At 52.8% G+C, this 230,686-nt stretch carries 180 protein-coding genes, 8 pseudogenes and 1 riboswitch (2 of these 189 cut by a window edge); of the genes and pseudogenes, 49 read left to right on the top strand and 139 right to left on the bottom strand.

The genetic code is table 11. The features are described 5' to 3' along the window. From LOK74_RS03305 to LOK74_RS03295, 3 genes and pseudogenes are all read left to right on the top strand, one after another. Positions 1-447, top strand: partial view of a GNAT family N-acetyltransferase gene (locus LOK74_RS03305; protein WP_230045199.1) — the 3' portion only. It extends 378 nt beyond the left edge of the window; only the last 447 of its 825 coding nucleotides appear in the window; the start codon falls outside the window, past its left edge; the stop codon is at positions 445-447. Next, positions 444-1,550, top strand: a complete 1,107-nt coding sequence (menC, locus tag LOK74_RS03300; protein WP_230045198.1) for an o-succinylbenzoate synthase — start codon at positions 444-446, stop codon at positions 1,548-1,550. The genes LOK74_RS03305 and menC overlap by 4 nt, the downstream gene beginning before the upstream one ends. Before the next feature lie 59 nt (positions 1,551-1,609). Then, a pseudogene (locus LOK74_RS03295) lies at positions 1,610-2,918 on the top strand (BaiN/RdsA family NAD(P)/FAD-dependent oxidoreductase). Positions 2,919-2,995: 77 nt separating this feature from the next. Here LOK74_RS03295 and LOK74_RS03290 read toward each other — a convergent pair. Genes LOK74_RS03290 through refZ form a run of 3 tightly spaced genes read right to left on the bottom strand, consistent with a single transcriptional unit; the run spans position 2,996 to position 6,470 of the window. Then, positions 2,996-3,199, bottom strand: a complete 204-nt coding sequence (locus LOK74_RS03290) for a hypothetical protein (RefSeq protein WP_420908775.1) — start codon at positions 3,197-3,199, stop codon at positions 2,996-2,998. Next, positions 3,199-5,793 (bottom strand): septation ring formation regulator EzrA, encoded by a 2,595-nt coding sequence (locus LOK74_RS03285; RefSeq protein ID WP_230045196.1) that lies wholly within the window; start codon positions 5,791-5,793, stop codon positions 3,199-3,201. The genes LOK74_RS03290 and LOK74_RS03285 overlap by 1 nt, the downstream gene beginning before the upstream one ends. Before the next feature lie 14 nt (positions 5,794-5,807). Then, positions 5,808-6,470 carry a forespore capture DNA-binding protein RefZ gene (refZ, locus tag LOK74_RS03280; protein WP_230045195.1) on the bottom strand — a complete coding sequence of 221 codons (663 nt, stop codon included), beginning with the start codon at positions 6,468-6,470 and terminating at the stop codon, positions 5,808-5,810. A 227-nt stretch (positions 6,471-6,697) separates the two neighbouring features. On the opposite strand from refZ, the gene LOK74_RS03275 reads away from it, so the two are divergent. After that, positions 6,698-7,519: an endonuclease/exonuclease/phosphatase family protein gene (locus tag LOK74_RS03275; protein ID WP_230045194.1), complete on the top strand. Its 822-nt coding sequence runs from the start codon at positions 6,698-6,700 to the stop codon at positions 7,517-7,519. 102 nt (positions 7,520-7,621) lie between these two features. Here LOK74_RS03275 and LOK74_RS03270 read toward each other — a convergent pair whose 3' ends face one another. The 5 genes from LOK74_RS03270 to LOK74_RS03250 form a co-directional block, all read right to left on the bottom strand. After that, positions 7,622-9,190 (bottom strand): IS1182 family transposase, encoded by a 1,569-nt coding sequence (locus LOK74_RS03270; protein WP_230042947.1) that lies wholly within the window; start codon positions 9,188-9,190, stop codon positions 7,622-7,624. A 135-nt stretch (positions 9,191-9,325) separates the two neighbouring features. Then, complete coding sequence (locus LOK74_RS03265) at positions 9,326-10,279, bottom strand: hypothetical protein (protein ID WP_230045193.1); 954 nt, start codon at positions 10,277-10,279, stop codon at positions 9,326-9,328. Positions 10,280-10,343: 64 nt separating this feature from the next. Further along, a complete protein-coding gene (locus LOK74_RS03260; protein WP_230045192.1) occupies positions 10,344-11,339 on the bottom strand; it encodes an MBL fold metallo-hydrolase in 996 nt (331 codons plus the stop codon). An 85-nt stretch (positions 11,340-11,424) separates the two neighbouring features. Then, on the bottom strand, positions 11,425-13,638 hold the full coding sequence (locus tag LOK74_RS03255) for a GGDEF domain-containing protein (RefSeq protein WP_230045191.1): 2,214 nt from the start codon (positions 13,636-13,638) through the stop codon (positions 11,425-11,427). A gap of 114 nt (positions 13,639-13,752) precedes the next feature. After that, positions 13,753-14,358, bottom strand: a complete 606-nt coding sequence (locus LOK74_RS03250) for a histidine phosphatase family protein (protein WP_230045190.1) — start codon at positions 14,356-14,358, stop codon at positions 13,753-13,755. Positions 14,359-14,540: 182 nt separating this feature from the next. On the opposite strand from LOK74_RS03250, the gene LOK74_RS03245 reads away from it, so the two are divergent. The 4 genes from LOK74_RS03245 to LOK74_RS03230 all read left to right on the top strand — a co-directional run bounded on the left by LOK74_RS03245 (position 14,541) and on the right by LOK74_RS03230 (position 19,687). Next, entirely contained in the window at positions 14,541-16,856 is a 2,316-nt protein-coding gene (locus tag LOK74_RS03245; protein WP_230045189.1) for a YcdB/YcdC domain-containing protein, read from the top strand. Between the two features lie 257 nt (positions 16,857-17,113). After that, positions 17,114-17,710, top strand: a complete 597-nt coding sequence (gene rpsD, locus LOK74_RS03240) for a 30S ribosomal protein S4 (RefSeq protein WP_230045188.1) — start codon at positions 17,114-17,116, stop codon at positions 17,708-17,710. Positions 17,711-18,085: 375 nt separating this feature from the next. Then, positions 18,086-18,454: a hypothetical protein gene (locus LOK74_RS03235; protein ID WP_230045187.1), complete on the top strand. Its 369-nt coding sequence runs from the start codon at positions 18,086-18,088 to the stop codon at positions 18,452-18,454. A 42-nt stretch (positions 18,455-18,496) separates the two neighbouring features. After that, a complete protein-coding gene (locus LOK74_RS03230; protein WP_230046897.1) occupies positions 18,497-19,687 on the top strand; it encodes a methyl-accepting chemotaxis protein in 1,191 nt (396 codons plus the stop codon). A 133-nt stretch (positions 19,688-19,820) separates the two neighbouring features. Here the strand turns inward: LOK74_RS03230 and tyrS are convergent, their stop codons facing one another. Then, positions 19,821-21,104, bottom strand: coding sequence for a tyrosine--tRNA ligase (gene tyrS / locus LOK74_RS03225; RefSeq protein WP_230045186.1), 1,284 nt, complete (start codon positions 21,102-21,104; stop codon positions 19,821-19,823). A 454-nt stretch (positions 21,105-21,558) separates the two neighbouring features. On the opposite strand from tyrS, the gene LOK74_RS03220 reads away from it, so the two are divergent. The 5 genes from LOK74_RS03220 (at position 21,559) to LOK74_RS03200 (ending at position 27,999) form a co-directional block, all read left to right on the top strand. Continuing rightward, complete coding sequence (locus LOK74_RS03220) at positions 21,559-24,708, top strand: penicillin-binding protein 1A (RefSeq protein WP_230045185.1); 3,150 nt, start codon at positions 21,559-21,561, stop codon at positions 24,706-24,708. Positions 24,709-24,891: 183 nt separating this feature from the next. After that, positions 24,892-25,524 carry a GNAT family N-acetyltransferase gene (locus LOK74_RS03215; RefSeq protein WP_230045184.1) on the top strand — a complete coding sequence of 211 codons (633 nt, stop codon included), beginning with the start codon at positions 24,892-24,894 and terminating at the stop codon, positions 25,522-25,524. A 15-nt stretch (positions 25,525-25,539) separates the two neighbouring features. Then, positions 25,540-26,184 carry a CBS and ACT domain-containing protein gene (locus LOK74_RS03210; protein ID WP_230045183.1) on the top strand — a complete coding sequence of 215 codons (645 nt, stop codon included), beginning with the start codon at positions 25,540-25,542 and terminating at the stop codon, positions 26,182-26,184. Then, positions 26,181-27,335 carry an acetoin utilization protein AcuC gene (locus LOK74_RS03205; RefSeq protein ID WP_230045182.1) on the top strand — a complete coding sequence of 385 codons (1,155 nt, stop codon included), beginning with the start codon at positions 26,181-26,183 and terminating at the stop codon, positions 27,333-27,335. The genes LOK74_RS03210 and LOK74_RS03205 overlap by 4 nt, the downstream gene beginning before the upstream one ends. 46 nt (positions 27,336-27,381) lie before the next feature. Further along, positions 27,382-27,999, top strand: coding sequence for a YdcF family protein (locus tag LOK74_RS03200; protein WP_230045181.1), 618 nt, complete (start codon positions 27,382-27,384; stop codon positions 27,997-27,999). A 155-nt stretch (positions 28,000-28,154) separates the two neighbouring features. On the opposite strand, the gene dnaI is transcribed toward LOK74_RS03200, so the two are convergent. From dnaI to nrdR, 4 genes are all read right to left on the bottom strand, one after another. Beyond that, positions 28,155-29,087: a primosomal protein DnaI gene (dnaI, locus tag LOK74_RS03195; protein ID WP_230045180.1), complete on the bottom strand. Its 933-nt coding sequence runs from the start codon at positions 29,085-29,087 to the stop codon at positions 28,155-28,157. Beyond that, entirely contained in the window at positions 29,088-30,563 is a 1,476-nt protein-coding gene (locus LOK74_RS03190) for a DnaD domain protein (protein ID WP_230045179.1), read from the bottom strand. It abuts the gene before it with no gap. Positions 30,564-30,683: 120 nt separating this feature from the next. Continuing rightward, complete coding sequence (locus tag LOK74_RS03185) at positions 30,684-32,357, bottom strand: ABC transporter substrate-binding protein (protein WP_230045178.1); 1,674 nt, start codon at positions 32,355-32,357, stop codon at positions 30,684-30,686. Then, positions 32,354-32,857 (bottom strand): transcriptional regulator NrdR, encoded by a 504-nt coding sequence (gene nrdR / locus LOK74_RS03180; protein WP_230046896.1) that lies wholly within the window; start codon positions 32,855-32,857, stop codon positions 32,354-32,356. Before nrdR ends, LOK74_RS03185 begins: the two co-directional genes overlap by 4 nt. A 149-nt stretch (positions 32,858-33,006) precedes the next feature. Between nrdR and LOK74_RS03175 the strand changes: the two genes are divergently transcribed. After that, positions 33,007-34,113: an HD-GYP domain-containing protein gene (locus LOK74_RS03175; RefSeq protein ID WP_230045177.1), complete on the top strand. Its 1,107-nt coding sequence runs from the start codon at positions 33,007-33,009 to the stop codon at positions 34,111-34,113. Positions 34,114-34,267: 154 nt separating this feature from the next. Here the strand turns inward: LOK74_RS03175 and LOK74_RS03170 are convergent, their stop codons facing one another. The 3 genes from LOK74_RS03170 to LOK74_RS03160 form a co-directional block, all read right to left on the bottom strand. Then, positions 34,268-36,496, bottom strand: coding sequence for an S-layer homology domain-containing protein (locus tag LOK74_RS03170; protein WP_230045176.1), 2,229 nt, complete (start codon positions 36,494-36,496; stop codon positions 34,268-34,270). A gap of 148 nt (positions 36,497-36,644) precedes the next feature. Then, positions 36,645-37,103 carry a GNAT family N-acetyltransferase gene (locus LOK74_RS03165; protein ID WP_230045175.1) on the bottom strand — a complete coding sequence of 153 codons (459 nt, stop codon included), beginning with the start codon at positions 37,101-37,103 and terminating at the stop codon, positions 36,645-36,647. A 213-nt stretch (positions 37,104-37,316) separates the two neighbouring features. Next, a complete protein-coding gene (locus LOK74_RS03160) occupies positions 37,317-38,363 on the bottom strand; it encodes a glyceraldehyde-3-phosphate dehydrogenase (protein WP_230045174.1) in 1,047 nt (348 codons plus the stop codon). A 196-nt stretch (positions 38,364-38,559) separates the two neighbouring features. On the opposite strand from LOK74_RS03160, the gene LOK74_RS03155 reads away from it, so the two are divergent. From LOK74_RS03155 to LOK74_RS03140, 4 genes are read left to right on the top strand one after another with little or no spacing between them, the layout of a single operon-like run. Then, entirely contained in the window at positions 38,560-39,015 is a 456-nt protein-coding gene (locus tag LOK74_RS03155; RefSeq protein WP_230045173.1) for an Hsp20/alpha crystallin family protein, read from the top strand. A 32-nt stretch (positions 39,016-39,047) separates the two neighbouring features. Beyond that, positions 39,048-39,278 (top strand): hypothetical protein, encoded by a 231-nt coding sequence (locus LOK74_RS03150; protein WP_230045172.1) that lies wholly within the window; start codon positions 39,048-39,050, stop codon positions 39,276-39,278. A gap of 37 nt (positions 39,279-39,315) precedes the next feature. After that, a complete protein-coding gene (locus LOK74_RS03145; RefSeq protein WP_230045171.1) occupies positions 39,316-39,963 on the top strand; it encodes a hypothetical protein in 648 nt (215 codons plus the stop codon). Continuing rightward, complete coding sequence (locus LOK74_RS03140) at positions 39,960-40,259, top strand: hypothetical protein (RefSeq protein ID WP_230045170.1); 300 nt, start codon at positions 39,960-39,962, stop codon at positions 40,257-40,259. Before LOK74_RS03145 ends, LOK74_RS03140 begins: the two co-directional genes overlap by 4 nt. Here the strand turns inward: LOK74_RS03140 and LOK74_RS03135 are convergent. Both LOK74_RS03135 and LOK74_RS03130 read right to left on the bottom strand, forming a co-directional pair. After that, a complete protein-coding gene (locus LOK74_RS03135) occupies positions 40,256-40,510 on the bottom strand; it encodes a hypothetical protein (RefSeq protein WP_230045169.1) in 255 nt (84 codons plus the stop codon). The genes LOK74_RS03140 and LOK74_RS03135 overlap by 4 nt on opposite strands. 8 nt (positions 40,511-40,518) lie before the next feature. After that, positions 40,519-40,776, bottom strand: coding sequence for a hypothetical protein (locus LOK74_RS03130; RefSeq protein ID WP_230045168.1), 258 nt, complete (start codon positions 40,774-40,776; stop codon positions 40,519-40,521). A 191-nt stretch (positions 40,777-40,967) separates the two neighbouring features. Between LOK74_RS03130 and LOK74_RS03125 the strand changes: the two genes are divergently transcribed. After that, the gene (locus tag LOK74_RS03125; protein ID WP_230045167.1) at positions 40,968-41,396 is read left to right on the top strand and encodes a hypothetical protein; all 429 of its coding nucleotides are present in this window, start codon (positions 40,968-40,970) and stop codon (positions 41,394-41,396) included. 118 nt (positions 41,397-41,514) lie between these two features. Here LOK74_RS03125 and LOK74_RS03120 read toward each other — a convergent pair whose 3' ends face one another. The 4 genes from LOK74_RS03120 to polA are packed head-to-tail and all read right to left on the bottom strand — an operon-like array spanning position 41,515 to position 46,191. Beyond that, a complete protein-coding gene (locus LOK74_RS03120; protein WP_230045166.1) occupies positions 41,515-42,078 on the bottom strand; it encodes a lytic transglycosylase domain-containing protein in 564 nt (187 codons plus the stop codon). Then, positions 42,075-42,677 carry a dephospho-CoA kinase gene (gene coaE / locus LOK74_RS03115; protein ID WP_230045165.1) on the bottom strand — a complete coding sequence of 201 codons (603 nt, stop codon included), beginning with the start codon at positions 42,675-42,677 and terminating at the stop codon, positions 42,075-42,077. Before coaE ends, LOK74_RS03120 begins: the two co-directional genes overlap by 4 nt. 12 nt (positions 42,678-42,689) lie before the next feature. After that, positions 42,690-43,514 (bottom strand): DNA-formamidopyrimidine glycosylase, encoded by an 825-nt coding sequence (mutM, locus tag LOK74_RS03110; protein WP_230045164.1) that lies wholly within the window; start codon positions 43,512-43,514, stop codon positions 42,690-42,692. A 13-nt stretch (positions 43,515-43,527) separates the two neighbouring features. After that, on the bottom strand, positions 43,528-46,191 hold the full coding sequence (gene polA, locus LOK74_RS03105) for a DNA polymerase I (RefSeq protein ID WP_230046895.1): 2,664 nt from the start codon (positions 46,189-46,191) through the stop codon (positions 43,528-43,530). A gap of 217 nt (positions 46,192-46,408) precedes the next feature. Here polA and LOK74_RS03100 point away from each other — a divergent pair, with 217 nt between their 5' ends. Beyond that, complete coding sequence (locus tag LOK74_RS03100) at positions 46,409-47,341, top strand: DMT family transporter (protein ID WP_230045163.1); 933 nt, start codon at positions 46,409-46,411, stop codon at positions 47,339-47,341. 255 nt (positions 47,342-47,596) lie between these two features. Next, positions 47,597-49,042: an IS1182 family transposase gene (locus tag LOK74_RS03095; RefSeq protein WP_230046894.1), complete on the top strand. Its 1,446-nt coding sequence runs from the start codon at positions 47,597-47,599 to the stop codon at positions 49,040-49,042. A 39-nt stretch (positions 49,043-49,081) separates the two neighbouring features. Here LOK74_RS03095 and phoU read toward each other — a convergent pair whose 3' ends face one another. After that, positions 49,082-49,738 carry a phosphate signaling complex protein PhoU gene (gene phoU / locus LOK74_RS03090; protein ID WP_230046893.1) on the bottom strand — a complete coding sequence of 219 codons (657 nt, stop codon included), beginning with the start codon at positions 49,736-49,738 and terminating at the stop codon, positions 49,082-49,084. 209 nt (positions 49,739-49,947) lie between these two features. On the opposite strand from phoU, the gene LOK74_RS03085 reads away from it, so the two are divergent. The 3 genes and pseudogenes from LOK74_RS03085 to LOK74_RS03075 all read left to right on the top strand — a co-directional run bounded on the left by LOK74_RS03085 (position 49,948) and on the right by LOK74_RS03075 (position 51,696). Then, positions 49,948-50,325 (top strand): GntR family transcriptional regulator, encoded by a 378-nt coding sequence (locus tag LOK74_RS03085; protein ID WP_230045162.1) that lies wholly within the window; start codon positions 49,948-49,950, stop codon positions 50,323-50,325. Further along, positions 50,326-51,073 (top strand): annotated as a pseudogene (locus tag LOK74_RS03080) (ABC transporter ATP-binding protein). Beyond that, positions 51,073-51,696 (top strand): ABC-2 transporter permease, encoded by a 624-nt coding sequence (locus LOK74_RS03075; protein ID WP_230045161.1) that lies wholly within the window; start codon positions 51,073-51,075, stop codon positions 51,694-51,696. Before LOK74_RS03080 ends, LOK74_RS03075 begins: the two are co-directional and overlap by 1 nt. 84 nt (positions 51,697-51,780) lie before the next feature. Here the strand turns inward: LOK74_RS03075 and pnpS are convergent, their stop codons facing one another. The 6 genes and pseudogenes from pnpS to citZ form a co-directional block, all read right to left on the bottom strand. Beyond that, positions 51,781-53,562, bottom strand: coding sequence for a two-component system histidine kinase PnpS (gene pnpS / locus LOK74_RS03070; protein WP_230045160.1), 1,782 nt, complete (start codon positions 53,560-53,562; stop codon positions 51,781-51,783). A gap of 20 nt (positions 53,563-53,582) precedes the next feature. Continuing rightward, positions 53,583-54,275, bottom strand: coding sequence for a response regulator transcription factor (locus tag LOK74_RS03065; protein ID WP_230045159.1), 693 nt, complete (start codon positions 54,273-54,275; stop codon positions 53,583-53,585). Between the two features lie 138 nt (positions 54,276-54,413). Continuing rightward, positions 54,414-54,797: pseudogene (locus LOK74_RS24165) on the bottom strand (LysR family transcriptional regulator substrate-binding protein). A 313-nt stretch (positions 54,798-55,110) separates the two neighbouring features. Next, on the bottom strand, positions 55,111-56,049 hold the full coding sequence (gene mdh / locus LOK74_RS03050; RefSeq protein ID WP_230045156.1) for a malate dehydrogenase: 939 nt from the start codon (positions 56,047-56,049) through the stop codon (positions 55,111-55,113). Between the two features lie 23 nt (positions 56,050-56,072). Beyond that, positions 56,073-57,356, bottom strand: coding sequence for an NADP-dependent isocitrate dehydrogenase (gene icd, locus LOK74_RS03045; RefSeq protein WP_230045155.1), 1,284 nt, complete (start codon positions 57,354-57,356; stop codon positions 56,073-56,075). Positions 57,357-57,474: 118 nt separating this feature from the next. Next, entirely contained in the window at positions 57,475-58,587 is a 1,113-nt protein-coding gene (citZ, locus tag LOK74_RS03040; RefSeq protein WP_230045154.1) for a citrate synthase, read from the bottom strand. 511 nt (positions 58,588-59,098) lie between these two features. Between citZ and ytvI (LOK74_RS03035) the strand changes: the two genes are divergently transcribed. Then, positions 59,099-60,229: a sporulation integral membrane protein YtvI gene (gene ytvI, locus LOK74_RS03035; RefSeq protein WP_420908774.1), complete on the top strand. Its 1,131-nt coding sequence runs from the start codon at positions 59,099-59,101 to the stop codon at positions 60,227-60,229. A 202-nt stretch (positions 60,230-60,431) separates the two neighbouring features. On the opposite strand, the gene LOK74_RS03030 is transcribed toward ytvI (LOK74_RS03035), so the two are convergent. From LOK74_RS03030 to LOK74_RS02985, 10 genes are all read right to left on the bottom strand, one after another. Further along, positions 60,432-60,827 (bottom strand): FxsA family protein, encoded by a 396-nt coding sequence (locus LOK74_RS03030; protein ID WP_230045152.1) that lies wholly within the window; start codon positions 60,825-60,827, stop codon positions 60,432-60,434. A 30-nt stretch (positions 60,828-60,857) separates the two neighbouring features. Beyond that, entirely contained in the window at positions 60,858-61,247 is a 390-nt protein-coding gene (locus LOK74_RS03025; protein ID WP_230046892.1) for an acyl-CoA thioesterase, read from the bottom strand. A gap of 144 nt (positions 61,248-61,391) precedes the next feature. After that, positions 61,392-63,146, bottom strand: a complete 1,755-nt coding sequence (gene pyk / locus LOK74_RS03020) for a pyruvate kinase (RefSeq protein ID WP_230045151.1) — start codon at positions 63,144-63,146, stop codon at positions 61,392-61,394. 123 nt (positions 63,147-63,269) lie between these two features. Further along, complete coding sequence (gene pfkA, locus LOK74_RS03015) at positions 63,270-64,229, bottom strand: 6-phosphofructokinase (RefSeq protein ID WP_230045150.1); 960 nt, start codon at positions 64,227-64,229, stop codon at positions 63,270-63,272. A 241-nt stretch (positions 64,230-64,470) separates the two neighbouring features. Continuing rightward, positions 64,471-65,427: an acetyl-CoA carboxylase carboxyl transferase subunit alpha gene (gene accA, locus LOK74_RS03010; protein WP_230045149.1), complete on the bottom strand. Its 957-nt coding sequence runs from the start codon at positions 65,425-65,427 to the stop codon at positions 64,471-64,473. Position 65,428: 1 nt separating this feature from the next. Beyond that, positions 65,429-66,316, bottom strand: a complete 888-nt coding sequence (gene accD, locus LOK74_RS03005) for an acetyl-CoA carboxylase, carboxyltransferase subunit beta (protein ID WP_230045148.1) — start codon at positions 66,314-66,316, stop codon at positions 65,429-65,431. 21 nt (positions 66,317-66,337) lie between these two features. Further along, positions 66,338-66,520, bottom strand: a complete 183-nt coding sequence (locus tag LOK74_RS03000; RefSeq protein ID WP_230045147.1) for a glutamate decarboxylase — start codon at positions 66,518-66,520, stop codon at positions 66,338-66,340. 77 nt (positions 66,521-66,597) lie between these two features. Further along, positions 66,598-67,269, bottom strand: coding sequence for a FadR/GntR family transcriptional regulator (locus LOK74_RS02995; RefSeq protein WP_230045146.1), 672 nt, complete (start codon positions 67,267-67,269; stop codon positions 66,598-66,600). 119 nt (positions 67,270-67,388) lie between these two features. Further along, positions 67,389-68,633 carry an NADP-dependent malic enzyme gene (gene ystJ, locus LOK74_RS02990; protein ID WP_230045145.1) on the bottom strand — a complete coding sequence of 415 codons (1,245 nt, stop codon included), beginning with the start codon at positions 68,631-68,633 and terminating at the stop codon, positions 67,389-67,391. Positions 68,634-68,803: 170 nt separating this feature from the next. Continuing rightward, a complete protein-coding gene (locus LOK74_RS02985; protein WP_230045144.1) occupies positions 68,804-72,268 on the bottom strand; it encodes a DNA polymerase III subunit alpha in 3,465 nt (1,154 codons plus the stop codon). 158 nt (positions 72,269-72,426) lie between these two features. Here LOK74_RS02985 and LOK74_RS02980 point away from each other — a divergent pair, with 158 nt between their 5' ends. Continuing rightward, entirely contained in the window at positions 72,427-72,738 is a 312-nt protein-coding gene (locus tag LOK74_RS02980) for a YtpI family protein (RefSeq protein WP_230045143.1), read from the top strand. 249 nt (positions 72,739-72,987) lie between these two features. On the opposite strand, the gene LOK74_RS02975 is transcribed toward LOK74_RS02980, so the two are convergent. Beyond that, on the bottom strand, positions 72,988-73,428 hold the full coding sequence (locus tag LOK74_RS02975; protein WP_230045142.1) for a hypothetical protein: 441 nt from the start codon (positions 73,426-73,428) through the stop codon (positions 72,988-72,990). Positions 73,429-73,440: 12 nt separating this feature from the next. On the opposite strand from LOK74_RS02975, the gene LOK74_RS02970 reads away from it, so the two are divergent. Further along, complete coding sequence (locus tag LOK74_RS02970) at positions 73,441-73,692, top strand: hypothetical protein (protein ID WP_230045141.1); 252 nt, start codon at positions 73,441-73,443, stop codon at positions 73,690-73,692. 63 nt (positions 73,693-73,755) lie between these two features. Here LOK74_RS02970 and LOK74_RS02965 read toward each other — a convergent pair whose 3' ends face one another. The 4 genes from LOK74_RS02965 to LOK74_RS02950 all read right to left on the bottom strand — a co-directional run bounded on the left by LOK74_RS02965 (position 73,756) and on the right by LOK74_RS02950 (position 77,615). After that, positions 73,756-75,069 (bottom strand): DRTGG domain-containing protein, encoded by a 1,314-nt coding sequence (locus tag LOK74_RS02965; RefSeq protein WP_230045140.1) that lies wholly within the window; start codon positions 75,067-75,069, stop codon positions 73,756-73,758. A gap of 294 nt (positions 75,070-75,363) precedes the next feature. After that, positions 75,364-76,053 carry a metal-dependent hydrolase gene (locus LOK74_RS02960; RefSeq protein ID WP_230045139.1) on the bottom strand — a complete coding sequence of 230 codons (690 nt, stop codon included), beginning with the start codon at positions 76,051-76,053 and terminating at the stop codon, positions 75,364-75,366. A 2-nt stretch (positions 76,054-76,055) separates the two neighbouring features. Continuing rightward, on the bottom strand, positions 76,056-76,412 hold the full coding sequence (locus tag LOK74_RS02955) for a YlbF family regulator (protein ID WP_230045138.1): 357 nt from the start codon (positions 76,410-76,412) through the stop codon (positions 76,056-76,058). Between the two features lie 51 nt (positions 76,413-76,463). After that, positions 76,464-77,615, bottom strand: a complete 1,152-nt coding sequence (locus tag LOK74_RS02950; RefSeq protein WP_230045137.1) for a DUF445 domain-containing protein — start codon at positions 77,613-77,615, stop codon at positions 76,464-76,466. Positions 77,616-77,705: 90 nt separating this feature from the next. On the opposite strand from LOK74_RS02950, the pseudogene LOK74_RS24160 reads away from it, so the two are divergent. From LOK74_RS24160 to LOK74_RS02920, 6 genes and pseudogenes are all read left to right on the top strand, one after another. Next, positions 77,706-78,620: pseudogene (locus LOK74_RS24160) on the top strand (YheC/YheD family protein); the annotation flags it as partial. Positions 78,621-78,729: 109 nt separating this feature from the next. Next, entirely contained in the window at positions 78,730-79,137 is a 408-nt protein-coding gene (locus LOK74_RS02940; protein WP_420908718.1) for a YheC/YheD family protein, read from the top strand. A gap of 6 nt (positions 79,138-79,143) precedes the next feature. After that, on the top strand, positions 79,144-80,226 hold the full coding sequence (locus LOK74_RS02935) for a YheC/YheD family endospore coat-associated protein (protein ID WP_230045136.1): 1,083 nt from the start codon (positions 79,144-79,146) through the stop codon (positions 80,224-80,226). Positions 80,227-80,238: 12 nt separating this feature from the next. After that, positions 80,239-81,615 carry a YheC/YheD family endospore coat-associated protein gene (locus LOK74_RS02930; RefSeq protein WP_230045135.1) on the top strand — a complete coding sequence of 459 codons (1,377 nt, stop codon included), beginning with the start codon at positions 80,239-80,241 and terminating at the stop codon, positions 81,613-81,615. A gap of 51 nt (positions 81,616-81,666) precedes the next feature. After that, the gene (locus LOK74_RS02925; RefSeq protein WP_230045134.1) at positions 81,667-82,989 is read left to right on the top strand and encodes a YheC/YheD family endospore coat-associated protein; all 1,323 of its coding nucleotides are present in this window, start codon (positions 81,667-81,669) and stop codon (positions 82,987-82,989) included. After that, a complete protein-coding gene (locus LOK74_RS02920) occupies positions 82,986-83,507 on the top strand; it encodes a GNAT family N-acetyltransferase (RefSeq protein ID WP_230045133.1) in 522 nt (173 codons plus the stop codon). Before LOK74_RS02925 ends, LOK74_RS02920 begins: the two co-directional genes overlap by 4 nt. Positions 83,508-83,584: 77 nt before the next feature. Here LOK74_RS02920 and LOK74_RS02915 read toward each other — a convergent pair whose 3' ends face one another. Continuing rightward, positions 83,585-85,015, bottom strand: coding sequence for a C40 family peptidase (locus tag LOK74_RS02915; protein ID WP_230045132.1), 1,431 nt, complete (start codon positions 85,013-85,015; stop codon positions 83,585-83,587). Positions 85,016-85,503: 488 nt separating this feature from the next. Between LOK74_RS02915 and LOK74_RS02910 the strand changes: the two genes are divergently transcribed. Next, positions 85,504-86,034 (top strand): hypothetical protein, encoded by a 531-nt coding sequence (locus LOK74_RS02910; protein WP_230045131.1) that lies wholly within the window; start codon positions 85,504-85,506, stop codon positions 86,032-86,034. Here LOK74_RS02910 and LOK74_RS02905 read toward each other — a convergent pair. Beyond that, positions 86,012-86,539: a hypothetical protein gene (locus tag LOK74_RS02905; protein ID WP_230045130.1), complete on the bottom strand. Its 528-nt coding sequence runs from the start codon at positions 86,537-86,539 to the stop codon at positions 86,012-86,014. The two genes, LOK74_RS02910 and LOK74_RS02905, sit on opposite strands and share 23 nt — an antisense overlap. Positions 86,540-86,738: 199 nt before the next feature. On the opposite strand from LOK74_RS02905, the gene LOK74_RS02900 reads away from it, so the two are divergent. Then, positions 86,739-87,113 (top strand): DUF423 domain-containing protein, encoded by a 375-nt coding sequence (locus LOK74_RS02900; protein ID WP_230045129.1) that lies wholly within the window; start codon positions 86,739-86,741, stop codon positions 87,111-87,113. A gap of 26 nt (positions 87,114-87,139) precedes the next feature. Here LOK74_RS02900 and LOK74_RS02895 read toward each other — a convergent pair whose 3' ends face one another. The 15 genes and pseudogenes from LOK74_RS02895 to LOK74_RS02825 all read right to left on the bottom strand — a co-directional run bounded on the left by LOK74_RS02895 (position 87,140) and on the right by LOK74_RS02825 (position 107,106). Continuing rightward, on the bottom strand, positions 87,140-87,637 hold the full coding sequence (locus LOK74_RS02895) for a DUF2062 domain-containing protein (RefSeq protein ID WP_230045128.1): 498 nt from the start codon (positions 87,635-87,637) through the stop codon (positions 87,140-87,142). 218 nt (positions 87,638-87,855) lie between these two features. Continuing rightward, positions 87,856-90,225 carry a YcdB/YcdC domain-containing protein gene (locus tag LOK74_RS02890; RefSeq protein ID WP_230045127.1) on the bottom strand — a complete coding sequence of 790 codons (2,370 nt, stop codon included), beginning with the start codon at positions 90,223-90,225 and terminating at the stop codon, positions 87,856-87,858. A 98-nt stretch (positions 90,226-90,323) separates the two neighbouring features. Beyond that, positions 90,324-91,867 (bottom strand): annotated as a pseudogene (locus LOK74_RS02885) (solute symporter family protein). A 65-nt stretch (positions 91,868-91,932) separates the two neighbouring features. Further along, on the bottom strand, positions 91,933-92,370 hold the full coding sequence (locus LOK74_RS02880) for a hypothetical protein (protein ID WP_230045126.1): 438 nt from the start codon (positions 92,368-92,370) through the stop codon (positions 91,933-91,935). Positions 92,371-92,612: 242 nt separating this feature from the next. Next, positions 92,613-94,307 carry a sodium:solute symporter family protein gene (locus LOK74_RS02875; protein ID WP_230045125.1) on the bottom strand — a complete coding sequence of 565 codons (1,695 nt, stop codon included), beginning with the start codon at positions 94,305-94,307 and terminating at the stop codon, positions 92,613-92,615. Then, positions 94,304-94,621, bottom strand: coding sequence for a DUF4212 domain-containing protein (locus tag LOK74_RS02870; protein ID WP_230045124.1), 318 nt, complete (start codon positions 94,619-94,621; stop codon positions 94,304-94,306). The genes LOK74_RS02875 and LOK74_RS02870 overlap by 4 nt, the downstream gene beginning before the upstream one ends. A 303-nt stretch (positions 94,622-94,924) precedes the next feature. Beyond that, a complete protein-coding gene (locus LOK74_RS02865; RefSeq protein ID WP_230045123.1) occupies positions 94,925-95,707 on the bottom strand; it encodes a LytR/AlgR family response regulator transcription factor in 783 nt (260 codons plus the stop codon). A gap of 70 nt (positions 95,708-95,777) precedes the next feature. Beyond that, on the bottom strand, positions 95,778-97,517 hold the full coding sequence (locus tag LOK74_RS02860; RefSeq protein ID WP_230045122.1) for a LytS/YhcK type 5TM receptor domain-containing protein: 1,740 nt from the start codon (positions 97,515-97,517) through the stop codon (positions 95,778-95,780). Between the two features lie 99 nt (positions 97,518-97,616). Next, positions 97,617-98,639: a sporulation integral membrane protein YtvI gene (ytvI, locus tag LOK74_RS02855; RefSeq protein ID WP_230045121.1), complete on the bottom strand. Its 1,023-nt coding sequence runs from the start codon at positions 98,637-98,639 to the stop codon at positions 97,617-97,619. Between the two features lie 262 nt (positions 98,640-98,901). Further along, positions 98,902-100,155: a GNAT family N-acetyltransferase gene (locus LOK74_RS02850; protein ID WP_230045120.1), complete on the bottom strand. Its 1,254-nt coding sequence runs from the start codon at positions 100,153-100,155 to the stop codon at positions 98,902-98,904. A 37-nt stretch (positions 100,156-100,192) separates the two neighbouring features. After that, entirely contained in the window at positions 100,193-101,902 is a 1,710-nt protein-coding gene (locus LOK74_RS02845) for a M3 family oligoendopeptidase (RefSeq protein ID WP_420908717.1), read from the bottom strand. Between the two features lie 145 nt (positions 101,903-102,047). Continuing rightward, positions 102,048-103,250, bottom strand: coding sequence for a M20 metallopeptidase family protein (locus LOK74_RS02840; protein ID WP_230045119.1), 1,203 nt, complete (start codon positions 103,248-103,250; stop codon positions 102,048-102,050). Then, entirely contained in the window at positions 103,247-104,182 is a 936-nt protein-coding gene (locus LOK74_RS02835) for a S66 peptidase family protein (RefSeq protein WP_230045118.1), read from the bottom strand. The genes LOK74_RS02840 and LOK74_RS02835 overlap by 4 nt, the downstream gene beginning before the upstream one ends. Before the next feature lie 240 nt (positions 104,183-104,422). Continuing rightward, complete coding sequence (locus tag LOK74_RS02830) at positions 104,423-105,715, bottom strand: phytoene desaturase family protein (RefSeq protein ID WP_230045117.1); 1,293 nt, start codon at positions 105,713-105,715, stop codon at positions 104,423-104,425. Between the two features lie 170 nt (positions 105,716-105,885). Then, a complete protein-coding gene (locus tag LOK74_RS02825; RefSeq protein ID WP_230045116.1) occupies positions 105,886-107,106 on the bottom strand; it encodes a sensor domain-containing diguanylate cyclase in 1,221 nt (406 codons plus the stop codon). Positions 107,107-107,486: 380 nt separating this feature from the next. Between LOK74_RS02825 and LOK74_RS02820 the strand changes: the two genes are divergently transcribed. From LOK74_RS02820 to LOK74_RS02795, 6 genes are all read left to right on the top strand, one after another. Further along, a complete protein-coding gene (locus LOK74_RS02820; protein ID WP_230045115.1) occupies positions 107,487-108,479 on the top strand; it encodes a M23 family metallopeptidase in 993 nt (330 codons plus the stop codon). A 58-nt stretch (positions 108,480-108,537) separates the two neighbouring features. Further along, positions 108,538-108,948, top strand: coding sequence for a bactofilin family protein (locus tag LOK74_RS02815; RefSeq protein WP_230045114.1), 411 nt, complete (start codon positions 108,538-108,540; stop codon positions 108,946-108,948). Positions 108,949-109,334: 386 nt separating this feature from the next. After that, positions 109,335-110,735, top strand: coding sequence for a helix-turn-helix domain-containing protein (locus tag LOK74_RS02810; RefSeq protein ID WP_230045113.1), 1,401 nt, complete (start codon positions 109,335-109,337; stop codon positions 110,733-110,735). A gap of 211 nt (positions 110,736-110,946) precedes the next feature. Then, on the top strand, positions 110,947-111,258 hold the full coding sequence (locus tag LOK74_RS02805) for an aspartyl-phosphate phosphatase Spo0E family protein (protein ID WP_230045112.1): 312 nt from the start codon (positions 110,947-110,949) through the stop codon (positions 111,256-111,258). A 144-nt stretch (positions 111,259-111,402) separates the two neighbouring features. Next, complete coding sequence (locus tag LOK74_RS02800; RefSeq protein ID WP_230045111.1) at positions 111,403-112,749, top strand: helix-turn-helix domain-containing protein; 1,347 nt, start codon at positions 111,403-111,405, stop codon at positions 112,747-112,749. A 116-nt stretch (positions 112,750-112,865) separates the two neighbouring features. Further along, the gene (locus tag LOK74_RS02795) at positions 112,866-114,215 is read left to right on the top strand and encodes a helix-turn-helix domain-containing protein (RefSeq protein WP_230045110.1); all 1,350 of its coding nucleotides are present in this window, start codon (positions 112,866-112,868) and stop codon (positions 114,213-114,215) included. Between the two features lie 291 nt (positions 114,216-114,506). On the opposite strand, the gene LOK74_RS02785 is transcribed toward LOK74_RS02795, so the two are convergent. The 14 genes from LOK74_RS02785 to cobO form a co-directional block, all read right to left on the bottom strand. After that, the gene (locus LOK74_RS02785) at positions 114,507-116,033 is read right to left on the bottom strand and encodes a cobyric acid synthase (protein ID WP_230045109.1); all 1,527 of its coding nucleotides are present in this window, start codon (positions 116,031-116,033) and stop codon (positions 114,507-114,509) included. Further along, positions 116,026-117,402 (bottom strand): cobyrinic acid a,c-diamide synthase CobB, encoded by a 1,377-nt coding sequence (locus tag LOK74_RS02780; protein ID WP_230045108.1) that lies wholly within the window; start codon positions 117,400-117,402, stop codon positions 116,026-116,028. The genes LOK74_RS02785 and LOK74_RS02780 overlap by 8 nt, the downstream gene beginning before the upstream one ends. Then, positions 117,381-118,565 (bottom strand): cobalt-precorrin 5A hydrolase, encoded by a 1,185-nt coding sequence (locus tag LOK74_RS02775; protein WP_230045107.1) that lies wholly within the window; start codon positions 118,563-118,565, stop codon positions 117,381-117,383. Before LOK74_RS02775 ends, LOK74_RS02780 begins: the two co-directional genes overlap by 22 nt. Further along, positions 118,562-119,341 carry a precorrin-4 C(11)-methyltransferase gene (cobM, locus tag LOK74_RS02770; protein ID WP_230045106.1) on the bottom strand — a complete coding sequence of 260 codons (780 nt, stop codon included), beginning with the start codon at positions 119,339-119,341 and terminating at the stop codon, positions 118,562-118,564. Before cobM ends, LOK74_RS02775 begins: the two co-directional genes overlap by 4 nt. Next, a complete protein-coding gene (gene cobI, locus LOK74_RS02765; RefSeq protein ID WP_230045105.1) occupies positions 119,338-120,051 on the bottom strand; it encodes a precorrin-2 C(20)-methyltransferase in 714 nt (237 codons plus the stop codon). The genes cobM and cobI overlap by 4 nt, the downstream gene beginning before the upstream one ends. Further along, positions 120,048-121,268 carry a precorrin-6y C5,15-methyltransferase (decarboxylating) subunit CbiE gene (cbiE, locus tag LOK74_RS02760; RefSeq protein ID WP_230045104.1) on the bottom strand — a complete coding sequence of 407 codons (1,221 nt, stop codon included), beginning with the start codon at positions 121,266-121,268 and terminating at the stop codon, positions 120,048-120,050. The genes cobI and cbiE overlap by 4 nt, the downstream gene beginning before the upstream one ends. Next, entirely contained in the window at positions 121,252-122,349 is a 1,098-nt protein-coding gene (locus LOK74_RS02755) for a cobalt-precorrin-5B (C(1))-methyltransferase (protein WP_230045103.1), read from the bottom strand. Before LOK74_RS02755 ends, cbiE begins: the two co-directional genes overlap by 17 nt. 5 nt (positions 122,350-122,354) lie before the next feature. Next, positions 122,355-123,002 carry a precorrin-8X methylmutase gene (locus LOK74_RS02750; RefSeq protein WP_230045102.1) on the bottom strand — a complete coding sequence of 216 codons (648 nt, stop codon included), beginning with the start codon at positions 123,000-123,002 and terminating at the stop codon, positions 122,355-122,357. 81 nt (positions 123,003-123,083) lie between these two features. Next, positions 123,084-123,881 carry a precorrin-6A reductase gene (gene cobK, locus LOK74_RS02745; protein WP_230045101.1) on the bottom strand — a complete coding sequence of 266 codons (798 nt, stop codon included), beginning with the start codon at positions 123,879-123,881 and terminating at the stop codon, positions 123,084-123,086. Positions 123,882-123,914: 33 nt separating this feature from the next. Further along, entirely contained in the window at positions 123,915-124,955 is a 1,041-nt protein-coding gene (locus tag LOK74_RS02740; protein ID WP_230045100.1) for a sirohydrochlorin chelatase, read from the bottom strand. Between the two features lie 26 nt (positions 124,956-124,981). Continuing rightward, positions 124,982-126,727: a precorrin-3B C(17)-methyltransferase gene (gene cobJ, locus LOK74_RS02735; protein ID WP_230045099.1), complete on the bottom strand. Its 1,746-nt coding sequence runs from the start codon at positions 126,725-126,727 to the stop codon at positions 124,982-124,984. A gap of 64 nt (positions 126,728-126,791) precedes the next feature. Then, the gene (locus LOK74_RS02730) at positions 126,792-127,346 is read right to left on the bottom strand and encodes a histidine phosphatase family protein (RefSeq protein WP_230045098.1); all 555 of its coding nucleotides are present in this window, start codon (positions 127,344-127,346) and stop codon (positions 126,792-126,794) included. A 95-nt stretch (positions 127,347-127,441) separates the two neighbouring features. Further along, entirely contained in the window at positions 127,442-128,185 is a 744-nt protein-coding gene (gene cobS, locus LOK74_RS02725) for an adenosylcobinamide-GDP ribazoletransferase (RefSeq protein WP_230045097.1), read from the bottom strand. Between the two features lie 27 nt (positions 128,186-128,212). Beyond that, positions 128,213-128,761 (bottom strand): cob(I)yrinic acid a,c-diamide adenosyltransferase, encoded by a 549-nt coding sequence (gene cobO / locus LOK74_RS02720; protein WP_230045096.1) that lies wholly within the window; start codon positions 128,759-128,761, stop codon positions 128,213-128,215. Positions 128,762-128,975: 214 nt separating this feature from the next. After that, positions 128,976-129,191: riboswitch (cobalamin riboswitch) on the bottom strand. A 699-nt stretch (positions 129,192-129,890) separates the two neighbouring features. Here cobO and LOK74_RS02715 point away from each other — a divergent pair. After that, positions 129,891-130,511, top strand: a complete 621-nt coding sequence (locus LOK74_RS02715; RefSeq protein ID WP_230045095.1) for a YitT family protein — start codon at positions 129,891-129,893, stop codon at positions 130,509-130,511. Positions 130,512-130,662: 151 nt separating this feature from the next. Here the strand turns inward: LOK74_RS02715 and LOK74_RS02710 are convergent, their stop codons facing one another. The 22 genes and pseudogenes from LOK74_RS02710 to LOK74_RS02620 form a co-directional block, all read right to left on the bottom strand. Continuing rightward, the gene (locus LOK74_RS02710) at positions 130,663-131,982 is read right to left on the bottom strand and encodes a hemolysin family protein (RefSeq protein ID WP_230045094.1); all 1,320 of its coding nucleotides are present in this window, start codon (positions 131,980-131,982) and stop codon (positions 130,663-130,665) included. 358 nt (positions 131,983-132,340) lie between these two features. Next, positions 132,341-133,300 (bottom strand): cytochrome c biogenesis protein CcdA, encoded by a 960-nt coding sequence (locus LOK74_RS02705; RefSeq protein ID WP_230045093.1) that lies wholly within the window; start codon positions 133,298-133,300, stop codon positions 132,341-132,343. A 227-nt stretch (positions 133,301-133,527) separates the two neighbouring features. Continuing rightward, positions 133,528-134,802, bottom strand: coding sequence for an ATP-grasp domain-containing protein (locus tag LOK74_RS02700; protein ID WP_230045092.1), 1,275 nt, complete (start codon positions 134,800-134,802; stop codon positions 133,528-133,530). Further along, a complete protein-coding gene (locus LOK74_RS02695) occupies positions 134,777-135,829 on the bottom strand; it encodes a cysteine synthase family protein (RefSeq protein ID WP_230045091.1) in 1,053 nt (350 codons plus the stop codon). The genes LOK74_RS02700 and LOK74_RS02695 overlap by 26 nt, the downstream gene beginning before the upstream one ends. A gap of 21 nt (positions 135,830-135,850) precedes the next feature. After that, on the bottom strand, positions 135,851-136,762 hold the full coding sequence (locus LOK74_RS02690) for a GHMP family kinase ATP-binding protein (RefSeq protein WP_230045090.1): 912 nt from the start codon (positions 136,760-136,762) through the stop codon (positions 135,851-135,853). 9 nt (positions 136,763-136,771) lie between these two features. Beyond that, positions 136,772-138,295 (bottom strand): argininosuccinate lyase, encoded by a 1,524-nt coding sequence (locus LOK74_RS02685; RefSeq protein WP_230045089.1) that lies wholly within the window; start codon positions 138,293-138,295, stop codon positions 136,772-136,774. Positions 138,296-138,343: 48 nt separating this feature from the next. Next, complete coding sequence (locus LOK74_RS02680) at positions 138,344-148,873, bottom strand: non-ribosomal peptide synthetase (protein WP_230045088.1); 10,530 nt, start codon at positions 148,871-148,873, stop codon at positions 138,344-138,346. Between the two features lie 33 nt (positions 148,874-148,906). Then, positions 148,907-152,107, bottom strand: a pseudogene (locus tag LOK74_RS24480) (non-ribosomal peptide synthetase); the annotation flags it as partial. 162 nt (positions 152,108-152,269) lie between these two features. Beyond that, positions 152,270-153,946: pseudogene (locus LOK74_RS24475) on the bottom strand (amino acid adenylation domain-containing protein); the annotation flags it as partial. 174 nt (positions 153,947-154,120) lie between these two features. Continuing rightward, positions 154,121-157,489, bottom strand: a pseudogene (locus LOK74_RS24470) (condensation domain-containing protein); the annotation flags it as partial. 125 nt (positions 157,490-157,614) lie between these two features. Further along, positions 157,615-159,999: a penicillin acylase family protein gene (locus tag LOK74_RS02670; RefSeq protein ID WP_230045086.1), complete on the bottom strand. Its 2,385-nt coding sequence runs from the start codon at positions 159,997-159,999 to the stop codon at positions 157,615-157,617. Positions 160,000-160,048: 49 nt separating this feature from the next. Then, on the bottom strand, positions 160,049-161,275 hold the full coding sequence (locus LOK74_RS02665; protein WP_230045085.1) for an MDR family MFS transporter: 1,227 nt from the start codon (positions 161,273-161,275) through the stop codon (positions 160,049-160,051). Positions 161,276-161,309: 34 nt separating this feature from the next. Further along, positions 161,310-163,250, bottom strand: coding sequence for an asparagine synthase (glutamine-hydrolyzing) (gene asnB, locus LOK74_RS02660; RefSeq protein WP_230045084.1), 1,941 nt, complete (start codon positions 163,248-163,250; stop codon positions 161,310-161,312). A 435-nt stretch (positions 163,251-163,685) separates the two neighbouring features. After that, positions 163,686-165,113 (bottom strand): SpoVR family protein, encoded by a 1,428-nt coding sequence (locus LOK74_RS02655; RefSeq protein ID WP_230045083.1) that lies wholly within the window; start codon positions 165,111-165,113, stop codon positions 163,686-163,688. A 216-nt stretch (positions 165,114-165,329) separates the two neighbouring features. Then, complete coding sequence (locus LOK74_RS02650; protein ID WP_230045082.1) at positions 165,330-165,815, bottom strand: helix-turn-helix domain-containing protein; 486 nt, start codon at positions 165,813-165,815, stop codon at positions 165,330-165,332. A 37-nt stretch (positions 165,816-165,852) separates the two neighbouring features. Further along, entirely contained in the window at positions 165,853-166,653 is an 801-nt protein-coding gene (locus LOK74_RS02645) for an ATP-binding cassette domain-containing protein (RefSeq protein ID WP_230045081.1), read from the bottom strand. A gap of 3 nt (positions 166,654-166,656) precedes the next feature. Continuing rightward, positions 166,657-167,397 carry an ABC transporter ATP-binding protein gene (locus LOK74_RS02640; RefSeq protein ID WP_338148657.1) on the bottom strand — a complete coding sequence of 247 codons (741 nt, stop codon included), beginning with the start codon at positions 167,395-167,397 and terminating at the stop codon, positions 166,657-166,659. Continuing rightward, entirely contained in the window at positions 167,315-167,620 is a 306-nt protein-coding gene (locus tag LOK74_RS24155) for an ATP-binding cassette domain-containing protein (RefSeq protein ID WP_338148639.1), read from the bottom strand. The genes LOK74_RS02640 and LOK74_RS24155 overlap by 83 nt, the downstream gene beginning before the upstream one ends. A 17-nt stretch (positions 167,621-167,637) precedes the next feature. Further along, positions 167,638-168,399, bottom strand: coding sequence for an ABC transporter permease subunit (locus tag LOK74_RS02635; RefSeq protein ID WP_230045080.1), 762 nt, complete (start codon positions 168,397-168,399; stop codon positions 167,638-167,640). Positions 168,400-168,527: 128 nt separating this feature from the next. Further along, on the bottom strand, positions 168,528-169,532 hold the full coding sequence (locus tag LOK74_RS02630) for an ABC transporter permease (protein ID WP_230045079.1): 1,005 nt from the start codon (positions 169,530-169,532) through the stop codon (positions 168,528-168,530). A 45-nt stretch (positions 169,533-169,577) separates the two neighbouring features. Further along, positions 169,578-171,191, bottom strand: coding sequence for an ABC transporter substrate-binding protein (locus tag LOK74_RS02625; RefSeq protein ID WP_230045078.1), 1,614 nt, complete (start codon positions 171,189-171,191; stop codon positions 169,578-169,580). 74 nt (positions 171,192-171,265) lie between these two features. After that, complete coding sequence (locus tag LOK74_RS02620) at positions 171,266-171,982, bottom strand: M15 family metallopeptidase (protein ID WP_230045077.1); 717 nt, start codon at positions 171,980-171,982, stop codon at positions 171,266-171,268. A gap of 146 nt (positions 171,983-172,128) precedes the next feature. Here LOK74_RS02620 and LOK74_RS02615 point away from each other — a divergent pair, with 146 nt between their 5' ends. Then, positions 172,129-173,034, top strand: coding sequence for a DMT family transporter (locus LOK74_RS02615; RefSeq protein WP_230045076.1), 906 nt, complete (start codon positions 172,129-172,131; stop codon positions 173,032-173,034). A 244-nt stretch (positions 173,035-173,278) separates the two neighbouring features. Here the strand turns inward: LOK74_RS02615 and LOK74_RS02610 are convergent, their stop codons facing one another. The 16 genes from LOK74_RS02610 to LOK74_RS02535 form a co-directional block, all read right to left on the bottom strand. After that, on the bottom strand, positions 173,279-173,554 hold the full coding sequence (locus tag LOK74_RS02610; RefSeq protein WP_230045075.1) for a hypothetical protein: 276 nt from the start codon (positions 173,552-173,554) through the stop codon (positions 173,279-173,281). Between the two features lie 121 nt (positions 173,555-173,675). Then, positions 173,676-174,350: an MOSC domain-containing protein gene (locus LOK74_RS02605; RefSeq protein ID WP_230045074.1), complete on the bottom strand. Its 675-nt coding sequence runs from the start codon at positions 174,348-174,350 to the stop codon at positions 173,676-173,678. Then, positions 174,347-174,997 carry a MarR family winged helix-turn-helix transcriptional regulator gene (locus LOK74_RS02600; protein ID WP_230045073.1) on the bottom strand — a complete coding sequence of 217 codons (651 nt, stop codon included), beginning with the start codon at positions 174,995-174,997 and terminating at the stop codon, positions 174,347-174,349. The genes LOK74_RS02605 and LOK74_RS02600 overlap by 4 nt, the downstream gene beginning before the upstream one ends. A gap of 62 nt (positions 174,998-175,059) precedes the next feature. Continuing rightward, a complete protein-coding gene (locus LOK74_RS02595) occupies positions 175,060-175,302 on the bottom strand; it encodes a thioredoxin family protein (protein ID WP_230045072.1) in 243 nt (80 codons plus the stop codon). A 343-nt stretch (positions 175,303-175,645) separates the two neighbouring features. After that, positions 175,646-176,392, bottom strand: coding sequence for a glucosamine-6-phosphate deaminase (gene nagB, locus LOK74_RS02590; protein ID WP_230045071.1), 747 nt, complete (start codon positions 176,390-176,392; stop codon positions 175,646-175,648). Further along, on the bottom strand, positions 176,389-177,561 hold the full coding sequence (nagA, locus tag LOK74_RS02585; protein WP_230045070.1) for an N-acetylglucosamine-6-phosphate deacetylase: 1,173 nt from the start codon (positions 177,559-177,561) through the stop codon (positions 176,389-176,391). The genes nagB and nagA overlap by 4 nt, the downstream gene beginning before the upstream one ends. Continuing rightward, a complete protein-coding gene (gene murQ / locus LOK74_RS02580; protein WP_230045069.1) occupies positions 177,539-178,444 on the bottom strand; it encodes an N-acetylmuramic acid 6-phosphate etherase in 906 nt (301 codons plus the stop codon). Before murQ ends, nagA begins: the two co-directional genes overlap by 23 nt. Then, a complete protein-coding gene (locus tag LOK74_RS02575) occupies positions 178,434-179,426 on the bottom strand; it encodes an N-acetylglucosamine kinase (RefSeq protein WP_230045068.1) in 993 nt (330 codons plus the stop codon). The genes murQ and LOK74_RS02575 overlap by 11 nt, the downstream gene beginning before the upstream one ends. Beyond that, positions 179,413-180,237: a carbohydrate ABC transporter permease gene (locus LOK74_RS02570; protein WP_230045067.1), complete on the bottom strand. Its 825-nt coding sequence runs from the start codon at positions 180,235-180,237 to the stop codon at positions 179,413-179,415. The genes LOK74_RS02575 and LOK74_RS02570 overlap by 14 nt, the downstream gene beginning before the upstream one ends. A gap of 40 nt (positions 180,238-180,277) precedes the next feature. Continuing rightward, positions 180,278-181,195, bottom strand: a complete 918-nt coding sequence (locus LOK74_RS02565; protein WP_230045066.1) for a carbohydrate ABC transporter permease — start codon at positions 181,193-181,195, stop codon at positions 180,278-180,280. A gap of 81 nt (positions 181,196-181,276) precedes the next feature. Next, entirely contained in the window at positions 181,277-182,581 is a 1,305-nt protein-coding gene (locus LOK74_RS02560) for an ABC transporter substrate-binding protein (protein ID WP_230045065.1), read from the bottom strand. A 108-nt stretch (positions 182,582-182,689) separates the two neighbouring features. Continuing rightward, complete coding sequence (locus tag LOK74_RS02555) at positions 182,690-183,748, bottom strand: serine hydrolase domain-containing protein (RefSeq protein ID WP_230045064.1); 1,059 nt, start codon at positions 183,746-183,748, stop codon at positions 182,690-182,692. Between the two features lie 89 nt (positions 183,749-183,837). Further along, complete coding sequence (locus LOK74_RS02550) at positions 183,838-184,701, bottom strand: MurR/RpiR family transcriptional regulator (RefSeq protein WP_230045063.1); 864 nt, start codon at positions 184,699-184,701, stop codon at positions 183,838-183,840. Between the two features lie 95 nt (positions 184,702-184,796). Beyond that, on the bottom strand, positions 184,797-185,285 hold the full coding sequence (locus LOK74_RS02545; RefSeq protein ID WP_230045062.1) for a helix-hairpin-helix domain-containing protein: 489 nt from the start codon (positions 185,283-185,285) through the stop codon (positions 184,797-184,799). 1,135 nt (positions 185,286-186,420) lie between these two features. Then, a complete protein-coding gene (locus LOK74_RS02540) occupies positions 186,421-187,158 on the bottom strand; it encodes an MBL fold metallo-hydrolase (protein WP_230045061.1) in 738 nt (245 codons plus the stop codon). A 36-nt stretch (positions 187,159-187,194) separates the two neighbouring features. Beyond that, positions 187,195-189,591: a penicillin acylase family protein gene (locus LOK74_RS02535; protein WP_230045060.1), complete on the bottom strand. Its 2,397-nt coding sequence runs from the start codon at positions 189,589-189,591 to the stop codon at positions 187,195-187,197. Positions 189,592-189,776: 185 nt separating this feature from the next. On the opposite strand from LOK74_RS02535, the gene LOK74_RS02530 reads away from it, so the two are divergent. Next, entirely contained in the window at positions 189,777-189,983 is a 207-nt protein-coding gene (locus tag LOK74_RS02530) for a helix-turn-helix domain-containing protein (RefSeq protein ID WP_068723726.1), read from the top strand. Between the two features lie 2 nt (positions 189,984-189,985). On the opposite strand, the gene LOK74_RS02525 is transcribed toward LOK74_RS02530, so the two are convergent. The 6 genes from LOK74_RS02525 to LOK74_RS02500 form a co-directional block, all read right to left on the bottom strand. Next, positions 189,986-190,834, bottom strand: a complete 849-nt coding sequence (locus LOK74_RS02525) for a replication initiation factor family protein (protein ID WP_230045059.1) — start codon at positions 190,832-190,834, stop codon at positions 189,986-189,988. Positions 190,835-191,529: 695 nt separating this feature from the next. Next, complete coding sequence (locus LOK74_RS02520) at positions 191,530-192,750, bottom strand: IS256 family transposase (protein ID WP_230042332.1); 1,221 nt, start codon at positions 192,748-192,750, stop codon at positions 191,530-191,532. Positions 192,751-193,030: 280 nt separating this feature from the next. Next, positions 193,031-193,357, bottom strand: a complete 327-nt coding sequence (locus LOK74_RS02515) for a hypothetical protein (RefSeq protein WP_230045058.1) — start codon at positions 193,355-193,357, stop codon at positions 193,031-193,033. A gap of 12 nt (positions 193,358-193,369) precedes the next feature. Continuing rightward, positions 193,370-199,240: an RHS repeat domain-containing protein gene (locus LOK74_RS02510; protein WP_230045057.1), complete on the bottom strand. Its 5,871-nt coding sequence runs from the start codon at positions 199,238-199,240 to the stop codon at positions 193,370-193,372. 18 nt (positions 199,241-199,258) lie between these two features. Further along, the gene (locus tag LOK74_RS02505; protein ID WP_230045056.1) at positions 199,259-199,687 is read right to left on the bottom strand and encodes a fibronectin type III domain-containing protein; all 429 of its coding nucleotides are present in this window, start codon (positions 199,685-199,687) and stop codon (positions 199,259-199,261) included. Between the two features lie 31 nt (positions 199,688-199,718). Next, positions 199,719-201,182 carry a fibronectin type III domain-containing protein gene (locus LOK74_RS02500; RefSeq protein ID WP_230045055.1) on the bottom strand — a complete coding sequence of 488 codons (1,464 nt, stop codon included), beginning with the start codon at positions 201,180-201,182 and terminating at the stop codon, positions 199,719-199,721. Between the two features lie 564 nt (positions 201,183-201,746). On the opposite strand from LOK74_RS02500, the gene LOK74_RS02495 reads away from it, so the two are divergent. Continuing rightward, entirely contained in the window at positions 201,747-202,043 is a 297-nt protein-coding gene (locus LOK74_RS02495; RefSeq protein ID WP_230045054.1) for a hypothetical protein, read from the top strand. 107 nt (positions 202,044-202,150) lie between these two features. On the opposite strand, the gene LOK74_RS02490 is transcribed toward LOK74_RS02495, so the two are convergent. The 3 genes from LOK74_RS02490 to LOK74_RS02480 form a co-directional block, all read right to left on the bottom strand. Next, positions 202,151-203,449, bottom strand: a complete 1,299-nt coding sequence (locus tag LOK74_RS02490; RefSeq protein WP_230045053.1) for an NCS2 family permease — start codon at positions 203,447-203,449, stop codon at positions 202,151-202,153. Positions 203,450-203,515: 66 nt separating this feature from the next. Next, on the bottom strand, positions 203,516-204,490 hold the full coding sequence (locus LOK74_RS02485; RefSeq protein WP_230045052.1) for a transporter substrate-binding domain-containing protein: 975 nt from the start codon (positions 204,488-204,490) through the stop codon (positions 203,516-203,518). Between the two features lie 59 nt (positions 204,491-204,549). Next, positions 204,550-205,545, bottom strand: a complete 996-nt coding sequence (locus LOK74_RS02480; protein ID WP_230045051.1) for a methyl-accepting chemotaxis protein — start codon at positions 205,543-205,545, stop codon at positions 204,550-204,552. A gap of 258 nt (positions 205,546-205,803) precedes the next feature. On the opposite strand from LOK74_RS02480, the gene ggt reads away from it, so the two are divergent. Beyond that, positions 205,804-207,924, top strand: a complete 2,121-nt coding sequence (ggt, locus tag LOK74_RS02475; protein WP_420908716.1) for a gamma-glutamyltransferase — start codon at positions 205,804-205,806, stop codon at positions 207,922-207,924. Positions 207,925-208,125: 201 nt separating this feature from the next. Here the strand turns inward: ggt and LOK74_RS02470 are convergent, their stop codons facing one another. The 4 genes from LOK74_RS02470 to LOK74_RS02455 are packed head-to-tail and all read right to left on the bottom strand — an operon-like array spanning position 208,126 to position 211,642. After that, positions 208,126-208,698 (bottom strand): nitroreductase family protein, encoded by a 573-nt coding sequence (locus tag LOK74_RS02470; protein WP_230045050.1) that lies wholly within the window; start codon positions 208,696-208,698, stop codon positions 208,126-208,128. 40 nt (positions 208,699-208,738) lie between these two features. Further along, positions 208,739-209,560 (bottom strand): ABC transporter ATP-binding protein, encoded by an 822-nt coding sequence (locus tag LOK74_RS02465; protein WP_230045049.1) that lies wholly within the window; start codon positions 209,558-209,560, stop codon positions 208,739-208,741. Between the two features lie 19 nt (positions 209,561-209,579). Continuing rightward, a complete protein-coding gene (locus tag LOK74_RS02460; protein WP_230045048.1) occupies positions 209,580-210,635 on the bottom strand; it encodes a FecCD family ABC transporter permease in 1,056 nt (351 codons plus the stop codon). After that, positions 210,632-211,642, bottom strand: coding sequence for a FecCD family ABC transporter permease (locus LOK74_RS02455; RefSeq protein WP_420908773.1), 1,011 nt, complete (start codon positions 211,640-211,642; stop codon positions 210,632-210,634). The genes LOK74_RS02460 and LOK74_RS02455 overlap by 4 nt, the downstream gene beginning before the upstream one ends. Before the next feature lie 221 nt (positions 211,643-211,863). Between LOK74_RS02455 and LOK74_RS02450 the strand changes: the two genes are divergently transcribed. Together LOK74_RS02450 and LOK74_RS02445 are read left to right on the top strand one after the other, a co-directional pair. After that, positions 211,864-212,898 carry an ABC transporter substrate-binding protein gene (locus LOK74_RS02450; RefSeq protein ID WP_230045047.1) on the top strand — a complete coding sequence of 345 codons (1,035 nt, stop codon included), beginning with the start codon at positions 211,864-211,866 and terminating at the stop codon, positions 212,896-212,898. A 111-nt stretch (positions 212,899-213,009) separates the two neighbouring features. Continuing rightward, complete coding sequence (locus LOK74_RS02445; protein WP_230045046.1) at positions 213,010-213,780, top strand: YwaF family protein; 771 nt, start codon at positions 213,010-213,012, stop codon at positions 213,778-213,780. Here LOK74_RS02445 and LOK74_RS02440 read toward each other — a convergent pair. Continuing rightward, positions 213,769-215,055: a gluzincin family metallopeptidase gene (locus LOK74_RS02440; protein ID WP_230045045.1), complete on the bottom strand. Its 1,287-nt coding sequence runs from the start codon at positions 215,053-215,055 to the stop codon at positions 213,769-213,771. The genes LOK74_RS02445 and LOK74_RS02440 overlap by 12 nt on opposite strands. Continuing rightward, positions 215,055-215,321, bottom strand: coding sequence for a helix-turn-helix transcriptional regulator (locus LOK74_RS02435; RefSeq protein ID WP_230045044.1), 267 nt, complete (start codon positions 215,319-215,321; stop codon positions 215,055-215,057). Before LOK74_RS02435 ends, LOK74_RS02440 begins: the two co-directional genes overlap by 1 nt. A gap of 138 nt (positions 215,322-215,459) precedes the next feature. Here LOK74_RS02435 and LOK74_RS02430 point away from each other — a divergent pair, with 138 nt between their 5' ends. Then, positions 215,460-215,927, top strand: coding sequence for a helix-turn-helix domain-containing protein (locus tag LOK74_RS02430; RefSeq protein ID WP_230045043.1), 468 nt, complete (start codon positions 215,460-215,462; stop codon positions 215,925-215,927). Positions 215,928-216,043: 116 nt separating this feature from the next. On the opposite strand, the gene LOK74_RS02425 is transcribed toward LOK74_RS02430, so the two are convergent. The 11 genes from LOK74_RS02425 to LOK74_RS02375 form a co-directional block, all read right to left on the bottom strand. Continuing rightward, positions 216,044-217,027, bottom strand: coding sequence for a 2-hydroxyacid dehydrogenase (locus LOK74_RS02425; RefSeq protein ID WP_230045042.1), 984 nt, complete (start codon positions 217,025-217,027; stop codon positions 216,044-216,046). A gap of 120 nt (positions 217,028-217,147) precedes the next feature. Beyond that, positions 217,148-218,149, bottom strand: a complete 1,002-nt coding sequence (gene pdxA / locus LOK74_RS02420) for a 4-hydroxythreonine-4-phosphate dehydrogenase PdxA (RefSeq protein ID WP_230046887.1) — start codon at positions 218,147-218,149, stop codon at positions 217,148-217,150. A gap of 59 nt (positions 218,150-218,208) precedes the next feature. After that, entirely contained in the window at positions 218,209-219,411 is a 1,203-nt protein-coding gene (locus LOK74_RS02415; RefSeq protein WP_230045041.1) for a hydroxyacid-oxoacid transhydrogenase, read from the bottom strand. A 19-nt stretch (positions 219,412-219,430) separates the two neighbouring features. Then, complete coding sequence (locus LOK74_RS02410; RefSeq protein WP_230045040.1) at positions 219,431-220,876, bottom strand: aldehyde dehydrogenase family protein; 1,446 nt, start codon at positions 220,874-220,876, stop codon at positions 219,431-219,433. An 85-nt stretch (positions 220,877-220,961) separates the two neighbouring features. Beyond that, a complete protein-coding gene (locus tag LOK74_RS02405; RefSeq protein ID WP_230045039.1) occupies positions 220,962-222,233 on the bottom strand; it encodes a nickel pincer cofactor-dependent isomerase, group 22 in 1,272 nt (423 codons plus the stop codon). 20 nt (positions 222,234-222,253) lie between these two features. Further along, a complete protein-coding gene (locus LOK74_RS02400) occupies positions 222,254-223,540 on the bottom strand; it encodes a TRAP transporter large permease (RefSeq protein WP_230045038.1) in 1,287 nt (428 codons plus the stop codon). A gap of 3 nt (positions 223,541-223,543) precedes the next feature. Next, positions 223,544-224,059, bottom strand: a complete 516-nt coding sequence (locus LOK74_RS02395) for a TRAP transporter small permease (RefSeq protein ID WP_230045037.1) — start codon at positions 224,057-224,059, stop codon at positions 223,544-223,546. Between the two features lie 119 nt (positions 224,060-224,178). Beyond that, positions 224,179-225,213 carry a TRAP transporter substrate-binding protein gene (locus tag LOK74_RS02390; RefSeq protein WP_230045036.1) on the bottom strand — a complete coding sequence of 345 codons (1,035 nt, stop codon included), beginning with the start codon at positions 225,211-225,213 and terminating at the stop codon, positions 224,179-224,181. A 4-nt stretch (positions 225,214-225,217) separates the two neighbouring features. Continuing rightward, positions 225,218-226,540: a four-carbon acid sugar kinase family protein gene (locus LOK74_RS02385; protein WP_230045035.1), complete on the bottom strand. Its 1,323-nt coding sequence runs from the start codon at positions 226,538-226,540 to the stop codon at positions 225,218-225,220. A 235-nt stretch (positions 226,541-226,775) separates the two neighbouring features. After that, positions 226,776-228,647, bottom strand: coding sequence for a PrpR N-terminal domain-containing protein (locus LOK74_RS02380; RefSeq protein ID WP_230045034.1), 1,872 nt, complete (start codon positions 228,645-228,647; stop codon positions 226,776-226,778). Between the two features lie 947 nt (positions 228,648-229,594). Next, positions 229,595-230,686, bottom strand: the 3' portion of a protein-coding gene (locus LOK74_RS02375; RefSeq protein WP_230045033.1) for a hypothetical protein. It continues 75 nt past the right edge of the window; 1,092 of the gene's 1,167 nt are visible here — the last part of the coding sequence; its start codon lies beyond the right edge, outside the window; the stop codon is at positions 229,595-229,597.

Here is a 230,686-nt window from a genome sequence, read left to right as displayed (position 1 = left end):
TTGGGAGGAATGGTCCGCCGTTACGTCCCCAACTGCTATGGCGAGCTACATGACGAGATGAACAAGGGACTGCCGACTGACCGCTTTATCGTTGAATGGCTGTTGGACAGCGAGCGAGTCCGCCAATACAGCAGCACGCTCAATAAGCAACCTGCTGCAAGTCGGTCTTTTCCCAAGGTATTGAGCTGGAAACAGGATGAGCAGGGGTTGCCGGTGCCGCTGGAACCTGTCTGGGAGACAGATGAACCGTTCATTGGGATTTCTGTGCCTGCTTACTTTCAACAGATCAAGCGGACCGATATGAACACAGCCAAAGAATGGCGGCAGGTGACCCGTCAGCTGTTTCCCCACTACTTTTCCAACGGATACACTGTGGTTGACGTGATTCGGCAAGCTGACGAATTAACCGTCACCTACCTGCTGCAGAAAGGAGTCGATTGGGGATGATGATTCAACGAGTTGTTTTGCGCCATCTGTCAATGAACTTGAAGTCACCTTTTGTCACCAGCTTCGGCACAACGACCGAAAGGGAGTTTTTGCTGATTGAGGTGCACGACCAGGATGGTATCATTGGATATGGTGAGTCAACTGCCATGCGGGATCCGCTATACAATGAGGAGACGTTAAAAGGGAATCATCACCTGTTACGAGATTATTTAATCCCCCTTGTACTAGGCCGACCGTTTTCACATCCGGATGAATGCATCCGCTTGTTCGCCCCGATTCGCCGCAATATGATGGCAAAAGCTGCGATCGAGTGCGCAATCTGGGACCTGTACGCCAAAAGGAAAAATTTGTCTCTTTCCCGGGCAATTGGCGGAAAAGCGGAAAAGATCCCGGTCGGGGTCAGCATCGGGATACAAGAGGATGTTACAGCCATGCTTAAGCAGGTGGAACATTTTCTCTCGGAGGGGTATCAACGGTTTAAAGTAAAGGTGAAACCCGGCTTTGACGTGGATGTGATTGCTGCCATTCGTCAAACATTTGGCGACATCCCGTTGATGGCCGATGCCAACTCGGCTTATACGCTGCGCGATGCCGAACACCTGAAGCAGCTTGATCCATACAACTTGATGATGATTGAACAGCCGCTGGGCCATGACGATATTGTGGATCATGCTGTTTTGCAGCGGCAGCTCGCCACACCGATTTGCCTGGATGAGAGCATCCATACCGTTGATGATGCACGCAAGGCGATTGATCTCGGAAGTTGCCGGATCATCAACATCAAAGTGGGCCGTGTAGGGGGACTAAGCCTCTCCAAGCAGATCCACGACCTCTGCCAGGCGCGCAACATCCCCGTATGGTGCGGCGGGATGCTGGAATCGGGGGTTGGCCGTGCCCACAACGTGGCCGTCACCACACTCCCTGGCTTCACGCTGCCCGGTGACACATCTGGCTCCAATCGCTATTGGCAACAGGATATTATCGAGCCGGAAGTAATCGTCGAAAACGGCTATATCCGCGTGCCGAGCAGGCCTGGTATTGGATACGAGGTAAATCAAAATCGTCTGGATGCTGTTACTCAAGCAAGTGAAACCTATAAGTGAGAGGAACGTCCAACTAGGATTTCTAATCAACAACGCCTAAGGAAACGGTGAAAGAAACCATGAAGAACAATGCATACGATGTGATTGTGATCGGTGGCGGACCGGCCGGGTTAATGGCCGCCTACGCAGCTTCCGCACAGGGGGCGCGTCTGCTTGGTGGAGAAAGGCGAAAAACTGGGGCGCAAGCTAATCATCTCCGGTGGCGGCCGCTGCAATGTGACCAATGCCAAGGAGTTAGACGAATTGATGAAAGAGATGCCGGGAAACGGGCGATTTATGTACAGCGCCTTTGCTCAATTCAGCAACAAGCAGATTATCCGTTTTTTTGAGGACTTGGGCGTTGCCCTAAAGGAAGAAGATCGGGGACGGATGTTTCCCGTTACCGACAAAGCGATTACAGTGGCCAATACACTGATCAGAAAAGTGAAGCAGCAGGGTGTGGAGATTCGCCTGAACAGCCCGGTCAAGCGAATCCGATATGAGGCGGGACGAACCAGTGGCGTGCTGCTGCAGTCAGGAGAGCAGTTGGCCGCCGCCTGTGTCGTTGTAGCAGTGGGCGGCAGATCGGTTCCGAAAACTGGTTCAACTGGGGACGGATACGCCTGGGCCAAGGAAGCTGGCCACACGATCACCGACCTGTATCCGACAGAGGTGCCGCTCGTCTCCAATGATCCGTTTATCCAGGAGAGAGTATTGCAAGGGTTGTCCCTGCGCGACGTCACTTTGACGTTATACGCACCAAAGGGGAAGAAGATCAGTACGCAGGAAGGCGACATGATCTTTACCCATTTCGGACTGTCCGGGCCGGCGGCTCTTCGCATGGGCCATTATGTCTCCGTGGCGAGACGGAAACATGGTTCCGTTCCTCTCCGCCTAAGTATCGATCTCATGCCGATGACATCTTCAGATGAACTCTTTCAGGAGAGTTGGGCCTTGTTAGAATCTCATCCAAAAAAAGCAATCAAAAACGTGCTGAAAGGATTTCTGCCGGAGCGATTGATTCCGCTGTTGTTGGAGATGGCCGCCATTCCGGGAGAGACGACGGCACACCACGTGACAAAGCGAAGTTGGCAGACGTTTGTCCAACTGGTTAAAACGTTTCCGTTAACGATTACCGGCACTCTTTCTCTGGAGGAAGCATTTATCACTGGCGGCGGTGTTCACGTCAAAGAGATTGAACCACAAACGATGCAGTCGAAGCTGATGCCTGGGCTTTACTTCGCTGGTGAAGTGATGGACGTACATGCTCATACCGGTGGCTACAACATCACCATTGCCTTTTCTTCCGGATATGTAGCCGGCACACACAGCGCACAACAAGCTTTGCAAGCAAGAGACGACAGGATTCTCTCCCTGCCTGCGGAATAGAGCGGGCAGGGATCTCCACTGCAGATGGCAGACAAAAAGAAGGGGGAGTGCATCCCCCTTCTTTTTTGATAAGGCGGTCACCAAGCAAGCCTGTACAGCAGCGCCATACCAGCCAGGACAAAGGCAAATCCCAGTAAAAAGAAGGTATTGGCCCGCTGTTTGATCCGTGCTTCGTCTCCCCCCAGATGTCGGGAGAGCCGCTGCCGCCAGCGTTTGGTTCGCGGTTGCCAGATCACCAACAGACCGACAGTAATCAAGAAGAGAGGAAGGAGCAAGGGCATCATTCCCCTGCTCCTTTCTTTTTCCGCCGCAGCAGCCAATTGCTTCCCGCGGCCTCTTCTGTTTCTTGTTCGACCAACAGTCTGGCCTCTTCGGCAAAGGAAAATGCTTCAGCGAACCGAAGCTGACGGAAAGCCTGTTCCGCTTTGGTCAGCATCTCATGTACCTGTCGGTTTTGCCGGCGATAACGGTTGGTGTACTGTATGGCTCCCTCCGCTTTTTGGCAATAGGAGATGACATCATCTGCCATTTTCTGCGTGATCTGCAATTCCTCCCGCGCTTCCTGCAGCATCTCTGTCACTTCTTGCAGTTCGTACTCGTATCGTTCCATCAACATCTTGATCCGGCCAAGTGATTGCACGACTTGATCAAAGCGAAACGTAACATCATCGGGAATCCCAGGGAGGTAGCTGCGTTTCAGCTGCTGTCGGATACGGATCAAGGAATTGGCGATATACTCCATCATGTCCAGGGCATCATCTTCGGTCTCGATCAGGAACGTTTCCGCTTCGGTTCCGGTCTCCACCTCTACAGCTTTCTCCGTTGCCGCCTGCACTCCCAGCGGCTTCGGCATCACCAGTTCATACTCTGTGTCCTGCTCATCCTCATCATGGTCATCATAGGCAACTTCGGCTGAGGCAGCAGGCTGCGGCTCTTCTGCCTCGTCATCTGCCTCTAGCACCAGCCGTTCTTCTGACAATCTCTCATTCCGCGCCAAGAGCAGGCTGCGCTCCTCATCGGATGTGGAGAAATCGCTGCCAGAGACAGAGCCCTGTCCCGCTGTTTCGTCCTTGTCATCCGCTTCTATTGTTATCCTTGTCTCGGATGGAAGGGGATCGTACTCGGTCAGTTCCACTTCGTTGGTTGGGAGCGGATCCGCTGGTAGCTGTTCGTGCTCAGCCGCTTGCTCCGCCTCTTGCCGTGACGCAGCAAGGTTTAATCCAACCTGCTCTGCTGCCGAAGCCACTGCTTGGGCCTCCTCTTTTGCCGATAAATCGATCAAGGATTCTCGAAGAGCTGAGGATGCAACAACGGCCTCCGCTATCCCTCCGAGAGAAGGCTTTTCCTGTGGTGTCCGCTCTTCTACCAACACCGCGGCCGCCGCAGCCTGCCGCTGACTGAGCACAGCTTCCTCCATGCTTTGGTAGGTAGCATCCAGCTTGATGGCAAACGCCTTGATGTGCATCTCTACGTGTTCCAGATTCCCCTCTTCCAGAGAGGTCTCGGCGGAGATGAGCAGTTGTTTGATCTGAAGCAGTGAAGCGTCCAACTGGGTTTGACTGAGGTCGTACCCGTCCCCTTCTACTATAGCAATGTCATCCTCCAACTGCTTTAGTTCGGCGACCATTTCCTTCTGCACGCGGTTGATCAACTGCGGAAGCCTCTCCAGCGATTGCAATACGCCCTGCAGGATCGTCTGGGCTTCCTCCGTCACTTCATGGGCTTTCATCGTATCGCCACCGGCCAATAGTTCCTTTACGGTACGGTGCATCCTCTCTGCCTCATCCAGCTTGCCCTTCAACTCATGAAACGTCAATCCGTATTCGAGGCGAGCGTTGGTCAGTTTCCGTTCGCACTGTTCCGCCAGTTTTCCGATTTCCGGAAGATGAGTGGTATTTTCTTTTTTCTTTTCAACCACTTTGGTGCTGTCGGATTTCAGTTCAGCCAGTTCACCTTCGAGCGCAGTCAATACTTCTTCGCCCTCCGCAATCAAATCGAGGGCAACCCTGAAGCGCAGCCGATCACACGCTTCCTCTGCTTCCAAAATGATCATCTCTACGTCCGGAATCCTCATCCGCAGCAAGTTTTCTTTGCGATTGGCCAACTGAGCGTACCATTCTTCCGTCGCTCCGGTCGCTCTGCGGAGCGGCTTGTCCACATCGATCATCTGGATTTTTTCGACCAGATCGTCTTTCCAGTCTTCTACGCGATCCAATTCAGAAAGAATACTGTTGCGCCGCACAAACGCGTACAAGAGGGCAATCAAAGAAAGCAGGAAAAGCGCCGCAAGCACGTATACCCACCAGGGTAGGAAACTCCACAGCGAGTCTGTCTCCTGCTGCTCGGCAGTTGGTTCAGAAGCAGGCTGTTCTTCACCAGCAGCGGCATCCGCCTTGGCAGCAATCCGCTTCAACTCGTTATTCATCTCGGCAACAAAAGTTTGAATGCCTAGCATATATTTCTTTTCGGTGCTGAACGGTTTGTAATACGTAACGATCTTTTCGTGCAGCATCTCCATTTTTGCGCCTTTCTCCTGTAGAGCGGGGCCCGGGTATACACCCAATTCCTGTGTATTAATATCAAGCACGATCATCATCGCATTTTCGGCGAGATTGTAGTTGTCGTACAATTTTTGGGCGTACTCATCGACATCGGCCGCTTCCGGCAGGACGCTCTCTACTACAACTACCTTGTAGGTATCCGTGTACTGTTCGACGAACTCGATAAACGATTCCTTCTGCTTTTCATCGAGATAGCCTTCCTCGTCCTGGACCACCTCGTCCGTCTTGGACGGGAAGGGTGCTGCCCAGACAGTAGTGGAAAACATGAAAACAGCAACAGCAATGGGCAAGAAAAACAGCATACGTAACTTCAACGTGACAACCCCCTTTAAGCGTTATCCGGACTGGACGGCGATGACAAGGGTATCAGCAGCGAACGAAACAACTGTTCAACCGAAGCAACCAGCCACTCGCAAAACTCGTCTGAACCCGGTTCCAGATAGTAGACTTCCCGGACGGCCTGTAGATTCAGGTAGGGGTAGACGAGCAGGCTGGTCATCGCCAACAATACCTGGTCAACAGACAGAGGAACAAACAAGTTCCTGGATATACCTTCTTCTAGAATACTGGAAAAAATATGCTTCCACCGATGTATGTATACGGTCATCACTTCACGTGCCAGCATTGATTCTACACTTAATTCCCGTTGGATCAGCCGCGTCACAGCAGCATGATCGCGTTGAAAAAACACATAAAGTCTTACCACGGCAAGCAGTTCGTCTAGTGGATCCAACTGTGGGCTTGCTGCTTTCTGTTCGGACAGGAGCCGGAAAAATGTTTCGTAATACGAGGCAATCAGCACCTCAAGCAGCCCCCGCTTCCCGTTGAAATAATAGGAAATAAGGGCCAGATTCACATCTGCTTCCTTGGCAATCTGACGAACCGTAGTGCCGTCAAATCCCTGTGCATCAAACAGTTTGGCGGCGGCAGCCAGGATGCGCGCCTTGGTCTGATCCGTGCCTTTACCGCTCGGCTCCCCAACTCGTTTCATCCCGGTTGTCCCCCCTGGAAAAATACCGATGTGAGGTTTGTTGAATCTATCTAGCAAGCAGATCCCCATTATTATAGTACAGATTTCCCTGCAAAAAAAGCAGTCATCATCGGAAAGACGACATATTTTTCCGGTATTCAAAGAGATTCTTGTCACGTTATGATAGAGAAAAGTGGGAATTGAGGGACAAATCGCGCGATTTTGTCGAAATGATGAGGGGGGAAGCGATGAAGCGTAGGAGCAAGCTGTGGAGAATTTTGCTCTGCTGCCTGTCGGCTGTCTGGTATGTAGAAGGCCGCGTGCAGGTTGACAACACGATGAACTCAAGTTTTTCACGCCACCTGCAGGATCCGATTCTAAAGGTCGTCACCTACAACATCCGTGGATGTCGCGACGACAGCGGCCAAGCCGATGCGGAAGCAATCGTCGATGATCTGAGGCCGCTTGAAGCGGACGTAATTGCCTTACAGGAAGTGGATATCCGTCTGCCCCGCTCCGGTTTTGTGAATCAGGTCAAAGAGATTGCCGCCGCACTTGAGATGAACTATGCTTACGCACCCAGTATTAACTTTGGGATCGGTACATACGGAAACGCCATTTTAAGCAGATATCCGATCCGCTCTGCTACCCAACATTTCCTGCCATTTGAGGTAGAACCAAGGCAGTTGTTGGCAGCGGTGATCGACATACACGGGAAGCCGCTGCAGCTTTATGCCACACATCTGGGGCTGCAGCCTGAGGAACGTTCCCGCCAGCTTACACTCCTCGTGGAGCACATAGCGGCCGATATGTCTGCTCCCTCCATCTTGTTGGGAGATTTCAACACCCGTTCGGGGGACCCGCTGCTGGAGCCGCTGCGGCAACTGTTTCACGACCCGATGTACAGGGAGACTTCCGCCGTTCGCACGATCAAAGGAGACACGACAGGACAGATCGATCATATCTTTTTGTCCGAAGAGGTTCGCTTTTTGCGAGGATTTATCTCTACACCGAGTCACTCCGACCATTATCCTGTCGGGTATTACGTTCAACTGCCTGCGGAATCATAACGCATTTATACATTTATTCGAGGGTGTCCCAAAAGTAAACTTAGGAACGACCTCATCAGAAAAAAATTAGATAAGTCTCGGAAGAAACAAAAAACAAAGGAGCTAAGCGACCTGTTCTCGCTTAGCTCCTTGTCTTTGGGCGTCCACTGCAGCCTTCTTGAGCAAATTGTGGGCAAGGGAAAGCCACCCGACCTCCAGACTTACTTTCGGTAAGCCTCGAAGCAGGAACCTTTTGAACCCTCGATTGTTCTTCATAGCACCAAACACGGGCTCCGGCTCAATCATGCGCCTCACTGCCAGGGCATACCCTTCTTCGCTGCGGAGCTTCTGCTTTGCTTGGTTCTTTAGCCGCAAATACTTCATGCTGACTTTGACTTCGCGATTGCCTTGGGCTTTCGTACACTGAGACTTCAACGGACAGTCCTCGCAACCGGCGCTTCTGTAATGACGGTACACGATTTCGTATCCACTTTCCGTTTTCTCCTTGCTCTCTCTTCGGAAATGGAGGGTTTGCCCCGCTGCGCATGTCCACGTATCTTGCTCACTGTTATACGTCCAGTTGTCGATCTTGCTGATGTCCCTTTGCCATGCCTTGCTTTTTTCGCGGTGATACGTGCTGTATTTGACGATGGCTTCGACTTCGTTTTGTTCGAGATAGTCATAATTCTCTTCGCCGCCATAACCCGCATCTGCGATGACGCTTCTCGGTAGCTTTCCGATCTGCGCCTTTACTTTTTCAAGATGAGGGATAAAGCAGCGCGTATCGGTCGGCCGCTGATGCACACTGTAGCCGACAATGAATTGATTTTCGGTGCCAATCTGCACATTGTAGCCAGGTTTGAGCTGGCCGTTTCGCATGTGGTCTTCCTTCATTCGCATAAAGGTAGCGTCAGGGTCCGTTTTGCTGTAACTATTTCGAGTGCCTAGTATCTTCTCATGTGTTTCATACTTTTGGAGGCGAGGAAGCAGGTCTTTGCGGATGGTGCGAACCGCCTTCTTTAGTGGCTTGTCTTTTGGCTTCTCCTGCAGGCGTTCCTCCAATTGCTTGACGGCATGCTCCAGCTTTTCACTTGTGAGGGTAGAGGACTCGCCCAGCTCGCGAAGATCTTGGCCCCCGTGCGCTCCTTCTTCTTGCTTTTCGGCTTCCTCAATGGTGGCAAACAAGGTCTTCACTTTCTCCTGGAGCTTGGCTTTGTGCTTGACGACAGCCTTTCCCCAAACAAACGTATACCGATTCGCATTGGCTTCGATCTTGGTACCGTCCACAAAGTAATGCTCCAGCTGCACGTAATTCTCCTCGACCAAGAATTGAAGAATGGCGGTAAACACAGTCTCCAGTACGGGTTTCATTCGTTCCGAGCGAAAGCGGTTGATGGTGCGGAAGTCCGGACGTTGTCTGCCTGCGATCCACATGAACATTATGTTTTCACGGACGGCCTTGGCAATCTGGCGAGAAGAGTAGATGCGCTGGGTGTAGGCATAGATGATGATTTTGGTGAGCATCTTGGGGTGATAGCTGTCTCGTCCGCCTCCGGGGTAAGCCGCGTCAAAGATGGCGTCGTCGAGACGATTGACAGCGGCGTTGACCACACGAACGAGATGATTGGCGGGAATGTCCTCTTCTACATCCATTGGTAAACAAAGTTGATCCATGGTATATTGAATGTACAAAGAAACCACTCCTTTTGTATGTGTTGGGTCGCACTTACATTTTACCAAAGGATGGTTTCTTTTTGTTTTTCTAGATTGAAAAAAAAAAGGGGATCCCTCAGCCATTATTCATGGCTTTTGGGACACCCTCAGCTGTCAGCGTCCAGGGTCGTTGATCATGGTGTCGCTTGGGTTTTCCGGTGGTCTGGTAAGGGACTTGGAGTGATCAGGTTGCTTTGATGCTTGTGATGGCTCCGGCAGTTGGTAGCGCTGTCCGTAGTTTCGCATATGGGTATCCACCTCGGTATATTCTTGCATCCGTTGTCCGTCCAGATCATATTCCGAGCGAATCTGCATCACCATCCGCGTCGGCAGATAGGTGGTCGTATCATAGTAGAGCGTGTATTCCGCCTCCAACTCCATGTTGTCGATCAGGTTGTCAATCTCCTGGCGGTTCTCTTCGGCCTTTATCCTCGCTCCCCGCTCCCCTTTTCGCCATTCTCCGTTCGACAGGTTCATCGCCACTTTTAGTTTCGGTACATGGGCCGTATGGATACGTCCTCCATCAATCTGCTCCTTCATCTGCTTGGCCAATGCCTGCTTCAACTTGCTTGAGTCAAGAAGGACTCGTACCGCTCTCAAGTCGTCTTGCTGGTGAAAGTCTCGCAGGGGAACAACGCTGGTTCGCATCTCTTCCATCTGTTGAAACGAAATAATCGGATTCCAATTGTTTAGTTCCTGCTGAAAAGAGACGTCCCCGTCATCAACGCTCCGCCATGATGAATTGTCGCCTGTCTTCACGTATAACTGCTGTTCCTTTGTGAGCAGCGACAACGTGTTCACCCGTTTCTGTTCAGGCAAGGGCAGCTTTACATTGAGAAACAGATCATCTCCCTGCACTTGTCCGGAGAAATTGACCGCGCTTCCTGTCGCATTGTTGCCCGCCAGTTGCTTGGTTACTCCCCAAAAAGAGTACCCCTGCTGCGACAGGAATTGATCACGGACGGCCAGATAATCGGCCTCTGCAGACTGCTTGGTCTCCATCTGGTTGCAGCCTGCCAAAAGTGACAGTACCAGTACGCCAATCACGCTGATTTTCTTGCTCACCATTGCTACTCCCCCTTGTCCTCGTTAGGGTTTCCGAGGAAAAGGAGAGTTATTCCAAATGGGGGCGCTATAGGGAATAGTAAAGAATCCCGTCCCTCTGTTCGCGCTCCACCTGGTGGAGGATGGTAAGCAAATCGATATGGCCTACGGTCTCTGACAAGGTGAGCGCCAGTTCTTTTTCGTAGAGGTCAGGAAACAGCAAGGCGGATAACTCATACGCTGTCTTTTGTCCGTCCTGCAGCAGACGGCGCAGTACGCCGGTCCGCTCCCAGTTACGCTGCAAGCGCGCACTAATCAGCTCCCGATGATTGGTTACCAGTTCCCCGTGTCCCGGCAGCACCAGCTCGATATCCATATCGGCACACATCTGGAGAGCCGTACGATACTGCACCAATGTAAGCGCACGTGCTTGGGAAGGATCACGCGGCGGTTCGATAAACGCATTGGATGAAATCCGCTTTAAGATGTGGTCTCCACCAATCAACACTTGATCTGACGAACGATACAAGGAGAGGTGGCTTTGGGAGTGACCAGGCGTATAAAGCACCTGCCACTCAGGCAGTCCTGGCAGCGGCCGATCATGTTTTAACAGGCCGTCAATTCCAGCCGGTTGGCAAAACGTCTGCATCAACTGGTAAAACTTCTCGATGACCGCCATCATCTTCTGCGGTACTCCACTCTCCCGATATAGGTGGTAGAAAAACTGATTATGGTGTTCCATAAATGTCTGGTCCATCTCCACATACGGAACGGCCAACGGGTGGGCAAAGCTTAGAGCACCTGACGCAGCCTTAACCTTTTTTAACAGTCCGCAATGGTCTACGTGGTGATGGGTCAGAACCACTTGTCTGACATCACCTAATTGGCAGCCAAGCAGTTCCAGCCCGCTGACCAATGCATCCCAGGCGGCTGGTGTATACGGTCCTACATCAACCAGTGTCAGTTCGCTTCCCATGATCAGGTAGACATTGACGGGACCCACGGAAAAAGGGGTGGGAAGCTCGATTTGATATACGCCCTGTGCTACTTCCAGTGGCCGTTTATTGTCGGTAGTTTGTGACATGCTGGATCCATCCCCTTCACGGTTTCTCTTAGCCGGTTAACGGCCCTTTAGGCAGATCGGACAGAGCGAAGCAGTTTTGGGCGAACTATGCCAGGCGCACCTGGTTTCTTCCTCTGTTTTTGGCATCGTACAGGGCAGTGTCCGCCTGATGAAACAATGTCTCTACACTGACCTGATGGTGATTTTGCCGGTCCCATCTTGCGACCCCAATGGAAATGGTGACCTGCGGTCTGGTCTCCGCTTCCACGCAACTGCGTATTCGCTCGGCCACGATAAAGGCCCGAGAGATATCCACTTTCGGAAGGTAGACCGCCAGTTCCTCTCCTCCCCAACGGGCGGGAATATCGGTATCGCGAATGCACTGTTTGACTAACTGTGCCACCTGCATGAGCACCTCATCCCCTACTTGATGCCCATACGTGTCATTGATTTGTTTGAAGTAATCAATGTCGATTAAAATCAGGGAACCGCGGTCATCATGTTCGAGAGAGTGGCTAACCTGCTCATCCAGATAACGTCTGGCAAACAATCCGGTCAGATTATCCGTCCGCACCATCCGCTCCACTTCATTGTGAAGCATCGCGTTGGTGATGGAAAGACTGGTATGCTGACCGAAGATTTCGAGCAGTTTAAAATCGTCAAAACTGAAAAAATGAGGCCGCTCGTCGGACACGATCAGGGCTCCCGAAACTTTTGACTCCTTCCATATCGGGACGCCCATCAGCGAAGCAAACTTCGTACCCGAATACGCAACTGTCTGCGGCTGCCCGTGAGCTACAATCACTCCCTGCCTCTCCCGCAGGATTCCCTCTACGGGCACATCGGAAGCAGCAACCACTCTGCCCATATCCTCTTCGGTGGATGCGTACCGGACAATCAAGCGACTCTCATCCAGCCGCTGCAAAATAGCACAATGCTGTGCACGGAACGTATTGATCATCATTTTGGATACGATCTGCATGATTTCCTCAAGATTTAATGTACGGTTTAGCTGCTGAGCCATTTCGTTGATCAGGCGAAGTTCGCGGATCAGGTTGCGGGACTGCTGGTACAACTGCGCGTTTTCAAACGCTGTACCTGCCGTCTCGGCCAATATCGAGATGTAGTCCGTCTCCGTATGGAGCAGGAGTCCTCCTCTGCCGGCCGTCAACTGGAGCACCCCGTACACTCCCTGCTTTCCCAACAGTGGCGCTGCGACGACCGTCACTTCCTCCTCTCCCTCTCGCCTGGAGCCAACCACGAGCTGTCCTTCCATGTACGCCCGATTGCTAAACTCTCCCTGTTCCGTCTGGTAGCCAAGCTGTTTCACCGGCAGCGTCGTGTTGGTGTCTACCGTCAGATACAGTTCTACCTCTGCATGCGGGTAGAGCTGCCGGATGCTTTTCATGATTTCGTCGAGCACGTCATTTACATCGATCGATGCCTGGATTTGCTTGGTTAGCGTGTACAACAGATCTTTCTTCCGCTCTTCTCGGCGTATCTGATCCGATATGACCGCCCGCATCAAAGCGTTGCGGATCTTCTCTGCCACGTTCTGCAGGAAGGCTACGTCTCGGGCGTCGTAAACGACGCCGTTTTGCTCGGGTGGAATGTGCAGCAAAAAGGCATAAAGAGGGGTTCCTTCACAGTACACGGGAGAGACGATCAATCGGTGTTCATCGGTGACAGTGGGGGTGATTCGCCGATTGAAGAAACGGGGGAGGATTTCGGACAAATGCCTGTCATGATCCTCTCCGGCCGGAATCGTAAAACGCTCCTGCGGCACGACGTATCCCCGGTCATCAAGCCGGACCGCGGAGCAGCACCCCTTATCTACTATCTCGTGGATTTGCTCGATTACACATGTTACAAACTCTTTCGCCTTGTGGTACCTGTTGGCATTCATCACGATTTCACTGGTAGCCCGCTTGATGTATGCATCATAGCCCATATAAATCAGCGGTTCCATTCCCTGCATATAGGAGCCTAGCTCATAAGGAAAAAGCTCTTTGGGTACGATCAAGCCAATCGTCGCCCTGATGCGGCCATCCTGTTCCTTCAGCGGGATCGCTGCCCAGGCGCATCTGTTGCCAGGACCTGCTTCCTCCGCCACTGACAGTTGGCCGCTGTCAAGTGCTTTGCTGACGACCGAAGCAGCGCCTGCAGCCATCACGTCCCCGATCCCGTACGTGAACGCAGCTGGCTTCCACTTCTGATGGGCTTGCAGGGGAACCATATTGAGCAGGCGACCGGAGGCATCCGTCAGGAACAACAATCCGGGTCGATTTTCCGGCCATGCAGCCAAAAAAAAGTGGCTCATATACATGAAAACACTCTCTAACTTCCCTAACATTTGTCTTTGGATCGCCACTAAACCCTCTCTTCCCCTTCCCCACCTTGCGTTTTCTACCAACCGTTCAACCCAAACTACCAACTAGCCGGCGAACAGCGGAGGCTCCTGTAGGTGTTCCGTATCGTTGACGTGCAATACTTCCCACTGTCCGCTGCGATAACGAACGGTGGATACTCCCGTATTATCAATCTGTGTCACACCTGTTCCCAATGTTCCGTTTGTAATGAAATGAAGAAACGAATTAATCAAGCCTCCGTGGCTGACAACCGCAACCGTTCCACTGAGGTTTACCTCAGCGATTGTCGTCAGACATTCCATGGCCCTTTTTTGCATCGCCGCAAATGACTCGATCCCATACTTTGCTTCATTCATATTGCTATCTTGATACCGTTCCTCAATCTCTTCACGGGTAAGCCCTTCCCATTTGCCGAAGTTCCGTTCGCGGAGAGCGGGCAGTATATGAACCGATTGTCCGACTGCTTCTGCTAGCCGGCGGGCTGTTTCACTGGCACGCTGCAAGTCACTGGAGTAGACAGCGGAAATCGCCTTTCCGGCAAACCTTTTGGCCAGTCTATCGGCCTGCCGTTCGCCAGTTGCGGTCAGTTGGAGATCACTGTGTCCTTGGATGCGCCTGATCCGGTTCCATTCGGTCTCCCCATGGCGGATCATGTAAAGGATGGTTTCCATTGATCGCCCTCCTTTTATCTGTCTTTTTTCATTATAAAGGGTTTATAAGTGACACGCTATAATCTTTGGCTGGACAAGTTCCCTTTTTACGATTTTTTGTAAAAACAAAACGATTGAAACGGATTCCCATCATAGGCCGTCTACAATAGTGAAGTTCGATGCCAATTAAAGGAGGGCTTTCCATGAAACCCGTACATCTCAAACGCGCCTCATGCGTTTTGTTATCCGCATCACTCCTGCTGCCGCTGGCTACAGCACAAGCAGCACCTGCGAGAGCCGTTGAAGCTCAGGTGAATTCACTGCCGACCGCGGCAGCCGTATCGGGCAAGATCGCAGCCATTCAACCTTCCGATGTGAAACTGAACAAAGAGAAAGCGCTGGCGATTGCTAAATCATACGTAACACTCCCGGCTGGTGCTGAACTGACTAACACATCGTTCCGTAATCGAGATAACTGGCGTTCCTTTCCAGAGTGGAGCTTTGATTGGATGAAAAAAGAAGAAAACGGTCGGGGAACCAATCTATCTATCAGCGTCTCGATCAATGCAGACACTGGTGAACTGACATCCTATCACACCTGGGAAAACAAGCGAGACGACAGCAATTCCGGACAGCCGATCGAACGGGAAGCAGCAGCCAAAATCGCCGAACAGTTTTTAAACCAGCATGCTTCTGCGAAGAAATCCCAGGTCCGCCTGTATGATCGCCATATGCCAAACGAAAAGCCACCGTTGGGAAATGATGTTCGATACACCTTCCGCTATGCACGCGTTGCCAACGATATTCTCTTTCCTGACAATGGGATTTATATCGAGGTTGACGGATCGGGAAAAGTGACCAGCTATAATCTGGACTGGAACGACAAGATCACGTTCCCAAAGCCCAAAGAGACGATCGGTGAAGACCAGGCAGCTGAGGCGTTCAAAGAGTCAGCCAATGCCAAACCGGTCTACAACCTGCCCTGGGAGCGGTACAACGACAACCAGGCGAAGCCATACCTTGTGTACCAGAACCCATTTGAGTACTTCATCGATGCCCAAACAGGCGAACCGCTAAAGCAGGATCTGGAACCGCGCTCCGCCGATCAAGAGCCGGTCCCGGTCACCAACGGTTCCCTCACGCCGCACAACAGCGGTGGCTCGCTCTCCCAAGAAGATGCGGTCAAACTGACTAACAAGCTGTTCAGCCTGTCCGGATACGAGTTGGCCTCCGTCAACTATTATGAGAATGAATCGCGAAGCGAGAGCAGTGTCTGGAGACTTCGCTATGAAAAGGAAGGAACCTCCAACGAAGAAACGAGTTATGTCTACGTCTCGCTTGACGCCAAAACAGGCGATGTACTCTCGTTTAACAATGATATGATTCGCCCACTGGCTACTGAATCGGGTAAAACGGAGAAAGTAGATTGGACGGAGGAGCAAATCAGAGAGAAAGCGATCGCCGCCCTGAAAAAATACTCGCCATCCATCGCCTCCGAGCTGTATCTGACCGACGTGAACGACCGACGTGAATTCGAGCGCGGCGACTGGGTCAGCATCCATTTTCACCGTCTGATCGACGGAATCCAGGCGGCAAGCGGAACAGCATCGATTACGTTTAACCTGGCAAAAGGAGAGATTGAGCACTACGATGTCAACATAGGCAGCGAGACCTACCCGAACCAACCGCCGAGCCACGCCAGCGCTGACGAAGCCGTGGCTGCCTGGTGGGAGGAAGCAAAGGTAGAGCTGGAATACGTGCTCCCGCCGATTCGTGAAGAACTGATCAAGATGGGAAAAGCAAATCCGGAAGATGAGCTTACCGCCAGACTGGTCTATCGTGTCTCCACGACTCCATACGAGCAGCCGTATGCCTATCATGCGGAAACCGGTGAATGGGTAAGCTTGTCTACCGGCAATACGATCTCCCTGCATCGGGTAAAACCATCTGACATTGAAGGACATCCTGCGGAAAAACAACTGACGCTGATGTATGAGTACGATGCCATCTCTCCAATCGACGGCAAGCTGATGCCGGAGAGAGCGATTACCCGCGGGGAAATGATCAAGATGCTGATGATCACTTTGAACCATGGACGCTTCTATCCAGAGCGCTACGCACTGGATAAAGCGACATTTAACGATGTCACCGCCGGCTCCCAGTACTTCGCATACGTGGAAGCAGCCGTACAGTCCGGGCTTCTCAGCAAGGACGCTCCCAACCTGAAACCGGATGAGACGATCACGCGCGGCGAGTTGGCCGACATGCTGGTACGTGCCCTCGGCCTGCACAAACTGGCCGATTACGACTCACTGTTTGCTACGAATGTAACAGACATTTCAGAAGAGGAGCGGGGTACCATCGCGATCATTACAACACTAGGGATCATGAGCGCACAGGATGGAAAATTCTCACCCGACCTGGTGGTGAACAGGGCTGATGCAGCCGTCGCTTTCTCCCGCTTCCTGGAAAAGAGAAACGAACTCAATCTAGGCCAAGCGCCTTCCTACATGTACTGATTGCAAGGCAGATACAACCTCTTGACTTTTCAGGCGACAAACCTATAATATTGGTTGTATGTGCAGCAGGGTAGCATTGATTGCAGGTAAAAACAGAAGGGCACCCTCGTAGTTTCATCCCTTGTGGGCAGCGGCTGAAATCCCATGAGGAGCACGATGCGGAAACGCTACCGTCCGAAGTTCGTGTAGACAAAGATGGAACTAGCCTTTTGGAAGTAAACACCTGTGAATCCCAGAACAAAGGAGATTTGAATAACATGGCACGTTACACAGGACCACGCCACAAGCTGGCACGTCGTCTGGGTATTTCCCTTGACGGAACAGGCAAAGACATCAAGCGCAACTATCCCCCAGGTCAACATGGCCACGCTCGCCGCAAAATAAGCGAGTATGGGATTCAGCTGCAGGAAAAGCAAAAACTGCGTCATATGTTTGGCGTAAACGAAAAGCAATTCCGCCGTACCTTTGTGCAAGCCTCCAAAATGGCAGGCGTACACGGCGAGAACTTCATGAAATTGTTGGAATCCCGTCTGGACAACGTGGTATACCGTATGGGCTTCGCACCTACTCGTCCGGCAGCCCGCCAATTGGTGAACCACGGTCACTTCATGGTGAACGGCAAAAAGGTAACTATTCCTTCCTACCGCGTCCAACCGGGTGATGTGATCAGCGTTCGCGAGAAATCTCGCAACCTGCCGATCATCAAGAACGCACTGGAAGCCCGCAACTTCCTGCCGAACTACATCACATTCAACGATAACGCCATGGAAGGCACCTTTACCCGCCTGCCTGAGCGCGAAGAAATGCCGGCAGAGATCAACGAAAAGCTGATCGTCGAGTTTTACAGCCGGTAATACCATTCACGAAAAGGACCTCGTACCGAGGTTCTTTTCTTTTTTGCACTCTTATTGCATGCCTTTCCACCATGCCCCATTCCTCCCTAAACATAGGATAAAATTTAAAATTTTCTTACTAATTACACTACCTCCACTCTCCGATAATAAAAAGAGACAAGATTCGACAAATAACGTCATCAGCATCCACGTTCATTTGGATCATAACAGGGAGGCACAGCAGTGAAAAGAGTAGGAAAACGTATGAGTATGATCACAAAAGGCGTTGTGTTTATTGCATTGTTTGTAGCCGTACTATCCTCTATTTTTGTGACATTGTCATACATCCAGCAGTGAGATGCGTACTTTCAGGAACTAGAAGACCTGACCCTCCTCGTGACGACCCAGTTCAGCTACTATGATGAGCGGATTGAAACCGCTGCTGAGCAATTGAGAGCCGATAGTGAGGCGTACCAATCAGCAGACGAGATCGGCGACCTGCAGAACCAGTTGGAAAACATCGTGGGATTTGAGCGCGTGGCAAACAGCTACTTGTTCTATCCAACCATGGAGCAAACAGACGGCAAATCGGTGCTAACCATGATGTTGGCAAACGATGCGCTTCTGGAAGCTGGTTTGACGCCTACTGTCGGTTACGAGCTGCCCCCGGAATTCGTTGCCGCCTACGAACAACTGCAAACAGAGGGGATCGGTCGAACCACGGTCTACAGTGATCAGTCGGGAACATGGGTCTCCATCATTTAGTACATCAAGAACGCCGATGGCAAGAATATCGCCATTTTGGGTGTGGACTTCGACTACGGCATGGTGCAGAACCAGCTGAACCAAACATTGTGGCATCAGGTTATGATCGGTCTGATCGTGGGTGTGCTCTTTACCTTGCTGATCGGGTGGTGGATTGGCCGAACACTGAAACCGATCAGGGATCTCTCGGCTTTAACCATGCAGGCGGCTGAAGGGGATCTGACCGTCTCTGCACCAGTGAAAAGCAAGGATGAACTGGGGCAGTTGGCCCATCACTTCAATACGATGATCGCCAATGTCAAGGGACTGATCACGCAGATTTCCGGTGTGTCCAATCAAGTCTCCGATGCAAGCACCCTGCTGAATACGAGCATTGAGGAGACAACTCTGACCACGGAACAGATCACATCCTCCATCAAACAGGTGGCCACCGGGGCTGACAGCCAACGGCAGAGTTCAAAAGAGAGTGCCAGAGCAATGGAAGAGATGGCCGCCGGCATACAGCGGATCGCCGAGTCGGCTACTTCTGTAGCAGAAACGGCGCAACAAGTGGAAAAGGTGAGCAAACAGGGGAACGAAACGGTCCAAACGACAGAAAAGCAGATGGATGCCATCCGGGAAACGGTTTCGGAAGCCGCACACATCGTAGAGAAACTTGGCGAGCGTTCTCAAGAGATTGGCAACATCCTGGAGGTAATCGTCGACATCTCCAATCAGACCAATCTGTTGGCTCTAAACGCAGCAATCGAAGCCGCACGGGCTGGCGAGCACGGACGGGGTTTTGCCGTCGTTGCAGATGAAGTTCGCAAACTGGCGGAGCAATCGCGGGAATCTTCTGATCAAATCTCACTGCTGATTGAGCGGATCCAGGAAGATATGAAAAACGCTATCGACAGCATGCAAAAAGGGCAAACGGAGGTCAAAATCGGGTCAGAAGTTGTCCGCGAGACAGGCCTAGCATTCCAACAGATTTACCAGTCCATTGAAGTGGTCTCATCGCAGATTCAAGAGGTTTCTGCTTCAGTAGAAGAACTGTCTGCGGGAGCAGAAGAGGTGACAGCCTCGATCGAACAATTGTCTACGCTGGCCGAGGAAGGTTCCACTTACAGCGCATCCGTGGCAGCCACAGCGGATCTACAGCTTGCCACCATTCAACAACTGCAAAGCTCCTCTAATCATGTAAAGAAACTGGCCGATGATCTGAAAACAGAAGTGAGGAAATTCACCATATAGCGGTCAACCGAAAAGAGCAGTGCCTTCGAAGGCACTGCTCTGTGTGTATAAAGCCTGGGTATAAGCGGAGAGTAGCTCTTTTCCGAAAGGAGCAACTTTTGCCAACCAACCTGGCGTAGCCAGTACGCAACGTTTACGACAGTTTCAGTTTGGCGAACTTCCTCTTGCCTACCTGTACGATCAGCCCGTCCTGCAGGCGAATCACCTGCTCGACATCATCTACCTTTTCCTGATTTACCTTGACCGCTCCCTGCTGAACCATCCGGCGAGCTTCTCCTTTGCTCCCGACCAGCTTTAGTTCAAACAGCAAGTTGACGATGCCGGCTTCTCCGTCCAGGTAGCTGTCTGCCTGAAGCGTCACTTCCGGAATATCTGTAGGCAGGGCACGCTGCTGAAAAACAGTCTTGAAATGATGTTCCGCTGCCTCTGCTTCCTGTTCGCCATGATAGAGGCGAACCAGTGTTTTGGCCAGCCTCATCTTGGCATCACGCGGATGGATGGAACCCTCAGCCAATCCGCTCTTCAGTCGCTCTAGTTCGTCCAACGGCAAGTCCGTAACCAACTCATAGTACTTCAGCATGAGCTCATCTGGCACGGACATCGTTTTGCCGTAAATCTCACTGGGCGCCTCGTTCACCCCAATGTAGTTGCCGAGGCTTTTCGACATCTTCTGTACCCCGTCCAATCCTTCAAGCAGCGGCATAGTGATAATCACTTGCTGCTCGTGATCGTACTCTTTCTGCAGGTGACGTCCCATCAGCAGGTTAAATTTCTGATCTGTCCCCCCCAGCTCCACATCGCAGGCAAGCGCGACAGAATCATATCCCTGCATCAATGGATAGAAAAACTCATGGATCGAGATCGGCAGTCCGCTAGCGTAACGTTTCTCAAAGTCATCCCGCTCCAACATCCGAGCAACGGTAGTTTTCGCTGCCAACTGGACCACATCGGCGAAGGTAAGCGGTGCCAGCCAGCTAGAGTTGTAGTACACTTCAACCTTAGCGGTATCAAGCACTTTGCCGAACTGTTCGATATAGCTTTTTGCATTTTCCCCCACTTGCTCCTCGGTCAGCTGCTTGCGCGTCTCCGATTTGCCGGTCGGGTCACCGATCCTTCCGGTAAAGTCACCAATCAACAGTTGGATCGTATGGCCCAATTCCTGGAACTGCCGCAGTTTTTGCAGCACCACGGTATGTCCAACGTGAATGTCCGGTGCAGAGGGATCCAGGCCTAGCTTAATCTTTAGCGGTTGACCCGTAGCCACAAACCGTTCCAGTTTATGTCGCAATTCATCCTCCGGTACGATCTCTACCACACCGCGCCGGATAACGGCCAATTGCCGCTCCACTTCCCTCTGCTGTTCTTCGTTCAGTTTGTACTGCTTCTGCAGTTGTTCTCCTGTATCGATTGTCTCCATCTCTAATTCAACGCTCCTTTTCTAATGGTCATGGCATGAAAAAAAATCCCGCCCCTAATAGGGACGAGATTGTTGGCTCGCGGTACCACCCTAATTGGAAGCAGCTAAAAGCGTGCCCCCCTCTTCATCTGATAACGGCCCTTCCGACCGGTCGACCAAAATCGACATGCTCCAGGTGTGTAATTCGCTGCTGACTGCGACACTGGTTTGCACCTGCCACCAGCTCTCTGCGGCAGACTGCTGGCGGAAACCCTCTTCCCAGCCCTGCCGAATGACGCTCCGACTGCAACTACTGTCACCCTTCTTTACACTTCAGCTATGCAGATTTATCGATTTCATTTAATCACATTGGCCGTTTTTCTGTCAACGCAAGCCGTCACCTTCCGACACAATCTGTATCCGCACCAACCGCGATGTGATATAATAAGGAGCGTAATTAGGGGGGACATACATAATGGAGAAGAACCAATCGGCTGCCGGCAAACCGACCCAACGCAAAAGGCGCCGGGGCATGAAGAAGCATCCTGCAATCCTCGCCCTGCAGGTGTTGCTGCTCCTGGGCGCAATGGGGGCGCTTTTGGCCGGCGGTGTGCTGACCGGCTACGTCGCATCACTCGTAAAGGACGAGCCCGTTCGCAGCCGCGAGGAATATGAAGAAAAGATCTTTAGCAATCACCTCACAGGATTTGCTTACTATAGCGACGGATCAATGATTGGACAGCTTCGGGCTGAGCAAGATCGCCGCCTGGCCAAACTGTCCGAAGTTTCCCAGCATTTGATCAAAGCGATCATCGCGACAGAGGACAGGCACTTTTACGACCACCCCGGGATCGTGCTGCAATCTACACTGCGCGGCGCTTACCAAGATTTTACCAATCAACCTGTCGTCACTGGAGGAAGCACGCTGACGCAGCAGTTGATCAAAATCACGGTTCTTTCCAGAGAAGTAAGTCACGAGCGGAAGGTTAAGGAGATTTTTAACGCCCTCCGTCTGGAGCGAATGTTCTCAAAAGATCAGATTCTGGAAGCCTACCTAAATGAAATGTATTTCGGCAAAAGCGCCAACGGCTCTAATATATACGGCGTAAAGGCGGCGGCTAAAGGGATCTTCGACAAAGATGTGGGAGACTTGGCACTGGCAGAGGCCTCATATATGGCCGGCATGCTGCAAAGTCCCGCTGCCTACATCCCGTTTGAAGAGGACGGCTATCGCCGAGGCAAGGAACGGCAAAAGATGGTGCTTGACCGCATGCTAGAGAATCAGTTTATCACACAGGAGGAGTACGAAAAGGCAATCGAGACCGATTTGCGTCCTCTCCTGGCTAAACCGTCGGCACGGGCGTACACGGAGCATCCGCACCTGATGATGGAGTTAGAGGAACGGGCTGCCCAAGCGCTGCTTGACGCCGAGCTGCAAAAGAATGGACGCGACAAAGAGAGCATCGGTCCCAACGAATATCGTCAGCTGTTGGAAGACAAGCGGCGCGAAATCCTGCGCAACGGTTACCATATCTATACCACGATTGACAAACGAATAAACGATATTATGGAGTCTATTGCCAGCAATCCGGAAAACTTCGGCAAAAATGCCACCTATACAGTTCGTCTGAGCAACGGCGAGAAAAAGGAGATCAAGGATGCACTGGAAGAAGTCGGGGCGATGATGATTGACAACGATACCGGCGCGATTCTGGGCATGATGGGCGGTCGTGACTTCCGCGTGGAACAGACCAATCACGCCACCGTCCCGCGCCAACCTGGTTCGTCGATGAAGCCGCTCGCCGCGTACGCCCCCGCATTTGAACTGGGACTGCTACAGCCGGCCACGCCCATCGACGATTCGCCGCTGTTGCTCGCCGATGGTTCAAAGGGAAGCCATCTGCCTGCCAACTGGGACAACAAATACCGCGGGATGATCAGCGCCCGTGAAGCTCTGCGCATGTCGTGGAACGTTCCTGCGATTAAGACGTACCTAAAAGTGACGATTCCTACCGCTCTCGATTACGTGAAGAAGATGGGCATCACGACACTGGTAGAGAGCGACTATCATGCAGCAACCGGGGTCATCGGCGGCCTCGCCTACGGTTTGACGGTGGAGGAAATCACCAACGCGTATGCCACATTTGCCAATCAGGGATCGTTTGTCGATGCATACATGATTGAGCGAATCGAAGATACACAGGGTAATGTCGTCTTTGAACACGAGAGCAACCCGGTGGCCGTATACAGTGAGCAGACCGCGTACCTGATGACAGACATGATGCGAACCGTCGTCAACTCAGGCACCGGTACGGCTGTTCGCCGCCACATCCCGCGCAGCGTGGATGTCGCCGGCAAAACGGGAACGACCAACGATTCAAACGATCTCTGGTTCGTGGGGTACACACCGGCCGTTTCTCTCGGCGTCTGGATCGGTTATGACGTGCCCCATCAGCTGCCTGGTTCAGCCAGTTCCCGTCCGATGGATATCTGGGGGAAAGTGATAAAAGAGGTTCTCGCTCTGGAACCGGCTATCCTGGATAAAAACGACAGATTTGAAAAACCGGAAGGCATTGTCAGCTACACCGTTGACAGCAAGTCGGGACTCTTGCCCAGCGAGCTCTCCAAAGAAGCGGGCCACTTGATAACCGATCTGTTTAACCGTCAGTTTATCCCGAATAAACAGGACGACCTGCACCAGAAGGCTCGCATCGTAGAATACGAGGGCAAGCGTTATCTGGCCAAGGAAGGGACACCAGATGACTTTGTGACAGAAGGCATCTTCTTCCGCAGTCCAGAGCCTTTAAATGTCTCGGAAGAAAACATCAAAAAACACAATCGACGGGTGGCCACCCGCCCGCTAGACTGGGAACAGCGCCTGCCAGAAGAGGAAGATCCGCGTACGGAACAAAACGGTCCGCCGGATATGCCACTTGACTTGTCCGTCTCCCAGGCAGACGGGAAAGTAACGCTCAGCTGGAAAACCACTGGGGAACCTGACTTGCTGGGTTACCGTGTCTACCGGACCGGTCGCGATGGCTTGTACACTCACATCGGCACGGTGAAAGATCCAAAGGTAACCACCTATACCGATGAAACAGGCGGATCAGGCCAGTACGCCTACTACGTCACTTCGGTGGACATCTCCGGTCAGGAGTCACCCGCTTCGATGATCGCTACAACAGGAGCGGATGGATGGGTACCGGTTGGTCCACTGCCTGGCAGTGACATCCCGGGAATGCCTCTGCCGGGGGGCAACACCCCTGACGGCAATGGTTCCGACACATCCGGTCTGCCGGATTCCGATCTGGACGGCATCGATTTACCGGATACGCCAGAACCGGATGCAAACGCAAAACCACCTAGTCCGCCAACAAATGTGAGCACCAAAAGCACATCTGACGGTGTGACGATTTCTTGGGAAACAAGTGAGAGCGGCGAATACATCATTGCCTATAACATCTACTACAGTTCGGATCGTGACGGAACGTTCCGCCTGCTTGACACGACCGTATCCACTTCCTATCTCAACACGTACCGCGATCGCTCGGGATGGTACTATATCACAGCCGTAAATAGCCATGGCGAATCAGCTCCGTCCAGGAAAGTAAGCGGCAGCGAGTAACAAACAAGAGAGCAGCAAACAGCCGAAACGACAATCAGCCCATTTTTCCCGACGGTGCTACGGAAAAATGGGCTGTTCTGTTTATACAGGCATCTGCGATCCAGTTGTTATACAGGCATCTGCGATCCAGTTGCGCTATAATAAGGAGGATAAATCCACAGAAAAGTGGAGGTGAATCGTGAGATGATTCACACGAAACGCTATGCGCACAGTGAACTGACTGTAAACGGGCACCATCTGATCATTGAAGGACCGATCACCCCTGAGGCTCTCTCTTCGATGCGATTTGACGAAGGCCTTACGGCGTTTCGCGTTCCACAAGAGCAGCATCGCGCACTGGTCGAGATTGCCGGTCTGCCGGAGGGAAGAATCATCGTCGCTCGCGAGGATAACCTCGTACTGGCCTATGTTACGTTTCTTCATCCTGATCCCATGGAGCGCTGGTCGGAAGCAAAACTGGAAGATCTGCTTGAACTAGGAGCGATCGAAGTCAGCCCAAAAGTAAGGTCTGGCGGCGTAGGCAAGGAGATGCTGCAGGTCGCTTTTTCAGATGATGCGATGGAAGATTATATCGTGATCTCTACTGAATACTACTGGCACTGGGACTTAAGAGGAACAGGTCTTGATGTTTGGCAGTATCGTAAAGTAATGGAAAAAGTGATGGGCAGTGCCGGATTGGTCTGGATGGCAACGGATGACCCGGAGATCTGCTCCCATCCGGCCAACTGTCTCATGGTCCGGATCGGCAAGCGAGTACCATCTGAGAGCATCGCCAAGTTTGACGCGGTCCGTTTCCGGAACCGTTTTCTGTATTAGAAGGGAGGGTAACACATGCGGATTGAAGAGATGATGCGAGTGCAGGTGATCACGGTAGGAACCACTACCACCATCGGGGAAGCTCTTTCCCTATTGCGTGAAAATCGCATTCGCCACCTTCCGGTGATGGAACAGGAAAAGCTGGTTGGCATTGTCTCAGACCGGGACCTGCGCGACGCTCTCCCCTCCACGCTGACTCGTCACGATGATGATCGTGAGGTCCTGCAAAAGCAGGTGAAAGACATCATGCGTACAGATGTGATTACTGCCCACCCGCTCGACTTTATTGAAGATGCCGCCAAAACCGTATACGAGTATAAAATAGGCTCCCTCCCAGTTGTTGAAGACGGTCAACTGGTCGGCATCGTGACGGAATCAGATCTGTTGCATCGGCTGATCGAACTGTTTGGCGTTCACAGGCCCAGCTCCCGCATCGAGGTAGAGGTAGACGATCGGGCGGGCATGCTAGCGGAAGTCAGTCAGGTCTTTCGCGAAGCGCAGGTGAATGTCTCCAGTGTTGTCGTCTATCCCTGCACCAGTCCTGGCAAAAAAAAGCTGGTCTTCCGAGTACAGACGATCGATCCTCGTGGGATTGAGGAGTTGCTGCTGGCCAGAGGCTTCGCCGTCATCGGACCACTGGAAGGAGGAACTGCCTCGTGAGTCGCCGTTCCCGACTAATCTACTCGCCGGACTATGCCACCTACTACTTTCACGATGAGCACCCGTTTAACCAAAAGCGTCTGCTGCTCACATACGATCTGATGAAGGCATTTGGCCTGCTTGCCGAAGGCGACGTGCTGCCTCCTCGCCCGGCGACAGACGAAGAACTGGCACTGATCCATGATAGGCGCTATATCGAAACCGTTCGCGCACAGGGACACAGCACTACGGAACTTCCCTTGTCTGCCAGCTTCGGACTGGGGACCGAAGACGTTCCTTGTTTCCCACAGATGCATGAAGCCGCCTCGCTCATCGTAGGCGGTACTTTGGAAGCTGTCAACCTGGTGATGAACGGAGAAGCCGACCACGCTTTCAACCCGGCAGGCGGTCTGCACCATGCCTTTCGCGGACGCGCCTCGGGATTCTGCGTCTACAATGATTGTTCGGTTGCGATCGCTTATCTGCGCAAGTATTATGATGCTCGAGTTCTCTATGTGGATACAGATGCCCATCACGGAGATGGTGTACAGTGGAGCTTTTATGATGATCCCAACGTGCTGACGATCTCACTGCATGAGACGGGGAAATTCTTGTTCCCTGGAACAGGCAATCTGACTGAACGAGGCGACGGTCAAGGCTACGGCTTTTCTGTAAACATCCCACTGGATGCGTTTACAGAAGACGAGTCGTATTTGGAAGTCTACCACCAACTGGTACCGAAAGTGGCAAGAGGCTTCCGACCTGATGTGATCGTCACCCAAAATGGCTGTGACGCACACGCTTATGATCCGCTGACCCATCTCTCCTGTACCACGCGAATCTACCAGGAGATACCCCGACTGGCCCACCAGTTGGCGCACGAACTGTGCGGCGGCCGCTGGATCGCAGTTGGCGGTGGCGGGTATGACATCTGGCGTGTCGTCCCACGCGCCTGGACACTGCTGTGGAGTGAGATGTCGGATCAGCCGTTGGGGGATGTTCCCCTGCCGGAGGAGTGGATTCGTCAGTGGCAGGATCGAAGCCCGCTCGCGCTGCCCGCGCACTTGTTGGATGATCATACACCTTTTCCGCCCATACCACGGAGGCGTGAAATCACAGAGAAAAACAGGATGACGCTGGAACGAGCCCTCTCATTCGCACCGATCGGCTGATCTCCAACAGACGTCCAGTGAATCCGCTGAGGAGAGGAATTATCGCATGACCTGGCATCAATTACTGAACTGGGGAAAGCAGCATACATGGCTGTTCCTGGTTCCGATCGTACTGCTGTTCCTCTGGTGCGGGTACGTCCTCTACCAGATCCACCTGGCAGAACGGACGGCCACCCCCCGCAAGGCTGATGTAGCCATCGTGCTCGGTGCCGCAGTCTGGGGCGACCGTCCCAGCCCCGGCTTGCGGGAACGTCTGGACAAGGCCTACTGGCTGTACGAGCAAGGCTACACCCCGTACCTGCTGGTCACTGGTGGTGTAGGCGAAGGTACGGAACTGTCCGAGGCGATGGTGATGAAACAGTATCTGACAGAAAAAGGGGTGCCACAGGAGAAGATTCTGACAGAGGATCGCTCTACCTCCACCTACGAGAATCTGCGCAACAGCTTGCCGATGTTGGAGCAGCACCACTTTGAGACCACCTGTATCGTCAGCCACGGATACCACTTGGCGCGAGCGCTGGATATGGCTGAATCGCTGGAAATCAACGCCTATCCAGTGGCCGCCCAAACGTCGACTCTTAACATCTTGTACCACAAGACACGCGAAGTTCTTGCCTATACCAAATGGAAAGTGGATCGGGTGCTTCTTCACCCGCCTTTTTGACATGAGGGGATGAGAGAATGTCAGCCGGACAAGAAAACCCGTCAGGGGAAAGCACCCTGACGGTTCTTTGCTTTGGACGAACATAGTGGGGGGCGAAAGAGAAAAACAGGTTCGCTCCGACGTGGATAGTTCTGCCGAGCTCTTTTTCACTACCCCTATTTCCGACGATTGTCCCCGTCAACCATAAATACGTCTACATAGTGACGGATGCGTTCCAAAATCCGGTGCGCCTTGGTCACTTCGACGCGGTTGCCGTTGCTGATCGCCAGATGATCCGCCAATTCCTCCAGGGAATAGTTGGACGTATAAAGCGTGGGCAAACGGTTATTAACCCTATGATGCAGGAGGACGCCCAGAATCTCGTCTCGAATCCATGGTGTCAGGTTCTCCGCTCCTAGATCATCGAGAATCAGTACCGGCACCTCTTTCAGCAGCTCCAGTTTGCTTCCGTAGGAGTGATCACTGAGCGATTCCTTCATCTCCCGTACAAACTCTGGCACATATACCATCAGTGAAGCGATGCCCCGCTCTGCCAGCTTTTGAGCAATAGCCCCCATAATGTAACTTTTCCCCACCCCGAACGGCCCGTGAAGGTATAGTCCTTTTTTCTTCTCACCTGGTATATATTCACCGCTAAACCGAATCGCTGCCTCCACCGCAGCGAGTTTGGACTTAGCCCCCTTAATACCCGCAAACGTAGCTGTCTTTATCTCTTCCGACACATAATAACTACGCATCAGTCGGTGACGCCTCTTCTCGTCTTCTGCGGCCAACTGCTTGGAACAGGGAGCCAGCGCCCCTACTACTTGACTCGCCTGCATATCTAATGTTGTATAGTGACCTTTCACCATGTTGGGACAAGAGACGAGACCTGGACAATTCTCACACCAGTAATGTTCCTTAACCGCCTGATACACCGTCGGAAGGGCACGGAGGTAGTCATCACGGGAAAGACCCTGGTTTTGTTCTTGGAACTCCTTGAGATAGTGAGAGGAGCGGAGCATTTTGTCCAGCTGCTGTTCCGGGGAAAGAACCTGACGCGGACTTCTTTTACCTAGCTCTTGTAAAAAATGCCCGATTGCTTCCATCTACCGTTTACCCCCTTTTTGTGACTTTGGAATAGATTCCAAAAGTGCGCGCAGTTCAGGAATATCCATAACACTAAGCTCTTCTTCCTGTTCTATAGGTGTTGTCTCGCTTTGCGCTGCCTTCTCACGTTCCTGTTCCCGCTCCATCTGCCGTTGTACAGAAGCCGGCAGCTTGTCCTGCGGGACGGATCGCCCGCCGCGGCGTGAGGCGGTGGTCGATTCCTTTCTGTTTTTCGCTTTTTCCTGCGCTTGCTGTTTGGCTTCCGTCCGTTCCAGGATCACCTGTACCGCCTCGTCTACTGTACTGATCTGCTTTGCTTTCCAGCTATCGCGAACCGTTTCCAGGTAAGAGCGCGGCAGTTCCATCTGGGTCTCACGCAGCGCATGCAGCAGCAGCACATTGGCGACCTCTGGCGACAGACCATCGGTGAAAACAAGTGCTTCCGCCCGTTCCAGAAAGGCCTTGCTGACTCTTCCCCCGACGGCCAGCTCCAGCAGGGTGAGCGGCGACAAGCTGCGGCAGATGCGTGCATGGGAGACGCTGCCTGGTTCAGGCAGTTCTCCTGGTGAGAGCTCGATATCGGCAGGAGAGACGACATCGCGGCTAAGGCGTCCGTCAACGTATTTTTCACGCAGCCGTCTTCGCAGGGAAACACGGTCCAGTTGTCCATCTGTGGTATATAGATTCCAATCGCGCAGCTCTTGTCCCAACAGCCAACTGCTCAGTTGATAAAAGTGAAGCAGTTGGTAGAAAAACGAAACCGTTTCACTCGTCAACACATCTGACGCCTCAATATGGGATGGCAGATTTAACCTTACAAACGACAGGTCAAGCGTCGGGCTTGGTTCTGCGAGATAGTCATTTTGCTGTGGAGCGGCCGGGTAACTCGCTTCCATCCGCTGAAAAAAGTGGTCAGTTTCCGAACCTTGGCGTACTTCCAATTCGCTCGTCGAGAGAGAATGATACACCTCGTAAAACGGTTTTGTCAGATTTTCTTCATACGGATACGCTTCCTCCAGATCAACCAATCGTCGGTCGGCATACTTTTGGCGCAGCTGCTCAAAGCGGTGTCGTTCCACCTTGTTCAGCAGCATGACCGACCAGATCTCTTCCTGGAAGAACTGGTAGGGAGAGAGGGGCGGTTTTACTATGTATTCATAGAAATAGTCGCGATCTCTGTTTTCACGACGCCGCACTTCTAACAGCCCCAACGCCTCCAGACGTTCCCTTGCCGCCAGCAGGCGGTCCAGCGACAGCGAGGTTATCAGCATGAGACCGCGATGCGTCCCTTCTCCGACGGCCCCGTTGCGTTCCTCTACTTCATGGGCCAGCACTTGATAGAGCGTATAGGATTCTACGCCGATCAGCGGCAGATAGAGATGCGTAATGTATCCCATCTCCGTCAGACTGAGCGGTCGGATCCCCCTTGCCAGATAGCGATCCTTTGGTGAAAGCTCATTGAATACCAAGCGCATATCCAAAACCCTTCCCTGTTCGTAAATCTATCATTTTATTATACCATCTTGCCAGACTGATCGAGTAGAGCGGAAAAAATGCTAAAAAAAAAGAAACAGGGAGGGAATTCAACTCCCTCCCTACTCCAGCCACCAACTGCCGATCTCCCGGAAAGGCTGCATACCCAGCCGGTCGGCTACACCGTGCAGGCGAGTTGAGATGCAGTACGGGTTTTGCACCTCGACCAGCGGCAGAATCGGCAGATCAGCCGCAAACTGCTTTTGCCAATCGCCAAACAGCTTCTGTCGTTCCTTCTCGTCCAGCAGCAGCTGCCCCTTTTCCAACAGCTGATCCGCTTGTGGATTAGTCCAACGGGACGCGTTCAATCCGAGTTCACCTACTCTTTCCCGACTATGCCAGATCTTGATCAACTCAGACGGATCCAGCGGGTACTGCCAGGCATACAGGTAGAGATCAGTTGCCTGGCCGCCGAACAGGTAGGCATGGAATTCATCCGGTTGGAGCGGTTTTGTTTCGACCTTGACCGGCAGCGACTTCCACGCCTCCAACAGCGCATCCACCAACCGCTGGCGAACCTGGCTGCCACTGGGGTAGACCATAGTAAGTACGAGCGGTTTCTCCTGACTGTACCCCTTCTCTTTCAGTACGGCTTGAGCTGCCTTGGGATCGAACCCTGGCAGTACTCCTGCTTCATAGGCAAATGATGCGGGATGCAGTGGACTTTTCACGGGTTGGGCAAAGCTGTAAAACAGCTCATCAACGATCTTCTCGACTGGAACCGCTTGACTAAGCGCTTGTCGAACAACAAGATCTTGCAGCTTCTCGCTGGCCAGATTATAGCCGATAAAGTGATAACCATGTGCCTCAGCCGTCTTGATCTGTACAGCAGTGTCTTGCTCGTTCAGCAGATGGGCAACTTCCGGCGAGACCATGCTGATGTGGACACGGCCAGAAGCCACCTCCTCCCCTACCTTCTCCTGCTGCAGCGGAATTACTTTCACAGAGTCCAGCAGAGGTTTCTCTCCATGGTACGATCCATTTGCAGCAAATACCCACTCCTGTTCGCTCATCTGCTGCGGTTGAAAGATCCCTGTGCCGATGAGTTGGCCACCTATCGACAGTGAGGAGATCTCATCCAGGGATTTTCCTTGCAGTTGATGCTGGGGCAGCAGCGGTGCCGTCAGCAAAGGGAGAAAGGCGACATCGTCCCGGTCCAGGCTGATCCGCACCGTTCCCTGTTCCGGAGCGACCGTGATCCCGGAGATGTGTTCATCCTTCCCCCGCCGGAAACGGGAAACACCCTCGATCAGGTGGGTTGATTCCCGCCAGACGCCGTAATAATCGGGACGGCTGTATGTTTCCAGCGTGAAGCGAACATCCTCCACTGTGATCGGCTTTCCGTCCGCCCACTTCCTCTGCTTGGGCAGACTGAGCGTCACCACCGGCTTTCCGTCCACTTTTTCCAGACGATAGTCGGAAGCGAGATTGGCTTTAAGCAGACCATCCTCTCCATACACAAGCAGTCCTTCGTAGGCTAAAGACTCATAAGGGGTTAGGGCAGCCTCCTGTTTTGCTGTTCCGAACGGGTCAAAAACGGGCAGCCCCCCGATCGACCCAACGACCAATTGGCCTCCAGACTTAGGTGTGGCCGACTCTGACTCCGACTCAGCAGCAGGGGCGGGATCGGAAGCCGGTGGGGGTGGCGCGGACTGCCCATCCGTACATCCTGTGAGCAGAACCGCGATCACAAGCGAGATGTAAAAAGGCCATTTGAATCGTAGGTGGGCGGTCATTCTGCTTCCGTGCCTCCTCTTTGCGATGTTTTGTCTGGCAAGCTGCGGGCATGGGCGAGCAGTTCCTCCAACTCTCGCATAAAGACGTTGATGTCCTTAAACTGTCGATAGACCGAGGCGAAACGAACGTAGGCCACTTCATCCACGTAGTATAACCTCTCCATGACCATTTCTCCTACATCTTTGCTGGGAATCTCGGATTGGCCGCGACTACGCAGTTCCTTCTCGATTTCGTGAACAACATTTTCCAAAACCTCCAGCGGGACCGGCCGTTTTTCACAGGCCCGGATCAGTCCGCGCAGGATCTTGTCACGACTAAACTCTTCGCGTGTTCCTTCTTTCTTAACGATTAAAAGCGGCGGTTCTTCAATCACTTCAAACGTAGTAAAACGCCGGCCACAACTCTCGCACTCACGCCGGCGACGAATCGATTTATTGTTGTTAAACGGCCGGGAATCAAGCACCCTGGTCCCGTTGTTCTCGCAAAAAGGACATCGCATCAAAACATCATCTCCCAGTCTCGGGCATTCCTACTCTCTCAGTGTCTCGCAACTTGCGGGGCACGTCAAGTTTACCTTAGATTCCTTCTTTTCACAAGTTGGCCGAGCTGTGATATAATGGGGGTAAAATGTGTTAGGAGATCCTTTTTATGCGTTTATTACCGATCGGACAAGTTCGCCCAGGGATGATGCTGGGCAAAACGGTATTTACCGACGATGGAAAGGTGCTGCTGGGTACCGGTGTTCCTTTAACCGAGCGGCTGATCGAGGGCCTGCAGCGCAGCGGCATCGACTCCGTTTATATTGATGACCCGCGTACCGCGGATATCGAAGTTCATGATGTCATTCGTCCAGAGACACGCCAACACGCACTTGCTGTCATCGCGGACACAGCACGGCAGATCACCAACACCAACAAGCTGGCGCGGCGTATTTCGGTCAAGGAGATGGGACTCCACTTCCAAAAAATGTTTCACAACATTTTGGAAGATTTGCTCGGCAACCGTGAGATCGTCTTCCATCTGATGAACATCTCCGCGTATGCCGGCTCGATGTACCACCATTCCGTAAATGTTGCTGTACTGGCTACCGCCGTCGGCATGTCAATCGGGTATAATCGCAAGCAGTTGACTGAGTTGGGGATCGGAGCGCTACTGCACGATATCGGCAAACTGCAGCTGCCCAAAGAATTGCTGGAGAAGCAGACACAGTGGACCCAAGAAGATCATGAGATCGCAAAGCAACACACCATCTACGGATTTGACCTGCTTCGTAAACAGCACGACATCTCCCTCTTATCCGCTCACGTTGCGCTTCAGCATCATGAGCGCCTCGACGGTAGCGGCTACCCGCAGGGACTGTCGGGCAAGCAGATTCATGAGTACGCCCAAATCGTTGCTATCTGCGACGTATACGATTCATTAACCACACCGCGCCCTTGGCGGAAGCGATACATGCCCCACGATGCGCTGGAGTACCTGTTAGGAGCAGGCGGACACCTGTTTGAACACAGCTTGATCAACGCCTTTCGGCAGCACATCGCTGTGTTTCCTCTGGGCAGCAGTATCGTGCTGAACACAGGCGAGGCTGGCGTCGTTTGCAGAGTGGATCCCAACTACTGCCACCGTCCGGTGGTGCGCATCCTCAAAGACGGCCGCGGCAATGATGTGTTAAGCCCCTACGAGTTGGACCTGCGCGAGGAACTAAAGCTGTTCGTCGTCGGCTTCGAGGGGGAGGAACTGTTTTCGGTCCACTAACCCGGCAAGTGGAACTGATACTAGCTAAGTGGAGCTTCCGAAACCATATACTACCAATATACAGCATATACAGCCCTCAGCGGCCATATCGGCAGCCAAGGGCTGTCTCTTATGTGAGGGCATCTCTCATCCTACTCGCATGCCCCAACGCTCATCATTCTTCTTCCCCATGTTCCACCTGATACACCATTGTTGCCGCAGCGGCACGGGTCAAAGGTGCATCAGGTTGAAAAGAGCTCCCCTCGTTGCCCCATAGACCAAGGGCTTTCGCCAATGCGGCGATTGCCTGCTGCTCCTCTGAAACGTCATCATACAATCGAGTAAAGATTTCGGGCTGTTCGATCAGTGAGCCGTAGCCGATCAGTCGCAGCACCATCTCGGATGCCTCTATACGGGTGATGGGACGATCCGGTTCAAATCGTCCATCATCCGGCACCAGGCCCAGTTGGGCAATCTGCTGAATCGCCGCATAATGGGGATGGCTTTGATCCAGGTCGGAGAAACGGTACAGCTTTTCTGCTTCCTCATCTCTGTCGGCGAGGCGGCGATGGAGGGGGTAACTGTGCGAGAGTCGAGCCAGCATCGCTGCAAACTCCCCTCTTGTTACCTGTTTGTCCGGCCCTACTTGCCCATCCTGTACCTGCAGGTAATTCTGGTCGACTGCAAACTGGAGGGCTTCCTGGGCAGGATGATCTTCTATGTCCTGTGGCTGCTGTTTTTTGTTTAGCTCAGCCAGGGTGTGCCATTTCCCGCTGACCGCATCGACATATCCTTCCTCCCCTACATAACGGTACACCAGTCTTGGTTCAGCAGGCTGCTCAGCACGATACAGCCAGTTGCCTGCAGGCAGGAAGTAGGTCAGCATAGGCTGTTTCTGTTGAAGCTCCACCTCACGGGCTTGTTCGGCGGAAATCGCCGCCTCTGCATTTGGCAGAGCAGCCAGTTCATACAAGTCCTGGCTGCGCAACTCGATGACCTCTGCCGATTCCACATCTACGAACACCCGGATACCGAGAAAATCCTCCACAGGGATTCCATCTTGAAGCAGACCGAAACGAATCTCGTACCCCCGATCCCATTCAAGCATCTGCTGTTTCTCTTCCTCTGTCGGCTCCTGTTCGATCAGGTAGATCTCACCAAGGTGATCGGCGAACAAGGTTTTCACAAACTGTACAGCGCTCTCCTCTGCCTCCTGCCAAGAGATCGGTGAATCCACTTCTGTTCCTTTACCCGGGAATCTGCCTTCTTCACGGTAAGAGTAGCCGACTAGCTGTCCTCGGTCATCAATCTCCAGTTCCACGAAGCGCGTCTGATCCTCTGCTTGCTCTACCGGATCAAACTGAAATGACCAGTGTTGGTTCGTGATGCCATCCGCTCCCGTACTGCTGCCGCTGCCATTCTGTCTGACAAAACGATACTCGCCCGGCAGTTTTTTGATCCATTCTTTGGCCCGTTTTTCAGCGGTCTGCCTGGAAATCAGTTCTCCCGATCCCCAACCGCTGACCGTGCTGCCCAATGGCTTTACCTCTCCGCCTTCACCCGGCGTCTGACCAAAACGGTTTAATGGACTTCCGTCAAGGGCATCAATGGCATAGACATCATCGGGACCATATCGATACACCAGCTTGTAATCTTCTCTGCCAAAATACCCAAGCCGTACGAACGCAAGGGAGGGGTAGGCCAACTCTTCCAGGCTTTTTTCTAGTTCTTGTACATCCTCTTGTTGCGGCAGATCTCCCGGATACCAGTTCCGTTCGAAGTTGATGATCGTTCCATCGCCGTCAACGGTGATGCTGAAGTAGTTCTCCAAAAACGGCACTCCCTCTACCATCCGGGTAAACGTAAAGCTATGTCCTCCCTCTGGCTGATAGAATCGAGCCTTGTTTTCGTATTGGTTGGGCTCGGACAGAACCTGCTGCTCCTCTTCGGCAGCCTTCTCCAGAAATGTACGAGCAAGAGTCTCTGCTTCTTTCTCCCCGATCAGATCATCCGACTTGCCTTGACTCACTTCCGGTCCGTAGATGGAAAAGCGTATCAGTTTTCCTGTCACGGCATCGACGACCCCATTGATAAAACCGTCTTTTCCTTTCATCTGCCAATGAAAACTCCAAACCGGGTTTTCTCCTTGTGTAAACGGATGGGATTCGCTTAAATCTTTTGACCTCAGCTCATATTCGTCAGGAATGGTGACCAAGTCTTCGACAACCTGCAGCGCTTTCTCTTCAGAAAGCGTCGCCTGAGTCATCTCGGCAGCGTATACAGACGGTGCCGCAGGTGCTAGGGGAAGCGGCAACACGGATGATACGACCACCCCGGCCAAAGCCCCCGACAACGCCAACCTGGATATCTGACGGTTCTTGTTTTGCAAGATACGATTGCCCATCTTTTTGCTCCTTTCAGATTATTTTGGCATCACAAACCCTATTTTACCAAATAATACCTAACGAGCTCCATACTTCTTTGTATCAATCAATCTCTAATCCGTTGTGCTGCCTGCTAACCCTTAACCCTGACTACCTGTTGTATTCCTCCTAGGCAAGATGTTTCTCAAACAAGGTAACGGTGATACCAGGGGCTACCTCTTGCTGCCCTATCTCCTGAAACCCGTTTCGTTGATACAATAGTTTGGCCGACTCATTTCCCGTACCGGTAGCCACTTTGATCGTCCGGATTCCCGGTTCATTGCACTCCACAAATCGCAGCAAGGAGCCGGCAATCCCTCTGCGAAAATAGTCAGGGTGGACCATCATCCGGTGAATATCCAGCAGATCGCCGATGCGCTTGTACGAGATCGCCCCGGCTAGTTTGCCCTCCTCCGTGCGATAGCCGTAAAACGATTCTCTACAGGTCACTAGCGTCTCAACCGTGTCGTGCAGCGGCGGGATACCGGAGAACCCGATCAGATCCGCTTCCACCCGATAGGCAGGGATCTGCACTGCAAGCACTTCTTCTGCGGTCTCCCGTATCTCAATCTGCAGCCGTTCTATCATCGTTCGGTCCTCCCTCTAGCTATGGTTTTATGATATGGGCATATTTACCATTCTATCAAAAACAGCGTAGGGACGAAACGTATAAAACATATTGACGCTCATAAAAAAACGAACTGTCGAGTCCTCTTCGACAGTTCATCTGATCTTACCGTTTTTGATTCTATTCCTTGCTTGATCCGTCCTCGGCGATTCTCCCGTCCCCGGCAATTCCTCTCAGCGCACCTGACCGGCAGCAGTGGCTAGCCTGGCGTCGTTGTTTTTTTGCTCTGACACGTGGCGGACCAGTTCGACGACACGGCAGGAATAGCCCCATTCATTGTCGTACCAGGCGATTACTTTTACTTGTCGGTTGGCCATAACCAACGTCGACAGGCCATCGACAATGGCGGAATGTTCGTTTCCAATGTAGTCACTTGACACAAGCGGATCTTCGCTGTATTCGATATAGCCTTTCATCGCCCCCATGCTCGCTTCACGCAAGGTACGGTTTACGGTTTCGGTCGTCACCTCTTGTTGCAGGTTGGCCACCAAATCGACCACCGAGACGTTCGGTGTTGGAACACGCAGCGCAAATCCATTGAGGCGCCCGTTCAGGTCGGGCAGCACTTTGCCGACGGCACGTGCGGCACCGGTCGATGTCGGAATAATGGACTGACCGCAGGCACGGGCGCGTCGCAAGTCTTTGTGCGGGTTGTCCAGATTAAGCTGATCGTTGGTAAACGAGTGTACGGTAGTCATGAGCCCGTACTCAATTCCAAACGCTTCGTGCAGCACTTTGGCCACCGGAGCCAGACAATTGGTTGTACAGGAAGCATTGGAGAGAACGTGATGGTTGGCATGATCGTATATCTGCTCGTTGACGCCCATCACAATCGTCGCATCTTCATCCTTGCCCGGCGCAGTGATGACCACCTTTTTCGCTCCGCTCGCGAGATGCTTTCCTGCTCCTTCACGGTCTCTAAACTTGCCTGTTGCTTCCACTACGATCTCCACCCCTAAATCACCCCAGGGTAGCTGCAGTGGATCTCTATTGGACAAGACGATGGTCGGTTTGCCATCGACGATGATGCGATTGCTGCCTACTTCGATCGTGTTGGGAATCCGGCCGTGAATCGTGTCATATTTGATGAGATGCGCCAATGTTTCAGGGGGGTAGCTTGCATTGATCGCCACAATTTCCATATCAGGGTCTTGGATTGCACGGCGAAAAACCATTCGCCCAATTCTTCCAAAACCGTTGATTCCGATTTTTATCGACATATTGACTCCCCTCTCCGCAAATAAGTTACGCTGTTCCTCTCTTTTATTATAATAAGTATGACATAATTATCAATGTGTTTTACTAAAAAATAAATATTTGGACTTTTTGGAGGCCACCTGTTCTGGGCCCTTTCTGGGAAATGATGCAGTCCTTTGATCATATACTTTACAAATGTTGATGGGGGGAGACGTTTCCATGTACAAAAAAGAGTTTCCCAAGTTTAACTGGAAAACACTGCAGGATCAGGCTGGTGATTTATTGGGAAAAGATTTTTGGCAGGACGTGATCGGCATGGTCCCCAACTTAGGCCCGCGCTTGGACGGGTACGAGACGGATCAGGGATTTGTGGTGGTAGTGGAACTGCCTGGCCTGGATTCGCCGGAAGCTGTAAAACTGCGGATAAAGGGGGACGTGTTGGTGATCTCCGGAGAAATCAACCGGACGTATTCGGTTCGAGAGGATCGATTTTTTCAAACGGAACGTTTCACGGGCCCCTTTACGCGGGAGGTGCCGCTTCCTTCCCCTGTACAGCCGCAATCCATCAATGCCCAGTATTATAATGGGCTGTTGGAAGTCTACATCGCCAGAGAAAATCAGACAGAAACAGAAATCCCGATCGATTACGTGGACGATAAACGGTTCTCTCTGTAACAAGAAGAACAAAGACAGGGAGGGATACACGAATGGTGCGGATTCAGTTTCGCGATCTGACGATTGACCGTATCGCTCACGCCTCGGGAGTGTTTTCCGGCGACAATGCTCCCTGCCACTGGAAACATCGTGCAAAAACTAACGAGGGGTTTGGGGCGGTTTCAGGAGACAAAAACATCTCCATCGGCAATCGCAGTCTGCTCAATGATCAAGATATCTGTGAACATAAAACGGGAGCACCGCGGGAGACAGACACCCGATAGAGTGTAAGGCTCCGCGAAGGAAGGGATGTCCCGAGTCATGTCGAAACATCAGGACCCGGAAGCGAACGATGCTTTGCTGCGTGAGATTCTCAAGCGGCTTCACCACATGGAGCAGCGGCTGGAAGAGCTGGCCAACCAACCACTTCGACACGACCACTATGTACATATCGAGCAAACGACGGTTCACCAACCGGTACTAGAACAGCTCACCTTTCGCCTTGATCAGCTCCAGGTCGATGAGTTGAGCGGCACACTGAACATTGGCAACAATTTTGGTCTCTCTTCCAGCAGCGACCCATCAAGTCAGTCAGGTCAGTCGAAGCAGTCGGGACTCCAAAAAGCCAAAAAGAACGAAAAGCAGTGCACGGGACTTGTCCATCCGACCAAACCACCTAAGCCTGGTGCCGTTGCTCCCTCCATCCGTCCCCCTTCTGCAAGCCCTCATTCACCTGACACACCGTCGTCTGCAACCAGTCAAAGCGAACCGAGTCTTAAGAAGCAGAGGAGGAGGAGTCCGGTTCATCAACAGCGGAATCAGGACCAAGATCCTGCCAAGCTGCCCGAGAGGGAAGGCAAAGCCGAAACAGCGCAGCAAACCGGGCCGTCAGGAGAACCTAGGATGACGGCCACGGATTGTGGCTACTCGGTCAAGATCGAACGGAAACAGACGGGAGGAATACCATGACCGCTCCTTTTTCACCTACCTTTTTTATTGGTTCCATTCGCATCGGCAGTGTGGAAGGCGCATCCTGTGTCAATATGGGCAACAACTACCCAGCCCATTTTCAAAACCATAAAAAACATAACCAAGGTTTCGGATCGGTCGGTGGGGACAACAACCAAATCAGCGGTGCCAAGTCCGTATTGGACGACGCCGACTTTCTCGACATGCTGAACCATTCGGACATGGAGATGCCCGACTGGGTAAGAGAGATGCTGCAGAAACCGCAAAATGAGAGCAGTGAGAGCAATGATCGTTAACAACTTCGTTTTTCAATGATAAGATCACGATCGTCGATTGGCGTATCGATCCCATCGTTGTCATACAGTACATTGATATTGTGGTATACGAGGTTTTGGTCTCCCGACACCTGACCAAATGCTGAATTGGATGTGTTGTGGGATCCCCAGCCGCATTGATAGTTGGTTCCTACAAAAATCCCGGAAGCACTTTCGATTACATTGACGTTGATCTGATCGAATTGAACGAGCTGCGCTTTCTGCTCCCTCATCTGCATACTCAAATCTGGGCAGTCGGGCTGCCCTTTGTCTCCAATCCGTCTTTAATGATCGTATCGAACACATCATTATCATTGATGAAGTAAAGGTTGCCAATAACCGAATTGAACGCACCAAATGCACTGAAGTTCATCCCCACAGCTAACTGGTTCTTGTTGTGCGAATCCCAACCGGAAGCGGAGTTTTCCCCGACGAAGACTGCCGCATTCGTCTCCATTCCGTTGACATTGATCATGTTGAAGATAACGACACCAGCCATTTTGTTCCCCTCCACAGCAGATTTTCATGGCCCAGTTGAAAGTATACTTTACCCTATGCCTATACCGTGCAGGCGTGAGCCCGGCAACTGTTTCCGATCCGCCCGTTTTTTCCTTGATCCACACTCCCTGCTCACTGGGACGTATTCTAAAGTAAACCGTCTGCCGCCAATGCGGGGATTGGGGGATTGTCATGAGCGTACGAATTCGCTTTCGTGATATCACGGTAGACAGCATGGAAATTCATAGTGCAATCATGATCGGAAAAACAATCGCCAGCAATTGGGATTCCCACAGCAAAACCCAAGAGGCGATTGGCGGCAATTCCGGTAAAAACATCATCAAACAGAACCGAATTATTATTCATGACAAGGATCTAATCGACACCATCATCCATGATGCAGATGTAAAACAGCGCACAACAAGCTCTCCAAACACTCCTGTTCGAAAACGGAACATCGGTGGCAAACGAAAGCGAAGAAAGCGAAAGCAGTGGAACACGGTGCATCGCACCTGTTGTTGCAGCAACAGATGGCGTCCCGTTCGCACATTGAACACGTCCGTTTTCTATCCCAAGCAGCCAAAACAGCGCAAAAAGAGGCTTGTATCGGTTACTCTATAATCTTTGACCATCGTCTTTCTCCGATTGTCTCCCTCTCTAAAAGCTGCGGAAGCACTTCAGCGGAGCAAATAAAAAAGCACCGAAATCGGTGCATAGCGTACTCAAATAAAAGCTGGACCTAGCCAAAGTCGTCCGTGTAGATCTGCTGGTAGCGATCTTTGTAGTACAGCACACGTTGGACGTAATGGCGGGTTTCTCCGTAAGGTATGTTCTCAGCCGAATCTAGTGTACCGTCCCAGGTGCGCTCCTTCAGCCATTTGTTCACTTTTCCGGGGCCGGCGTTGTAGGCTGCAATCGCAACTACCTGATCCTCTTGAAACATGGTAAGGAGAAAACGCAGATACCAGGTGCCCATATCGATGTTGACTCGCGGCTCGTCCAGGTACTCTCGGGACATGGGGTTAAACCCAGCCTGCTCAATGATCCAATCAGCCGTATCCGGCATGATCTGCATCAAACCAATAGCCCCTTTGTGAGAGACACGATCGGTTTGAAACCCGCTTTCTGTTCGAATCACCGCCGTGATCAGCATCGGATCTACCTGAAATCGCTCCGCGGCCTGCTTGATTTCATCTTTGTATTGGATGGGATACATCCACTTCCAGATCAGCGGTGTATTAATCAACAGAAACACGCACATCAGGATGAGCAGCAGAGCAACTGCTGTTTTTTTTCTTTTCATTTGGACAACTCCGTTCGCAAGGAAAAGAGGAATTGTTCCACCTGCTGCTCTGTCTCTTCACGTGTTCCCCGGTTATCAATCAGGTAGTCGGCCTGCTCTTTTTTCCACTCGATCGGCAGTTGGGCACGTATTCGTTTCGCCGCCTGTTCGGGATCCAGATCGTCCCGTTCCATCAAACGTCTCAACTGGGTTTCAGCCGGTACGTAGACGACTACGATTCGATCCACCATGTACTGCAGTTTGCTTTCAAACAAGAGCGGAATGTCCATAAACACGATCGTTTCTCCCGCCTGTTCCGCTGCTTCTGCCATCTCCCGCATCACCTTGCGCACTTCCGGGTGGACGATTGCATTGAGTGCCTGCCGCTCTGTCTCGTCGGAAAAGATGATGTCCCCCAGTTTCTTACGGTCAATCGTACGATCACTCAGCAGAATATCCGTACCGAAATGGCGAACAATTGCGTTATAAGCGGGCATGCCTGGCTCCACTACCTGCCGAGCGATCAGATCGGCATCGATGACCGTTATCCCCCGCTCTCGAAGCATTGCTGAGACCGTACTTTTGCCAGTCGCGATCCCGCCCGTCAATCCGAGGATCATGTGTACCCTCCTTTACTGTTGGCATTTGGGGCACATATGCGTCCCACGACCGCCGACGACATACCGGACGATCGGAGTGGAGCACACCGTGCACGGCTCTCCTTTTCGCCCGTAGACATGCAAGGACTGCTGGAACATCCCCATCTCTCCCTGTCCGTTGACGTAAGACTTGACCGAACTGCCACCCTGACGGATCGCTTCCGATAGCGTTCCAATAATACACTCGTGCAGTCTGGCCGTTTCTTTGGGCTTCAGTTCGCCGGCAATCCGTTCCGGATGCAATCGGGCCCGAAACAGAGCCTCGTCCACATAGATATTCCCCAGTCCGACCAGAAATTCCTGGTTTAACAAAAGTGGCTTGATTTTCGTTTTGCGTCCTTGTAACATGCTGCGAAACAACTGAAGGGTAAAACCTTCATCGAGCGGTTCCGGCCCCAGTTTGGTCAGCGGTCCCGCTGTCTCCTCCTGCCCTAGCGGAAACACGTCCATTGTGCCAAACTGCCGGACGTCGCGATAGCGCAGTTCTGTGCCGTCTGTAAAATGAAAAATCACGTGGGTATGCTTCTCGACGGGCTCATCCTGCCGGTACAACCCGTAGCGTCCCTCCATCCGCAGGTGGGACAGCAGCAGATCCCGATCTAAAATAAACTTGATAAATTTCGCACGACGCTCAACGGCGTGAATCGTTTGACCCGCGAGCAGTGCCTTGAACTCCTCTACATCGTCGGGTCGGCGGATAATGCGAGGCAGCAGCACGCTTACCCGTTCGATCTTCTTTCCTGTCACCAAAGTCCGCAGCGTACGGACAACGGTCTCTACCTCAGGCAATTCCGGCATGACTTATATCCTCCTATTTTGCATCATACCAGGTGCGTCCATAGTGAACGTCTACTTTCAGCGGCACATTGAGGGCAAGCGCACTTTCCATCACCTCGGGTACCAGCTTTTGCATGATGTCCAATTCATCTTCCGGTACTTCAAACACCAACTCGTCATGCACCTGCAGCAGCATGCGGCTGGCCAACTGCTCTTGTTCCAGCCGCTCCTTCATCCGCACCATCGCCAGTTTGATGATGTCAGCAGCCGTTCCTTGTATGGGCGTGTTCATCGCTGTCCGTTCGGCAAACGAACGGATGTTGTAGTTGCTGCTTTTGATGTCCGGCAGATAGCGGCGACGATGCAGCAAAGTGGTGACGTAGCCGTCCTGTTTGGCCTTTTCGACCACTTCCTCCATATAGCGCTTTACTCCAGCAAAGACGGAAAAGTAGCGTTCGATAAACTCCCCTGCTTCCTTGCGGGTGATGTTCAGATTTTGTGACAAACCGTAATCACTGATTCCGTACACAATGCCAAAGTTGACCGCCTTGGCTTGCCGGCGCATCAGTGAGGTTACCTCATCTTCCGCCACCCCAAATACATCCATGGCTGTGCGGGTATGGATGTCCATTCCCTCGTTAAAGGCGTCAATCAGATTTTCATCTCTTGAAATATGGGCAAGCACCCGAAGCTCGATCTGAGAGTAGTCGGCGGACAGCATGTACCAACCTGACTCGGACGGTACGAACGCTTCGCGAATCTTCCGTCCCTCTTCCAATCGGATCGGGATGTTCTGCAAATTAGGCTCCGTGCTGCTCAATCGGCCGGTTGCGGTAGTCGCTTGATTGAAGCGGGTATGCACCTTGCCCGTCTTGGGGTGGATCTCTTTGAGCAGTCCTTCAATGTAGGTAGAGCGCAGCTTGCCCAGTTGCCGGAAATGCAAGATCGTCTCCACAATCGGATGGTGAGGAGCCAGTTTTTCCAGCACATCAGCACTGGTAGACGGTCCTGTCTTGGTTTTTTTGTAGACCGGCAGACCTAGTCTGTCGTACAGGATCTCTCCCAGCTGTTTGGGCGAATTGATGTTAAACGTCTCACCGGCCAGTTCATAGATCTGTTCGGTCAGCTCCTCCAGTTTACGGTCCAGCTCCTGCCCCATCTGCTGCAGACGTTCGCGGTCCACTTTGACACCGAATGATTCCATCCGGGCCAATACCAGGCTGAGCGGTGCCTCAATCTCAGACAGCAGCTCTTCCAATCTATTCTGCTTCAATTCTTTTTGTATCGTCGGGACACTTTGCCAGATCGCCAACGCTTTGCGGGCTACGTGCTCACTGAGAGTCTGCGGATCGGGGATGGCCCGTTTCGCACCCTTCCCGTAGACGTCTTCGTCAGATGCCAGGCTGACGCTGGCGTATTGGGCAGCAATATCGCTCAGGCTGGGATTGCTCTCGGAGGCGTTCATCAGGTATGAAGCTAGATAAAGGTCAAAACCAATACCAAACATCCGGGCCCCGTTCCATTGAAGAGCGATCGTGTCCCGTTTTCCGTCGAAGACCCACTTGATCTGCTGCTCATCTGCCAACCAATCTTGAAATGCTTCCCAGCGCTCCGCCACCTCCACAGGAACAAACAGCGCGGTATCATCACAGGCCAACGCATATCCAAGCAGCGGGGCACGATGGTAGCTGTCCCCATCCAGTTCAACATAGAGGCTCATCGGTGAACAGAGCTTCTTCGTATACTCGTCCAATCTCTCAACTGACACCGTCTCGTAGGAAAAGGGCCTGTCCACCTCTGTGCTGTCTGCTCCTTCAGCGTACGCAGGGGCATCATCAGCACCCTTTACCTTGGTCAATAATGACTTGAATTCAAAACGTCTGAAACAATCGACCACTTTCTGTGGATCGTAGCCAGGATATACAACATCGTCTACAGCGATCTCCACAGGGGCATCACGCATAATCGTGGCCAGTGATTTGCTCAGCTTGGCCTGTTCGACGTTATTTCGCAGATTTTCCTGCAGTTTTTTTCCGGAGACCTGGTCGATGTGAGCCAGTACCTCTTCGACTGTGCCGTATTGGTGGAGCAGTTTCATGGCCGTTTTTTCCCCGACGCCTGGCACACCGGGGATATTATCAGAGCTGTCACCCATCAACCCTTTCAAGTCGATGATCTGTCTTGGTGTCAGTCCGTATTTCTGTTCAATCTCGTTGGCTGTATACAACTCAATCTCACTGACACCTTTTCGGGTAAGCGCCACCTTGACGTGATCGGAGACAAGCTGAAGCATATCTTTGTCACCGGTGATCACCGTGGTCGCAAGCCCCTGTTCGTCACTCTGCCGGGTCAGCGTACCGATGATGTCGTCCGCTTCATATCCTTCCAACTCAAATCGCTTGATCGAAAACGCGTCAAGCAGTTCGCGGATCAGCGGAAACTGTTCAGACAGCTCCGGCGGGGTCTTTGCCCGCCCCCCCTTGTACTCTGTATATTCGCTGTGTCGAAACACCACCTTGCCTGCATCAAAGGCGACCAGCAGGTGTGTCGGTTTCATCTCCTCCAGCACTTTTAACAGCATGGTCGTAAAGCCAAGAACGGCGTTGGTGTGCAAACCGCCTGTCGTAGACAAAAGCGGCAGTGCATAAAACGCTCGGTTGGCCACACTATTCCCGTCAACAATCACGAAATGGCTCATCATGAACGGCCCCTCTCCTGATTTCGCTAACTTTCATCATACCATAGGGCCGACATTGCTGGCAAAAGCAAGGAGGCCTGATCATAACCGCCATACAGGCAGCGATGGTACAAACAACGGGCACACCGGGGTGAAGAGCAAGAGAACTTCGATTGTCCGAGTGGACCAAAACAGGTACAATATCAGCAAACAGCTCTGTATGGAAAGGTGTTACCAAATGGATAAACCAGCATTTCCGCCTTATTTCGCACTCCTGATCGGCGTTATTTCCATCTCCTTTTCCGCCATTTTCGTCAAGCTGGCGTCCGCTCCCGCTCCGATTATCGCCACCTATCGCCTGCTGTTCTCGGTTCTGTTGATCCTGCCGACGCTGCTGGTTGCCAAAGGTGTGATCACGGAAATAGCGGGAATCAGTCGAAAGATATGGCTGCTCAGCCTCCTCTCGGGCGCATTTCTGGCCTCTCATTTCCTGCTGTGGTTTGAATCGCTTCGCTTTACCTCTGTAGCCAGCTCAACCGTTCTGGTTACCCTGCAGCCGTTATTTGCTTTTGTCGGCGGCTATTTTTTGTTTGGTGAACGGCTTCACCCCGCCGCAGTGGTAGGGGGCGTTCTGGCGATTGGCGGCAGTTTTGTGATCGGCTGGGGCGACTTTCAGATTGGCGGTGAAGCCCTGTTTGGCGATATTCTGGCTTTGTTGGGGGCTGCAACGGTAACTGTTTACTGGCTGATCGGCCAATACGTGCGCAAAGCGTTGTCGCTGACCGCCTACACCCTGGTGGTGTACAGTGCCAGCAGTATCTGTCTGCTTGCTTACGATCTATTATTTGGCTACTCGCTTGTGGGATACCCGGCGGCAGACTGGGGCTGGTTCTTTTTGTTGGCGTTGATTCCCACCCTGTTTGGCCACTCGATCTTCAACTGGGTGATTCGGTGGATTCCAACCTCGACTGTTTCCATGAGCATATTGGGGGAGCCGGTCGGTACCGCCATTCTTGCCTATCTGATCCTGGATGAGGTGGTCACCATCCCGCAATATATCGGCGGCGGGATCATCTTGTTGGGCATCTACCTGTTTATGCGATGGAACACCATGATAAAGGAGGAGAAGACCGATGAACAAATCTCCCCATCAACGCAAAACTCTGCGTGAGTACTGGAACTCGCTAAGAGTGTGGGGAAAGATCGGATGGGTTGTCGTTCTTGGCTATATTGTTGGTCGGATCGTTTACTGGTTAGGCAGCATGCTGTCAGGGTAAAGATCTATCGAGATAGGAAAAAAGGGAAGCCGACCCGGCTTCCCTTTTTCAGCCTGTAGACAAAGTTCCGTAAGGAACAGGGTCTGCAGGCTTTTTTGTTGAATATAGAACATGTTACGTTTTCAATAGTTATTTTTGGAGGTGGCATTATGCTTAATAAGCAACAGGCCGAAGGCCGTTATCAGATATCTGCATTCTCGTTAGATGAGTTGGTGCCAAAAGATCATCTCGTACGAAAAATCGAAAATGCAATCGACTTTTCATTCATCTATGACTTAGTGGAAAGCCTCTACTGTCATGACAACGGCAGACCCAGTGTTGACCCTGTAGTCTTAGTCAAAATTGCTCTCATCCAATATCTTTTTGGTATTCGTTCCATGCGGCAAACGATTAAAGAGATCGAAACCAATGTTGCCTATCGGTGGTTCATTGGCTATGACTTCAGTCAGCCCATTCCCCATTTCACGACCCTAGGCAAGAACTATGTTCGCCGTTTTCGGAATACTCAACTCTTCGAGTCGATCTTCCTTCGAATATTGGAAGAGGCGGTACATCATGGATTCGTGAAGCCTGACGTGCTTTTCATCGATGCTACGCATGTAAAAGCCAGTGCGAATAAGCATAAATACGTGAAAGAAATCGTTGAAGAACAAGCCAAGAAATATCAAGAGCTACTGGACGAAGAAATCAATCAGGATCGTATTGCACATGGAAAGAAGCCCCTTGAAAAAAAGACAGAAACTTCGAAGAAGGAGGTGAAGGTCAGCACAACTGACCCGGATTGCGGATTGTTTGTAAAGGGGGAAAAGGAACGTGTATTTGCCTATAGTTTTCATACGGCATGTGATCGAAATGGATTTGTGCTTGGCGCAAAGGTAACGCCAGGCAATGTGCATGACAGTCAGGTTTTTGAGGATGTTTTGAATCAAGTGCGACAGACGTTCGAACAACCTCAGGCTGTGGCGGTGGACTCCGGATACAAGACGCCTTACATCAGTAAAACACTGATTGATGACCAGATTCGCCCCGTTATGCCCTACACAAGACCACGCACCAAAGAAGGTTTTTTTAAAAAGTACGAATATGTGTATGATGAATATTTCGACTGCTACATCTGCCCGAACGAGCAAATCTTAACATATGAGACAACAAACAAGGATGGGTACCGTATCTATCGATCAAATTCTCAAGTTTGCCGAAGTTGTCCGTTTTTGAAACAATGCACGGAAAGTAAAGACTACACAAAGAGAGTGAGTCGCCACATCTGGGCTGATTACCTCGAAGAGGTAGACCACCTCCGGCATACCGAGGAAAACAAACAGATCTATAGCCAACGGAAAGAAACGATTGAACGTGTATTCGCTGATATGAAGGAAAAGCATGGCATGCGTTGGACGACCTTACGAGGACTGGAGAAGGTCACGATGCAGGCGATGCTTGTTTTCGCTGCCATGAACTTAAAAAAAATGGCGACCTGGCTATGGAAATCAGGTCGCCAAAAGGTGAAGGATCAAAACACCTTCGGTATTTTCATCAAATTATTAAACAAACGCCCTCTGCTGTTCGTTCAGCGAGGGAGTTTGTCTGCAATCTGAAAAAGGGAAGCCGACCCGGCTTCCCTTTTTGTATAGCATTTACTTGTTCAAGTCTGTCATCTGCCCCGTGGACATATAAAAAATCCATTCGCAGATATTGGTCACGTGGTCAGCAATTCTCTCCAGGTATTGGGCTACCAGCAAAAGCTGCATCCCTTGGGCAAACGTCTGCTCCTGTGTACCCATCTCATTAACCAGTTCACGGAACATATTGGAGTAAAACTTGTCGACGATATCATCGCGAGCCGCTACCTCTTCTGCCAATTGTTTGTCTTGGGCGATGTAGGCGTTCAAGCTGTCGCGAACCATTGCCTTGACGTGGTCAGCCATCTCCGGAATATTGGCCACCTGTTTGGGAAACGATTCGTTCATCAGTCGACGTGTGGTCTTGGAGATGGAAACAGCGTGATCACCCATCCGCTCCAGATCGGTCACCAGTTTCAACATGGTTCCGACCCGGCGCAAATCGCTGCCTACCGGTTGCTGCAGGGCAATCAATTGGAAACAGCCAGCCTCTATCTGCTGCTCCAGTTCGTTAATCTTGCTGTCGCCCGATATAACCTCCTCAGCTAGTTTGCTGTCTTTCTCCATTAAACTTTTAATCGCTTTATGAATGGCCTCTTCCACCAGCGTTCCCATTGCCATCAAGTTGCGGTGGAGAAGATCGAGCTGTTCTTCGAACACATGCCTTGTCACTGCGTTCAACCCCTCTCCTCGTTTCAAGATCCGGAGAACTTATGTCCCCGCTTAGACACCCTATTATAGCGAACGGATTTATAGGCTGTTTTAAGCATTTGTTAGAATTGTGTAAAGGCCTCGTCCCTTGACAAGCGAGCTGTACAGCATGTATATTGTATATATATAATATAATCAATAATAACAAAGTCAAAACGGATGAGGTCACTATGAATATTATGATCTCCAACGCTTCCAAGGAGCCGATTTATGAACAAATAAAAAATCAGATCATCCAGAGCATTTTGCGCAATGAACTGAAGGAAGGCGACCCGCTCCCTTCGATGCGACGACTGGCCCAGGAGCTCCGGATTAGCGTGATCACGACGAAAAGGGCTTATGAGGAACTGGAATCGGAAGGGTTTATCACCTCCATCGTCGGAAAAGGTTCGTTTGTTGCGTCCCAAAACAGCAGCATCCTGCGGGAAAAACGTCTCACTGCAATCGAACAAAGCCTGGCCGAGATTGTACAGCAAAGCAAACGATACCATATCAGTCTTGAGGAACTTAAACAGATGCTAGACTTGTTGTACCAGGAGGGATCATAGATGGAAGATGCCATTAACGTGACGAGAATCAGCAAATCTTTTAAAGACTTTCGATTACTGAAAGACGTTTCTTTCTCCGTCAAACAAGGGTTCATAACTGGGTTTATCGGCCCAAACGGCTCTGGCAAAACAACAATGATCAAATTGATCATGAATCTGCTCAAGCGAGATTCCGGTTCGATCGAGCTGTTTGGATTGGACAATGACCAGCATGACAAGGAAATCAAGCAACGCGTCGGCTTTGTTTACGCAGACAACCATTTTTACGATCATCTGACAGTCGAACAAATGAAGCGGATTGTTGCCCCGTTTTACCAACACTGGGATGAAGCATCTCATCATCATGGACGAACCGACTTCCGGCTTAGATCCCATTATCCGCCGAGAAATTCTCGACATTTTATCCGAGGTAATCCAGGACGAGAGTAAAACCGTCTTTTTTTCCACACACATCACCAGTGATCTGGAAAAAATCGCCGATTACATTACCTTTATTCACAACGGAAGCATCATTTTTAGCGAGTCAAAGGAAACAGTACTAGAGCAGTATCGCATGGTAAAAGGAGCAAATGAGCTTCTGGATGAGGATATGCGCAACATGTTCATTCATGTGCGACAAACGAGTGTCGGCTTTGAGGGATTAACCCATGATCCGCAGTTGGTCGCAAGCCGCTTCCAACACCAGGTGCTCATCGAACCAGCTTCGTTAGAGGATATCATGGTGTATACGGTAAAGGGGAGGACATAATGTACAACTTGCTTTTGAAAGAATGGATCATCAGCAAAACGACGATAGCCATCAACATGACGCTGCTGCTTGTGACCAGCCTGGTGACCAGCGACGGGCAAGTACCGATCTATTTGCCGATTATCTTTGGGTGTGTGTTTATTTTCGGCAATAGTTTTCAAGAGTATAAGAACAATAGTGAAGTACTGGTCAATAGTCTCCCGGTCAGCCGGCCGCAAATCGTCGCATCCAAGTATCTCGCTTCCTTGCTTTTCGGAGCAGTGGTCACCAGCTTCGCTGCCGTTTTAAACATGTTGCTGCCTGTTTTCGCGGTGTATGAGATGCTTCACATCGTACTTAGCATCAGTCTCATCGGTCTGTTTGCAGCCGTATACTTTCCGCTTTACTATCTGCTGGGACCCAGGTTTATCCAGTATGGCTTTCTCGCCTTGATGCTGCTATGTATCACAGTTCTTCCCATGGTGGTCAATCTAGGGGTGAAAAATGGTTTCTGGGGACTCGCAGCCGTATTTGAACAGGTTTCTCCCGCTCTGCTCTCTCTCGCCTTCCTCGGAGTGGCAACGGTCCTGCTGCTGGTATCCTGGGTCATCTCCGTCCGCCTCTATCTGCGAAAGGAGTTTTAAAAAAGCGAGTGACATCACAGGATGCCCCTCGCGATCCCCCCAAGGGAACATGTAGGTTCCTTTGGAGGAAAATGACATCGTTCGTTATGATGCACCTTCAATCAACGGCTGTTCGGGCAGAGTGACAGTAAACGTAGATCCGGCCCCTTCTTTGCTCTCGACGGAGATATGACCCTGAAGGTTCTCCACCAGGTGCTTGACGATAGCCAGCCCCAGACCAGTACCTCCCGAGTCGCGTGAGCGCGCCTTGTCGATGCGGTAAAAACGCTCGAAGATCCGGCTGATCTCCTTTTCCGGTATGCCGATCCCGGTATCGCTGACCTTGAGATCAACAGTGTGCTCCTTCCGCTCGATCTGCAGGTCAATTCTGCCCCCCTCCGGCGTATAGGCAATAGCATTGGCCACTAGGTTGAGCAAAATCTGCCGTAAAGCGTCCTTGTCGCTCTGGATAAACGGATTGGATTCGCTCGGCAAGGTCAGAGTCAATTGTTTTCGTACCAACTGCTCCTGAACAAGTGAGGCGATTTCCTCCATAATCTCCTGCACATTGACAGTGGTCAGATGGAGGGCGATTCTACGCTGCTCGATCTTAGACAGATCGAGAATATCCGTTATCAGGCGATAGAGCCGGTCACTCTCGTCAGAGATGATCTGTAGAAAATGGCGGGCCGTCTCCTCCTCGTGCATCGCTCCATCGAGCAAAGTCTCTGTAAAGCCTTTGATCGATGTGATCGGAGTCCGCAGTTCATGCGAGACATTGGCCACGAAGTCGCTGCGCATCTTCTCCAGCCTGCGAATCCCGGTGATGTCATGAAGGACGACCACTACGCCTCTGTGTTCACCCTTGCTGTTGATGTACGGTGCAATGTTTACGTCCAATATCCGTTCTTGCGGGTAGTAGATGTGCACTTCTTCGCGAACCCGTTCTCCCGTGTCGATGCATCTGTCAATAAACTGGCTGAGCCCAAAGTTTTTGCCGGCTTCGATGTGCAATCGACCCACCAGATCTTGCTGACGCGTCCCCAGCATCGCCTCAATTGCCGGGTTAACCAGCATAATCCTCCGGTTTTCAGTGACAAACATTACTCCGCTGGTCATGTTGGTGAGCACACCGGTCAGCCTCTGTTGATTCTCCGATATCTCGTACATCTGCTGTTCCAGGCTGGAAGCCATGAAGTTAATCGCTCCGGCCAGCTGACCGATCTCGTCACGCGCTTTCAGCTTCACTCGGCTCTGAAACTGTCGCTGTGTGATGTTGCGGGCGACACGGGTAATCTCCTCGATCGGCTGGGTAATCCCCTTGGATATTCGCGCGCTCGCCAGTGAAGCCACGATCAATGTGATCAATAGACCCGTAACCAGGCTGTACCACATCTGATGAATCGAGTTTGTCACGCCTTCCATCGACATCGCCGATCGTACAGCCCCAATTACTTCTCCGTCGTTGAGTACTGGCACCGCTACATAAACCATGTCATACTCCAGTGTTTCGCTAAAGCGCCGGGACACTTCCGCGTTCCCGGAGAGGGCTCCACGGAATTCAGGTCGATCAGCATGGTTCTCCATCTGCTCCGGATCGGAATCGGTGTCCGCGATGACCGATCCGAATTGATCGATCACCGTCACTCGCGCTTCTACCGACTCTGAGAAGTTTTCCACCCGTTGCGTCAACAGGTCCTGGTTATAAAAAATTTCGGGAGCGTGAATCGCTTCCGAAATCAGCAATGCTTCTTTTCGCAGAAGGTCGGTCAGCGTGTTCATGTAGGAGCGCTCCAGCACCTTCGCGAAGAAAACACCCATCAGAATCAGGATGATCGAGATAAGACCCAATAATGTCAGGGTTAGTTTTAGGCGAAAGCGAGTCACGCTGCTCCCTCCCCGTATCGTCAGCTTTCCAGTTTGTAACCGAGACCACGGACCGTTTTAATGTAGCGTGGATTCTTTGTATCTTCTTCTAGCTTTTCCCTCAAATGGCTGATATGAACATCAACAATTCGGGAATCGCCGACAAAATCGTAATTCCAGACAGCATTCAGCAGTTGGTCGCGGGTCAGTACCCGTCCCTGATGGCTGGCCAGATAGTGAAGCAGTTCAAACTCTTTCGGAGTCAGCTCCACCTTTTCCTCACCGCGATACACTTCGTACTTGTCTGGATAGAGCCGGATATTGCCAAACTGAAGCATCACGTCTTCATCCGCATCGGACCGTACCGCCACCTGTGTTCGCCGGAGGATTGCCTTGACGCGGGCTACAACCTCCCGCGGACTGAATGGCTTGGTCAGATAGTCATCCGCTCCAAGCTCCAAGCCGAGAATTTTGTCCAGTTCGTCATCTTTCGCCGTGAGCATCAAGATTGGGGTGTTGATTCGATCCTGACGCAGCGCTTTGCATACGTCCATCCCGTCCATCTTTGGCAGCATCAGATCAAGAACGATAAAGTCAGGTTTCTCCTGATACGCCATCTCCAATCCCTGTTTGCCGTCTGACGCGGTTATCACTTCAAACCCGGACTTTTCCAGATTAAACTGCAACAGCTTGACAATCGATGGTTCGTCGTCGACAACCAAGATCTTCGTCACTGCCTATATCCCCCTGTCCGCTCTTTCGAAGCTTCAATCTCTTTTTTCAGTCTGCCAGAAGCCTCTATGTGAAGCAAGTATTTTTTACAGGCAGAGAATGCGCCTGCAGGATAAAACGGGTGGGCAACGCCATTTTGCTCATGCTGCTGGCAGTTGTTTCTGGGCATAAACGATAAACTCTGCTGCAAGCGGGGAAAGGCTCTGAACGCTGCGGACTCCAAGCCCCACTTTGCGAAACACCCTCGGTTGAAGAGGTACCGCCCGAATCCCTTGCCGCTCTGCTGGAATGGATCGTTTGGGCAGAACGGAGACGCCAATCCACTCCTGTACCATCGCCAGAATCGTACCTGTGTCGTGAGCCTCGCACGTCACATTGGGTGCAAACCCCTGTGAGGTGAAAATATGGTGAATAAACGGTGCACAATCTGTTTAGGGCATGATAAAACACTTGTCAACAAACTGTGAAACGGATAGAAAGGGGTGCTGGCTCAAGGGATGAGTGTCCGGCAGGCAGACAACCATTTCATCTTCCCATAATGGGATGGCCTCTACTTTTGCATTCGGCAGCGAGTCAAACCCGATATCGGCAATGGACTGCTCAATCCAGCTTGGCGCTGTCCGCACCCATCTCATTGAGAGAAGTCCGGAAGAGATGGTTCGGCAACAATTGGATGCGTACAATGCCCAAGATGTTGATGCGTTCGCCGCCTGTTATGCGGCAGACTTGCAGATGATGCAGCACCCAGACGGTACAGGGAGGATCAGTGGACGGGAGATGAACACAGCAAAGGATGAAAAAGCGTCCCTCGAACGGAGGGACGCTTTCACACATCGATTACTGCAACACCTTGAGCACGTTGCGAACCGAATCAGCCGATTTGTCCAATGCAGCTTTTTCTTCAGCTGTCAGATCCAGTTCGATCACTTTCTCCAGCCCATTGCCGCCGAGCAGCGTCGGCACACCCAGGTAGAGATCGTTGTATCCGTACTCGCCTTCCAGATAAGCGACCGAAGGCAGGATGCGCTTCTTGTCTTTGAGGATCGCTTCCGCCATCTGTACCAGCGACGCAGCCGGCGCATAGTAAGCGGAACCGTTGCCCAACAGAGCGACGATCTCGCCGCCGCCTTTGCGTGTACGCTCCACAATCGCGTCGAGGCGATCTTGCGGAATCAATTTTTCCAACGGGATACCGCCAGCGTAGGAATAACGAACCAGCGGTACCATGTCGTCTCCGTGGCCGCCCAGGACAAAACCGGTCACGTCTTCCACCGACACGTTCAGCTCCTGAGCGACAAACGTGCGGAAGCGGGCCGTGTCCAATACGCCGGATTGACCGATGACGCGCTCCTTCGGAAAACCGGATGTTTTGTAAAAAGTATAGGTCATCGCATCAACAGGGTTGGAGAGTACGATCACGATGGAGTCAGGTGCGTATTGTTTCACTTGTTGCGCTACCGAGCGCATGATGCCGGCATTGGTGTTGACCAGGTCGTCGCGGGACATGCCTGGCTTCCGTGCGATTCCCGCTGTAATAATGACCAGATCGGCCCCTTTGATCTCTTCATAGTTGGCCGTGCCCGTAATCTGGGCGTCAAAACCAAGCACTGGGGAGGATTCGAGCATGTCCAACGCCTTCCCTTTAGTTGGATTCTCCAACTGCGGGATGTCTACCAGTACAATGTCACCCAATTCTTTTTGCCCCAGGATGAACGCTGTCGTCGCACCAGTAAAGCCGCTGCCGATGACGGCGATCTTTTTTCGTTGAAAGCCCATCTTTTTTCCTCCTATCCGTTTCTTTACATGTTTTTGATCAAGGCATCACCAAACTCGGAGCATTTCAGTTCTGATGCCCCTTCCATCAAACGTGCAAAGTCGTAGGTAACGGTTTTGGACGAGATCGTTTTCTCCATCGAAGAGATGATCAGATCAGCCGCTTCGTTCCAGCCCAAGTGGCGCAGCAGCATTTCGCCGGACAGAATCACCGAAGACGGATTTACTTTGTCCAGGCCAGCGTACTTAGGTGCAGTTCCGTGTGTTGCTTCAAAGATGGCGTGTCCCGTCAGGTAGTTGATGTTGGCCCCTGGTGCAATGCCGATACCGCCTACTTGAGCTGCCAATGCGTCGGAGACATAGTCACCGTTGAGATTCAGGGTAGCAACCACATCGTACTCGGCTGGACGGGTCAGGATTTGCTGCAAGAAGGCGTCGGCTATGACGTCTTTCACGATCAGCTTGCCAGCTGCTTCTGCTTCTTTTTGTGCCTTGTCGGCATCGCCGCCCTCTGCTTTGATGCGGTCGTACTGTGCCCACGTAAATACCTTGTCGCCGAATTCCGCTTCCGCAACAGCGTAGCCCCAGTTTTTAAAGGCACCTTCCGTAAACTTCATGATGTTTCCTTTGTGAACCAGCGTCACCGATTTGCGGTTGTTTTCCAGTGCGTAGTTGATCGCTGCGCGAACGAGGCGCTCGGTCCCTTCCTTGGAGACCGGCTTGATGCCGATACCGGACGTTTCCGGGAAGCGAATCTTTTTCACGCCCATTTCCTTTTGCAGGAATTCAATTACTTTTTTCACTTCCGGAGTTCCTTCTGCCCACTCTACACCAGCGTAGATGTCTTCCGTGTTTTCGCGGAAAATCACCATGTCGGTCAGTTCCGGATTTTTTACCGGAGAAGGCACACCATCAAAGTAGCGAACCGGGCGGACGCAGGCGTACAGGTCAAGCTCCTGACGCAGGGCCACGTTAATCGAGCGAATGCCGCCGCCAACCGGTGTAGTCAGAGGACCTTTGATCGCAATCAGGTACTCGCGAACAGCGGTGAGCGTATCCTCTGGCAGCCATTCTCCGTATTTGTTAAACGCTTTTTCCCCGGCATACACTTCAAACCAGGCGATTTTCTTTTGACCGTTATACGCTTTCTCAACTGCGGCATCCAACACGCGGACAGCAGAATTCCAAATGTCAGGACCGGTTCCATCTCCCTCGATAAATGGGATCACCGGGTTGTTCGGCACAAGCAGTTTTCCGTTATCAACTTTGATTTTTTCGCCGGCAGTCGGCATCGACAAGTGTTTAAACATCAGGATTTCCCTCCCAAGTGGTATGTAAAAGTGTTGAAACCATTATCCATAGAGAGGAGAACTACCCCTGTGCGGTGATAGTTCTCCTGCGCGCAAATAACCGGAAAAGAGGTGGCTATTATCGCTGGTCAATCGGTACGTAGTGTTGGTTTACCGGACCGATGTACTCGGCACGCGGGCGGATCAGACGGTTGTTTTCATACTGTTCCATGATGTGAGCGGTCCAACCGGACATTCTGCTGATCGCGAAGATCGGTGTAAACAGATCACGTTCCAAACCGAGCGATACATAGACCGAAGCAGAGTAGAAATCGACGTTTGGCTTCAGTCCCTTTTCCTTTGTGACCAGATCCTCAATCTTGATTGACATCTGATACAGTTCCTCACGACCTACCTGTTGGGTCAGCTCTTTGGACATTTGGCGCAGCCATTTGGCGCGAGGGTCGCCGTCTTTGTAGACGCGGTGACCAAAGCCCATGATCTTCTGCTTATTGTCCAACGCTTTGCGGATGTAAGGTTCAACGTTGTCAATGGTACCAATCTCGTCAAGCATCGCAGCTACTTGTTCGTTGGCTCCTCCGTGAAGCGGCCCTTTCAAAGCGCCGATCGCCGACACGATGCCGGAGTAGATGTCTGTCAGAGTTGCGACCGTGACGCGGCCGGCAAACGTCGATGCGTTGAACTCGTGATCAGCGTGCAGGATCAAGGCAGTATCGAATGCTTTGATCGCCGTCCCGGTCGGCTCCTTCCCATTCAGCATGTACAAGAAGTTTTGGGCGACACTGAACTGCGGATTGGGTGCGACCGGTTCCAAGCCCTTGCGGATACGGGCAAATGCGGCAACCAGCACCGGGGTTTGGGCAATCAGTCGGATCGACTTCCGGTAGTTCGCTTCCAAAGACATGTCCTGAGCTTCCTTGTCGTAGAGGGCTAACGAAGAGACGGCTGTACGCAGGGCTGCCATTGGATGGACATCACGCGGGTAAGTGCGAATGCTGTCGATCACCTCTTGCGGCACTGCCGCAGACTCACCTAACTGCTTCTGCAGAGCGGAAAGCTGGTCTCTCTTCGGTAGCACTCCATGCCACAACAGATACACGACTTCTTCGAAGGTAGCGTTTTCAGCCAGTTCGTCGATGTTGATCCCGCCATAACAAAGTACACCATCAATAATCGAGCAGATCGACGACTGTGCGGCGACGACACCTTCCAAGCCTTTGGTAGTTGTCATAGAACTCTCTCCTTTTCCGACAAGTTTGTCTCTCTATGCAGTTGCGCATGATCTTCCTTTTAGCTGCCATGTCTGTTGCTCTCTCAACGACGGCATCTGTCGATTCTGCATCTATGGCAAGAAAAGCTTCGAAACCTTCAACAGGCACCGCATAGAGAAAAAAGGAAGCTTTCCTCACCCGTTCGTCCCGGCCGTCTATAACGAAACACCAGGGGGGATGAGACCGAAAAATACCTTTTTGGAAAAGTAAAGAGAGTACATCATGTAAATGTACTTTCTTCCATGGCAAGTAAAAGAAAGATTTCAAACATAATCCGACAACAATTATAAAAGAAAACGAACCGTTTGTGAATGAAAAATGTATAAAGTGTATACACTGGCGCTTTATGTGTCCTGATCTTGCCTCTGATGCAGAGACTACGGCATAATGGTACAAGAAATGGTTTTTTTATACATACATATCGATAGACGGGGTTACTCATACCTGTAACCAAGACAAGGGGTGATTCATCTGACACCTGACAACTGGGCAGTTCGCTTATTTCAGATCATTCGTTTTATCTGGGTTGTGCTGTTGGTCTTTGCCGCCTACTTTATTATCCAGTTCCTGACACCATTACTTTTCCCATTTCTGATCGCCTTAGTCATTGCGCTTGTGATCAATCGCCCCGTCACCTGGCTAACGGAAAAGGGACGCATCCCCCGCTGGCTGTCGGTCTTAGTCGTACTGCTGATCTTGCTAGCTTTGATCGGCGGTTTGGCCACGCTGCTGATCGCGGCTGTAGTGGTCGAAACCGGGGAGCTGCTAAACAGGCTGCCTACTCTGATCAACGAGTTGACTACCTATCTGCAGGAGTTGATCGAGCAGGAGGTGCTAACCAATCTGTACGATCGGTTTACCTTTTTCTACGCTCAACTGGACGAGAGCTACCAGCTGGCGTTGAAAAACAACATCACCTCGGCGTTGGACACGATTTCCAGCGCGGGCAAGCAGTTGGTTCTAGACCTGCTCACCTTTGTCAAGAACAGGCTGCTTTCGCTGCCTGACTTCGCCACCATGCTGGTGATCTCTCTGCTCGCCGCATTCTTTATCAGCAAAGACTTTTACCTCTGGCGAAACCGGTTCCGGCGCCTGCTCCCTGGCGGAATAAACAGCCGCGTCGATCGGATCATGCTCGATCTAAAAAGTGCGCTGGTTGGTTTCATCAAGGCACAGCTGACGCTGATCTCCATCACAGCGGCTATCGTAATCATCGGATTGCTGATCATGCGCGTCGAATATGCTGTCACGATCGGGCTCTTAACCGGCCTCGTTGACCTGCTTCCCTACCTTGGCACTGGGACGGTCTTTATCCCGTGGATCATCTATGCCTTTTTCAAAGGGCAGTATGGACTGGTCATCGGCCTGTCGATTCTCTACGGGATTGTTGTCATCCTGCGGCAGATCATCGAGCCAAAAATCGTCGCAGAAAACGTCGGGCTTGACCCTCTGCTGACACTGGTCGCTCTCTTCATCGGGCTTAACCTGTTCGGTTTTTTGGGGTTGATCATCGGTCCGGTCAGCTTGGTTGTGATCAACGCCCTGATCAAAGCGAACGTCTTTCAGGATGTTGTGAAGTACATCATGGGCAAGCCGGCCTGAGCATAGATAGCTCGCTACACGTCTCTGAATAGCAAAACCCTTCCAAAGCTCGTGCAGACGGGAGGGTTTGCTGCGTCAGAAGGGGCCGCAGCGGACAGTTCTACTTCCGCAGGTTGGCAATGGAGCGACTGGAGGAAAAGAGCTACTCTCCCCCGTTCCACTCCCCTTCACAGACTATCCAGCCCCTTTGGGGACCGGGCAGTCAGCGCCGAAACAAAATGCGTATCTTCCCTGTTCGGATCAAGTGCCACAGCCACTGTTTCAGCAAGTGACGTATCATCATCCTGGTATATGGAATCAGCAAGAGAAAGCCCAGGCTGTCTGTAAAAAAGCCTGGTGTCAGCAACAGCAAACCTCCGACAAGGATCATAAACCCGTCCAACAGTACATCGGTTGGCATCTGTCCTTGTGCGAGCTGAAGCTGTGTCAGCCGCAGCACCTGCAGCCCCTGCTGTTTGGCCAACCACGCTCCGGCGACGCCTGTGGCCAACACCAATAGAACAGTAGGCAAGGTCCCGATTGCGCTTCCAACGGATATCAATCCCCACAATTCGATGATCGGCACGATCACAAACAGGACTAGGAGTATGCGAAACACGATTGATCACATCCTATCCGGATGGTTTCACTACCGTTGAGCAGCCCTCATATATCGCTCCCGCTCCGCCTGCAGCCGATCATACAGTTCCGGCAGCTGACGATCCAGGCGAACTGGCTTCAGGCTGGCATTGGTAAAAACGTGGCTGGTTTGACCATGTACCAGCAGCTCTTGATCTTCGACCCGGTAGACCTCATAGCCAAATACCAGCCTTACCGATGTAAGCTGCTCGACCCAGGTGCGCACTTCCACCACATCGTCATAACGGGCTGGCCGCTTGTACGAGACCGAGGCATCCGTCACAGGGAGCAGAACGCCTCTTTCTTCCATCTCCCGGTAGGAAAAACCTACTTCTCTGATGAGTTCGGTACGCCCCATCTCAAGCCAGTTGAGGTAGTTGGCGTGATATACCACTCCCATTTGGTCGGTCTCTCCGTACCGTACACGAAACTGAATCGTACGATAGCAGGCAGTCTGCACGCGACCCTCTCCTTTGCGGAATACGTTTCTTTCTTATTGTACCATAAAAAAGCAGCAAGGACGGGTATTCCCGCCCATCTGCGATTATAGTACCCGGGTCAAGCCGGTATAGATGTGGCCTCGTTCCGGGTCGACAGTAACCAGTTGGCCGTCTTTTAGAACTTCCGTCGCCCGCTGCACTCCGACGATGACGGGAACATTGAGATTAAGTCCAACGATCGCAGCGTGTGAGGTTAATCCTCCCTCTTCGGTAATGACTGCACCCGCCCGTTCAAATGCCGCGATCATGTCAGAATCAGTGCCATACGTAACGAGCACAGAGCCTTCCTTCACCTTCTGCAGCGCTTCCTCAGCCGATCGGGCGAGCACCACGTTTCCAGTCACGACCTTTCGTCCAATCCCCTGACCCTTGGCAATGATGTCTCCAATCACATGAATCTTGAGCAAGTTGGTAGTTCCACTCTCACGCACAGGCACACCAGCCGTGATGACCACCAGATCGCCGTGGCGGACATAGCCTGCCTGAACCGCTTCGCGAACAGAGATCTCCAGCATTTCGTCCGTCGTCGATGCCATGCTGCCCAGCACCGGATAGACGCCGTTTACCAAGGCAAGCCGCCTCGTCACACTTTCGTGTGGTGTGACGGCCACGATCGGCGCCTTGGGTCTGTACTTGGATACCATGCGCGCTGTATGACCACTCTCGGTTGCGGTAATGATCGCGGCTGCCTCCAGGTCCAGCGCAGCATTGGCTACAGCCTGGCTGATCGCATCGGTAATCGTTACCTGTCGCCGCAACGCCTGGGTGTGCAAAATCTCACGGTAATTGAGAGCCTGCTCGACACGTAGAGCAATCCGGTTCATTGTCTCCACCGATTCTACCGGATATTTTCCGGCCGCTGTCTCACCGGAGAGCATGATCGCATCCGTCCCGTCCAGGATGGCATTGGCCACATCGCTCGCTTCCGCTCTCGTCGGCCTTGGGTTTCGCTGCATCGAATCAAGCATCTGGGTAGCCGTAATCACCGGTTTGCCCAACTCGTTGCACTTATGGATCAGCTGTTTCTGAACGAGCGGTACTTCTTCTGCCGGAATCTCTACCCCTAGATCACCGCGTGCGACCATCAACCCATCGGCGACGGTCAGGATCTCGTCGACGTTGTCTACCCCTTCTTGGTTTTCGATCTTGGCGATAATGTCAATCTTGGCGTCAAACCGCTCCAAGATTTCACGGATTTCCAAGATGTCAGCCGCTTTCCTGACGAACGAAGCCGCGATGAAGTCAACGCCTTCGCGGATACCAAACTGGATGTCTTGCGAATCCTTTTCCGTGATGCCCGGCAGATTGATCTTCACGCCAGGTACATTCACGCCTTTTTTGTTTTTCAGGACACCGCCATTTTTGATCCGGCAAACAATCTCAGTCCCCTCAATCTGCTCCACGGTCAAACCGATCAAGCCGTCGTCGATCAGGATAGTGCTGCCTACCTCTACATCCTGCGGCAAATCTTTGTATGTAATGGAGACACGTTCTGCCGTTCCCGCTACTTCCTCCGTAGTCAGGGTAATGGTGCTGCCCTCACGCAGCTCCACTTGGTCGGCTGCAAGCATCCCGGTACGAATCTCCGGCCCTTTGGTGTCCAACAGAATGGCTACTTGTGCGCCAAGTTCCTGGCTAGCTTGGCGAATGTTGCGAATTCGTTCGGCGTGCTCCTCGTGTGAGCCATGAGAAAAGTTAAGCCTGGCCACATTCATCCCGACACGGATCAATTCTTTCAGTTTCTCCACCGACTCGGATGCCGGACCGATCGTACATACGATTTTTGCCTTTCTTAACAAAGTGATACCTCCTCACTGAATGGCCAATCCTTGACAATATAGGCGAAGGTCGCGCGCTTCCAAAGCGAGTCCCGCCTGCTGCTTTTTCTCCTGACACCAAGTCAGCTCCTGTCTGTCCGTTGTTTAGATGGACAGGGTGCGAGCCAGCTGGTAGATGGACAGATCCAGTTGATGTTTCTGGGCGAGCGCTTCGTCAATGTCAATATCGACGATCTGGTTGTTCTGGATGCCAACCATCCGATCCGCTTTTCCCTGCAGCAAGAGGTCTACTGCAGCGGCTCCCATCCTGCTGGCGATCATCCGGTCAAAAGCCGTCGGCGATCCGCCGCGCTGGATGTGGCCAAGCACGGTTAGCCTTGTTTCCCAACCAGTTCGCTGTTTGATCACCTCAGCATAATCGGCGGCACTGCCTACTCCTTCGGCAACGATGATGATCGAATGCTTCTTGCCGCGCCGATACCCCGCATGAAGCCGTTCGATAATGTCGTCCATCTCTTGGTCCTCTTCCGGGATGATGATCGATTCTGCACCAGCTGCAAGACCCGCGTAGAGAGCCAGGTCTCCCGCGTCACGCCCCATCACTTCAATGATGTAGGTTCGCTCGTGGGACGTTGCCGTATCGCGGATCTTATCGATTGCCTCTACGATCGTATTTAAAGCGGTATCGAACCCGATCGTAAAATCAGTGCAGGGAATATCGTTATCGATCGTGCCAGGCACACCGATCGTAGGGACTCCTTTTTGGGTCAGTTTCTGGGCTCCGCGGAACGAGCCATCTCCACCAATCACGATCAACCCTTCAATGCCATGAGAACGCAGCTGATCCACCGCTTTGCGCTGTCCTTCCTCCGTCCTGAACTCTTCACTCCGAGCAGTGTAGAGGATCGTCCCACCCCGATGAATGATGTCACCGACAGAGCCGAGGGTCATCTCCCTGATGTCACCGCGAATCAGCCCGTCGTAGCCGTGGTAGACCCCAAACATGTCCACTCCGTGATAGGCAGCACGACGAACCGCGGCGCGTACAGCGGCATTCATGCCTGGTGCGTCTCCGCCGCTTGTCAGTACAGCAATTTTTTTCATGCTGGACACCTCTCTTCTTCTCTTATAGCATGGCTTCTCCGGAAAACAGTATGTAAGATTTCTCCTCGCACTCCATCTGTTCCATTATATCTACCTTATCTGTTATACTCTTTCCTCACGATTCCCATCATTGTGACATACTCTTCCGAAGATTCATTTTACTCTGCATAAAACTATGGCACGACTACGATTGTAGCAGATTCCGGCATTTGACGAAAGCAAAAAAACAACGCTTCCCTATCTATAGAGAAGCGTATGTTCCAATCTGTTTGAATTTGTTGTAACGATCCTGTATCAGTTGTTCTGGAGTCATCTGCCACAGTTGTTCTAGCCCTTTTGTCAATGTCTCTTTTATTGCTTGTGCCTGCCTTGCAGGATCCCGGTGGGCACCGCCAAACGGTTCTGCGATGACTCCGTCGATCACACCCAACTCCAAGAGGTCGGGAGCGGTAATCCTCATCGACTCTGCTGCGCGAAGCGCCAGACTGGCATCTTTCCACAGCAGGGCCGCCGCGCCCTCCGGAGAGATAACGGAATAAACCGCGTTTTCCAGCATGTAGATGCGGTTGCCGACACCAATCGCCAATGCTCCGCCGCTGCCTCCTTCTCCTGTGACCACGCAGAGGATCGGAACACGGAAGCCGGCCATTTCACGCAGATTTCTGGCAATCGCCTCACTCTGTCCGCGTTCCTCTGCGGCCTTGCCGGGATAGGCGCCAGATGTATTGATAAAGCAGATGATCGGCCTGCCGAACTTGTCTGCCTGCTCCATCAGGCGCAGTGCTTTGCGATATCCCTCCGGGTGGGGCATGCCGAAGTTGCGGCTGATATTCTCTTTGGTGTCTTTCCCTTTTTGGTGGCCGATTACGGTCACAGGGCGTCCATCCAACTTGGCAATACCGCCCACAATCGCGGGGTCGTCCCCATACAGGCGATCCCCATGGACCTCGATAAAATCCGTAAAGATCATCTCGATGTAATCCAACGTAGTCGGTCTCTCTGCATGACGGGCGATCTGCACTCGCTGCCAGGGGGTCAGGTTGCCGTAAATCTGCTCAGCCAAATCCTTTGCCCTTTGTTCCAGACGAACCACTTCATCGGAGAAGTCGATTCCCTTTTCCTCTGTAAACCGTCGCAACTCTTTAATCTTTTCTTGCAATTCGACAAGCGGTTTTTCGAATGGCAGGTCTCCGGCCATGTTACACTCCCTCCCGGACGGTATGCATCTCTGCCAGTTTGCCCAGTGTCTCGCGCAGTTCCTTGCGATGCACGACCATATCAAGCTGGCCGTGCTTGAGCAGGAATTCTGCTGTCTGAAAATCTTTGGGCAGCTCCTGACGGATCGTCTGCTCGATGATGCGGCGGCCGGCAAAGCCGATCAGCGCTCCCGGCTCCGCTATATTGTAATCACCCAGCGAGGCAAAGCTGGCAGATACGCCCCCGGTCGTCGGATTGGTCAATACGGAGATAAACAGCAAGCGTTCCCGGGCCAGCGCAGCCAAGGCAGCACTCGTCTTCGCCATCTGCATCAGGCTAAGCACTCCCTCTTGCATACGCGCTCCCCCGGATGCGGAAAACAGGATAAACGGACACTTCCGTTCGATCGCTCGTTCGATCGCCCGCGTGATTTTTTCACCTACGACAGAGCCCATGCTGCCCATACGAAAACGGGAATCCATCACGCCTAAAACAACCGGAATCCCATGCAGCCTGCCCTCTCCCGTGACAACCGCTTCCTTCAGGTTGGTGGCGCTCCTGTCTTTCTCCAGCTTTTCCTCATAGTCGGGGAAATCAAGCGGATTGGCCGATGTCATCTCGGCGTCGAATTCCTCGACAAACGCTCCCTCATCCAGAATCATCTCAATCCTCTCCGGGGCCGACATCGGAAAGTGATGCTGACAGCCTTTGCAGACACGCAGGTTTTTCTCGAGATCCTTGGAATAGTGAATCGTGCCGCAAAGGGGGCACTTATGCATCAGCCCTTCCGGGACTTCTTTTTCTTTTGGTTCAACGACAGGTGATGTCCCCAACTGCTGGCTGGGAACAGTGGCAAACCTGCGCTTCTTGCCAAAAAGATCTTTTAGCACAGTAACACCTCACATTATAGGTTAGTGAAGGATCGTGCTGAGCACCTCTTGAACTTCGTGAACTTCACTCTCTGGTACGAGGATTTCGTATTGCTTGGACACTTTCGCCTCACGTACTTTGACCAGAAACCCTTCATCGGTTAATCGAAGCTGAATGCGTTCGGCGATTTTCGCACTTGGAGCGATGTAGATAACCGTCCACATATGGCTTCCTCCTTATACCTCAGACAAACATGTGCAGCCTGCATCATCATATCACAGCGATTCTCACTGCCGCAAACCTACAGCTTGCTGTTTTCCAAGTGTTCTCGCATGCGCATGACAGCTGTCTGTTCGTCTCCGTTGCGAATCGCCAGCATGATCTGCTCGTGTTCCATCAAAGCCGTTTTGGCACGCCCCTCTCTAGCAAGTGAGGTGCTGCGAACAGTGTCGCTGTACTCGACAAGCGGAGCCCAGATCCGGTGCAGGATCGAGTTCCGGCTGGAACGACAGATGACACGGTGGAACAGGTAGTCCTCTTCTGTTGGGATCTCCCCCCGTTCCACTCGCTCCCAGGCGACGGCAAGGATGCGTTCCATCTCCTCAAAGTGCTTGTCGCCGGCTCGGCGACAGGCCAACCGTACCGCATCCAGTTCGAGCAGCTTGCGCATCTCCACCAGATCTTTTTTCGTCTTGTAGTCCCGCAGGATGAAGAAGCCCAATACGTCGATCAAGCGGTTGTGACGGTAATGCTTGAGGAAGGTCCCCTCTCCTCGCCTCGTCTCGATCAGACCGAGCAATTCCAACGCGCGAAGCGCCTCACGTACCGATGAACGTCCTACACCCAACTGTTCTGACAGCTCACGCTCAGAGGGAAGTTTATCGCCGACACGCAAATTGTCCCGCTGCACAATATCATGAATCTGCAGCAAAATATCCTCGTACACTTTTCGATTTTCCAAGGAGTCGAGCACGATTTCATTCCCTCCCTTGAACGCATGGAGAGAAGGCCATCCATGATGCCTTCCCCGCCATCTCTCAGAACTTTTGCTTTCCATACGAAGCTGTCGATGCTTCGTTAAGCGTCAGCTTTCTACGCTTGCGTATAGCTGATCGAGGAGAGCTGCTTGGTTCTCTCCTTCACTTCTTCCGGATCCACTGTACGACGGGCAACGCCGCTTTCCATCGCCGCTTTGGCTACAGCCGCCGCCACATGAGGAGCGACACGAGGATCAAATGGAGCCGGGATCACTTTGTCCGCCGACAGTTCTTCCGAGCTGATCAGATCAGCGATCGCATAAACAGCAGCTTTCTTCATCTCTTCGTTGATGTTGGTGGCATATGTATCAAGCGCACCACGGAAGATACCTGGGAAAGCAAGCACGTTGTTCACTTGGTTGGGGAAATCGGAACGTCCGGTTCCGATCACCGCTGCTCCCGCCTGTTTCGCCTCCTCCGGCATGATTTCCGGTACCGGGTTGGCCATGGCAAAGATGATCGCGTCGCGATTCATTGATTCCACCATCTGCATCGTCACCGCGCCAGCCACGGATACTCCGACAAAGACGTCAGCACCTTTCATCGCATCGGCAAGGTCACCGCTCTGCTTGTCGCGGTTGGTCAGCTTGGCCACCCCTTCTTTTACTGCATTCATCCCGAACGTTCTGCCTTCGTATATGATTCCTTTGGTATCACACATGATAATGTCCTGTACACCCATGCTGAGCAGCAGCTTGATGATGGCAATCCCTGCGGCGCCAGCCCCGTTCACCACGACGCGAATCTCATCGAGCTGCTTGTTGACGACCCGCAGGGCGTTGATCAACCCGGCCGCGGTCACGATCGCCGTGCCATGTTGGTCGTCGTGGAAGATCGGAATATTGGTTTCCTTCTTTAAGCGCTCCTCGATGGCAAAACAGGCGGGGGCGGCAATATCTTCTAGATTAACACCGCCAAACGTAGGTTCCAGCAGTTTTACCGTCTCGATGATTTTCTCCGGGTCAGACGTGTTCAGGCAGATTGGAAATGCGTCAACGCCGGCAAAAGCCTTAAACAAAGCAGCTTTTCCTTCCATCACAGGCATGGCCGCTTCCGGTCCGATGTTGCCCAGTCCCAACACTGCTGTCCCGTCACTTACCACCGCCACGAGATTCCCTTTGATGGTGTACTCGTACACTTTCGTCGGCTCGTCGAAAATTTCTTTGCACGGTTCCGCCACACCTGGAGAGTAAGCAAGACTCAGGTCATGTGCATTGCGGATCGGCACTTTGGTCACCGCTTCCAGTTTCCCTTGGTGTTTTCTGTGAAGCTCCAAGGCTTCTTCTCTCAGTTTGGACACCGTTACCACTCCAATCTTACCTGTTGGATAGATTCACTGACAATCATTTTTTTACACAAATTCCGTTTATTCCCTAAGTGGTCTGACCACTTAATCTACCATGTACTCATTATAACAAATCGTTTCCATCTGTAAACATGCCGAATGCAGCAAAAAAAGGAGGCGATTCGTCAACCTCCTTCATTTATCGACCATTCTTTTAGAATTACTCCGCTTCTCCCTACAATTGCTCGCGCTTTCTCCAGGAAGACCTCGTCCACTTCCACCCGCCAGTCATCCGGCAGGCGAATCGTCTGTTTTTTCCCGGCGTAATGGAGAAATACGGGAATTGTTCCTTTTCTTTCGACAAACAGCTGCTTTAGTTCTGCCAATGTCGAATCACGTTCCTGTTGGGCAGAGATTTTGACAAACAAGACCGTTTCTGTCGATGGACGAGGCAGAGTCGCAGCATCCCAAAGGCGGGAGGCAAGCAGCTTGATCGTCTCTTCCTGGACATCGACGCGCGCCTCCAATACGACCAGCTTCTCCCGGTCCAGCAGGTCATGATGGGCTGCAAACACCTGCGGGAAGACGACCACTTCCACCGCTGACGTGCGGTCTTCGATCGTGAGGAAAGCCATAGGATCTCCCTTTTTCGTCTGAATTCGCTTGACCTCAGCAATCATGCCGACTACTTTTACGTGTTGGTTTTTTTCCGTTTCCGACAGTCGGGAAATCTGCTGTACACCTGCGCGATTGGTCAGGTGCGGATAATCGTCCAGGGGGTGTCCCGACAGATAGACACCGAGTAGTTCCCGTTCTTCTTTCAACTGTTGGTTTCGAGAAAACGGGGGAACATCGGGATAAACGGAGGGGTCAGACGGCACTCCCTCGTCCTGTATCGCTGCATCACCAGACTGCAAAGGGTCATCTAGCGAAAACAGATCAATCTGACTCCCCGCACCAGCGCTTCGTCGAGAAACGCCGTTATTGAGCACCATGTCGAGCATGACTAATAGCTGGGCACGGTGACCAGGCAGCGTGTCCATTGCGCCGCACGAAATCAGCGATTCGATTACCCGGCGGTTGACGAGACGACTGTCGACTCGCGTACAGAAATCACGCAGATCCCGGTAGGGCCGCTGCTTTCGCTCGCGGACAATCGCTTCGATTGCGCCGTAGCCTACGTTTTTCACTGCCGCCAAACCAAAGCGGATCGCATCGTGCTGTACGGTAAAAAAGGCTTCACTTTCATTAATGTCCGGAGGCAGGACGGCCAATCCCAAGCGGCGCGCCTCTTCTGTGTACTCGGCGATCCGGGTCTGACTGCCAATCGACAGGGACAACAGGGATGCCATAAAGGTGAGCGGGTAATTCGCCTTCAAATAGGCCATCTGATACGCGATGACCGCGTAGGCGACGGAGTGAGCCTTGTTAAAACCGTAGTCGGCAAAGCGGACGATCAGATCGTATATCTGATGCGCCAACTTTTCGTCATATCCCTGACGAACACTGCCCGCGACAAACTTGGCCCGCTGTTCAGCCAACAGTTCGCGCTTCTTTTTGCCCACTGCCCGGCGCAGGATGTCAGCCTCCCCCAACGTAAATCCGGCCATTCGGGAAGAGATCTGCATGATCTGTTCCTGATACAAAATAAAGCCATGGGTCTCCCTCAGAATTGGTTCCAGGTCAAAATGGGCATATGTGACCTTTTTTTTGCCGTGTTTGGCCTTGATGTAATCCGGTATGATCTCCATCGGCCCCGGTCGGTAAAGGGCGAGCACGGCAATGATGTCATCAAGTGATTCAGGCCTCAGTTCTCTCAGCACATTTCGCATGCCGGATGATTCCAGTTGGAAAATGCCTGTCGTCTCGCCTCGGCTAAGCATGCGAAACGTTTTCTCGTCGGTTGGCGGCAGACGATGCAAATCTACCTCGATACCCTGCTGCTCCAGCAAGCGAAGCGCTTCCTGGATAATCGTCAGGTTGCGAAGTCCCAGAAAATCCATCTTTAAAAGCCCGATTTCCTCCAGCACATCCATCGGATACTGGGTCAGCGTCAACCCCTCCGCCCCTTCCTGTAGTGGTACATATTGGGTCAACGGTTCTCGGGAAATGACCACCCCGGCCGCATGTGTCGACGTGTGACGGGGAAGTCCCTCCAATCCCTTGGCCACTTCGATCAGGTTGGCCACCTGCTTGTTTTCTTCCATCAACGCAGGAAGTTGTGGATTGAGGGTCATTGCTTTGTCAATTGTCATGCCCGGAGACTGGGGGATCATCCGGGCCACGCGGTCAACGATCCCCAATGAGAGACCAAGCGCTCGCCCCACATCACGAACCGCCGCACGGGCAGCCATCGTCCCAAACGTGACGATCTGTGCAACGCGATCATGACCGTATTTGTCAGCCACATAATGGATCACTTCATCACGGCGTTCCACCGCAAAGTCGATATCGATGTCAGGCATGGTGACCCGCTCCGGGTTGAGAAACCGTTCAAACAGCAAGTTAAACCGCAGAGGATCTACATTGGTGATCTTTAACGCGTAGGCAACCAAGCTTCCCGCCGCAGATCCGCGGCCGGGTCCAGTAGGTATGTCGTTTTCATGGGCGTAGCGCATAAAATCCCAGACAATCAGAAAGTAGTCGGCGAAGCCGGTCCGCGTAATGATCGACAACTCATGCTCAAGTCTCTCCTGTATCTGTGGCGTGATTTCGCCATAGCGCTCACGGCAGCCCTGTTGGCACAAATCACGGAGATACTGGCTGGCATCCGTTCCATCGGGCACGGGAAAATGCGGCAGAATATGCTGTCCGAACTCTAATTCAAGATTGCAGCGCTCAGCGACGGCAGCCGTATTGCGAATCGCTTCCGGTACGTAGGAGAACAACCGGGCCATCTCTTCGCCGCTTTTCAAATAGTATTGGTCAGTCTCGTACCGGTAACGCCCCTCTTCTTCAACCGTCTTGCCCTCTTTGATGGCAAGCAGGACGTCCTGCCACTTCGCGTCACTTTGTTCTACATAGTGAACGTTATTGGTGACAATCAGCGGAATACCGGTATCTTGGTGAAGGTGCAGCATCCGCTGGTTGAGGCGCCGCTCCCATTCCGTGCCATGATCCTGCAGTTCGAGGTAAAAGCGGTCATGTCCAAAGGTTCGCTCGTACCAGCGGGCGGCCTCTCTGGCCATGTCAATGCCACCGTCCGCCAGCAGACGAGCAATCTCCCCTTCACGGCAGCCGCTCAGGGCGATCAATCCTTCCGCATGAGCCGCTAGTATCTCCTTGTTCAACCGGGGCAGTATGTGCAACCCCTCCGTCTGGGCAATGGAACTCAGCTTCAACAGATTGCGGTAGCCGGTCAGGTTTTCGGCCAGCAGCACTAGATGAAATGGCGTTGAAGTATGACGCGGCGGGCGTTCGCTCAAGCGCTCTTCAACGAGATAAGCCTCCATGCCGATGATCGGTTTGATTCCCGCTTGTCGGCACGCTTTGTAAAACGGAATCGCTCCGTACAGGTTGGCATGATCGGTAATGGCTAAAGCCGGCATCCCCCATTCCTTTGCTTTAGCTACCAAAGCATCAATGCGGGCAGCGCCGTCAAGCAGACTGTACTCGCTGTGTACGTGCAGGTGAACAAAGGTCGTTTCCACCTGACTCCCCCTCTTTCGATCATTTCCACATATTTTGTACTAACCATTATACCGAATGTTGCGTGCAAATACGAACATACAATCGCTCCAATTGACCAGGGATCGATTCTTTTTGTAGGATAGGAGAGATGAAGAAGAACGGAAAGGACCGATGATGCATGTGGACCGCGTTCTACGCGACTGGCTTACTCGCTTCCCTAGTCGGAAGCGTCTACTACAGTGTAATGGCACGGCGAAGCGGGATCCATCCCCTCCAAGCCAGAATGACACTTGGCAAGATGAACATGGCCCTGGGCGTTTTGATGCTTCTGTTCGGCTGCAATCAGTTCACCTATGAACCGCTAACGACAGTCAGGCTGATTGTGGCATTGGTTTTTCTGTTTGTCGGCGGTGTCAATCTGATCGCGGGAACCCGTAGATATCTCTCTTATCGTCACCAATGGAAAGAATCGGAAAGACATGCTGATTAAGTAGCGGGTCATTTTTCCTTCACTTCCAAACGTTTTGTCTGGTCGGAGGGACGTTTGTACTATATAATCGATTGTGTGACATTCTTACGCTTCAGACAACCGTACGCGATGCCTGCGGTTGTCCTTTTTGTTTCCATTGGGTACAGAAAGTTTTTTCGCGGCTGCCTCTGTCTGATGATATACTTGTAGGTATCAGGAAGCATGGGGAGGGGGCAGAGATTGGACGTTAAACTTGACCAAATACTGGAGTCACTCCAAGGACTCAATCAAAAGGTGGAGCAGATGGATGTCAGGATCCTCCAGCTCGATCACAAAGTCCAGCAGATGGACGACAAGATCCTTCAGCTCGATCACAAAGTCCAGCAGATGGACGACAAGATCCTTCAGCTCGATCACAGAGTCCAGCAGATGGACGACAAGATCCTCCAGCTCGATCACAAAGTCCAGCAGATGGACGACAAGATCCTCCAGCTCGATCACAAAGTCCAGCAGATGGACGACAAGATCCTCCAGCTCGATCACAAAGTCCAGCAGATGGACGACAAGATCCTCCAGCTCGATCACAGAGTGGAGCAGATGGACGACAAGATCCTCCAGCTCGATCACAGAGTGGAGCAGATGGACGACAAGATCCTCCAGCTCGATCACAAAGTCCAGCAGATGGACGACAAGATCCTTCAGCTCGATCACAGAGTCCAGCAGATGGACGACAAGATCCTCCAGCTCGATCACAGAGTGGAGCGAATTGATCAGCAGCTGGCAGAAACAAACGAAACGGTTCTGCAGCTCAAGAATTCAGTTGAAGCCCAACATCTGGCAAACATTGAGTGTGATGAGTTGATCCTGTTTGAACTAAAAGATATGAACGACAAGATGCGCTACATAAACAGGCGAATCGCTGATGTAGAGCTGGACATGGTTACGAGACAACCTAGACACGAGCAAGGCGCGTAACCTGGATTTTCCCCCATACCGCAGCAAGCCGCATCTGAGGAATTCTCAGAGGCGGCTTGTTCGTTACCGTTCAATGATTTGTGCCGTGATCATCGCCTGTCCGACCAGTTGATCACTGTGGTAGACGGAAACCTCCACTTTTCCAAAGCGACGGCTGATATCAAGCACGCGCGGCTTCACCTGGATCTGGCTCTCCAACTGTACCGGCTTCAAAAAGTAGACCATGATGTTTTCCGGTACCATGTCTCCTTTTCGATGCTGCCGCAGCACACTGCAAGCAGACTCGACCATAATTGTCGTCATCACCCCACTGGCGATTGTACCGAGATGGTTGGTCATCTGTGGTGTCACATCACCGCAAAAGACGGATCCCCCGTCACCCAGTTTCTCTTCCTGAAACCGGTTCATAATCAGGTTGGGGAACGTCTCACCCATTTGCGGTTGTTTTTGCATGTACTGCAGGGCCTTGATTACATCCTGCCGACTTAAGACGCCAACCAGTTTTTTCGTGTTATCCACTACCGGCAGCAGTTCAATGCCTTCCCACACCATCAAGTGAGCGCACGAGGCAACAGATACACGCGCCAGTGTGGTGATCGGATTCTTGGTCATCACCCGCTCGATCACAGCAGTGGGCTCGTGACCAATGATATCCCTTGAGGTAACAATCCCTACTACCTTCATCAGTTCATCGACCACGGGAAACCGTGCTTCACCATACCGCTCCGTGTAGGCGTGCCAAGTGGCGATCGTATCGGTAGTACGCAGGACAGGTGTTTCGGACAGCGGTTTGAGAATATCCTCCACCATGATAATTTCTTTTTTGATCAACTGGTCATAAATCGCTCGGTTGATCATCGCGGCGACAGTAAACGTATCGTAACTGGAAGAGATAATCGGCAATTCCAGCTTGTCCGCCAACTGCTTCACTTCATCACTAGTATCAAATCCACCGGTGATCAGAACGGCGGCCCCGTGTTGAAGCGATAGCTTGTGCGCCTGGTAGCGATTCCCGACGATCAACAGACTGTCGGCTTCCACGTACCGCATCATCGCTTCCAACTTCATCGCACCGATGACAAACTTGTTTAGCGTCTTGTGCAGACCGGCCCTTCCACCAAGAACATGACCGTCTACGATATTGACGACTTCGGCAAACGTCAGTCTTTCAATATTTTCTTTCTGTTTCTTCTCAATGCGAACCGTACCCACTCGTTCTATCGTGCTCACATATCCCTGCACTTCCGCTTCCTTGATTGCACGGTAAGCCGTACCTTCACTTACTTCCAGATCCTTTGCGATCTGTCGAACCGATATCTTCGTTCCGACAGGCAGTCGATCTATGTAGTCAAGAATCAGTTCGTGCTTGGTTGCCACCTTTCATCACCCCTCCCCCTCTGGAAAGCGTTTATGTGAGATCGAACAGTATCCTCGGATAGACCCACAGCATATAAAAGCAAGGCAGCCCTTCTTCGATCACTATACCTGAAGCCCATACAAAAAAAAGAGTGCAGCGATTCTGCTGCACCGTGGAAGTATATCATTAAGGGGGTTTTCATCGTAGTTTTATCTTACCCCGCTAATATTACAGCAATATTACAAGGTGGTTACAATTTGGTTTCAGTTGGACAAAAGATGCTCGGACATGTACAGTATCCGCCATATCCGCCGCTAGAGCGTCATCGTCTCGCTGGGAGCGAGTACCTTTCCTTCCACCCCTATCTCTGCCAATCGTCTGACAAATGCTTGATCGTCCTGCTGGAGCAAGGGGAAGGTATTGTAGTGGATCGGTACAACCAGCTTCGCCTTTAAAAACTGTGCCGCGTGCCAGGCATCCTCCGGTCCCATTGTAAAGTTGTCACCGATCGGCAAAAAGGCCAGATCAATCTGATGCAGTTCGCCGATCAACTTCATATCGCCGAACAAGCCGGTATCCCCTGCATGATAAATCGTCTTGCCATCGATCGTCAGCAGCAGACCGGTCGGCATCCCCAAGTAGATCAACTCCTGCTTGTCATCAAGTTCATAGGCAGAGCCGTGGAAAGCCTGGGTCAGTTTTACGCGGCCAAACGGAAACGTGTGAGCCCCGCCGATGTGCATGCCACGCGTCTTGAGCCCTTGCCATGCCAGGTATGTAGCCAGTTCGTGGTTGCCAATCACCGTAGCGTCATTGGCTTTGGCGATCTGTACCGTATCGCCTACGTGATCATTGTGCCCGTGAGTCAGCAAGATGTAATTTGCCTTGATCTCTTCCGCTTTTACTTGTGCAACCGGATTGCCTGTCAGGAATGGGTCGATCAGCAAGCGGTGGTCCCCCGCAGCAATTTCGACGCAGCTATGGCCGTGGAAACGAATCTCCATTGTCATGTCCCTCCTTCGGTTTCTGGGAATCCAAGCAGCCCTTGAAAAGGTTCAGCAATAATCCGCTGGATATCCTGCACCATCTGGATGAGTCGCTGCTCGCTGGCAAAAAGCTCGCGAATCTCCGTGTGCATGTTGATCGTCTCATACAAACGACGCAGCTGTTCCACATCTGCTTGCGAGGGAGCCTCTCCCTGCATCTGCCGCATTTCCATTCCCAACTGCTGTTTGCGGAAGTCTTCAAGCATCCGCTTGGCGTTGGGATCAGCATCTACTTTCGCCTTCTGAGCCGCATACGCGCGGAACTCGTCACTTTCTTTAATATCCCTTGCCAAGTCATACACCTTGTCGTAGTTCATCTTCTTCCTCCTTTCCATTTCGATCAGACGCGGAGCACAGCCTGACGCGGCCTACAACCACAGGTTGAGGAACCCTTGCACCAGCCCGATTGCTCCTCCAAGCAGAAAACCGAGCAGCGTAATCATACGGAACTCTTTTCCAGATATGCCGATAATCATTTCTTCTACCCGCTCAAGCGGGAATCCTTCTACCTGGCGTGCGACAATCTTCGCAACCTCCAGCTTGTGAAACAGCCGCTCCACATTCTGCTGCAGCACCTGAACAATCCATTCCGCCAACCGCGGGACCCACTCTTCTATCATACGCTTGGGCAGTTGTCCGAGTGAGTCGGCTATCGGCTTGTCCACCAGGTGAATGCTACGCTCTTCCGCATAGTCGACCACCCGTCTGCTCCAAGCAATCAACTGCGGTTCGCCAATCCAGTCCAACACTTCCTGCAGCGGTTTGTCCAGCAATCGATCGGCTTCCTGTCGGATCACATCCGACAGTTTTCGAGCCAACTGCGGGTTTTCCAACGATTCGTCGACTTGCATGAGAATTTTGGCGACCATTTTATCGTCGGCGAGAAACATGCCGACCAACCCGCCGAACATGCCGCCTCCTATAAATCCTCGCAGCATCGATTGAATTTGCTGAACACCATCCAGGGAGCGGAGATAGCCGCGAAAGCGAACCAGCAACTGCTCACTGAGCGAGGCTGCCGCCTGATTCAACTTGCCCTCCGCTTCAGGCGGCAACAGTTCACGCAAACGTCTACGGCCTACACGTTTCAACCATTCTCTGATCCATCCGTCCCACTGGTGCTGAACACGCTCTCTCAGTTCATTGCTCCAACGCCCGTCTTCGGCCAGGATGTCGGGAGCTGCACGCTTGATGACGTCGCGAAGCGTGCGCTTGCTATGTAGCAGCTCCTCCAGATGACCAGTCAACCAATTCGTCAACATCTTCTGCAAGTCGCCAGTGACAATCGCCCGTTTTACACCTTCTGCCGTCAACAAGTAATGCTCAACCAAATAGCCCATTTGTTGCCCCAGTTCTTCCCGCCGTCTCGGGATTAACCCTGGGGTGAACGGCACGCGGTAGCGGCCCAGCATCCACGGTTTGTAAGGACGAAACAGCATGCGGACAGCCAACTGATTAGTAAATCCCCCGATCGTTGCCCCGATCGCCACTGTTATTCCTATCGTCAACCACTCGTTCATGGACATACCACTCCTCTTCCACAAAGGAACCAAAGTATTGATCCGTTCATAAAATAAGACTAACCTAACGCCTATGAAAAGGGGATAACGATGCCGCACATACGGACGATCGTCGCAGCGAAACAGGTGAACGAAGCAGAGGCGGATCTCTATCTTCCTCGAACGGCTATCCGTTCGCTGAACATACCGGCCGGACCGCTCGCTGTCCAGTTTGGCAGCCGAATCGGGCACGCTGTCGTCAAAAGCATCCGGACGCAGGCAAGCTCAGGAATCGGCCCATCGCTTGCCCGGACGCTGCTGCTTCCTACCGGTATGCCGATTCGCCTCCGCTACATGGTCCAGGAGCGTCGTCTCGTCTTTGGACCGCTGATCGGGGTCCTCCTCTCCCAGTACAAAACGGGTATCGTAGCGCAACCACTGGGGCTGTACACCTCTTTTCTAAACGAACTGGTCAGCCTATGCCGCATCCGTGGAGGCATCGTTCTCGTCTTTACACCAGACGATGTAAATTGGGATTTGCAAACAATCCAGGGATTGGTTTGCAAAGACGGAAGATGGCATAGGCGGACCATGCCGCTGCCTCAGTGCATCTACAACCGACTCTCATCAAGGGAAACGGAGCAAAGCAATCAGGTAGCCACCCTGATCCAGCGCTGTCATGAACTGCAGATTCCCTTCTTTAATGAGCGCTTTCTGAACAAGTGGCAAGTTCATCAAGTACTGATGCCTCAACCGGAAGCAGCTTCTTATTTGCCAAACACAGTTCGTTATGAAAGTTTACAGGAACTTCGGCAGATGCTGCAAGAACACCGAATCGTATACGCCAAGCCGACCAATGGCAGCATGGGCAAAGGGATTGCGCGGATCAGCCGTTACCCTGGCGGTTATCGGCTGGAGTTGGCGAACGGCCGCAGAAGCCAGTACAAAAGCCTGCCAGCACTGCACCAAGGGCTCCAAAAACTGAAACAGGGTAAAGCATACCTGCTGCAGCAAAGTTTGCCTCTGATCGGCGCTGATCGACGGCCCGTTGATTTTCGAGCCTTAGTGCAAAAAAACAAAAAAAGGACAATGGGAGGTCACCTCACTGGTTGCACGGATTGGTCCAAACCGCGTCGTGTCCAATGTGTCCCGCGGCGGCAGCATGATGTCGGCAGTCCGCGCACTGCATATGTGCGGTCCTTGGAAAGAAGCAGCCCGTCCTTCGGCAGCGATGTTAAAACAAGCCGCCCTCCGGTTAGCCAGGAGCCTTGAGAAAGCACTCCCTGGTCATTACGCCGAATTCGGGATTGATCTCGGTGTAGATACAAGAGGGCGTATCTGGCTGCTTGAGGTAAACAGCAAACCCTCCAAAGCGGAAAACACCCTGCAGACCCCCGAGGGAACCGTTGATCCTCCACAGCGTCGCCCACGGCCATCCGTCCGCAAGCTGATGGAATACACGGCCTACGTCAGTGGGTTTCCGTATACTGGTACACAAAAACGGACATTCGGACTCCATACCAAAAAAAGAATCAGCAGGTGACAACGAATGACGAGAAGACGGAAAACAATGGGCATCATGGCCATGGTGAAACGGGATGAACCGCGTTTTATCGAAAAAAAGTATTACCAAAAGCTGACGGAGATCGGACGTAAACAGGGAATCCGTGTCTTCGTCTTTTCTCCGCGTCAAGCCGATTTTGTCCGTCGACAGGTAGTGGGTTTTGAATACCGCGACGGCAGGTGGCGTAGAAAATGGCTGCCGTTTCCTACCGTGGTGTACGACCGCTGTTTCATCAACTCATCCTATCGTCACTATAAGCCATTTATCGAACGCTTGCAAAACGACCCAAAGGTGATCTTCATGGGTCGTGGACTTTTCGGCAAGTGGCAAGTCCATCAAATCCTCCTCCAATCACCGCAGCTCGTCCCATACCTTCCCGAGACCCTTCCTTATTCGATGCAATCGTTTTTGAACCTGTTGAAACGGGACGGGACGACAATCCTCAAACCCGCGACTGGCACACATGGTGCAGGTGTGATCCGGATTGACATCTGCAAAAAATACTACTCCATTGTCGGCCGCAATCACCGAAATCAATCGTTTGTCAAACAGATAAAAACCCTTGCCGGTATTAAGCGATTTGTCCGTCGTTTTACGATGGGCCGTATGTTTTTGGTGCAATCATACTTAAGTCTGCATACACCAGCAGGAGACCCCTATGATGTGCGTGTGCTGGTGCAAAAAAATGGAGCCGGCAAATGGGTGACGACAGGCAGCGCCGTTCGTATCGGGAGAAGCAACATTACTTCCAACCTGCACGGAGGTGGCAATGCCGTTACGCTACACGCGTTTCTCACTCGCTATTTTACAGAGGAAAAACGGACAACAATTGAACAGCAGATCGATGAGATCGTTCGGCTTCTACCCCCTTTCCTGGAAGAACACCATGGGCGGCTAACCGAACTGGGCATCGATATCGGGATTGATACGAAGGGAAAAGTCTGGATTATTGAAGTAAACAGCAAACCGGGGCGCAGTGTGTTTCGACTCACCAACGACCGGGCAGCTCGTATCCGCTCCGTCACACTGCCGGTCAAATACGCGCAATATCTCATGAAGATCGTGTAGGAGGTACAATGCATGGAAACCATTAGGGTGCGGTTACGCTTCCTCGCTTATCCGAACGAAGTCGGGATCATCCTGCCGCTTCATCTGTGCCAGAAGCTGCAGCTTCGACCCCGCCAAAAAATTATCGTATCCCTCGGCAAACGGGAAGTGACAGCTACCGTTTATCAAAACCGAAAATATCCGGAAAGCAACATCGTTAAAGTGACCAGTGCATTAAAACAACGGTTGGGAATCCCACACGCAGGCCTCATTCACCTCAAACGAGAAGACGACACCCTGCGCATCGGTCCCGCGATCGGCATCGTTACTACCGGGGTGACCAACAACTTGGAAAAACCAATTGGATTGCGCACCGGTTTCTTTCAGAAGCTGTTGAAGGCGCAAGAAGGAAAGGGGGTTTTTTACTTTATCTTTGCTCCCCAGGATGTCGACTGGGATCATCATCTGGTCAGAGGTTGGTTCCTCAGGCCAACCAAACAGGGGCGCTACGCCTGGCGAAAGTTGACGACCGCCATGCCCGACGTCGTATACGACCGCATCCCCTCCCGTGCCGCCGAAAAGCAAGACATTGTGCAGGCGTTTAAGCTGCGCCTAGCCCATGAGGAAAACCTGCCGATGTTCAACCGCGGATTTTTTGATAAGTGGGGTGTCTACAAACTGCTCTCCCCACTCCCCGAAGTAAACGAACACATTCCAGAGACACACCTTTCTCCCTCTCTTGAAACCTTGCGTTCCATGCTCCGAAAATACCGCATGATCTACATGAAGCCGATCAATGGCAGCCTTGGATACGGCATTGTAAAAGTACGCTACCTGCCGCGCCGTGGATATGAGCTAACCTACCACAACGGCTCGGGCCATGTCCGACGCATGTTTAAAAAGCTGCTCCCGCTCTACCAGCACGTATTTCGCAATCGCCGCAAGCGATCCTACCTGATCCAGCAGGGAATCCAGCTCTGTACCTATCAAGGGCGACCATTTGATTTCCGGGTCCACCTGCATAAAAACCAGCAAAACGATTGGGTCGTCTCGTGTATGGCAGCGAAAGTCGCCGGTGCCGGCAGCGTCACCACACACGTTCGGACCGGGGGAATGGTGATGCCAGGAGAAGAAATCCTTGAATACTTGTTTGGGGCGCAGTGGCAGTTAGTGGAGGAACGCATCCGAAACGCAGCAGTTCGCCTCTCAAGCGCAATCGAAGAAGCGCAAGGCATTCCGTTAGGCGAACTGGGATTGGACATGGGCATCGATACACACGGCCATGTCTGGATGTTTGAGGCTAACTCCAAACCAGGACGTTCCATCTTTAAACACTCCCGTCTGCGGCAGGCCGATGAGATGTCGCTTGGCTTGATTGTCGATTACAGCTGTTATCTGGCTAACTTTTAATGGAGGATATATGCGATCATGAAAAGCATGGTTCAGGAAGGAGGAATCCTCATGCGACAACCACGTTCCGGTTGGCTGACCATACACCCTTCCGGCCGTTGGTACCTGCACGCACCCAACGACAATCTACGCCTGCTGCTGCTGGCCGGGAGGCGGAAGTGGATGTTCGCGAAACTGGGGCCGTTCTCCGTTACCAAACGCATCCACCTCAACAGGATGCCATACACCCGTGGACGGATCCGCCTCAAAGTCCGCTGGTCCTACAGCAATCATCAGCTAACCATCGGTCCGCTGATCGGCATCCTGACCGTGAGCGACGGCAGCGGTTTCCGCGGCAACAAGGAAAACTTCAAAGATATCTTCTTGTCTGGCAAACGTCTTGGCGGGATTGTATTCGTATTTACGCCAGAGGGCATCAATTGGGCCAAAAAAATGGTTAGAGGCTACCTATATGACGAAACACTGGACACGTGGACCGAGCATCAGCTCCCCTTTCCACACGTCGTCTACAACCGGATACCGACGCGAAAGCTGGAGAAACGAAATGAGGTAAGCGATACGATCAAACAACTAGCATCATTTGAAAATGTAACGTTTTTCAATCCTAGCTTTTTTAACAAACACGCACTTTTCCGAATGCTGGAGAAAACACCTGAGGTGAGCAGCTACCTGCCGGAAACAGGCAGACTGGAATCATTGGCTCAACTGAAATCATTTGTTTCCCGCCATCCTTTCGTCTACTTGAAACCAGTGCTTGGCAAGGCAGGAGAGGGAATCATGCGTCTGGAAAAGATCAATCGCCGATGGAGGCTGCGCCAGGTGCAGGAAAAAAGAGCGGTCACCTACTTCTTTCCCACGGTCGGAAAAGTGTGGGGATTTCTCCGAAAGCAGATCAAAGGGAAACGATACATCATTCAACAAGGCATCCCCTTGGCCCGGTACAAAGGACGCCCGTTTGACGTTCGGGTTCTCGTCCAAAAGAACGGCAGTGGACAGTGGGGCGTGACCGGTATTGGCATTCGCCGGGCGGGAGCTGGCAGCATCACCACCCACGTCCCACGAGGCGGGTCGATTCAATCTACAGATCGAGTCCTTTCTCACCTGTTCAAAGAACAGGCCGAAGCTGTGCGGCAGCAGGTGGAGCAGACAGCGCTCACCATTGCCGCTTCGCTCAATGACAAAATCGAAAACCTGGCTGAGATGTCCATGGATCTAGGGCTGACCGATGAGGGGAAACTCTGGTTTTTTGAAGCAAATGCCAAGCCGGAAAAATTTGATGAACCAAACATCCGCAAAGGCTCCCTATCCAACTTGATTCGGTACAGCCAATATGTATCCCAACTTGGTGAAGGAAAAGGAGCAAACGTAGGATGAACCTGCTGACACTCACACCATCACAGGTTGAGCGCAACCGCCATCTGCTGTTGAAGTTCATCCGGCAGCACGGGGATAACCGGATCACCCGAAGAGCCGTACACTGGTTGAAAACGGTGAGGCTTGATCCACGAGAAGACGGGACTCGGATTCTCGTCGCATTGGATGAGAAAAAACTGGTCGGCCTGTTCGCCGTCGCAGCATACGGGCTAAAGGAAGCCTTTCTCGTCATCCACCGCGATTGCCGCAGTATGGGGATGGGAAGGCAGCTGTCCGAGGCTATGCAGCAGCTGCTGCCGAAACTGTACGTAAGGGTTGCACTTGATCATGCGGCCAGCCTGCGCTGTTTTATGCACAGTGGATTTGTAGGCGTGAAGCTGTTTGACGGCCCGACCGGCAAACCCACCCTCTACTTGGCCGCTGGCGAGTGGAGCAAAGCCGATCTGGCTGGCTGTTCCTCGGAATCAGGAATCAGTGATCAGGACGACTTGTTTGCAAAAAGCATCCGTCTCCCGTGAGGCGGATGCTTTTTGCACGAAAAAACCGCCTAGACCTGATAGGTCTAGACGGTTAATGCCAGTTTGTTAGGCTGTTCTTATTCCGGCAGCACGCGGCGCGTCATGACGACACGATCTTCCCAAGAAGTGCCGCTAAACTTGGAGTAGGTAACACCCGGACTGCCATACGTGTGCAGCAGTTGGTCATTTCCAGCGTAGATCGCTACGTGAGTGATCCGGTTGGAGGAACTGCCGTAGGTACGGAAGAACACCAGATCTCCCTTGCGCAGTTCGCTCTTGGAGATTTGTTTGCCCACCGTCGATTGCTGACGCGAATCGCGAGGCAGTTTAATGCCGTTCAATCCATACACATATTGGGTGAAGCTGGAGCAGTCAAATCGCCCGGAATCCGGATATTCGGCTCCAAACTTGTACGGCGTGCCCATAAAGCGCTCGCCAGTGGCAATAATCTTGTCTGCCAGTGCAGTATCCGGCTCTTCAGGTTGCTGCGGTTGTTGCGGTTCCTCACTCGGCTTGTCCGGTTCCGTTACGGAGCCATCGTCCGGCGTCTCGTTGGCAGGAGGCTGAACGGAATCTTCAGCGGTGATGCGGCGAGCCCCGGCAAAGTGTTCTGCCACATCGCTAAACTGTTGTTCTACTACTTGCCCCCGGCTGCGAGAAGCATACAGAAACTTGTCGTCTCCTACATAGATTCCTGTGTAGTTCAGAGAAGATCCAGAGCTGGAGTTGAAGAACAAGACATCACCAGGCTGCAGCTGATTGCTGCTGACAGCTTGTCCCATCTGATATAAGGAAGAGATGCTGTCATCAGACTGAACCCCTGCTTTCCCTAACACATACGAAACATATCCGGCTGAGTCAAATCCGTTCGGGCCATTGGCACCGGACTGATACGGTTTTCCTAATTCCGCTTTGGCATAGCTGGCTACTTTAGCGGAATATTCGGAATCACTCGAATGATCAGTATCTTGATTCGGTTTTTCGTTTTGATCAGGTTGCTGGACGTTATCGTTCTGATCAGGTTGCTGGACGTTATCGTTTATGTAACGTCGCGCCCCCGCCAAATGATCTGCTACACTGGAGTAGTCTTTTACAATGACTTCCCCTTTGCTGCGGGATGCGTATACGAAGCGGTTGTTTCCGGTGTAGATTCCCACGTAGTTGAGCGGTGCACCCGAACTGGAATTGAAGAACAGGACATCGCCAGGCTGAATCGCATCCTTCTCAACCGTAACTCCCGAACTGTACAATCCGGAAATGCTGTTGGCCACATCTACACCCAGCTTGTCAAACACGTATGCCACGTAGCCGGCGGAATCAAACGCTGTGGGGGCATTTGATTGGGACTGGTACGGGGTACCAACCAAGTCATTGGCCAGTTGTACCACTTGGGATGGAGTAGCAGATGCTGCTGCCACATATCCCCCTTGTCCGATTAACAAAGATGTGCTGAGTAATACAGCAACCGACGATTTCTTTATCCAAGCTTGTTGTCTCGCTTTTGTCATGTTGTACCCTCCTACGCAATGATGTCGTATCCGTGTTGCTGGATACGTTACCATCTTAAAACAGTTTGTGGCGGGTTTTAAGATTTAAAAAATTTCCAAGTATGTTTTTGAATCTCAAGTCCTACCAAGGTTACCAGCGACAGAAACCTTGCTATATATGTATTTCCTAACCTTTTCTGGGCCTATCAGCCTATCTGCAAAATGCAAAAAAAAGACATAAAAGGTGAGGGCTTCAATTCTAAATACTTGCATTCTTTTTTGGGGTGAATGTACTTTTCTCCTTTGGTAAAAATGAGAGCAGGGTGGTAACAGATAACACCAATGTGACGATTGTCCGTTGGTAGACAAATGTGCACCGCGTGTTGCACGGTGCTGTGCGGTGACTAATCAATCACACGATAGTCTCTGCTTGATACCTGCTACATCGTTTAGATAACCGCAAGGCCGCCTGTTCCAGGCGGTCTTTTATTCATCAAGGAGGGGAAACCATGAAGCCGTACGGTAACTATCGCAAGCTATACGAATCCCTGCGCCGCTACGATTCTCAACAGGTAGCCGTGCAGCGAATGGAAGACCTGGCTGAAATCGAAGAGATTTGGCGGTATTACGAGAAACTCTCAATAGATGAACTCCGCCTGATCGGTGCGGCGATTAAAAAAACGGAAGCCCAACTCGGGTACATTCCGTTTTGTTTTTCCACGGTACCATTTGTCTTTCTCGTCTTTTCGGCCAAACTGTCCACCATGATTACTTCCAATCTGATTGTGCTGTTTCTGGCCATCGTGACATTGGCATCGATCGCGATCTACTTGATTCATCGTCATTTTACCCATAAATCGTACAATGCCTTGCATCTGCACATCGTAGAGGCCCTGCTGCATCTGAAAAAAGACGAGGATGGAAAGGAGAAAAATGACGAAGACGAGAAGGCAGAAGAAGACGACGAGAAAAAAGACGACCAGCCTGAACCGATCTCTTCTCTCTCTTGCGGCTCTGCTAGCTCTGCTTCCTCATCATAATCGCTTGATACAGCTGATGGAGCGTATGCAGACTTGTTTGGTCCACACTAAAATAAAGGCCATCGAACCAGTACCTGTCCTCTGATACACCGGCCATCTGACTGCCGAAATGCTTAAACTGCTGATCCACGCAGGATTCGGTATCATCCAGCTGTTCCCGAACCTTTACGTGCCGCTGAATCTGCGGGGCAAAGCTCTTCCACAGCTCGGCCATCCCGGTGTTCTGCCCATGTTGGGTCAAGCGATAGAGGGCGAGGTCAATCTGCAGCCAACACGTTACGTAAAAGTGGAACTCGCAAAACAATACCCAGAGTGCTTGCCGAAGCGGCCCCTGCTCTCCGGTTTCCTGCCAGACTGCAACCGCTCGCCTGACATCCTCTTTTTTCTCCTGAATCAAGTCATAGTGGCTGACCGCTCCGCGGTAAAACTTGCCAACAATCCGAAACAGCATCTCGGGAGTGCGCGGCGGCAGACCCCTGTATCGATCTTCGATATCCCTACCCATCTGATACCTCCTGGCGCAGCCGTCATCAAGATGACCCGGCTCAACAGCACCGGGTCACCTCACCTTTGACTCTTTCGTTTTATTGTCCCACACTCTCCGTGAGCTCGGCAAATGCTTTTTGGATGGCTGATAGAAGCCAGGTAAAGTAGAATAGATGATGGAGCCAAGGGAAAAAGTTGGAGATGAAAGGGGTAGACAGATGGCTGCAGCTTTTCTCGTTATCGGTAGCATCGCCGCGTTGCTGGCCGTTGCATTGGGAGCATTTGGCGCGCATGCCCTGAAGCGAAAGTTATCGGCAGACATGCTGGCGATCTTCCAAACCGGCGTACAATATCAAATGATCCATGCCATTGCCATCCTGCTGATTGGGGGCTGGTGGAAGCAATTCGGTGCATTGGCCCTGTTCAGCTATGCGGGTTGGTTTTTCCTCGCCGGCATCCTTTTGTTCTCGGGTAGTTTGTACGCGCTCAGTCTGAGCGGGGTGAGAAAGTTAGGGGCGATCACCCCGTTAGGCGGGCTTTGCTTTTTGGCCGGATGGTTCTGTCTCGTGCTGGCCGGTCTGTCAATCGGGTGATGCTGCGCAAAAAAGCGTCGGCTTCCTCAGACAGGTTGCCGACGCACTCCTTTTCCACGCAGTTTTGCCAAGATGGTGTGGCGATACCGACGAAAAATGTAGTAGAAGATGAAATATCCAATCAAACTGAAAAAGATGCTGTTAAACACCGACCCAACTACGAATTGGACACCGATATCGGTAAATGATTCCACATTTGTGACCGGCTGTGCGCTGGCAACAGGCCCCATCTTCACCTGCTCTCCGTAGAAACCCGTCACAGCATCAAGAATCTCGCCTGCCTTGTAATTCATTAGGAAGAGAATCGGCCATAAAAAAGAACCCAACGAAGCGGCAATAATCGCAGAGGGGACGTTGCCTTTCGTTATTTTGGTCAATAGTACCGACAGAGCTGGCCCAACGCCAAACGTAGGAAACCAGCAGGGGAAAAACCCAACGACAAAACCGAGTGAGATTTGGCGAACGCCCGATTTGAGTCGAAACAAGCGAATCAGGTAAAATTTAATTTTTCTGGTAAACTTCATACTTCACGTCCTCTGTTGGGTTCATCTTTTGCAATATCTGCAAGTTTTCGACAAAAATCTTCAGAATTCCTGTATCTCAGGCAAATTTTTTTGGTGTAAATGTATGGAAGTATGAGCTACGAGAAAAAGCGTCGGTATGAAACGGTTCTCACCGTCTCCCGACGCATTTTTCCCGACTGCCTTTAGATAGAGCAGCAGATGGAACTGATTGGATCCAGTTACAGCTTTCGGTCTGGTCTGTATTCTACGCGCTTCGACAAAAAGCGATACAGAATCGTTGCCACTTCGGCTCGCGTCAGCTGCGCATCTGGCTGGTATTCAGCACCTGCACCGCTGATCAGACCAATCTCACTGGCGATCGCCACATAGCCTTTCTGTTCGATCTCTGCTTTATCCGCAAACGACAGAGCAAACAAGCTGTCCAGCTCCGCCAGTTTCTCATAGCCAAGTGCTGTAACGAGAATCTCTGCTGCATCCTCTCGCGTAATCGCACGATCCGGTTCAAACGTTTTCGATTCGGTCTTGATCAGTCCTTCTACTGCGGCCCATTCGATAGCGGCATAGTAGGAATGCTCTTTACTTACATCGCTAAACCGGGGCTCCCGCTCGCCAAAACGGTGCAGCAGATAGTCGCTATAATCCCCCGGCATGTACTCGTTGGTACGCAGCAAGATATCCAGGAATTCCCCGCGGCTGACCACTTTCTGCGGATTCACCTTTCCATCTTCTACTGTAAGAGCCTTCAGTTGAACTAGATGGCGCAGTGCCTCTTCCGCTGGATGGCCCGCGATATCGCTCGGAAGGTCGTCTGACGAATCTTCTGTCTTCCGCTTGGCCGCTTCACCGGTCTCTCGATCGATTACCACGCCCGTTTTCGCATCGATGTAGGTCGGAACCTGCCACGGTTCCTGAAAGCGGTAGACAAGCATCGCTTCGACAGGCTGCTGCGGATTCCGCTTGTTGAGGCCTTTCCGTTTTCTAACATCCTCGTACCTCAGCTCCAGGATGGCATCCTGAATAAACTGTTCTTTCACTTCAGCAGGGTCAGCCAATTGGCCAGCTTCCGGAAACTCGGCATGATCATCCCAATTCTCACTGTACAAGACGATCTCACCGGTTTCCGCAGATATCTCAACCCGAACTTGATTGCCCAGTACGCGGATCCCGTTTACCTTCCGTTCAAACTCAAAGCTGTAAAGCGGGATGCGGCGGTCTTCCCAAGGACCGGATCCAGTCCAGTACAGCTCATGCAACTTATCTTTTTCGTGTTTTTTGACAAATGCCAGCGCGGTTTCCCTCGCCACCTCCGCAGAGACGGGATAGTCAGACGGCTCTTTTACTTCTTCCGCGTCCTCACTCTTTTCGTACAGATAAGGAGTGAGGTCAAAATAGATCAGGTTGCCCGTCTCCGCATCGATCTCAGCGCCGCCCCAGCCCACACTGCCATTTCTGTATTCATACTCCATACGGATCGACCAGACCGGCCCATCGGTACGATAAAATTCTTCTTCTCTTTCAATCGCCCTAACCGTTACATCTTCCGGCAACGAAATGAATCGATTCAGGATCTCCACTGCTTCCTTATCTGTTACCGGTTTGCTTTGGGCTGTGCTGCCGCTGTTATCCGCTTTTGGTCCCAACGGCTCATCGGGCACCTCTGTCTGCTTGATCGGCTCTCCTTGGTAGTCAACGGCTTGCCCGGTTTTTGCCTGGATCAGGCGGGGAGTTGGCACAGGCTCATAGGAGAGGACATACGCCTCGTCTGCTTCCTGCTGCTCCTCCCGCATCGTCCGCAGCTCGGGATTGAGGTAAGCCAACTCCATCTCAAACTGTTCAGCCAGCAGCTCACGGATTTCACTCTCTTCCAGCAGCCCCTCCTTGGATTCAAAGTTTACCTGCTGCAGCGAAGAGGAACGAAAACCGCGCAAGTTGCCTTCGCCGTCAATACTCATGTTGATGTTGTCACTTGGGAATGGAATGCCTTCGTGCACAGCGTGAAAGGTGATGTTGTAGGTATCATTGGGGTCACGCAGCACTTCCCCCCATCCACTCGCGTCGTTTCGGTCTTCGTGCACATATTCACCGGTGAGGTGATCGGAGAGTTTCTTCAGCCATTCTTCTCCGATCTTGACCGCTTGTTCATAGTTGACTTTTGGCGGAAAGCTGATATTTTCACTTTGCCCGCTCCAATTATCGTACTCCAGAATGCGGCCGGACTGCGAGTCAATAACTACTTGCACCCGTTCAAACGGTTCCTTATCCTGCCTCCAGCTGATCTCCCACACGAGCGGCCCCTCTTCGTAATACCACTCACGATGGGAGATCTCCGGCCCTCCAAAACCGTCCAGCTTCCCTACAAATTTCTTTGCGATATCAACCGCTTCTTCACTCGATATGTTTGCTTCCGCCAGTTGGATACCTGTTGTTTTTCCCGTTGTCGCACTTGTGCTTTCAGCTGTTACCGTAACTGTCTGGCTTGTGCGGTCCGTCACAGCCGCAAAAGCAGACGGGACCGCCGTCATCACCAGAGAGGCAGCCAGGACGCTTTGCACAAATGCCCTGCTCCACGGATACCTGTTTTTCCTCACATGAATTCCTCCATTTCCAGAAATCGTCTACATCATTTGATACGAATCAATCTGGAGAAAGTAGCGATTAATGAGTCAAAAGTACTAATTCATTCCATTTACCCCTTTTCCGGTTCCTCCATTCGCACGCCGGTATGTGCTTGAAACAGGACGCGCAGATAGCGCTGTTCATCCGCTTGTCGCGCGGACAGCAGCGTACCAAAATAAGCACCGAGAAATCCTAATGGAACGGAAACGATTGCCGGGTTGGTCAGTGGGAAAAGGGGATTCATCCGAATCCAGCCATCCTCAGGGTGCATCACACTGGGGCTGAGAACGACTAAAATCACTGAGGAAAGAAGGCCGGTAACAATACCGCAAATCGCTCCGGCAGCCGTAAACTTTCTCCAAAAGAGGGTAAACAGGATCAGCGGCAGATTGGCCGATGCAGCCACGGAAAACGTAAGAGCAACCAAAAAAGCGACATTTACGTGCTGCGCACCAATCGCCAGTACAATCGAGATCAATCCTACACCGATGGAAGAACATTTGGCTGCGTACATCTGCTCCCGTTCTGACGCTTTGCCTTGGCGGATCACGTGGCTGTAAAAATCATGGGCAAACGCCGAAGAGGCGGTCAGCACCAACCCTGTCACCACGGCCAAAATCGTGGCAAACGCGACGGCTGAGATGAACGCCATCAGAAACTCTTCACCGAGGGCGTAGGCCAACAGCGGAACAGCCAGGTTTCCCCCGTCATCGGCTGCCTTTAGCCTCTCCCAGCCGACAAGTGCCGCCGCTCCAAACCCGAGGATAATCGTCATAATGTAAAAGATGCTGATAATGCCGGTAGCCGTCACGATGGAACGGCGAATCGTAGCGGCGTCCTTCACCGTAAAGAAGCGGGCAATAATATGCGGAAGACCTGCTGTACCCAGAATCAGCGCGAGATGAAGGGACAGGGCGTCAAGCGGATCACGGTATTGGTTGCCGGGAGCGAGGAACTGTTCCCCCAGCGGTGTGGCGGTGGAAACATGCTGAAATAATTGCAGCAGACTCCAATCGAAGCGGGCCAGCACGATCAGGCAAACGATCATCGTACCGGCGAGCAGGAGAATCGACTTGATGATCTGGACCCACGAGGTAGCCACCATCCCGCCAAACACGACGTAGATGGTCATCAGACTGCCGACGATCAGGATCGCCGTACTGTACGTCAGATCGAGCAGCAGATGAATAAGCGCTCCGGCACCTACCAATTGGGCAATCATGTAAAAGATCGATATCGTCACCGTATTGATCGCGATGACGCCGCGCAGCAACCCATTGTCAAAGCGGACCGCGATTGCGTCAGCCAGGGTAAACCCCCCCAGGTTACGCAGCGGTTCGGCAACAATCAGCAAAATCACCAGATAAGAAACGAGAAAGCCAATCGAATAAAAAAACCGTCAAAACCGCCTAAGGCAATCGCTCCCACAATCCCTAAAAACGAAGCCGCGCTCATGTAGTCGCCGGCAATCGCCAAACCGTTCTGGATGCCGGTCAAGCCATGGCCAGCCGTGTAAAAATCACGTGTGTTGGTCGTCTGTTTGGCCGCCGAATAGGTAATCGCCAGCGTCCCGATGATAATCGCCAAAAAAAACGTAAACCCGGTCAGATTCATAGCTGCATCCCTTTCCGTTCGTCTTCACGCAGACAAGAGCAGCGCTCCTCCTATCTCCCTGATGTTCAGTTCCCTTTTTGACTGTTGTTTTCCTGCCTGACAAAGTGACCGGAGCCAAGCCAGGCGGTTAAGGCAAACATCAGGTAAATCGCCTGCGTCGCTTGCTGTCCCTGCAGCAGCACTTGCAGTCCGATCCCGATGCCCAACGCAGGGATGACCAGCAGAAAGGTACGGATGATCCGTTCAAATCCGGGCCGCGGCGACAGCGGCCAGATGCGTGCAAACACCACACCTAACGCCACTCCCAATCCAGCCACCGTAAAGATTTGAAAGATCACCCGCGGAGTGGGAAAGGGCCATCCGCCTACGTAGTGACCCACCAGGTAAAACAACTGGAGAAACAGCGAAAAACCTACAGCCTTTCGTACTGCTCGCAGATCAAGTACCGGTACCATGATATAGATGATTACCATCAGAGCGGCAAGAACAACCGTCCAGCTCATCTAGCCTCCTCCTTTTGCAGGAATCTCGGTAGAACAACCACGCTTGTCGCCGAGCCCCCAAGGCTGATCGTAGAAACAAAGCAACACCGAGAGAGACAGAGCTCTCCCGATGCTGCTTGGAAAAACCGGCTTGTCCCCGATTCCTCAGGCGACAGCCGAAGTTTTTCTGATCCTTTCAACCTGTATCACGTGAATCAACCGTCAGCCGAAAACTGTAACAGTATATGTGACAGTATAGATGATCAGCTCGCCTGGCCGGGTGAATCAGCCAATTCTGGCGTTCGAATATCTTCGACCATCTGTTGGATTTCCGCAGGCGGCGCAGCTGTTGCCCGAGAAACGATGTATGCCACCACAAAGTTGAGGATCATGCCGACAACCCCAACTCCCTGTGCGTTGATTCCCAGAAAACTGCTGAGAATCGGCTCTTCGGTGCCGAATATCTGCGGTGAGCGCATTAAGAGAATCATCACAAAGGTGAAGATGAGACCGATCAAAATCCCTGAGACGGCACCTTCCCGGTTCATCCGCTTATCAAAGATCCCCAGGAAGATAGCCGGGAACAGACTGGCAGCAGCCAACCCGAAGGCAAACGCCACCACCTCGCCGACGAATCCCGGCGGGTAGATGCCGAAATAGCCCGCGACCAGTACAGAGAGGAAGATCATGATGCGGCTTACACGCAACCGCTGCTGTTCGGTAGCATTAGGTTTGAGGATGCGGTAGTAAAAGTCGTGGGAGACTGCACTGGACATGGCCAACAGCAATCCGGATGCAGTAGATAGCGCTGCCGCCAGTCCCCCCGCTGCTACCAGAGCGATGATAAACGGAGACAACTGAGCTACTTCTGGAGTGGACAGAACGATGATATCCTTGTCGATAATCACTTCGTTTGTCGCCGCATCAGGCGTCAACTGAAGCGTGCCGTCCCCGTTCTTGTCCTCCAGTTGCAGCAGACCAGTCGATTCCCATTTTGGAACCCAAGCTTCCGTGCGCACCTGATCCAGCGTCTGATTGTGGAAACTGTTGATTAGGTTGTACTTGGCGAACACACCGATGGCAGGCGCCGTGGTGTACAACAGTCCGATAAAAACAATGGCCCACAGTGCTGAGTAGCGAGCCGCCCGCACACTTTTTACGGTATAAAAACGAGTGATGACGTGAGGCAGTCCGGCTGTACCGACCATCAGCGCAAGTGTTACAGCAAACACGTTAATCGCCGACAGATCCTGGAAAGGCGCTAGATATTCTTTTAGCCCCAGCTCCAGCTGCAGATCGCTTAATCGCTGGGCGATATCGCTAAACGTAAGGGCAAGCTGTGGAATCGGGTTGCCGGTCAACTGCAAGGCAATCGCCACAGCCGGGATCAGATACGCGATGATCAATACGAAGTACTGGATGACCTGCGTCCAGGTGATCCCTTTCATGCCGCCCATAACTGCGAAAAAGGCGACAATCGCCATCCCGATCAATACCCCAACGATGATATCCACCTGCAGGTAACGGCTGAATACGATTCCCACACCACGCATCTGCCCGGCTACGTACGTAAGGGAGATAAAGATGGTGGCAATCGCCGCAACAGCCCGCACTCCATTGGAATAGTAACGGTCGCCGACGAAGTCAGGCACGGTATAACGTCCAAACTTGCGCAAGTACGGAGCAAGCAGCAGAGCCAGCAGCACGTACCCACCTGTCCAACCCATCAGATAGATGGTACCGTCGTATCCCATGAAAGCGATAAGGCCGGCCATCGAGATGAACGATGCTGCGGACATCCAGTCAGCAGCGATCGCCGCACCATTGGCAACCGCCGGAATCCCCTTGCCCGCTACGAAGAAGCTGCTCGTATCTTTTGCCTTGGCCCACCAACCGATGTAGATGTAGGCGCCAAAGGTCAAAACCACGAGGATCATGGTTAAGGTCTCAGCACTCAATGCGATACCTCCTTGCCCGTGCTCTGATCGCTCAAGATGACTTCGCGGGCGCCAAACTCTTTGTCAAGCGTATCCATCCGTTTCGCGTAATACCAGATGAGAACAATGAAGACCAGAATCGAACCTTGTTGTGCGAACCAGAAGGCCAGCGGCAATCCGAAAAACGAAATGTTGTGGAAAGGAACGGCCAGAACAATAGCTGCCACGTACGAGACCAACGCCCAAATGACCATTAATCCCTGGATGAGCCGCGTATTTTTCTTCCAGTAGATCTTTTGCTTTTCCGTCAGGTCCCGTGTTTGACGATCATCCACAATACTCACCTCCGCCAAGTAAAAAAATCTGCTTGCACGCAATCATGGGCTTATGGCCCATATCACCTGAAATCAGCCAACAGTAGCGATTCTCTCGGCAGCCTGCCGAATCGGTCTCCCCCCTTTGCTGGTTTCGCCGCTCTCTATGCTGGATGTAAGCGCTTTAATACGGCGAGATTCATTATAAAGCAAAGTTCAAAATTTTACACATATTCTGTATAAAACGTTTAAATCAACGTCTAAACAGCAAAAAACCAGTCTTTTCTGACTGGTTTCTGGATAAGGTATATCGTTATACCAGACCTACTGTCCCTGCAGCAGTTTCAGCAGATCTTTCGCGCAGGAACGGGAAACGGGGATTTGCGTCCGCTGCTCGTCTTTTAGCGTAACATTATAGGCTCCATTAAACCACGGAATTAGTTCATACACATAGTTTAGATTGACCAGATAACTGCGGTGGGTGCGAAAAAAGGCATAGGCGGCCAGCTTTTGCTCCAACTGTTGGAGAGTCATTTTGGAGGTAAAACGCTGCTGCAGCGTATAGATATTGATCAACCGATCCTCCCGCTCAGCGTAGAGTATCGCTTCCGGATCAATCACGACCAGTCTGCTTCCGTCATCGAGCAGCAGTTTGGACAGTTTCCCGGCAGCGGGAGCAGCAGAGGCAGCAGCAGAGAGACCCGCTGCCTCTCTTTCCGCGTTCCTGTTGTTCTGCTGTGCCAGCCTGACTCGGACTCGGTTCATCGTCTCTTTGAAGCGCGATGGGTCTGTTGGCTTCAGCAGATAATCAACAGCATTTAAACCAAACGCCTCTACAGCGTAGTCTTCGTATGCAGTGGAACAGACGATCAGCGGGCAGCGCTCGCTGGCTGCGAGAATTCGTGCCGCCTGAATTCCTTCCATCTCAGGCATTTTGATGTCGAGAAAAAGCACCTCTGGTTCGTGCTTGCGTACCAGTTCCAAAAGTTCCCTCCCGTTAGTGGCGCTAGGGAGCAGAACCACGTCTTTTTCCTGCTCCAGCAGATAACCCAACTCTTCTCTCGCCAGCCGCTCGTCGTCGGCGATCATCACTTTGATCATCGTCATGCACGTCACCCCCCTTCATGCCGATATTTTACAGTGTAGCGCTTTCATTTCTTGAAATGCCGGTTACACGTCAGGCTGATGACGGGATCGAAAACGAGATCTGGCAGCCTCCCTCCTCCCGGTTTTTGATCTGCAAACGGGAGTCGCTGCCAAACAGGCTGATCAGCCGCTGGTTCACGTTGTACACGCCGATTCCGTTACCCTCTTCACTCTTTACCGGAGCATCGCCTATCCCTCTGATTACATCCTCGGGAATTCCTGTCCCGTTATCCTCAATCATCACCTGGACTCGATCGCCAATCTGCTGGATGTAGATATCGATCCGCCCGTTATGTGTTACCCCTTTTAATCCGTGCTGAATGCTGTTTTCAACCAGCGGTTGCAGGGTGGCCGGAGGAATCAGGAAGTGGTCGATCCCCGTCTCCACATCACACTGTACGGTGAATTGGTCGGCAAACCTGATCTTGATAATCTCCAAGTACGCAAACAGATGATTCAGCTCCTGACGGATCGGCACCAGCTGCGAGGACGTGGCTCTCAGATTGAGTCGGATAAACGTGCCGAGTTGAACCGTTACGTGTCGGGCCAGATCAGGATCGATCCGGATCAATGTGACGATCGAATTAAGGGTATTAAACAAAAAGTGCGGATTAATCTGGGCTTGCAGGACACGCAGTTCGGTATCCTTCATCAGTCGGGTCATCTTTTCCGTCAGAGCCAGATTTAGCTGATGAGTGATCAGTTTGCCCAGTCCGGTAGCCAGCGCCTCCTCCACCTTGCGTATCTGCTGCGGCCGCTTAAAGTATATTTTGATTAATCCGACCACTTTTCCTGCTTCGCTGAACGGAACGATGATCGAAGCGTGCAGGGGACATTTGGGATGGAGGCATTGGATTTGCTCCCGGGTTAGCGCAATCTGCACTTCTCCCGTCGCGACAGCCTTCCTCGCCAACTCCGTCTGAAGCGGTTCCCCTGGCAGGTGATGGCTCATGCCGACTCCTACGTGAGCCAGCACATGCTCTGTATTGGCGACGGCAACTGCTGCCGCCTTCAGCTCTTTCATCAGCAAATAAGCGGTTTCCTTGGCTGTCTGATGGGTGAGTCCTTGCATCAGATGGGGAAGCGTCAGCTCGGCAATCGTCAGTCCCCGCTGCGTCTCAAAAGCAGCTGAGCGTTCCTCCTCTTTTAAAGCCACGCGAATCATCGTCGTAAAAATGGCAATCGCTACACTATTCGTCAGCACCATCGGGATCCCTACTGTGTTGACGAGCAGACTGGCTCGCTCCGGTGGAGAAGCAAAGATCAAGATCAGACCCATCTGCAGGATCGGAGCAAACATCCCGATAAACAGAGCTTTGGACGGTGAAATCACCCGTTCTTGCGAGAAAAACTGGGCAACCAGGCCGGCAAGCAGTCCTGTCAGCGGTGCAGAGAGTCCACAGGCATAGGCTGTAAACCCGCCCAGGCTGTACAGATGAAGACCAGCAATCACTCCTGCGCCCACACCGACGATCGGCCCGCCCAAAAGTCCGCCAATCACCACACCGACCAGACCGACATTGGCAATCGACTCGCCATCATCAAGCGGCATGATCCAAAAGGAAGGATCAAACGAACTGCCCCGAACCACTACACCCGCATAGGTGCCGGCAATGCCGAACAGTCCGAACAGGATCGAAAAGTAGAGTGACGTGCTGAGACTTACCTCCCGATCGAGCAGTTGGCGAAACTGGGGAATGCGGGTCAGGATAAAAGTGAGCATCAGCAGAATTCCCATCCGCTCAAACAACACCAGTGACAACTCCTCCAACACGTCACCCCCTTGTTCCGTCTCATCCTTTTATTATTAGACAAAAACACCCCCGCTGACCAGTCGTTTGTGGACAGTGGGGGTTGATCCAGGTATTGGTTAAAAATCGATCTTTACATGAAGGAAGCCGGCTTTGCGCAGTGCTTCAAAGATAATCACGACCGCTGGACCGAGGATCAGTCCAATAAAGCCGAGCAGTTGAAAGCCAATATAGAGGCTGATCAAGGCAGACAGGGCGCTGATGCCGAGGCTGGTGCCGAGGATCTTGGGCTCGATCGTACGACGGATCACGGTGATCAGCACAAACATGATCAATAACCCGCCGGCCAGATGGGCATCTCCCTGATAAAAGCTGTACGCCGCCCACGGCACAAGGAACGAACCAGTCCCCAGAATCGGCAGAATATCGACCAGCATGACCAAAAAGGCAATCACCACTGCATACTTCACCTGCAAAATCAACAAGCCGATCAAGGTGAGCACATAGGTCATCAGGCTGAGAATAATCTGAGCCCGCAGAAACCCGATGGTGGCTCGATTCAGTTCTCTTAGCACCAGATCTACCTTTTCCCTGGCCGAGTCACTAAAGATGCTCATAAATCCGTTTACCACCCGCGGCAGATCCAGACTGAACAAGAACAAGGCGATCAGGTAGACGAGAAACACGATCAACAGACTAGGGATCGCCGCCACCCCAGCGATGATCGCCTGGGCCACTGCGGAAGCCGCGTTTACTGCCTGGGTTTTGAGGAGACTCAATACCTGCTGGATGGTATCGGCTGGCAGCGTGAAGTAGATGTCCTGAAACATCCAGATGTACTGTTCAACCATCTCAAAGACCTGTGTAGACAGGGCAGGAAGACGGTGAGCCAGCTCCACTCCTTGCACGACAAGTTTGGTCCCGATCCAGTAGCCGGCCACCCCAACCAAGGCCAAAAAGATCAGCAACGTGGCACTGGCTGCCACTACCCTGTTCATCCGCAAGGAACGCTCCAGGAAGGTGATAATCGGCTCTAGTACCAATGCAGTCAGAAGTGCCAGGACCAGCGGAATTCCGTTAAGTACAAACAGGATCCCAATTGCGGCGACAATCACAAGAAACAAGTACTTTCGAAGAGGCATATTTCTTTCTCCAATTCAACTGTTCTCAGGTTTCATCCTGCCTGCCTTTGACTACGACAAACAAGCATAGGCATTATGAACATTGTATCCTTTCAGGGGGATGGAGAGCAACTCGCAAAAACCGATCACCCCTGCTCCATAAGAAAAACCACACCTCCAATGTTAGATGGTGTCTAACAATTGGGGTGCAGTTCAATGGCCTGACGGTCGATCCTTATGCTGGGCAAACACAGTGCTCGGTAGGTAGAGATAACGACACGCTTTAAAAGGAGGTCATACAGACAGGCTTCTCCTCTGTCCGAAAGAATCGGTCGACGACGTCAAGCTGTCGTGGATCAGACAGTTCAGCCAGTCCATAGTGGTACAACTGCTTGAACCGTACGACTCCCATCACTAACGGAGAGAAGTCGGATACGTCCATGCGAACCTCCAGATCATGTTCTCCCTCCGTCACAAGCGTAACTCGACCATCGTTCACATGAAGAATGATGCTGCCTTCGTTTTCCGGCAGGAAGCTGTCTCGCAGAGTAAGCTTCAGCTTGCAGGTTTGGCCTCCGAAATCATGAGCGTCAAGTATCGAGTAGAACCTGGCTGCATCAACCACTCGATACATCAGACCAACACCGGAGACACTGCTCTCATGGAAAACGGAGGGAATGATGTGTTCCCTGTCGTTGCGAGGATCCTGCAGCAAATGGTGAAACGAATCGTCCTGTGTGTTGATCACAATCCGGTTTACCTGATCCGCTTGGGTATGCAGGAACGTGCACAACTCCAGCAGGGCTTCTGGTGTTTCATAAATCAACTCTTTGACGACCAAGTCATTTGGCAGCAGATGGTCGTCGTACCGTTTCTGAAACTGGCCGATCAGGTAGCCGCGAATCACTCCCTTTCGCCTGTAGCCGACCAGTACGTTTTCCGGCTGCCGGAAATAAGGCATGAGGTCAAATGCCGTTCGCCGGATCATGCCATGCCGGGATCGGCTGTAACGGTGGTAGCAGTCGAGTACGTCCGGCATGTCCTCTTGGCTCAGATAGGCCAGGTGCTGTTTGACTGCCTTGCGCGGCAAAGCGGCCGGCTTGCATTTGTACTGATTGATTCTTGTCCCATAGCCAAATCCCATCTGCTTGTAGAAATCGGGGCGAAATGGGTAAAGCAGCGTCATCGCAGCCCCTCTCTGCCGATAGTGGCGAACAAAGAACGACAGCAACTCCTTCGCCACTTTTTCCTTCTTGTGCAGCAGATCGACCGCCACACTGCCTACACCGCCTGCCAACATGTCCACAGACAGGACATTCATCGTAAAATCATACAAAATCATCCCGCCAAGCAGCTCGTCACGCTGATAATAACCATACAGGACCGCGTGATCGTGTTCGTGATAGATTTGCTGATAGCGATCACTCACCCGTTTTCTCGCTTCCCCGGAAAACGCGCGCAGGCCGGGATAGGCCTGGGCCGTTATCGTCACAAACCGTTCCAGGTCTTCTTCGCCAAGCGGCCTCACATCACCCATCGTGCTCCCTCCTGAAACTCTTCGTCAAAGATACGGCTCAATGATAATTCTCGTCCGCCGACAGCTGGTCCAACTCAGCCTGCACAAACTCCATCAGTTCCCGAATCATCGTCTCGGAGAAGTCAAAGCGAATTCCTGCAGCCTCGTACACTTCCGAGAGCGGTCGGGAACTGCCAAGAGAGAGGGCTTTCTTGTAGTTGGCCACAGCCTGCCCCGGATCCTGCTTGTACTGACGGTACATCTGCAGGGCGCCGAGATTGGCGATGACGTACTCAATGTAGTAGAAGGGCACCTCAAAAAAGTGGAGCTGCCGCAGCCAGCGATTGGCCAATTCCTCATCGAAATCGGACCAGTCCTGGTAGGTGGTCAGGTACTTGCGTGCCAATTCCAGGAACTTGGCATTACGCTCTTCGGCGGTGTGAGATGGATGCTCATACATCCAGTGCTGGAACTGGTCGACCACCGCCCCCCATGGCAAGAACTTGATCGCTCCCTCCAGGTGTTCCCGCTGTGCTCGCTTCAGTTCTTGCTTGTCGGGATAAAACTCTGTCCATTTGTCCAAAGTCAGGTACTCCAGCGACATGCTGGCTAGTTCAGCCGATTCCATCGGGGTCTCCTTGTATTCGCGGAGCGGGAACGACCGTTTTAGCTCGTTGTGGAAACAGTGCCCCATCTCGTGAATCATGGTCGTCACATCATCTTGCTTGCCCGACGCATTCATAAAAATAAAGGAAAGCTCGGAAACCGGCAGCAAGAGACAAAATCCACCCGGCGATTTGGCCTTGCGGTTTTCCAGATCGAGCATCCCGTTCCGGTTCATTCGCTCCAGCAGATCAGCCAGCAGCGGGTCGACTCCGTTTAACACCTGCTTGGTGCCCTCGATCAGTTCTTCCACTTTGTCAAAAGGACGGAGCGGCTGCTGTCCCTGCGGCACGGCGTCTGTATCCCATGGACGGTATCGGTCTACCCCTAATTCCACCTGATGTTTCTTCTCGATCTCTTCCTTGATCGGGACGACGTACTTGTGGATCGCTTCCGCCAGACGGTGGCAATCCTCCGGGGTATAGGAAAACCGCTCATATTTTTTAAACATGTAGTCGCGGAAGTTGGCCAAGCCGGCATTGACCGCTTTTTGATGACGAATCTGCACCAACTCGTCCATAATGTCCTGCAGCTTATCTTTGACGGAGAGACAAGACTCCTGAACCAGTCCCCACGCCTTCTCCCGTACAGCGCGGTCAGGATCCTGCAGGTAGTTCTGCATCTGATGCAGCGTCTTCTCTTCCCCCTCCCACAACACGGTCAAGGCGCCGGTCACTTCAAAGTAAGCGGTTTGCAGTCCGTCCTCTTTCACTTCCAGCGGGATATTCTCTTCGCGGAACAGCTCGATCGCATTTTTCTTGCTCTTGATGTATTCTTTGTAGAACTCCTGATCCAACTGGTCGCGGTACGGACTGTCGTAAAATTTCCGGTCAAACAAGGCTTCGTATTTCTTGATGAGCGGCTGAATCACCTGCTGATCGTGCTCAAACTTTTGTTTGGCCACCTCGTCATTGTTGCGGCACTGAAAGTCGACATAATGCCCACTGAGGATCTCGTCCACTTCCTCAAACAGCTGCGACTGGCGTTTCATCCATGCCTCCAACTCGTCCACGGAGCCTACCTCCTGATGAAGCAGTTCCTCAAACTTGCCCTCTAACTCGTCGACTGCTTCCAGGGAGTGTTTCTCCACGTAAAACATCGTCATCAACCCACCTCATATCTTCAAAAAAATTTTTAATGGTCTTACTATTATAGTAAAAAAAAGACAGTTATTGAACTCTTTCTCACAAACCCATGTTTGTGATTGTCCGATTCACATGCAGACACCTCGCTCGACGCGATGCCGAGCGCTATGGCCGCTGGTCCGCAGACCTTAAAAAGGTCAGTGCATGATAGGCTTGCAGAGCCGCCCCTATGGCCAGACATCTCTCATCGATCTGAAAGCGGGGGTGGTGCAGCGGATAGATAATACCCTGCTGTTCATTGCGACAGCCAAGACCGTAAAAAGCGGCCGGAACCTGCTCCGCAAAAAATGCAAAGTCTTCAACACCCATGCTTGGCACCCGCTCAATGATCACATTTTCCGCTCCAAGCATCTGTGCGCCACACTGCTTCACCAGGTCAACCGAGGCATCATCATTGATCAGGGATGTGTACCCTTCTTCGATCCGTACGTCCGCTTCTCCTCCCAGACTGCGTGCAGTGAGAGTCGCCACCTCGACAATGCGCTCTTTGACGAACTGGCGCACCTGTGCGTCAAGTGTGCGAATCGTCCCCGTCAGACGAACTTCACCTGCAATGATATTATGCTGTGCTCCTCCTTCAATCACACCGAGCGAAAGAACGGCGGATTGGCGTGGATCGACGTTGCGGCTGACAATTGTCTGCAAGGCCATCACCACCTGGGCCGCGATCACGATCGCATCCCGTCCCAGATGAGGATATGCCCCATGCCCTTTTTCTCCCCGGATCGTGAGGTGCAGCGTGTCCGATGCAGCGTTTACCTGTCCGTATGTAACGCTGATCTGTCCGATCGGCAGATCGGGTAAAACATGTAATCCAAAGGCAGCATCTACCCGTGGATTGTCCAGGACACCGGCCTCGATCATCAGTTTGGCGCCACCAACCGTCTCCTCTGCCGGTTGAAACAGCAGCTTTACCTGTCCGGCAAGCTGGTCTTTTCTCTCTTGCAGCAGGCGAGCGGCTCCCAGCAGCACGGTCATGTGGGCGTCATGACCGCAGGCGTGCATCTTTCCTTCGTTGCGTGAGCGGTAGGGCAGATCATTCTCCTCCGTGATCGGCAGTGCATCCATGTCCCCGCGCAGCGCAACCGTTTTTCCCGGCTTCGAGCCTGTGATCAGTCCCACGACGCCTGTGTCAGCTACCACTTGATACGGGATGTGCAATTGCTCCAAATAACCGATGATTTGATCCCTGGTTCGATACTCCTCCAACCCAAGCTCGGGATGCTGGTGAAAGTCTCGTCTGATCTCTTTCAACCACGGCTGCATCAGGTGTGCGTTTTGCCAGATCTCTTCGCGAATCAGACTCATACCACAACACCCTCCTCGATGACGAGCATGCCTGCCGCAGCGTTCATGTAGGCCTGCACGCCGAACGGCAGTGCCAGGTTATAGAGGCCGTGGCCTGACTGCAAATTCCAGATGGTCGGCTTTTGATAGGGAGCCACGACATGGCGCAGGACGTCCAGCACATCAAAGCCACCGGGGTACTTGTCGGGACCGCAGTTGGTCCAGGTTCCCACCAGGATGCCCGCACACTCCTCCAGTTTCCCGCCAAGTGCCAATTGCGTCAGCATGCGGTCGATCCGGTACGGTTCCTCCCCGATATCCTCCAGGAACAACAGTTTCCCCCTCGTGTCCAGTTCGTAAGGCGTCCCCATCAAGGCGGAAATCAAGGCGAGGTTGCCCCCTACGATCGGACCTCTCGCCTCCCCGGGAGCGAGACAAACCATCTCTTCTCCCTGCGGATTGATGACCGGCCCAAGTGGTGCCGGGTCCCGCATCGCTCGCAGCAGCCAGTCTCTGGTCAGCGGTTCAATCCCGGAGAGCAGCCCTGGTGTGGCATTGGGCCCATGCAATGTGGCCAGCCCCGCTTGCTGCCGGATCGCTGTATGCAGGGCAGTGATGTCGCTGTATCCAATAAACAGTTTGGGATTTTCCCGAATAACGGAATAATCTAACAGCGGCAAGATTTGTGGAGATCCGTAACCGCCTCTCAAGCACATGATTGCATCGATACCGGGGTCAGCGAACATCCGGTTCAGTTCTGCAGCACGTTGTTCGGGCGTCCCCGCCAGGTATCCGCCGTATGACAGAAAGCATGTATCTGCCAGCTCGACCTGAAAGCCTAGCGCTTCCAGCTCTGCACGCGCCTGTTCTACGCTTTCCACTTCTTTCACCGGGCTGGATGTTGCGACAACCCCGATCGTATCCCCCGACTTTAGCGCTTTGCCTTTCCTCATCGTCCCACCTCTTGTTCACGTACGTTTGGTATGAACTACCATGGCATGGAACCGCAGCCGCTGCTGTCCTTGTTCCATCACGTTCCACTGATTTACCTGTCTGACCCATTAGCGTGATTATATCATTTGTCAGGATGAGCAAAAAGAAAGACCGCTCCCGAGAAGAGGCTGGTCTTTCGGAAACAGTCCGGTTGTATAGGGTGAATACGTAAAACAGGGCCAAATGCCCTTGGCTTGCGCTTATTTTTGCAGAATGATTTGACTGGCCTCATAGGCGCTGGAAAACGATAGCTCCGACAGTTGACCCTGTCCCTCACACCAGTCGCCGGCAAAAAACAGGTTGCGGTATTCCGGCAAAAAGGTGGGCAGCGGTTTCTGTTGCATCGTCCACTTGATCTCCTGGACAACCGCCCGTTGGGAGATGCGGGGGACAACCAGCTCGTCGCGCCAGCCAGGGAAGTGTCGATCGTACATCGCTTCGATCTCTTGTTTGTACTGGTCGAATATCTCTTTGCTGCCCACATCCTCCTGCTTGAGATACGCAGTAGCCTGCAGCAGTTGACCGCCATCGGGTACGCAAGTCGTATCGTAATAGGAAATGTCCGTGATAAACATATTGCGCTGCTTATCGTAGACATATGTATACGGTACGTCAATCCGGTTTTTCAGGCCGATGTCGTATACCACGACATACGTCGGATGATAGTTGGCATACGAGAGGATCCAGTGTTCAACCGCGCTTCCCGTAAGTACTTTGGCCAGTTCTTTCGGCGGGATGCAGAAGATGAACTCGTCTCCGCTGATCTCGGTCTCTCCGGCGCGGACAGCCGTGATGCGATCCTCCTGCCAGCTTGCCTCTTCTACCTTGGTCTTGGTCATGATCGTGCCGCCATTTTGCTCGATTACCCGCACGAATTCGTCGATCAGCGCCTGCCAGCCACCGCCGATGTAGGCCACAGGCTTATTGGTGGTGAACAAGCGGCGGTAGTAGGCAAAAAACACGTCAGACGGAATTTTCCCCGGCTCTTTCGTAAAAAAGTTGGAAGAAGCCAAGGTCAGCATCATCTCTTTTACATCTTCGCCCACCTGTTTTCGTTCCATCCACTTTTCGATCGATAGATGCGGATGCCCCGTCTCCATGTGCAGCATCGTTTTTAAAATTTCAAAAGTAAAAGCAAGCTTGTCGACACCTTTGAGGACTTTGGTCCGAAACAATCCCTGGATGTTTGCCGGAATCGCAGTTAACGTGTCGCCAAGGTCGTATTTGGCTTTGTCGGGGTTGAAGTCCTGCCAGTCGATCTGCAGCCCCAGTTCTTTCTCGTAGGTACGCAGCACGGAGCTGTCCCTGCCGTAAATCGCATGGGCGCCAAAGTTAAACCGAAATCCCTTGATAGTCAGCGTGACCGCTCGGCCGCCCAGTACGCCCCTCTCCGCAATCGCTACCTTTTTCCCTTTGTGGGACAGATAGGCACCTGCTGACAACCCGGCCAATCCACCACCCACAATAACCACGTCATAATGATTGCTTGTCATGCTGAACCCCTCTTCTAGTTAGTTAGGCATTTTTGTCGCTCTTCCACGTGCCTTATTATAAACGAGAATGGGCGAAACTCCTACCGAATCGCCATTGTCCTATTTTTCTAACTGTTTCATGTAAGCGTCTAAAAAACAGAACAACCGCTCCGAAGATACAGAGCGGTTGTTTATCTGGCAGGGTGAAAGACCGTGATGCAGTTTTTCCCCTGGTTTTTGGAATGGTACAACGCCTTGTCGACGACCCGCTTCAACTCATCGGCGGACGCGGCATGGTCCGGGTAAGCGGCGATACCCGTGCTGACCGTGATCGGGATCTCATACCCCTCGTGATGCAGCGGGTACTCGGCCAGATACTCCTGAATCAGTCGAACCTTCTCCTCGGCCTGCGTAAGACTTAGGCCGGGAGCCAGGATCATAAACTCGTCACCTGCATACCGATAGGCTTCTTGGCCTTCGTCCAGCATCGTTTTCAGCGCAGAAGCGATTTGTTGAATCAGCAGGTCGCCTGTGTGATGACCGTACTGGTCGTTGACCTGTTTCAGGTTATCTGAATCAAGCATGATCAAGGTCACCGAACCGGTCGTGCCAGCATCGGCAATCAGCTTGTCCAAGTCTTGGTGAAAGGCTCGGTAGTTTTTGATACCGGTCATCTCATCGTACACAGACGATCGGTACAGTTTTTCGTAGAGGCTGGCCGTCTCAATGGCGCTGGCCACTTGGAAGCCGATGATTTTGAGCAGTTCCTCATGCTCTTTCCGGTAAGCGAACTCCTGGTAGCTTTGCGCCGAGATCACGCCCTTCACCTGATCACCCAGCATGATCGGAACGAAGATGCAGGTGCTGGTCTCTTTTTCAGGGTTTCCCCAGCGGATATAGGAACCCATCTCCTCGCCCGTCTTGATATGGATCGTCTCCCGGTTCGCGATTACTTTGGAGATGTTGCCCTCTCCGAACTCCAGCGTCGCTTCCTCGTAGATGACGCCATCATCAATAGAAAACGGGATGTGGATCGTCTGCTCCCTCTCGTCGTAAATCGCAATAAAAAACGCGTCTGTGGCCATTACCCGTGAAACCAGTTCAAACGCCTTTTGGCATATCTCGAAGGTATCAAACGTCTTCGTAAACGTCTGCCCCAATTCGTGCAGGATGATCAGGTGCTCCGAAATCCAGTGAAGGTTTTGAATTTTCTCGCTGATCTTGCCAATCTCGGAGATGAGCTTCAAGTGAAGGATTTTTTCTTCATCTGTTAGAGCCGGTTCATAGAGAAGTTGTTGTGACATGGAGTAGAGGGGCGGGAACTGGATCGTTTCGATTCGTTGAAGAAGAGAGTGGTATTCATTTATCAACCGACGATAATACTCAACAAGATTGGGCAATTCACTGCTCATGCCAGCGTTCCTTCCTCTCTTTTAACCAACTTGCCGCAAAGCATCCCATCAAATCCATAGGCAACAACCAAAAAGAAAAGAAAAGAAAAATAAAAAGAAATAAATGGAGGTACCTTATTCATTGTAAATCGCCCGCAGAAAAAATCAATAAAATCTTGCACAACTATACATAATAACATAGCACAAGAGAAGAGAAAGCACAAAAGAAATGAAGAGAAGCGTTTGGCATCTCCTACAAAGCGGGTAGGAATAAAAAGGGACAGTACATTCGACAAGAACCGGCAAAAGCTGAGAAAAAATTGTTGACTTTTAGCAGGGATTTGTCAAGAGAGTGAGAATATCAATTGGTGATCATTTCCGATTGACGGTTGGGGTGAAGGATGAATAGCAAAGACAAGAATCGCAGTAGCATAACGTTTATGATCGTACCGCACGGCGGAAACAAGGTTGTATCCATTCCGCTCTCTTCCCGGTTGATTACGTGGCTGCGTGCAGGATTGCTTGTTGCCGCAATCGCCGCGGGATACGCTGTGGTTACCTACATCCAGATGCACCAGCAAAACAATCAATTGCTTGCCGAAAATAGAGAGATCGAACAACAATACAGCGCACTGCAGCAAGAACTGACAGCAGAACGAAGTGAACTGTCCGCGATTGCCGAGCAGGTAAATGAAATGCGCAGCTATCTCGACCAGTTGGAGTCATTGGAGACGGAAATCCGCAATAAAACAGGGTCCCTTACCCTCCCTACGAGTGACAAGCAGGAGGCCAGCACAGTGAGCTCGATCCTGCTGAATTCAGGAGGCCCCGAAAAATGGACCAACCTCGATCCGGTCGTCCCTGCAGGAAGCGAGGAAGCACAGCAGATCATCACACGCACCTCACAGCTTCTCTCGCAGTTGGAAAAAGAGGTTCCGGACAAAGTAACCGCAGTCAACAACCTGCTCAAAGATGTGGACGAACTCAATCAGAAACTGGCGCACACGCCAACCATCTATCCGGCGGTCGGCGTGATTACATCCCGATATGGCTATCGGCGCGACCCGTTTCATGGGGCCCGTAGATTTCATGACGGCTTTGACATCGCCAATCGCTATCGCTCGCCGATCTATGCCACCGCAGACGGAACCGTGGTCTTCTCCGGACGCAAAGCCGGTCACGGCAACATGGTGCAGATCAAGCACAGCTCCACCATCCAGACATCGTATTCCCACCTGGCCAAGAGTCTCGTCAATGTAGGCGATACGGTGAAAAAGGGTCAAGTGATCGGAGAGATGGGCAGTACCGGCAGAAGTACCGGCGTCCATGTTCATTACATGGTATACAAGCAGGGCGTCCCCGTCGACCCTGAAGAATACCTTCCTTATGAATAAGGTCGGTGCTACTGTTTTTGTTCTTGATCCCATCATTCTAAAATGAGAGGAGACCGTGATGTTTAAAGACAAGTCAGCAAAACCATTTACAGAAAAAGTGGATACTATCATTGGGTCCGGCACCGCCTTTGAAGGCAACATTATCGCCTCAGGAACCGTGCGGGTAGACGGACGGTTGAATGGCGAGATTCAGACGGAAAACGACGTGATCATCGGAGAATCCGGACAGGTGACGGGTCTGATCAAAGGCAAAAACATCAATGTGGCCGGACTGGTGCAGGGCAATATCGAGGCGGAAGGCCAACTGCAGATCGTCTCCAGCGGCAAGGTGATCGGCGACATCCACGTCGAATCGCTGCAAATCGATGACGGCGCTAAATACACGGGCAACTGCCGGATGAAAACGGAATTGTACGTGGCAGAGTCGAGTACAAGCGCTAGCCAAAGTGCGAGTCAAAGTGTAGGGTAATACGACGTTTCTTTCAGGTAGACGAAAGGGACACGATGGCCGCCCCCGCAGCGGGGGTGGTTTTTTCTCTCTTCCCTCACTCTTCACCGTCGCCCTCGCTTGTTCCACATCGGTTTTCAGCTTGGTTGTTCGGCTCAGCCTCAGTCTTGCTTCATTTTAGCTTCATTCTGGCTCCGGTCCTGCTTCGCTCCTGCCTCGATCTTAACCCACTACCCTCTCTATCTTGAACGAAACCCACTGTTGACCAAACCGACTTGGGCTAGCGCCAGTCCTCTCTTCCTCATCTTTGGGAGGAAAATCTCTGTGGAAGTAGTTGTAAAAATTAAATAAAATATTGTAAAATGTAATAAAGATTTCCTTATCGATCAAGGGGGTGTGATTTCCTCATGGACATGCAACCGACGATTCGATCAGAGATAGAAAAACAATTGAGGGAAAAAGGATATACGTTGAGCAAACTAGGGGAACTAACCGGGATCAATTCAGGAAATCTGAGTGAAATCCTCAACGGCAATCCCCCGCGTGCGATCACGATACGGCAACTGGACGCTATCGCAGCCGCCTTTGGCTATCAACCAGGCTGGCTGTATGAACTGTATCCGGAGGAATGTGCGACCCACGAGAGAGTGTCCCGTCCCCGCGTGATTCCGTATCTGGTGCGCTGTGCTGAGCTTGGGCGCAAGGACTTGATCGAGCAGGTAGTAGCGGTGCTGATGGAGAATCCGAAGAATGTCTCTATTCTGTTTGCCGTAGGCGAGCAGTTATATGAGGCGGGGAAGCGAAAGGAATCCACTTTGTTTTATCGGTTGGTGATTGACAATGAAAAGGACAACCATTCGGATCGGTATTTGATCAGCCAGTATCGGTTGTTTCGGGCTTCGTTGGGGACGGATGTGGAGGAAAACTGGAAGGCGGTCATTCGATTTGAGCCGTATCGCAATCGGTTGCCGGAGGGGTATCGGTTGGATGGGCTCTTGCAGTTGGCTAACACCTGCTATGCCTTAAAAAAATGGGAATATGTTTTTAAATTCGCCAATGAATTGCAGAAACTGTCTACACTGGTGTATAGAAATGAACTTAGAAAAAGAAAAAGCAAAAGAGCAAGAGAAGCACTTAATACTGAACGACATCTTGTAGTATATTACGGACAAGGATATCTAATGAAAGGTTTAGCATTAGAAAATCTCGGGAGGTACGAGGAAGCAAGACAGTGTGTCGAGGAATACGCCGATCTAAGCTGGTTTGAACCTCTAGATGAGATCGGAAAAAAGGAGGTAGAGAAGTTTCGTTTGCGGGCAGTTGCAAACAGATATACACTAGACATGCTGATGGGGAAAACGGACATTCTTCCCGACTATATCGACTTTCTATCCGAAAACCCTAAAGAGATACTTCCTGGTTTGATTACAATTATAAAATCGGCTAATCAGTATAATTTCACTGTAGACCATATTTTGAGACAGTTTTCAGAGCATATCAAACATTTCGAGGAACAACAAGATGCGATAAAAATTAGTGAACGTCTACAATTTCGCTATCAACTTGCAGTATACTTGATAAAAAAAGGAAATATATTAGAGGGACTAGATCATACGGTGATGTGTATTAATCTATCTGATGCAACAAGGGATTATGATAGCTTTAAAAGATGTGTAGCATTATTTTGGGTTTATCGGCAGCATGCAACAGATCAACAAAAAGTAACTTTTCAAGATGTCACGATAAGAGGAGTGATTGACATTGAAAAAGATTTTGCTTTGTCTGATTCTGTCACTAGGGATAGCTAATCCTATTGAAATATTGATCGAGTTTCCAGACAAACCACATATAGTACAATACGGGCATGGAGCAGGCGGTTAAGCCAAATGTTCGCAAAAGCACCTCTCGTTTTCGAGAGGTGCTTTGCTTTATCCAATATTTCTCAATTCGTCCTTTTTTGTATATTCCTTTATAGTCTTTTATGTCTAAACATGTCAAAACTGAGGAGGTAATTACAAAATGAAAGTGGATAGGGGCACTCCTTTGATTTTGCATACCGTACAAGAACCCTCAAAAGGACTAGAAAGTGCCTTTAAATTATTAAATATTACTTCATCGAAATTTGTGTCAGAAAGAGACTGTTGTTCTATCTCTGAAGAATTGCAGAAAACTACAGAGTTATTGCGTCAACAACTGGTACAGCTTACTTTAGAACGAGGAAGTTTTTTAAACGATGATGTTATCAAGCTAAGTCAATGGCTGGATCAGTACATTGTCGTCATCCAGAATTATTCTGCCCTAACAGGGAAAGGTTATCTGAGCAGACAATAATCATTTACACCTATAGTCAGTCACTGTTCATTATTCTCATCAGTATGCTAAGTGATGCATCTGTCCTCCAAGCGATGAATCACGAAGTTGGAGCAGTCCGCACAATGGTAACAATTTACCTGTTCAGAGAAAGGTGTGATAGCGATGGAGTTAAAGCCCTCAATTCGATCCGAGATAGCAAAACACATGAAAGCAAAAGGCTATACGCTTAGTAAACTAAACACATTGACTGGCATTAACTCTGGTCACTTGAGCGAGATCCTGAACGGTAAACCCCCACGTGCAATTACCATTCGACAATTGGACGCCATCGCGGCGGCCTTTGGCTATGAGCCAGGCTGGCTGTACGAACTGTATCCGGAAGAATGTGCAACGCCAGAAAGAGTCTCCCGTCCCCGTGTCATACCGTACCTGATACGCTGTGCGGAGCTTGGTCGCGAGGACCTGATTGAGGAAGTTGTGCCCGTATTGATGGAGAATCCAAAGAACGTTTCTATCCTGTTTACCGTAGGAGAGCAGCTATACGAGGCAGGAAAGCAAAAGGAATCTGCGCTATTCTATCGCCTGGTGATTGACAATGAGAAGGACAACCACTCTGACCACTACCTGATCAGCCAGTACCGTCTATTTCGTGCCTCACTGGGAGCAGACATAGAGCAGAACTGGAAGGCAGTTATCCGGTTTGAGCCTTTCCGTAATCGGCTACCAGTTGGCTATCGGTTAGACGGGCTTTTGCAGTTGGCTAATATCTGTTACACACTTCACAAATGGAAAGACATGGAGCAGTATGCTGATGAGTTAAGGGAATTGGCTACTGTGGTCTACCAAAACGAACTACGTGAGAAAAAGCGTAATAGGCAAAGTGAACCCCTACAAACGGAGCGCCATCTAGTTGTTTATTACGGACAAGGGTATCTAATAAAGTCAGTAGCATTAGAGAAACAGGGGTTATATCATCTGGCCAAGCAGTATATAGCCGGTTACGCTGATCTTGGGTGGTTTGAACTACTTGACGAAGTAGGCCGGAAAGAAGTGAACAAGTTCCGGCTTTGGGCAACGGCTAACTCGTACTACATTGACGTTTGTATGGGTAACATCGAGGTTCTTCCCGATTACGTTCGTTTTTTGGCAGATCATCCAAACGAACTACTAACGGGCATGGCTGTTATCGTAGAGTCGGCAGTAAAACATGGCTTTTCCATTGACAGCATACTAGACCGTTTTGCCGAAAACATCAGCCACTTTCACGAACGACAAAGCCCCATTGATTGTGAACGTTACTACCATTTTCGGTATTGGCTCACCAAATATCAGATACAAAAAGGTGAATACACCACTAGATTGGAACAACTCGTAATGGAACGCAAGATTCTCTTTAAAGAAGATGTCGTGCAGTTGAGTGAATGGCTTACTCAGCAGTTGGCATTTACTCAAAGAAGCGTGGCAGATATAAAGAAGATCGTCAATACACGGACAAATAGTTTTAGATAGATGATATCTTGCTAGAGATCTTCAACCGCTTAAAGTTCTGGCTTTCTAGGGGTGTATGTAGTTCAATAGCTGACAACCCCGGTTTTTGTTCCATATAGGTATTGAGGATGGTAGCAATGGAAATAAAACCTGCGATTCGATCCGAGATAGAAAAACACATGAGAACAAAAGGCTATTCGCTCAGCAAACTAAGCGCATTGACTGGTATTAACTCTGGTCACTTGAGCGAGATCCTGAATGGCAACCCCCCGCGCGCGATCACCATACGACAATTGGACGCAATCGCGGCCGCCTTCGGCTATGAACCGGGCTGGCTGTACGATCTGTACCCAGAAGAATGCGCAACGGTAGAAAGAATCTCCCGTCCAAGGGTCATACCGTACCTGATACGCTGTGCGGAGCTTGGTCGCGACGACTTGATCGAACAAGTTGTTGCCGTGCTGATGGAAAATCCGAAGAACGTCTCCATCCTGTTTTCCGTAGGAGAGCAGCTATACGAGGCGGGAAAACGAGAGGAATCGGCACTATTCTACCGCCTAGTGATTGACAATGAAAAGGACAACCACTCCGACCAGTACCTGATCAGCCAGTACCGTCTGTTTCGTGCTTCGCTGGGAACGGACATAGAGCAAAACTGGAAGGCGGTGATCCGGTTTGAGCCATACCGTAATCGACTACCAGATGGTTATCGGTTGGATGGGCTTTTACAATTAGCCAATACCTGTTTTACACTTCGCAAGTGGAAAGAAATGGAGCAATATGCGGATGAATTAAGAGACTTAGCCACAGTGGTCTACCAAAACGAACTCCGTAAGAAAAAGCGTAAGCGGCCAAGTGAACACCTACAGACGGAGCGCCATCTCGTTGTTTATTATGGGCAAGGGTACTTGCTAAAGTCAGTAGCATTACAACAACAAGGTCTATACCATCAGGCCAAGCAGTATATAGACGGTTACGCAGATCTTGGCTGGTTTGAACTACTTGACGAACTCGGGCAGATAGAAGTAGACAAGTTCCGACTTTTTGCAACTGCTAACTCGTACTATATGCACGTATGTATGGGCAACTCCGATGTTCTCCCTGATTATGTTCGTTTTTTAGCAGATCATCCGAACGAACTGCTAGCCGGCTTGGCCGTGATCGTAGAATCGGCGGTAAGATATGGCTTTTCCATTGACAACATACTGGACCGTTTTGCCGATGAGATCAGCCACTTTCATGAACGACAAAACCCGTATGATCTGGAACGTTACTACCGTTTTCGGTATTGGCTGGCCAAATATCAGATCGAAAACGGTCAATGCACCACTGGATTGGAGCAACTCGTGCTGGAGCGCCAGATTTTTTTCAAAGAAGATATCGTCCGGTTGAGTGAATGGCTCAATCATCAGCTGGCTACTGCTCGTCGGAATACGGCAGAACCGAAGACGACCGTGAATACAAGGACAAAGGTTTTAGATAGGTAGGAAGCCCCTGCGCGCGATCACCATACGACAGTTGAACACGATCGCAGCCGCCTTTGGTTATGAACCAGGCTGGCTGTACGATCTGTACCCGAAGAATGCGCAACGGTGGAGAGGATCTCCCGCCCACGGGTTATTCCGTGCTTGATGCGCTGTGCGGAGCTTGGTAGCGACGACGATGCAAAAAGGCGCTAGCTGTCGCCTCCCGCAACACGCCGCGCCGCGCTTCCTTGAATTCGATCTATTCTTCCGATACCTTGCGGGCGATGTCTACTCGCTGCCGCGCCTCCCGCATCAACGATGCACAACAGCCCCCTGCCCCTCCGCAAACCGCCGCATCTCTTCCTCAATATACCCCACCTGCACATGCTGGCGCACGTGATCGGCCAGCCGGTCAAATCCCTGCTCGCGCAGTCTGACGAAAGATGGTCTCTCCTCTAATGGGGCAAGCCCTTTGCCACGGCGGATGAGATTCAACAGCCGGGCACGAAAACTGTCATTGTGAAACAATCCGTGAAAGTAGCTGCCGAGCAAGCGGCGCTCTGCATCCCAAAATCCGTCCGCACGCTGGTCCAGTTGGATCAGAGGGGAGACATCTTTGGTATAGACAGATTGTCCCATATGAATCTCGTATCCCTCTACTGCCATCCGCTCTCCGTCAAAACAGGCTGTGCCGCGGGAGAGGATGGTCGTCTTTTTCTGGGCGAGCGTCGTCTCCAGCGGGATCAATCCGATGCCTTCCACACCCTGCAGCGGCGACTCCACGCCATGCGGGTCAGCGATCCGCTCGCCCAGCATCTGATAGCCGCCGCAAATCCCGACCAGATAGGCTCTCCCCTGATCGTACAACCTGAGAACCTCCTGCTCCAATCCGCTCTCTCGCAGATGCAGCAAATCTTCGATTGTGTTTTTGCTGCCGGGCAGGATCACCAGATCGGGTTCGCCCAGTTCTTCCGGGCGCGAGATATAGCGCACTCGACAATCCGGCTCGACGAAGAACGGGTCGACGTCGGTAAAGTTGGAGATGCGCGGATAACGGATCACGGCGATGTCGATCTCCTTGGGAGCGTCGATACGTCCGCTGTACGCATGCAGAATCAGCGAGTCTTCGGCGTCGATCCACAAGTCAGGCAGATAGGGAACCACCCCTAGCACTGGTGTTCCGGTGTACTGTTCAAACCAGTCCAGACCGGGCTGCAGCAGTGAGAGATCTCCGCGGAAGCGGTTGATCACCACTCCGATCACCCGCTCCCGGTCTTCCGGCTCTAGCAGCTGCAGCGTGCCGACGAGGCTGGCGAACACCCCGCCGCGCTCGATGTCAGCGACCAGAATCACTGGCGCATCAGCGAGACGGGCGACCCGCATGTTGACCAACTCCCGGTCGTTTAAGTTGATCTCCGCCGGGCTGCCCGCCCCTTCGATCACGATCCGATCGTACTCGTCTGCGAGACGGTGGTACGCTTCGGTAATCATCTCTAATCCCGTCGCATAGAAGTCCGTACGATAGGCAGCGGCCTTCATGTTCGTATACGGCTCGCCGTGGACCACGATCTGCGATTCCTGATCCCTGGTTGGTTTGATCAGGATCGGATTCATATCGGTCGTGGCGAGGATTCCAGCCGCCTCTGCCTGTACCCCCTGCGCCCTGCCAATCTCTTTGCCGTCTACGGTGACGTAGGAGTTGAGCGCCATGTTTTGTGACTTGAACGGGGCGGTCTTGTAGCCATCCTGGGCAAAGATCCGGCAAAACGCAGTCGCCAGCACGCTTTTCCCGGCATCGGAGCTGGTTCCCTGGATCATCAACGGCCATGCTCTACCCATCGCTTGCTTCCCCCAGACAGCGCTCAATCCAGCGCGTGACGATCATCGGATTGGAAGCAAAGTGCAGGTGGGTGTAGCCAGCGACCAGATTGTCCCTAGCGTAGCCTTCCTGTTTCATCCCGCGCAAGCCTTTTGTCTCGTAAGCATACGGGACTTCACCAGCCGGTGGAGCGTAGGTGGAATAGCGGAACTCGTGTCCTTTCGCCAATTCTCCGGCCTCCAGCAGAAAGTTGGGTTGCACACCCCGCACTTCCCGGTATCCCAGGGCGGCCAGTCGCTTCTGCATCGTGATCCGTCCGGGGATGATGCCGACCATCGGGTACACTTTGCCCTCTGTGGTTACTAGTTCCTCGGTCAAGTACATAAACCCGCCGCATTCAGCCAGCGTAGGCAGTCCAGACTGAATCGCGAGTCGAACGGAATCCATCACCTGCCGATTTCCCGACAGTTCCCGGGCAAACTCCTCAGGAAAACCTCCCCCGATGTACAGGCCATCCACTCCATCTGGCACTGCTTCCCCTGCCAGCGGAGAAAAAAAGACGCACTCGGCACCGTGCGCTTCCAGCAGTTCCAGGTTTTCCGGATAGTAAAAGTGGAAAGCGGCATCTTTGGCGACAGCGATCCGCACCCGCTTCGGCTGCTGTTCTTTCGTGAACAACACCGGTTCGACCAGCAGCGGCTCCGCTCTCGCAGCATCCAGCAGTTGATCCAGATCAACGGTGCGGGTGATCAACTCAGCTAGACGGTCAAACAACGGCTGCAGTTCCCCGCGTTCTACAGAGGGGACCAACCCTAGATGGCGTTCCGGTATCTCCACCTGTTCTTCCCGCTGCAGGTAGCCGATGACCGGGACCTCGCATTCCTGCTCCACCGCTTGCTTGACCAGACAGTAGTGCCCTTCGCTGCCCACTTTGTTGGCGAGCACGGCGACGATCCGCACATCGGGATTGAGCAGTTGGAATCCTTTGACGATGGCCGCCGCACTGCGTGCCATGCTCTGACAGTTGACGACCAGCAGCACGGGTGAGCGGGTGAGGAGGCTGATCTCGGCGGTGCTCCCTCTGTCGCTGGTCGCCTCTTTTCCGTCATAGAAGCCCATCACACCCTCGATGATCGAGATATCTGCCCCTGCACTGCCTCTGGCGTATATCTCCTTGACCACCTCATGCGGCAGCATCCAACTGTCCAGATTGCGCGAGGTTCGGCCAGTGACGGCGGTATGGTAGGTTGGGTCGATGTAGTCCGGTCCGCACTTGAATCCCTGCACGACCATCCCTCTGCGTTTGAGTGCAGCCATCAGTCCGATCGTCACCGTCGTCTTCCCTACTCCGCTGCCTGTCCCGGCAATCACGATCCTTCGCTCGGACACGCCTCTCCCCTCCTTTCGGCAAATCGCAGCAGACCGACGGATATGGTCACATTGCCCGATTTTTTCTTGGTCAAAAGCAGCGTATCCTCACCGGTATACAGCTTGGCGGCTGGCTCGCTGACGCCGTAGGCTCCGGTGAACTTGTAGACGGTCTCTGATGGTTCTTCCAGCTTCACCTGGTTCAACTGCTGCGGCGTGTAATAGACAAACTCCCAGCCATACTTGCCGCAAACCTCCAGCAGTCCCGCCTCATCCTTTTTCAGATCGATCGTGCAGACCGCCTTCACACTGCGGATGGAGACGTGTAGCTCGCTCAATGTCTCCGTCACGACCGCCTCAATCTCTTCTGCCGACGTGCCCCTGTTGCAGCCGATCCCGAGCGCAATTACTTTGGGCCGGTATAGGACGCCATTGCGCAAGATCGCCTCTTCTGAGGGTTCCAGCAGGCGATGTGTGACGACGAGAGCTGCCTGCGGTTCGTCCGCCAACGCTTCCTGGATCGACGAGTAGACACGGATGTTGGCGGGCATCGGTGTATCGTGCATCCACCAGTCGCGTTCCCCTGACTCCTGGACGACAGCCACCCGCTCTTCATTGACGACGGACGCACTGACCGGGGTTAGCTTGTCGGCCGACTCCCACTCCCAGCCGAAGCGGCGTCCAAACAAGTCGACCGGAATCGTCTTTTGCACGTCAGATGCTGTGGTGATTACCGGCTTGGCCTGGAGAACGGCGGCTACTTCGCGGGCCAGCTCATTGGCCCCGCCCAGGTGACCGGAGAGGACGCTGATCACATGTTCGCCCTTGTCGTCAATGACGACCACGCCTGGATCCGTCTTTTTGTCCTGCAGCAGCGGCGCGATCATGCGCACCACGGCACCGAGCGAGATCAGCAGAATGATCCCCTTGTATGCGGGCCAGAGCGCGGGAAGCAGCAGCCGTACACTACCGTTGAACAGTTGGATCTGCCGTTCTTGCTCGTCCCCTTTGGCGAACTTGCCCATGTAGTACAGATCGCCGTGCGAAAAGGTGCGGTGCAGCCGTCTCGCCAATTCCACCCCGTGTTTGGTGATGGCGACGATCGCGTAGTCGCCCTTACGCTGGATGACAGGAATCTCTGCTTCGTTTAGTTCAATCGTCGTGGCACGCTGTTCAATTGTCATGGCGCGCTCACACCTTTGCGATACCCATGGGTAAAGGTTTTGTCATACAGCTTGGATCGGTATTCTCCCTTGTCATGCAGCTCGGGATCGAGCGCCCAGCCTGCCAGGATCATCGCATGGGAACGGATGCCGTGCTTGCCCATCTCAGCGTCCAGGTGGCGCAGTGTGGTTCGCACCATCACCTGATCCGGCCAACTAGCCCGCTGTACGACAGCGACTGGCGTCTCTTCGCTCCAACCAGCTTCCAGCAATTCCTTGACCACTTTTTTGGTCAGGGTAGCGCTGAGAAACAGGGCGAGGGTGCAGTGATGGGCTGCCAGTTCGCGCAGTTTCTCCCTCTCCGGCACCGGAGTCCTACCTTCTGCCCGGGTCAAGATCAAGGTCTGCGTCAGATCAGGCACGGTTAGTTCCGCATTGAGAGCGGCAGCAGCGGCAAAGACGGAACTGACGCCAGGGACGATCTCCACTTCAATGCCTGCTTGCTTCAACAAAACAATCTGTTCCATAATCGCGCCGTAGACGGACGGATCACCGGTATGCAGGCGTACCACCGTTTTATGCTGTCGAACCCGTTCCACCATGACGGCTACGATCTCTTCCAAGGCCATCCCGGAGCTTTGCATGATCTCTGCCTGGGGATTGGCTCTACTCACCAGTTCCTCGCTCACCAGCGAGTCGGTATAGAGGACCACGTCAGCCTGCTCCAACAGCTTCAGCCCTTTTACCGTGATCAGATCGGGATCACCAGGTCCTGCTCCCACGATGTATACTTTCATTGCTTTCTCACCACCATCAGGGTTAGATAGCCGAGGTCGGCTCCTTTGAGGGCACGAACGTCCTCCCAGACCATCTCTTCGGCAGAGGTTACCTTGCTGGCGACAGATGCTTGATCAGTCAGCCCCAGTTCTTCCAACAGCTCCAGAATCATGTCCAGTACTTTGGCTACCTTCAGAAAAACGACACAGTCGTGGGCGAGCAGGGCCTGACGCATTGCTTCCCGGTCGTCCGTGGCCGGGATGATCCCGATCTGCTCATCCCCATCCGCCAGCGGCAGCCCCAGCCGGGACGCTGCTCCGAGAAAAGAGGATACTCCCGGCACCGATTTGATCGGCACCTCGGGATGGGTCTCTCTCATCACCCGCATCATGTGGATAAACGTACTGTAAAACAGCGGGTCCCCCTCGGTGACAAACACCACGTCTTTCCCTTGGCGCAGCCGTTCCCATACCTGGGCCACCGTGTTGCTCCACTCTCTCGCCAGAATCTCCTCATCCTTGGTCATCGGGAAGACGAGACCGAGCATCTCTTTTTCCGGCTGCTTCACGTACAGCTCGGCGATTTGATGGGCATAGCTTTTGCTGCCCATCCGTTTTTTGGGATAGGCGATCACGGGTGCTTCCTGCAGCAGGCGAAACGCTTTGACCGTGATCAGCTCCGGGTCGCCCGGTCCTACGCCAATACCGTACAATGTACCGATGTTGTTCACTGGCTGCTCTCCTCTCCTGCTTTTTGATAGGCAGTCACGATATAGACCGGATTTAGTCCTTCAAAGCGGGTCATGGACAATATCGGTTTGCTCCGTGACAACTGGACCAGTGTTACCTTGGTCTCGTGGCCTGATGCTGCAAAGGCCTGCATCGCCTGGTACAGTGTCTCCACTGTAGCCGCGTTGACCACAATCCGCCCGCCCGACTTCAGTCGATCGCAGCAGATGCGGATCAACTCTGCCAGCTCGCCGCCGCTGCCTCCGATAAAGACCGCATTTGGATCAGGAAACTGTTCCAGTCCATCCGGTGCCTTGCCGTGCACCAGCGTAAAGTCGGTACGGAACCGAGCCATGTTCTCCCGGCAGTTCTCCAGATCATCCGCGTTTTTTTCGATCGCGTACACCGCTCCCTCGCGAGCGATCCGCGCCGCCTCAATCGCCACAGAACCAGTACAAGTACCGATGTCCCACACCACACTCTCGGGGGTTAGCTGCAGCTGGGCCAGACTGAGTACCCGCACCTCCTGTTTGGTGATCAGTCCTTTATCCGGCTTGCGCTGGGCAAATGATTCGTCAGGGATGCCAAGCGGCCAAACGGGGCCAGCCTGCTGGCGACGCAGCACGACGACGTTTAATTCGGAAAAGGTGCGCTCCGCCATCTCCTGCAGGTCGTACCAACCGACCCGTTCCTGTGGACTGCCCAGGTTCTCTCCGACGAAGGCACGGTACTCCGTCATCTGGTACTTCAACAGGTAGGCGGCAATGGCGGCCGGGTTGTTTTCGGCATCCGTCAGCAGGGCTACTTTGTCCCGACCGTCGATCCGCTGGGCCAATCCCTGCATGCTTCTGCCGTGTACACTGGTCACATAAGCATCCTGCCAGGCCTCTCCCATCCGGGCAAAGGCCAGCTGAATCGAGCTTAGCGCAGGGTAGATCTCGACCGGCAGTTTTTTGGCCAGATAGCCGCCAATCCCGTAAAACAGCGGATCGCCAGAAGCCAGAATCACCGTCGCTCTGCTCTCTTCCGCCAAGCTCTCGACCAGTGCGGAAAGCCCTCCTTTTACCACCCGCTTCTCCCCGGTGTAGTCAGGAAAAAAAGCAAGGTGGCGCTCACCGCCAACCAGCAGTTCGCTTTCCATAATCCAACTGCGGTAGAGCGGGAGCAGTCCCGCCTGTCCATCATCCCCGATACCGATGATCTTAATCGGTTGCTTCATTCACTGTCACCCTTCCCAACAGAGACCCTTTCATCGTGATCAGGATCGTCTCAATCGTCATGCCGCCCTGTACTTCCCGCAGTCCAGACCGGCAACAGTATTCGCACAGTTTTTCAAAAAACAGCGGATGCTCCCCCATCAGGTCGCCCACTTGTGAAGCGGTGTTGGCTCCGCGGATCTCCGCCAGCAACTCGTCCGACGCCCCTGCTTCCTCCGCAACCCTGGCGAGAAAGTCGAAGTCGACGGGAGCGCTTTTGGAGTGGACCATCATCACGCCCTGTGCCACCTTGGAGAACTTGCCCATCATGCCGACCAGCGTGACCTGCTCGATCTGTTTCTGTTTGCACTGTTTGAGGGAAAAGCCAACGAAGTCGCCCATCTCCACAAACGCTTCCTCCGGCAGGTCAGGATACAGCTCCATCGCCGTCTTTTCGCTCTTGCCGCCGGTGGAGAGTACCACGTGCCGACAGCCCGCTTCCCTCGCCACGTTAACGGCCTGCGCAATGCTGGCTTTGTAGGCGGATGTGGAAAAGGGAACGACAATTCCCCGTGTTCCCAGTATCGAAATCCCGCCAAGAATGCCGAGCCGTCCGTTTAGTGTCTTTTTGGCAATCTCTTCCCCGTCAGGTACGGAGATCACGACCCGCACGCCGCGATCGATGCCAAACTGGCTCAATACAGACTGTACGGCCTCTCGGATCATCTTGCGCGGTACGGGGTTGATCGCCGCTTCCCCTACCGGCACGGGCAGGCCGGGCTTGGTCACCCGTCCGACACCAATGCCGCCGTCCAACTCGATTTCGTTCGCCTCGCTCCAGGAGACGGTGCTCTCGATCAACGCTCCATGCGTCGCATCTGGATCGTCACCGCCATCCTTGATTACGGCCGCGTAAGCTTTCCCCGCTTCAAAGCCGCATTTTTCCAAGGAAAAGGTAACCTCCTGACCGATCGGCAGCGGAATCGTCACCTCCTGTGGCGCCTCTCCAGTAATCAAGGCAAGCAGCGCCGCTTTTGACGCTGCCGTGGCGCATGCCCCCGTCGTATAGCCATGACGGAGTGGTTTTGCCTCCTTTGTCTCCATCGCACTCACGCCCGGACCGCCATCAGGGAGAGTGCGTTGACGGCTGCAACCGTGACGGGGCTTCCGCCCTTGCGTCCCAGGTTGGTGATAAAGGGAACGTCCAGCTTGGCCAATTCTTCTTTGGATTCTGCCGCGGAGACGAATCCGACCGGCATCCCGACGATGAGCCCCGGTTTGGCCACCCCTTCTTTGACCAGCCGAATCAATTCCAAGAGAGCCGTCGGAGCGTTGCCGATGGCGAAGATGCCTCCCTCCGCTTCCTGTACCGCTTTGCGCATGGAGACAATCGCCCGTGTCGTATTGAGGCGCTTGGCCTCCTCGATCACATCTGGATCCGATATGTACACCTTCACTTGGCCGCCAAACTGCTCCAAGCGCGGCTTGCTAATGCCGACCTGCACCATTTGCACATCAGCGACCACGATTTTGCCGCTGCGAATCGCGCGAATCCCCGCCTGCACCGCATCGGGATGAAAAATCAAGCTTCTGCCCAGTTCAAAGTCGGCGGAAGCGTGGATCACCCGCTGGACGACGGGATACTGCTCCGCTGTAAAGGGATGCTCGCCCAGCTCGTCGGTGATGATCTGAAAACTTTTATCCTCAATCTCCTGCGGCTGCACCGTTGCCGGTTTAAACTCCGTGCGAAAGTCCATACGGTCGTTCCTCCTCTACGTTTGGTTCAACAAAAGGCCAGTGGTCCGTCCCTGCTGTACAGGGGTATCCTGATTGAAGCCCTATGGTGCGGTACTCCGCTCTGCAGCGTCTACGATTTGCAGTTGACTGAGCCGCTTAAGCACGCTGTCAAAGTCGGAACATTTGGTCCCGTACCTCACTTTCGGCCGTGCGATGACAATCGTCTCAATCCCCATCTCCAGCGCTGCCTCCACCTTCTCATCAAACGCGCCTACTTTTCCGCTCTCCTTGGTGATCATCAGGGTCACCTTGTAGTGATCGTAGAGCGCTTTGTTCAGCTCCCTGGAAAAAGGGCCCTGCATGGCGACGATGTTTTTCTGTTCCAGTCCCAGTTCCTCGCACTTTTGCATATTGTCGAGGCGAGGCAGCATGCGGGCGACCAGTGTGGTGTCAGGCAGTCCGAGCAGCCGTTTCGTGAAGATAGAGAGGGTCTTGCTGCCTGTCGTCAGCATCACCACACCACGCTTTTTGGCGGCTAGTTCCGCGGCCTCCACGTAGTCAGCGACGGTGGTGATCTTCTCGTGCTGCGGAGAGCTGATGCTTTCTCGTTCATAGCGAATGTAGGGAACACCTGCCGCCTCTGCCCCGGCGATTGCGTTTTTTGACGCCTCCTCAGCATACGGGTGGCTGGCGTCTACAACCGCTTTCACCTGCTGGCGACTGATCAGCTCGGCTATCTCGCTGGCGGCCAGTCTGCCTACTCTCACCGGCAGGCCAGCTTCCTGCATACTCTTGGCCGCGTTTTCCGTAACCACGGTGGTCAGGAGATCATATCCCTCCTGTCTGATGCGCAATGCCAACTCTCTGGCATCACTCGTACCGGCCAGCATCAGAATCATCTGTCCTTCCTCCTCTTTTCCTGCAACTATGTCCTATTTGCGCACAGTCGGCTCAGTCCGCGTCTGGGGAGCGCCATGCCGGTCTTGGTCTGTTTCGTGCCGTTCATGGTCTGTCTGCTGATGCGTAAGCTGATCGCCATCCGTTTGATGGTGCTCATGATCGTGATGATGGTGGTGATGATGATTGTGATGGTGATGATATCCGTGACCATGATGGTGATGCCCATGGTCATGTGAATGGTCATGATCATGGTGGTGGTGATGGTGCCCGACATGCTCCATTGCCGCGAGACGGTACTGACAGGTGTCGCAGTTCATTTTTACCTCATCGGCAAGTGCCTCTCTCACCCGATCCTTCAGTACTGCTTTGAGCAGCGGGTGAAATCCGAAGTACTCTGCCAACGTAAATCGGACATCGGGTCGGGAGGTTTGCCAGTGCTGCACGTAGTCAGCCATCCGCTTGATCAGCACTCCTGTAAAGAGAAAGTACGGCAGTACCACCACATGCCGTGCCCCCAGCTTGAGGCAGCGTTCCATCCCCTCATCAAAGCTGGGAAACGTAACCCCCATAAAAGCCGGCTCCACCCATTTCGCCTTGCTGCGCTCCCAGAACAGGCGAGCCATCTTGTAGATGTCGCTGTTGGCGTCCGGATCGCTGCTGCCTCTGCCGACCAGCAGGACGGCCAGCTCTTGTTCGCGCCGCTCCTCGCATTGCTCCACTTCATCAAGACGTGCTTCCAGAATTCCCAGCACCAGCTCGTGAATGCCCACCGGACGTCCATATGTAACGGGCACATCGGGGTGCTTTGTCTTAAACTCATCCAGCGCTGCAGGGATGTGGATCTTCGCGTGGCCAGCGGAAAACAAGATGATCGGAATCACCACGATCCGGGTTGCTCCCCTGCTTAGACAGGCCTCCAGTCCGCTGTAGACGTCTGGCGGTTCAAACTCTAGAAAGCAGGTCTCCACAATCGGTGCTTCCACTTCGTCAACCAGCGAGGCGACGAACTGCCTCACTTCCTCATTGCCTGCGGCATCCTTGCTGCCATGGCCGACAAACAACACTGCCTCCATCTTCCCAACCTCCTCCTTTTTTCTCCCTAGGTGCCGCATACGGCGTCTTCGATCTTCACGGCGGTCATGTCCCGATAGGCAAAACCTTCAATCTCGCCGACGCGCTTGAAGAACTTGTGAAAGCGTTCGTTGGGAAACGCCTCCTCGCGATACCTGGTGACGATCCGCTCCAACAGCGGCACAATCTCCTCTGAGGGAATCCCTTCTGCCACCGGGACACCGGGATGGGCATTGCGGCCGACAGACTTGGCTCCCAGGAACAAATCAAACGCACCCTTGCGATAGACGATGCCGATATCCTCTTTTACCGCGCCGTAGCAGGCCATCCCGCATCCGTTGACACCCAGCTTCAATTCCTTGGGCGCCTGTAGCCCGCCCATCAGCCGGTTCAGCTCTTCTGCGTACGGAATCGCATCTTTCTTTTCGCCGTCACAAAAATCGCAGGCCTTGATCTGTACCACGTCACCTACCGGCATCAAAAGCAGTCCAGCCTCTCGCAGCTGCGCTGTGATCGCGGACGGATCTTCTGTCGGAATCCGCAAAATCATCTGATGATGAGGCGTATACTCGATCTCGCCCTTGTCCCCAGCCACTTCAGCCAGCAGCACCATTTGCTGGGGTGTCCATTTTTTATTCACCACACCTGGGCTGACCGCGCACTCAAAGATCGACTGCTGCCGAAATGCGGGAGTAGATGGGGAAATCGGTGCGACCGTGCTGGTCGCCACCGCGCTCCCGTGTGCCTGCTGCAGCGTCATCAACGCCTCTGCGGCCCAGTCATAAGGAGTGCGTGATCCGACGTGCAGATCGACTGCACTTGTGCGTTCATCGTTCGAACGATCATGGACCGTCCGGGAGATACTCGAATGCTCCTCAGTCGAATGGACGTCAATCATGCGGTTCTCTCCTGACCGATCCTCAGTCGAAGGGCCGTCGTCTGAACGGTCTCCAAGCGCCCATGGCTCGTTCTCCTTGCGCAGCCGCTCATGCGGTTTGAGCGGCTGTTCGTCCGCCGTCAGCGTATACTTTCGCTGATAGCCGCGAGGTGTGATCATTTTGCCGTCGTAGACAAACGTAGACTCATTGCCGATGATCACAGTCGTCAGCATGCCGATGTCGTGGTCCAGCATCTTTTCCAGCGTCGTCATCACGACATGCTCCCGCTCCCGGTAAGCGCTTTTGACGATCCCGACAGGAGTATCGGGGGAGCGGTACTTGAGCAGGATCTGCTGTGCTTCCACGATCTGCCGCGTGCGTCGGCCGCTCTTTGGATTGTAGAGAGCAATCACGAAATCAGCCTGCCCAGCCGCATCGATCCGCTTGGCAATCAATTCCCACGGTGTCAGATGGTCACTCAAGCTGATCGTGCAGGCATCGTGCATCACAGGTGCGCCTAACAGAGCAGCGCAGGAGTTGATCGCAGAAATGCCGGGAATCACTTCAACGGCCACTCCCTCGGCTTCGATCCACCCCTGTTCAACCAATACCTCGTAGATCAAGCCGGCCATCCCATAAACGCCTGCATCACCACTGGAGATGACAGCTACTTTTTTGCCCATCTCCGCCTGGCGCACCGCTTCCCGCGCCCGACTCACTTCTTCCGTCATGCCAGTGCTGACCACTTTTTGATCCGTCAACAGCCCGCTGATCAGCTCCACATAGGTGGTGTAGCCGATCACGATCTCGCTTTCCTGTATCGCGTCCCGAGCCCGTTTCGTGATATGTTCGAAACTCCCCGGTCCAAAGCCGATGACAAACAGTTTTCCTTTCATCTGTACACTCCTCTCCGTTTTTGTTTATCTAGCCTGACTCTGCTCCCGTTCCTTACGTTGCTCGCTATCGTTTTATCAGAGACTCCCATCGACTGGCCGGGATGCTGATCCAACCGGCATTAGGCAGGAGGCCAACCGATAGTCCGCACATCTGACCGATGCATTTGATCACACTGCCGTGGGTAATGATCAGCAGCCGTTCTGCAGGGTAGGCGGCCGCCAGGTGGAATAGTCCCTGCCGAATCCGCTCTCTCACTTGCGCCATCTCCTCGATGCCATACGAACCATCCATGATTTCCTCCACATCTTGGATCTGCTCGTCTCGACGCAGTTCATCTGCCGTTTTCCCTTCCAGAGGTCCAAATGACCGTTCCTGCAACTGGGGCAGCATCACGATCGGCACCCCTATCATCTCCTGTGCGATACCGGCTGATTGTCTGGCCCGCCTCAGCGGACTGGAGACGATCCGCGAAAACGGAGGGCTCTGCCGAAGCAGCTTGCGACATGCCTCTCTCACCTGCTCTTGGCCCGTCTCGTTCAGTCCGACATCCTGCACACCTTGTAACCGCCGCTCCCGGTTCCAATCGGTCTCACCGTGCCGCATCACGATCCAATCCATCTATGGTCATCACCGCCAGTCCTTTGTATCTATAGGATGATTCCCGGGCTTTGATCATGCGGTTTTTCACCATGCCGTTTTTCCCTGGGCCGGAATCAGGGCAGCCATTTATCCGCGGCTACCAGCAGCAGCAGGGCTACCGCTTCTGTCGACTCGATCAAGGCTCCGTAGGCGTCGCCGGTGTATCCACCCAACCGTCGGTGGATATAGGTGGAGAACCAATAGAGATAGAGCAGCGTCAATAAAAAGACGAGCATGTTCTGGTAGCCCACTGCCCACCAGCCAACCGACAGCACCGCTATACTGCTGACAAGCAGATGCCCTGTACCAATCCCCTCCCGCAGCCTGCTGCCGATCCCATCCTGGGTCAAGTAAGGCCAGTGGCGAATCGCGATTAGCAGATGCGTACGAGCGATTGCAGGGACGATTACCAGGCACGTCTGCAGATTGAGTGACAGCAGCTCGTATATGGCTGCGCCTTTTACCAGCAGCAGGGAAAGAGCGGCCAGAACACCCATCGCCCCAACCCGGCTATCCTTCATAATCGTCAGCACTTGTTCCCGTGGTCTGCTGCTGCCTAGGCCATCCGCCAGATCCATCCATCCGTCCAGGTGCAAGCCCCCGGTTATGTAAATCCAAAAGATGAGGGTTAGTACTGCTGCAAGATGATCGCTTAAAAGCAACTCGGAAAACCAGTTGCCCCCCCACAGCAGGAGACCGATGATCGCTCCAACCAGCGGGTAAAAAACCGCACTCCTGGACCAATCTGCTTCTTTCATCGGGTAGCGAGGTACCGGCAGACGTGTCAGAAAAGAGATTGCTTGAAAAAATGCTCCCATCTCTCCTCCTCCTCCTAGTTGCCGTCCCTAAAACTCAATGCCCTTAACCGCCGGCACTCCTTCATCGTAGTAATGCTTAACCGGGTTCATTTCCGTGACGAGATCGGCGATGTCGACAATCTCCGGTTTGGCTTGGCGACCGGTAATCACTAGGTGCATGCCATTTGGGCGATTTCGGATCAGATCCAATACGTCTGCCAGCGGCAGCACATCATCGATCGGGAAGCGCTCAATCGCCAGCGCGTTGTTCAACTCGTCGAGGATGACCAGGTCGTACTGCCCCCCCATCACCTTTTCCTTGGCCAACTGCCAGCCTTTTTCCAACGCTGCACGGTGCTCCTGAGGTGTCTTCGTCCAGGTAAATCCCACTCCTGTCTGGCAGATTTCAATCCCCAGTCGATCAAAGACGAGCTTCTCCCCGTAGGTTCGCTCCGGCGATTTAATAAACTGGATCATCAGTACCCGCTTGCCGCGTCCCGCGGCCCGTACCGCCAGTCCCAGCGCAGCCGTCGTTTTTCCTTTGCCATCGCCGGTGTAGACCAACACCAGTCCCCGCTCCTTATCCGGCCTGCTCATCAGACTCCTCCTCCTGCAGTAAGTAAAAAGAACCGGCTCCATCGCTGTGTGTTGACAGCGAAAGCCGACGCTTTGCTGATGCTCTCAACTTGTTTCGTTATGCAAACAACAGATGCATTGGCAAACAAACAAAAAACGCTTTGGCTCCTATGGGAACCAAAGCGCGGACAGCATGCGTGACAATCCTCACCTTTCCTTTGACCCGAAGGAAACCAGTGACACATACAAACAGGCAGGTCTCCTGGCTCAAGGATCATCGTCTACCTTATCCTTCCCATCGCCGGCAGCGACAGTGGATGCATCATTGCGCAAAGGAAGACTCCTCTTTTACAGTGGCGGGACCGCGTTGGATTTGCACCAAACTTCCCTTTTAACCTCATCTGCTGCCGTCCGTTCGGTACAGATGAGGACCTGTTTGCTTTTTATGCAATTGTTCCAATCCAGTGACAAGTTCTTGCTTTAATAATAACAAAAGCGGGACAGGATGCAAGGAAAAAGCTGTCTGCCAAGACCATTACAGCCTGCGCTCACCCGTACCACTGCAGCTTAACGTCCAAATACCGAATCTCATCATTCCACTGGGGGCGGAAAAACTGACATAGGCGGGCGGTTACGTCGGAATCTCCGTTTACTTGCCAACAAGATAAAGGTAATCAGACTGTGAGCAGTGAAAATCCCCACTAGACTTTGCATGAGAAAGGCAATGTCAGGCGTGAAGAGAGAGACGGACTTCCAGGGAATTTGGCTGCTATAGACAAACAACGGGATTAATCCGATCCCCAGAATGGCAGAAAGGACGCCAACAGACAGCCATATTTGATAAGAGATCATTTTATTTCGAATGATTCCTACGCAACTAAAGATAGAACCGACCACAAGGAGTACAGCAGCACTCAAGAGCACCCATTGCGTTGTGTGATTCATTTTCGATAATTCTGGATTTTCCCCGTTCATAATAGAAGTGAATTCCTTCCATCATACTCAAATAGGGTACGGCTTCAAATTCGTGGTATTTATTGGTCAAGAGAACAGCGCCGTAGTCTTGTTCGCTCTCCGAATCTCCTGGTAAGTATAATCATTTCAACCTATGCGTATAGATTGTACAAATAAACGGATACCTGGAGGAAAGATGCTGCGAAAAGGTATCGCGATCGTAATTGGCTGCCTTTTGGTGGGGACTGGAGTCAATCTGTTTATCTTGCCCCACAAGTTGATGGATGGCGGAATCATTGGAATCGGTCTGTTAGCGAAATACTACTTCTCCTGGCCTCCCGGATTGGTGATGATTTTGGTCAGTTTACCGATTTATATGCTCGTCTTTGTGTATGACAGAAGGTTATTCTACAATAGCTTTCACGGAATGTTGCTTTCCTCCTTTTTTATTGACTGGCTAAGTCCACTCCGTCGGATGCATGAGTTTCCGATTCCGTTTTCAGCGGTGGCAGGCGGAGTTTTTATTGGAGCGGGGATTGGCATTATGCTAGCGTTTCAAACGAATACGGGGGGTACTGATCTGTTGGCTCAGTTCTTGGCAACGCGTCTGAACATACCAGTTGCTTTGCTCATCTTTCTGATTGATGGGTTCATTATTTTGGGGTCTATTGAGGTTATCGGCAGACTGAATACGATATTTTCTCTGATTACCATTTTGTCAGTCGCCGTCGCGACACATTTCTTTCTTGTTGCCGGACAACCGAGGAAACCCTACGTAGTAATTGGTTCTGTAACTCATTTTATGAATCATAAATGATAGGGGCATCAAGCCTATTATCAAATATGGGGCTTGCCAATGGGTGAGCACATACGATCGATTTACAACGTTTTGCTATCGGGTTGACCGAAAGGAAAAGCAGGCTTCTTTCCCCCGAAGCCTGCTGAAGTAAACAAGTATGTAATGAATATTACTCTTCTTCTTTGCCATCATTTTTGGATGGCTCTTTCACCTTTGAAATCTCTACCTTCCGAATGCGATGGCGATCCTTCTCCCTTATCGTAAAATGCAGGGTTCCGTACTGCCATGCCACATTTTTCTTTAATGTCGGATTTACAGCATAGAGCCATCCTCCTATCGTATCGAAGTTCTCATTTTCCAGTTCTACATGCAACATATTGCTTATGGTATCCAATGATACCTTACCGTCAACCATGATGTGATCCTCACCAATCATCTCAATCTCCAGAGGTTCCTCTTTATCAAACTCGTCTCTAATCTCGCCAACGATCTCCTCTAATATATCCTCGATCGTTATCAACCCCGATGTTCCTCCATATTCGTCGACCAGTATAGCCATATGGACATGCTGCTGCTGCATTTTGCGGAGCAGATTTTTTATGGGTATCGCCTCTGAGATCGTAAGCACGGGCTGGATAAACGTCGAGAGGTCCAAATCTGGATCTTCACTTATCTGCATAAAAAACTGTTTCGTGTTTATGAACCCTTTAATCTGATCCTTGTCCCCATCCATGACAGGAAAACGGGTGTACTGTTCTGTTTTCATCATTTTAATAACCTGCTTCCTGTCATCGTGAAGATCGATACATACCATGTCTGTTCTGGGAACCATAATTTCTCGGGCAAGTCTTTCATCGAACGTAAAAATCCTGTTAACGTAGCTGTACTCCGATTGATTGATTTTGCCGCTTTTATAACTCTCCGTTAAAATAATGCGCAATTCTTCTTCAGAGTGTGCTTCTTCATGTTCTTTTGCCGGCTTTATACCAAAGAGGCGTACAAACCAGTTAGCGGAACCATTTAAACTCCAAATAAAGGGGTACATCACTTTATAGAAAAAAATCAACGGCTTTGCCGTAAGCAAACTGACGAATTCAGCTTTCTGTATAGCAACTGTCTTAGGTGCAAGCTCACCTAGAACCACATGAAGAAACGTGATGGTGGCAAAAGCGATCACAAAGGATAATACAGCACTGATTCCAGCGGGAAGACCGTAATGTTCAAAAACTGGTTCCAGAATACGTTCAACTGTGGGTTCTCCGAGCCAACCTAGACCCAAAGCCGTAATAGTAATGCCTAACTGACAGGCTGACAGATAACCATCCAAGTTGCTTGTTACCCGCTGGACAGCCTGTGCATTTTTTTTCCCTTCTATCACCATTTGATCAACCCTACTGGATCGGAGTCGGACGATAGCAAACTCAGCAGCAACGAAAAAGGCTGTGGCGATAATTAGCAAAGCTACAAGAAATAAATTAAATACAAGCATGTAGACACTCCTATCTCACGATTGATTCGTACAACGATTGATTTACTGACTGCCATGTTACCTATCATTTCTATTCTCTTTACTTAATCTTACCATATACGAGGGAATACACTGCAAAAGTGCGGCATGCTTTTCCTGTTATTACGATAAGTATCAATTATGACAAGTTGACAGAAATAAAAATAGCCAGCGTCAGTTCTCAAGAAAGACGCTTGGCTCATCGTGCAGATCATTCTTCGGCTCTGCAACTTACCGACACTTCTGCCATAAAACTAGACGGCCGTTTGTGTTTCCAAATCTGATTTAGGACGTCCACAACTCTTGGCAATTTCCTCGGTACATACAGTCTGCGGCTCCATCAACCGTACCACTGCAGCTTGAAGCCCCAGCGGCCAATGTCAAAGGCAAACGCCAAGCCCCAGTAGTAGACAAAGTAAGCTCCCCCTGCCATCAGAGCGAAGGCACTGAGCAGTTCCATCTGCTGCGGCTTCTCTGAGACCCAGCGCGCGATTCGCTTGCCGAACAGCCAAAAGAGCAGCAGGAACAGCGCGACCATGACCGCAATTTGGCCCAATCCCTGGATGGCCATTGCCGCTCCGCCGTACAGCGGGTTGTTGATGCTGGCTGCATACGTGAGGAAATCGCGGAAGACGGGGAACGGTCTGCCTACCGAAAAAAATCCGACGAGAATGCCCATCAGTCCTGCCCTTGTCAACGTTGATGAGAAAAACAGCCTCGTCTTCATGGACAGCCTGGAAATCAGCCGATCGGCGAAGCCAAAAGAAATGATTCCCCATGCCAGCAGGATCAAGCCGAGCATGCTAAAGGTGACCTGGGCCTGCAGCAGCCGCATCGATCGTTCGTTGTACGCCTGAATCGCTTCCGGCCCCAACGAGCCGACATACCATCCATAGGCCACATTTACTGCGACCACCGCTGCTGTGAATATCCCTAAGGCTCGCAGCACATGGGTTCGCTGTGATGCTCCTTCCGCCGAACAGGTAAGTCCCGGCAACATCGCGAAAACAACACAGTTACAGGCCGTAAACGTGGCCGCCAGACCAGCTACTGCGGCAAATAAAAAACCAACCCCCCAACCGTTTTCGCCAGATGTACCGGCAAGCGCTTGGGTGTCGCCGATCAACTTGCCGGCGACGATCTCCCGGCCAAATCCGTCCACCAGGTGATAATTCCAAAAGCCCGCAACCAACACGCCCAGCAACAAGGCAAAAAAAGCCCATCTCAACCGTTTGCGGATGGGATAGGCGACCGCCAACAAACCAGACCCGGCGGCAGAAATCAGGTCATCTGTTTTCATCGAATTCCCTCGCCCCTTTGCAAAAGTCGGGCAGTCGCACCATGTACTGCTGCCCTGTTACTCCTGATGGTAAGGGAATCCTTTCTCTTTTTGCTTGGCTTTTTATGGCGGAGTTGTGTTTTCCAGGCATCGGAGAAAAGGGGTTGTATCGCAGCAAACCGGTTGCATCGGGGCCTACGGGTTGCAACGAATCCAACCGCTCGCTCCCGACAACCGCAACGCTTGTTTCAACCAGGTGCGGGTTGCAGCAGCGGGACAGCTTCCTGCCGCTCCTCCAGCACAAGCGCAATCTGTCTGACTGCTTCGGTTAGACGCTTTTCCGTCTCCGTATAGGTGGTCCCAGAGGCGATCACATAACCTAAACGATGGTAGGCGTTTTGGGCGACGTGTACCTGCCCGCCTTCTCTGGCGGTAATCGTGACATTGTGGATGCCAGGCATGTTGCGTACTCGCTCGATGCCTTCTGCTCTCTGAAACGTCCCCTCTTGCTCGGAAAGAAAAAAGTGTATCCCGGCATACTCCTTGGACGCAACTTCCTGCTTGTGGATGGTGCACTCACCCATCGCTGCTTTTATCTGCTGCTCCAGCAGGTCAATTCCTGTAGCTTGATGGATCAGCTCAGGGATCATCCCGCCGGCAAGCCTGGCGTTGATCTCGATGATCGCGCAGCCTTTTGAGGTCACTTTTACCTCGGTATGGGTGGCCCCGTTCTGTATCCCGACGGCAGTCAAGGCCCTCAGCACCGTATCTTTGATCTGCTCAGCGGTCTCAGTGGAGAGCTGGGCTGGGAAGATGTGCTGATGCTCGACAAAAAAAGGAGTGCCGCTGATCTGCTTTTGCGTAATCCCGATGCTGATCGTTTGCCCCGCATATGTAAACATTTCCACACTAAACTCCGGATCGTCCAGATACTCCTCGATCAGAATCGCGCGCTCCCGCTGCTGGCCGCGTGTATTCAGCTTCTCTGCCAGAATAACGGCCAACTGCTGCTCGATTTGCTCAACCGTATGGCACAGCTTCACATCATTGGAGCCGCTGTCATCGACTGGTTTCACCACACAAGGCAGACCGACCGCCGCCATCGCCGCAGGGATCTGTGCCGGATCCTGTACAATTGCAAAGCGCGGCTGTTCCACTCCCTCTTCGGACAGGCGCTGTCTGGTTTTTGCCTTGTTCCGGCAGATTTCCATCGCCTCCGGCGGATTGCCGGGCAAACCGTAGAGCTCCGCCAGTTTGGCTGTCGTAACCAGGTAAAACTCGCTGGTTGTCATGATCCCGCACAACTGGTTGACAGCCAGTCTGGTCTCGATCGTTTGCCGCAGTTCCTCCAGAGAGTTGGTGTCACACATCAGTACCTGGCATCCCGTCTCCGCAAGCCCCAGATAGCGTTCCGGTTTGTTGGTCAGAAACACGGGGGTAACCCCGTATGCTTGCGCCTTCTTCAACGCCAGCATACCTGTTCCCGTCGTGTTGGATTCAACGAAGAGCAGCAGCCTGTTCATGTCTTTCCCCCTTTTTTACCGTCGCGTACGACCAGGAAGAAACCACTGTCTGATACGGTACTTTGGTCGGTTCGTTGGTCGTTTCGGAAATATTGATCTGTTTCTCCCGCCGGTACGCTTCGTCGTAAAAGGTGTACACGTAGCGGTCGCCGCGGTCGGGAAAAATCCCGACGATATTGGTCTCCGGCTGCACGTGACGACTGATCCAGCGGGCGACGGCATAGACCGAACCGGAACTGTTTCCGGCAAACACTTTTTCATGTCTGGCCAAATCCAACGTGGCGGAAAACGCCTCGTGGTCGTTAAGCCAGTGAACTTCGTCCACCAGGGCATGGTCTACATTAGGCGCGACCAGACTGTTCCCCAGACCGCTCTGCAGCCGGCCCGGGATGTCCGGTTGATCAAAGATCACGCTTCCTACGGAATCCACGGCGACTACGCGCAGCTCGGGATTGGTTCGCAGCAGATGACGAGCCGTCCCACACAAAGAGCCGCCACTGCCGACGGAAGCAACCAGCACATCAACCCTGCCGAGATCCGCCAGCAATTCGTCCGCCAGTTGGGCATAGGCCAGCGGATTATGGGGGTTGTCGTACTGTCGCGGCCAAAATGCTCCAGGATACTCTTTGAGTAGCTCCTGCAGCCGCTCCAGACGAGCGCTTTGCCACCCTTGACTGCTCATCCGTTCTACGATGTGGATCCGACAGCCGAGCGATTCCAGCTTCCGCAGGGTAAGCCGGTCGATCCGCGGGTCTGTCACGATATGCACCTCATGCCCGAGATAGGTTCCAACCAATGCCACTCCCATCGCCATGGTGCCGGAGGAGCTTTCCATGATCGGCGCCCCGTCGGCCAGTACACCGCTGCGCTTCGCTTCCAGTATGATTTGCTTGGCGGCCCGGTCCTTCATCCCAAACGGATTCATCATTTCCAGTTTGGCGTAGACCGAACCGACCGCCTTATCGTCCAAACGCAGTTTCACCAATGGTGTTTGCCCTATCGCATCAATCATCGTCGATCGAAGCATGTTCGCCGCTCCTTTCTCTATTCAGGTCGATGAGTGGTAGATGACAACCTGATCGGCCAATTGCTGAAGATGCAAGCTGGCCGCTGTCAGTTGTTCCTGGTAGCGGACATGCTGCGGGGACAGCAAAATCCCCAGGCAAGTCCCGCTGTGTGCGACAGAGACCCCTAATCCTTCCACCTCTTCGCAGATGGCAAGCAATTGATCCAGTGTTCGCTTGGGACGCAGCTTCTGGTTGAGAATTGCGCTGCGGGTGGAGATTTTGCCGATCGTAGCGAGGTCGTTTTGACGGATCGCTGTCGTCATCGCATCCAGCAGCTGCTGGTATTCCTGCCTATCCGCTGTCGTATATTGCTTGGGCAAGCGGTTAAACTCAATCGTATCCACCTCGCCACCTTCGTCGATGCTGACCACTGTCAAGGGAGCCAGCGGTCCGATCAACTCGCGGAGCTGTACCCTGCGGTGAAAAAACGAGACCACACCAGGGTACATCACACCATCAGATGGTTCGATCTGTCTCATAAAGGTTTCCAACAGTGGAACCGGCAACTGGAGCGAGAAACAATCCTCAATCGCCCGTGCAGTAGCAACCAGGTCGGCTGATGAGCTGGCCAATCCTTTGCCGACCGGAATGTCAGCGGTCAGTCGCAGCACGCCGCCCAGAGGAAGCGAAAAGAAACGCAGGATCATCTCAGCCAACCGGCGCGACTTCTGTTTTTGCGGCGGTTCGACAATGAGCTCATCGCGTGCCGGATCAGAAATAAAGGTGGCATGGGCCTGCCGATCAATCGGAAAGGTAACCAGAAAGTCAGAGTCTTCCTCCTCCAGTGCGCCTTGCAGCAACTCGCCAAACGTACCGCATGCGCTCCCCTTTCCCATCGCCTTTACGTCCAGTGACGATCTGCCAGCATATTGGCCTTGTGCAGGATAATTCATCGGGACGCATTACCTCCTCCCCTTGAGTAGCAAGGCATCGATTTCGGCATAACTGTCGGTCACCCTTCTCTCACGTGTTTGCCATGCTTGATGCAGACCGACCGCCCATTCCTGCTGTTGCTGCAGCAGAGAATCTACTGCTTCCGGGTTGGTCGAGCCTTTTGTCTGCTTCATGTGCAAGCTCTCCTCGACATCAAAAACGCGGTACAACATCTCTTCAGGCAGGGTTAACGGAAAGCCCTGCTGCTGGCAAATCTCCTGCAGCAGCGAGTACTTGACGGCGGTCGGGTCCAGCTTTTGCTCCAGAGCCTGCACGATGTAGCGGCCGGCTATCACCTGTGCCGAGCGATAGGGAATCTGGTTGTGCAGCGAGAGCAGATTGGCCAATGAAAAACCGCCAAAGTAGCCTCGTCGGCAGACGTCGCGCATCCGTTCTTCCTCAAACTGCAGATGCTCCAGCACAGCACGCAGCAGTTTGACGATCGCATTCATCTGGGTAAACATGTCGAGCAGATGTCTGCCGCTCTCTTTCGATGTCTCCACCAGGTTGGTGTAGGCGGTGTTCCGCTGCCCCAGTGAAAAATCCATATAGTAAGCAGTCAGATGGGCTGCCTTGCCCCTGATCCGCTCCAATACCGGAAAGTTCTTTTTTTGCGGCATGGCCGAAGAGATACCTGACAAGGAATCGGGCAGATCGATAAAACCGCATTCACTGCTGCCCCAGTAGATCAGGTCTGTCACAAAACGGCTGATCGTCACGCTCCCATTGGACAATTCGGCGGCAATCCTGAGCACCCACTCCCGTGAAGCGACCGATACCAACGCGTGTGCCTGACTGGCCGAGAATCCGAGCAGCGCTGCGATGTGCTCCCGGTCCCACGGCAGTTCCATCCCGGCCATTGCACCGGCCCCAAACGGACATTTGTCAATGCCGTCGTAGACGAAGAGCAGCCGTTCCAACAGGGAGAGTAGCTGTTCATTTAGTGCGGTAAAGTAAAAGCCGGGTGTCACGATCTGAGCCGATTGATAGTGGGTATAACCCGGCATCGGCAGGGAGAGCGTGCGTTCTGCCAATTGCTTCACAACTGACGATAGGATAAAAAACTCCTTCACGAGATGGATCAGCTGTTGGCGAGCAAACATCAACTGAGCGCATGCCTGAAAGTCGTTTCGACTGCGGTCGGCATGCCAGACGGGCGGGAGATCCGTGATTCTGTTCTCGACAAACCGTTCGATCGCAAAAGCGATGTCCGACATGTTTTGCTTAGGGTCAGCTGTGAGCGATTCAGGCGTAATCAACTCCAGTATCGCCCCCATCTCTGCGACGGTACGCTGAGGGATCAGCCCCATCCTGACGTACTCCAGCAGCATCACTTTTTCGATGAGGATATAGGAAGGAAGTAGATGCTCCAATTCAAAGCGGAACTGGGGTTCAAGGATTTCATCGTGCAGCAGCTTGGTTGGCGCCGAGCTAATTCTACCGGTAAGCGCAACGGTATCTGTTGCTTGCCCTGTTACTTCTTGCCTGGTCATGTGTACTCTACCTCCTTGACGATTTTGCAAATGAGTACCGGAAGCGGTTCATCCTTTGTTGGACAACCAGAAGTGCTCAGCGATCTCACGCAGCTTCGCCGCGAGCGTCTCTGCCAGTCGCTCCACACCGGGCGATTCCAGGATGGTGAAGTGATTGCCGGGAAGCTGATGAAGCTCAATCACACCGTCTGTCACGTTCTCCCACCCGTTTGTCGGACCTCTCTGCGCAGCAAGGCTCTGTGCAGCACGATCGCTAGCCGTAAACAGGACAAGCGGCAGGCCGGACGGTTTCGGCAGATAGCTGCGATAGGCAAACAGGTTGGCACGGAAGACGTAAAACAACTCGCTGAATTCGGTAAACGACATTTGCACCAACTGCTGGGCCGTCAGGGTATCCAGCAGCTGCCGGAGCGCACGCTCCAGCGGAAGCTGGTGCAAGGATTCAAACCAGTCGGGAATCTCATTGTTGTCACTGCTGAGCAAATTTTTTGCAAACATGGCCAGCAAGGTAAGGTCATCCATCTCTTCTGTATCACGGTAAGCATCGGGAAAACTGTCGATCAAAAACAGCCCGGCTACTTCTTCGCCCGCTGCCTGCAGCTGGAGCGCCATCTCATAGGCGACCACCCCGCCGAACGACCAACCACCCAGCACATACGGTCCGCTCTGCTGGACACCTCGGAGCTGCTCGATATAGCTGCTCGCCATCTCCAGTACGCTGTGGCGGGGTCTCCGACCATCGGCCAGCCCTTGTGCCTGCAGACCGTAAAACGGCTGATCCGCCCCCAGCAGTGCCGACAGTCGCTGATAGCAGAAGACACTGCCGCCAATCGGGTGGACAAAGAACAGAGGCTGATTGGATCCGCGAGCTTGAATCGGGATCAGCGACGAGCTATGCTGCTTGTTTCGCTGACGCAGTACGGCAGCCAAATGGGCGATCGTCGGTTCATGAAACAGCGTAGACAGCGGCAAACTCTGCTGGAACTGTTCCTTGATCCGGGCAAACATCCGTACCGCAAGCAGGGAGTGACCGCCCAGTTGGAAAAAGTCGTCCTTGACGCTGATCGGGTGGACGAGCAGCAGTTCTTCCCAGAGGGCAACTAGCTTCGCTTCCCATTCATCTCGCGGAGCGATGTACTCTTTCTGCCGCTGCGCTCTGGTTCGATTAGGAGTGGGGAGCGCATCGCGATCCACTTTTCCGTTCGACGTGAGCGGCAGTCCATCCACGAAGACAAAGTCAGTTGGCATCATGTACGTCGGTACCTTTTGCCGCAGGTACTCCCGCAGTGCCTCATACGCTGAGTTGATGGGAGAAGCTGCGACCACGTAGGCGATGAGACGCTTGTCGCCAGGCTGTACTTCTCTGACCGACACGACGCACTCCTCAACGGCTGGATGCAAGCGCAGAACTGCTTCAATCTCGCCCAATTCGATTCGGTAGCCGCGTATTTTTACTTGGAAATCGATGCGTCCCAGATAATCGATGGTGCCGTCCGGCAGATAACGGGCCAGGTCACCGGTCCGGTAGAGCCGCTCACCTGTGCCGGCTCGGAACGGATCTTCGATAAACCGGTCCTTGGTCAATTCCGGGCGGTTCAGGTACCCGCGGGCAACCCCCGCCCCGCCGATGCAGATCTCGCCTGGCACCCCGATCGGGACCGGCTGCCGATTGGCATCCAACAGGTAGATTCGCGTGTTGGCAATCGGCCTGCCGATCGGCACGGTCTCGCCATATTCCGATTGTGCCGAAACCTGATGCACAATGCAGCCCACGACCGTTTCCGTCGGACCGTATTCGTTGAAGAGCAAGGTGTCAGGCGCATGCTGACGCCAGTACGACACCGTTTCCGGCGACAGTGCCTCTCCCCCGATCACAAGTGATTTGCTGCATCTCGCCAGCTCCCCAGGCGCCAACTGCTGATTCAGTACTTCGAGGTGAGCAGGCGTTATTTTTACCAGGCTGAAGGGGCCAGACTCTTTCAACAGACGGCCTAGTTCATCTACCCTGGCCTCTTCGGGCAAAAATACCACCTTTTTTCCGGCCAGAAGCGGAACGAACATACTGGTAATGGTTAAGTCGAAGGCCACCGACGAATGGACGGGAGCACCCTCTCCTGCTGCTACGGGGTACGCTTTTTGACACCAGTGGAGGTAGTTGACCAGCCCACGCTGAACGATCATAACTCCTTTTGGTGTTCCCGTAGACCCGGAGGTGTAGATCACATAGGCAAGCTGTTCCGGTGAGGTCGGCAGATCCAAGCTGTGATCAGGCTGGTGCTGGATACGGCTCCACTCGGCATCCAGACTGATCTGTTTGGTTGTTGTCTGGGGCAGTCGGCTGCGCAGCCGCTCCTGGGTGACCAAAAGCACTGGGGCGGCATCACTGAGGATGAAGGCGATTCGCTCTGCTGGATAGGCGGGATCGATGGGGACGTAGGCACCGCCGGCCTTAAAGATGCCCAAGACCGCCACGAGCAGTTCCAAAGAGCGTTCCATGCAGACGCCAACCAGTTTTTCCGGTCCTGCCCCCATTGACTGCAAGTACGCTGCCAATTGGTTGGCCCGCTGATTCAACTCACGATACGTCAACTGCTGATCGCCAAAGACAGCTGCCGGTGCGTCAGGCGTTCGTTTTACCTGCTGCTCGAACAGTTGGTGAAATGCCTTGTCGGCTGGGTACTCCGCTGCTGTGTCGTTCCATTCCACCAGCAATTGATGCTGTTCCGCGTCTGTGAGTAGCGGCAGATGAGACAGGCTGCATTCCGGCTGCCGCACGATCGCTTCCAGCAGTGTCTGCAAATGGCCGATCATCCGTTGTATGGTGGCTGCTTCAAAGAGATCGGTATTATACTCAAACCACCCGCGCATCCCCTGTCCAGACTCTTCCATAAACAAGGTAAGGTCAAACTTGCTGACCGTCGTCTCTACCTGCAGCGGACGGAAGGTGACATCTGACAGCACCACCTCCCCTTTGGGAGAGTTCTGCAGCACGAACATCACTTGAAACAGCGGTGAGTGGCTTAGCGTCCGCACCGGGTTTAACTGCTCCACCAGCTTTTCAAACGGCATATCTTGATGGGCGAAAGCGTCCAGTGCCGTTGTTTTCACCCTGCCCAGCCATTCCCTGAAGGTCAAGCTCTCTTCCAGCCTGGTCCGCAAGACCAGCGTATTGACAAAGAATCCGATCAATTGTTCCAGTTGATCATTGGCCCGGTTGGCTATCGGTGTCCCCACCAGCAGATCACGCTGGCCTGTATAGCGGTAGAGCAGCGTCTTAAATGCAGCCAACAAGGTCATAAACAGCGTAGCACCTTCCCGTTGTCCTAGCTGTTTCAACGCTTCCGTCAGTTCCGCGGACAGCGTGAACGACTCCGCCGCACCACGGTACGTTTGCACTGCAGGACGGGGCCGATCTGTCGGCAGCTGCAGGACCGGCAGCTGTCCGCCGAGCTGTCGGGTCCAGTAGCGAAGTTGAGCGTCTGCGTCCTCACTTTGGAACCATTCCTTTTGCCACTGGGTGTAATCGGCGTATTGCAGGGGCAGTGCTGGAAGTGATGGGGTGTTTGCTGCCGCATAGCTCTGATACAATAAGCCGAATTCCCGGAACAAGACGCCGAATGACCAACCGTCCGAAATGATGTGATGCATGTTGCACAGCAGCAGGTGTTCTGTTTCGTCCAACCGCAGCAGGTAAAACCGGATCAACGGTCCATTGTACAGATCAAACGGTCGACTCGCTTCTTCCCGCATGATTCGCTCCGCTTCCGCATGTCGCCGGGCAGCGGGATGATCCCGCAAATCAAGAACAGGGACGGAAACAGAGCTTGCCGGATGAATCTTTTGCATCGGTTGACCGTCTACTTCCACAAAACTGGTGCGCAGCGATTCGTGTCGTCGGACGATCTCCTGGAAAGCCAGCTCCAGTGCCGACACGGACAGCTTCCCGTGCAGGCGGATCGCCCCGGGAACATGGTACATCGTCGTACCCGGTTCCATCTGTTCGAAAAACCAGACCCGCTCCTGCGCAAAGGACAACGGAGCCAGTTCTTGGCCAGCCGCCTCAAGCCGAACGGCTGTCTGGAGCTGTCCCGTCCCCATCCGCTCCTCGATCAGGGCAGCCAGTTCGGCGATCGTCGGCTGCTCAAAAAATGCTTTTAACGGCAGGTTTACGTTGAATTGGGCAGCAACCCGGGAGACCACCTGCATCGCCAGCAAGGAGTGGCCGCCCAGTTCAAAGAAGTTGTCGTTGATGCCGATCGGGCTTAGGCCTAGCATCTCCGACCAAATCTCGACCAGCGCTTGTTCCACCGGTGTACCCGCCGCTGCGACTACCCGTTCCTGCTTGATCGCTGCCTCCTCGGGCGCCGGCAGCGCTTGGCGATCCACTTTTCCATTTGCCGTCAGCGGAAAGCGGTCCAACAGAATAAACAGGGACGGGATCATGTATTCAGGGATGCGCTCCTGCAAAAAGGAACGTAATTCTGCTGTCGTCGGTTTCTGCTGTCGTACAACGGCGAGGTAGGCAACCAGCCGCTTGTCGCCGTTTTCTCTCTGCCAGACTCGCACAACACTGCCCTGTACATCGGGATGTTGATCCAACACCGCTTCCAACTCACCCAATTCAATGCGGAACCCGCGGATTTTCACCTGGTTGTCGATGCGACCGAGAAACTCGATGTTGCCGTCCGCACGATAGCGCACCAGGTCTCCGGTCTTGTATAACCGCTCCAGGGGATTGCCCGAAAAAGGATGAGAAACAAACCGTTCGCGGGTCAACTCCGGCTGGTTCAGGTAGCCATCAGCCAATCCATCTCCGCCGATGTAGAGCTCTCCGGCCACGCCAACCGGCACCGGCTGCATGTGCCGATCGAGAATATAGACTTGCGTATTGGCGATGGGTCTGCCAATCGGCACCGATCCTTGCAGCTCCCCTACATCCTGTACTGGGTAGCAGCAGGTAAAGGTGGTGCCCTCTGTCGGACCGTATCCGTTGATCAGCAGAGTGTCAGGCAACGCCTCCCGCACCTTTCGCACATGCGACAGAGAGAGAACATCACCGCCAGCGAGCAGCTGTTTAACCGATGACAAATCTTCCAGACGCTGCTCCACCATTTGATGGAACAAGCCAGCGGTCAGCCACAAGGTAGTCACCTGATACTGGCGCAGTACACTCCCCAGCTCTGCCAGTGACGCTTTGCTGTCCGGATAGAGCACCAGCCGCGCCCCGTTTAGCAGACTGCCCCAGATCTCAAATGTGGAAGCGTCAAACGAGACAGGGGAGAACTGCAGAAAGACATCTTCTGTCGAGAAAGAAGCGTAGTGATTTCCTTTGACCAGGCGGACCACCCCGCGATGGGGAACACACACCCCTTTTGGCCTTCCGGTGGAGCCGGACGTGTACATTACGTACGCAAGATCGTCTGCCGATGTTTGCATAGCCGTGTGATCCGTGCTTTCGGCCGCGATGCGATCCCTGTCTCGGTCGAGCATCACCTGACTCAAGCCATGTTCCGGCAGTACTTCCGCCGTCTTGTGATCCGTCAGCAGAATGGTCGCCCGCGCATCCTCCAGCATATAGGCCAGCCGCTCCCTGGGGTAAGCCGGGTCGAGCGGCAGAAATGCCCCGCCCGCTTTTAGAATGGCCACGAGCGAAACGATCAACTCCAGGGAACGATGCAGGCAGACACCAACCAGTTCTCCCTGCTTTAGCCCTTGCTTTTGCAAATAATGAGCTAGTTGATTAGCCCGCTGATCCAGCTGTTGATACGTCATCTGCTCCGTCCCGCATATCAGAGCGACGGCATCAGGAGTCCGCGCAGCCTGTTCGGCAAACAACCGATCGATGCTGGCATCACGAGGGTAATCCGTGCTGGTCTTGTTCCAGCCTACCAGCAGCTGTTCACGTTCTTCCGCTGTCAACAGCGGCAGCTTGCCAAGCGGCTGTTCCGGGTTGGCGGCAACCCCCTGCAGCAGGTTTTCAAAGTGATGCACCATCCGCTCGACAGTGCTGGCGTCAAACAAGTCAGCATTGTACTCCAGATAACCGTGAAGTTGATCAGTTGCTTCTCGCATCGACAGGGTTAGATCAAATTTTGCCGTTCCGCTGTCCACTTCAAGCGGTTCCAGCGTCAATCCAGACAGACTCGGGCTTTCTGCAGGCGCGTTTTGCAGAACAAACATCACCTGGAACAGAGCCGAACTGCTTCGGCTGCGATGGGAGGAGAACTCAGCCACCAACCGCTCAAACGGTACATCCTGGTGGGCAAAGGCGTCCAGCGACGTTTGCCGCACCTGTTCCAGGTACGCGCGGAATGTCTGGCTGGAGTCAGGGAAACTTCGCATCACCAGCGTATTGACAAAAAATCCGATCAGCCCTTCCCATTCGCGCCGATTGCGATTGGCGACGGCAGAACCCACGACAATATCGTCCTGCCCGCTGTAGCGGTGCAGCAGTGTCTTAAAGGCCGCCAACAAGACCATGTACAACGTCGTCCCTGTCTGGGCGCACAACTGTTTCAGCGCACCGGTCAATTGTCTAGACAGGATGAAGCGGTGAGACGCCCCTCGATACGTCTGCGCTGCCAGCCGTGGGCGGTCGGTCGGAAGCTGTAGAACCGGCAGTTCTCCATCCAATTGTCGCTTCCAGTAGGCAAGCTGTTTTTCCAGTCTGTATCCTTGCAGCCACTGCCGCTGCCAGCAGGCGTAGTCCACATATTGCAGCGGCAAATCGGGCAGCGGCGAAGAGGACCCGCTGACAAACGCATTGTACAATTGGGTCAATTCGCTGATCAGGACACCGACTGACCAACCATCCGCGCTGATATGATGCAGCGTGATCAGCAAGACGTGCTCTTCCTGATTCAGTTTGACCAGCGTGGTTCGCAGCATCGGCCCGGTTGACAGATCGAACGGCAGAGATGCTTCCTTTCGCGCCAGCAGCCGCCACTCGTCTTCTCGTTGTTGGAGGGGGACGTGCTGCAGGTCAACGATGGGCAGCGGGATCGCGCAATCTGGGGCAATCACCTGTAGCGCGCTGCCGTTTGCTGCCACATAGGTCGTACGTAGCGAAGCATGTCTCTTGACAATCTCGGCAAAGCTGTGTTCCAGTGCCTTCACGTCAAGCGGACCACGCAGACGAACGGCACCCGGGATGTTGTAGGTGGCTGTCCCCGTTTCGTACTGTTCAAAGAACCAGACCCGCTCCTGGGCGAAGGATAGCGGCAATTCCCCTTCCTTCGCGACAGGTTTGATCGCCGGTACCTGCTCTGCGTCCAGACCCTCCAGCATAGCGGTTACTTCTTCCGCAAACGCCTGCAGCGTAGGTGCCTCAAACAAGCTTTTCAATGGGACCTCTATCCCAAAACGTTCATTGATCCGCAAAATCACTTGTGTGGCCAACAGCGAATGACCACCCAATTCAAAGAAGTGATCGTAGAGGCCAATCTGCTCTACTTTTAGCACCTCAGCCCAGATCTGGGCGATGATCGTTTCCACGAATGTGGATGGCGCTGCGTATTCCCGCTCAGTGTCGCGAACGGCGGGATCAGGGTCCGGCAGTGCCCGTCGATCTACCTTGCCATTCGGCGTCAGCGGCAGGGACTCCATCCAGACACAAACTGCAGGGAGCATGTACTCCGGCAGTCGCTTCAGCAGGAAGCTGCGCAGCTTCTCCAAGACAGGAGTATCGCTGCCCTCTGCGACCAAATAAGCGATCAGCCGTTTGTCACTGATCACATCATCGCGGACAATCACAACCGCATCGCGAATGTCCGGATGGGCACGCAAGGCTGCTTCGACTTCGCCCAATTCGATGCGATACCCCCGCACTTTTACCTGATAATCGTTGCGCCCGATGTACTCGATCGTCCCATCGGTCAAATAGCGGGCCACGTCACCCGTCCGGTATAACCGTTCTTTGCCGACTCCGTCAAATGTATGATTGATAAACCTCTCTGCCGTCAGCTCGGGTCGATTCCAGTAGCCGCCCGCCAGTGCGTCACCGCCGATATATAGTTCTCCTGGTACGCCAATGGGAACAGGCTGCAGATGAGCATCAAGCAGATAAATCCGTACGTTGTCGATTGGCCGGCCAATTGGCGGCAGCGCAGGCCACTTCTCAGGTTCGCTAGGCAAAAGATAAGATGTGACGACGTGGCTCTCCGATGGTCCGTAGTGATTAAACAGGCGGCAGTTGTTCAACTTCTGCAACCATCCGGAGATTTGCCGTGTCAACTGCAACTGCTCTCCAGCCGTAATCAACTCACGCAGCCGTGGGGGTATGATCCCGCTCATGTTTCCTGCCTGAGCCAGTTGCTGCAGGGCCACAAACGGCAAAAACAGCCTTTCTACCTCCTGTTCAGCAATAAAGGTGAGTAGTTTGAGCGGATCTTGCCTATCCTCTTCGTCCAAGACCAACAGGCTGCCGCCTGAACTGAGCGTAGAGAAAATTTCCTGAAAGGAAACGTCAAAACTGAGTGAAGCGAATTGGGCCGTGCGAGCGGCAACGGGAGCGGAAAACGACTTCACCTGCCAAGCAAGCAGGTTGCTTAAGGGTCTGTGGGGCATCATCACCCCTTTTGGCTTTCCAGTTGAGCCCGATGTGTAGATGACGTAGGCCAAATGCTCCGGCTTCGCCTCGGCGCTCGGCTGACTTTCGCTCTCCCTGGCCATCGTTGGCCAATCTGCATCGATCCGAATCAGGTGTACACCCTTGGAGGCGGGAAGCGTATCGAAAATCTCCGCTTCCGTGATCAGTACGGTCACACCACTGTCCTCCAGCATGTAAGAGATGCGATCTGCCGGGTACGTGGGATCAATCGGCACGTAAGCACCTCCCGCCTTGAGAATCCCCAGCAAGGCCACAACCATATCAACAGAACGCTGCAGAGATACTCCCACCAGCCGATCGGGACCAACATCCTGCTTCAACAGGTAATGCGCCAATTGATTGGCTCTCCTGTCCAGTTCTGCATAGGTGAGGACTTGCGTCCGATCCGCTGCCGCGATGGCATGGGGCGTTTTTGCAACCTGCGCCTCCACCAAGTGGTGCACACACATCTCTCTGCCCGATTCATCAGACGCGGTCTGGTTCCACTCCACCAGCAGCCGGTGCCGCTCCTCTTCCGGCATCACCTGCAACTGCGACAACGGCTGCATGGGATCGCGGACAATACTGGCCAACAGCGTCTCAAAGTGGCGGAACAGGCGAATGACCGTCTGCTGTTCAAACAGATCGGTATTGTACTCGATGGCTACGGTCAACCGGTCTGCTTGTTCCGTACACGAGAGGGTGAGGTCAAACTTGGACGTGCCGCTGTCCAGAATCGTATGCTCCAGGTGAAGGTCGGGAAGCCTCATCTCTTCCCGCGGGGCATTCTGCAGGATAAACATCACCTGAAACAGAGGAGGATATCTTACATCCCGTTTTGGCAGCATCTCGGCAACCAATTGTTCAAAGGGGACATCCTGATGAGCGTATGCCTCCAGCGCCACTTCACGAATCTGGTCCAGGTACTCGCGAAAGGTGAGCGTCCCGGCAGGTTGACTGCGCAGGACCAGGGTGTTGACAAAGAAACCGATCAAGCCTTCCGTCTCACTGCGGTTTCGGTTGGCAATCGGTGAGCCGACCAGGATATCCTCCTGGCCGGTATAGCGGAACAGCAGGGTCTTGAAGGCTGCGAGCAAACTCATAAACAAGGTCGCCCCGGTCTGTCTGCCCATCTCCCTCAGTGCTTGCGTCAGTTCGGCCGAGAGGGAAAAGCGCTCGACGCCACCCCTGTAGGTCTGAGCGGGCGGACGCGGACGATCCGTAGGCAGCTGCAAGATAGGCAGGCTGCCGGACAGCTTCTGCTTCCAGTAGCTTTGTTGTCTGGCAAACTCCGGTCCATTGGCCCACTCGCGCTGCCAGCAGGCAAAGTCGGCGTACTGGATCGGCATAGGCGGGAGAGGGGAAGGCTGTTGATGATAATAAGCTTCATACAGTTTCATGGTCTCCTCGATAAACACGCCCAGCGACCAGCCGTCTGCCGCAATATGATGGATGGTAATCAACAGCAGGTGCTCTCTCTCACCAAGCCTCAGCAACGTCGTCCGTAGCATCCGATCGTCTGTCAGCCGGAAGGAGCGTTCTGCTTCCATTTTGACCAACCGACTCACTTCCCGCTCCTGTTCGGCAGCAGACCGCGCTTCCAGCGAAATCAACTCAATCCGCACCGGCTGCGGCGGATGGATCACTTGTACAGCTTCCCCTTCAACCGCAGCATAGGTGGTCCGCAGTATCTCATGTCGCTTCACAATCTCTGAGAAACACTGTTCCAGGATGTCGATGCGAAGCCACCCTTTCAAACGTATAGCGTAGCAGAGATTGTAAACCGGGCTGTCCGGTTCATACTGGTCCAGAAACCAGAGACGCTGCTGGGCGAAAGAGAGCGGAATCCTCTCCCCTCGCGGACGGGCGGTAATCTGCTCGCCCGCGGGGTTTTGCTGCCGCTGTCGCTCCAGCATTTTTTCAAGCAGAGCGCGTTTCACTGGCGAAAGTTCTGCGACGCGATTCGGATCGTTCGATTTTACTTCTTGCATGCTGCACCTCCGGCATCCACTTCCGTAATTGGGTTACTTCTTTTCCCACTGTTGAAGTAAAGCCTCTGCCTCTTCATCCGACAATTGTTCAAGCTGATTGAGCAGGTCGCCCAGTTCGTCATCGGGCTGCGGCTTCAGAGCCATCTCTACCTTCTCTGCCAACTGCCCCAGTGTAGGAGCCTCAAACAGCGTCCGCAGCGGCAGTTCGATCTGATACGCTTTTCGGATGCGGGAAATCAACTGTGTCGCCAGCAGCGAATGCCCTCCCTGCTCCATAAAGTGATCGTCAACACCAACCCGCTCATATCCCAGCACTTGCCCCCAGATCGACGCCAGTTCCTGCTCCAACGGGGTACGAGGGGCGACATAACGGTCTTCTTCCGTCTCATCGACAATCGGAGCAGGCAGCGCTTTCCGGTCAATCTTGCCGTTCAATGTCAGCGGAAACTCTGCCAACTGCACGAAGAACGAGGGAATCATATGCTCCGGCAGCTGTTTGAGCAGGAAGCTGCGCAGCTCTGTTTTCGTCGGGCTCATCCCGGGTGCGGCCACGAAATACGCGGCCAAACGCTTTTCGCCGTGCTGGTCCTCTTTGGCTACAACAGCCACGTGCTCAATCGCCGGATGTTTGCCAAGCTGCGATTCGATCTCACCCAGTTCGATGCGGAATCCGCGAATTTTCACCTGGTGATCGATCCGTCCCAGGAACTCATACAAGCCGTCCGGTCTCCGCCGAACCAGATCACCCGTTTTGTAGAGACGGGGATTGGCCCCTGCGGCGAACGGATTGGTCAAAAATGTCTCCGCGTTTTTCTCTGGCGCCTTCAGGTAGCCGCGGCCAACACCGATCCCCCCGATGTACAGCTCTCCGGCGACGCCAACCGGCACGGGCTGCCGGTGACGATCCAGCACGTACATCTGCATGTTGGCAATCGGCCGTCCGATCGGGATTGATGTCACATCATCTGCAGGCGGTTCGCTGATAAAGTGATGCATCACATCATCGGAACACTCGGTAGGGCCGTATGCATTGATCAGATGAGCGTGCGGATAGTGCTGCAGCCATTTGCGGCACAATTCCGGCGGCAGGACTTCGCCGTTGGGAATCATCCATCTGAGATCGGTCAGGTCAGGTTTGGCCGATGCCTCTCGCAGGGAAATCTCCTCCAACATTGCTCGCAGCAAAGAGGGAACCGTCTCGACAATGGTTAGGCGGAACCGCTCCATCGCATCCAGCTGTCTGGAGGGGTCAAAGGCATCCTCATCTTTTAAAATCACCACGCATCCGCCAGTCAGCATCACCGCAAACAACTGCCAGACGGAAATATCGACACAGTGGGAAGAGTTTTGCGCTACGCGATCCGCATCGCTCATGCCCAGTTCATCAACCTTGGCGTACAGGTGGTTCACCATGCCGCGATGCTCGACCATCGCTCCCTTGGGCCTGCCGGTCGAACCGGACGTGTAGATGACGTAAGCGACATCTTCCGGCTTGCAGCCGCTGTCTACCGGCTGATCGCTCTCTTGGGCAATCTCCTCCCAGTCGCTGTCCAGGCAGATGGCGATTCCTGCCTTGTCCGGGAATGTCTGCTTCAACGACTCATAGGTGAGCAGCAGCTTCATCTCAGCGTCCTCGATCATGTAGGAGAGCCGCTCCTTGGGATAGGCAGGGTCAAGCGGTACGTATATGCCACCCGCCTTGAAGATCGCCATGATCGCAATCACCCAATCCAGATTGCGCTCGCCAAAGTATCCGACAAATACGTCTCGGCCCACTCCCCTCGCCCGCAGGTATCTGGCCAGTTGGTTCGACTTTTTCTCCAATTCAGAATAGGTCAAGGCGTTTTGCTCAAACCAGACAACGGGCCTCTCCGCTGTCCGGGACGCCTGTCTGGCAAACAGTTCCGTAAAGAGCACATCGACCGGATAATCGGCATAGCGGCTGTTCTGTTCTCCCAGCAAGTGCTGCAGCTCTTCTGCGCTGAGGAAAGCGTTTGTTTCATGTCGTCCCTGCGGGTCTGCCACGATCGCCTGCAGTACGTTCTGGTAGTAGCCGGCGATTTTCTCTACTTGGCCGGCGGTCAGTTCATCCACTTCAAAATCCAGGGCAAACTGAATCTGCCGGGTGTTGACGTCCAGCGTAAACTGGGCCGTCAGCGGTACATAGGTGTAATCCGACTGGGACGCACTCAGCATCTCCACATTGGACAGACGGTTGACCTGTTCGGCTACGTGGAAGTGCGTGTAGTTAAAGACCACATCGAACAATGGCTGCCCGGCACTGTGCTGCCGCTGCAGCTCCACCAGCGGGTATCGGCGGTAGGGCAGCAGTTCCCGTTCGGCGGCAAATGCCTGTTTGATCAACTCTTCCCAGGTAGCTTGCGACACATCCATCCGCAGCGGCAGCGTGTTTAAGAAAATACCCAACACGTTTTCCCCGTCGCTATGCTCCAGACGTCCATTGGCAATCAGGCCGGTCGTGACATCCGTTTGTCCGGTCACGATGCTGAGCACCTTCATATGAGCGGCCAGCAGTACGTTTTTCAACGGGACCCCTAAGGATTCGGCCAGTGTCCGCAACCCCTCGCTAACTTCCGGCGACAGCGGCACCCAGATCCGATCTTTCTGCTGGTCCATCTCTGCCCGTTTTTTCTCCTGCTGTTTCATTTCCGGGAGCCGGTACAACGGGGTATTCACGTAATCCTCAAGCTTTCGATTCCAGAACTGTTTCGCTTCCTCCGACTGCAGGGTTTGCTGTTCCAACTCGACGAACTGGCGGTACGTACTGGATAGCGGCGGTTGGTCAGCCAACTGCTGCCCGGCTATGATCGCCGAGTAATCCGTGATCAACTCGGTGATTAGCGAGACGACGCTCCAGCCATCCAGAAACGGCTCAATCAACACCAGTTGAAACTCTTCATCAGAGAAGCGGCAGACGTAAAAACGGCATAACCCCGGTTGCTGCCAGTCAAACGGCGTTCTCCGCTCCCTCTCTAATCTTGCCGCCAGGCGTGCACTCTGCTCTCGCGCAGGCAGCGTACGCAAGTCCTCTACATCCAGAGAGAGCTTCGCCTCCCTGTAGACCAACTGCAGCGGTTGGCTGAAATGCTGATGGTCAAAAGAGGTCCGCAGGATCGGATGGCGGGCGGCCAACCGATCCAGTACAATCTCCAGCGCCTCCCGCTCAAACGGAGCGCGCAGACGGTAGCTGGAGATGTATACCTGATAGTCGGACGATACCTCACTGTGATAGACAAACGCCGCCTGAGTCGTACTCAACGGATAGGCATCTTCGACTCCGTCCATGACAGCGAGTCGATCTTCGGCAGAAATCAGGCTAAACGGCTCCACCGCCGCCATATGCTGCTGTTCCGACCCTTTTGCCCCCACCTGCGCCACCTGGGCCAACTGGCGAATCGTCTGGTGCTGGAACAAATCCTGGATAGTCAGGTGCAGACCACGTTCCTTGGCCTCTGACAAGATGCGAATGCTGCGGATCGAATCGCCGCCAAGCTGAAAGAAGTTGTCGTCAATTCCCACCTTTTCGACACCTAGGACGTTTTGCCAGACGGAGACCAGCACCTCCTCTTCCGGAGTAGAAGGGGGCACGTAACTGGTCATCGTGTCCGGAGTGGCGTGGGTGATCGCCAACAGCGCTTTCCGGTCAACCTTGCCGTTTTCCGTGATCGGCATGGCCTCAAGCAGATAGATGGCGGACGGTACCATAAACGCAGGCAGTCGGTCCTGCAAGTAGCGTCGTAGTTCGCCGACATCGAGGGAAGCAGATGCGGCGGTCACCACATATGCCGCCAGTTGCTTCTCCCCGTGCAGGTCGTTGCGCGCCAATACGACATTGTCCCGTACCGCTGGATGTTTGGAGAGAACCGCTTCGATCTCGTTCAGTTCGATACGGAAGCCTCTCACCTTTACCTGATGATCGATCCTGCCCAGGTACTCGATGTCGCCGTTGGCGTGGCAGCGGGCCAAGTCACCGGAACGGTACAAGCGTTGTGATTCGTCATATGGATTGACGATAAATCTCTCTGCTGTCAGGTCCGGACGGTTGAGATACCCTCTCGCTACGCCGGCTCCACCGACAAACATCTCTCCGGCCACTCCGACAGGAACCGGCTGCAGATGTTGGTCCAGGATATAGATCTGCAAGTCGGGAATCGGCCTGCCGATAAAGCTGTTTCGCTGCTGCAAATCCCGCTTGGACAGCGGACGGTAGGTAACGTGAACGGTTGTTTCCGTAATTCCGTACATGTTGACCAACTGCGGCGATTGATCGCCATGACGCTCAAACCACGGAGCCAGCGACTGGATATCGAGTGCTTCGCCGCCAAAGATCACCAAGCGCAAGGCAAGCTGGTCGGAGACTCCGATCGCTTCCTCCGCTCGAATCAACTGTGCAAAGGCGGAAGGGGTCTGATTTAAAACGGTTACCCCCTCTTCGCACAGCAGCCGGTAAAAATCTTCCGGCGAACGGCTGACCAGGTATGGAACGATGACCAACCGGCCGCCGTACAGCAGCGCGCCCCAGATTTCCCATACGGAAAAGTCAAAGGCAAATGAATGGAACAAACTCCAGACGTCTTGCTCGTTGAATGCGTACCAAGGCTGTGTGGCCTGGAACAGGCGGACTACTTGATAATGCGGGATCATGACCCCCTTTGGTTTGCCCGTCGACCCTGACGTGTAGATCACGTAGGCCAACTGATCAGGTGACCCGTCCTGGTTCAGGTTTTCGCTGCTGTTGGTCGCGATTTGCGGCCAGTCGGCATCAAGGCAGATCACTTGTGCATCGCTTTGCGGCAGCTCCGGCAGCAACCGCTGCTGCGTCAAGATAACCGGCACTTGCGCATCGCTCAGCATAAAGTGGAGCCGCTCTTTTGGATAAGCCGGATCAAGCGGCAGGTAGGCCCCTCCTGCTTTGAGGATGCCGAGAATGCCGACAATCATCTCGATCGATCGCTCCACAGCCAGGCCGACGAGCACTTCCGGACCTACGCCCAACTTCCGCAACTGGTGAGCCAGTTGGTTGGCCCGGCTGTTCAGTTCGCCATAGGTGAGGCGTTCTTCGCCGCATACGACGGCTACCTTGGCCGCCTGCAGGTTGGCTTGCCGCTCAAACCACTGGTGAATCGTCTGCTCTTTTGCATAAGCGGCCGTTGACTGATGGCGCTGCAAGAGCCGTTCCTTTTCCTGCTCCGTAATTATCGGCAGCGTTGAGACAGCAGCATGGGGATCGCTGACCATCGCTTGCAGCAGCGATTGGTAGCTTTGCAGAAGCCGCTCTGCCGTCCCTGCTTCGTACAGATCAGTATTGTAAGTCAGCTCAACAGCCAGTTCACCGCCTGTCTCCACAACGGTTAACGTGAGATCGAACTGCGCTGCCGCTTCGCGCAAAGGGACAGATTCCAACGTCAGCTCTCCCAGCGATATACCCTCGCCCTCACCACCTGCAACCAGTGGAGCCACCGTCCTGTTGTTGTATCCCACGTTCTGCATTACAAATGCCGTCTGGAAAATCGGCGAGCGGCTGGGGTCGCGTTCTGGCTGCAGTTTCTCAACCAGCAGGTCAAACGGGTACTCCTGATGGGCAAAGGCGCCGATCACGATTTGCCGCATGCTGCCCAACAAACGGTCAAACGCGAGATTGCCCGACAGATCGACGCGAATCGGCACCGTATTGGTCAGGTAGCCAACCAGCCCGGCCAACTCCACCCTGGAACGAGCTGCCATCGGCGAACCGATGATCACATCTTCCTGGCCCGAATACCGATGCAGCAGTACAGCATACCCGGTCAACAACGTGGTGTACAAGGTGGTCTGCTGTTCTCTGCTTAGCCGCTTCAGCGCGTCCGCGAGCGACTGCGGAAGACGTAGCGACTTGACCGCTCCACGCCAGCTCTGCATCGGCGGGCGGGCATGATCGGTTGGCATGTTCAGGATGGGCAGTTCACCGGCCAACTGTTCCTTCCAATAGGCCCATTTTTGCTCCCCTTCCTCGCTAGACAGCATCCGTTCCTGCCACGCAACATAGTCGGCGTACCGAATCGCCGCTGGGGGCAGGTACTGCTTTTCGCCTGTAGAGAACTCTACGTACAACTGATTCCACTCACCGATCAACAGATCAAATGACCAGAGATCGACGACAATATGATGAAAGGACCACAGCAAGAGATGTTCCTCTGCTGATCGTTTATACAAATACACGCGCATTAATGGCCCTTGCTCCAGATCGAACGGACGCTGCGCCGCTTCCTCCATCCGTTGCTGCAAGAGATCGGCATCCCAACTGCTGGCGTCAACTTCTGTCATCGCTAGTTCTGCCTGCTCATGGATATGGGCGCGCGGTACACCGCCTGGTTGAGCCGGATATGTGGTGCGAAGGATGTCATGCCTGCGGATCAGCGCCTGAAACGCTGCACGCAGAGCAGCCGTATCCAGCCGTCCACTCAGCCGAACCGCCTTGCTGATGTTGTAAGCGGCACTCTCCGGCGCCATTCGGTGCAAAAACCAGAGTGCTTGCTGCCCGCGAGACAACGCCGTCTCTGCCCTTCCTGTCGCCCGCTCCAGCAGGCCAACCCCCGATGCTGCTTCGCTCAACTCTGCACGAATCACATCGGCTAATTGCGTAGTGTCAATATCAAATAGCTGCGCCGGATGCAGGATGACACCCAAATCGGTCTCTACGGCATGCTGCAACTCCATCACCTGTGCCGAATCGATACCGAGTGTGCTCAGCGGCTGCTCTGGATCGAACTGGGATGGTGTCAACTGCAGCACACGTCGGACGAGCCTGCCTAGGTAGCTCTCGAGCTGAGCTTGACACTCCTGCGGCGTCATCGCCAGCAGCATCTCGCGACGGATCACTTCTTGCTCCGGTTCGTCGTTGGATGGCTCCAGATGCAAGACGTCGCTCCCTATTTTGTGGAAACTATCGGAAAGAAACGCTTCGCGGCAGAAGCGGCGCTGGATTTTGCCGCTGGACGTTTTGGGAATGCTTCCAAAGCGCACCAGTTGGACGGCGTATACCTGAAGACCATGCTCCTGGGCGATCGCCTGTCTGATGCAGCCGATTACTTCCTCCGCATCTACCTGCCGATAATGACGATCAATCTCCGCCACCACCGCCAGTCGCTCCTCTCCATCCACTTCAATGGAAAAAGCGGCGCACTCCGGTCGCAATGCTTGATGACTGCGGTAGGCGGACAACTCGATATCCTGCGGATAGTAGTTGCGACCGCGGATGATGATCAGATCCTTCAAACGTCCGGTAACAAACAGTTCATCCTTATGTAAAAAACCGAGATCGCCCGTTCGCAGGAAAGGTCCTTCCCCCGTATCAGACAGCCGGGCGGCAAATGTCTCGGTGCTCTGTGCCTCATTGCCCCAGTAACCGTGAGCAACGCTTGGACCGGCGACCCAGATCTCCCCGATTTCATCTGGCGCGCACCTCACTTTAGTCTCCGGATGGACGATGCACAGCAGTTGGTCGGATGCTGAGCGGCCGCATCCAATCAACGTCTGGCCGTCCCCTTTTTCTGCAGCATCGCTCATCTCCAGCACACGGTTGTCGGAGAGAGCCTCTTTATCAAACGTGCGAACCACCGGGAAAACGTTTCTCTGCCCACCTGAGACAAACAGCGTTCCCTCCGCCAACCCGTAGCAAGTGTAAAACGCCTCTTTGCGAAACCCGCATGAAGCAAAAGCTTCCGCAAACCGTTCCAGTGTCTCATGACGTATCGGTTCGGCACCGTTGAACGCGACCTGCCAACTGCTTAAATCGAGTTCTCGCTTCTGCTCCTCTGTGATCTTGCGGACACATAAATCATAGGCGAAGTTCGGTCCGCCGCTAATCGTCGCCTGTTTGCGGGTAATCGCCTGCAGCCAGCGCAGCGGGCGCTGCATCATATCAAATGGCGACATCAATGTGGTGTGAAAGCCGGTGTACAGCGACTGCAGGATTCCGCCGATCAATCCCATGTCATGATAAGGAGGCAGCCAGATCACGCTGCGGTCCTGGGAATCAATCGTGAAGCTTTCCTTGATCAGCGACAGATTGTGCAGCAGATTCCCGTGACTTACCATCACCCCCTTGGGCGTGGAGGTAGATCCAGACGTGTATTGTAAAAAGGCAAGGGAATCGCGGGTCAGCTCAGGCTGTTTCCAATCGGCATCACTCACTGTCTGCAACTGATCGGTGACCAGCCAGACGAGGCGGTCCATCCCGGGCAGAGAGGTGAAGCCCTCCTGAATGTCGGCGGCAATCCTGCTTGTCGTCAATGCCGCCTTGGCCTGACTGTCCACTGCGATCGCGTGCAGACGCGGCATCAGCCGACGAGAGGATGGCGGATAAGCAGGGACGGCGATGCTGCCTGCGTATAGGCAGCCAAAGAAGGCGGCAATGTAGTCCAAACCAGGTTGATAGAGCAGCAGCACCCGCTCACCGACTGCCCCCATCTGCTGCAGCATCCCGCCGATCATCCGCGCCTGTCGGTCCAGTTCTGCGTACGTCATGCTTTCCTCGGTCATTTCACCATCCAGCAGAAAGCGGTACGCTTCCTGATCGGGCTGCTCTCGTCCTCTCCATTGAAGCAGTTCGACCATCGTTGAAAAGGTAAGTGTCTCTTCAGACATGAATGGACGCATGACTGGTATCCCTCCAATATTTAAGTATTCTTTAAAAAAATGTAAATATCGTGTATAGGGGGATCCCTTTACAGGAATCCCAGTTACGGGTGAAGAACCAGTTTTTCCCCTGTTCGGTACTCTTCCGGTCGGAACAATTGGGGACGCAACTCTCCTTTCACATGCAGCGGGGCCTGATCGGCGTACCAGCGGCTGCCCACCTGTCCTGATTGTCCGGGTGTGAGAATATCATAGGATTGACGGTCGAGAGCAGCCAGATCGACCACCTGTCTCCAGGAGGCTCCGCTCAGCACCCGTCCCGATTCTGCAAAGCCCATCAGGCAGACTGTCTGCCTGCTTCCGCCAACCGGGTATGCAGGGACATCCGCAGTTGCTCCTATCCGCTCCAGCAAACTGCTTAACGGATGTGCGAAACGGAGCTGATGATAATCGCCCCACCGCCACTTCCGGGAATCGTGGCCCTGCAGAGAGATCACATGCTGCAAGGCCGCTTGAAAACTTTGGTAGACAAGCAGGTCGAATTCACCCGCCTCCTTGATCCAACTGCTTTCCTGCCCTTCTGCCGCGCGCCGCAGCATCTGGTCGGTCACATTGGTACCGTCTGCCATCAAGGCATACAAGTCTGCGCCCATCTGCGGTTCATATAGATGTTTGCGCAGGGAGAGATCCCACACATGATACAGCAGGGGAGCCGCTTGATGAGCCTCGTCCAGACGATCCCATGTTTTCAGGATGTGTACAGCCTCCTGCTCATCTGGTGACAACGATTGTCGCTGGAGCACCTCCAACAAGATAGGCAGGATGGTGTCAGCCTGTTCATTTGCCAGATCTCCCTGCAGCGAGCTCATCTCCTCTACCGTCAGTTCCCTCCCGCGCTGCAGTTGATCGGCAATCCGCTTCGCCCGGTACGGCGTATCCCAAGCGGCCGATATCAGGTAGGGATAAGCGTCGTCCGTAATCTTGTTATTGGCGGAAACGATAAAGCCTTGCTCCGGATTGACCACTTCCGGCATTTCTTCAAAGGGAATAAAACCGTTCCACTCGTACTCATCCGTCCAGCCGGGAACCGGAACCAACCCATCTCCTCTGGCCCGGATCGGAATGCTTCCCGCCGTGCGCAAAGCGATCGTTCCGTCCACAGCAGCAAACAGCACGTTTAACACGGGAGACTCAATCTTGCGCAAGCACTCCCGGCATTCTTCCCAGTTTTTCGCCTTGTTCAGTTCCAAGAACGCCTCGATTTCAGCACTGGCGCCATAGGCGGTCCAGCGCAGCGCCAAGCCGTAGACAGCAGCATCAGGGTCATCATGGGACTCCACCTCGGTCAGTATCGGACCATGTCGGGTGATGCGCACATCCAGCGGAATATCCGCGCCCCCTCTTACCCGGATCGTTTCCCGAACGACCGTCACATCCTCCCACTTGCCCTGATGCATCACCAGTTGCAGGTTGGCCGGGTGGAACTTTTCCAGAAAGAGATCCTGGGTATCGGCAATCGCATTGGTCACGCCCCAGGCAATCTGGTCATTGTGGCCAAGGACGATCCCCGGCACACCGGGCAGGGTGACACCGATCACATTGAGCCTCTCCCCGGCTTCCGTCTGCAGATTCAGGTGCGTCTGATACCAGATCGCAGGAACCTCGTAGTCGAGATGTGGATCGTTGGCCAGCAGCGGTTTGCCCGACTTGGTCAGCTTTCCGGAGACAACCCAGCCATTGGAGCCGTTTCCCTGACTCGATCCGCTCAATAGACGAAGTAGGCCGCTCAGATCAAGGCGTTTGTTTTCAGGCAGGAGCGGCGACTCATCAAGCTGCGTGCAGCCATCCGCTAGATCGCCAGATGGAATCGTCACATAGCCGTCCTCAGGATAGACAGGCCATAGCTCTTTGGCCCGCTCATCTCCTACCCGGCTGCGCAACTGGTCGCGATAAATCTCCGCTTTCAGGTTTTCACTCAGGCTGGCTGCAAGCAGTTTGCCGATCAGCATGGTGTCAAGCGGTGTCCACGGTTCCGGCTGATAGTCCAGCAGGACGAATTCCAGCGGCAGACTGCCCTGCTCGCTTGCCTGCCTGATATACGCGTTGATTCCCGCAGAGAAACGCTCCAGAATCTCCCGCACAGCCGCAGAACACCTGTCAAGAGACTCCTCAGCCGCCTTGCTCAACTGCAGCTTCCGATAGTGCAGATCGGACGGAACATAGTCCGGACCAAATACTTCTGCCATACGCCCACTCGTCAGCCGCCTGGACATATCCATCTGCCACAAGCGATCCTGGGCGGTGACAAATCCTTGAGCCATGTACAAATCAGACAAGCTGGCTGCTTCGATATGCGGTACGCCCCGCTCATCGCGGTATACCGTCACGTTTTGTTGCAGTCCGGGAAGGTTGATTTCACCGGATGTTTGTGACATGCTGTTGCGGACCGCCTGCTGCAGTTGGATGGCATCTGTTTCTCCCCCTTGCATCTGAAAACGCCCCTCCCATCATTCCTTGATCACGCTCGTGCTGCTTGGCTCAGCCTTCCAGAGCGGACAAGGTTTTGCTTTGTTTTGCGTCATACATTTTTTGGCCGCGCCAGAAAAAGAAGATGCTCAACAGGGCGATCAGCCCAAACGATTGGAACATGGTGGCGCCACCGTAGCTGGTCAGCAAAATCCCGCCAAACCAGGGGCCGATGAAGTTGCCAAAGCCGTTAAAGGTATGGGCGCCGTAGTATGTGCCGCGCATGCCGTCAGGTGTAATTCGGTCGACAATGATGTATTCCGACGGAACGATCAGAATCTCGCCCAAGGTGAAGACAATCATCGACAGAATGAAAAAGGTCCAGTTTCCCGAATAGGCAAATCCCAATTCGGAGATAGCGAGCAAGATGCTGCCCATCACGATGTTGGTCAGCGGCGTGAAGCGCTCCGCCCATTTTGTCAAAGAATACTGGAGCAGAATCACGACGACGGAGTTGACACTCATCAGGATCGCAAACAGCTGCACACCGTCAACAAAGCTGTTTTTCAAGTACTGCGACAGGGTTACCGACATCTCTCCCATTACCGTCATCGTAAAAATACTGCCCAGGATAAAAAATCCCAGCACGCGGTCGTACCGAATCACTTCTACCGCACTGCGCACGGTAATCTTTTCTTCTGCTGTCGTCTGCACGTCCTCATAGGCAAAATACCGGAAGGCGAACTGTAAGAACACCACATACAGCAGATAAATTACGGCACCGATCAAAAAGGGCACCCGCTGGTCAATCAACGCAAGCGCAGTCCCGATCAGCGGTCCGATCGCAAACCCGATATTGACGGCCGTGTAGCGGAAAGAGAAAAGGCGCATCCGTTTCTCCGGCGGTGTCAAATCACCCATCAGCGCTTTGGACACAGGGTCAAAAAAGGAGATACATAGGCTCAGGAAAATGTTCAGCAGAAAAATCACCAGGACGTTGGCTGTTAAGACAAAGCCGAAAAAAACGAGCGCAAACACGTAAAGCGTACCGATCAGCACTTTTTTCCGCCCGATAAAATCAGATAACGTCCCCCCGACGAAGCCCCCGAAGGTGCCGGCAATCGCGCCGGCCCCAATGATCAAGCCAATCATCCCCGCGTCCAACTGTGTCGTCGTGGCGAGATATACCGCCAGGAAGGGAATGCTCATCCCCCTGGCCACCGATACCAGCACGATTCCCAGCAACAGCGTGTGCACAATCGGGTGAAAAGAGTGATAAAATGCTCTGATTCGATTCATCTGGTTCTCCTCGTTTTGTCCGTATTGCTCTTTGTTATCCCGTCACGGACTGACTGCGGCTGGCATTGACGTACAGGTCCTGCAGCAGGCAAGTGGTCAGCACCAGCAGAAGGACGGCGTCCGTATTGACCCGCTGGCGTTGATCCATCTTGGGCAATTGATCAAGCAGTCCGACAATCTGTTTCTTGTCATAGAAAGGCACATCATCCATTACGCTGCTGCGCAGCATATCCTGGGCTAGCGCAAACAGCTTGTTGTCCGTCTGCAGCGTGGACGGCGGAGCATTGAAAGGCTGCTTGGGCCGATCGTACACGGTTTTGGTCAGATACGGCTTTGCCGCTTCCCGCAGGGCGTACTTCTCTTTGTAGTTGTTGATCAGCATCCAGGAAGGCAGCTTGCGAACCACCTCGAACAGCTTGTGATCCAACATCGGCATGCGCACTTCTACCCCGTGAGACATGTCCAATCGATCGGCAAACAAGATCTGGTTGGGCAAAATCGACTTGTTCCAGGTGTAGAGGACCTGCTTTACCCGGTCACGTCCGGCCAATTGTCCCTCAATATCCAACCGCTCCACAAATTCCCGATGCGGGTCGTAATCGCCCAGCCGATCGAGATAATCGGGCGCAAGCAATTGCCGCAACGGGCTGCGGCTGGTATGAGACGCCAGAATCCAAGTAGGCGTGTAGCCCAATCGCTGTTGGAAGCTGGTCAACGATTGATCCAGATAACTGGCGACCGGCAAATGGTTAAACGATGGGTTATGTACCAAAAACTCTTCCAGTCGGGCAAGTTTCTCCGCTTCGCTCAGTCCTTCCAGACCGGCGAGCAAGATGTCCAGTCGTGAAAAAATGTACCCGGCGAACAACTCGTCGGCACCGTCACCGGAGAGCACGACACGAATCCCCCGCTCATGCAGCACTTTGCTTTTCAGATAGCGGGCGACACCGTTCATATTGATGCCAATCGTTTCCGCATGCCAGACCGCCTTCACCACGTGGTCGGCAAAATCGGCATAATCGAGCGGAATCGGGTGGAAATCGGCCCCGACAAAAGAAGCCGTCTCCCTGGCCACTTCACTTTCATCGTACGCTTTTTCTGCAAAGGTGACGGTAAATGCCTGCAACGGATCGGTTCGGTGCTGGGCTGCCATGCCCAATACCGCCGACGAATCGACTCCGCCGCTGAGGTGAAACCCGACGGGCACATCGGCCCTCATCCGCAGCCTGATGCTTTCATGCAAGGCTGCTCTTACTTCCTCTATGTACTCCGCTTCACTGCGCTCCTCCGTCTCTGCCAGCAGAGGATAATCATGGTCCCAGTAGCGCTTCAGCTCAATCCCATGTTGGGTTGCCAGCAGCAGATGTCCCGGCGGAACCTGGTGGATGTCTTTAAACAAGCTTCGGTCGAGGTGCTTGTAAAACAGCAGGTGCTGGTAGTACGATTGTTCATCCCACTTGGCAATAACGCCGGCTGCAAACAGCGCCTTCATCTCGGAAGCAATGTACAGAACATCATCCTGCACGGTGTAAAACAGCGGCTTTATCCCAAATCGGTCTCTCGCTGCCACCAAGCGTTGCTCCTGTTCATCCCACAAAACCAGCGCAAACTCGCCGCGCAAGTGTTCCATAAATCCAATACCGTTTTCTTCGTACAAATGGAGAGCGATCTCACTGTCGGACCGCGTCCGCAACCGGTGACCCCTTTTCTCCAATTCCCGCTGGATGCGTTCGTAGTCGTAGAACTCGCCGTTGACGACGATACGCAGCCGTTCATCTTCACTGGCAATCGGTTGATCTCCCGTCTGCAAGTCGATGATACTGAGACGTGCGTGTCCCAGTCCTACCTTCCCTGTCTCGGATAGCCACGTCCGCTGGCAGTCAGGACCTCGATGGGCGAGCTGACGGGTAGCCCGATCCAGAACAGTTGAACGGATCTGGGTCTGCCTTGACAACATAGCAACAATGCCACACATAGGAATCAACCTTTCTTCCTTGGATTCATTTGCGACAAAGAGGCCATTCACCGGTGTTTTTATTCAGTTGTCAGGGTCGATCAAGCATGCAAAAAAACAGGATATGGGTTTGTTTCACCTGGAAGTAACATCGAATACGAAGGGGCTGCACGATTGTGCCTTAACCAAGAGGATTATTTTACATAAATGGAAACAAGCACTTTGCTGAGGCATTTTATGGCATTCGTTCCGCCACGTCTAATCATACCACAGGAATGTCAGATTGTAAGACGGTATTCTCCGACAAAATCCTACAAAAACTGTATGGTCTGTAGGCTTGACCGCCTGTAGAGGCAACTCGTTGGTCCGCTCATGGAAAACAGAATAACGCCCCAAACGAACATCGCATAGGGCGTTATTGTCGAAAAAGATCAGATTCGCCAAGGTCACGCGGACCTACAAAAAGCGGCGATGCACTTTTTTTCCGTCGTACGTAAACTGCACGAGGCGATCCTCCATCTTCGTCTCCAGATGGACCGTCTTGCCCCACAGCTGGTAGACATAGGGCATTGTCTTCTCCACGTACTTGACGTCAAGTTCCATCCCCTCATACTGATGCCTTAGGTAAAGCTCCCCGGAGCGCAGGTAATCGCCATCGTGCACCGCAATATAGGGAAAACCGCCGTTGACACGAGAAGCGACCAGAGAATCCCGAATCTGTTCCCAGTCCTTATCTGTCACCACCCAATCATTCCCCTGCTTGCCAAACAGATAAAGATCAAGATCGGTCACCAGTTCCTTGGTCAGGTAATTGCGGATGAAGCTGCTGTCCGACTCCAACTCTCGCACTTCAAAGATCTTGGCCCGACCGCCGCCCGGTTTTCGACCGAACCTCTCCTGTTCCTCTGCCGTCGGATTGTCGTAGCGCCGTTCGATGTCCTCAAACATCTTCAGCCCCAGGTGGTACGGATTGATGCCGGTTAGCGATGGCTGCACGACGGAAGCATGCAGTCTGGCGAATTCAATCGTCTCTGCTTCGCTTAGATCCATCTCACGCAATATCCGGGTATGCCAATAGCTAGCCCATCCTTCATTCATGATCTTGGTCTCCAACTGGGGCCAGAAGTAAAGCATTTCGTCGCGGATGATCGTCATAATGTCCCGCTGCCACTCCTCCAGCACACTGCTGTGCTCCTGAATGAACAGCAGCAGATCCTTTTCCGGTTCTGGTGGAAAACGGCGCGGCACTTTGCTTGACGGGGACGGTTGGGGTTGCTCTCCCTGATCAAGCCCCCATAAATCGTCATAGGGCGTTCTCACCTGTGCCCTCGATTGGGTCCCCGTGTTTTTCTCCTCCGTTTCCTTTTTCCAGCCTACCTTGAAGCGCAACAGGCTGGGATCGATGTGCTCCTGGATGGCCAAGCAGGCATCGAGGAAGGTCTCCACCTCCTCTTTCCCGTAGCTGATCTCATACTGGCGAATCCGCTCCGAACTGGCAGCCATGCTCTCTACCATATCCCGATTGGTATTGGAAAAGCGGGCGTTGTTCTTGAAAAAGTCGCAGTGGGCCAAAACATGGGCGACGATCAGCTTGTTCTGGATCAACGAGTTGCCGTCCAACAGGAAGGCGTAGCACGGGTTGGAGTTGATCACCAGTTCGTAGATCTTGCTCAGGTTGAGATCGTACTGCAGCTTCATCCTGTAAAAGGACTTTCCGAAACTCCAATGAGAGAATCGTGTCGGCATTCCATAAGCACCAAATGTATAGATCACGTCGGCTGGGCAAATCTCATAGCGCATCGGATAAAAATCGAGTCCAAACCCCTTGGCGATCTCGGTAATCTCCTCAATGGAACGTTCCAACTCTTTCAATCCTTCGTACATCCGTCTTTTCCTCCTTGCTTTCCATTCATACCAGAACGGATGGTTCCTTACTTATGTATATGGAATCGAGGAAAAATGACGACTGCTTTTGTGCCGTTCCAATGAGTCTGTCAATGAAAAAAAGCCCGGGAATACCGGGCCTCACACTGCCGCCAAAGGCGCGGCGCTGGGGAGAGCAGCTCATTTCAAGGGACTTGTTAAAAGGTGAGGATATGATCAGGTCGCCCTCGCCCAGATCGAGAGCGACACCTCTTTGCCGGGATTGAGATAACGGTGCGGCGATGTACTGGGGAAGGCGATGCTGTCTCCTTCGTAGAGATGGTACTCCTGATCGCGCAGCAGCACTTTCAATTCGCCTTTCATCACAAATCCGCACTCCTCACCCGAGTGGGAGACCAGTTCGTGATAGACTGATTCGCCCGGTTCAATCTCCACCAGCAGGAACTCGATTTTCCCCTGGTCGATCGGGGTCAACACGTGGTATCTGACGTTAGTATTGCGCAGATGAATCGTCTTTCGCTGCTCCCGGCGGATGACCGGGTCCTGTTGTTCCGGTCTCATGAAAAATCGGTTAATCGGCACATCAAGCGCTTCACAGATTCGCCAGAAGGTCCCCACCGTGGGGTCGACCAGACCACGCTCAATCTGTGAGAGAAGACTGGCGCTTAAGCCCGTTGTCTTGGCTACCTGGTTCAGCGTCAACTGCTTTTGTTTGCGGATTTCCCGCAGTTCCGCTCCGTTAAAGATGAGACTCTACCTCCTTTTGCTGGTAGAGGCTGGGCAACGAGGAGAGCAGTGTTTTGGTGTAATCGTGAGTTGAGTGTTCAAATATCTCGGCCGTGCCGCCCTGTTCGACGATATTGCCCTTGTACATCACAGCCATCCGATCACACATGTAACGGATCACCGCCATATTGTGCGAGATGAACAAGTAGGTGAGATTCCGCTCTCGTTTTAGGTCCTTCAATAGATTGAGCACCTGTGCCTGTACCGACACATCGAGGGCGGAGGTTGGCTCATCCAGGACGACGAACTGCGGATCGGTTATCAAGGCACGAGCGATGGCGATCCGCTGCCGCTGCCCGCCGCTGAATTCATGCGGATAACGGGAAAGCTGCTCCTCTTTCAGTCCGACTCGCTTGATCAACTGGTGCAGCCGCTCATCTCTCCCCTTTTCTTTCCGTTCCCCCGCAGGCAACGCCAGCAGCGGCTCCCGAATAATCTCACGAATCGTCATGCGCGGATCAAGCGAGGACTGCGGGTCCTGGAACACGATCTGAATATCTCCCGGTTTCTGTCGCTGAAAACGGTGGTTCAACCATAACGACATTCCCTGGTACCTCACTTCTCCCGTCGTAGGAGGCTCTAACCCGACGATCATCTTTCCCAGTGTGCTTTTGCCGCAGCCCGATTCACCGATCAAGCCAAACGTCTCTCCCCTGTGAATGGAAAACGTAACACTCTCTACGGCCTGTACCTGCTGCTTCCCTGCCCCGTATTTTTTTGAAACGTGGTCTACTTGCAAGATTGGTTCCATCATCGATCACCTCACCCAGCATGCCGCCTGATGACTCTCGCTGTCGGCGGATATCCTCCCCAGTACAGGGGACGATAAGTGACACTGCGGAATTGCAGCCTCACAGCGGGAGGCAAACACACAACCGCTCGGTCGATTGCGCAGGTCGGGTACTTCGCCTGCGATTGCCTTGAGCGGCTGCCCGGGATCGGCCAGGTCAGGCAGTGCGCCGATCAGCGCCCGCGTGTACGGATGTACAGGATGGGCGAGCACCCGCTGCGTCTCCCCTGTCTCCACCACTTGGCCTGCGTACATGACCACTACCCGCTGACAGAGTTGAGCCACTACCCCCAAGTCATGCGTGATCAGCAGAATCGCTGTTCCACGCCGATCAGCCAGTTCTTTCATCAGTTTCAGGATCTCTGCCTGAATCGTCACATCAAGCGCTGTAGTAGGTTCGTCGGCGATCAACAGTTCAGGCGGAGCCGCCATCGCCAATGCGATCACAACCCGCTGCCGCATCCCGCCGCTAAGCTCGAACGGGTATTTGCGGGCCACCAGTTCCGGATCGCGGATATGCACATCCGCCAGGCTGTTGACGGCAAGGCGATACGCCTCTTGCCGGGTCACGCCGCGATGCAGCCGGAATACCTCAGCCAACTGCGTTCCCACCCGCATCGTCGGATTAAGCGCACTCATCGGCTCCTGAAAGACCATTCCGATCTGCTTTCCCCGCAACGATTGCCGCTCTTTGGCGCCAAGCTGCAGGACATCGGAACCTTTGAAACGGATCGCCCCCCCCGCTAATACGGGCATTTTTGTCCAGCAGTCCCAGTATGGACAGGGCGGTGACCGACTTGCCTGAACCGGACTCCCCGACGACACCGACGATCTCTCCCTTGTCTACGGACAAAGAGACCTGATGCAGCGCCTTGATCTGATCCATCAGCGAGCGAAACTCTACAGACAGGTTGGTTATTTCTAACAGCAATCTCGCTCCCCCCTCCGTTAGCGGTTTGCCTTGGGATCCAGGATGTCCCGGATGCCGTCACCGATCAGATTAAAGCCGCAGGACGCAAGAAACAGAGCCAGTCCTGGGAATGTCGGATACCACCAGTAGTCGAGCAGGTACTTCCAACCGACACTGATCATCGCCCCCCATTCCGGTGTCGGGGGCTGCGCGCCGAGACCGAGGAAGCCAAGCGTCGCCACCAGCAAGATGGCATCCCCGATGTCCAGCGTGACCTGGATCACCACCGGTGACACCGCGTTGGGCAGGATGTGGCGAAGAATGATCCGCCACGGACGGATCCCAAAGGTGACCGCCGCCTTGACGAACAGTTTTTCTCTCAGCGCCAGCGTTTCCGCGCGAGCCAGTCGCACATAGACGGGGATTTTGACAATGGCAATCGCGATCATCGCATTCACCAGATTAGGACCCAGCGTCGCAGCGAGCGCCATCGCCAGCACCAGCGACGGAAAGGCGAGAATCATGTCCATTAGCCGCATGATCAACTGATCAAGTCTGCCTCCGAAATAGCCGGAAATACAGCCGATCACTGTACCGAGCAGCCCGGCAGCAAACACCACGGCCACCCCGACACCGAGCGAGAGGCGGGCCCCGTAGAGGATACGGGTCAAGATGTCACGGCCCACCTCATCTGTCCCGAACCAATGCTTGGCCGTCGGCGGCGAAAACCGTTCCAGGATGTTGATCTTGGTCGGATCGTACGGTGTGATCAGCGGGGCCAGCACGGACAGCAACAGCAAGAGCAGCAGCAGACCCAGTCCCAGCAGAGTGAGCGGGTTTTTTTCAATTTATACCAAAACGGGTTGATTCTGCGCTGATGAATAGCAGGTTGCAATTCCAGATTGGCTGACAACGTTTCCGCCCCCCTTTATTCTCTGATCTGCGGGTTTAGCAAGTAGTACGTCAGGTCGACCAACAGGTTGATGACCACATACCCTACCGAAATGATAAACGTAAAGCCCATGATTGCTGGAAAATCGAGGTACGCTATGGAATCGACGACGTACTTGCCCATCCCGGGCCAGCCGAAGATCGTCTCGGTGACGACTGCTCCGCCCAAAAGCGATCCAAACGAGAGGCCCACTACCGTGATCGTCGGGATCAAGGCATTGCGCAGTGCGTAGCGAACCAGCAGCAGCGGTCCCTTGATGCCGTTGGCCAGGGCCGTTCGAATGTATTCCTGTCCCAACACCTCCAGCATGCTGGCGCGAACCTGACGGGTAACGATGGCCAACTGGGCAAAGGATAGGGTCATCGCCGGCAGGATCAGGTGCCACAGGCTGTTGGTAAATGCGGACCAGTTGCCGGTCAGCAAGCTGTCCAGCAAGTAGAACCCGGTGATCTGCTCCGGGGCCGCAACGGACAGATCAAGCCGTCCGCTGGAAGGAAACCAGCCCAACAATTTGTAAAAGACGAGGATGCCGACCAATCCGCTCCAAAACACCGGTGTCGATACTCCGGCAATCGAAAACATCCGTCCCCCGTGATCCCAAAAGGTATCTTTCTTGACCGCAGAGAGAATGCCGATCGGGATGCCGATGACGATCGCCATCAAAAAGGCGGTGATGGCCAGTTCCATCGTCGCTGGAAAAAAGGTAACCAGGTCGTTCATGACGGGCTGCTGCGTGCGAATGGAAGTGCCGAAATCAGCTGTAAGAAGCCCCTTCACATATGTGATGTATTGGACCCAGACCGGTTGGTCCAGGCCCAATTGACGACGAACTTCCTGCAGTGTTTCCTCATCGGCACGCTGTCCTACCATCATCCTGGCCGGGTCGCCTGGGATGACGTGTGACATGAAGAAGGTCATCAAGGTCACGCCAAACAGGACAAAAGCAAGCAGCGAGAGTCGTTTGGCGATGATTTGCATCATGCAAGAAACACTCCTCTACGCGATTTATGCGAGTTCCTGAGCAGGTTACTTGGACATGTCCGCCAGGTTGTAAATGCCCTCCAACATCGGATTGTACACATATCCTTTTACCTGTTTGCTGACCGGCAGCAACGAGTCTTTCTGGTAGAGGTAGAGGTATGGCGCCTCTTCGATTACGATCTGCTGTGCCTGCTGATACAGCTTGGTCCGCTCTGCCTGATCATTAATCGTCGCTGCCTGGCGGATCAGCTGATCCACTTGATCGTTTTTGTAAAACGCACGATTGCCGGATAAACCAAAGTTGTTGGAATCAAACCAGTAGTTCATGAACATGAACGGATCGGCGAAGTCCGGACTCCAGACACCAAGGCTGAGATCGAAATCGCCCGTGTCCATCATCTCGCGGCTTGTTGCATAGGCCACTTTGTTCAGGTTCAGCTTTACGCCGATCTCGGCAAAGAAAGCTTGCAGGGTAAGGGCTTCCGTCTCCCACCACGGCTTGTTGTCCGAGTACAGCAGATCCAGCTCCAGATTGGAGACACCTGCTTCGGCCAAAAGCGACTTGGCTTTCTCTACGTCATAGCTGTACTGGAAGGCAGATTCATCATGCCCCCACAGTCCTTTCGGAATCGGCCCGCGCATCTGGGTGGCATATCCCTGCTGGACAGCTTCGGTCAGCGCATCGTAGTCGATCGCATAGCTGAGTGCCTGACGGACACGTTTGTCTTTTAATGCCTCGTTTCCTTTCGACGTGTTCACATAGACGTAGTCCACAAACAGACTGGGGTTTTGCAGCACCTCTATGTTGGGAGAGTTTTCAAAAGCACCCAACTGCTCCACTGGAATCCCTTCTGCAATGTCCACTTCCCCTTGTTCCAACTGCAGACGCTGCGCTGTCGGGTCAGAAATAATCTTGAAGTACACGGTTTTCAGTGCCGGTTTTGCCGGATGGTGCGGGTTAGGAGTGAGCTTGAAGTACTGACCTTTCTTCCATTCTTCCAACTGGTACGGACCGCTGCCCATCGTATTGCTGGCCAGGAAGTTCTGTCCGAGATCGCCGTTCTGTTCTTTCTCTTTTACCTTGGGGTTGACGATGCCGCCGTAGTTGGCTGCCAGCGTAGAGAGGAACGGCGGAAAGTTTTTGGAGAGCACAAACGTGACCGATGTCGGTGAGTTTACCTTCACTTCCTGAATCACGCTGTACACGTCATAAGGACCTTTTTTGATCGCCAGTGTACGGTCAAAGGTAAACTTGACCGCATCCGCCGTCACCGGCGTACCATCAGCGAACTTGAACCCCTCATTCAAGGTAAAGGTCCATTCCAGTCCGTCCGGGCTTACCTTCCATTCTTTTGCCAGGCCTGGTTTCACCTCTGTAGAAGCACCATCGTATTCAACCAGGCGTTGGTATGCAGGATAGGTGATTTTCCACGCGCTGTTGTCCATGGACACAGCCGGATCAAGCGTACCCTGATCCGAGCTGATCGCTACCACCAAGGTGTCACTTGGTGTGCTTGCGGACTGCTCGGGAGCCTGGGTTTGCTCATTTTGTTCGGCTGGCTTGTTTTCCGTCTGTGGCTGGCTCGTCGAGCTGCAGGCGGAAAGCGCCAGGGCCAAAACCAGGATAAGACTGAGTGGTAGATGAAGCAAACGTCTCACGTGAATCTTCCCCCTTTTGTGATGATTTAAATATCTTGATGATGTTTTTAATATATTGTAAATATTCCTCTGATTCAATATTTTTCTGAAAAATCAATAGATAGAATGGACTGATAGATCGGAGCGGCGTTTTTTTCTCTGGCCCAATGGTGGTTTCCGTAATCGTAATGCCACCACTCCTCCGGGTAATTGGTGAAACCCACTTCCGTCATCAAATGGTACAACCAGCGTCGGTTGCTGCGAATCCGCTCTTCTCGCCTGCCACACTCCTGTTCTGGCAGCATCTCATAGAAACGGGTAGCAGCCCGCGGGCTGAAATCGTCAAAATCAGTGCCCATCTCCAGCCAGCCGTCCGGTCCGGCTATCGTCAGATCGACTGCGCCGCCGGTGATATGCGGTGAAGGCTTCTCTGGATCAGTGGATGGCAGCGCAACGTACTTGGTCAACTCCGCCACCAACGATGCATCGTCTGACCATCCTTGGGCGATCAGGCTCTGTTTGAACTGCTCATAGATCGCTGTCTGCAGGTCATACGGGCGCCAACCGTCCAGCACCACCAATGAAAAACCGGCAGGCAGCCGTTCCGCTGCTTGCTGCAACAGCTGGGCCGCACCGGCGCGCAAATAACAGTCTTGCATTGCAGAGGAGTAACCTTGATGATAGTAATAGGGATAGACGCGAATCTTGTCCGCTAGGCTGGACAGCGCAACAAGCGGCTCTCCGCACTCTGCAGATGCGGGAATAGGCGCCTCTTGGTCGCTCATCGGCTGCGGGATAGGTAAGTCGATCACGATCCTTCATCTCCTGCTGGGTGTTTTTACTCATAATCGTAATTGATTTCGAAATTTTAGTAAACTGCAAATTAATTAAATTTACTGAAACCAGATGCCGGCAAGCGCTGCTTTCATAGATAGATTTCAACTGGAGGGAAACCGAATTGAACAAATACCAGGCTTGGCTGCTGCTCACGCTGACCAATCTGTTTTGGGCTGGCAATTATCTCTTTGGAAAGTACGTCACCGCAGAGGTAAGTCCGCTCTGGATGACGCTGTCCCGTTGGAGCATTGCGCTGCTCTTGTTGTGGCCGATCGCTATGTACAGGGAAAAACCGGACTGGCAGCAGTTGGTTCGATCGTGGCGCCCCCTTATTCTACTGGGGTTGTTAGGGGTAATCGGTTACAATCTCTTTCTTTATGCGGCACTCATCTATACGTCCCCGACCAATGCGGCACTTGTCAATGCCCTCAACCCGGCGCTGATCGTGCTGTTCTCGGCGATTCTTTTGCGTGAACGGATGTCCGCGATCAAGATAGGCGGACTGCTTCTCTCCGTGCTTGGCGTCGTATTCATCGTCACCGACGGCAATCCGCTGCAGATACTGGATACCACCTATAACCGGGGCGATCTGCTGATGCTGGGGGCGATTCTTGTCTGGACGTTTTACTCGATCGTGGGAAAACGACTGGACAGCATCCCACCGATCACGGCCACTGCGGCATCTGCCACGCTGGCGGTATTGGTTTTGATTCCGTTTGGCTTGGTTGATCCACCTGATGTGATGCAGATCAGCAACCTGTCCCTGACCGGTATCCTCTACATGGCTATCTTCCCGTCGGTTGGCTCCTACATGTTGTGGAATGTCGCCCTGCGTTTCATCAGTGCCAGTCAGGCAGGGGTCTCGCTTCACCTGATACCGGTATTCACGGTTCTGATCGGGTTCCTACTGGGAGAGATCGTCACGCTTGCGCAGATCGTTGGCGGGCTGCTCGTATTTGCAGGGGTGTCGGTAACGACGGGGTTTTTGGAACAGCTACGTCAGAAAAAGTCTACTCTTACGGGATAGTACCGATTAGGGAGTCAGCGTACTTGGTCTCAGCCCGCCTCTGGTGACGGCAAACTGCTGCCAACCAAACATAAGGTGCGCCGGTTCCGGTTGGAGGATGTGATGTTCCCTTTGGCTATCTACACATTTGTAGTACCCTGACAGATCGGCGGACAAATATGCAGCACCTTGACAGTTCGGTAGACAAAAAAGGCTCACTCGGCAGTGTGAAAACGATAGCGCACTGCTCTGTGAGCCGAATGATCTAGTATCTCTCACGATTTTTCATCCAAGCCTGTTTACTCCACTCTTCTACTTCTCCCATTTGAATCAGCTTCCACTTTAACTGCGATTCCTTTTCCAACATAAATGTGAATGAAGCATTTTCTTCAACATCATTGGGAATCAATGGGGAATTCTGACCCGCCAGAACTAGCTCCAGCTCTTGCTGAACATACTCCTCAGGGGGATTGTGAAGCAGATTGAAGCTGACTACGCCCACCAAGGCCAACGCTATTCCAATCAGCCATTTCTTGATCAATCCTCTCCTCCCGTTCCTCTCACCCTCCCTAACATAGAAGAAGCGTCCTCGAAAGATCTCCGGGGACGCTGCCTCCATGTTTTCGTCAGGCCATCACTTCGGATCGCCGTCGTCTATCCGTCTATCCTTCCAATCTCTTTTTCGTATCCGTAGCCTGTCCTCTCAATCGCTTCTCCAGCGTTGCCCGCCAGCTCGTAGATAATTCTTTCACGTCCAAGAGCCGGTTGATACCTTCCGTATTTTGTTTGTCGTGGTGCATGACTTGGTTGGCAAACGCAACGGTCACTTCCATAGGATGCCGCTGCTCCAGTGTTAGTCCGTCTTCTGGAGTCACCCAGCCTTCCTCCAGAACCCGAAAGTAAAAGCCGGTATAACCGGTGTTCTGCACCCATAGCGGCAGTTCGCTGATGTCGTATCGTTTGGCCAGCTTGTGACAGGGCTGCCGAGGCTGGCTCACCTGCACCACCGCCTCGCCCACCCGATAGATGTCGCCGATGCAGACCTCCGACTCCAGCATGCCGGTCACGGTCAGGTTCTCGCCAAATGCCCCCTTGTTCAGCGTCCGGTTCAACTCCCGTTCCCAGTAAGGGTAATGTTCGTGCGAGTATACGCAGACCGCCTTTTCTTTGCCGCCGTGGTAGACCAGATCAGCCTGAGCATCTCCGGCAAAGTTCAACTCAGTCAGGTAGAGCGGCTCGTTCACTGGTGACTTGTAGATTCCGGTCGTCACTTCACGCCCGCCGTACAGGATCGTGATCGGCTCCCCCACATTGATTGAAACGATTTGTCCGCTCATCTCTCCACACTTCCTCCCCGCTTCTCTTGCCCCAAATCGCATGATGGCGCATGCTCCGGACACTCTTTTTGTGATTCTGCAAAAGACAAGTACCGCTTTATGGCCTGACAGTAGTGAGGCTGGTCGGAACCCGCGACGTTAGGGCGGAAGTGGACACAGCCATGGCAGGGTTCTGCCACCACCAGATGACCCGCTTTTTGCAGCGAGGATACGATCGCACCCAGTCCGATCTCAAACGAGTCAAGTACCTCATCCGGCAGATGGTCCATCGCTGACTGCAGTGTCTTCCCCCAATCCTCAATCTTCGCCACTACGTCTCTGCCGCTTTCGGTCAATTGCAGCAGCGTTATACGCCGGTCCTCTTGCTTCGCCTGCTTCTGAACCAGCCCTTTTGCGAGCAAGCCGTTGACAATCCCGACCGCAGTAGCGTGAGTCGTGCCGATCGACTTGGCCAGATTGCCCACGCTGGCCACGTCGCGACGAGTGTGGTAGACGAACAGCAGCGTCTGCACCTGTACAGGAGACAGTCCGACAGGGTCACTCTCCATCTGGCTCATCTTCTTGATCGCCTGAGCCAGCCGAAACAAGGCCATCGCTGAACGGAGTCTAGGGTTTTCTTTCCTCTGTTGCGGATCAAACAAGCTCATGCGGTTCTATAATCCTCTCTTGGAAAAAATAGGGGCGAACATTGCTTCGCCCCTACATTGTATCATGAACCTGCTTTCACATCATCCAGACTGGCCCCAAAGTTGATATGATAGGCCTTCTCTCCAACTACCAGCGCCGGAACCGACTTTACACCAAATGACTCCGCTTCGGCAATCCGCTCCTGAGCCGTCCCGAGGTGAACCACCTCGAGGTCAAACTTGCTTTTGTCCAATGAGGTAAAAATCATCTGCTCCGCATCGACGCACACTGGGCAACCGGCATGATAAAAAATAGCTTTTACCACAGTAATCACTCCTGATTTTTATTATGTAGGATTCCTACATGTTTTCAATATAACCAGCTTCCCTTTCCTTGGCAAGAACTTTTTTCAATGGGTGCCCCTCTTGCAAACGGTCGGTAGTCGCCTGCTGCTCGTATCCTGCGTTGGCAAGGACTGACTGACTGTGGCTGTACGCCCTATTCGCTTCGCTTGCTTCTCTAACCACGTAAGAAAAGCCGTCAGGGGTAAGTCTAACGTCTAAAACACACGTTTCCTCCCAAACTTGCTTTTCCGTAAACAAAAAGACATGCCCTGATCGTAAGCATGTCTCACCAACAGCTATTCTGTTGTCTGCAAAGAAGGCTTATCAAGCCTTGTACGGCACTCCCTCCAGTTGGGTTGCCGCCGTTTTATCCACCATTACCGTCACATCCGGGTGCAGCTGCAATACGGATGCAGGCAGCTCTTCCGTCACTGGCCCTTGCAGCGCAGCCTTGATCGCCTCTGCCTTTTTCTCCCCGGAAGCAAGCAGCAAAATCTTGCGGCTGCGCATAATCGAGCTGATACCCATCGTCAGCGCGTGGCGGGGCACATCCTCGATCCGCTCAAAAAAACGGGAATTGGCCTGAATCGTGTTTTCCGTCAACGCCACCTTATGTGTCTTCAGGTGAAAAGGGGTGCCTGGTTCATTAAAACCGATATGGCCGTTTTCACCGATGCCCAGCACCTGGATATCAATACCGCCCGCCGCTTCAATCGCCGCTTCATAGCGGCTGCATTCACTCTCCACATCTGCGGCCGTACCGCTTAAAAAGTGGATCCGCTCCGGCGCAATGTTGACGTGGTCAAACAAGTGCTCCTGCATAAAGCGTCGAAAACTCTGCGGATGATCCGGGGTGATCGGATAGTATTCGTCCAGATTAAAGGTGGTTGCCTCGGAAAAGTCAAGCTGCCCCCGTTGATACACCTGCACCATCTCCCGATACAGCCCAATCGGCGTCGAACCCGTTGCCAATCCCAACACCAGTTGCGGGTGCTTGCGGGACTCTTCGATCACGATCTCTGCTGCTCGTCGGCTCACCTGATCGTAGTTGTCAAAAACCTGTAACTTCATCTCTCGCTCAACTCCTGATACACCTGTTCTCCATTAACCCAAGTGGACAGCACACGCAGGTCGTCTGACAAGAGCACCAAATCGGCGTCTTTTCCTGCGGCGATACTGCCTTTTTGCGCCTCTAAGCCCAGCTTGCGAGCCTGATTCGATGTGAGCATCTGCACAGCCGTGGCAAGCGGCAGCCCGGTATACTCAATCAGGTTGGCTAATGCCTTATCCAGGGTGAGCATGCTGCCTGCCAGCACCCCGTCGCCTAGCCGTGCCTCCATCCCCTTGACGTGTACCTCTTGGCCGCCAAGCTCGTAGCAGCCGTCCGTCAGACCGGCAGCCCGCATCGCGTCTGTGATCAGCATGATCTGATCGAGTGAGCAGATCCGGACGAGCAGCCGAATCAATTCCGGCGAAACATGGATCCCGTCGGCGATAATGTCAAAGGTCAGCTCCGGCTGTTCCATGACCAGGCCAATCATCCCGATATTGCGGTGATGGAAGCCGCGCATCGCATTCCCCAAATGAGTGGCATGGCTTAACCCCCGCTTCATGCAGCGACAGCCGCCGTGGTAATCCAGATCGGAGTGGCCGACAGAGGCGATTGTTCCCTGTTCTGTCAGCCATTCCAGCACCGGCTCGTCCTCAATCAACTCAGGTGCAAGGGTGATCAGCTTGATCAGTCCCGGGCGGGCTGCTGCGAAGACGCGCTTCATGTTGTCCAAGGTAGGCGCTTCGATCCAGTCTCCGTTTTGCGCCCCCTTGTACTTGATATTGATAAAGGGCCCTTCCAGGTGCAGTCCCAGTACCTGTGCTCCCTGGCTGCCTCCCAAGTGGTTGTAGTAGGAAACAACCTCTTGGGTTTTTTCAATCGGCGCTGTCATCGTAGTCGCTAAAAGACCGGTCGTCCCGTGGGCAGCGTGAAACCGGCAAATCTCATCTACTGCCTCTTGCGACAGATCCATGAAATCGTGCCCCGCCCCACCATGGACGTGCAGATCGATAAAGCCCGGCACCAGGTAGGCTCCCCGTCCGTCAATCACCTGCTCGGCCTCCATGCCCTGATCCGAACCCACATACTCAATCTTTCCATTCTGAATGATGACCATTCCCTTTTCTAGGAAACGGTCACCGCTCAGAACATTCACATTGACGATTTTAGTTCTGGTTTTCGATGGCATCCCTAATCCTTCCTCCGAAGCGAGTCAAGAGCTCCACCGCTGCCGCTCTGTCCAAACCAGTTTTTTGCATTAGAATCGCCACCCGTGCATCGCCGCCAGCCTGCTCGGCCAACACCTCAGCCTCAGCGTAGCTGATCCCGGTTACTTCCATGACGATCCGCTTGACCCGTTCGCGCAGTTTTTGGTTTGTCGCTTGGACGTTCACCATTAGATTACCATATACTTTGCCCAGATGGATCATCGTAACCGTCGAGATCATGTTAAGCACCATTTTTTGCGCCGTCGCCGCTTTGAGACGCGTCGAACCGGTAACCACCTCCGGACCGACGACCACGTTGATCGCCACATCGACGCCTTCATTTACTTCCGCCACCGGGTTGCAGGACAGAGAGATCGTCTTTGCGCCTCGTGACTTGGCTTCCTGCAGCGCGCCAATCACGTACGGTGTACGTCCGCTTGCCGCAATGCCGACGACGACATCCTGATCTGTAATGCCGTATTTCTGTACATCTTCACGCCCCAGCTCGGGCAGATCTTCCGCTCCTTCGATCGCCTCCACCAGCGCCGACGTCCCTCCGGCGATGACCCCTTGCACCAGTTGGGGGTTGGTGCCAAACGTAGGCGGACACTCTGCCGCATCCAGAATCCCCAGCCTCCCGCTGGTGCCTGCTCCGAAGTAGAAAAGTCGGCCGCCCTTTTGCAGTGCTGCGGAGACGAGATCAACAGCCTTCGCCACTTGAGGAAGCACATCCTCTACTGCATACGCTACTTTTTTGTCTTCTTCGTTCATGATCTTCAGAATCTGTTCAGTCGGCAGCTGATCCAGATTTTGTGTCTGAGCATTTCGCGTCTCCGTCGTCAATTGAAACAGTTTATCCGTCATGTCTGTTCATCCTCTCCTGGTCAATCCAGCCATCCGTGATCGTTTTTCTCACCTGCTCATCTACCTCAATCCCCGCCTCCTGCAGTGCCATCACCAGCGCTCCCACTACCGGGGGGAGTTCTGGAAGAATGACGTCACAGGCAGGGGACAACCGGGCGAGCACTTCCCGGCGCAGCTGGGTATCTTCTGCCAATAGGCCGCCTGCGACAACCACAGGCAAGCCGCTGCCGCACTTTTCTGCGCAAGTCTGAACCAGTTCCGCCAGCGAGTCGGCTGCCTGATGCAGAATCTCCGAAGCCACCTGATCGCCTCTCGCTGCAGCATCCAGCAGCAGATACGACGCTTCAGCGACCCGCTTTCTTACATTGGGGGCACTGTACACGTAGTGGACTAGCCCTGCCGGATCGGCCAGACCCGTCTGCTGGAGGATCAGCTCTGTCAACACGGTGGGCCTGCCTCTGCCGTCAAACTGCCTCATCACAGCGGTCAGAGCCTGCTGTCCCAGATCAAACCCACTGCCTTCGTCGCCCAGCAGATACCCCCAGCCGCCTACGCGGCAGCGCTCCCCTTGCTCCGATATACCGTATGCGATCGAACCGGTTCCGGCAATCAATACGATACCCGGCTTCCCCCACGTGCCGGAATAAAGGGCGGTTACGGCATCGTTGTCAATCACCACGCGATCCGATCCGTCCCCGGCGAGCGAGGATGCGGCGATTCGCTGTTTGGCCTCAGGTCGATCAGCCCCGGCCAGCCCGAAAAAAATCGCATCCAGCTCCGTTCTCTTGATCCCCGCCTCCTGCAACAGGCGGTTGATCAGGGCAGTCAGCGTCTGCTCTACTTCCGCAAAAGGGCGGGACTGCATGTTGGATGAATCTCCTCTCGCTGTGGAGATGATTTCACCCCGTCCGTCAGCAAGAGCGGCGACGGTCTTGGTCCCGCCACCATCGATGCCGATGACGTACCTGTTATTTGACCGCACCAGCCGTCAACCCTTCCATAAATTGTTTCGAGGCTAGGAAAAAGACCACAATCATCGGCAAGGCTGACAACGTCAGGCCGGCAAACAGCATGCTCCAGTCCGCCTCATACTCGCCGAACAAGCCTAGCATGCCGACCGGTATCGTCTTCAGTTCTTCATCCTGGATGAAAATCAGCGGGAAGAAAAAGTCGTTCCAGGCCTGGATAAAGTTGATGATCATCACGGTGCCGAGAGCGGGACGGATCAGCGGCAGCAGGATTTTCCAAAAAACTTGAAAGTTGCTGCAGCCGTCGATGCGCGCCGCCTCTTCCAGCTGTACCGGCAGTGTCCGGAAAAAGCCGGTGAGAATAAACACAGAAATCGGAATGCCGCTGGCCGTATAGATCAAGATCAACGACCAAGGGGTATTAGTCAATGCCAACTGCTTCATCAGCAGAAACAGCGGCACAATGCCCAGCTTGATCGGAATCATCAATCCGATCAGGAAAAAGAAGTAGAGAATCCCGTTCCACTTGTAGGAAAACCGAGCGATGTAAAAGGCCGCCATCGACGAAAAAACCAGGATCAACGCCACCGAAACCACGCTGACAAAGACGCTGTTCAGCAGGAAATCGGTAAACGGCACTGAATCGAGTAGTTTCCGATACGGCTCCAGGCTAAATGCTTTGGGCAGCCCCAACGGATCAGCAAAGATCTCAGCATTCGTCTTCAGTGACGAGACGAGCATCAGGAAGATCGGATAGATAGCGACAAGCGCCAACAAATATGCAACCAGATACTGAACCGATCGCGTGCCAACAGATGGCTTCATCTACGTCCCTCCTTTGTCCCCCATTGCAATACGTTTTCCACTACTGTTGAACCTCTTTCTTCCTCATAAAGTACAGCGAAACGGCTGACATGGAGGCAACGATAAAAAACAGTACCACGGCGAGAGCGGAACCCAGGCCGATCGCCACCGTATCCGTGCCGCCGGAACCGCCAAATGCCAGACGGTAAAAGTACACGGCCATCGTGTCGGTAGAGTAGAATGGTTCGCCCTTTGATCCTTGCATCGCGTACACCAGTTCAAACGCTTCAAAAGCCTGAATAAAGGTGAGCACAGTCATGATCGTAATCGCCGGCATGCACATCGGCAGGATAATCTTCCAGAGCAGGCGAAGACCGCTGGCGCCATCCATCCGCGCCGCTTCCACCACTTCCTCCGGAATCGACTGCAGTCCAGCCAGGAAGATGAGCACAGCAAAACCCATGCCGAACCAACTGTTTACCAGAATAATGGATATCAGTGCTGTATCCGGATCGCCCAACCAGGGCTGTGCCCACTCTTCCATCCCCAGCTTGGTGAGGAAGACGTTGAGTGCCCCAAAGTTGGGATTGAGGATCAGCTTCCAGAGAAAGCCAACGATAATGACGGACAAAAGACGCGGAAGAAAGTAGGCGATTTTGAGAAACTCGCCTCCCCTGATTTTCTGGTAGAGGATATAGGCGAGGATAAAAGCAAATCCGTTTTGCACGATCATCTCTACGATAAAATAGATCACGTTGTGGCTAAAGGCATTCCAGAACATCTCGTTGAACGGCTCCACTTGGAACAACGTGACGAAATTCTCCAGCCCGATGAACTCGCCTTTGGCGATGCCGTTCCAATCGTACAAGCTGTACGTGAAAGCGGAAAAGATCGGGTAGATGACAAACAGTACGTATACGATCAGGGCCGGGATCGGGAAGAGGTGAATCAGCCAGTTCCCCTTACTCTTCGTCTGCATCCTCTCACCAACTTTCTGCCGGTAGTAATCGGTGGTAATGGGAAGGGAGTAAAACTGGTTGTTTTACTCCCCTCGCCCGCACTATTTCTTGAACGGTTCAAACCAGGTTTCTGCCGCTTTTTGCACTTCCTGCGCAACTTGTTCCGGTGTTCTTTCACCCAGATACATGCCCTGCAGTGTATTTTCAATCGTGGCCTTGGGCGTCGGGTTCCCCTCGTTGAAGTGAACCAGGATCAGGTATGGCGTCGAGCTGCTCTGCGACAATTCGGCCATCTTGTTCACAAGCGGATCATCAACGGAGACGCCTGGGACGGCACTGATGCGCTTAAACTCATTGGCAAACAGCTCACCGAACTTCTTGGATGCCAGGAACTCCATAAATTTCTTTGCTTCTTCCTTGTGGGCGGACTTGGCGTTTACACCCCAAGAACCGTCAACCCAGGTAGTGATCACAGACTTGCCGTCTTCTGTCGGCATCGGGAAGAAATCAAGCTGCAGATCCGGGTTCATCTGTCTCAGCACTTCCAACTCAAAGCTGCCGTGGATGTACATCGCTGCTTTTTCGGTGAAGAACAAGGTGCGGATATCGTTGCCGTCCAATCCAGTGAAGTTGTCCGGGAAGTATGGAACCAGCTCGTTCATCCGCTCCAGCGACTTGAGAAACTCAGGGCTGAGGAAGTTGGTTTCGCCCTTCACGATTTGATCGACAAACTGATTGCCGTTGTATGCACCAGGGGCGATGACGCCGTGTGTGAGCGACAGCAGCCAGCCTTCTTTCGATCCGAACGCAAACGGCGTAATTCCTTTTTCTTTCAGCGTTTTGGCGACATTGATCAGCTCATCCCAGGATTTGGGTTCCTGGATGCCATTCTCTTCGAAAATTTTCTTGTTGTAGAAAATTTGCGTGGAGTTGATCGACAGCGGTACGCCGTAGATTTTTCCGTCTTTCGCCGTTGCCGCTGCGATGACATCCTGCGGAAAATCCTTCATCCCTGCCACATCATCCAGCGGTTCCAGATGGCCGGCGTCAGCAAGGGCCATCCCGGACTGGTACGGACGGAGCTGGATGATGTCCGGGCCGCTGTCGCTTTGCAGCGCCGTGTTGAGAATCGTGTTGTATTCCGTTGCTTTAAACGGTTTAAACTCGATTTTTATGCCAGGGTTTTCATTTTCGAATTCCTTGATGATCTTTTCATAGCCGGCTTTATCCTCGACACGCCAACTGTGCATCTGCAGGACAACCTGCTCCTCTTTCGGCTGTTCTCCTGCTGCCTGATCCCCACCATTGCTGGTTCCCGTGTTCCCAGATTCGCCCCCACAAGCGGCGAGGAACATGGAGAGCGCCATCACCATGGCCATAAACGAGGTGAAACGCAATTTCTTCATGAAGAGATCCCCCTTGTTTTTTTATATGAGTATGTTCGACTGAGGCCAACAGCACATAACAGGATCTGTTTTTCCCCTAAGCCCCTCATCGAACGTGCTCCCCAATCGTTATGACTGACCGATCAACTGCTTCATGACGGCATCATGAAGGTAGGGCCGGAGTCTCCTGAGTTGATGTTCTCGTCCGAAGTGGACGGCATTGGTGAGAAAGACCACGGCTGCATCCTGCAGTGGATCAATCCACAAGCTGGTTCCAGTAAAGCCGGTATGACCGTAGCTGTCACGGCTGAAGCGACTGCCGCAGCTTAACGGCTCTCCTTCCTGGTTCACCTGCCAACCGAGACCACGTGCTACAGCGCCGGCTGCAGAGGCAAGCGAGCTGGTTCGGTTTTGTCTCGCAGCAAGCCGCCACTTATCAGAAAGGGCAGGTTCACCGCCGTACAGCCACCAGCAGGCGTAGCGGCAGAGGTCGTCGGCCGTGGAAAACAAACCGGCGTGTCCAGCCACGCCACCCATCAGATAGGCTTTTTCATCGTGTACTTCTCCTGAGATATACGCTTGACGGTCTGAGTCGTATTCCGTCGCAACCGCTTTCAATGCGGGCGGCGGTGAGGAAAGAGGGAGAAACCTCGTGTTCCTCATCCCTAATGGAGCATAGATTTGGCGGGCGACGAAGCGATCGAGACGCTCTCCCGCAACCCGCTCCACGATCATACCCAACAAAATCATCCCGAGATCGCTGTAGATAACTTGAGAACCCGGATGGGCGGCAAGCGGTGCCTGGAAAATCTCGATTGGGACATCGATCGTGTCCGTCCGTCTTTTCGGCAGGTCAGCCGGAAGCCCGGATGTATGCGTTAGCAGCTGTTCAATCGTAATCTCCCGTTTGTCGGCCGAACAATCCGGAAAGAACACAGTCAGTGTCGACCCCAGCGAGATCTGTTTCTGCTGCAGCAGCAACAGCATGGCCGGCAGGGTAGCGGCTATTTTTGTCAGGGAGGCCAGATCAAACAAGGAATCTCGCTCAACCGGTGTTTGCAGATCGCGATGCGCCACTCCAACATCGGCCGCAAACACAACCTGACGATGGCGGATCACACGCAGGGCCGCCCCAGGCAGCAAGCCGGTATCAACCCATTCGTTGAGCAACTGTCTCACTTGTTCCATATTTCCGTTTCAGCCCCCATCATTGACTACGGCTCGTTTTTCACTATTCACTATTCACTGTTCACTATTCACTCTTTTGAACTTGTTGTTCATTTGTCATTGGATGAGCGCTTGGTACGGCTGACTGCGACACGGGTTTTTTCCAGTACCGGAATCACTTCATCCTGTCTGCTGCTAACAAGTGTAATAAACAAGATATCGATGACGTTTAACTGCGCGATCCTTGACGCCATCGCTCCGCTGCGGATGCTCTTCTCCACCGAACTGGTATAAAGTCGGATATCGGCAAGGTCGGCGACCGGCGATGAGCCAAACTTGGTCAGTGTGATAATCTTGGCCCCCTGCTGTTTGGCTTCGGTCAAGGACTGGATGATGTCTTCAGTTTGTCCCGAATAGGAGATACCGAAAGCAACGTCCTGTTCCGTCAGGGTGACCGCTGAGGTAAGCTGTGCATGAAAATCAGAATACGCTTCGCACCACACATTGATCCGGCTCAGCTTCTGTTTCACGTCATCGGCGATCACAGCAGATGCCCCTACGCCGTAAACGTCAATCTTCCGCGCGGTTGCGAGCGCTTCGGCCGCCCGTTGAACTTCCTCGACAGAGAGCACGGATATGGTATCCTGGATAGACTGGATGTTGTTGACGCTGATGGCATGGATGATCGACTCCGTCGATCCCCCCATCATGATCTCCTGATAGCTGCCAGTTGCCATGTTGTTGTTCAGGTCACCGGCGATCCGCAGTTTTAACTCCTGATACCCCTTCATATTGAGAGAACGTGCCAGGCGGACAACCGTAGCCTCCGACACATCACTCAATTCTGCCAGTTTTTGCACAGACAGATTCACCACTTCTTCGGGGTGAGCGAGAATGAACTCCGCTACCCGTCGCTCGGAAGGTTTCAGTTCATCGAGGACAGCTTTGATACTGACAAGTCCTCCATTTATCAAGGGGCTTACACCACTTTCTGTGTGTTCTTATCTTCATTTTATGTAACAATGTTTCAATCGTCAACGTTTAATTAAGAAATAATATTACAAATCGCTCAGCCCTTTTCTGCCTCCTTCCATCCGATCGTTGGCCGGTTGAGCGGGTATCCGTTTTCCGCACGGTAGGTCTTTCTTTCATCAGTAAAGTCCCACCATTGTTTGTCGCTGTCCGGATGCTGCGCATGGTGCACGATGCAGCGCAGAGAATCCTCCACACACGGATCGAGCCAGTAGCCGTACTGCTGCTCCAACTGATCCGTCAACGATGCTCCGTCACAATCGCGAAGCTCTTCCAGCGAGTAGTAGCCTAGATCGATCATCCCCTGCGCGATCACCGGTCCGATCGAAGGAATCTGTTGAAAGAGAGCCAGTGCGGTCAGGTTTTTGGCCCGTTCAAGCGGTATTTCCAGTACGTCGGCTAGCTGCTTGGACTCCAGCCGGGCAATCTCCGCCAGCTTGATCTTCGCCTGGCGCAGGCGGCTGCGTTCCATCGGTGTGAGCGGCAGTTTTGGTGTTTTGAGTCTGGGAGGGGCAGCTTTGTTCATTCCATGCACATCTCCTTTGTCATGAGTCTCATTGGCTATCTGTAGTCTACAAGAACGAGGAAAGGATTGGAAGGTTTGCCCCTCTCCATGGTTTCACTGTACTTTGCCATGGGCAGGAAGGCCGATCTACCCTATCGGAAAAGAGCGTGGCAGTGAACGATGCACCGAATGGTGACTGGTAGGAGAGGATAAGATGGGGACTTCACCCAGAATTGGGGCTTCCTTTGGAGTATTCTGGCAGAAATCGGACGTTGGGGGTGGACAGAGAACAAGGAAAAGCACTTGGGAGCATTGCATGTCTTCGAAAAAGAGGGGACCACAATCTCTATGACAGATAACACCGCGTTCTTTACTTTATTTAACAATAAAAAATAAGAACCGGATAAAACCATCCGGCTCTCAGACTACAAACAAACTCCCTCTGCTGTTCAACCAGTGAGGAGTTCTGCGGTCTCAGGTGGGAAGGCATGCCTTCTCCTTTATCTCTGTTTGCGAGAGGATGGTGCCGGTTTTATAACAGGCGAAGCGCAAAAAGACCCTGCATCGGGAAGGCACAGGGCCGTCTGTGATTCTTTGGAGCTTCAGTTAGTGGGCTGACCTTTCAGATGTTCGACTTCCTCCAACGGAAGTTTTGTCAGCTTGGCAACACGCTATGGACTGTCTCCATCAGCGAGCATCGCCGGGGCAATCTCCAGAGCCTTTATCCACTCGTTCGCTCTTCCCACTTGTCCATCAGCTTCGGGATCTCCATGAAGTGGATTTCCATCAATTCGGTCAGCCGAAACTGCAGGAATGACTCTGCTTGCTATTTGATTTCATACTAGCCGGCTGGATGAGTAAAATCGTGAAAGAACCAAAAGAACCGAACGTAAAGAAAATGGAACAGCATGACTACCAACCACTTTTGTTGTAGTTTTACGTATAAAATGTAGTACGGAATGCCAAACACGATCAGAAAAGCCAAATAGTAGAGTGTGACTCTCAGTGTTAAGAAACCCAGAGGGACATGTTCATTCACTACAACAGCATAAAAGGTGATGAGAAGATATGTGCCAACCACCCTACCATCATTGTTGGCATTGCAAAACCACTCCTCTTAGAAAAATCCTGCTTCTCCCCTTTTGCGCGTCTCCCTCTACACCACCTCATACACGGCACCGCCGCTTGCCAGTTCTATCGGTCCCTGATACTGCTCAGCCGCCTGCCCAACCAGCTTTCGATGATCGCCATAATGCGGCAGATGCGTCAGTACCAGTTTTTTCACACCTGCTTGCGCGGCTAGTTGGCCCGCTTCCCCGGCGGTCAGGTGTCCTCTGATCTGTCCGTACTGTTCGTTGTACAGACTGCACTCCGCCAACAGCAGATCGGCATGCTGAGATAATTGCACCACATCCTGGTTCCACTGGGTATCTGCTGTATACGCGATCACACCGCTATCGTGCTCGATCCGCATCGCCAGACACGGGACGGGGTGAGTGGTGCTGACGAAAGAAAACGAGACGCCTGAGATGTCGATTCTCATCCCGCTGGCAATCGGGACCGCTTGGCAGTAGGTACTGTATCCCATCTTGGCGAACGACGCCTGATCTGCAGCTGGTGCGTAGATGTGCAACGGTTTGGTTCGTTTGCCCAACTGCGTCAGAATCATCACCGCGTACTGCAGGCAATAGACGTCGGCGATATGATCGGCGTGGTAGTGAGAGATGACTAGAGCGTCCAGTTCTTCCAACGCGATATGATTCTGCAGTTGAGCCAGCACGCCGGAACCACAGTCAAGGAGAACATTGCCTTTGTCGGTCTGCAGCAGGTAGCCGGAAGTGGCTTCATTGGCGGACGGATATGCTCCCCAATAGCCGAGTGTTGTCAGTCTCATCCTGATCCCTCCCTTTTTGTCGAATCAAAAAATGGCTCACCTACTTGGAAGCAAGCGAAGATGATGCTCTTCATTCTGGTAGTTGGTGGTGCTGGTCAAATGGTAGTTCCCCTCAGTCCAGTCATCGATTTGATCATCGTACCAAGGGCTCAATCGGTGTCCGGACTGCCCTGGACCGATCACGTTATAGCTTTGGGTCAGATCAGACAGATCAACGACGGTACGCCAGACACCGCCATGCTCCACCTCACCCGTTTGCCCATCCCATCCTGCCATGCCTACGGTTACCTTACTGCCGCCTATCGCCACAGCTTTCAGGTTAAACAGGAGGTCAAGCGGCTTTACCGCGGCCAACGGATGTTCAAACGTGACAGTATGATACTCTCCCCAATTCCAGCTGGCCGGATCGTCCCCTTGCAGTTCCACAATCTTGTCGATCGTGCGCTGAAAGGATTGCAGAGCTACGTTGCCGATGCCTCCCTTTTCCCGGATCCAGGGACCAGGACTGCCCTGGAAACTATCTGTCAGCAGCCGGTCGACGATTCCTGTTTTCCCCTCAAACAAGTCGTCCAACTCCGGATCAATCTGATCGGCAAACAGCGTATCCGCAATCTGGATCATCCAGAGGTTGAACACCAGCGGAGCGGCCAGATCGGGCGCATCCTCGTACTCCCATTGTTTCAAGATCGCGATCGCTTCTCTGTCCAACTCGCGGAGTCCCGACTGCTTCTCCAGTTCAGCAAGCAGTGGAGGCAGCAATTGCTTGGCCTGCATGTTCCGTTTATCCAGCTGCAGTTGTTTCATCTCTTCTGCTGTAAAGGTATCTTTGCTTGCCAACACCTCCAGAATGCGGTTCTGGCGATGGGGCTGAGCCCAGGTGTTGGTGATGTGGTACGGATAGCTGTCGTCGATCACCTTGTTGTTAGCTGTGGCGATCAATCCGGATTCCGGATTGACGACGGTAGGCAGTTCATCCCACGGAATGTATCCGCTCCATTCATATTCATCCGTCCATCCAGGAACAGGTACGGAGCCGTCTCCTGCTTTGCGGATGGGAATCAGACCGTTCGCCCGGTAGGCAATCGTACCGTCCACGCTGGCGAAAACAAAATTTTGCGCGGGCGTGTGAAAGTATTGCAGCGCCTGTTTAAATTCTTCCCAATTTTTTGCTCGATTCATCATCAGCACTGCTTCCAGCTCCGTCGACGGCTCCAGAGCGGTCCATTTTAACGCCAGGGCGGTCTCTTCCTTGTGATCGTGGGCAAACTCTGATAGAAGCGGACCGTGCCGCGTAATCGTCACCTCATACGGAATCGTCGCCCCGCCTTTCACCGCGATGTCCTCCCGTACAACCTCTGCTGTCTCCCAACGGCCCATGTACAGGAACTGGTCAGGCTGCTCCGGATTTCTCTTTTCGATATACAAATCTTGCACATCCGGTCCCACATTGGTGACTCCCCAGGCGATGTGCTGATTATGACCGACGATGATCCCGGGCACACCAGCAAAGATGACGCCGCTCACATCCATATCGGGCGCCATCAGGTGCGACTCATACCAGATCGCCGGCATGCCCAGTCCCAGATGTGGATCATTGGCCAAGAGCGGTTTGCCCGACACTGTCTTTTTACCGGAAAGCACCCAGTTGTTGCTGCCATTCCACTCGTTGGGGATGACCGCTACAGCCAAATGATCTGCGATATCGATGGGGTGTTGCTGCGCGATTTGAACAATCACCGGCGCATCCTCCGGGTAGCTGGGAAACAGATCAAACGCCTTTTCAGCAGGGAAATGCTGAAGCAAATAGTAGCGAAACGCCTGTCCTTCCCAATGACCGCCGAGATCATACGCCATATATTTGCCGATCGTCAGCGAATCGATCGGACTCCAAGGTTCCGGTTGATAGCCAAGCAGCCAAAACTCGACCGGCAGTTTGTTTTCCGCAATCGCTTCCTTCATGTAGGCGTTCACCCCCTCGGCATACCACTCCAGCACCTGCCTGGCCTCCGCCGAGTAGGCAGGAAGCGATGCTTCTGCCGCGCGCCGCAGCCCCATAGTGCGGAAAAACTTATCCCGCTCCACCGCTTTCTCTCCAACCACTTCACTTAGTCGCCCGGATGCCTGACGTCTGCTCAAGTCCATCTGAAACAGTCGATCCTGTGCCGTAATGTACCCTTGCGCAAGGTAGAGATCATGCAGATTGTCCGCTTCGATGTGCGGAACCCCGTTCTGATCGCGATACACCGACACGTCCGCCTGAAGCCCGCTAATGACCACTTCCCCGCTGGTGACGGGCAGACTTTTGGCAAGCAGCCAGTAGCCATACAGTAATAGGGATGCTGCCACTAGCAAAAGAATCAACAGAATGATCAGCGCCATTCGCCAGCCCCTGCGAAGCGAGGAGCGAACGGGCGTGACAACGACAGAGTCCATCTTTTCACCTGCCTGGTTCTTGTTTTTCTTCACAAACCATTTTTTACTATATGTTCCTATTCGAGAGATTTTTCGTCATTCCTTGTTGGCTGAGGAAATAAGAAAAACCTTGAGAGATGATTTATTCCTGCTCTCTCAAGGTTTATGTCTTTTTGGACGGTATTTGCGTTATTTGGAGGTTAATCATGCCAGTCCGATTACGTCTTAGAGAAATTTTAGAGGAACGGGGTATCAGTCAGCGTGAACTCGCACGTAGGATGAATATCCGTTCTAGTACTGTAAGTCACCTTTGTTCCGACAAGGTTAATGCGGCTTACTTTGATACATTGGAGCAAATTTGCAAGACGCTCGACATACCGCTCCATGAACTGATTGTCTTGGAGGACGAGTAAGGCTAAAGTGCAACTGGCACTTTGCTAATCAAGCCGCCCAATATGGCACAAGGTACAGTAATAACTTCTTCCCACTGCTCTTCCGCTAATCTGTCGAAGTCCAATGTCGGGAGTTGCCGCATTTGCTCCACGATTTTCCTACGGTAATAAGCCGTAACTTCCTTTTGTTCCAGTTCGCCGCGCATCAGTCCGACCACCTTTTGTTGAAGTTTCGTTTTCAGTAGTTTAAGCGAAGTTGCTTGAGCACAAAGGTAAAGCCTGTTGAATCGCGGCGGATACTGAACCAATACGCTCATTGGGACTTTTTCATCCGGCTTATACACGATTTCAAACCTCGTTAATTCGCCTTCGATTCGCACCCCACGCCTTTGTAACAGTTCCACCTTCTTGTCATATACTCGGCAATATCCGGCTACTTGCCGCTGATGTCGCTTGTTGGAGTAGAACGTCCCCTTTCTTTTCTTCATGTTCCGCCCTGTCAATGACAGGACGAACAGTTCAGACAAGGGTAAAGGAATGTCGAACGCAACTTCTGAACGAACATGCAGAATGTCCGTTGCGTTTTTTCCAATCTCCGAAATCCAAGACTGGAAGTAAATCAGAGAATCGGGTGGGCATTCTAGCCGAAGCGTATGTTTCCTTGCTAGTCGGGCATAAACGAGTTGATACGAGAGATACGCCCAGTGCTTACCCTCCCTCACTCGTACTCGGTACTTAAATCCCTTGTCCTTAACGTAAAATGCGGCGTTGTAGTAGTGACAAAGCCACTCGCGAAGCGGATTGAAGAACGTCCAATATACGTTTGTAAAGTCCACTACAATGCGGTCGATTGATACATTCACACCTTCCATGTTCAGCCCCCACCGGAAATTTTTTAACGAATTTCCTTCTATAATTAGAGGGCAAGGTGGCTAGCCTTCACGTTGCCTTACCTGTATATGTTAACTGGCACGTTACCAGAGTGTTCTTGCACAGTAACTATCGGAGCAAATATCTAGATAGTTGCGGAACAAAATTAAACTTCGCACCCTCACTATTTATAGTCGGTGCATCTGTCAAAATAGGTGCGACAACTGACCTGTTCACCCTCTCTATCGAGACTTGCCTGTAATCTGTTGCGATAATTGCAGAATATTATTTTCAGAAAATCCGTGAGAAGACGAAGATAAGATATTTGAAGTAAAACATGGTGGTATCTGATGATATTGAGTCTTTGGTAAGGTTAGAAGATTGTGATAAAGGGTTATATTTTCAAGCATTGCATGTGCGTACAGGCATATTAGAGGAATATTATACGGGTGTGATGAAGGTGAAGTTCTTGTGGAAGTAGCCGACCAATTCATTCGGCACTGGGTGGGGGCAAAAGAAAGACCGGGTCTGTCAAGATTTTTGTGTAAACTTAATCAACCGATATATGAAAAGGTTTCATCCCATAATCGGAACATCTTTCTCGTAGCCAATGGGGGTCAAGGGCGTAAGGCGTAGCAAACCCTTGACCTGATTGGCGAAGAGAAAGACAATCTTTTTGGGGATGAAGCCTTTCATTTTAACGAATGTACGGTTGTACTCTCTCTTCAAAGAATACGGATAGTTGTAACAGGATCTGTCCCCAGTTTTGGACTCGTCCCGTCCATTTCCGTAAGACATCCATCGTCACGAGATAAAGCATTTTGAGAAGGGCTTCGTCCGTTGGAAATACAGCTTTTCCTTTCGTAACTTTCCGTAATTGTCGATGGTAACTCTCAATGACATTCGTCGTGTAAATGAGTTTTCGAATCTCTGGTGGGTATTTGAAGAAGGTGGCGATTTCGGCCCAATTGTTCCGCCAGGAACGTACCAACAAGGGATATTTGTTACCCCAGGACTGTTCAAAATGATCGAGTTCTTCTAAGGCTGCTTGCTCCGTTGGAGCCTTATAGATCGGCTTAAGCTCTGACGTAATCTTCTTCAAGTCCTTGTATGACACATACTTGATGGAATTCCGAATCTGATGGATGATGCACTTCTGAATTTCTGTCTTCGGGTAACATGCCGATATGGCTTCTGTAAAGCCTTTCAGGTTGTCAACGGAAGTGATTAAAATATCTTGGACACCACGGTTCTTCAACTCGTTAAGTACGTGGAGCCAAAACTTCGCGGATTCATTTTCCCCGATCCAGATGCCAAGGACATCTTTGTGGCCATCCAGATCGATGCCAATGACCATATACGCAGCCTTATTGACGATGGCTCCGTCCTGCTTTACCTTAAAATGAATCGCATCCATGAAAACGACAGCGTACACCGATTGCAGGGGACGATTCTGCCACTCTTTAATCAAGGGAATGATTTTGTTCGTTACGTTGGAAATGAGTGTTGGCGAGACCTCAATGCCATAGAGCTGCTGCAGGTGATCTTGAATGTCGCGAGTGGATACCCCTTTGGCGTACATGGCAAGAATCTGATCTTCGATCCCTGTAACGTTTGACTGGTGTTTCTTCACGATAACGGGATCAAACTCTCCCTCTCGATCCCGTGGTACCTGAATGTCGATATCACCATATTCGGAACGAACGGTCTTCTTGCTGTATCCATTGCGACTGTTCGTGGTTCGTTTGTTTTTGGAGTCATGCTTCGCGTAGCCAAGTTCAGTCTCCAATTCGGCTTCCAGCATCTCCTGGATGGTGTCAGCGAACAGCTCTTTTAAAGCTGATTGCACATCCTCCATCGACTTCATGTTCTTTTCCTTAATCCACTGCCTGAGTTGCTCTTTTGGTATGAGGCTCATAAAAAATCCCAACCTTTCTAAGTTAATTGTAAATGAGTAGGTTGAGAGTTTACACAAAATATTTTATAGACTCTTTTCTATATATGCACCATAACGCTACATTTCTAGTCCCCCGCCTCCATAGAAAAATTGGACTTTTACATAGGGAGCTTTCCTCTCATACTAAGATGGCGAAGGGTGTGGTGCGGATAAAAAGAAACCTTGAAAGGCATGTAGCCAATCAAGGTTATAGGATCACACTTACATATCGCCGTGTAAAAAAGGCTATGCCTCTATATCTTTAGAGACTTATATCTAGCATAAAACTCGGTGAAATTATAATTTGAATAGCAGGTTCTTTACTTTCTTGCTTAAAGAGAGAGATTTTCTCATTATCTGCATCAATAAGTCTTAGGTTATTTATTTCAACTTCAAATAGTGGTTTTATTATATCTTTATGCTCTAACCTTACAGTTGCATATTGGTCATAGACAGAAAAGTATAATATTATTGCTAATCCAATATTATCCTTTTTCTGGTACTTGTAAATCTCTGCCTCACTATCTATAATTATCGGTTCGCTTTCAAATAATTCTAGTAGCAAGTATTCATCAAATTTTATCGACACATACTACCCTCCTTATTTTGGAATTACAGTGATTACATCACCATTGGTGTTTGTAATGACGGTAACATCCTTCCCATCATATTTCAATGTATTTGGTCTGTTACCTGGAACTGGCTTAACATTTTTGATCGTGTCTTCTACGACCATTGGAGGAATACCTCTAGGGTCTACAAAGTTCTTGAATTCCTTAGTTCCAGGCTTCAATCCTTTTTCTAGTGCTCTCTTCTCTAATTCTGCCCGAACTTGGATGGTATCTGGTGCCATTCTTTCAAGAGCATGTTCAGAATATCTTCTTCCACCAATTTCTGTACCACCTCTAGGCATGTCCCATCCATTATCAAATTTACCCGTACCCTTAATAGCTTGCTTGACCCCTTGCTTCGCTGAATTGACAAGAATTCCGCCAGTCGACAGGGCCATTTCAATATACATTGCTGTTTCTTCATCGTATTTTGCATTACCTGTATATTCAGGACGAATTGTTTCAGGAACTGCTCCTGATCCATTTAACTCATATAGAGAATCGTAATATTCCCAATAAACATTCCCTTTCCCGTTATCGGTACGTAGAATTCCGCTTGGATCCTTATTTATCCCTCCATTTCCATGCGCTGCGTCTAAGCGATGCCCACTCGGATCAACATACCTCAACGGATTGTTATGCACATACGTATACCGATTCAACGTCAGCGGATTATCCACTTGCCCCTTATACGTATCCTCCGTCACAAACCGCCCAATCCGCGGATCATAATACCTCGCCCGCAGGTAGTACATCCCCGTCTCTTCATCGTAGACCTCACCCGCGTAGCGGAACGGGTTGCTCATCTCTTCCCGATGCCCCGCATCCACCGGATTCCCCCACGCATCGTACTGGTACTCGTTAAGCGTACGACCCGTGTTCTTGTCCACGACCTTCATCACGTCGCCATGGCTGTTGTACAGGTAGAATCCAGACTTGCCAGACACAGCAGCGTCTTTCCGCAATACCAACTGATTCCCATAGACGTTCTGTGCTTTGATTCGACCTGACGCATCCAATTCCTCCACAACACGTCCTTTAAAGTAAACGTACTGGGTCGTCTCTCCCTCCACTGTCTTGGTCGCACGCAGGCCGTTGGGATAATAGGTGTATCTGGCTTCCGTATCGTCTACTTCTGCCTCTATCAGGCGGTTGAGTGCATCGTACTCGTATTCCCACGATTCGGTCGGCATCGGGAACTCACCCGATAGCTGCCGTTTCCGGTTGCCCAGTCCATCGTATTGATACTCCCTCACTTGCTCGCCGGGATTGGCTTCCTCTACGATGCGGTCGATCTCGTCGTATTGATACGTCCACACCTGTCCATCTCGCAGGACAGCGGCGATGTTGCCAAAGTCGTCGTAGACGTTGGTCTCGTCCCATCCGTTGCTGTGCGTGGTCTCCAAGGTTTCTCCAAACGAGTTGCGCTCGGCCTCCATGGAAATGCCGTTCGGATAGGAGGTCGTAACCGTCTCCCCGTCTTCATCGGTGTCATAGTCGTAGCTCACCTGTCCGGTTAGCGGGCTGTTGAGACGTTCCAAGCGACCCAATTCATCGTATTCGTATTCCACTTCCGTACCGTCGGAATAGACAAAACCGTCTACCAGATCGTCCAGGTCGTCCAGGTTGTACGGGTTGATCGTATCCGGATCGTTTTGATACTTCACCCGGTAGGTATGGCCCAGCGCGGTGAACTGAGTCATACGATGAAAGGGATCGTAACGGTAGCGCACCGTATGGCCTCCGGTGTCTGACTCCTCTACCAACAGACGAGAGCTCGGATCGTACTCGTTTTGCTTGGTGTAGACTACATCGCCAAAGCGATCGGAGATCTCCAATTCCTCTACCTCATAGTAGGGCGTATAGTCGTACTCGTATTCTTGCCCCGCTTTATCGGTGTAGGTGTCGACATTTCCGTTGACCGTGTAACGATAGCTCTCTTCACGGTCGTTGAGCAGATCTTCCTCTGCCAGCTTCCACGACAGCACATTATAGCGATAACGGGTAGTGTGCTGGTCATTTTGGTAGACGTCGATGAGATTGTCTAGTGCATCGTAGGTGTACCGGTACTCGTTGTGCTCCGGGTCCTCCAGGTAGATCAGGTTGCCGCGCAGATCGTACTGATACTCCCAATCCCGTGATTCACCGGTATCTCCCTCTACCTCTTTGTCGGTGACAAAGCCAAAGTCGTTGTAGTCGTAATGCGTCGTTTGCTCCTTGTTTCCGTCCCCTGTCTCCTCTACGGTTTTTTCCGCGCGTCCGTATCGATCGTAGTAGGTAGCCACTGCGAGACCATTGGGGTACTCCACCTTCTCTGCCCTCATCGGCAGATAGCTGCCCGTTCCCTCGTCAAACGCGGCATTAGCCCGCCAATAGGTGGTTTCTTGGCCCAATGCATTGGTTGCGGATGCCAGCGAACCGTCATCGTTGTACAGATAGGTGGTCTTTCGCTCCTCTTGTGCATAGGGGTAGCTGTTGCGCAGCTGACGGCCATCAATCCAGTAGAAGTTGTACAACATAGGTCGCCGTTGAAACGTTCCTCTGGTCAAGGCTTGCTCCAACTGATACTCCACATCGCCAAATGGCGTGTAGACCGTCACCAGTATTTTGAAGTCCGGCATCACCTTTGCCACTGTCCGTTTGGTGACCGTATCGTCGTACAGATACCAGATCGCTCGCTCCTCACCGTATCTGGGGACAAACGTTTCCTTTTTGGGTCGACCCAGCAGTTCGTACTCATAGCGCACGTAACTGCCGTCCGGGTAACCCTGCTTGATCAGGCGATCCAGTCCGTCATACTCGTACGTCAATCGCAGATTCTCCGTCTCTCCCTCTGCCAGCTCCACATCTTCGATCGTCACTTCGGTGATATGAAGGTTGTTCTGGTCGTAGTCAAACTGACGCGTCACTTCTTTCTCTTCGGCACCGTAGATTTCCTCGCGCATGCTTGTCAGGACGAATTCATCATCTTCGTCATAGTAGTAGCGCCGTTCGATTCGATCTGTATGCTGGCCGCCTGGGTATGAATCCTCGATCACTTCGTCGGTGAGATATCCTTCTTCGTTGTACTCATACTGTTCTTCATGTACGAGTGTGCCATCTGCCGACTCCTTGACGACGTGCTCTACCTGACGAAAATCATCATCAAACACGACGTAATCCCAGGTCGTCTGATTCCCCAGCGGATCCTGTTCAAAAATTTTGTCCCCATATCGGTTGTAATCGTACTTCGTCTCATGGGCGTACAGGTGAATGCGATCCTCCACCTGCTCGCGATCCTCCACCTCGGGGTCCATCAGGTAGTCAAACACATCCTGGGCTGCCAGTTCAACTTCAGGAGTCGGAGCCAGAAACGTATACTGATAGGTTGGATCGATGTCATCATCTTCGTAGGCAAAACTTAGATATGTTTCTGGATTGTAGCTGTACTCTTTGCCATCTTCACGGTCGTCCAGTGGGTTGAACCGATAGCCGGTCGATTTCACCAAGCGTAGCCGGTGAAACCCCTCTTTATTCACCTCAAACGTCTTTTCTACCGGACGGCCGAACATCAGGGACGGGTACCGCTCCCTGGAGATAACCCGATCCCCACTGCGCCGTTCGTCCACTCCCCGCAGCCGCTCGATTTCCTCCTTGGGTCGCTTCCAGACTTCGCTGTTCGTCATCGTATAGTCCTTGGTAAACCACTTTTTCTCCAGCGGACTTGTCTCTGGATCATTGGGATTGCGTTTAAACGCCTCATATTCGTAGCGAACAGTCGTAACCGGGTGATACGTGATGTATGATAGTGCCTGTTTGTCGAGATACAACCTGACTACGTTGCGTTCAAAAGGATTTTTAACCGATGTATTGGGATCATTGGGACCATATGGCCCATGGTAGTAGTGGCTGTACCGGTACCCCAGTGTAAGACCCTGTATCGGATATTTAGCCTTGTCCAGCAGCAGGTAGCGGATCACACTCCTCCTGTTAAAATCCGCGTCGACATAGGCCTTCGATTCAATCCCCTGGTAATCGAGCAGGACCTTGCCGTTTTCTGCAGGCAGTTCATAATTTAGCGTCAGATTAAACTCGGCATTGCCCATCATAAATGGATCCAGGTACGTATAACTCGCAATCGTTTTGCTTTTCTCACCCTGTTCTGGTTTGACAGGAACTTCCTCTACACTGCTGAGCTGATAGAATTTATCTGTTGCTTCCGATTTATCCGGATTGATCAACATTTCTTTTTGCTCGACATGGTATCGGATATGCTTGAGCAGCTTCTGACGCGATGCATCCTCATATACTTTGAGATCGGTAATGACGTCCTTGTCATTCTTCTCAATGATTACGATACGTCCTACACTGTCGATAATCTCAATCGGAATATCCTCGTTTCCGTCCGGTATACGATAGATGATCGTATTGCCATAAGGGTCTACTTTTCTTACTTCCAGGTAGTCCGATTCATGCTCCATATGGTAGTAGTACCCGTCTCTAGTCACGCTAATTTCCCCGCCAAAATACCGTCGCGCAGAGACACCACTGTACGGAGACAGGAGTCTGATCGGGCCAGAAAGATCATCGTTCCCCCCTTCAAACGTAGAACCGTCATCAAGTGTGATCCGAATCCAGCGATCGTATTGGGTATCTCTGTTCAGCTTGTATTTGATCCCGATGTCCGTTTCCTCGCTTTCAACCTCAATCGGTTGATTGGACTCTTCAAACATGGGGAAGTTAAACGACCAGCCGGCTCCAAGGGTGAAAGGCCCGGGGACGTCATCGTTTTTCGTTACGTTGATCGCTTCTTCCCTGTTTTTGTATTTCAAACTGGGTTGGGTAATCAAGCTGTCCAGGGAGTTATACCGTCGCTGAATCACCAGATCCATGCCTTGCTTGCCCTTTAGCACCAGATCGGTCTCCACCAGATTGGCTGCCCTGTAGAGTTCATCTACCGGATTGTCCGTGTTGCTCTTCCAATGCGTGTTTGTAAAGTCCTTAGGGGTATATACCAGTTCTTCTGGTGGCACATTGGTCAATTGTTCCGTGATGTCAAACGAGCTTTGCGCTACCTCGTCCACAGCAGTAAGACTTTTCGCTTTGCCGTTTCCGTTGCCGTTGCCGTTTCCTTTGTCGCCGCCTTTATTTCCTCCGTTGTTGCCACCGTTCCCCTTGTCTCCACCGCCTTTGTTGCCTTTGTCACAGCCCTGGGCATTGCCGTTGTCTTTATCGTTGCCGCAGTTGCCTCCTCCATCGTCATCTCCTCCCTCACCTTGTCCAGGAGGGCCGGATGGAGGATTTCCCGGGTCAGGGTTGCCGTTATCTTTTTTTCGCTTCCACTTCTTATGGGTAAACCCCGCGACCGGTGCGTATTTGATCAAGTGGTTGTATTGATCGATGTCCAGTTCCTCTATCTCCCACATCACATCTTCTACCGACCAATCGTAGGTTTCGTTGATCTCGTCTATGGAGAGCAGTTTCTGCAGATTGGTGTAAAAGAACGATGCGATCTGGATCGTTCGTCTTTCAAACAGTTCGTTGATTTTGACTACGGCGTGGGCGGTGAGTTGATCCCACTGCATCGCCAGAATGTCCTCTTCTGTCAGGACCGGCTGCTCCGACGTATCCGGGTACTCGATGTCCGAGTCGTCCACGAGGACCTCAGGATAATCGTCAAAAACCCAATCAGCTGTATCGTCAAGCAGTCCCGTATGGTCAATAAAGCCATCCGTCTCCTCTATACCTGTGGTACTCAGGGCATTCGGGACACCTGCTGTTTCATCTGTTTGTCCAAACACAACGCCCGCTGGTGCCACCGAGGAGAGGGCGATCACCAGTGACAGGCAGATCGTATACGCTTGGCGCAGCCACTTTTTCATCCGTATCTTCACCTCTTGCTAGGAAATGTCAAATTCTTGATCTGCTTTATCAGGCTCCGATTGGTAGATCACTTCTGTGTTGTTGCCGTTATCGTCATAGTAATAGGTCCAGATCTCCTCATACGAGCTCATCACTTGCTTGAGCAAACTCCCATCGTAGATGTACTCGTAGGAAAAGGGGACCGTCTCAATCTCCACTTCTACCGGATCACTTTCGCCAGCTTCATTTGCTGCGGTTATGGTAAAGACATATGACCGGTCTGGCTGCAGTCCAGTTATCTTGACGTTCTCTCGTCTCAGTTCTTGCTCGTATCCCATATAGCGGATCTTGTAGACGGTCGCCCCTTCGACCGGTTTCCACGTCAGATAAGCACTGATCGAAGTGACTCGCTCCACTTCGACAAGCGGCGCCTCTGGTGGGTCCGGCATATCAGCTAACGTTTGCACCAACAGGACAGCTGACGCCCCATCCTTTCCATCAGGGCCAATCGCCCTTAGGTGAAGTTCGTATACGGTACTGGGTTCCAGATCGTCTAGCTCGTATTCCGTCGTGTATCCCACATCCACTTTTTTCCCCGTTGATCCAGAGATCGTAACGGATCGCTTCAGGTATGGGGTCCCACCGCAGCAGAACCGACTCGGACAGAATCTCCTCCGCTACAAAGTTTTCAGGTGCCGGAAGATCCCCTTCATGTAGGGGCGGGTCGGGAATGTCAGGTGGTGTGATCGTCACTTCTACATGTACCCGGTCACTTTCCCCGGAAATATTTCTGGCTTTTAGGTAGAAATCATATGTTTCGCCTATTTGGAGTCCGTGGACGATATAACTGGTCTGCAGAGAGCCGAGAGTGGCGATTTCCTCATCCTCTTGATAGAGTACGTATTCTGCTGCGTAATCGCTCTCTTCCCACTCCAGCCGGAGTGATGCATCTGGTAACACCTCAGCGTTGAAATCGTCTGGTTCTTGCGGGACCAGTGGGTAGGTCATCGTTACCAACGCGAATTCATCCAGGATCTCTGTGCCAGATATGGCATCATTGTTCAATATGTGTATGGCCAAAGGTTCGAGGTTCTCAAACGTATAAGAGGTATCTTCCGTTCTCAGTTCGTCTTCCTTTTCTTCTTCCGAGTAGAAATACAATTTATAATCGTCCACCCCTTCCACAGGAGACCACTCAAAGTGAAGATTGTCCATGCCACTTACCGCCTCTACCTGTTGAAACTTGTCTGGCAAAAGGGCGATAAAATAATACGGATCGCTCTCCCTGGAATCATTCACTGTTCTCAGATAGAATTGGTAAACCGTAGAACTTGGCAGTTGTAGTGTAGCTGTCGTCTCCGTCGTTTCCACAAGCAGTTCATTCGGTTCTTCTTCAGAGAGATCGGCAAAATAGACACGATATTCTTCCGCTCCTGCGACCTCGTTCCACTTCAGGTCAATCGTCGTTGGCGTCATTTCTTCTGTTGCTACAAAACTGGGCGCCTCTGGAACCGTCATCGAGCGAAGGTTTGCAGACACATCTCGTTCGCTGGCGGTATTCAGCTCACGGTTCCCTTTGTTTTTTTGAATCCCCAGATCATCTATCGAGATTTCTTTCATCACTTCGCCGGAAACCTCATCTGCCTGTATCAGCGAAAAGTCATCTCTTGTGCTGATAAATAAGATGAGACTTTCTTCTCTTACGGAGAGCTTCACCTTTACCTTCCCCTCATACCTCCCGAGTGAAGTCTCATAAACCAGCGTTTCCTCTCCTTTTTCCCGCTCCTCTTTGCGCAGAAAATACTCCTCTGTCTCAACGTCCATGACAACGGAGTACGTATGATGCTGACGAGATATTTTTTTTACGACTTCGAACGGTTCATCCTTCGCCGCCCCATACGCGGAATGGGCATGAATCAACAAAAATAACAAAACGAATAAGGACATGCACCTCTTCAACATGCTCTCCCTCCTGCTTGTTTCTCTCGGATCGTCAAATGGCTTCAATCCACAACGGTAACGCTTTTTCTGACTCCTCCCTTCCCGATCCAAACACAAAATAGAACCATTTCACGCAGAAATAGGGCTGTACAATCAGGTGTAGCCCTGCTATTGATGTGCATGCTTGATGTATGTTCGGCAATCCGGTTGTGTTCGTTCGTGCGTGAACCGCAGATATGTCGTTAGTCCCATATTAGGTTTGGGGGATTTGCCATTACCGAGAGAATATGTATCTACATGCAAAAGAACACAAGGGACTATTTCCCTGTATCCGACTTATAAAAACAACTTTTTTGTCGTAAAAAGGATAAACTTGCTCACTAATAGGCTTTAATACTTTAAAATACGTAAGCAGTTGCGGAATAAACAAAAAAACACCCTTGCTTTCAGGGTGTCTTACGTATGGAGCCAAGCAATAGGATAATGGCCTGCCAAAATCGGCTTGCGACAGGAGTAAAACCATACCATTTGCACACACTAAGAATGGTTTGGAAACGGACTGCCAGACAGGAAAGGAGCGTCATGATGGGCAAAAGACCGAAGCCGACCTACGAAAAGTACGACAAGCCGGATTATCATGAGTTGGAGACGGTCCAGTCCCAGCGAAACGAAATCCTCCAAGAAGAGTTCCCAGAGGGCCCTTATGGCGCCGCCACGGATGAGCGCTACCTAGGCAAAGCGACCGGATGGGAAGAGGGTCAGCATTCGACCAGCACCCGCTTTGCCTACGAGACTCGCAACTTCCACGAGGGATTGTCCCGGCACGAGCCTGCCTCTCATCCTACGCACAGTGACCCCGAACACGACGAAGAGCCGCTCTAAACAACAACTTGACCGCTGCCCAAAAGGACAGCGGTCCGTATCATGATGCAATGACATGCAACTCTCTCTCACCTGTCAACTGCTGCTCGTCTAGACCAGGCAGTTGACTAATGGCCAAAAAATCCAATCTGTATGAAGAACAGCACGGCAAACAAGTACATGATCGGATGGACGTCTTTGGCTTTGCCCCGCATGATTTTCAGCATCGGATATACGATAAAACCGAGACCGATCCCCGTAGCAATACTGTAGGTGAGCGGCATGGTGATGACGATCAGAAAGGCTGGAAATGCCTCCTCAAAGTCCTTCCAGTCAATACTGCGGAGCACGTTCATCATGAAAAACCCGACGATAATCAAAGCAGGCGCGGTAATCGCCGGAATGCTGGCCAGCACCTGCGCAATCGGCGCAAAAAAGAGGGCGATGGCAAATAACAAGCTGACCACTACAGCCGTCAGACCGGTTTTTCCGCCAACGGCCACCCCGGCGCTCGATTCGATATAGGCTGAGGTGGGACTAGTCCCCAGCGCTGCTCCCAGTGTGGTTCCGACTGCGTCAGCCAGCAAGGCCGACTTGGCACGGGGAAAGTTGTTGTCTTTCATCAGACCCGCCTGTCCCGCTACCCCCAGCATCGTGCCGGTCGTGTCAAAAAGCGTAATCAGCAAAAACGTAAAGATGACAGCATACAGCCCCTGCTCCAGCACACCGGCCAAGTCCATCTGAAAAGCAGTCTTTTCCAGTCCGGTTGGCATGGAGAAGATTTGTGCCGGCAGCTCCATCATGCCGAACAGCCAAGCGAGCAAAGAAGTGATGATCATCCCGATAAACAGGGACCCCTTTACCTGATAGGCCAGCAGGATCAGCGATATGGCAATCCCGATCACCGACAGCAGGGTCATCGGTTCCGTCAAGTTCCCGATCGTGACCAGGGTGGCGGGAGAATCGACGACGATTTTCGCACTTTGCAGACCGATAAACGAAATAAACAGACCGATCCCGGCGGTAATCGCATGCTTCAGGTTGTTCGGTATCACATCGACCAGCAAGCGGCGAAAGCCGGTCAGCGAAAGCAGGGTAAAGATCAGTCCGGCAAAAAAGACGGCTCCCAACGCAGCCTGCCAGGAGATACCGCCACCAGCCACAACACTGTAGGCGAAGTAGGCATTCATCCCCATCCCGGGGGCTATCGCAATCGGATAGTTAGAGAATATGCCCATCAAGAGTGTGGCGACGATACTGGTCAGGATTGTCGCGATAAACACCGCCTGAAAGTCCATTCCGGCATCGCTTAAGACGGCTGGATTGACAATGACGATATAGACCATGGTGAGAAAGGTCGTAATCCCGGCCAGCACTTCCGTGCCTACCGTTGTTCCTCTCTCTTGCAGTTTAAAAAGCTGATTCAATGACCCACCTTCTCATCCAACATGTGACATAAGAGAAGCCTGGTCCGAAAACCAGGCTTGCCGTCACTATTCTATCCATTTTTTATACAGCTTGTCAAACTCACCTTTTAGCTTCATTTCATCCATCCACAGTTCGATCCAGTTCTCGAATACCAGGTCGCCGCGGTGCATCAGATACCCTTTTTCATCAACGGTGAAGGTTTGGTCGGTCAGTGCGGCGTAGAGACGCTCATCTTCTTTGGCGTAGAGCATCGCTTCGATGTTGTCCGTGATCATCACGTCCACTTCACCAGCGGCTACCATGTGCGGAATCTCCAGATTGTTCTCGACCATGATGATCTCTGCGTTTTTGATGTTGGCGCGAACAAACTTTTCATTGGTCCCACCGGGATTCAGCCCGATCTTGACGTCTGGCTGGTCGATATCGGCCAGGCTTTTGAAGCGGTCTTTGTCTGCCAAGCGAATCAACGGAGATTTGCCGAAACTGATATACGCTTGGGAGAGATGAGCTTTCTTCTGCCGTTCCACATTGCGGGTAATCCCGCCCACTGCGATATCAAACTTGTCCGCGAGCAGGTCTTCCATCAACGTCGGCCAAGATGTTTGCACGAACCTTGCTTCCACGCCCAAGTTCTTGGCCAGCAGTTTGGCAGCGTCAATGTCGTAGCCCTCAAACTCGTTTGTCTCAGGGTTGAGGTAGGTAAACGGTTTGTAGTCACCTGTCGTACCAATCCGGATATAGCCTTGTTCGATAATCTTGTCCAGGCGGGATTGGATGTTTACTTCTTTTGTTTTCGGATCCCAGGTGACGGTTTGGCCCAACGCTTGGCTAACTGCTTCAACAGGTACCATCACACCGCTGTTCGCTGCGGCCAGATCGACCTGTGCAGCACTCGCCGCCTCCTTGGAGACCTGTGCAGCACTCGCATCCTCTATGGGGACCGGTGTCCCTTCCGCTGAGATCGACGGGGTGAACAGATTCCCTGCGAGCAACGTGACTGCCAATGCGGCAACTGCCAATACCTTGTTTCTCCTTTTCAAAACACTCACTCCTTTCTTGGATATCTGGATGTCTCTCTATTGTTTTCGGATGAAATCTACTACATCTTAAATCGACGGACAGCCTGCTCCAATTCTTCGACGACACTGCCCAAGGATTGGATCGAGACCGAGATCTGCTGCATGGAAGCCAATTGCTGCTGGGCTGCGGCCGCCACTTCCCGGGTACTGTCAGCCGAATTGACGGCAATCCGCGTCATCTCTTGCACCGAGGCAGTCACTTCTTCAGAGCCTGCCGACATCTGTTCCGCCGCTGCCGACACCTCTTCGATTTGGCTGGCTACATACTGGACGGATGACAGGATATTGGCAAAACCTTGACGCAGTTCTTCGATCAGGTCAATTCCCGCCTTCACATCCTGCTCCCCTTCGGTCATGACTCCTACCGCATGACCCATATCATCGCGGATCTCCGTAATCAACTTGGCGATTTGACGAGTCGAATCATCGGACTGTTCCGCCAGCTTGCGCACTTCATCCGCCACGACCGCAAACCCTCTGCCGTGCTCTCCGGCCCGAGCCGCTTCAATCGCCGCGTTCAGCGCAAGCAGGTTAATCTGGGCGGCCAGTTCGGAGATGGTCTCCAGGATCAGCCCGATCGCCTCGGAACGATCGCCCAGACGATGAATCGCCCCAGCTACGCGGTCCGTGGCGTTATTGATCTTGTTCATCTGCTGTACCGCTTTATCGATCCAGACACCGCCTTGTTCCGCTTCTTTGGCCGCATCCAGCGATGCACTGGAGACGGACGAGGATGTCTCGGCGATCCGCTGAATGCCGACCGACATTTCCTCAATCGCCCTGGACGTCTCTTCGGCGCTTCGTACCTGTACCTCCACGCCATTGGTCACCTCTTCAATCGAACGGGTAATGGTTTGCGCGGCCAGGTTCGTCTGGTCAATGCCGACCGCCAGCTCTCGGGTAAACCCGTTCACGCGTTCAGAGGCACCGGTGACGCCTTGCACCAGTTGTTTCAACGTCCCGATCGTGCGGTTAAACTCGGAAGCCAGTTGGGCCACTTCATCCTTTCCTTTCACGGAAACGGATTGGGTCAGATCGCCTGTGGCGAAAAACCTTATGGATTTTACGCAAATTTTATGAAAAAAAACACCAACTATTAAAAAATCACCCTTCCTTTATATGGTAAACGAACAGATTGCTTGGTTTCCTAAGATCCGTTCTCGCATCCGACAGCGTTACTCGAAAGAAAAATCTAAATATACAGATTATTTTTAGCGAAATCTTGTAGTTTCCCGTATGTTTCCATAGTCATTCCACTACAATGTAGCAACAAGATGAAAAAGGGGGAATGTTCATTGAATCGATGGTTTCATCTGATCAGTGCTTTGTTGTTGGTGTTTGCTTCCATCACGCCTGTGTTTGCTGCTGTGCCCGGCGTATCTGAAGAGATGCCGAGTGCAGCAAAAGGAATTGTCGCCGTCTCACATCCATTGGCGGCAGAGGTTGGCAAAACGATTCTCGCGGAAGGCGGGAATGCGGTCGACGCGGCTGCCGGGATTCAATTGGCCCTCAACGTGGTTGAGCCGATGATGTCAGGAATCGGCGGTGGCGGGTTCATGATGATCTATCTCAAAGAGAAAAACGAGATCAAAGTGATCGACAGTCGCGAGATGGCGCCGCAAAAGGCCACGCCCGATCTATTCCTCGACGAAAACGGCAAACCGATTCCCTGGTTCCAACGTCATACCAGTGGAAATGCGGTAGGTGTTCCCGGCACCTTGAAAGGCGTAGAATACGCTCTGGAACAGTACGGTACGATGCCGTTATCCCAGGTGATTGATCCAGCGATTACATATGCCAGAGACGGGTTCAAGGTAAACTGGTCGATGGAGCAGTACATCGCCGAAAATATCGAGAAACTGCAGCAGTACGGAACGGCTGCTGAAGTCTTCATTCCAGACGGCAAACCGCTTCAAGAAGGGGATCTGCTGGTTCAGCCCGATCTGGCGAAGACTTTCTCGCTGATCAAGGAAAAAGGGTCCGATGCACTGTACAATGGAGAGATTGGAGAAGCGTTGGTCGCGGAAGTGCAAAAACGGGGCGGCGTGATGACCACGGATGATCTGCAGCAGTACCAGGTCAAAGAACGCGAACCGGTTCGCGGCATGTATCGCGGCTATGAAGTGGTTTCCATGTCTCCGCCAAGCTCCGGCGGCTTGACCGTCCTGCAAATCTTGAAACTGATGGAAGGCTACAATGTTGAAAAGATGGGTGTCAATTCACCTGAGTACCTGCACCGTCTGATCGAAGCGATGCACCTCGCTTACGCTGATCGGGCGATGTACATGGCGGATGAAGATTTCTATCCGGTACCGAAAACAGGGCTGATTGACGACGAATACATCAAGCAAAGGCAAGAGCTGATCCACCCCCGCATCGCCAATGCCAACGTACAAGCGGGCGACCCATGGAAGTATGAACCTGACGGCGAGAACAAGAAAAAACGGGCGTCTGTACAAGAGGAAAATCCGATTGGACAGACGACGCACTTTTCGGTGATCGACCAATGGGGCAACATGGTTTCCTACACCACGACGATCGAGCAAGTGTTTGGTACCGGGATCATGGTTCCAGGCTACGGCTTTATGTTGAACAACGAAATGACCGATTTTGATGCTGAGCCAGGCGGGGTCAATCAGGTAGAGCCTGGAAAGCGGCCGCGAAGCAGCATGTCGCCAACCATGGCGCTCAAAGACGGCCAGCCGTTTATGGCGGTCGGCTCGCCGGGAGGACCGACGATTATCACATCCGTTGCGCAGACGATCATCAATGTGATTGATCATAAACTGCCGATCCAGAAAGCGATCGAAACGCCGCGCATCTATTCCAGCAGCTATCCAAATGTACGCTGGGAAGCAGGGATTGAGCAAGACGTGATTCTCGATCTGATGTCCAGAGGTCACGTGTTTGAAGAACAGCCGCAAGACATCGGAAACGTGCAGGCCGTGCTGTTCGACTACGAAACGGGCAAGATGTACGGTGGCGCGGACAATACCAGGGAAGGAACGGTACTTGGCGTAGACGCCGTCTCTTTTGTCCAACCAGAACCGGACGCGCCCGCACTATGGAATCCGAGCGAGCTTCAACTGAAAGTGAACGGAGCACGTTATCCGTTTGCGGAAGGACAATTGGTTCTCCAGGATGGTACCGTCTGGGCCGCTGCTGCTCAGTTGGAACTAGCATTAGGGATCGAATCCAACCGTTTTGCGAAGCTGGAGACGACAGTAAATGGAGATGTGTTCCTGCCGGTGAGAAAAGTAGCTGAGACGCTCGGCTACAAGGTGGGCTGGGACCAAGCGGACCAGGCCGTGCTGCTGGAAAAAGAACAAAGCCCTGTCTCTGAAAACGAAGTACAAAAAGCTTATCAAGAAGATGTGTATAAAATCACCAACTAGCATGGAAGCAGCCGCAAGGTAGATTTAGTAAACCTCAGTGCTGCGATCGCAAGCTGGCACCTGCCATGCAACAGGTGTCAGCTTATTTTTCACTAAAGGGAGGGTTCACCCCACCATGATCATGTAAACAGCAAACAGCATGCTTGCGGTTCCATGGGTTTTAAAAAAAACGACCATTCCTAAGCAGGAATAGCCGCTTTTTCATTCATCATACCAAACTGTTTTCTCCGTAAAGGGCCTTCCCACTGACTCCCGCTGCGGCAGATCAGGATATCCGACGTAGACGAAACCGAGCAGTCGATCGCGTTCGCCCAAGCCGAAAAATGGTTTCAAATCTGGTTCATAGGTGATGCTGCCCGTTCGCCAGATCGTACCCAGCCCCAGTTCGTGAGCCGCCAGCATCATATTTTGCACGGCACATGCGACAGCCTCAATCTCTTCGATTTCGACCACTTTCTCCTGCTCGGACGGAGTGACGGCGACGGCGATCACCACAGGTGCCCGCAGTGGTTTGGACTTCAGTTTTTCGATCTTGGCCCGGACGTCTTCCGTCTCTTGATCCGCTATCTTGCCCATCGCAATCCGAGCCATCTCTTCTCCCAAGCGTTGGCGCGCCCTTCCCTGCAGGACAAAAAACTTCCAAGGCTGTGTTTGATGGTGACTGGGCGCCCAGGTAGCCGCTTCCAATATCTTCTCAATGCATTCACGAGGAGGGACGTCTAGCTTTACTTTGCCGATCGAGCGCCGCCCCTTGAGCGCTTCCCACAACTCCATGCACATGATCTCCCTTCTCCCCCATACATGGGGATTGGCGTCACACACCTACTCCCGTCAAGGATCGGATACGAACATTTCTTCCTTTGCTGTAAGGGATGCACATCGGCGTCCCATATAGGGGGTCGGTGGCGATTTGACATTCCAGTTGAAACACATCGCGGACCATCTCTTCCGTGAAGATCTGTTCTGGCGCTCCCTGGGCGTAGACCGACCGATTATGAACAGCGACGATATGGTCGGCGTAACGGCAGGCCAGATTCAGATCATGCAGCACCATGACGATCGTTCGCTGCTCGGTTTGATTCAGCTCATACAACAGATCGAGAATCTCGATCTGATGGGTCATGTCGAGATAGGTGGTCGGCTCATCGAGTAATATGGTTTCCGTCTCCTGAGCCAGCGTCATCGCAATCCACGCCCGCTGCCGTTGTCCTCCGGAGAGCGAGTCGACCGGCCGATCGGCAAATGGAGTCATCTGCGTCGCTTCCAGCGCCTTCATCACAGCCTCTTCATCTCGCTTCGACCACTGCTGCAGCCAGCTCTGGTAAGGGTATCTCCCCTGCTTGACCAACTGGAGAACGGTCAATCCTTCTGGAGCTGTCGGGCCTTGGGGAAGAATCGCCAGGCGCTTCGCCACTTCCCGGGTAGACAGCTTGGTAATCTGTTCCCCATCGATCAGCACGCATCCCTCTGCCGGTTTCAGCAGACGAGCAAGTGAACGGAGCAGAGTTGATTTGCCGCAGCCGTTGCTTCCGATGAATACGGTAATCTTTTGTTTGGGGATCTGTAAATCTAACTTGTCAATGATCACGGTGTCGTCATACGACAACGTCAACTCTCTTGCTTCCAATCCCTTCATTGTGCTGGATCTCCCCTCTTTACTGTTTGCGGGTCCGGTAGAGTAAATAGATGAAAAATGGCGCCCCTACTGCCGCCGTAAACACACCAACCGGAATATCAAGCGGCGAAAAGGCTGTTCTGGCGACAAGATCCGCCAGCATGACGATAAGTGCTCCAGTCAAGGCGGAAACCGGCAGCATACCGCCAAACGACGGTCCTACCAGCTTGCGCGCAATGTGTGGGGCGATCAGGCCAACAAACCCAACAGCCCCGGCGATCGCAACAGCGGCGCCCGCCAGCACGACGCTGATCAGCAACAAGACAACCCTATCCCGCTGAACGGAACTGCCTAGACTGGCCGCGATGTCGTCACCCAACTGCTGCACGTTTACGTTTCCCACGTATAGAAAGGCAGCGGTGATAAAAACAACGACCCAAGGCAACAGCGTAAATACTTGATCCCAGGTAGCAGCGTAGACCGTACCCGTCAGCCAGATGTAAGCCTGACTTGCCGCGTACATTGGACTCAGCACGATCATCAGCATCGTCACGGCACGAAGCCCTTCTGAAAAACCGATGCCGATGAGAACCAGACGGATCGGCGTCACCCCCCTGCGCCAAGCCAGACTGTAGATCACAAAAGCGATCAGACCGGCCCCGACAAATGCGAACAAGGGCTGCAGGTGAATGCTCAAAACCCCTGAGAAAAAATAGATAAACGAAACGGCGGCAACAGACGCTCCACCGGTAATCCCGACGATGTCAGGGGATACGTAAGGGTTGCGAATGATCCCCTGCAGGATGGCCCCCGATACAGCCAACGCTGCGCCAACCAGCATAGCGACGAAGATGCGCGGCAGTCGAAACGTGGTGACGATGACACTCTGGCTCTCCTCTCCGCTGCCGGTCAGCACATGCAGCACCTCCAGCGGGGTGAGGAAGAGATCTCCCATTCCGGCACTGAGGATAAAGACGGCAGCCACCGACACACTCAGCAGAATGCTCACCGTTGCCACCCTTCGCTCGACGAGAAAGGAGACCGGCCAAGCCGCACAGCGGAGGGATATGTACCTCTTCACGATGTCCCGATTCATGATGCTGCGAACCCCCTCCGCGCGATGTACACAAAGAAGGGAGTTCCAACCAACGCGGTCATAATCCCGATCGGCGCTTCTTCCGGCATCACCACAAACCGAGCACCGATATCAGCCAACAGCAGCAGGATCGCTCCTAAAAGAGCGCTGTAAGGGATCACCCAACGGTAATCAATCCCCACAAAGTAACGGGCGATGTGCGGAACGACAATCCCGACGAACCCGATCGATCCGGCAAGCGCGACCGAGCTGCCGGCCAGCAATACAATAATGACAGCAGCGGCAAGCTTGACGTATGCGGTTCGCTGTCCCAATCCCGTTGCTACGTCCTCCCCCATGGCCAGCGTATTGACCGGGCGTGCGATCAGCAGTGCCAAGAACAGGCCAATCAACATGTAGGGCAGCACCGAGAGCAGCATTTCCAGCTTTCGTCCAGCAACGGAGCCTGCCAGCCAGAACAAAATCTCATCCAGCGTGCTTTCACTAAGCGTCAGAATCCCTTGGGTGAAAGCAGAGAACAGTGCGGTAACGGCAGCGCCAGCCAACACGATTTTGACGGATGACGTCCCTTCTCTGCCGATCGTTCCCAAGATATAGACAGCAGCCGCCCCAATCGCTGCTCCCAAAAATCCAATCCAGATAAACTGCGATAGAGATGTGATGGTTAGCAAAAGCACGGATACCACGATAAAAAATGATGCCCCGGCATTCACCCCAAATATCTCCGGAGAAGCAAGCGGGTTTCGCGTCAGCGCTTGCATCAGCGCCCCGGCGACTGCCAGGCTGGCACCTACGGCGAGCGCGATCAGCGCCCTCGGGACGCGAACCGTGAGGATGATCAGGTGTTCATTGGAACCGTTGAAGTTGGTATAGGCTTCGATCGCCTCCTGCCAACCCGTATCTGTTGCCCCAAAGACGATACTTGCAAACACGCAAGCGATCAAGATCAGCGTTCCGATGATTAAACCGATCACCTTGCTCGTGTTACCCGCCATCATTCCCATCATCATAATCCTTCTTCCATATAGCAAAATCACTGGTGCGACCATTTTTTCTTTCGACTATAAGTGTATGAGATGGAGCGGGATGTGTCAATGAGTATCATTATCAATTACCATGAAAAAAATAACAAGTCGCAGGTGCCAAGTTGTTTGTTGACAGGTCTCTGAGGTTGTACTATATTTAATTACTGTAAATGAGAATCATTATTACCTAAGGGGGATTCACCATGTTGGCACGTACATATCTTCAGAGACCCACACCATTTCGTGTGCTTGCCCTATTTCTGACAGCAGTTCTCCTGCTGGCTGGATGCGGCGGCGGACAGCAGCAGACGCAACCCTCAACACAGCCATCCGGGGACAACTCTGCTTCATCTCCCGGTACAGAGAGCGGCGAGCAAGGCACATCATCAGAAGAGACACGCACCATCACTCACGCCATGGGGACAACAGAGATCAAAGGGACGCCGCAAAAGGTTGTCGTTCTCGTAAACGGTTTGGTGGACATCTCCCTCGCTCTCGGCGTAAAGCCAACCGGAGCCGTCCAATCGTGGATCGGCGACCCGTGGTACGACTACATCAAAGACGACATGCAGGGTGTAACCGTGCTCGGCGAAGAGACCCAGCCCAATCTGGAGAAGATCGCTTCCCTGAAACCAGACTTGATCTTGGGCAGCAAGATGCGCCATGAAAAGATCTACACGCAGCTGTCGGCAATCGCTCCGACGGTGATGACCGAAACCGTGTTTGACTGGAAAGAAAATCTGAAGCTCTCGGCAGAGGCGCTGAACAAGCAGGCTGAGGCAGAGAAACTGATCTCCGATTGGGACAAACGAGTCGCTGACTTTAAACAAAAAATGGGCGACAAGCTAAAGACAGAAGTTTCCCTGATTCGCTTCAATCCTGATCATGCCCGTATCTACTACACCGGCTTTCCGGGATCGATCATCGAGGAAGTCGGCCTGGCTCGTCCTGAATCCCAGCGGGTGAAGGATCAAGTGATTGCCAAATTGACCAAAGAACAGATCGCCCAGATGGATGGCGACGTGATCTTCGACTTTACTGCAGACTGGAAAGGGGACGGTGCAGTGAAAAAACTGCAGGAAGAATGGACCAATGATCCCCTCTGGAAAAATCTGAACGCGGTCCGCAATAACAAAGTGTATCAGGTCAACGAAGTGTTCTGGAACATGTCTGGCGGTGTTATGGCGGCGAATAAAATGCTGGATGATCTCTACAAATATTTCGAAATCGAGCAGTAGCTCCTTTTAGCTGAACCTCCTTTTGGTGTATGCCAAAGGGGGTTTTTTCTATCCACAGCACGGCAAAAACAGTAAAATAGGTGTAGCAACCAATAAATGGAGGCCATGTCGATGGATTGGTTTTTCTCCGCTACGTTCTCTGGAGACCCCTTTCGTCTGTTTTCTCCGTCACACTTGACGGCTCTGCTTCTCATCGCTCTGCTGCTGTGGATGCTGTACCATAAGAGAGAACTGCTGCAAAAAGAAAAGTGGAACACCTCTGCCCGCTGCGTGCTGGCAGCCGTTCTGCTGCTGTCCGAGATCTCTCTGCAGCTATGGTATGTGTTGTCAATCGGCTGGGACGCCAGCTATGCCTTGCCGCTTCAGTTGTGCAGCATCACGCTGCTGTTGTCCGTCGTCGTCCTGATCAACAAAAACAAGCTGCTGTACGAGATCCTCTTTTTTGTCGGCATCGGTGGTGCGAGCCAAGCTCTCCTCACCCCCGAGCTGTTTTATCCGTTTCCTCACTTCCGGTTTTTTCATTTTTTTCTGGCACATGCGGGTATTCTGCTCTCCTGCCTGTTTCTCACCGTGGTAGAGGGATATCGACCGACCATTCGCTCCATATGGAAAGCGATGACGTTTCTCAATCTGCTCCTGCCGGTCGTTGCCGTCGCCAACTACCTGACCGGAGGCAACTATATGTTTGTCGCACGAAAACCGGCCAATCCCAGCGTGATTGACTTTTTAGGCCCATATCCATGGTATGTCCTGTCGCTGGAGGTGATCGCCGTTCTGTTCTTTTTCCTGCTGTACATACCATTTGCGCTGTCAGATTTCATCAAGCGAAGAAAAGAGCGGGATCGTACTCGTCATATTGGCAGCGACTCGCTAATGGGATGACGATTCCGTATACCGGAGAAATAGGTCTACCTCTATCAGCACCGATTGCATCGCTTGCCACCAGAAATCGGAACTCTGTAGGTCCACCGAAAAACAGCGGGCAGCCTGCTCCTCAGTCGATCCCCGTCCTCCTGCTTGCAAAAAGCGGATGTACGACTGCTCGATGAATGCCCCCTCTATCCACGTCAGACGATAGATCCAGCTACCCAGCAAATACGCAAACGTCTGCTGAAAGTGGCAGAACGGTTCTGCCACCCGATAAAACTGCTCGTCAGACGCCCAATCGTACGGATGATACGTCTCAAGCGCTTCGCCATAGGCAAACGATTGGGCGTCCAGCATCAGTTGGTTCAGCGTGTTGACCGCCACCGGCCCACGCTTCCTCCGTTCATAGAATCGCAGTTCAAACAGGAAGCGGGCGTGCATCTGCATCAGATAGTAGACGGCGCGCTGCAGCTTTTCCTCGATAATCGCCAGCTTCTCCTCCACTGATGAAGCTGCCGCAATGGCGTAATCGGCCAGCCACTGCTCCAAGAAGGCTGCTGCCAGATCCCCGCTGTATAGGGGCGGGATCCCCTGTTTCCGCTCGGGAGAAGGTGCTGCCCGGACCAGACCCTGTATGAACGCCTGACCCATCATACCTGCAACCTCTGCCAACGTACCACTTCGACTGGCGGCTGGCTGGGTCTGAGCAGCCAAACTGCGAGCGAACCGAGACAGCATCGGACAGTTCGCTTCCGCCCAATCCGCCAGACGCAGAAACGCTTCCATCGGATCGACCAGCCGGAATATGCGTCCGATCGGCCACCTCACTTCATGCCAGCCCAGTTTCTCCTTGCCAAGCAGCTTCGCCTTGCGCTGCAGAAAAGGGATCAATCGTTCTTTGCCGAGATCAATCGCTTCCCACATCGCCTGCAGAGTGAGAATGGAAAGACGATTGCGCTGCAGGGGTTCTTTGAGCACAAAGTCCCACCCCCGCTGCTGATAGACGGCAAGACGCAGTCCACTCAGTTGATTCAGGATGCAGGCAAAACATTCTGCCTCTCTTGACCAGATCTCCTCCCACTTCTCTACCAGTGTCGATCTGACGAGACGATTCCCATGACGCAACAGATAGTCCGCCTGATCGATGGGAAGCTGCACCACCCGCTCTCTCTGTTCAATCGGAATCCGCATCCGCTGCACCAGCATTCCATACAGGCTACTCCAGGCATGACACCCTTCCCAAGCCAGGCTCTCTGCCTCACTCATCTGCCTGTTTGCGGTCTCCTGCATCAGGTTCTCCCCTTCTTGCCCTCATCTGTGCTCGACTGTGACCTATCTCTTTCTTTTTGTGAAGAAACATCACAAGACAATTCAAAAAAAAGAGTCCATTCAAATCCGAGTACGTTTGCGATCCGCATCGCTACCCGAACACTCGGAACCTTCCCCCGCTCAATCTTGGTGTAGTATGTGCGATCAATGCCCGATCGTTTGGCAACCTCTGCTTGTGTCATCCCTTCCTTCAACCGCAGCGCCTCCAGCCAGTGATATCTCCTCATTCCGTTCCCCCCATTCCCATCTGTTACCAAAAGTATACAGTGATCTTTCATCACATTTCAAGCGTCAATGTGATACTTGAGAACACAACTTTCAATGTGATTTTTTGTCACCTATAATAGATGGTGGGAGGTCATCGTATGACGTTTGGAACACGCCTGAAACATTTGCGGCATCAACTGGGCTTGTCCCAGCAAGATTTGGCCAACCGCATCGGTCTCAATCGCTCAACATATGCCCGATACGAGACAGATGACAACCAGGCCGACTACGAAACACTGCAAAAGCTGGCCGATTTTTTTGGCACTTCCATCGATTATCTGCTCGGGCGGACGGATCAGTCCAAACCAGAACCGTCGAGCGGCAAAGAGACAAATCCGTCTCATCCGGCTGCTGGTGACCTGCAAGCCTTTATCAGCGAAAGACATGTTCTCTATTTCGGGGAAGAGCAGTTGGAGCTCTCTGAGGAAGAACAAGCCGAACTGCTGCGTCACATGCGGCTAGCCTGGATGATCATCAAGGAAAAGCGACAGGAGCAGGAGCAGGAACTACAGCAGGAACCCCAACAAAAATCGAGAGCCAAGAAGCGGCGAAACCGCCAGTCCTGACCAGCGCGGAGCCTGCCGACTGAAGCAGTGGAAGATCTTTTCCTCCCTGCTTGCGGCCCAGGAGCCCCCGCTGGTCTGGTTCTGGATGCCGGACTTGCGTGTACTAAGTCCCGGCCTTACGCTTCGTAAACCTCCGGGTTAACGGTATGCAACAAGCGTTCCCCTCTGATCCCGGCCAAAGCGTTTTTCGCAGCAATCACGGCCATCCTGGTCCGCGTTGCAATACTGGCGCTGCCGATATGAGGTAGGACGACAACGTTGTCCAACGACAGCAGCGGATGGTCTGTGCGGATCGGCTCTTGCTCAAACACGTCCAATCCTGCCGCCCAGATCCGCTTTTCCTTCAACGCCTGGTAAAGCGCCTGCTCATCTACATTGGTTCCACGCGATGTGTTGATAAACACTGCCGACCGCTTCATCAAAGAAATTTCCCTCGCTCCAATCATCCGGTACGTATCCGGTGAACCTGGGGCCATCAGCACCACATAGTCCGACTCGGCCAGCAGTTCGTCCAACGAGCGATATTCAGCCCCCAGCTTCTGTTCCACCTCCGGCCGTCTGCTGCGGTTGTGATAGAGCAGTTTCATCGCAAATCCGGCCGCTCGTCTGGCTACAGCCTCTCCGATCCGGCCCATCCCAATGATCCCGATCGTCGCCCCGTATATATCCTGTCCAGTGAGCAGCATCGGACCCCAACTCTTCCATTCCCCATTTCTGACAAAGCGGTCGCCGTCGACCACTCGTCGCGCTGTCGCCATCAACAGAGCAAACGTCAGATCCGCTGTCGTTTCCGTGAGAATCCCCGGTGTATGTCCGATGGCAATCCCCCTTTGCGTTGCTGTGTTCACGTCGATATTGTCAAAACCGACCGCCATCGTGCTGACGACCCGAAGGTGAGGGGCGGCATCCAACACTTCCCGATCGATGGAATCGGCAACATTGGTCACAATTCCGGTCGCCTGTTGCACCTCCTGCAGCAGGACAGAGCGGGGAATCGACTCCGACTCACTCTCCCAGACGTACAGATCTGCCTCTTCCTTTAGCAGGTGCATCGCCTCTTCGGGCAGCTCTCTTGTCACTACCAGTTTCGGTTTGCTCATGCCTGTCAGCCTCCTTTATGTACTGGGAAGATCATCTCGCTCTTTGGGGGAAGTCTCGCCTCCTCCCAGAGACAAAAACGGGACAGCAACCCTGATGTCGCTGCCCCTCCCGTCTCTATTTTAAGCACGCTTGGGTGCCAGTTCAATCGCCTGGCGAAGCGCTTCTTTCAGACTCAATTCATCGGCGATCCCTTTTCCGGCGATGTCAAAAGCCGTACCGTGATCGACACTGGTGCGAATGATCGGCAGGCCAACTGTGATGTTCACACCTGCTTCCAATCCAAGCACTTTGACCGGACCGTGTCCCTGATCGTGGTACATGGCTACGACGATGTCGAAATCGCCGCGCGTCGTGCGGAAAAACAGCGTATCGGCCGGCAGTGGGCCGACGACGTTGATTCCCTCCGCCTGTGCCTTTTCCACAGCAGGTATCACTTTTTCCTCTTCTTCTCCGTACCCGAACAGACCGTTTTCACCGGCGTGCGGATTGATGCCGCAAACAGCGATGCGCGGCTCGCGGTAGCCTGCTTTCTGCAGCGTATCGTGCGCCAGTTTGATCACCGTATAGACCCGCTCCGGGTTGATTATCTTGACGGCGTCGATCAATCCGATGTGGGTGGTGACGTGGATCACTTTCAGCTTAGGCGCCGACAGCATCATCGAAAAGTCCTTGGTTCCCGTCAGTTCGGCCAGAATCTCGGTATGCCCAGGATAGATGTGGCCTGCCTTGTGCAGGGCTTCTTTGTTGAGCGGAGCGGTACAGATCGCATCGATCAGCCCCTCGTTAGCCAGTTGGATTGCTTTCTCCAGGTAACGAAACGCAGCATTCCCTGCTTCCGCCGAAACCTGGCCGAATGGCAGATCGGCGGGCAGCAGATTGAGATCCATGCAGTCGACCGTACCCGGTTGAAAAGAAGCTTCGTCTACAGCAGAGATCGACCGTACGCTTAAACCGCTTCCGACAATGGAGTCGGCCCTCTCCAGCAGTTTGGCATCTCCCACGACCAGCGGAGCACACGCTTCATAGACCGCTCGATCGCTCAGGGCCTTCATGATAATCTCCGGGCCCACACCCGCTCCATCGCCCATGGTAATCGCAACAATTGGTTTTTCACTCGACATCAAGTATCACGCATCCCTTCCTCAGGTGTGTCAAGACTGTGCGGCATGCGACAGTGCGCTTACAGTGCCTTGCGCAGCAGTTCTTCAAATCCCTGCTGTGTCGGCACCCGCGGGTTGTTGCGCACCAGGCGCAGGATCGGCAGTGCTTTTTCCGCAATCTGCGGGATCTGATCTTCCTTGATCCCGATCTGCGACAGTCGAGTAGGGAGTCCGATTACCTCCAACAGCCTCAGGATCGCTTTGGGCGCTTCCAGCGCCAACTCGCGTTCGCTTGCCCCTGTCGGATCAATTCCACAGGCACGTGCGATCTTGGCCATTTTTTTCGGCTCCACTTCGACGTTGAACTCCATCACATATGGCAGCAGCAGTCCAGTCACTTCGCCGTGCGGTGATTTGACCAGTCCGCCGATCGGATAGGCCAGGGCGTGGGCAGCCGCTGTACCGGCGTTGGAGAATGCCATCCCCGCCAGCAGACTGCCAAGCAACATATTGGATCGTGCTTCCAGATTGCTGCCTTGATGGACGGCTAACGGCAGATTCTGTACGATCAGCTCGATTGCTTCCAGTGCCAGCGTGTCGCTGATCGGAATCGAACCTTGGAAGAGAATGCTACCCTCCGCTTGGATGTATTTGAAGTTTTTCGCCGTGTACGCTTCGATTGCGTGGGAGAGCGCATCAATGCCGGAGCAGGCGGTCACGTATGGCGGCAGCCCAACCGTTAGTTCGGGATCGAGCAGCGCCACGGCAGGACGCAGGTAGTTGTCCGAGATGCCTACTTTGATATTGTTCTCCACATCGGTCAGTACCGCAACCGATGTTACCTCCGAGCCAGTTCCCGCCGTCGTGGGGATCGCGATCAGCGGTGCAATCGGACCTGGCACCAGGTTCTCACCAAAGTAGTCGAGCGGATGACCACCATGTGCCATCAACAGCGCAACCACTTTGGCCAAATCGATGCTGCTGCCGCCGCCAAGCCCAATCACGGCATCTGTATTCATCTGGTCCTTGGCGAACTGGAAGCATTCCAGAGCCGTCTCTACGGGAGGTTCCGGCACTGCCTTGTCGTAGACGACCACTTGGTAGTCAGCCTCTTGGAGGATGGCGACAACACGGTCGGCAATCCCCGCCTGCTTAATGCCCGGGTCGGTAACCAGCAGGATATTTTTTGCTTTCAATCGCGTCAGTACCGAATCCAGCTGTCGAATCGCACCGATACCGAACACGATTTTTTCTGTCGAGTAGAACTCCCAGGTATTTCGCATGGTTCTCTCCATCTCCTCATTACAGATTGATTACGACAATCCGTTCATCCGTCATCTCCTGAACCGCGTAACGCGGCCCTTCCTTGCCGATGCCGCTGTCTTTCACACCGCCGTACGGCATCACGTCGGCACGATAGGTAGAGACGTCGTTGATGATCACTCCACCGAACTCCAACTCATGCGCCGCCCGCATGGCCAGCTGCAGGTTGGCGGTAAACAGCCCCACCTGAAGGCCGAAACGGCTCTCATTGGCCTCGCGGAACGCCTCGTCAATCTCGTCATACGGCACGATGCTGATCACCGGGGCGAACACCTCTTGGCACATCACCTTCATCTCCGGCGTTACGTTGGTGAGCACGGTCGGGTACAGTACAGCCCCTTCACGCGTCCCCCCGACGGCCACTTTCGCTCCACCGTCAACCGCTTCCTGAATCCACTCTTCCGCCCGTTTCGCTTCTTTTTCCGTGATCATCGGACCCACATCTGTGGTCGGATCTTCCGGGTTGCCCACCTTGAGCGATTGGACGACACGAACCGCTTTTTCCACAAAGGTATCGTAGATATCACGGTGCACGTATACGCGCTGCACAGAGATGCACGCTTGACCGGCGTTGCTAAATCCGCGTGTCACACAGAGCTCGGCTGCACGATCGAGGTCGGGAGCGTCCTCGTGCACGATGTTGGGTGAATTGTTGCCCAACTCCAGTGTGACTTTACGAATCCCGGTCGTACTTTTGATATGGCGCCCGACACCGGGACTGCCGGTAAAGGTAAACATGGCGATCCGCTCATCTTCCAGCAGATATTGACCAGTCTCCGGTCCCAATCCATTCACCACATTGATAAATCCGGCCGGCAGGCCTGCCTCGCTCAGGATCTCCACCAGCTTGCAGGCGATAATCGGGGTTAGCTCGGCCGGTTTCAACACAACTGTATTGCCCGCCGCGATTGCCGGTCCCAGCTTGTGTACAGTCAAGTTAAACGGAAAGTTGAACGGAGTGATCGCTCCGACGACACCAACCGGCACTCGAATGGTGAACGCCAGCTTGTTTTCACCGCCTGGCTGGGCCAGCGGGATGCCTTCACCAGCAATCCGCTTCGCTTCTTCCGCAGAAGCGATCAAGGTCTGAACCCCGCGATCCACCTCTGCCCGCGCATCTTTTAGCACCTTGCCCACTTCATGCACCATGGTCAGCGCTAGCTCTTCCTTCCGCTCCTGACACAGTTGGGCGGCACGCATCAGGATCTCATAGCGCTGGGTGGGGGTCAGTTTGGTGCGGCGGAACGTCTCCAGCGCATTTGTCACCGCTTCCCGCACCTCTTCTCGAGACGCTTTGACGATCCGCGCCACTTCCTCACCGGTGTACTTGTTGATCACCGGCAGTGTCTCTCCCTCGCTGCGCCACTCTCCCGCGATGTACTGACCGTAAACGGGAATGGTTTTTTGTTCTGTTTGTGCTTGCATAGCCTGATTCTCTCCTTTCCTCCTACACGTACAAACGGTACTGCAGTTCATCTACTCCTGTGGAGCATACGCAATCAACTAGAGATTACACATGCATTTTCGGCAGGTAACCTGCTTCATCAAACGAGAACTCTTCCGGCTCTCCCAGCACTTCTACGTGAGGCAATTCTGCCACGATCGGCAGCAGCGCTTCCGACACGTAAAGATATTCCAAGTGGAGCGTATTGGGGATACGGACGATCTTGGCCTGGTCCGGTTCGATGCCCCAGTTGGCCCGCAGCGCGACGGTGAGGGCTTCGCGATCATTGGGCAGAACGATCGGGATCGCTGCCCGCAGCAGAAAGGTACTGGTAATCACGTTTTCGTTCATGCTCTTGAAATCAATTTTGTCAAATAGGCGTTGGGTGGTTAGGTCGGCCAGACCGATCCCCAATGCGTTGCCGTGCGAAGCCTCGCTCAGATCACTGGCTATGATGTAGCGAATCTGTGGGGAAGCTGGCTCTTGGGCCTCATGAATGCGCAGCCGGCCGATAATATTGGTGTCCATCCCGGTGCCGCTGTAGTTCTTGCCAATCTCTCCGACATGGAGGATATCGATTTCTTCGACAGGCAGCTTCGGCATCAGCTCTGCCGATTCCCGCAGCAGGATCGGTTCCCTCTCCGGGATCTGCTTGGTCGGGATCGCTTCGATTTTGGCTGTCTGTTCAAAGGCATTCTCGATGATCCCGACGCCGCACAGAACCTTGGCCTTTTCCAGCACAACACGGCCGACATCAGGCATGATGTCGCGAATCCCGTGCAACCCGTGCCCATGCAGCAAGAGTGCCTGTTTATGCTTGCCCAGACCGATCGCCGCCATTTTTAACAGACCGCTTTCGATATGGAGCGCCGATTTGAAATCGGTGTGGACTTTGATTCGCCCCATCAGCACGATCCCGTCAGCTTCCCAGGCATGCTTGTCGAGGTGAACCGGCATCCCGCCAGGTGTTTCACCGATCTGCACCACTTCCATCGAGGAGAGAATCGGTGCGCCGCAGAACGCTTCCGTAATCCCCAGGCTCTCCAGCACCTCCACCTGCCCCTCGGCTGTCGCTCCGCCGTGACTGCCCATCGTCGGTACGATGAACGGTTCCGCCCCGTATCGCTTCAGTTCGCGGACAACAGCGCGGACGATCACATGGATGTTGGCAATCCCTCGGCTGCCGGCCGTAATCGCAACCCTCATCCCCGCCTTGACCTGGTCAGCCAAGCCAACAGCGGCCAACTGCTCGGCAACCGTACGATCAATATCCTCAACGACTGGCCCTGTGAAATGCTGTTTGATTTTCACCATCTTGGGAAATCTCATCGCGCTCATTGCGCCTCCTTTTCATCCTGCTAACGCGTTATCCCGCCAAGAAATTCGGGAAGCCAAGTAGATAGCGCTGGTACGTAGGTAATGATCAAGATGTCGATCGCCAGCATCAGGAAGAACGGAAGCAACGCTTTGGACAGTTGTTCCAGCTTGATGTTGGCTATCTGACAAGCCACGAACAGGTTTACCCCGACCGGCGGCGTCACCATCCCGATCGCCAGGTTGATGATCATGATCATCCCGAAATGAACCGGGTCGATACCCAATGTCATCGCGATAGGTGTCAGCAGTGGGGCCAAAATGATAATCGCCGCCGATGTCTCGAAGAACATCCCGACAAACAGCAGCAGCAGGTTGATGAGCAGTAAAAAGACAAACGGACTGTCAGAGAACGATGTAAACATGGCAGCTACCTTTTGCGGTACCTGCTCTCTCGTCAAAATCCAGCCGAACATCCCGGCCGTCGAGATAATGATCATGATGATCGATGTCGTAATCGAAGATTTGGCAAACACCTCAACCAAGTCTTTCCACTTTACTTCCTTGTAGACGAAGACACCGACGATAAAGGCGTACAAGACAGCAATCACGGCTGCCTCTGTAGGGGTAAAGAACCCTCCGTAGATCCCGCCGAGGATAATCACCGGCATCAGCAGGGCTAGGAACGCTTCCCGAAACGCTTTGATCCGGTCAGACCAGGTTATGCCGGCCTCTCCTTTGTAGCCTCTCTTTTTGGAGATAAACCAGCAGACGAAGATCAGCGAACCACCGATCAGGATCCCTGGCAAGAAGCCTGCGATAAACAGATCACCGATCGATACGCTAGCGGAAATCCCGAACAAAATCATCGGGATCGAGGGTGGAATGATGACCCCTAATTCCCCTGAGACAGCTTGGGTCGCTCCGGCAAAGCGGATATCATACCCTTTGTTCACCATGGCCGGGATCAAAATCGAGCCGATCGCTGCCGTCGTCGCGGCACTGGAACCAGAGATGGCCGAGAAAAACATCGCCGTCACCACGGTAACGATCGCCAACCCACCTGCCATCCCACCAGCGAGCGAATTAGCAAAATTGACCAGCCGTCGTGAGATCCCTCCTGTCTCCATTAACGCTCCCGCAAGGATAAAAAATGGGATCGCCATCAGCGGAAACGAATCCAATGCAGCAAACATCCGCTGGATCAGTACGATCAACCCCATATTGCCTTCAGTGGTCAGAGCAATGGTGGAAGCCAACCCTAGTGAGAGGGCCACAGGTACACTGAGTAGCAAAAGGATAAACAGACCCGTTAACATCACCGTCGCCATCGATTACTCAGCCCCCTTGAAAAACTCTCTGCTGGCGCCGCCGCGCATAGTCTCAAACAACACCGCAAACGAATTGAGCAGCATAAACAGGCCGCCCGCCGGAATGGCTGCATAAACGAAGGCCATCGGCATCTTCAGTCCCGGTGACAGCTGTGTCGAGACGTGTCCCAACATCTCAATCCCATAGATGATCAAGACGACGTAAAAAACCTTGGAAACGAGCAGAACGACGATCCGCAGGCCTTTTTGCGGCTTGACTGGCAAGCGCTCGGCAATCGCCTCCATCCCGATCAGGGCGGCATAGCGCACGGCAAGTGATGCCCCGATAAATACCAGCCAGATCATCAGATAGCGCGCCAACTCTTCGGTCCATCTCGGTAGTTCCATATCGATATACTGTCCGAGGATGCGGGCCAGTACCTGGTAGACGATCAGGGCAGACATGACAGCAAGCAAGATGGCTGCAAAATAACGCAAACCTTTATTTAGGGTATCAATGATTTTGATATAAGACTGCACGGCGATTCACCACCCCTTGGTTACGGATGAGCGGATAGGTTGCCCTATCCGCCTTCCGCTGTTTGCTATTCGCCGCTGACCGCTGACGAATCAGCGCTCAACAGCAGTTGATATGCCTTTTATTGTGTGTTGCGAATGCTGTCAATCAACTCTTTGCCAAACTGGTCCTGATACTTCTCATAGACGGGTTGAACCGCTTTTACAAATGGCTCAATATCAGGGTTCTCAACAATCTCCATGCCTTTCTCCTTCAACTGGGAGATGTACTCCTTGTCCATGTCCGCTACGACTTGACGCTCGTATTTGGCAGCTTCTGTCGCAGCTTCCTGCAGTGCTTGCTGCTGCTCCGGCGTCAGACCGTCAAACTTGGACTTTGAGATCATCAACAGCGACGGAGAGTAGAAGTGACGGGTCATCGTCAGGTATTTTTGCACTTCGTAAAAACGGGAGGTCATGATGATCGGCACCGGGTTTTCTTCACCGTCAATCACACCTTGCTGCAGGGCCGTGAACAGCTCAGTAAAGGCCATCGGTGTCGGCTGTGCTCCCAACGTATTAAACGAATCCATGTGAATGTCGTTTTCCATGGTACGGATCTTCAAGCCTTGCAGATCCTCAGGTTTTGTGATCGGTTTCTTGCTGTTGGTGATGTTGCGGAAACCGTTTTCCCACCATCCCAGCGTTTTAACGCCCAGCGTGTCGTCTACTTTTTGCAGCAACTGCTGGCCGATTTCGCCATCCAGTACCTTGTGAGCGTGCTCTGCGTCTCTAAACAGGAACGGCAGGTCTACGACGGTTACTTCCGGTACGAAGCCGCTCATCGGGCCGGTTGAGGTGAGCACCATATCTACACTTCCAACGTTCAGCCCTTCTACCATGTCCCGTTCGCCGCCAAGCGAACCATTCGGGAAGATCTCGATATTGACTGCGTTGTTGGTTTTTTCGGCAACCAGTTCCTTAAACTTCTCCAACCCTTTTTGGTAGTGAGAAGTGTCGGCCAGCGTATGGCCCACCTTCAAGGTAACGCTTTCAGCGGCTTGACCACCTTGTCCGCCGCCATTGTCAGTAGCCGGAGCGGTTTCTCCGCCGCCGCCACCGCATGCAGAGACGATCAACATGGTCGACAGAATGAGTGTGCTTACAAACTTTTTCATCCCTTCATCCCCCTTGTTCAACTCTAGTTTTTTCTTGTATCTTTTCCACGGCGTGAACCAAGGAAAAACGTTGTCCAAATGCGCCGGCTTTGGTTACCACCGGCAGATGATCGGCAGGCCCGCCAATCGCTACAGACAGCGGAATGCCCTCCTCCACCTCTTCTACAATTTGCAGCGCTTTCACATCCAGATGGAGACATGTGCGGTAAGCGATGTCACCACCGGTAAGGACAAACCCGCAAAGTGTTCTCTCTGCCACGATCGCAGCTCCCAACTGCCCCAGGCAATCGGCAAGCAGGTTGCCTGCTGCCAACGCTTCCGTATGCGTCCGGGTGATCCAGTCTTCCACTCCCCGTCGCGCGAGATCCGAGGTATCGGTCGTGAGAATCGGGCTTTTGCCCTCATCGATCAAGGCGACGGCACGATCGATCAACCGCCGCATCTCTTGCGGCCGCTTATCGGTATCCAACAGTGCCAAAGGATCCGCCGCTATGATCGCAAACTGCGCCCTCTCTCCCAGCACCGTAATCTGCTCGTTCGTTACAGCACTTACACTACCCGCCACAACTAGAATGGGGGCTTGAGAGTCACTTTCCAATGCGGACCTAAGCGGTTGGCTTCTCTCTCCTCGGCTCAGTACCTCCGATAGGGAGCAGGCCAAACCAGCCGATCCAACCCACAAGATGCGAAGTCCACTATCTACCAGTGTTTGCGTAACCGCTTGCAAATCATGCTGGGCATAACTGTCAAATACGATGATCTGCTTGCCTTCTGCTTTCTGCCGTTTCAGTTCATCAGCCAGCCGTTGTGGCTGCCGTACCACCATGAGCTCGATATGCCCCACAGCATGCTTGGACTGGCTCGACAGCATCGTCGGTAGATGAGACTGACGAACGGGCGATTTGGGATCGCGGGCAATCTCGGAATCCTCCAGCAGCATCTGGTTTACGAGATGGTAACCTCCGATCGTTACCCGACTGTTTCCCGGATAAGCAGGAATCACTACCGCCAGATCAAAGTGGACCTGGTCCATGAGCGCGTCGATTTCCGCCCCGATGTTTCCGCGCATGGTGGAATCAATTTTCTTATAGATATACGGGATCCGGGACAAGCTCAATGATGAGCAGATCTCCGTTATCTTGGCGTAAGCCTGTTCGGCATCCAGCGATCGGGTCTCTGCATTCAGCACCCACACATCGGCATCCCGACCGTATTCCGCATGACGGCTGTCCAACAGAGATATCGTTTGGAAGCCTTGTTTGGCGAATTGCACTCCTGAATCGTTGGCTCCTGTCAAATCATCAGCAATAATGGCTAACTTCGGCAATGAGTCAATCACCTCTTCTGTAACCGCTTAAGTGACAGATCACCTCATTTAGCATGTCTGAATTACCACTTCACAACAAGAATACAGGATGTAGTTGCAAATTTCAATACATAATCCCTAAGAATTGTGTTGCAATTTTAAACATAATCATAAATATTCCTCTTCTCAATCAAAAAGAGCAACAGCCCGAAGGCATGCTGCTCTTTTGGTATTGTTTTCCGTAATACCGTTACCGTTAGTTTCCCAAGAATTCTTTTACTTTCCGCCATAGCGTCGAGCGATTGATTCCAAGCCTTCTCGCTGCTTGCGACTGGTTGTGTCCCTCTTCTTCCAATACTTGAAGGATAATCTCTCGCTCTAATTCTTCCAACGTTTTTCCCGCAATATCCAATCCATTGTTTATAGACCGTCCTGCTTTGTGGCTGTCCAATTCTTTCAGAATCCCTTCTACCTCGTCCTGCTCAATGAACGGCCCACTCCCGACCGCACACATCTTTTCCACCACACTCCGGAGCTCTTGTACATTACCGTACCACTCCGCCTGATTGAGCATGTTCATCACCTCTTCACGAAAGCCGACAATCTGCTTACCGGATCTCGTGTTGTAGGAAGCGATAAACCAGCGAACCAGCTCTGCAATATCCTGCTTTCGTTGGCGCAGCGGCGGAATGGTCAGCACTCCTCCATTGATCAAGTGGAACAAGTCTTTGCGGAACTCGCCACTCTCCATACTCTCTTTCAGATCTTGGCTGTTGGCTGCCACGATCCGTATATCAGTGGGAATCGCAACCGTTCCGTTTAGACGAATCACTTTTTTCTCTTGAATGATGTTGATCAGCTTGGCCTGAATGGAAAGCGGCATTCTGCCGATTGCGTCGATAAACAGGGTTCCGCCGTGTGCCAGTTCAAACGCCCCCTGTCGACTCACTCTGCCCTCGGAGCCGAGCATCTCCACCTCGAGCTGTTCCTCGGTATACGCCTCGCAGTTGACAAACACAAACGGATAGTCCCGCCGCGGGCCGGCGTTATGAATAGCCTGGGCAATACTTTGCTTGCCTACCCCCGGCTCACCATAGATGATCAGCGGTACGTCCGTCCCACTGTACTGCTTTGCCTGCCGAATCGTCTCCTTCATCACCTCTGAGGTGGCGACCAAGTGGTTGAAGTGCATCCGGGCACGGTACTCCTGTCCCGACGACAACTGACGAATCTGCGACTCGGCCCGTTGGATGCTGCTCGCGGCCTGCAAAATGACGAGGCCGCCTATGAGCTGCCCTTTGACATGCACCGGCATCTTTCGGACCATTACCTTTTCTCCGTTCAGCACCACAACCTCTTCCACTGGCTTTCCTTTGCGGTAGACCGCTCCCAGATGAAGCAGGTGATGCAAATCCGCAGCATGCCTACCGATTGCATCTTGTCCCCTGACTCCAAGCAATTCTTCCGCCTTCTGGTTATAGACGTATACCTGATCTTCCAGATTGATCGCCACAATCCCCTCCGGATAGCTGTCTATCCATGCCTCGTACTGTTCGATCCGGTCCTTTTCCCGCTTGGTATAGTATGCCATGTGCTCCGCCTCTAAGATCGATTCCAGCACTGCTTCCCGCCCTGAGGTAATCAAAATCGCATGCAGACCGAGCTGGGTGGCGACAGATGTAGAGATTACGTCTCCAATAATCACCTGTACTCCTTGTTCCACAGCTTTTTTGATCCCGCTCTCAATCTCCTTTTCCTCGCCGATTGGGAAAAAGGAGAGATTCATCTCCAACAGCGTACCGATCGCATCTGCCCCCTGAATCGTATTGAGATAGCTCATCAATCCGATTTTCCCTGGGTACCCCTTGACCAATGTCAGGGTGCGCAAGATATCGTATCCTGATATCTTTACCTCCACAACCGGCAGATTGCAATGCTCCCTGAGCAGACGAGCCGTGGCCCCGCGGCTGATGATCACGTCAAATCCTTCTTCCATACTTTTGGCAATCGTCAATCCTTTGTACAGATCGCCTACTTCGACGTGAATCTCTTTTCCCATCTCTTGATTTACTTCTAAAAATGTATCTTTCAGCCCTGGATAGGGTGCAATCACCAAAATCCGTCCCATAACGCCAATCCCCTCATTTTGTGACCGAATCGATCGCCCATAATATGTTGCATTATTATACAGTGTACCGAAATCACTCTCTCTTTTTCAACATCAAACGGGCTTTCTCTGTCGGGAGCTTGGTTTTGGAAGTTGGCGAGAATGGCACTTCTGCCAACAAAAGCATCGCCCTCCGCTGCTACCTCTATCCATTCGAGGGGCCGCCGGAGGGCGATCTGTGATGGTATCCTGGCATCTGTTGCCGCTACCAGTCCTTATGCTGAACGGTTGTCCTTCGATTGTACCTGCTCTTGGTAGCACTCCATGCACAACTCGTCTTTTTGCTCATATTCATACTCAGTTAGCTTGGTTTTGCAAACTCGACATTTTCTCTCCGTCAACACGAGATTCATCTTTGTCACCTCATACTCCCATCTGTTTTTTTCTATTTATCTAGCTTTAGTATATCATCTGGATATGTCCGATCCACGAAGGCATTATTAAAATTTTGTGAATTCTTGATTGGTTTCGCTTATTCGATTTATTTGGATATTAGGTAAAACGGTTGGCCGCCAATGATAGTTCTTCCCATGCTTTGTTGCGAACACAGTCCCGTGCTGATGCTTCAAATCAACTACGCTACATCGTATATCTCTCCATCACTCGAGCAGAATAGAAAGTTGAACGAGGAGAAAACCTTCCGTTCTCCAAAACAATCAAATCGTAGACTTTTTAAAAAAAGAGGGGGGTTCCTCTCCAGAAATTTGTACTTTCTAATACGTAAAAAAACCGTCGACGGGATCGTCCGTCGACAGTTGTTGCGCAGGTACCAGATGTATAAGAATGGACTACTTATCATGTTTGATTACGTCAGGTTCCACAGGACCGGCATAGACGGATGTACCGATGGATAACAACGCGGCGATGATGAGCAGAGAATACAGGAACTTTTTCATAAATACTCCCCCTCAATCAATATATTTTCTGAGGTTCTCCAGTTTGCGGAGATCGTCCTCATCACATATATTACCATATTTCGCCAAAAAGACAACCATTAAATAGACTGTTTCAAAGATTTCGTCTTTTAAGGGGGATGTGATCATTTTGTAGGCGCTCTCCAGCATCTGCTTCAGTGCCAATCTAGGATCCCTTGGGTACAAGAGCAGCGCTCCGTTACGTTGGTGCAAGATCGCTTCGATTGCGTACGCTTCTCTTTCGCTCTCTGTCAGTCTCGAAAGCAGCCGCTCCGTCTCATAATAGAGGGCCCTCCCTCTCGTATAGTCTCCTTTTGTTAGTTCCAAAAAAGCAAAATCGGTCAACAGATTGATGCGAATGGCATCATCCGCGGATGTATGCGCCAGTACTTCTTCCCAATGCCCTCGAGCGTTCTCGTAATCATACAGTTTGAAATAGGTACGGCCGATGTTCACCTTACAGGCCAACGAAAAGGAGTTCGTTTTATGATCCAGCAAGTTGTATCCCTTTAAGTAAGAGAACAATGCCTCTTTGTATTTCTTTAACTGAAGACAGAGATTGCCGTGTCTGATCAGCAGATGGGAGAGCGAGGTTTCGTCAGCATGATCACAGTACTGAAGTGCATTTAATGAGGACTCATAGCCCTTCTGATAATCCTTCATGTAATACCATGCCGAGGAATTCTTGGCCCACAAACGAAACAGCTTCTCACGCTGCCCCTGAAAACGCTCCACAGCACGGTCCAATACGGCAAACATCAAAACAAACGTCTGATGCTGTTTGCTGTACTGATAGATTTGCTCAATCACCTGGGCAAATACCTGAGCAGAGAGTGATTCTAGGCATCTGCAAAGAAAGTCGGCCTTCCGCTGCAATGACGGGTGCTGCTGCTGTACACGTTCCTGCCATAAACTTAGCAGATATACTCCGATGAACAAATCCTCCGGCAGAGTTGATGCTTGGCTGTTCTTGACCAGCTTGAAGTAGGCGTTCATCACCTTGGCCGCGTGAGACAGATCGTCCCGCTCGGCACCTTGAGCGGCTAGTTGCAGCAGCGCTCGCTTATCTGCCGCCGCGGCGATTCT

It is taken from the genome of Brevibacillus humidisoli (genome assembly GCF_020923435.1).
Classification (GTDB): domain Bacteria; phylum Bacillota; class Bacilli; order Brevibacillales; family Brevibacillaceae; genus Brevibacillus_E; species Brevibacillus_E humidisoli.
This window is presented reverse-complemented; position numbering and strand designations above follow the sequence as displayed.

Coding starts and splice junctions, on each gene's coding strand:
- menC (WP_230045198.1), top strand. CDS start 444: ATGATGATTCAACGAGTTGTTTTGCGCCATCTGTCAATGAACTTGAAG.
- LOK74_RS03290 (WP_420908775.1), bottom strand. CDS start 3,199: ATGCCCTTGCTCCTTCCTCTCTTCTTGATTACTGTCGGTCTGTTGGTG.
- refZ (WP_230045195.1), bottom strand. CDS start 6,470: ATGAAACGAGTTGGGGAGCCGAGCGGTAAAGGCACGGATCAGACCAAG.
- LOK74_RS03275 (WP_230045194.1), top strand. CDS start 6,698: ATGAAGCGTAGGAGCAAGCTGTGGAGAATTTTGCTCTGCTGCCTGTCG.
- LOK74_RS03265 (WP_230045193.1), bottom strand. CDS start 10,279: ATGGTGAGCAAGAAAATCAGCGTGATTGGCGTACTGGTACTGTCACTT.
- LOK74_RS03260 (WP_230045192.1), bottom strand. CDS start 11,339: ATGTCACAAACTACCGACAATAAACGGCCACTGGAAGTAGCACAGGGC.
- LOK74_RS03255 (WP_230045191.1), bottom strand. CDS start 13,638: ATGAGCCACTTTTTTTTGGCTGCATGGCCGGAAAATCGACCCGGATTG.
- LOK74_RS03250 (WP_230045190.1), bottom strand. CDS start 14,358: ATGGAAACCATCCTTTACATGATCCGCCATGGGGAGACCGAATGGAAC.
- LOK74_RS03245 (WP_230045189.1), top strand. CDS start 14,541: ATGAAACCCGTACATCTCAAACGCGCCTCATGCGTTTTGTTATCCGCA.
- rpsD (WP_230045188.1), top strand. CDS start 17,114: ATGGCACGTTACACAGGACCACGCCACAAGCTGGCACGTCGTCTGGGT.
- tyrS (WP_230045186.1), bottom strand. CDS start 21,104: ATGGAGACAATCGATACAGGAGAACAACTGCAGAAGCAGTACAAACTG.
- LOK74_RS03220 (WP_230045185.1), top strand. CDS start 21,559: ATGGAGAAGAACCAATCGGCTGCCGGCAAACCGACCCAACGCAAAAGG.
- LOK74_RS03215 (WP_230045184.1), top strand. CDS start 24,892: ATGATTCACACGAAACGCTATGCGCACAGTGAACTGACTGTAAACGGG.
- LOK74_RS03210 (WP_230045183.1), top strand. CDS start 25,540: ATGCGGATTGAAGAGATGATGCGAGTGCAGGTGATCACGGTAGGAACC.
- LOK74_RS03200 (WP_230045181.1), top strand. CDS start 27,382: ATGACCTGGCATCAATTACTGAACTGGGGAAAGCAGCATACATGGCTG.
- dnaI (WP_230045180.1), bottom strand. CDS start 29,087: ATGGAAGCAATCGGGCATTTTTTACAAGAGCTAGGTAAAAGAAGTCCG.
- LOK74_RS03190 (WP_230045179.1), bottom strand. CDS start 30,563: ATGCGCTTGGTATTCAATGAGCTTTCACCAAAGGATCGCTATCTGGCA.
- LOK74_RS03185 (WP_230045178.1), bottom strand. CDS start 32,357: ATGACCGCCCACCTACGATTCAAATGGCCTTTTTACATCTCGCTTGTG.
- nrdR (WP_230046896.1), bottom strand. CDS start 32,857: ATGCGATGTCCTTTTTGCGAGAACAACGGGACCAGGGTGCTTGATTCC.
- LOK74_RS03175 (WP_230045177.1), top strand. CDS start 33,007: ATGCGTTTATTACCGATCGGACAAGTTCGCCCAGGGATGATGCTGGGC.
- LOK74_RS03170 (WP_230045176.1), bottom strand. CDS start 36,496: ATGGGCAATCGTATCTTGCAAAACAAGAACCGTCAGATATCCAGGTTG.
- LOK74_RS03165 (WP_230045175.1), bottom strand. CDS start 37,103: ATGATAGAACGGCTGCAGATTGAGATACGGGAGACCGCAGAAGAAGTG.
- LOK74_RS03160 (WP_230045174.1), bottom strand. CDS start 38,363: ATGTCGATAAAAATCGGAATCAACGGTTTTGGAAGAATTGGGCGAATG.
- LOK74_RS03155 (WP_230045173.1), top strand. CDS start 38,560: ATGTACAAAAAAGAGTTTCCCAAGTTTAACTGGAAAACACTGCAGGAT.
- LOK74_RS03150 (WP_230045172.1), top strand. CDS start 39,048: ATGGTGCGGATTCAGTTTCGCGATCTGACGATTGACCGTATCGCTCAC.
- LOK74_RS03145 (WP_230045171.1), top strand. CDS start 39,316: ATGTCGAAACATCAGGACCCGGAAGCGAACGATGCTTTGCTGCGTGAG.
- LOK74_RS03140 (WP_230045170.1), top strand. CDS start 39,960: ATGACCGCTCCTTTTTCACCTACCTTTTTTATTGGTTCCATTCGCATC.
- LOK74_RS03135 (WP_230045169.1), bottom strand. CDS start 40,510: ATGAGGGAGCAGAAAGCGCAGCTCGTTCAATTCGATCAGATCAACGTC.
- LOK74_RS03130 (WP_230045168.1), bottom strand. CDS start 40,776: ATGGCTGGTGTCGTTATCTTCAACATGATCAATGTCAACGGAATGGAG.
- LOK74_RS03125 (WP_230045167.1), top strand. CDS start 40,968: ATGAGCGTACGAATTCGCTTTCGTGATATCACGGTAGACAGCATGGAA.
- LOK74_RS03120 (WP_230045166.1), bottom strand. CDS start 42,078: ATGAAAAGAAAAAAAACAGCAGTTGCTCTGCTGCTCATCCTGATGTGC.
- coaE (WP_230045165.1), bottom strand. CDS start 42,677: ATGATCCTCGGATTGACGGGCGGGATCGCGACTGGCAAAAGTACGGTC.
- mutM (WP_230045164.1), bottom strand. CDS start 43,514: ATGCCGGAATTGCCTGAGGTAGAGACCGTTGTCCGTACGCTGCGGACT.
- polA (WP_230046895.1), bottom strand. CDS start 46,191: ATGAGCCATTTCGTGATTGTTGACGGGAATAGTGTGGCCAACCGAGCG.
- LOK74_RS03100 (WP_230045163.1), top strand. CDS start 46,409: ATGGATAAACCAGCATTTCCGCCTTATTTCGCACTCCTGATCGGCGTT.
- LOK74_RS03095 (WP_230046894.1), top strand. CDS start 47,597: ATGCTTAATAAGCAACAGGCCGAAGGCCGTTATCAGATATCTGCATTC.
- LOK74_RS03085 (WP_230045162.1), top strand. CDS start 49,948: ATGAATATTATGATCTCCAACGCTTCCAAGGAGCCGATTTATGAACAA.
- LOK74_RS03075 (WP_230045161.1), top strand. CDS start 51,073: ATGTACAACTTGCTTTTGAAAGAATGGATCATCAGCAAAACGACGATA.
- mdh (WP_230045156.1), bottom strand. CDS start 56,049: ATGGGCTTTCAACGAAAAAAGATCGCCGTCATCGGCAGCGGCTTTACT.
- icd (WP_230045155.1), bottom strand. CDS start 57,356: ATGTTTAAACACTTGTCGATGCCGACTGCCGGCGAAAAAATCAAAGTT.
- citZ (WP_230045154.1), bottom strand. CDS start 58,587: ATGACAACTACCAAAGGCTTGGAAGGTGTCGTCGCCGCACAGTCGTCG.
- LOK74_RS03025 (WP_230046892.1), bottom strand. CDS start 61,247: ATGGGAGTGGTATATCACGCCAACTACCTCAACTGGCTTGAGATGGGG.
- pfkA (WP_230045150.1), bottom strand. CDS start 64,229: ATGAAAAAAATTGCTGTACTGACAAGCGGCGGAGACGCACCAGGCATG.
- accA (WP_230045149.1), bottom strand. CDS start 65,427: ATGGCCGGAGACCTGCCATTCGAAAAACCGCTTGTCGAATTGCAAGAA.
- LOK74_RS03000 (WP_230045147.1), bottom strand. CDS start 66,520: ATGTGGACGGTTATCTACATCGCTCCAAGTGCGAAAATCGCCGAACGC.
- LOK74_RS02980 (WP_230045143.1), top strand. CDS start 72,427: ATGTGGACCGCGTTCTACGCGACTGGCTTACTCGCTTCCCTAGTCGGA.
- LOK74_RS02970 (WP_230045141.1), top strand. CDS start 73,441: ATGGACGACAAGATCCTCCAGCTCGATCACAGAGTGGAGCGAATTGAT.
- LOK74_RS02960 (WP_230045139.1), bottom strand. CDS start 76,053: ATGGAGATTCGTTTCCACGGCCATAGCTGCGTCGAAATTGCTGCGGGG.
- LOK74_RS02955 (WP_230045138.1), bottom strand. CDS start 76,412: ATGAACTACGACAAGGTGTATGACTTGGCAAGGGATATTAAAGAAAGT.
- LOK74_RS02950 (WP_230045137.1), bottom strand. CDS start 77,615: ATGAACGAGTGGTTGACGATAGGAATAACAGTGGCGATCGGGGCAACG.
- LOK74_RS02935 (WP_230045136.1), top strand. CDS start 79,144: ATGACGAGAAGACGGAAAACAATGGGCATCATGGCCATGGTGAAACGG.
- LOK74_RS02930 (WP_230045135.1), top strand. CDS start 80,239: ATGGAAACCATTAGGGTGCGGTTACGCTTCCTCGCTTATCCGAACGAA.
- LOK74_RS02925 (WP_230045134.1), top strand. CDS start 81,667: ATGCGACAACCACGTTCCGGTTGGCTGACCATACACCCTTCCGGCCGT.
- LOK74_RS02920 (WP_230045133.1), top strand. CDS start 82,986: ATGAACCTGCTGACACTCACACCATCACAGGTTGAGCGCAACCGCCAT.
- LOK74_RS02915 (WP_230045132.1), bottom strand. CDS start 85,015: ATGACAAAAGCGAGACAACAAGCTTGGATAAAGAAATCGTCGGTTGCT.
- LOK74_RS02910 (WP_230045131.1), top strand. CDS start 85,504: ATGAAGCCGTACGGTAACTATCGCAAGCTATACGAATCCCTGCGCCGC.
- LOK74_RS02905 (WP_230045130.1), bottom strand. CDS start 86,539: ATGGGTAGGGATATCGAAGATCGATACAGGGGTCTGCCGCCGCGCACT.
- LOK74_RS02900 (WP_230045129.1), top strand. CDS start 86,739: ATGGCTGCAGCTTTTCTCGTTATCGGTAGCATCGCCGCGTTGCTGGCC.
- LOK74_RS02895 (WP_230045128.1), bottom strand. CDS start 87,637: ATGAAGTTTACCAGAAAAATTAAATTTTACCTGATTCGCTTGTTTCGA.
- LOK74_RS02880 (WP_230045126.1), bottom strand. CDS start 92,370: ATGAGCTGGACGGTTGTTCTTGCCGCTCTGATGGTAATCATCTATATC.
- LOK74_RS02865 (WP_230045123.1), bottom strand. CDS start 95,707: ATGACGATGATCAAAGTGATGATCGCCGACGACGAGCGGCTGGCGAGA.
- ytvI (WP_230045121.1), bottom strand. CDS start 98,639: ATGCCTCTTCGAAAGTACTTGTTTCTTGTGATTGTCGCCGCAATTGGG.
- LOK74_RS02850 (WP_230045120.1), bottom strand. CDS start 100,155: ATGGGTGATGTGAGGCCGCTTGGCGAAGAAGACCTGGAACGGTTTGTG.
- LOK74_RS02845 (WP_420908717.1), bottom strand. CDS start 101,902: ATGACGATGTTTTACGTGGAGAAACACTCCCTGGAAGCAGTCGACGAG.
- LOK74_RS02840 (WP_230045119.1), bottom strand. CDS start 103,250: ATGAGTCTGATTCGCGAAGAGATCTGGCAAAACGCACACCTGATGCAG.
- LOK74_RS02835 (WP_230045118.1), bottom strand. CDS start 104,182: ATGAGGAAAGGCAAAGCGCTAAAGTCGGGGGATACGATCGGGGTTGTC.
- LOK74_RS02830 (WP_230045117.1), bottom strand. CDS start 105,715: ATGACAAGCAATCATTATGACGTGGTTATTGTGGGTGGTGGATTGGCC.
- LOK74_RS02825 (WP_230045116.1), bottom strand. CDS start 107,106: ATGAGCAGTGAATTGCCCAATCTTGTTGAGTATTATCGTCGGTTGATA.
- LOK74_RS02820 (WP_230045115.1), top strand. CDS start 107,487: ATGAATAGCAAAGACAAGAATCGCAGTAGCATAACGTTTATGATCGTA.
- LOK74_RS02815 (WP_230045114.1), top strand. CDS start 108,538: ATGTTTAAAGACAAGTCAGCAAAACCATTTACAGAAAAAGTGGATACT.
- LOK74_RS02810 (WP_230045113.1), top strand. CDS start 109,335: ATGGACATGCAACCGACGATTCGATCAGAGATAGAAAAACAATTGAGG.
- LOK74_RS02805 (WP_230045112.1), top strand. CDS start 110,947: ATGAAAGTGGATAGGGGCACTCCTTTGATTTTGCATACCGTACAAGAA.
- LOK74_RS02800 (WP_230045111.1), top strand. CDS start 111,403: ATGGAGTTAAAGCCCTCAATTCGATCCGAGATAGCAAAACACATGAAA.
- LOK74_RS02795 (WP_230045110.1), top strand. CDS start 112,866: ATGGAAATAAAACCTGCGATTCGATCCGAGATAGAAAAACACATGAGA.
- LOK74_RS02785 (WP_230045109.1), bottom strand. CDS start 116,033: ATGGGTAGAGCATGGCCGTTGATGATCCAGGGAACCAGCTCCGATGCC.
- LOK74_RS02775 (WP_230045107.1), bottom strand. CDS start 118,565: ATGACAATTGAACAGCGTGCCACGACGATTGAACTAAACGAAGCAGAG.
- cobM (WP_230045106.1), bottom strand. CDS start 119,341: ATGAAAGTATACATCGTGGGAGCAGGACCTGGTGATCCCGATCTGATC.
- cbiE (WP_230045104.1), bottom strand. CDS start 121,268: ATGAAGCAACCGATTAAGATCATCGGTATCGGGGATGATGGACAGGCG.
- LOK74_RS02755 (WP_230045103.1), bottom strand. CDS start 122,349: ATGGAGACAAAGGAGGCAAAACCACTCCGTCATGGCTATACGACGGGG.
- LOK74_RS02750 (WP_230045102.1), bottom strand. CDS start 123,002: ATGGACTTTCGCACGGAGTTTAAACCGGCAACGGTGCAGCCGCAGGAG.
- cobK (WP_230045101.1), bottom strand. CDS start 123,881: ATGATTCTGATGCTGGCCGGTACGAGTGATGCCAGAGAGTTGGCATTG.
- LOK74_RS02740 (WP_230045100.1), bottom strand. CDS start 124,955: ATGGAGGCAGTGTTGTTTGTCGGCCATGGCAGCAAGGATGCCGCAGGC.
- cobJ (WP_230045099.1), bottom strand. CDS start 126,727: ATGAAAGGAAAACTGTTTGTCATCGGCTTTGGACCGGGGAGTTTCGAA.
- LOK74_RS02730 (WP_230045098.1), bottom strand. CDS start 127,346: ATGGATTGGATCGTGATGCGGCACGGTGAGACCGATTGGAACCGGGAG.
- cobS (WP_230045097.1), bottom strand. CDS start 128,185: ATGGGAGCATTTTTTCAAGCAATCTCTTTTCTGACACGTCTGCCGGTA.
- cobO (WP_230045096.1), bottom strand. CDS start 128,761: ATGAGCAGGCCGGATAAGGAGCGGGGACTGGTGTTGGTCTACACCGGC.
- LOK74_RS02715 (WP_230045095.1), top strand. CDS start 129,891: ATGCTGCGAAAAGGTATCGCGATCGTAATTGGCTGCCTTTTGGTGGGG.
- LOK74_RS02710 (WP_230045094.1), bottom strand. CDS start 131,982: ATGCTTGTATTTAATTTATTTCTTGTAGCTTTGCTAATTATCGCCACA.
- LOK74_RS02705 (WP_230045093.1), bottom strand. CDS start 133,300: ATGAAAACAGATGACCTGATTTCTGCCGCCGGGTCTGGTTTGTTGGCG.
- LOK74_RS02700 (WP_230045092.1), bottom strand. CDS start 134,802: ATGAACAGGCTGCTGCTCTTCGTTGAATCCAACACGACGGGAACAGGT.
- LOK74_RS02695 (WP_230045091.1), bottom strand. CDS start 135,829: ATGCTTCGATCGACGATGATTGATGCGATAGGGCAAACACCATTGGTG.
- LOK74_RS02690 (WP_230045090.1), bottom strand. CDS start 136,762: ATGAATTATCCTGCACAAGGCCAATATGCTGGCAGATCGTCACTGGAC.
- LOK74_RS02685 (WP_230045089.1), bottom strand. CDS start 138,295: ATGACCAGGCAAGAAGTAACAGGGCAAGCAACAGATACCGTTGCGCTT.
- LOK74_RS02680 (WP_230045088.1), bottom strand. CDS start 148,873: ATGCAAGAAGTAAAATCGAACGATCCGAATCGCGTCGCAGAACTTTCG.
- LOK74_RS02670 (WP_230045086.1), bottom strand. CDS start 159,999: ATGCAAGGGGGAGAAACAGATGCCATCCAACTGCAGCAGGCGGTCCGC.
- LOK74_RS02665 (WP_230045085.1), bottom strand. CDS start 161,275: ATGAATCGAATCAGAGCATTTTATCACTCTTTTCACCCGATTGTGCAC.
- asnB (WP_230045084.1), bottom strand. CDS start 163,250: ATGTGTGGCATTGTTGCTATGTTGTCAAGGCAGACCCAGATCCGTTCA.
- LOK74_RS02655 (WP_230045083.1), bottom strand. CDS start 165,113: ATGTACGAAGGATTGAAAGAGTTGGAACGTTCCATTGAGGAGATTACC.
- LOK74_RS02645 (WP_230045081.1), bottom strand. CDS start 166,653: ATGATGGAACCAATCTTGCAAGTAGACCACGTTTCAAAAAAATACGGG.
- LOK74_RS02630 (WP_230045079.1), bottom strand. CDS start 169,532: ATGATGCAAATCATCGCCAAACGACTCTCGCTGCTTGCTTTTGTCCTG.
- LOK74_RS02605 (WP_230045074.1), bottom strand. CDS start 174,350: ATGAGCGGACAAATCGTTTCAATCAATGTGGGGGAGCCGATCACGATC.
- LOK74_RS02600 (WP_230045073.1), bottom strand. CDS start 174,997: ATGAGCTTGTTTGATCCGCAACAGAGGAAAGAAAACCCTAGACTCCGT.
- nagB (WP_230045071.1), bottom strand. CDS start 176,392: ATGAAGTTACAGGTTTTTGACAACTACGATCAGGTGAGCCGACGAGCA.
- nagA (WP_230045070.1), bottom strand. CDS start 177,561: ATGCCATCGAAAACCAGAACTAAAATCGTCAATGTGAATGTTCTGAGC.
- murQ (WP_230045069.1), bottom strand. CDS start 178,444: ATGACGGATAAACTGTTTCAATTGACGACGGAGACGCGAAATGCTCAG.
- LOK74_RS02570 (WP_230045067.1), bottom strand. CDS start 180,237: ATGAAGCCATCTGTTGGCACGCGATCGGTTCAGTATCTGGTTGCATAT.
- LOK74_RS02565 (WP_230045066.1), bottom strand. CDS start 181,195: ATGCAGACGAAGAGTAAGGGGAACTGGCTGATTCACCTCTTCCCGATC.
- LOK74_RS02560 (WP_230045065.1), bottom strand. CDS start 182,581: ATGAAGAAATTGCGTTTCACCTCGTTTATGGCCATGGTGATGGCGCTC.
- LOK74_RS02555 (WP_230045064.1), bottom strand. CDS start 183,748: ATGGAACAAGTGAGACAGTTGCTCAACGAATGGGTTGATACCGGCTTG.
- LOK74_RS02545 (WP_230045062.1), bottom strand. CDS start 185,285: ATGAACAAAGCTGCCCCTCCCAGACTCAAAACACCAAAACTGCCGCTC.
- LOK74_RS02540 (WP_230045061.1), bottom strand. CDS start 187,158: ATGAGACTGACAACACTCGGCTATTGGGGAGCATATCCGTCCGCCAAT.
- LOK74_RS02535 (WP_230045060.1), bottom strand. CDS start 189,591: ATGGACTCTGTCGTTGTCACGCCCGTTCGCTCCTCGCTTCGCAGGGGC.
- LOK74_RS02530 (WP_068723726.1), top strand. CDS start 189,777: ATGCCAGTCCGATTACGTCTTAGAGAAATTTTAGAGGAACGGGGTATC.
- LOK74_RS02525 (WP_230045059.1), bottom strand. CDS start 190,834: ATGGAAGGTGTGAATGTATCAATCGACCGCATTGTAGTGGACTTTACA.
- LOK74_RS02520 (WP_230042332.1), bottom strand. CDS start 192,750: ATGAGCCTCATACCAAAAGAGCAACTCAGGCAGTGGATTAAGGAAAAG.
- LOK74_RS02510 (WP_230045057.1), bottom strand. CDS start 199,240: ATGAAAAAGTGGCTGCGCCAAGCGTATACGATCTGCCTGTCACTGGTG.
- LOK74_RS02500 (WP_230045055.1), bottom strand. CDS start 201,182: ATGTTGAAGAGGTGCATGTCCTTATTCGTTTTGTTATTTTTGTTGATT.
- LOK74_RS02495 (WP_230045054.1), top strand. CDS start 201,747: ATGGGCAAAAGACCGAAGCCGACCTACGAAAAGTACGACAAGCCGGAT.
- ggt (WP_420908716.1), top strand. CDS start 205,804: ATGAAAAAGGGGGAATGTTCATTGAATCGATGGTTTCATCTGATCAGT.
- LOK74_RS02470 (WP_230045050.1), bottom strand. CDS start 208,698: ATGGAGTTGTGGGAAGCGCTCAAGGGGCGGCGCTCGATCGGCAAAGTA.
- LOK74_RS02465 (WP_230045049.1), bottom strand. CDS start 209,560: ATGAAGGGATTGGAAGCAAGAGAGTTGACGTTGTCGTATGACGACACC.
- LOK74_RS02460 (WP_230045048.1), bottom strand. CDS start 210,635: ATGAATCGGGACATCGTGAAGAGGTACATATCCCTCCGCTGTGCGGCT.
- LOK74_RS02455 (WP_420908773.1), bottom strand. CDS start 211,642: ATGATGGGAATGATGGCGGGTAACACGAGCAAGGTGATCGGTTTAATC.
- LOK74_RS02450 (WP_230045047.1), top strand. CDS start 211,864: ATGTTGGCACGTACATATCTTCAGAGACCCACACCATTTCGTGTGCTT.
- LOK74_RS02445 (WP_230045046.1), top strand. CDS start 213,010: ATGGATTGGTTTTTCTCCGCTACGTTCTCTGGAGACCCCTTTCGTCTG.
- LOK74_RS02440 (WP_230045045.1), bottom strand. CDS start 215,055: ATGCAGGAGACCGCAAACAGGCAGATGAGTGAGGCAGAGAGCCTGGCT.
- LOK74_RS02435 (WP_230045044.1), bottom strand. CDS start 215,321: ATGAGGAGATATCACTGGCTGGAGGCGCTGCGGTTGAAGGAAGGGATG.
- LOK74_RS02430 (WP_230045043.1), top strand. CDS start 215,460: ATGACGTTTGGAACACGCCTGAAACATTTGCGGCATCAACTGGGCTTG.
- LOK74_RS02425 (WP_230045042.1), bottom strand. CDS start 217,027: ATGAGCAAACCGAAACTGGTAGTGACAAGAGAGCTGCCCGAAGAGGCG.
- pdxA (WP_230046887.1), bottom strand. CDS start 218,149: ATGTCGAGTGAAAAACCAATTGTTGCGATTACCATGGGCGATGGAGCG.
- LOK74_RS02415 (WP_230045041.1), bottom strand. CDS start 219,411: ATGCGAAATACCTGGGAGTTCTACTCGACAGAAAAAATCGTGTTCGGT.
- LOK74_RS02410 (WP_230045040.1), bottom strand. CDS start 220,876: ATGCAAGCACAAACAGAACAAAAAACCATTCCCGTTTACGGTCAGTAC.
- LOK74_RS02405 (WP_230045039.1), bottom strand. CDS start 222,233: ATGAGCGCGATGAGATTTCCCAAGATGGTGAAAATCAAACAGCATTTC.
- LOK74_RS02400 (WP_230045038.1), bottom strand. CDS start 223,540: ATGGCGACGGTGATGTTAACGGGTCTGTTTATCCTTTTGCTACTCAGT.
- LOK74_RS02390 (WP_230045036.1), bottom strand. CDS start 225,213: ATGAAAAAGTTTGTAAGCACACTCATTCTGTCGACCATGTTGATCGTC.
- LOK74_RS02380 (WP_230045034.1), bottom strand. CDS start 228,647: ATGGGACGGATTTTGGTGATTGCACCCTATCCAGGGCTGAAAGATACA.